Origin of the sequence: Rhodococcus sp. 14-1411-2a (genome assembly GCF_002259485.1) — a bacterium.
In the GTDB taxonomy this organism is placed as follows: domain Bacteria; phylum Actinomycetota; class Actinomycetes; order Mycobacteriales; family Mycobacteriaceae; genus Rhodococcoides.
This window is the reverse complement of sequence record NZ_NPGA01000020.1, coordinates 691,264-906,359: the sequence shown is the minus strand read 5'-3', so window position 1 is coordinate 906,359 and position 215,096 is coordinate 691,264. Positions and strand designations below refer to the sequence as shown.

The following is a 215,096-nucleotide window of genomic DNA, read 5'->3' as shown; positions in this document are numbered from 1 at the left end:
GTGGACCTTGTCCACCGCTGCCTCACCGGACGGAATCTCCGCAACCGCGAGACGTTTACGAAGATCGGCCAATTTACCCGCAGTGGTATGGATATCGGGGGCTTCGGCCGACCCGTGTGCAGTGGAATCCTGGACGCTGGTCATGGGGAACCACTTTAACTGCGAGTGTGATCTGCGCCCCGACCGAGGGTGGTCGGCGACAGGCCGTCGGCCTGTCGGCGAGCCCATATGCTGGTGCGCATGTGGACAAACCTCGATCGGCCACCACTGGACGTCCGCGCGCTTCGTCGGGCACTGGTGGACGGCCCGCAGGCCTCGTGGTCCCGGCTGGACGTGGTGGCGGAGACCGGTTCGACCAATGCCGACCTGATCGCGGGGGTCGCGAATTACGCAGACCGGACGGCATTGATCGCCGAACACCAGGACAGCGGACGTGGCAGGCATGCGCGACCGTTCTCCGGCGCGCCTCGGTCGCAGATCCTCGTGTCGATGCTGCTGAAGTTCCCGGGAATCGATCCCGCCGTGCTCGGGTGGGTGTCGCTCATGACCGGAATCGCTCTGGTCGACGCGTTGCGCACCGTCGGTGAAGTGGACGCTCGGCTGAAATGGCCCAACGACGTCCTCATCGGAGGCAAGAAGGTCTCGGGCATCCTGGCCGAGGTCGCCGCGCACGGACCGTCGCCCACTGTCGTCATCGGGCTCGGGGTGAACGTGACGATGACCGTCGACGAGTTGCCGGTACCCACGGCGACGTCATTGGCGCTGGAGGGGGCCGCGGTTCTCGACCGCGACACGTTGGTTCGGGCGATTCTGCGGGGGATGGCCGCCGAGGTCGACTCGTGGCGCGACTCGAACTGGAACACCGACGCCCTCGCCCACCGGTACCGGGAGAGGTGCGGCACGATCGGGCAGCGTGTGCGAGTCGATCTGCCCGGTGGCGACCAGAAGGTCGGAACCGCGGTCGACGTCGACGAGCACGGCCGGATCGTGATCGAGGTCGAGCACCCCGGGTCCGATCACCCGTCGGTGCTGGCCGTGGCCGCCGGTGATGTCACTCATCTGCGACCTCTCGCGTGAGACCATATCGACTCGACGGAAGTCGTAGCGAGTAGTCAGGAGTGCACGTGGGTTATCCACAGGACGCGTTGGCCGACGAGGAAGAGCTCCTGCTTCACCATCACCCCCACTGGAAGATGCTCGTCCTGCCGTCGGTCACGTTCGTTCTCGTCACGGGCCTGGCAGGCGTCGGTCTGGGGGCCGCGAGTGCACGCCTCGACTCGACGGCAGCGAACGCCGCCATGATCGCCACAGCGGTGCTGTGGGCGGCGATCGTCGTGTGGCGGTGCCTGGTGCCGCTGATCAGCTGGAAGTGCACGCATTTCATCGTCACCGATCGACGAGTGTTGATCAGACAAGGCGTGCTCACCCACTCCGGCATCGACATTCCGATGAGCCGAATCAGCAATGTGCAGTTTCGACACGGACTGATCGACCGGATGTTGCGGACCGGCACGCTGATCATCGCCTCGGCATCGGACGACCCACTCGAGTTCGACGACATTCCGCACGTACAACGCGTCCATTCGCTGCTCTACCAGCAAGTATTCGACTCGATGGAGTACCGTCGCGAACCCGTGCACGGCCGGGAAGCGGCGTTCGAGCCGACGCCCGAGGATTCGGCCGGCGAGTCCAAGCCCGGTTGGCGAGCCGGTAAACGCAGGTAACACAGGCTGTTCTCACCTTCGAACCGTAGGGTGACCGATGTGACCGACGTGCTGCTTGCCGAAGACGACGAAGCCATTGCTGCACCCCTGTCCCGAGCGCTCGGGCGCGAGGGCTACACGGTGACCGTCGAACAGACCGGCCCCGCCACCCTTCAGCGTGCGCTGGACGGAAAATTCGACCTGTTGATACTCGACCTCGGCCTGCCGGGGATGGACGGCCTCGAAGTGTGTCGGCAGGTGCGTGCCAACCGATCCGAGGTTGCCGTGCTCATGCTCACCGCACGCACCGACGAGGTCGACTTCGTGGTCGGCCTCGACGCCGGGGCCGACGACTACGTCGGTAAGCCCTTCCGCCTCGCCGAGCTCATGGCCCGCGTACGTGCGTTGCTCCGCCGCCGTGGTGCCGGGGAGGATTCCCCGATCGAGGTCGGCGCTATCCGTCTCGAACCCGCTGCCCGACGCGTCCTGGTCGGTGGCACCGAGATATCTCTCGCCAACAAGGAATACGAGCTGCTCAAGGTCCTGCTCGACCATGCGGGCCAGGTCGTCTCTCGCGAAGTGATCCTGCGTGAGGTCTGGGGCGACGCAGAGTTGCGCGGATCGAAGACTCTGGACATGCACATGTCCTGGCTGCGTCGCAAGATCGGCGACGAAGGGCCGGTGGCCGAGCGTCGCATCGCCACGGTGCGCGGCGTCGGCTTCCGCATCAACAGCGACTAGCGGTCGATGCGGCGTCGAATTCTGGTCTCGATTCTCGCCGTCGTCGTCATGACGGCGTTGCTGCTCGGTTTGCCCCTGATGTACACCGCGTGGCTGTGGGTGGAGGATTTCACCCGCAACGACCTCCAGGCACGCCTGGATCGAATGGCGGCGGAGATCATCTCGCAGGAAGGGTCTGCGGGGCTGATCGAGGGTCAACTCGACATCGGCTCGCTCCGGTTGGCGATCCCGCAGGGCGGCCGGCTCGTGGTCATCTATCCGACTCCGGAGGATGCCGCCTCGCGCGCGGACATCGGGCAGTCGTCCGTGCCTCGCCCGCTGGTGGAATCACTGTCGATGGGTACCTCGGGTTCGCTTCGCCTCGAAGTGCCGTCCGACGACATGCGGTCCCTTCAGCGCCAAGCGCTGGGAGCGGTGACTCTCGTCGTGCTCGCATCTGCGATGGCAGGCACCGTCGTGGCCGTCGTGACTGCCAAGCGCCTGGCCGACCCGCTGCAGGATGTGGCGCGGCGAGCTGCTCGCCTGGCCGAGGGCGACTTCAGGCCGGATCCACGACGGCACGGCATCGCCGAACTCGATCGGGTCTCGGAGGTTCTGGACTCGGCCACCGTCGAGATCGCCGGACGGCTGCAGCGTGAACACACGTTGGTTGCCGATGTCTCGCATCAGCTTCGCAGTCGCCTGACCGCTGTCCGTCTACGCCTGGACGAAATTTCCACACACCCGGACCCGGCGGTGGTCGACGAGGCCAACGAGGCGATGGACCAGGTGGATCGGCTGACCCTTGCCATCGACGAGCTCGTTCGATCCTCTCGTAGTGACGGCGCGGCCGACGCACACGAGGTCTCGGTCGTCGAGGAACTGACAGGAACCATCGTCGAATGGCAGCGAAACTTCGAGGACGTGGGTCGGACCCTGGCAATCAAGGGCGACGCGGATCTGAAGGCCTCGGTGACCGGATCGCGCTTGCGCGAAGCGGTCTCGGTGCTGATCGACAATTCCCTGGTGCACGGAGAGGGAGCGTGCACGGTGGCGGTTCGAGCCGTCTCGGCCGTCGAGAGCACCGAGGGACGCCGCGAAAGACTGGTCTGCGTCGAGGTCTCGGACGAGGGGCCAGGGGTGAACAACGAACTTGCTCCGCACATCTTCGACCGCGGATTCTCGGGAGCCGGTTCCACCGGTGTCGGGCTCGCACTGGCCCGGGCGCTGATCGAGGCGGACGGCGGCCGTCTGGAACTGCAGCGACGCCGCCCGGCACTCTTCTCGGTGTTCCTGCCTGCGTGGCGGGAACCGTCGCCTGCCGTGCCTCGGCGCGAACCGCGCTGAGCATCTCAGCGTCGGTGCATCTCAGGGTTGGTCGAGTGCGTCCGCTGCGTCGGTCGGATCCTCGTTGCGTTCGGCGTCCACTTCCAGGATCGTGCGCGCGTTGTCCTCGGGGAAAGCGAAGCGGCGTAGTGCCCAGAACCGGAATGCCATCTGCAACAGGTTGCCGATGATGTAGTTGAGGACGAAGTCGATGATGACCACGGTCGTCAGGGATTCGCTGGTATCGCGGATGTCGAAGACGTTGTTCGCGATCCACAGCGGACCGGCTGCGATGAGCACACCGACACCGCTGATCGCGAAGAAGAGCAGGGCCTCGTGGTGCCGCTCGCGTCCGCCGCGGTGTTTGAAGGCCCACTCACGGTTGAGGAAGTAGCTGAGCAGGGTGGCGAGGACACCCGAGATGATCTTGGCGATCACCGGCTTCTGCTCGAGCACCGTCAGGCTGAGCGAATAGAAGATGACGAGGTCGAAAACCATCGTCGTGCCACCCACGATGGCGAACTTGATCAGCTCACTGTGCCGAATCGCGAGGTCCCGAAGGGGCGTGGGTAAGCGCTGGAGCACGCTTGCGATCGTCGGCACAACGGTGAAGTCTACGAAACACATTCCGGTTCCGCCGAACCGAGGCTCCGATCATCAGGGTTTCCACAGGTCCTCGCCGAGTCCGCCGTCTCGAGTGAGACTGCCGGTTCGGACCGAATGCGTGCGACATGACACCATGGTGAGCCGTGACAGGTACCGAACCGCGCCCCACTGCTGCGCGCCCGTCGTCGACCGGAATGCCCGTGGTGACGATGATCGGCGGCGGTCAGCTCGCCCGCATGACTCACCAGTCCGCGATCGAACTCGGACAGACCCTTCGTGTTCTCGCCGCCGGTGCCGACGAGCCGGCAGCTCAGGTCAGCCCCGACGTCGTCTTCGGCCACCACGACGACCTCGATGCGCTGCGCACTGCCGCGACCGGTTCCAATGCGCTCACCTTCGACCACGAACAGGTGCCCACCGCGCACCTGGAGACTCTCGTGGCAGAAGGGGTCAACGTACAACCGCCGCCGAGCGCGTTGATCTTCGCCCAGGACAAATTGCGCATGCGTCGCAAGCTCGCCGAACTGGGCGCGCCCGGTCCCGCCTACGCGGAGGTCTCGTGGGCGCAGGACGCGATCGCGTTCGGCGACGAGCACGGTTGGCCGGTGGTGCTCAAGGCAGTGCGCGGCGGCTACGACGGGCGTGGAGTGTGGATGCCCGCCGACGCCGAGGAAGCCGAGGAGATCGTCACCGCACAACTCGACCTGGGTGTACCGCTCATGGTGGAGGAGAAGGTGGCCATGCGCCGTGAGCTGTCGGCGATGGTGGCACGATCGCCGTTCGGCCAGGGAGCTGCATGGCCCGTGGTGCAGACAGTGCAGCGCAACGGCCAGTGCGCGGTGGTGCTGGCACCGGCTCCCGACCTCGACGAGGACGTGGCCACGTTCGCAGGCAGGCTTGCCCTCGACATCGCAGGTGCGCTCGGCGTGGTCGGAGACCTCGCGGTCGAACTGTTCGAGACCACCTCCGGCAAGCTCCTGGTGAACGAATTGGCCATGCGACCCCACAACTCCGGTCACTGGACCATGGACGGGTGCCGTACCTCGCAGTTCGAGCAGCACCTACGTGCGGTACTCGACTACCCGCTCGGTGACACCGATCCACTCGCTCCGCTGACGGTCATGGCCAACATTCTGGGCGCGCCGCAGGCCCCCGAGATGACGATGGACGAGCGGCTGCATCACCTGTTCGCCCGAATGCCCGATGCGAAGGTGCATCTGTACGGCAAGGGCGAGCGCAAGGATCGCAAGATCGGACACGTGAACATCCTGGGCGCGCAATCGGGTTCGCTCGCCGACCCCGCCTACGTGGCCTCGGTGCGCGAGCGAGCCGAGCGCGCAGCGCACTGGATGTCGCACGCCGAATGGACCGACGGATGGGACCCGCACGATGACTGACAACACGATCGACTCAGGCCCATCCGTCGGCCTGATCATGGGCAGCGACTCCGACTGGCCGACGATGGAAGCCGCGGCAGAAGCGCTCGCGGAGTTCGGAATTCGCTTCGAGGTTGGCGTCGTGTCCGCGCACCGCACCCCGCAGCGCATGCTCGACTACGCCCGCGAGGCCGCAGGTCGGGGGATCCGCGTGATCATCGCCGGGGCCGGGGGAGCGGCCCACCTGCCCGGCATGGTCGCGTCGGCCACGCCGTTGCCGGTCATCGGCGTGCCGGTGCCGCTGAAGTACCTCGACGGTATGGACTCGCTGCTCTCGATCGTTCAGATGCCCGCCGGAGTCCCCGTGGCCACGGTCTCCATCGGCGGTGCACGCAACGCAGGGTTGCTCGCGGTACGGATTCTCGGTGCCTCCGATCCGGCTCTGCAAGAACGGATGTCCGCGTTCCAGGCCTCACTCGAGGCCATGGTGCTCGAGAAGGACAAAGCTCTGCGCACCACTCTGCTCGGGTGAGCGCAGCCGTGTCACGAAGCGAGCAGATCCGGCGCGCCGGTCGCGGTAGTCGGCAGTCCATGCTGGTGACGCGGCTGGCGCTGTTCTATGCCCGACTCTGGCGCGGCATGGCGCGCTTCGACGACGAATTCTCCCTGTTCGTGTGCACCGGTCTGCGTGGCGGATTCGGCCGCGGCGGAACGACATTCGGCGGTGCCTACCTGACGAAGGGCAACACCGCCCGTCGGGTACTGCGACACGAGGCCGTCCATGCAGACCAATGGGCGAACTTCGGGGTCACCTTCCCGTTCCGCTACCTCGCCGAAGAAGCGCGACATCGGGGCCCGGCCAACAAGTACGAGATCGAGGCCGGACTCGCCGACGGTGGCTACCGTCAGCCCGGCTGAGCAAGATTGCCGGTGACCTTCTCGGTCTCGGCGCGCCGCTGCGACTTTTCCTCGTCCGGATGTGCCACCTGAACCAGCGACGCCCCCACGACGATTACCGAGATCAGACCGTCGATCAGCTCGTCGGCTGTGGTCCAGGACGCGCTGGACATGACCCGATCCGAGGCCGTCCAGGCCCGTGCGTCGGCTCGCTCACGAGCGGCCGCGAGAACGTCGTCCACCGAACGTCCGTCCAGCGCCGCGGCTGCGCTCCCGGAACCCGCGCTCCCGGAACCTGCGACCCTGAACTGATCGCCGTGCACCCGCACCGATGTCGCGTAGTCGGTCATCCCGATCGGCAGATCGGGGACCGCCTTGCCGAAGGCGTCGAGCGAGAAGGCCAGCACTTCGTCTGTGTCGGGAGCCTCGTCGAGCCGATCACCCGACACCATCGCGACGTCCGCGGAGTCGTCGGCCCCGAGGATCACCTCGCCGCCTGCCCACCAGATTCCGAGCAGCGCCGCAGCCGTCTGCCAGTGCGCGGGCAACAGCACACTCACCCTGCCACCCACCTCGAAGCCGAACTCGTCGCGCAACAGATTGGCGGTCTTGGCCGCCCAGTTCGCGAGGGTCACCGCCGACACCTCGACCCGCTCACCGGTCGCGTCGTCGTAGAACGTGATGCGCGGACCGGCCGGATCGGCGGCGAGAATCGGGTCGAGCAGGGTCTGAGTCAGATTCGAAGCCACCCCACGACCCTAGATGACGCTCGACGACTCCGATTCACACGCTCTGAGCGAACGCCGATCAGTTGACGCACATCGGGCCGACGGAACCGGCGTCGATCGGAGCAGCCGGTGCCTCGGGAACCGCCGTACCCGACTCGGGAGCAACGGTTTCCGCCGTCGCGGCCTGACCCGAGCCCGGCCCCGCGTAGTCGTTCGCGAGGACCACCCGAACGGTATCTGCCGACAGGGTGTCGTCCGCGGTGATCTGCAGTCCGCCGAGCGCTGCCGAGACGGCGCGCGCGGCATCGCTGTCCACATCGGCAGCCTGGATGCGGCTCGCCGAGATCGACGCGCCCTCGTAGTTTCCGATGGTGCCGTCGACGTACCCCAACGCCGTCAACGAACCGGCGACACCGTTGGCCAGCCCGTCGATACCGCTGTCGTTCGCCACATCGACGGTCACCGTAGACGGATCGACAGCCGGTGCGTCCGAATCCTCGGCGTTGGCCTCCGCCGAATTACCGTCGGCGAGCAGGCCTGCGACGTACTTCTTCACCGCAGCGGGATCGACCTGCACGATCGATTCGCCGTAGTCGGTGGTCGCATTGATGTCGACTGCCGGGATCGTCTCGAACTTGACCTTGCCGCCGGCGAGATCCTGCAGGCGAGTGGCGAACTGCAGAATGTCCCAGTCGGAATCGAGAGTCACCGATCGCTGCACCGCGGTGCTGAGTTGGCCCAGTTTGCCGGGGTTGCTCAGCGTCTTGGCGCTGAGCACACTCCGCACGAGCGAGGCCATGAACACCTGCTGGCGCACGATGCGGTCCAGATCTCCGCGCGGAAGATCGTGCCGCTGTCGGACGAAACTCAGAGCTTGCGAACCGGAGAGATTCTGCTCGCCCGCGGGGAAGTTCGCACCCGACAGTGGTTCTTGCACAGGGTTGTTCAGGCACACCTCGACACCGCCGACGGCATCGGTCAGCAGCACGAAGCCGAGCAAGCCCACCTCGGCATAGTGATCGACGGTGATGCCGGTGAGGTTGGCGACGGAATCGATGAGGGCCTCTCGGCCGGCCTCGGTGGCCTGGGATTCGGCATCGGCGTCCGTCACCCCTTGCTCGACCAATTCGAGTCGCTTGTTCTCCTTGGTCGCGCCGTACGCGGCGTTGATCTTGGACATGCCGATGCCGGGTACCTCGACGTACGAGTCCCGCGGAATGGAAATCGCGGTGGCCGACGAACCGTCGTTCGGAACGCGGATCAGCACGATCGTGTCGGTGTTGGACGCCACCTCTTCGCCGGCATTGAGGGATGCGAGTTCTGCGGGGGACAACGCATTGCCGTGGGCATCGGTACGACTGTCCGTGCCGACCATCAGAATGTCGACGGCACCGTCGGCGGCTCCGCCGAGACCGAGACCACCCGCGGTGGCGATATTGGAGCGCAGGCTGTCGACACTGCGCCACGCGAAACCGGTCACCAGCAGGACGAGAATCGAGAGCACTGCGACCGCGACGTGGGTCGCGGGCCATCGGGTACTGCCGACGCGAGGGCCCCTGCCGCCGGATCCGGGTCGCTCGACGCCACCGCGAGGGCTTCGCCGATCGGGACGACGCGATCTGGTCGCGCGTTCGCTGGGAGCGCCATGTCTGCGTTCTCCGGTGCGGCGTTCTCCGCGGTGTTCGTCGTCGACGTATCGGTGGGCGGCGCCCTCGCGCTCGCTGGAGCGTCCCGAGGTGCGCGCTCGGGGATCGTCGGATCGCCGGGGAGCGCTCCGCCTCGGCGGGGGAGTGCGCTCACCTCCGGGCGTGCCTGGATCTCGTGGCACCGTGACGACCCTCTCTCGTTTCCGGCCGGCCTGAAACCCGCCTACTTCGTTGTTCTCCCCCCGCCGTTCGAAGGTTACTTGTCACCGGTCGCTGCCTCGCCGAAGCGAACGCGGCGTGCCACACTTGGCAACCGTGAATGCGATCGTGGTGACCGGTGCACACGGCCAGTTGGGCCGCCGAGTGATGTCTCTGGCCGCCGAACGAGGTGACGGAGTCGAGGTGGTCGGATATTCGTCCGCCGACCTGGACATCACCGACCCCGACGCCGTGAACGCCGCGGTGAGCGCGGGGGCAACGGTGATCAACTGCGCTGCCTACACCGCCGTCGACGCCGCCGAGACCGACGAGGACCGGGCGTCGGCGGTCAACGCGGACGGCCCTCGAAATCTCGCGCGCGCCTGCGGGCGTGTCGGAGCCCGGTTGATCCACGTCTCCACCGATTATGTGTTCGACGGCACAGCAACCGAACCGTACGAGGTCGATGCGAAGACCGCACCGCAGTCGGCGTACGGACGCACCAAGCTCGCAGGCGAGCTCGCTGTGCACGAGGAGCTGCCCGAGGCCGTGGTCGTGCGGACCGCCTGGGTGTACGACAACACGGGCAAGAATTTCGTGACCACGATGCGCCGACTCGAAGGCGAGCGCGAAACGATCTCCGTGGTGAACGATCAGATCGGTTCGCCCACGTTCGCCCTGGATCTGGCGTCGGGCCTGCTCGAGATCGAAGCCGACCCTGCTGTGCGTGGACGAACACTGCACTTCACCAATGCGGGGCAGGCCAGCTGGTTCGACCTCGCACGCGCGGTGTTCGCGGGGATCGGTGCCGATCCCGAGCGAGTCGAGCCGTGCTCGAGCGCCGAATACGTGGTTCCGGCCCCTCGGCCCGCGTACTCGGTGCTCTCACCGACGGCGTGGGTCGATGCCGGTCTGACCCCGGCGCGGCCGTGGTCGGATGCGTTGACAGCAGCCTTGACGCAGTCGACATGAGGGTTCGACGCGAGATCGGGCTAGTCTTGCCCGCGTGAGTTCCGAGCTGGCCGTGGTGACGGTGACCTATTCACCCGGCGAATACCTTGACCAGTTCCTGACGTCTCTACGTGAGGCGACGACGCGTCCCCTTCGGGTGATCATGGCGGACAACGGCTCGGTCGACGGCGCGCCCGAGGCAGCGGAGGTCGCGTTCGAGGAAGCAGAGTTGCTGCGAACCGGCGCGAACATCGGCTACGGCGCAGCGGTCAATCGCGCGGTGGCCGAGATCGACCCCGACATCGAGTTCGTCGTCGTGGCCAATCCGGACGTGCGGTGGCATCCCGGATCGCTCGACGGTCTGCTCGACGCAGCGGCGCGGTGGCCACGGGCGGGTGCCCTCGGACCGCTCATTCGCGAGCCGGACGGCTCGCGGTACCCGTCGGCACGGTCGGTACCCGATCTCACGTCCGGTGCGGGCCACGCGGTGCTCGGCAAGCTCTGGCCGACGAACCCGTGGACTCGGCGGTATCGCCAGGAGAACGAGACCGTCAGCGAGCGGCCGGTGGGGTGGCTGTCGGGATCCTGTCTGCTGCTGCGGCGTTCGGCGTTCGATTCGATCGGCGGATTCGACTCGCGCTACTTCATGTACATGGAGGACGTGGATCTCGGCGACCGTCTGGGCAGAGCGGGCTGGCACAACGTCTACGTTCCCGACGTCGAGGTGACCCACTCGAAAGGCCATGCGGCAGGACGGCATCCGGAAGTGATGTTGCCCGCACATCACACCAGTGCGTACCGCTTCCAGGCCGATCGACACGACCGAACGTGGCAGGCTCCCTTACGATGGGCCCTGCGTGGCGGTCTCGGTCTTCGTTCGAAGATCGTTGTGGCCTCGGCGCTTCGGGCGCGAGCAGTTGACGGACGAGAATCGGACGAGAGAACAGAGGCTGGACATGCCGGATAGTCCCACATCGGTCGCCGCACGTACCGACGCAGTCATTCTGGTCGGCGGCAAGGGAACTCGGCTCCGGCCGCTGACACTCTCGGCACCCAAGCCGATGCTCCCCACCGCAGGCCTGCCGTTCCTCACGCACCTGCTGGCGCGCATCAAGGCCGCGGGTATCGAGCACGTCGTCCTCGGAACGTCGTTCAAAGCCGAAGTGTTCGAGCAGCATTTCGGGGACGGGTCCTCGATGGGCATCGACCTCGAGTACGTCTTCGAGACCGAGCCGCTGGGTACCGGTGGCGGCATCAGGAACGTACTTCCGCGCCTGCGCGCGGACAACGTCATGGTCTTCAACGGCGACGTCCTCGGCGGCACCGATCTGACCGCGGTCCTCGACACGCACCGGAACACCGATGCCGATGTCACGTTGCACCTGGTTCGTGTCGGCGACCCGCGCGCGTTCGGCTGCGTGCCGACCGACGAATCCGGCCGAGTGACAGCGTTTCTCGAAAAGACGCAGGATCCGCCGACCGATCAGATCAACGCCGGGTGCTACGTCTTCAAGCGCGAGATCATCGAGTCCATTCCGGCCGGCCGTCCGGTGTCGGTGGAGCGAGAAGTGTTCCCGGCCTTGCTCGCCGAGGGCAAGAAGGTCTACGGACACGTCGACAGTGCGTACTGGCGCGACATGGGAACACCCGAGGACTTCGTCAAGGGCTCGGCCGATCTGGTTCGCGGCATCGCGCCGTCGCCTGCGCTGCACGGGGACCGCGGCGAATCGCTGGTACATCCGAGCGCGGGAGTGGCACCGGGCGCACTGCTGATCGGTGGAACCGTCGTCGGACGCGGTGCCGAGATCGGAGCGGGTGCCCGCCTCGACGGAGCCGTCGTGTTCGACGGTGCCGTCGTCGAAGCGGGTGCCGTCGTCGAGCGATCGATTCTCGGCTTCGGTGCTCGTATCGGACCCCGCGCTCTGGTGCGCGACGCGGTCATCGGCGACGGTGCCGACATCGGAGCCCGCTGCGAGTTGCTCCGCGGCGCGCGCGTGTGGCCAGGCGTCAAGTTGCCCGACGGTGGAGTCCGCTTCTCCACCGACGTCTGACCCAGGCGGTCCCTACCGGCGACGCGCGGCGAGCGAGACGAGGTGGTCGATCGTCTCGCGCTCCGCGTCGTCGGGCAGAGCATCGACCGGCCACCAGCGCAGATCCGTCGATTCCTCGCTGCGGACTGCTCGCGCTCCGTCCGGGGCCCGGACCAGGAACCTCAGGTCGAGGTGCCGCGTCGGCTTACCGAGCGAGCAGGTGATCGGATGTGTGTGCGCGGAGAGCATGATCGGGTCGACCGTCAGATCGGCGATCCCGGATTCCTCGGTGGCCTCCCGTAGCGCTGCGTCGACAACCGTGCTGTCCGACGGTTCGCAGTGGCCGCCGAGTTGAATCCACCGACCGACCTTCGGATGCAGGGTCAGCAGCACATGGGTACCCGACGTGTCGAGCACCAACGAGGACGCGGTGAAATGGCCGGCCTCGTTGGCCCGCAGGCAGGCGTCCGGGTTGCTGTCGAGAAACGCCAGCATCGTGTGTCGAAGCGACTCGTCGTTCGAATCGGAGGGTGCCCATCGGTCGAGTGTCGTGGCGACCGAGTGCCACAGTGTGGACGCCGACACGTCAGAGCTCCACCAGTGACGACCCGGGAACCACCCGATCCCGGACGGTCAGCGATTCGCTGGGATGCCCGATTGCGATGGCTCCCATGGCTTTCCAATCCGCGCGCAGGCCCAGTTCGGTGCGCACGGTATCGGCGGCGAAGATGGTGGAACCGATCCAGCAGCTGCCCAGTTCACGCACCGCGAGGGCGACGAGCAACCCCTGCACGGCCGCACCGACAGCCACGGTGAACATCGTGTCCTCCGCGGTTCGACGCCTCTCGTCGGGGTACGAGTGCGCGCCGTCGGGCACGCAGAACGGGATCACGATTTCCGGGGCGTCGAACAAGATGTCGCCGCGGCTCAGTCTCGCCGCGATCCGCTCCTCGCTCAGCCCGTCGCCGGCCAGGTCGGCTCGCCATTGCTCACGCATCGTCTCGAGCAGTCGACGCCGGACGGCAGGGGTTCTGACCCAGACGAATCGAACCGGACGGGTGTGGTGCGGGGCCGGTGCGGTGAGTGCATCGGCAACGGCTGCACGAACGGCGTCGGGATCGACCGGTTCGTCGGTGAACGAGCGCACCGAGCGTCGGCGCAGCAGCGCCTCGCGTCGACCGCGATCGAGTGCCTCGGCGGTACCGAGCCAGAACAGGTCGTCCTCGCCGCCGCGCAGAAGCGTCGCCGCGGTGGAACCGTCGTCGACGGGGGTCAGTCCGCGCACGACCGCGATCGGAACTCCGCCGAGCTTTCCCTTCACCAGATCGCCTGCGGCCGCGAGCTCGTCGGCGATCGCGACCTCGGTGACCACGAGCTCGTTTCCCTGACCGTCCTCGGCTCCGGCATACGCGTGGACGACGCCCAGGCCCGCCGCACCGATGGCGGCGTCGGTCTGGCCGATCCGCCACGCCCGTCCCATCGTGTCGGTGACGACCACGGCGACCGTCACCCCCAGCAGTGCGCCGAGGGCAGTGCGGAGCGCGGCGGCACTGGCGTCGGGGTTCTCGGGCAGCAGTGCCAGTTCGCCTCCGTCGACGTTGGAGCCGTCGATTCCCGACGCGGCCTGCACGATGCCGAGTCGGTTCTCGGTGATGAGGGTTCGGCCCTTGCGTGCGACGATGCGCACTGCTTCCTGTTCCACGAGGACTCTGCGGGCGGCGTCTCGCTCGTCCGCATCGCGAGGTGCCTGCACAAGACGGCCCTCGACCTTCGAGATGATCTTGCTGGTGACGATCAGGATGTCTCCGTCACGCAACCACGGCGCTCGGTCCGCAACGGTCGCGGCCAGATCGTCGCCCGGCCGGAACTCGGGGAGGCCGGTCACCGGCAGTATCTCGATCGAGCCGCCCGGAGCGTGATCCTCGGGTGCCGACCGGAGCGAGTCGGTATCGCGAGTGTCGGTCACAGGTCGAGTCCGGCTGCGCGCAGAGCGGTTCGGGCCATGACCGCTGTGGTCTCGGGGTCGGTCATCAGCAACGGAACCGACTGCACGTCCACCCCGTCGACGACCGCCGTATCGGTGGTATGCACCAGCCATGCGTCGAGAATGCCGGTACCGCTTCGGCTTCCGTAGTGACGGCCCACCGCCTGCGCCGTGGTCTCGACTCCGATGACGGACAGGCACTCGTCGGCCATGCCGCGCAACGGCTTACCGTCGACGACGGGGGAGAGGCCGACCACTTTGGCGGCCGTCGTGCGAAGCGCCCCGCGGATACCCGGCACCGCGAGGATCGCACCGACGCTCACCACCGGGTTGGACGGAGCTAGGACGACGGCGTCGGCCTCGGCGATCGCCTCGACGACTCCCGGTGCCGGAGTTGCCTGTTCGGCTCCGATGTTGGCGAAGCTGTGGGTCGGAATCTGTGCGCGGTACCGAACCCACCACTCCTGGAAGTGAATTGCGCGCTGCTGCTCCCCGGTCGGGTCGTCCGGATCGGTGACGACGACATGGGTCTCGGAGCGGTCGTCGGTGACGGGCAGGAGCCGAACTCCGGGTTGCCAACGGTTGCACAGCGCTTCGGTGACGGCGGACAGCGGAAAGCCGGTGCGCAGCATACGACTGCGGATCAGGTGTGTGGCGATGTCGCGGTCGCCGAGTCCGAACCAGTCGGGATCGGCACCGTAGGCTGCCAACTCGTCCCGAGCGTTCCAGGTCTCCGCGATGCGCCCCCAGCCTCGCTCGGTGTCGATTCCTCCGCCGAGGGTGTACATGCACGTGTCGAGATCCGGGCAGATGCGAAGACCGTGCATCCACACGTCGTCACCGACGTTGACCACGGCGGTGATCTCGTGCTCGGGCTCGTCGCCGAACAAGGTTTTCAGGCCCTGCAGAAACCGAGCGCCACCGACGCCACCGACCAGAACAGTAACTTTCACAACATGCGAGCCTAGTGGGGTTGCGGTGGTGCGGGGTGAGCGCCCACCCGTGGGCCGACGTCCGCGGGGACCGTTTGTGACCGGGAGAACCGATGCGACACGCACGGGACGGGCTTCGATCCGGGGAGAGCGCCGATTTCGGGCATGTGATGGTATTGGATTTGTGCGATCGGCTTGACCGCGACACACCTGGACGTGTCTAATCACAGGTATGTCATTCAGTGTTCGCAACACGAGTTCGATTGCAGCGAACCTGGTTTCGAACACTCGTTCCCTTCCTGTTCGTCCCTGACTGGACGTCGAGTAGAGGTCGAGAGTCGGATCGGCACGTTGGACCAGCTCGATCGAATACCGGCGCGGGGCAAGGTATTCGAGAACACGAGGACCGAAAGTATCTGCGCTACCACAGGTGAGGAGGCGGAAGCGATGTATGACCAGCACGTGACACGTGATCAGCGGGGCGGACCCACTGCACATCTCAGCGCTGTCGACGACGCGCCGCAAACCGAGTCCGGCATCGGCGCAGATTCGAGCGTCTCGATCGACGCGGGTTCTGCGTACGTCGGCCGAACGGACGAGTCCGACAACGAGGTCGATGTCGTCGACGCCGAACTGGACTCGGATTCCGACACAGAGCTCGATTCCGATTCCGACATCGACTCGATGCCGTTCGTCGCCGAGTCGGTTCCCCCGGCCAAGCCGTTCCTCAGTCTCGTCGCGGGTTTCGACGAGATGTTCGAGGAGATCGAGGATCAGTGGCAGGAGCGCGCTCTGTGTGCGCAGACCGATCCCGAGGCCTTCTTCCCGGAGAAGGGTGGCTCCACCCGCGAGGCGAAGCGCATCTGCCTCGGCTGTGAGGTCAAGGACGAGTGCCTCGAGTACGCGCTCGCCAACGACGAGCGGTTCGGTATCTGGGGCGGGTTGTCCGAGCGCGAGCGTCGCAGGCTCAAGCGCGGAATCGGCTGAGCGGTTTCGTTCGGTCTCGGTGATCGGAACCGCACGGATCGTTCATACCCCGGCCGGGTCGACCTCGTCGGGGTCGATGCCGAGGTACGTGGCCACTTGCTCCACCAGAACCTCGAACAACAGATCTTCCAAGTCCTCCGGGTGCTTCGCCCGCCGCTCGAGCGGCCGCCGGAACAGCACTACCCTGGCGCGTGTCGTCTCTCCGCGCTTGTCGATGCCTGCTGGTACCAGCCGCGAGAGCGGTACCGGACCCTCTGCCACCACCTCGGGTGGCCACGTCACCGATTCCGGGTCCAACGCCCTGATCTTGGGTACCTCGTCCACGGCGATGTCGAGCTTCGAGAGCTTCTCGTGCCATCGATGATCGATCCGCGCGAACGCTTCGAGTACCAGCCGGTCGAACTTCTCCGCTCGTGAGCGCCTGGCCGGGATGTCCTCGGGCAGAACCGGTCCGCGGACGCCGCGTCCGTGCCGGGCCACGGACCGAGAGGTGATCCTGCGCGCGGATGAGAATCGAGGCATAGGGGGAGGTTATCGCGCTCGTCCGGTGTGTCGGTCGTTCGGTCGGTTGCACCCACCGGATACTCTGCACTCGTGAGATCACTGCGTGGCTGCTGCAGGCCTGGTTGCAACCGTTCTGCCGTTGCGACGCTCACATACGTCTACTCCGATTCCACCGCGGTCGTCGGGCCGCTGGCCACAGTCGACGAACCGCATTCCTGGGATCTGTGCGAGGTACATGCGTCGACCACCACCGCTCCCAAGGGCTGGGAACTGGTGCGCTACGAAGGCGGCTACTCGACGTCGAGCCCCGACGAGGACGACCTGACGGCTCTGGCCGAGGCCGTCCGCGAGGCCGGCCGCGGCGATCGCGTCCGGTCCGAGGACCGCGAGAGCTCCGACCGCTCGAGCTCACGGCCGTCCGACACCGAACGCCGATCCGCTCCGGCCGTCCGAACGGGCAGGCGCGGGCACCTTCGAGTTCTTCCCGACCCCACGTCCTGAGCAGCCCGAGCACACCGAGTGTGGTGTGCGTCGGTCCGACTGGCCGGTCCGTCTGCCGTCTGGCAAGGTTCGACGAGCAGGACCGAAACGGACAGCTGCGGTATGCCGATACTCGGTGTGGATCGCACCGCTACCGACGCTCGATTCCGACGCCGATGTGCGGCGTCGTCAAGAACGATCACCAGGAGAATCTTCGTGGCCCGAACCGCAGAGTCCGTCAACGCCGTCATCAAGGCCTACGACGTCCGTGGCGTCGTAGGTGAACAGATCGACGAGGCGTTCGTGCGTGACGTCGGTGCATCGTTCGCGCGACTGGTTCGCGACGAGGTAGGGGCCGCGCGCTCGGTCGTCATCGGCCACGACATGCGTGATTCCTCGCCCGCACTGTCACGGGCGTTCGCCGACGGCGTCACCGCTCAGGGCCTCGACGTGATGCACATCGGGCTGGCGTCGACCGACCAGCTCTACTTCGCCTCCGGCATGCTCGATTGCCCGGGAGCGATGTTCACCGCCAGTCACAATCCGGCGAAGTACAACGGGATCAAGCTCTGCCGCGCCGGTGCCAAGCCAGTGGGCCAGGACACCGGCCTGGCCACGGTCAAAGCCGAATTGGTGGACGGGGTACCGGAGTTCGACGGGCCGTCCGGAACAGCGACATCGCGAGATGTGCTCGACGAATACGCGCAGTTCGTCCGAGACCTGGTCGATCTGTCGGGAATCGGATCCATGAAGATCGCCGTCGACGCCGGAAACGGAATGGGCGGTCACACGGTGCCCGCGGTGTTCGGGCCGTTGCCGGTGACGATCGAGCCGCTGTTCTTCGAGCTCGACGGCAGCTTTCCCAATCACGAGGCAAATCCGCTCGATCCGGCGAACCTGGTGGATCTGCAGCGTTTCGTCGTCGAGACCGGTGCCGACATCGGACTCGCCTTCGACGGCGACGCGGATCGGTGCTTCGTCGTCGACGAGAAGGGCGACCCGGTCTCGCCGTCCGCAGTCACCTGCCTGGTGGCCGAGCGGGAACTGGCCAAGGAACCGGGCGCGGTGGTCATCCACAATCTGATCACCTCACGCGCGGTTCCGGAATTGGTCACCGAGCTCGGTGGCACACCGGTTCGTACCCGAGTGGGGCACTCCTTCATCAAGCAGCAGATGGCCGACACCGGGGCGATCTTCGGCGGTGAGCACTCCGCGCACTACTACTTCCGTGACTTCTGGGGTGCAGACTCCGGCATGCTCGCCGCGCTGCACGTTCTCGCCGCACTCGGGGCACAGGACCGTCCGCTGTCGGAAATGATGGCCAGCTACGAGACCTACAGTGCATCGGGCGAGATCAACTCGACCGTCGACGACGCCGCCGAACGCACCGAGGCGGTCCTGGCGGCATTTGCCGATCGGACTGCAGGCATCGACCAACTCGATGGGGTGACGGTCGATCTTGCCGACGGTGCCTGGTTCAACCTCCGAGCCTCGAACACCGAACCACTGCTGCGGCTGAACGTCGAAGCACGCACCGAAGCGGACGTCGATGCGCTTTCGACAGAGATATTGAGCATCGTTCGCGCCGGACTGGAATAGTGGTTACCGAGGGTTCATGAGTGGGTATACAGCGGTTTCGCGCAGGGTGACGTAAGGGGAGGTGTCGCAGCCATGACGGCAGTGTCGTCTCTGGTCGATCTCGACGATTCGGATGCTCTCATCGCAGCCGATCGTGAGGGCTCCTTGCGTAGCGCAGCGCTGGCGGGCGCGCAGGTGCGCGCCGTCGCGACCGCGGTCGACGAGTCGGTCCTGGAGCGGTTGGCCGATCTGCGTCCCCGAAGTGTGGTGATCGTGACCGGCGACGGGCGGAGCAGCCGGGCGGCGTCGCTGCTCGTCGCCGCGCTCGGTGATCGCCTCGGGGTGCCCCTGGTCCGAAGCACCGGAACCCCGCCGTGGATCGGCCCACTCGATGTGGTGGTGGTGGCGGGCGACGACGCCGGGGATCCGCGACTGGCCGAGTCGGTGGACGCGGCAGCCCGGCGTGGGGCCGAAGTCGTCGTGGTCGCCCCGGAGGAGGGGCCCTTGCGCGCCGTCCGGGGAGCCAGAGTCATGTGGCTTCCGCCGCGAATCGCAGTTCGTGACCACAATGCTCTGATGCGCTACCTCGCGGCCTTCGTGGCCGTACTCGGGGCGGTTGCCGGCGGATCGTGGAAGACGTTGCTGCCCAATTTGTCTCGACTTGCGGATCTGCTCGACGCGGAAGCGGTACGAAACAGCCCGTCCAACGAGATGTTCCACAATCCGGCCAAGGCCCTCGCAAGTGGGTTGAACGGTCGGCGGGTGGTGCTGACCGGGGCCAGTCCCGCCGCAGTGGAGGTGGCTCGGCACGGCAGCGAGGTGCTGCTGCGGGTGGCGGGTGTCGTCGTCGGTGCGGGGGAGTTGGGCGACGTCATTGCCGCGTCCATCCGGGCGTCGGTTGTCGAATCGTCGCGCGCACCACAGACATTCGACTCGTTCTTTCACGACGAGCAGCTCGACGGGCCGCCACCGGCGTTGCCGATGCGCGTCGTCGTCGTGGCCTCGGACGCCGATCGGGCGATGACCGAACGACGAATTGCCGGTGTTCCGGAATCGGAGTTGTTGCTCGCCGATTCGAGTGAAGCGCTGTTCGGCGGCGACCGCGCGAGATCCGAATTCGACAACCCCGCTCCGGCACCGGATCCGGATAGACTCTCGGTGCTCGACACGATGTCCGTGTTGGCGACGCGGTTGGACACCACTGCCGCGTATCTGCTGTTGATGGGCGGTAGCTAGTGCAGCTCTTGCGAGGCGCGGTTCGGTCCTACGCATGGGGTTCGCGAACAGCACTGGCTCGGATTCAAGGCCGGCCGGTGCCGTCCGATCATCCCGAGGCCGAGATCTGGCTCGGAGCTCATCCGGCCGACTCCGCGCACGTGGTGCACGAGGGTGGCAGTACGCCACTGCTCACGCTGATCGACGGAGATCCGGGTACTCACCTGGGCGGCTCCGCGCAGCATTTCGAGTCTCGTCTGCCGTATCTGCTGAAACTGCTTGCCGCAGAAGAGCCGTTGTCTCTGCAGGCGCATCCCAGCAGTGCTCAGGCCCGTGAAGGCTTCGCTCGCGAGAATGCCGCGGGTGTCCCCATCGATTCACCGGTACGGAACTACCGGGATCCGAACCACAAGCCCGAACTGATCGTCGCGCTCACGGAGTTCGAGGCGTTGGCGGGCTTCCGGCGGCCCACCGACACCGTCGAACTGCTCGACGCGTTGGCCGTCCCCGCCTTGGGCGGGTATCGAACCCTGCTGGCCGCTCAGCCCGATGCTTCCGGTCTGCGCACGGTGTTCACCTCGTGGATCACGTTGCCGGGGCAGGCATTGGACGACATTCTGCCTGCGGTCGCCCAGGGGTGCATCGACTATCTTTCCGGTCCCGCACGCTCGGACGGTGGACGATTCGCCGCCGAGGCCAGAACTCTGCTCGAGCTGGGGGAGTCGTATCCCGGTGACGCCGGAGTGCTCGCGGCGCTGCTGCTCAATCGGGTTACGTTGACTCCCGGCCAGGGCCTGTACCTCGACGCCGGAAACCTGCATGCGTACCTGCGCGGGACGGGCGTGGAGATCATGGCGAACTCCGACAACGTGTTGCGCGGAGGACTGACACCCAAGCACGTCGATGTCCCGGAACTGCTGCGCGTGTTGGATTTCGAGCCGGCCGATCTTTCTCCCATCACCCCGGGTGCCGACGATCGACCGACCTACCTGTATTCCACGCCTGCACCCGAATTCGCGCTGAGCCGGACTGCGGTGGCGGCGGGGGAGACGGTCGCCGTGCCCGGCTCCGGCCCGAGAATCCTGCTGTGCACGAGTGGCACCGTCGTGGCCGCCACGAAGGGCACCCAGTTCGGGCTGACGGTGCCGCAGGGCAGCTCTGCCTGGATACCCGCTGCAGACGAATCCGTCACCGTGACCGCCGAGTCGGGCGAGGCCGAGGTCTTCGTGGCCTCCGTCGGACGCGTCTAGATCGGGCAATTCGGTCATCGTTGCGCCGCTTGCGGTTTCGGACTGCGTAATTGTGCGAACGGTCCGCCCGGAGGCAATAGTCTGATGCCACAGTGAATCGAAGTGACGGATGAGTTCGGTGATCCGTCGACAGATGTGAAGTGGCGATACGGAGACCCGATGACCAGAGCAGACCGGCCCGCGAAGACCCCACGCACGACGGGTTGGTTCCGGACCAAATCGATCGAGCAGTCGATCCAGGACACCGACGAACCGGACACCAAGCTCCGGAAAGAACTCGGATCCTGGGATCTGACCGTGTTCGGCGTCGCCGTCGCCGTCGGTGCCGGCATCTTCACCTTGACCGCGCGGACCGCCGGAAACGTTGCGGGACCGGCAGTGTCGTTGGCCTTCGTGCTCGCGGCCATCGCCTGCGGCCTCGCGGCGCTGTGTTACGCGGAGTTCGCGTCGACGGTGCCCGTGGCCGGAAGCGCGTACACGTTCTCGTACGCGGCGTTCGGTGAGTTCATCGCCTGGATCATCGGATGGGATCTCATCCTCGAGTTCGGCCTCGCAGCCGCGGTGGTGGCGAAGGCGTGGTCGCTCTATCTGGGCGATCTGCTCGGTACGGCCGCTCCGGTGCTCGAGATCGGTTCACTGAACTTCGATTGGGGTGCACTGCTGATCGTGGTGGTCCTGACGGTGCTCATCGCATCGGGCACCAAGTTGTCCTCGCGGGTGTCGCTGGTCATCACCGCGATCAAGGTGATCGTCGTGCTGTTCGTCGTCGTACTCGGAGCCTTCTACATCAAGGTCGCCAACTACGACCCCTACATTCCGCCGTCGGAAGCGGGATCCACCGGCGAGGGACTGCATCAATCTCTGCTCTCGTACGTCACCGGCGCAGGAGGCAGCACGTTCGGGTGGTACGGACTGCTGGCCGCGGCGTCCCTGGTGTTCTTCGCATTCATCGGATTCGACGTGGTGGCGACGACCGCCGAAGAGACCAAGGAACCGCAGAAGGCACTTCCCCGCGGAATCCTCGGATCGCTCGCGATCGTCACCGTGCTGTACGTGGCCGTCACTCTGGTTCTGACCGGGATGGTCAAGTACACGGATCTGGCCGGTGACAGTTCCACGCTGGCGACGGCATTCGAACTGAACGGGCTGACCTGGGCCAAGAACATCATCTCGTTCGGCGCACTCGCCGGTCTGACGACCGTGGTGATGGTGTTGATGCTCGGGCAGACCCGGGTGCTGTTCGCGATGTCGCGAGACGGACTGGTGCCGCGTGCATTGGCACACACCGGAAAGAAGGGCACGCCGGTCCGGACGACGATTCTGGTCGGTGTCATCGTCGGCCTGCTCGCCGCTTTCGTTCCGCTCGGCACGCTGGAGGAGATGGTGAACATCGGCACGTTGTTCGCGTTCGTGCTGGTCTCTGCCGGGGTTCTGGTACTACGCCGAACTCGACCCGACCTCGAGCGTGGTTTCCGCGTTCCCTGGGTTCCCCTTGTGCCGATCCTCGCGGTCCTCGCGTGCCTGTGGTTGATGCTGAACCTGTCGGTCGAAACATGGCTGCGCTTCCTGGTCTGGATGGCTGCCGGTGTCGTCATCTACGTCGTGTACAGCAGGCGGCACTCGGTGATGGGACTGCGGGAAGCCGAGAAGGCTCGTACCGACAGGTCGGGGAACTGACCCCGGCATCGGCGACGCGGATATACCGACTCACGTCCCGACCAGGGACATTCCGCGCAATTTAGATAGCGTCACATCAAACCGCTGGAATGTTATACCCTCGAAAACAGACTTGGAGGACTCAAAAAGTTCGATGAGAGGGTGTTGCAACAGTGAGTGTGGACGGCCGAATTCCTTCGTTGGAGGGTTCGGGTGTCGCTTTCGGGGGGCGGGATTCGAAGGCCAGTGAGCGGTCGGTTCGCTGGCAGGACAACAAACGATATCTATGGATGCTGGGGCTGCTGGCCCCGGCGTCGGCATTGCTGCCGTCGCAGTTGGTCTACTGGACGGGCATACCGCTGTTCTGGTGGAGCGGCGTGCTGGTTTTCTTCGTGATCATTCCGGTGATCGACGTGATCGCAGGCGAGGACGGGCACAATCCGGACGCTTCGGCCAGTGAAAAGCTGCAGAACGACCGGTACTACCGGTGGTGTACGTACCTCTTCCTGCCCGTTCAGTTCGTCGGGCTCTTCGTCGCCTGCTGGATGTGGGCGTACGGCGATCTGAGCGTGGTGGACAAGATCGGCCTCGCGGTCACCGTCGGTCTGGTGGCAGGTACCGGCATCAACGCGGCCCACGAACTGGGCCACCGCATCGAGCAGCACGAGCGGTGGCTGGCCAAGATCGCCCTGTCTCAGACGCTGTACGGACACTTTTTCGTCGAACACAATCGCGGACACCACGTTCGAGTGGCGACGCCCGACGACCCCGCGAGCGCACGACTGGGCGAGAGCGTGTGGAGCTTCGTGCCGCGCAGCACGATTCTCGGCCTCGGCTCCGCATGGAAGCTCGAGTCGCAGCGACTTCGGCGCAAAGGCCGCTCGGTCGCAAGCCCGACCAATGCCCTGCTGCACACGTGGCTGCTCAGCCTGGTGCTGTTCGGCACGCTGTTGATCATGTTCGGCTGGTCCATCGCGCCGTACCTGCTGTTGCAGGCCGTCGTCGGATTCGTGCTGCTCGAGATGGTGAACTACGTGGAGCACTACGCCCTGCTCCGGGAAACCAACGATCGCGGCAGATACGTTCGGTGCTCGCCCCGCCACAGCTGGAACAGCGACAGGATCTGCACCAACATATTTCTGTACCACTTGCAGCGACACAGCGACCACCACGCCAATCCGGGCAAGCGTTACCAGACCCTGCTCTCCTGCGACGAGGCTCCGCAGCTCCCTGCCGGCTACGCCTCGATGGTGATGCTCGCCGCAATTCCGCCGCTGTGGCGTCGGGTCATGGATCCGCGGGTACTGGCGCACTACCAGGGAGATATCACCCGAGCGAACATCCTGCCCCGCAAACGGGCTCGAATCCTGGCGCGAGCCGGACGAAACGGATAGCGCGGGTTCTCGACAATCGGTCGCAGGCGACAGGCTCCACCTCTGCACTTCCGGGCAGTCGAAGCCCGAAGCGTGCGGACCCGATAGCCTGGACGGCAGACACTCAGTCAACAGGAGAGGCAAGATGACGACCTCAGTTACGTCAGGATCGGCACTCATCGTGGAACACCGCGGTGGAATCGACTTCAAGGTCGCGGACCTGTCCCTCGCGGAATTCGGCCGCAAGGAAATTCGGCTCGCCGAGCACGAGATGCCCGGTCTGATCGCGCTGCGTCGCGAATACGCCGACGTACAGCCGCTCAAGGGAGCGCGAGTTTCGGGATCGCTGCACATGACCGTGCAGACCGCGGTGCTGATCGAGACGTTGGTTGCGCTCGGAGCCGAGGTGCGGTGGGCGTCGTGCAACATCTTCTCCACCCAGGATCACGCAGCAGCGGCCGTCGTCGTCGGCCCGTACGGCACCGTCGAGGAGCCCAAGGGCGTCCCGGTGTTCGCGTGGAAGGGCGAGAGCCTCGAAGAGTACTGGTGGGCGGCAGAGCAGATGCTCACCTGGCCCGATCAGCCCGCCAACATGATTCTCGACGACGGTGGCGACGCCACGATGCTGGTACTGCGCGGCGCGCAGTTCGAGAAGGCAGGCGTGGTTCCGCCGACCGACGACGATCACGATTCGGACGAGTACAAGGTGTTCCTCGGCCTGCTGCGTCGTTCGCTCGAGGCATCGAAGTCCAAGTGGACCGAGGTTGCCGAGTCCGTGCAGGGCGTCACCGAGGAGACCACCACCGGCGTGCTGCGGCTGTACCAGTTCGCAGCTGCGGGTGAGCTCACGTTCCCCGCCATCAACGTCAACGACTCCGTCACCAAGAGCAAGTTCGACAACAAGTACGGCACCCGCCACTCGCTGATCGACGGCATCAACCGCGGCACCGACGTCCTCATCGGTGGCAAGGCCGTTCTGGTCTGTGGCTACGGCGACGTGGGCAAGGGCTGCGCCGAGGCGCTCAAGGGTCAGGGTGCACGTGTGACCGTCACCGAGGCCGACCCGATCAACGCCCTGCAGGCGCTCATGGACGGTTTCGACGTGCGCACGGTCGAGGAGTTCATCGAGCAGGCCGACATCGTGATCACCTCGACGGGCAACCTGTCGATCATCACGTTCGAGCACATGCGCAAGATGAAGCACCAGGCCATCCTGGGCAACATCGGCCACTTCGACAACGAGATCGACATGGCCGGTCTGGAGAAGGCCCCCGATGTCACGCGGATCAACATCAAGCCGCAGGTCGACGAGTACCAGTTCAAGGACGGGCACTCGATCATCGTGCTGTCCGAGGGGCGTCTGCTCAATCTCGGCAACGCCACGGGCCACCCGTCGTTCGTCATGAGCAACAGCTTCTCCAACCAGGTCATCGCTCAGATCGAGCTGTGGACCAAGCCGGACGAGTACGACAACGAGGTCTACCGCCTGCCCAAGCACCTGGACGAGAAGGTCGCACGAATCCACGTCGAAGCGCTCGGCGGCTCGATCACCAAGCTCACCAAGGAGCAGGCCGAGTACATCGGCGTCGACGTCGAGGGCCCGTACAAGCCCGAGCACTACCGCTACTGACCGCACCGTCAGTGGGAAAACTGTTCGTCATCGAAGGAGTCGACGGAGCGGGCAAGAACACGCTCGCCCGTCGGCTCGTTTCGGCGTGGGAACGCCAGGGCCTGTCGGTCGAGCGCATCGGGTTTCCCCGGTACGACCGGTCGGTGCACGCCGATCTGGCGGCCGAGGCGTTGCACGGCGAGCACGGTGACACCGCGGGCAGCGTGCACGCGATGGCCCTGTTGTTCGCGCTCGATCGCCGGGACGCGGGCGACGAGATCCGAAAGTTGCTCTCGGACAACGACATCGTTCTCCTCGATCGGTACGTGGCATCCAATGCCGCCTACACCGCGGCTCGGCTGGAGCAGTCCGCGGACGGCGAGGCCGTCGAATGGATCAGGTCGCTCGAATTCGACCGATTCGCCGTGCCCGTTCCCGATGTCCAGATTCTGCTCGACGTCCCGGTGGCGCTCGCCGCCGAGCGTGCGGCGGCCCGTGAGAGTGCGGACCTCGCTCGAACCCGGGACGCCTACGAGAGGGACGGCCCATTGCAGAGCCGAACCTCGGCTGCGTACGGCAGGCTCGCGGCTTCGCACTGGGTGTCACCGTGGCGAGTCGTCACCGCCGACGTCGATCCCGATCGACTCGCCGCCGACATGTTCAATCAGCCATCAGGCGTTCGGAAAGTGACACCATAGGACCATGAAGCCTCGGATTCTGGTTGTGGACGACGATTCGGCTCTGGCGGAGATGCTCACCATCGTGTTGCGCGGTGAGGGGTTCGAGCCTTTCGTGGTCGGCGACGGTACCCAAGCACTGGCGGCCGTGCGCGAGAACCGGCCGGATCTGGTGCTGCTGGATCTGATGCTTCCCGGCATGAACGGCATCGACGTCTGCCGCGTCCTGCGTGCCGACTCGGGCGTGCCGATCGTCATGCTGACGGCCAAGACCGACACCGTCGATGTCGTACTGGGTCTCGAGTCCGGTGCGGACGACTACATCATGAAGCCCTTCAAGCCGAAGGAACTGGTCGCTCGTGTTCGTGCGCGCTTGCGCAGGACCGAGGACGAACCCGCCGAACTGCTGTCCATCGCGGACATCGTCATCGACGTGCCCGCCCACAAGGTCAGTCGCGGTGACGAACTCGTCTCCCTCACCCCGCTCGAATTCGATCTGCTGGTGGCACTGGCGCGCAAGCCACGTCAGGTGTTCACCCGAGAGGTGTTGCTCGAACAGGTCTGGGGCTACCGCCACGCGGCCGACACCCGGTTGGTCAACGTGCACGTGCAGCGTCTGCGCGCCAAGGTCGAGAAGGATCCGGAGAACCCCGAGGTGGTGTTGACCGTGAGGGGGGTCGGCTACAAGGCCGGACCGCCGTGATCCGTTTCTCCCATTCTCGGCGGCGAATCAACGGCAAGTTCTCTCCCGTACTGCGTTGGTTTCGTTCGCTGAGTACGTCGCTGGGCCATGCCTGGCGTCGATCACTGCAGCTGCGCGTCGTCGTGTCGACGCTGACCCTGTCCCTGGTGGTCATCCTCATCCTCGGGGTCGTGCTGACCTCTCAGATCACCGATCGGCTGCTCGAAGCGAAGCTGTCCGCAGCCACCGAGGAACTCGACCGCTCACGGACCACCGTCGAGGGCAACCTCGCCGGAGCCGACGACTCGAGCGGGCTCGCGACGCGCCTCGAACGAGCCAGGGCGGCGCTGACCAACCAGGACCTGGACGCCGCGTCGACCACCGGGTCTGCGGGATCGTTCGATCCGGTCCTGATCGTGGAAGGCGACGCCACCCGCGCGGAGGCCTCGGTTGGCCCGGTCGATCAGATCCCGAACAGCCTGCGCGACTTCGTCAAGAAGGGCCTGATCAGCTCGCAGTACGCGACGGTGACCGACAGTGACGGCGGGTACTCCGGCTCGGCGCTGATCATGGGATCGCCCACCGGATCCGACATCTCGGCCCTGCAGCTCTATCTCATCTTTCCGTTGGCCAGCGAGGATCGCACGCTCTCGCTCGTACGCGGCACGTTGTTCATCGGCGCAGTGGTGCTGTTGGTGCTGCTCGCGGCGATCGCGATGCTCGTCGCACGTCAGGTGGTTCTGCCCATTCGTTCGGCGTCGAGGATCGCGGTGCGGTTCGCCGACGGCAGGCTCAAGGAGCGCATGCCGGTCCGCGGCGAGGACGACATGGCCAGACTCGCGATGTCCTTCAACGAGATGGCCGAGAGTCTCTCCAAACAGATCACCCAGCTCGAGGAATTCGGTAACCTCCAGCGCCGATTCACCTCCGACGTCAGCCACGAACTGCGCACCCCGCTGACCACCGTCCGGATGGCCGCAGACCTCATCCACGACGCCAGCGACGACCTGGAGCCTGCACTCAAGCGATCCTCGGAGCTGCTGGTCAACGAGCTCGATCGGTTCGAGACCCTGCTCGGTGACCTGCTCGAGATCAGCCGCCACGACGCGGGCGTGGCCGAGCTGGCCGCCGAACAACTCGACCTGCGGATGTGCGCCCGGGCGGCAGTGTCGACCGTGCGGCACCTGGCGCGCGAGACCGGCACCGAAGTGATCGTCGACATGCCCGAGACGGCAGTCATCGCCGAGGTCGACCCCCGACGGGTGGAACGGATTCTGCGCAATCTGCTGGCCAACGCACTCGACCACGGCGAAGGCAAGCCGGTCCTGCTGCGGCTACGCTCGGACGCCGACGCGGCAGCATTCGTCGTGCGCGATCAGGGAGTCGGTCTGCGACCAGGCGAAGAGAAGCTGGTGTTCAACCGGTTCTGGCGCTCGGATCCCTCCCGCGTTCGACGATCCGGGGGCACCGGCCTGGGGCTGGCGATCAGCGTCGAGGACGCCCGCTTGCACGACGGTAAGCTCGAGGCGTGGGGAGCACTGGGCGAAGGCGCATGCTTCCGACTCACTCTGCCGCTCGTGCGCGGGCACAAGGTGATCGGATCCCCACTGCCCCTCAAACCCAGCACCAAGAAGTTCGCACAAGGACAACCGATTCCCGCGATCACCGCAGCCAAGACAGCCACGTCGGAGCCCGCGACGTGATCTTCTCGTGCCGTCGCACCCGGGTGCTGGCGATGTGTGTGCTCGTCGTCGCCCTCGTGAGCGGATGCGCCAGCCTTCCCGAGTCGTCCAGCCCCCAGGCCATCGGCACCCTGACCGCCGGTGCCGTGCCCACCAGCGCTCCGGCCCCCGAGCCGGGACGTGAGCCCGATCGCCTGCTGGACGACTTCTTCGAGGCCAGCGCCGTCTCTGCCAACAGACACCAGGCCGCCCGGCAGTTTCTCACCGAGGAGGCGTCGGGAACCTGGGACGACGGCGCACGGACGGTCGTGGCGGATCGGATCGACACCCTGTCCGGTCCGCGAACCCCCGACACCGCGCAGTTCACGATCCGCTCGGCGACGGCCGGGATGCTGGCCTCGGGCGGCGAGTACCAGGCCGGATCGGACACCTTCGACGCCGAGATCGAGATGGCACGGGTGGACGGTCAGTGGCGGATCTCGAAACTGCCCCCCGGTGTCGTCATCGATCGATCCGCGTTTCTGAACACCTATCAGCAGCGATCGCTCTACTTCGTCGATCCGCTCGGTGGCGTACTCGTGCCCGATGTGCGGTGGACCAGCGGATCGCAGGACCAGCTCGCCAACCAGCTCGTACAGCTGCTCATCGACGGCCCCAAGTCCGCACTGTCGGCCGCGGTGAGCAACGAACTGTCCGACGACGTGAGTATTCGCGGGCCCATAACCAAGGCCGATGGTCAGACCTCACAGGTGGGGGTGGGACTCGGTGGTATCAGAATCGACTTCGGCGGCCTGCAGAACAAGGGTGATCGCGACCGTGAACTGCTTGCTGCGCAAGTGATCTGGACCCTGGCCTCGGCCGAGGTGGCCGGGCCCTACGTGCTGCTCGCCGACGGTCAACCGATCGACACGACCAAGCCCGACGGGTGGACGACCGCAGGCGTGGACTCCTTCGATCCGCTGGGCAGTACCGGCGACGGTGTCGGACTGCACGCACTCGCGTCCGGCACCTTGCTTCGCGTCGACGAGGCGGAGACCACGCCCGCTCCCGGGTACTTCGGGCAGGCCCGCAATCTGCGCTCGGTGGCCCTGTCCAACGACGGCACGCTCGTGGCAGGAGTTGCGGACACCGGACGGCCCGCCCCTGCGCCGTCGAGCACGCTCATGGTCGGCAGCTACGACGGCGGCGCGTTTCCCGTGGCCGAGGGACAATCGATCACTCGACCCACCTGGGGAGCCGACGACAACGCAGCCTGGGCGGTGATCGACGGCACCAACGTCATCCGGGCCGCCCGCGATCCTTCCACCGGCCAGGTGTCGGTGGTACCCGTCGAGGCCACCGCCGTCACGACACTCGGCAACCGGATCACCGAATTGCGACTGGCCCGCGACGGCGTGCGAGCTGCGCTCATCGTCGACGGCGTCGTGTACGTGGCAACGGTGGTGCGCGAGCCCTCGGGTGTGTACTCCCTCACCGAGCCGAGGGCCGTGGCCATCGGACTCGGTAGCGACGCCACGAGTTTGGACTGGAGCACCGGCGACACCATCGTGATCGCGCGGGTCGCGACCGACTCCCCGGTGGTCCAGGTGAGCGTCGACGGATCCCGGATGGATCCGTTGCCGTCACGCAACCTGACCACCCCGGTGTTGGCGGTCGATGCCTCGCCGGAAACGGAGTACGTGGCCGATGCACGGGCCGTGTTCGCCCTCAACAACTCCGATCCGGTCGGCGACCGGTACTGGCGTGAGGTCACCGGTCTGGCCGGCGTGAAAGCTGTGCCCATTCTGCCCGGCTGACGTCGGTCGCAGATCTCTGTCGGTGGGCCGGGGCAGACTCCGCATCCATGCGGACGCTCCTCGATCTGGTTCTGCCCCTCGAGTGCGCCGGGTGCGGTGTGCCGGGGGAGCACTGGTGCGGAGGGTGTTCTCTGGCCCTGTTCGTCCCGCCCGTTGCCGTTCGGCCACGAGTCGATCCCGGTGTGCCCTGCTGGTCCCTGGGTACGTACAGCGGGCCGCGCCGCAGTGGTGTGATCGCGCTGAAGGAGCGAGGTCGGCGGTCGGTGGCCCGGCCTTTCGGGCGAGCGCTCGCCGAGGCCGTCGGACATCTACGCGACGCGGGTGAGATCGATCCACCGGAGCTGAGTCCGCTGATTCTGATCTGCGCGCCCTCTCGGGCTCGTGCGGCGCGGGCTCGTGGAGGCGATCCCGTTCTGCGATGCGCTCGAATCGCCGCCGAGCAGTTGGCACCCGAGCGTGTGCTCGTTCCCGAGTTGCTCCGCATGACCGGTGGAGTACGTGATTCGGTCGGACTGTCGGCGGGACAACGACAGCACAACGTGGCAGGGCGGATCGAGGCCGTCGGGCTGGCTCGTTCGCACGCCGACGCACGCGTGACGCCATCGGCGGAATTCACCGTTCTGCTGATCGACGACGTCGTCACCACCGGTGCCACGTTGGCCGAATGTGCAAGAGTGCTAACCGATTTCGGAGTCCCGGTAGCCGGAGCGCTGGTGGTGGCGAGTGCGTGACGGCGGAGGGGAAGGACACGCCGACAACCAATTCGGGGTGAACGGTGGCACACGAGTCGATGACCGACTAACGTCGCGGACACGCACCGACTGGACCAGATGTGAGGTGATGCCCCGGACTTTGATGCCGGAAGGTTCCCCATTCGGCATGCACACTTGCCGCGTCCAACAGTGGGCGTGGCCGATATCGGGAGGTACGCGTGACGACCCCTTCACAAGCCTCGGTTTTCTTCGACGAGAAGCCCTCGGAAGAACCCGCCAAGAGCAATGCGGACGTCGTGGTCAAGGGCCGCAACGTCGAGATACCGGATCACTTCCGGATATACGTCTCCGAGAAACTGGCTCGCCTCGAGCGCTTCGATCCCTCCATCTACCTGTTCGACGTCGAACTGCAGCACGAACGAAATCGCCGCCAGGCCAAGGCATGTCAACGCGTGGAGATCACCGCGAAGGGCAAGGGCCCGGTCGTTCGAGCGGAAGCGTGCGCCGACAGTTTCTATGCCGCACTCGAAGCGGTGACGTCGAAACTCGAGAGCAGACTCCGACGCACCAAGGACCGTCGCAAGGTTCACTACGGCGAGAAGCGGCCCGTGTCCGTTGCCGAGGCCACTGCCGAACTCGCCGAGGACGACACGCTGGCACTCGACCCCGACACGAAACTCGACACCTTCGAGGACGACCAGAGCGGCCCGGGGCACATCGTGCGGACGAAGACCCACTCGGCCGCACCGATGAGCGTCGACGACGCACTGTACGAAATGGAACTCGTGGGCCACGATTTCTTCCTGTTCCACGACAGCGCAACCGATCGCCCCTCGGTCGTGTACCGACGGCACGCCTTCGATTACGGCTTGATCAGACTCACCTGACCGGACCGATCGGGACGGTTCGACACGTTCGCCGTCCGTGAAATCTTTTCACCGCTGCAGGCTCGACGCCGGAGACTCGATCCCCACGTCGAGCCTGCAGTGCTGTGTCGGTGTTGTCCGAATGGCCGACCGGCGATCTCCGACGACCGATAGTCGGGCTGCCGGGTTCACAGCGACACCGCCTACCATGGACGCGTTCGGGTTACCCGCCGCGCAGATGTCGTGGTGACGAACCCGTGAGCTCGTGCAGTATGCAGTGTTGTTCGTACCAATACCCGTGAACCGAGGATCGAGGACGAGAAAGCCCGTGCCGTCGCTGTCGTTTTCCAAGCTGCTCCGTGTCGGTGAAGGTCGCATGGTCAAGCGGCTCAAGAGCATCGCCGACCACGTCTCGACCCTGTCTTCGGAAGTCGAGAGCCTCTCCGACGACGAACTGCGCGGCAAGACCGCGGAGTTCAAGGAGCGGTACTCCGCAGGCGAGACCCTGGATCAGCTCCTGCCCGAGGCCTTCGCCGTGGCCCGTGAGGCGTCCTGGAGAGTGCTGTCGCAGCGGCACTTCGACGTACAGGTCATGGGCGGTGCCGCTCTGCACTTCGGCAACATCGCCGAGATGAAGACCGGTGAGGGCAAGACACTGACGTGTGTTCTCCCGGCTTACCTCAATGCCATCTCCGGCGAGGGTGTGCACGTGGTGACGGTCAACGACTACCTCGCCAAGCGCGACTCGGAGTGGATGGGCCGCGTGCACCGCTTCCTCGGTCTCTCGGTCGACGTGATCCTCTCCGGCATGACCCCGGTGGAACGCCGCGCCGCGTACGCCGCGGACATCACTTACGGCACCAACAACGAGTTCGGTTTCGACTACCTGCGCGACAACATGACGCACTCGCTCGACGATCTCGTGCAGCGCGGCCACAACTTCGCCGTCGTCGACGAGGTCGACTCCATCCTCATCGACGAGGCCCGTACGCCGCTGATCATCTCGGGACCGGCCGATGCGTCGAGCAAGTGGTACGGCGAGTTCGCCCGTATCGCGCCGATGCTCAAGGTCGACACCCACTACGAGGTCGACATCCGCAAGCGGACCATCGGTGTGCACGAGGCAGGCGTCGAACTGGTCGAGGATCAGCTCGGCATCGACAATCTGTACGAGGCCGCCAACTCACCGCTGGTGAACTACCTCAACAACGCGATCAAGGCCAAAGAGCTCTACACCAAGGACAAGGACTACATCGTTCGCGACGGCGAGGTCATCATCGTCGACGAGTTCACCGGCCGCATCCTGGTGGGACGCCGCTACAACGAGGGCATGCACCAGGCGATCGAGGCCAAGGAGAAGGTGGAGATCAAGGCCGAGAACCAGACTCTGGCCACGATCACGCTGCAGAACTACTTCCGCCTCTACGACAAGCTCTCCGGCATGACCGGTACCGCCGAGACCGAGGCCGCCGAGCTCCACCAGATCTACGGTCTGGGCGTCATTCCGATTCCGACGAACCGTCCGATGGTTCGAGTGGACAACGGCGACCTGATCTACAAGACCGAAGAGGCCAAGTTCGACGCGGTCGTCGACGACGTCGTCGAGCGGCACGGCAAGGGCCAGCCGGTCCTCATCGGCACGACGAGCGTCGAGCGCTCGGAGTACCTGTCGAAGCAGTTCACCAAGCGCGGCGTCGCACACAACGTGTTGAACGCGAAGTTCCACGAGCAGGAAGCGACGATCATCGCCGAGGCGGGCCGGCAGGGCGCGGTGACCGTCGCGACCAACATGGCCGGTCGTGGTACCGACGTCGTGCTCGGCGGCAACCCGGACATCCTCGCCGACCTGAAGCTCCGGAAGCAGGGCTTGGACCCGGTCGAGACCCCCGAGGAATACGAGGCCGCCTGGGAGCCTGCGCTGGAAGAGGTCAAGGCGCAGGTCAAGGCCGATGCCGATACCGTGCGCGAGGCCGGTGGGCTGTACGTCCTCGGTACCGAACGGCACGATTCGCGCCGCATCGACAACCAGCTGCGAGGCCGCTCCGGTCGTCAGGGTGACCCGGGCGAATCGCGTTTCTACCTCTCTCTCGGCGACGAGTTGATGCGTCGATTCAACGGCGGCGCACTCGAATCGATCATGACTCGGCTCAACCTGCCCGACGACGTCCCGATCGAAGCCAAGATGGTGTCCAAGGCCATCAAGAGTGCTCAGACGCAGGTGGAGCAGCAGAACTTCGAGATCCGCAAGAACGTTCTCAAGTACGACGAGGTGATGAACCAGCAGCGCACCGTCATCTACGAGGAGCGCCGCCGCATCCTCGAAGGTGCGGACATGGAGGGCCAGGTCGAGGGCATGATCACCGACGTGATCACCGCCTACGTCGACGGTGCCACCGTCGAGGGCTACGTCGAGGACTGGGATCTGGAACAGCTCTGGACCGCGCTGAAGACTCTCTACCCGGTGGGAATCGACCACAAGGTCCTCTCCGGCGAGAACGAGGACGGCGAGAAGGGCGACCTGACCCGCGACGAATTGCGTGAGGCGCTGCTCGAGGACGCGCGATCGGCGTACGCCAAGCGCGAGGCCGAGATCGACGGTATCGCCGGCGAGAACGGAATGCGCGAACTCGAGCGTCGAGTTCTGCTGTCGGTTCTCGACCGCAAGTGGCGCGAGCACCTCTACGAGATGGACTACCTCAAGGAAGGCATCGGCCTGCGCGCGATGGCGCAGCGCGACCCGCTGGTCGAATACCAGCGTGAGGGCTACGACATGTTCCAGGGCATGCTCGACGGCCTGAAGGAGGAGTCGGTCGGCTTCCTGTTCAACCTGCAGGTCGAGGCCACACCGGCTCCGGCAGGTCCGGCAGCCTCTGCAGGTCTCGCAGTGGCTCCTGGACTGTCCTCTCCGGTGGGCTCCGGCCGCCCGGCAGCGACACCCGCCGCAGCACCTGCACCGACGGCACCTGCACCGACGGCTCCCGCACCCACCGCTCCGGCACCTACTGCTCCTGCGGTGCCCTCGGCGCTGCGGGCGAAGGGTCTCGACGAGCAGGAAGACCAGAGACTGACCTTCTCCGGTCCGGCCGAGGGCGGCGGCACTGCCGTTCGTCGATCCGGGCCGACCCCGACCGGCAGCGAGTCCGCGGCCGAGGGCACCCGCCGCGAGCGTCGCGAGGCGGCGAGAACTCAGAGCAAGGCCCCCAAGAAGGCAGCTCGCTCCAAGCGCAAGAGGTAGTACACGACGGTCGCGTCGCCGCGGGGCGACGCGACCCTCACCCCACTCGCAACGACGTGACCGTCCACCCGGGGCGGCGCGGGTCGATGGCGAGCTCGATTCGGCCCGCGAAGGCGAACATACGTGGGCCGCGAGTGTACGAGCCGAAGATCTCCGCCGAGACATCCGACTGATACGCCACATGCACTCGACGCACTGCGGCGAAACCGAGTCGCCTTCCTGGCGGTGGGTTTCGCACTATGGTCCGCACCAGGTCGATCATCGAGGCGGTGAACAACGGCGACAGCTGGTCTGCGCTGCGTCGACGATCGATCACCTCGATCATCATGCGCATCGCCCGGTCGGCACTCCAGCGCGCATCGGCGGGCACCGTCGGCCGGCCGGGAGGCTCGATGCGCCGTCGAGAACGGTTGCTGCGCACGGAGGGTCGGTGTCGGGCGGGCGGCGAATCGGTGATCGCCGCTGGATCCCACGTGTGCACGGCACCGGAGCTGAGCGGCGGCTCGAACGGAGCGGCACGCGAGAGAAAGCAATGATGTTCGGCGCGGAGTTGCGAGCCCGGGGCCGAGGTGTCCGCGATGTGCGGCGGGTCGTTCGATTCGATGACGCTCACACCGACATTGACGGTCCGAGCGCGCGTTCGGTTCCCGTCGAAACCCGGGAACAACACGCGACACGGTCCTCGAACGACCCCGAGAGCGACATTCGTCCGCCACGTACTCTAGGTTCGAGCACACTGCGCGCTCGGCCACAGGAATCGGCGCGTACTTCACGCGAGGACGGGGACTGGAACACGCGATGGCGACCAGGCTGACAGCGCAGGATGCGTCGTTCTATTTTCTCGAGGCCAGTAGCAGCCCGATGCACCTCGGGTCGCTCGCCATCTTCCGGACTCCGCGCAGTGGATTCAGCTACGTCCGTCTGCTGTCGTTGGTCGAGCAACGCCTGGCATTGGTTCCCCGGTACCGGCAGAAGGTGCGTGAGGTCGCCTTCGGGCTGGCCAGGCCGGTGTGGGTCGACGACGCGGATTTCGACATCACCTACCACATCCGCCGTTCGGCACTACCCAAGCCGGGTTCGGACGATCAGCTGCACGATCTGATCGCGCGGCTGACCTCGCGCCCACTCGATCGCACCCGTCCGCTGTGGGAGATGTACCTGGTCGAGGGGTTGTCGAAGAATCGTTTCGCCGTCTTCACCAAGTCTCACTCGGCGCTGGTCGACGGTGAACACGCGCTCGACATCGGTCAGGTCATACTCGATGCCAGCAAGAATCCGCCGCCGATGGCCGAGGAACTCTGGATGCCCGCGCGCGAGCCCAAGGATTCGGCGTTGGTCATCGATGCTCTCACCGACTTGGTGGTACGTCCGGGGGAGAGCGTCGAGGCACTGCGCGGCGCGGTCCACGGCGCTGCCGGTGTCGCGGGTGGGGCCCTGCGGGCCGCAGCGAAGGTCGCGGCCGTGCTGCGCACCGCGACCCAGAGCGCGCCGTCGAGTCCGCTGAACGCCCCGATCTCGCGAAACCGCAGATTCGCGGTGGCCAAGACCGAGCTCGCCGACTATCGCAGAGTGCACAACAGGTTCGGCTGCTCGATCAACGACGTGGTGCTCGCTGTCGTCACCGGGGCACTGCGCAATTGGTTGCTCTCCCGAGGCGAGCCCGTCACGGCGTCCTCCACGGTGCGGGCCATGGTGCCCATGTCGGTGTACGTCTCGGTCGATCGGGTCGGTTTCGGAGATGCGGCCGATCGGCCGATCGATGCGACGGAGGAAGATCGCAGCGAGGTCTCGTCGTTTCTCGTCGACCTGCCCGTCGGTGAATCCAATGCCGTGGTGCGGCTCTCGCACATTGCGCACGCCACCGAGGCCCACTCCAAGCAGAGTCGCGGCGTCACCGCTCAGACCTTGATGCGCATCTCCGGATTCGCGCCTGCGAGCCTGCACGCGATGGGCGCGCGAGCGGGTAGTCGGCTGTCCCAGCGGGTGTTCAATCTGATCGTCACCAATGCCCCCGGACCACAGTTCCCGCTGTATGTGGGCGGTGCGCGCATGCTCGAGATGTATCCGGTGTCGCCGCTGTTCGAGAACCAGGCGATGAGCATCGGGCTGACGTCCTACGACGGCTACGTGTTCTTCGGGCTCAATGCAGATCGAGGTGCCATGCCCGATGTGGACGTCGTCACGGCGCTTCTGCACGAGGCGCTGGAAGAGTTGGTCGACGCGAGTAACGAATCGAGAGTGTGAGGTCTTCTGTCATGCGTGTCTACGTTCCGGCGACGCTGGAGTTCTTGAAAGTGCTGTCGGCGGAGGGCGAGTTCAGCCCGGTCTCGCGCACGGCCTTCGCGGTGACACCGACACTGCGTGAGGCCTATTCGTCCGGCGACGACGAGGAGCTCTCCGAGGTGGCGATGGGGGAGGCCGCCCGGGCCTCTCTGCGCTTGATCGCCGCAGCAGTCGACGACGAGACCGACACCGGGACAGTCGCCGAAGGGGTGGTGTATCGGAGGGCGGTGATCGCGGCCGATGTCGACGATCCCACTCTGCGTCCCGATCTGGACGACGCCGTCGTCCGCCTCAAAGAGCCGTTGCGGATGGATCAGGTCGCGTCGGTCCACGTCGATCTCGAAGGTGCCGAATCGGCGGTCGCCAAGGCCGTCGCCGCGGTCGATGCCGCGGACATGGGAGACGAGGATGCGGAGTTCGTGCTGGGAGATGCCGAGGATCACACGCTCGCGTGGTACGCCCCGCAAGAGTTGTCGTTTCTGCTCGAACTGCTGTGATTCCGTCGTGTTCGTTCGCACACGATTCACACCGACACAGGTGTTCCCGAACCCGAACCTACGGTAGCGTAACCTCGATGACCGCAAGCGGTTCAGTATCTCGATCGAGGGGATGGAACACCCGATGGATCTGAAGAAGTGGCTGGAGGCTCCGGCGGCCGGAGTATCGGCCCCCAAGCGTCCGAGACTGAACATGGTGCGTGGTGCCTTCACCCGCATCACCACCCCCTTGTTGCCCGACGACTACCTTCATCTCGCGAATCCTCTGTGGTCGGCACGCGAACTCCGCGGCCGCATCGTGCGAGTGGAGAAGGAGACCGCCACGGCGGTGACCCTGGTGATTCAGCCGGGTTGGGGCTTCAATTTCGACTACCGGCCCGGTCAGTACATTGGGATCGGGTTGCACCTCGGCGGGCGATGGCACTGGCGGTCGTACTCGTTGACCTCCCCGCCGAACTGGGAAGACAAGCTGATCTCCATCACCGTCAAGGCGATGCCGGAAGGCTTCCTCTCCTCGCATCTGGTCGGCGGTGTGCCGCAGGGGACCATCGTTCGGCTGGCCGCCCCGAAGGGCAATTTCGCGCTGCCCGTGCCGCCGCCGAACAAGATCCTGTTCGTCACGGCCGGTAGCGGCATCACCCCGATCATCTCGATGCTGCGGGCCCTGGATCGCCACGGCGACATGCCCGACACCGTGCACATCCACTCGGCACCGACCGAGGACGAAGTCATGTTCGCGGCCGAGATCGCTGCGCTCGAGAAATCGCATCCGAACTTCACCTCGCATGTGCAGCTGACACGATCGGACGGCAAGTTCGCACTCGCCTCGCTCGACGAGCTCTACCCCGACTGGCGCACGCGCGACACCTGGGCGTGTGGACCGGCAGCACTGCTCGAGGAGATCGAGAAGACCTGGAAGCGAGAGGGAATCGAGGACCGGCTTCATCTGGAGCGGTTCGAGATCTCGCGCGCCGATACCTCCGGTGCCGGCGGCACCGTCACGTTCTCCAAGTCGGACAAGAAGACCACTGTCGACGGCGCGACCAGTCTGCTCGAAGCAGGCGAGAACGTCGGAGTTCAGATGCCGTTCGGCTGCCGGATGGGTATCTGCCAGACATGTGTGGTGCCGTTGACTTCGGGGCATGTGATCGACCTGCGTTCCGGTAAGGAACACAGCGAGGGCGACCGCGTCCAGACGTGCATTTCCGCAGCTGCGGGCGACTGCACATTGGAACTGTAGGTCTGTTTCTCGCACACTGCCTTCTCAGACTGTTCGGTTACGCTTACGTAGGTTGCCCACGTCGAAACCCGATATTTCGGGCACTGCACTCAACTGTTGGAGGACCCGGTGGCCATCACCGACATCAAAGAGTTCGCTCATCTCAGCGAAGCGGACATGGAAGCGTTCGGTCGCGAACTGGATTCGATTCGTAGAGACGTCGAAGACAGCCGTGGCGAGCGCGATGCCGCATACATCCGTCGGACCATCAGACTGCAGAGGTTGCTGGAGCTCGGCGGCCGCGCGGTGCTGCTCGGCAGCAAGTATCGGCCGGCGTGGATCGCCGGCACAGCGATGCTCAGTGTCGCCAAGATCATCGAGAACATGGAGCTCGGTCACAATGTGATGCACGGGCAATGGGACTGGATGAACGATCCGGAGATCCATTCCACCTCGTGGGAGTGGGACCAGACCGGGCCGTCCGAGCAGTGGAAGCGAGCCCACAACTACTCGCACCACACCTACACCAACATCGTCGGCATGGACGACGACATCGGCTTCGGCATTCTGCGCATGACCCGTGACGAGCCGTGGAAGCCGATCAATCTCGTTCAGCCGCTTGCCAACATCGTGCTGGCCACCACCTTCGAGTGGGGCATCGCGCTGCACGATTACGACGCGCAGAAGCAGCTGGACGGCGAGGACCAGAAGGGTCTGCTGAAGTCTCCGGCGAGCCGAGCCTTCGCGCGCAAGATCGCCAAGCAGGTCGGCAAGGATTTCGTCCTGTTCCCAGCACTGTCCGGCCCGGCCTGGAAGTCCACGTTGACCGCCAACGCGACGGCCAACCTGGTCCGTAATCTGTGGGCCTACGCGGTGATCTTCTGCGGTCACTTCCCCGACGGCGCCGAGAAGTTCACGATCGGGCAGTTCGAGACCGAGACACGCCCCGAGTGGTACCTGCGTCAGATGCTGGGTAGTGCCAATTTCGAGGCCGGTCCGGTCATGGCCTTCATGAGCGGCAACCTCTGCTACCAGATCGAGCACCACATGTTCCCGGATCTGCCGAGCAACAGGTACTCGGAGATCGCCGAGAAGGTGCACGCTCTGTGCGAGAAGTACGATCTGCCGTACACCACAGGATCACTCGGCAAGCAGTACTTGCTGGCGCTGCGGACCATCCACAAGCTGTCGCTGCCCGACTCGTGGCTGCGCGCCACGTCCGACAACGCTCCCGAGACGTCGTCCGAGCGACGATGGCGGGAGGGCGATTCGCCTACCGTCCACGCGCTTCGAATCGATCCGCTCACCGGGCAGCGCCGAGGTCTGCGTTCGGCAATGCAAGAGGCACGCGTGAGCTTGCGCAACGCCAAGAAGGAAGCCAAGCGTCAGGCCAAGAGCCTGCGTCGCTCGGGTGACCGCGTTTCGTTGTGAATCGTCACACAGATTTCCGCCACTAACCTACGGAACCGTAACTTACGATACGGTAGGTGACGGAATTGCACATGGCCTGATAACGCGAGCTGTGTGTTCACGACTGCCAGGAGGTTGTATCCCATGGCGATTACGGACGTCAAAGAATACGCGCATCTGACCGATGCCGACATCGAGGCGTTGGGCCACGAGCTCGACTCCATCCGACGTGACATCGAAGCGTCCCGCGGCGAACGCGATGCCCGGTACGTCAAGAACACGATCCGCCTGCAGCGATCCCTCGACATCGGTGGCCGGGCCGTGCTTTTCGCCAGCCGCAAGCGTCCCGCTTGGCTGGTCGGCACCGCCATGCTCGGGGTCGCGAAGATCATCGAGAACATGGAGCTCGGCCACAACGTCATGCACGGCCAGTGGGACTGGATGAACGACCCGGAGATCCACTCCACGTCGTGGGAGTGGGACAACACGGGCCCGTCGGCTCACTGGAAGCAGACGCACAACTACATCCACCACAAGTACACCAACGTGCTCGGCATGGACGACGACGTCGGCTACGGTCTGCTCCGCGTCACCCGCGATCAGCGGTGGAAGCCCTTCAACATCGGCAACCCCGTCTACAACCTGCTGCTGCAGTTGTTCTTCGAGTACGGAGTGGCGCTTCAGCACCTCGAACTGGGCAAGGTCGCCAAGGGTCGAGTGCCCCGCGAGGAATTCGAGCAGAAGCGGCGCGAGGTGCTCGAGAAGGTCGGCAAGCAGATCGGCAAGGACTACATCCTGCACCCGTTGCTGACCGGACCTGCCTGGAAGAGCACGTTGACGGCGAACATCGTCGCCAACATGATCCGCAACGTGTGGACCAACACCGTCATCTTCTGTGGCCACTTCCCGGACGGTGCGGAGAAGTTCACCAAGTCCGACATGGAGGGTGAGACGCAGGGGCAGTGGTACCTGCGTCAGATGCTCGGCAGCGCGAACTTCAATGCCGGTCCCGTCATGGAGTTCATGAGCGGCAACCTCTGCTACCAGATCGAGCACCACCTGTTCCCGGACCTCCCCAGCAACCGCCTGCGGGAGATCAAGGTTCGGGTGCTCGAACTGGCGGAGAAGTACGACCTGCCGTACACGACCGGTTCGATCGTTCACCAGTACTTCCTGTCCTGGAGAACCATCGCGAAGCTGTCGCTGCCGAACAAGTACCTGAGGGCGACCAGCGACGACGCCCCCGAGACTGCGTCCGAGCGTAAGTGGGCCGACGCGCCGGCGGGCCTGTTCACCGTCGATCCCGAAACCGGCAAGCGTCGTGGTTTGCGCACCGCCATCGCAGAAACGAAGAAGCGCAAGGGAATTCGCAGGCTGGTCGGTAAGGCCGCGTAAGTCCTGCACCGAATTGGAGCCTGGTGGCAACCGACCCCGAGCGGGTGGTTGCTACCAGGCTTCGTTCGTTCGAACGGCTTCGAGCAGGAGGCGCACCGCAGCAACACGTCGAGCTGCGTCTCCGGTGAGGGAGTCGAGGGCGCACTCGGGATCGGCGGGCGGGCCGAGGTGCGTGCATCCTCGGGGGCAGTTCTCGATCGTGTCGGCCAGGTCGGAGAACGCTGCGACGACGTTCTCGGGGGAGATGTGCGCCAGTCCGAACGACCGGATCCCGGGAGTATCCACCACCCAGCCGCCGCCGGGAAGCGGTAGCGCCACCGACTGTGTCGAGGTGTGGCGGCCCTTGCCGACGCCCGAAACCACCCCCGTGGCGCGATAGGCGTCGGGCACCAGCCGGTTGACGAGCGTGGACTTTCCGACGCCCGAGTGTCCGATGAGCGCGGTCACCGAGTTCGTCAGCATCGAGGTCAGCTCCGTGAGGTCCTCGGACTGGCCCGCCAGCACCACCGGTACGTCGAGATCGGAAAAGGCGGCGGTGAATTCTTCGGGGTCGGCCAGATCGCTCTTGGTCAGGCACAGAACGGGTTCGAGTCCGCCGACGTACGCCGCCACGAGTGCTCGTTCGACGAAGCCGGTGCGAGGAGGTGGATCGGCGAGCGCGGCGACGATGAGCAGCCGGTCGGCATTGGCCACCACGACGCGCTCGAACGGGTCGGTGTCGTCCGCGGTGCGACGCAACACCGTCCGCCGCTCGGCCACGCGCACGATGCGAGCCAGAGTGTCGACCTTGCCCGACAGATCTCCGACGATACCGACCTCGTCTCCCACCACGATCGGAGTTCGGCCCAGCTCGCGGGCGCGCATCGTCACGACCGGCCGTGCCGGGTCACCGTCGAGCACGCATCCCCAGCGGCCGCGGTCGACGGACACGACCATGCCTGCTTCTGCGTCGTTGTGCTCGGGTCGAGTCTTGGTCCGTGGTCGCGAACTCTTGCCCGGTCGGATCCGAACGTCGGACTCGTCGTACCGGCGCGCGGTCAGGAGCCGACCCCGCTCGGTGTCGGTGCGGACAGCATTGCGTCCCACAGCGTTTCGAAACCGGGGAGCGTCTTGGCGGTGGTGCCGATGTCGTCCACCTCGACCCCGGGTACCCGCAAGCCGACGATCGCGCCTGCGGTCGCCATGCGGTGGTCGGCGTAGGAGTGCCAGACGCCTGCGTGCAGCGGTGCCGGATCGATTCGGATGCCGTCGTCGGTCTCGACGGCGCGTCCGCCGAGTCGGACGATCTCGGTTGTCAGTGCAGCGAGTCGGTCGGTCTCGTGGCCACGCAGATGGGCGATGCCACGCAGAATCGACGGCCCCGCGGCCAGTGCGGCGAGCGCCGCGACCGTAGGGGTCAGTTCGCCGATATCGTGCAGATCGAAATCGATGCCGCGCAACGTATCCGGGCCCTCGACGGTCAGGATGCCTGCGGTCAGGTCGACCCGAGCGCCCATCAGGGTGAGTATCTCGCGGAATGCATCGCCGGGCTGAGTGGTCGATTCGGGCCAATTCGGCACGCGCACTCTGCCTTTCGTCACCACCGCTGCAGCAAGGAAGGGGGTGGCGTTGGACAGGTCCGGCTCGATGGTCCAGTCGATCGGCGCGACCGGGCCTGGGTGCACCCGCCAGGTGTTCGCGTCACCACCGGACTCGGGGGTATCGACTCGCACGCCCGCACGCCGCAACATCTCCACGGTCATGTCGATGTGCGGCATCGACGGAACGGGCTTGCCGATGTGGTGGATTTCGATTCCCTCGTCGAAGGCCGCAGCGGAGAGCATCAGACCGGAGACGAACTGCGAAGAGCCCGAGGCGTCGATCTCGACCGATCCGCCGCGCAGCGAACCGGTGCCACGCATCGTGAACGGCAGCGCGCTGGCGTCGATCTCGGCCCCCACCGCGCGCAGAGCGTCGAGGATCGTGTCGAGCGGTCGGATACGTGCCTGCTCGTCGCCGTCGAACGACACTTCGCCAGCGGCGAGCGCAGCCAGGGGTGGCACGAAGCGCATGACGGTACCTGCCAGCCCGCAGTCGACGGCTCCGCCGTGCAGCGGTGCCGGAGTCACCCGCAACGACGTCCTGTCGTCCTCCGCGGCCTCGATATCGATGCCCAAGGTTGTCAGGGCGTCGATCATGAGATCGGTGTCACGGCTGCGCAGGGCACCGGTCATCGTCGACGAGCCGGTGGCGAGCGAGGCGATGATCAGTGCGCGATTGGTGATCGACTTCGATCCGGGCAGAGTGACTGTCGCGTCGACGGGTGCGACGGCGGCGGGGGCTGTCCAATTGCTCACCCGTCCATCTTCTCTCATTCGGGATCAGCGCGCGGCGATGGGCGCGGATGTAGCGGCTGTGAGCCGGACGAGATCGGCCGGTGCGAGTTCGATCTCGAGTCCGCGCCGACCTCCACTGCACAGAATCGTCTCGAGACCGAGGGCCGAGACGTCGATCACGGTGGGCAGGGATTTGCGTTGGCCGAGAGGTGAGATACCGCCGAAGACGTACCCGGAGGAGCGCTCGGCGGCAGTCCTGTCGGCCATCGTGATCTTTCTGGTGGACAGCGCGGCGGCCGCGGCCTTGAGCGAGAGCGTCGTCGTCACCGGGACGATCGCCACCGCCAGCGAGCGATCCGCTCGTTCGACGACGAGAGTCTTGAAGACCTGTTCGGGCCGAACGCCGAGTCGTTCGACGAGTATCTGTGCCGCCTCCTCGCCGTAGGACTGCGCCCGTGCGTCGTGGTCGTACGAATGCACGGTGTGCGCCACTTTTCGTGCGGTGAGCAGCGCGAGAGCAGGTGTGGACGCAGCCATTCACGGGACTCTAGCGATCGGGCGGGAACACGGCGGCACGACGCCGTGTTGTGCAACAACAGATACGAATGCAGGTGGAAGGAATGACGAATGGCAGTGCTGACCGCGGGACGTCCCCTCGCGCTGAAGGGGGTGATCTCTTCGCAGAAGTCGACTTCGGGCGCGGTAGCCTGGGCGGTGGAAGCTATCGAAGGGATCAGCGTGACAGAAGCCAGCAATCCCGTCGCTGACGTGGACGACGAGAAGGCGATCGCGGAGCGCAGAGCTGCCGAGACCGAGGCGCAGTTGACCGAGCGCTTCGAGCGCGACGCGCTGCCGATGCTCGATCAGCTCTACGGCGCAGCTCTGCGTATGACGCGCAACCCCGCCGACGCCGAGGATCTGGTTCAGGAGACGTTCGTGAAGGCCTACTCGGCTTTCCGGTCGTTCCGTGAGGGCACGAACCTCAAGGCGTGGCTGTACCGAATTCTCACCAACACCTACATCAACTCCTACCGCAAGAAGCAGCGTCAGCCCGCTCAGTACCCGACCGACGAGATCAGTGACTGGCAGCTCGCCGCCACCGCCGAACACACGTCGACGGGGCTGCGTTCCGCCGAGGTCGAGGCTCTGGACGCGTTGCCGGACGACGACATCAAGGCGGCGCTGCAGTCTCTTCCCGAAGAATTTCGGATGGCTGTCTACTACGCCGACGTCGAGGGGTTCCCGTACAAGGAGATCGCCGAGATCATGGGCACTCCCATCGGCACGGTGATGTCGCGTCTGCACCGCGGACGCAAGCAGCTGCGGGGCCTGCTGGCAGGGGTTGCACGCGAGCGTGGTTTCAACCGGGACGGCGCAGTCGACCGGCACGAGCAGGAGGTAGTCCAGTGACGGGCACCGGAAAGATCGACGGCGGGAACGACGGCGACGCACAGTTCGAGCGCCTCGACTGCTCGGCGGTGATCGCGGACGTGTGGGTGATGCTCGACAACGAATGCGACGAAGCGAGCCGATCCCGTCTGCAGAAGCACATCGACGAATGCGGATCGTGCTTCGAGGCCTACGGAATCGAAGAGAAGGTCAAGCGGCTGATCTCACGCAAGTGCGGGGGAGACCAGGCACCGGCCGGGTTGCGCGAACGACTCAGCGTCGAAATTCGACGAACCGTGCTGATCCGCCAGACGGACTCCGAGTAGTCGCAGTTCCTACTCACAAACGACGAGGGGCCGAGAAGCAGTCGCTTCTCGGCCCCTCGCGGCTTGTGGCAAACCGTCAGCTGTTGGGACGTTTGCCGTGGTTGGCCTTGTTGCCCTTACGAGCACGCTTCTTACGTCCACGCTTTCCCATGATGGGCTCCTCTCGTTTGTTCACTACAGTCTCCCACGTGTGATTGGCTTACTGTGACGGGCCTGGTCTCATATGGGTGTCCAGCGCAGTTCGTGGTGACGTGAGAGAGGGGTTCGCCGATGTCCGAGGACGTTCGCGCGGAAATGGTGTCCACTGTGTTTCAGGTGGTCGTGGCCCGAGGCGATGCCGTCGAGGTCGGTGACACCCTCGTGATCCTGGAATCGATGAAGATGGAAATTCCGGTGCTGGCCGAGACCGCAGGGACGGTCACGTCGGTGGACGTCGCGGTGGGCGACGTCATTCAGCAGGGCGACCTCATCGCCGTCGTGTCCTGAGCAACGATCACGTGAGATCTCGTGTCGACCCTCAGTGACCTTCTGGCCGAGCACACCGACCTCCCCGGTGTTGCGGTGGACCATCTCCAACGCGTCGTAGGCGAGTGGCAGCTGCTGGCCGACCTCTCGTTCGCCGATGTGCTGCTGTGGGTCGGCACGGACGACGTCTCCAGTGGGACTGCCGACGTGCTGTGTGTGGCCCAGTGCCGGCCGACGACCGCGCCCACGGTCTTCACTCACGACATCGTGGGAACGACGATCTCCGAATCCGAGCACCCCGATGTGATGGTCGCGCTGCAGCAGCGGAAGATCGTGCACGGAGGCGTGGTGACGCGAACCGAGAGCATCCCGGTGCGTTGCGGAGAGCACGTCATCGCGGTGCTGACCCGCGATACCAATCCCGCGCAGCTTCGACCGCCGAGCGCCCTCGAGGTGGCGTATCGAGAATGCGCCGACGACCTGTGTCTGATGATCAGCGAAGGCACGTTTCCCACCCCCGAAGAGCGCACCGATGTGAACTCGTCCCCCCGTGCAGGCGACGGATTCATTCGCGTCGACACCGAGGGGCTGGTGGACTACGCCAGTCCCAACGCCCTCTCGGCGTACCACCGGATGGGATTGACGACCGAGCTGTCCGGCCGGGATCTGGCGTCGGTCACGCGGTCGCTGGTCACCGACCCTTTCGACTCGCAGGAAGTGGCCGATCACATCAGGTCGTCGCTCAACGGCAACGTTGGACATCGGATGGAGGTCGATGCCCGCGGTGCCACAGTTCTCGTGCGCACGCTGGCCCTGCAGCCGCGCGGAAGGTCTGCCGGGGCGGCCGTGTTGATCCGCGACGTCACCGAGGTCAAGCGCCGCGATCGTGCTCTGCTCAGCAAGGACGCGACCATCCGGGAGATCCACCATCGGGTGAAGAACAACTTGCAGACGGTGGCGGCGCTGCTCCGACTTCAGTCGCGCCGACTCGAGAACGAGGAAGCGCGCACGGCGTTGTCCGAGTCGGTCCGTCGAGTCACGTCCATTGCACTCGTGCACGAAATGCTGTCGATGTCGGTGGACGAGGAAGTGGACCTCGACGAGATCGTCGATCGATTGGTGCCGATCATGCTGGATATAGCCACGGTCAATCCGAGGGTGCGAGTGGTGCGCGAGGGCAAACTCGGAGTCTTCTCGGCCGAACGCGCGACGCCCTTGGTGATGGTGCTCACAGAGCTGGTGCAGAACGCGATGGAGCATGGATTCGACGCCGGGTCGGCCGGTGTCGTCCGAATCGGAGCCGACCGGTCCGCGAAATGGCTGGATGTGGTCATCCACGACGACGGGCGCGGTCTGCCCACCGGGTTCTCTCTGGAACGTTCGGACGGCCTCGGACTGCAGATCGTGCGCACTCTGGTCTCGGTGGAGCTGAACGGATCGCTGGGTCTGCATCCCGCGGCGGGTGGGGGAACCGACGCGATGCTGAGGGTTCCTCTGGGACGGCGTGTGCCCAGGCCCTGATGCACGTTCGGTGAACAGTGCGTAACGGGCTCTTCGACCGCCAGAGGGACGCTGGAGGCCCGTGGAACGCAGAAAGCCCGGTATCCGCTACAGCGGATACCGGGCCTCGAGCGTGTGCTGGTTTCGCGTCCTAGACGGAGCTGCGTGCGCGCGTACGTGCGTTGCGTCGCTTGAGTGCACGGCGCTCGTCTTCACTCATTGCGCCCCATACTCCTGCGTCCTGGCCGGATTCGAGTGCCCAGGACAGGCATTCAGCGGTGACGGGGCACCGAGTACAGACGACTTTGGCATCGGCGATCTGCGCGAGCGCCGGACCACTGTTTCCCACCGGGAAAAATAGTTCCGGATCTTCATCGCGACAAATAGCCTTGTGGCGCCAGTCCATCCTCTGCTCCTTACCGGGCGCCGTAGCGCCGTTTCGTTTCTCTTCTGTTCACGAGTGGGTAACCAATGTTTCCGCACTGTTGCTTGTGAATGCTTTCACGAACTCAGGTGAAGTCAAGGGGTACGCGCGTGACCGTGGTCAAGCTCACTCTGTTAGGCTCGCTTTAGCCTTCTGCGCTCCTTTGTACCCCGAGTGAACAGATTTCGCTCGTGATTTCACAGAAAGTGCGCTCTGCGCCTCAGTGTGGCTCGGCGCACGCTGCCCTCACATGCTCGGCGCAACCACCTGCAGCGCGTCGGGAGTGGAGAAGAACTCGGCCTCGGTGCGTTCGCCCAGGTAGTCGCCGTCCATCTGCAAACCGACCGGTTCTGCCGAGGAAATTCGGACGCTCGGTACATCGTCGATGCGAATCAGCTTGCGAGACTTCGGTTCTGCGCCTTTGGCAAGCAGCTGGCGAGAGACCCGCAACGTCGGGAACAACGCAGTCGAGCGCATACCGAACACTCCGAGACCCGAATCGAAACCGGTACCCGGATTGGTGTGCACCGGCCTCTGGTTCAAATAAGTCCACGGACTCGAATTCGACACGAACGCATAGTGGACTCCCTCGAACGGATCCCGACCCGGAACCTCCACCGTCAACCGAGCCGGCTGCCGCTTGTGCTTGAAGAACTCCTGCACAGCCGACCGCAGATACCGCGTCGCAGACACCGGCTTGCCGTCCTTACGGCCGGCATCGATCGCCCGACACACATCGGCATCCAGACCCATACCCGCGTTGAAGGTGAACCAGCGATTGTCGCAATGCCCCAACCCGATCGTCCGCCGCGCCCGTGCATCGAGCAGCCCGATCAACTGATTCGTCGCCGCCACCGGATCGGCCTCGATACCCAACGAACGAGCGAACACATTCGCACTGCCGCCAGGAACGACCGCGATCGGCGGAATCGCACCGATCGTCACCGCCTGCATCGACGTCGGCAACGGCACCCCGAGCAAACCGTTGATCACCTCGTTGACCGTCCCGTCACCACCGTGAACGATCACCAACCCCATCCCGTCCTCACGGGCACCCCGAGCCAGCTCCGACGCATGATCACGATGAGTCGTCTGCGCAACCGTCACCCGCACCCGACTCGACAACGCATGAGCCAACAGATCCCGAGCCGCAGCAGTCGTAGAAGTCGCATTGGGATTGACGATCAGCAGCGCACGCACGAGCAATGACACTAACCGGGTCGTTCCGCACGCTCCACTCCCGGTCACCTGGGTCGTTCCGCAGGCTCCACTCCCGCCCCTGAGTCGTTCCGCAGGCTCCACTCCCGCCCCTGGGTCGTTCCGCAGGCTCCACTCCCGGTTGCCTAGGCTGGTCGCGTGTCCACCTCACCCGAGAACCTCACCCCGCCGGCCACGTTTCGATCCGCCGGGGCGCTCGTCGCAGCGCAGGGCGTGGCGTCGTTGGTGGCCGCGATCGTCCTACTCGTCCGAGCGTTCTCCGGAGAGGGAGAGAACGCAGTGGCCAACGGGTACGGCACCGCCGGGTGGTTCGGTGTCCTGGGCATCGGAGTCGGCGCCGCAGGCGTTGCCCTGGTCCTCGGAAAACGCTGGGGACGATCCATCGCCACCGTCGTACAGCTCCTGCTGCTGCCCGTCGTATGGTCGCTGTTGACCGGATCGCACCAGACCGTCTACGGCGTCGCCCTCGGAGTCGTGGTCGTCGGCGTGCTCGTCTTGCTGTTCAGCCCGCCGTCCTCTCGGTGGATGGCCGCCGAATACAGCGACGTCGACGACGACCTCCGCTGACGTAGTCGTTTCAACGCGCCTGTTCGGCCAACTCGACCAATGCATCCTCGGCAAGGCGGAACGTGGTCCATTCGTCCTGTGGCTCTGCTCCGAGCGATCGGTAGAAGCCGATCGACGGGGTGTTCCAGTCCAGAACCGACCAGGCCAACCGCGTGTACTGCCGATCGACGCATTCGGCGGCCAATGCGGCGAGCAGTGCAGTTCCGAAGCCTTCTCCCCGCGCGGCGGGTTGCACGTAGAGATCCTCCAGATAGATTCCGTTGACTCCGTCCCACGTGGAGAAGTTCAGGAACCACAACGCGCATCCCACCACCGTCCCCTCGTGCTCGGCGACGTGTGCGAACACCGACGGCTGCGCTCCGAACAGAGCGGCGCGAAGCTGCTCGTCTCGAACGGTGCACAGCGAGGACGACTTCTCGTAGGCGGCGAGTTCGTGCACGAGAGCGGTGACGGCGGGAACATCGGCCTCGGTGGCGCGGCGAATCATCCTGGGTTTCCTTTCGGTGCCGTGGCGGCGGTGAGGATCGACGGGTGCACGTTGTGCGCGACGAGCTGGCGGAACGAATGCTCGAAGCCGAGCAACGAGTACGCGGCGGGCGAGAGGGCGAAGCGTTTGCCCTCGGTGATGGGGGCCTCGGTCCAGCCGGCGATCAGTGCGCGCGAGAAGTGGCCGTGACCGACCAACACGACGTCGCGGCCGCTCAACAGCGGCAGGACGACCGAGAGCACCATGTCGACGCGCACGGCGATGTCACCGATGGACTCACCACCCGGACATGGATGCGTCCAGACGGTCCAGTGCGGCACAGTTTCGTGGATCTGCGTCGAGGTGATGCCTTCGTAGTCTCCGTAGTCCCACTCCGACAACGCATCCCACTCCCGATCGACCTCGAGGCCTGCGAGCTCGGCGGTTCGACGTGCGCGCTCGCGCGGGCTCGTGATCACCAGAGGATCGCGCAGGTTCAGTAATCGGAGCAGCGATCCGGCCTCGACGGCCTGTTGCTCGCCGACGCTGGTGAGGGGGACGTCGGTGTTACCGGTGTGCTTGCCGGCCAGAGCCCATTCGGTCTCGCCGTGCCGGAGTAGAACGACTCTGCCTGCCTCGACGCCGCCGTGTGTGGTCATGGAACGATCATGCCTGCCCGCGTGATGTGGCCCTTGTCATAGTCGACCTGCGGATGTGTCCGATTTGTCGATTGAGTACAGACCTACCGGCCGGTTACTCTCGTTCCGAATCGTCACTGCCATGGGCGACGCAGCTCTGTCCGTCGTGCCGCACAGCTCCTTCTCATCGACTTGGAGAACCATGACCGACCTGCAGAAGCCCGCGTCGCCCGATTCTCCGGAGAAGCTCGACGGCGCGTTGCTGAAGATCGCCGGGGTCGTCGTGCTCGGGGCCATCATGTCGATACTCGACGTCACCGTCGTCAGCGTCGCGCTCCGGACCTTCACCGACGTCTTCGAGACCACCTACGCCAATGCCGCGTGGACGATGACGGGCTACACGCTCGCCCTGGCCACCGTCATACCGCTGACGGGGTGGGCTGCCGATCGGTTCGGAACCAAGCGCCTCTACATCACGGCGCTGGTGCTGTTCGTCCTCGGTTCGGTGCTGTGCAGCTTCGCATGGGACATCACCTCGCTCATCGTCTTCCGAGTGCTGCAGGGCCTCGGCGGAGGCATGCTGATGCCACTGGGCATGACGATCATGACGCGCGCCGCAGGCCCGGAGCGGATCGGGCGCGTGATGGCCGTGCTCGGCGTCCCGATGCTCATCGGGCCCATCGCGGGGCCGATCCTCGGAGGCTGGCTGATCGAGGCGGCGAGTTGGCACTGGATCTTCCTCATCAATCTGCCGATCGGCATCCTCGCTCTGATCGCGGCCGTGCTGATCTTCCCCAAGGACAACCCGACTCCGTCCGAGTCCTTCGATTTCCGCGGCATGCTGATGCTCTCGCCCGGCCTCGCACTGTTCCTCTACGGCGCGTCCTCGGTCGTCGAAACCGAAACCGTTCTCGCGGTGAAGGTGCTGGTCCCGGTCATCATCGGACTCGTGTTGATCGTTCTGTTCGTGTTCCATGCACTGCGCGTGCAGCATCCCCTGATCGATCTACGGCTGTTCCGGAACAGGTCGCTCACCGTGGCCGTGATCACCACGACGCTCTTCATGGTCGCCTTCATGGGCGCGGGTCTGCTGTTCCCGAGCTATTTCCTGCTTCGTGGAGAAACGACGTTGACTGCCGGGCTGCTGCTCGCACCACAGGGCATCGGCGCGATGATCGCGATGCCGATCGCCGGAGTGATCGCCGACAAGTTCGGTCCCGGCAGGATCGTGCTGGTGGGGATGGTGCTCATCACCGCAGGGATGGCGGTGTTCACTCGGGTCGGCACCGACACCTCGTACACCTTGCTGATCGGTGCACTGTTCGTCATGGGACTCGGACTCGGTTCGACGATGATGCCGATCATGACGGCTGCGCTGCAGACGTTGACCGACGAGACGGTTGCGCGCGGCTCGACGTTGATGAACATCGTCCAGCAAGCGGCCGGGTCGATAGGTACCGCACTGATGTCGGTGGTGCTGACCGCTCAGCAGAAGCCCGCACTGACCGCAACCAGCCAGATCGAGGCCTTCGACATCTCGGCCAGGGCCTTCGGGACCACCTTCATGGTCGCGTTGGTTCTGATCGTCGTCACGTTCGTTCCCGCCTTCTTCCTGCCCCGGACGAAGCACGTGACCGAGCGGTCCGCGGCACCGATCTCGCTGCACTGACGCGCCCGAGAGATGCCGAACCCTCGCTCATCGGCTCGATGTAAGCAAGGATCAGGGCCGTGACGACAATTCTCGCGGTTGCGAATCAGAAGGGCGGCGTCGCCAAGACCACCACGGTGGCTTCGCTCGCGGCGGCGCTGCATGCTCTCGATCGACGAGTCCTGGTGGTCGACCTCGACCCGCAGGGCTGTCTGACGTTCTCTCTCGGACACAATCCCGACAAGCTCGATTCCTCGGTGCACGAGGTGCTGACCGGGGATGCGAAGGTCGAGGACGTGCTGATCGAGACTGCGGAAGGAATCGTTCTGCTTCCGGCGACGATCGATCTCGCAGGTGCGGAAGCCCTGCTGCTGATGCGCGCGGGTCGTGAGTTCGCGCTCAAGCGTGCACTCGCGCCGATCCTCGAGGACTTCGATGTCGTCGTCATCGATTGTCCGCCGTCGTTGGGGGTCCTGACCCTCAACGGCCTCACCGCCGCACAGTCGGTGCTCGTGCCCCTGCAGTGCGAGACTCTCGCTCATCGCGGGGTCGGGCAGTTGTTGCGAACGGTGTCCGAGGTGCAACAGATCACCAACCCCGATCTGACGCTGCTCGGTGCCCTTCCCACACTGTTCGACGCCCGCACCACGCACAGCAGGGATGTGCTCGGCGACGTCTCGGACCGCTACTCGTTGCCGGTTCTAGCACCGCCGATTCCGCGGACCGTACGCTTCGCCGAGGCCAGTGCCTCGGGCGCGACGGTGCTCTCGGGACGAAAGAACAAGGGCGCACAGGCCTATCGAGAACTTGCCGAGAATCTGCTGGCGTACTGGGACGGTCAAGCCGATCTGAAGACCTATGATCCGGCGGAGTAGAACGAAGCCCGTGCCGGCGGGTCAGCCGAGAGCGACCACGTCGGAACCGCGTTGCTCGACGACCACATCGCCGATCACCGACATCTGTATCGGGCCGGCGTAATCGCCTCGGTCGACCGGAATGTCGGCCACCCTGACACCGGTGGAGAGATCGACCACCGAGATGCCGTCGGGCACCGGTAAGAGGAGTCGGCCTGCCATGACCGCTCCACTTCCGAGGGCTCCGGGGACGGTCCAGAGAGGGCTCAGGTTGTTGGAATCGAACGCCTGGACCCCCGTGCCGGTGAACCAGGTGAGAGCCGAACCTGCCTTCGTCGCAGGAAGATTCGGGGTAGGGGAGGAGCCGGCCGGAAGAGTGAATTCGGACAGTTTCGCGGCCGCGTCGTCGTAGAGTCCTACCCGGTCGGGCGCGCCGTTCTCCGCTGGAATGTACAGCGCGACAACGCTGCCCGTGATCGCAATGATCTGCCCGGCAGTGGGTGCGTCGGATCGGGGAACGAGTTCCGGTACCACCGTCGACCCGTACTCCTCAGGTTTACCGGCGTCCTTGGGTGCAGGATTCATCAGCGACAATCGGGCAGCGGTCTCTCCCGGGCACTGTTCGAGCACAGCCGTCCGCGAGTTCGTCGACGCCGAGGACAGCAGCGTGCACCCGGTTCGCGGCTGACTACCCGGATTGACCGGGGCATCGACTCGACCGTATTCGAGGGTGCGCACCATGTCCGACCGCCACAGCTCCATGCGCGTGTCGCCCCTCGACGTCACGTAGGTGCCATCGGAGGACAGGCGGACCGCATCGTCGGCGTCGGAAGTGCGCTGCGCCTTGCGCTCTCCGGTCGGCCCGTCGAGTTCGGTGACCTGAGAGCAACCGCGGTCGTCGCGGTAGACCGCGACCGCGGTGTTCCACGACGAGACCACCGAGCAGAGCGGGAGATCTCTCGAGTACGACCAGGATGGCTCTCCTGACCGTGGATCGCGGCCGAGGACGGAGCCCCCGTCCGCCGTCACCACCGTGGATCCGGTGACGACAGGGAGCGGGGTTCGCGTCGAATCCGTCGCTGCACTCGGCGCACGCCACAGTTCGGTGAGCGCAGTGGGCACCGCGAGCGCGGGCTCGGCCTGAGCCAGCGGCTCCTCGGCCGGGATCGATGTGGTTCCGCGAGCATCACCGGTGAACCAGGCGATGCTCGCGGCAACCACTACCACCACCGCGATGACGGCGGCGACGAGGAGGTCGGTTCTCGTCCTTCGTTCTGGAGCCAGCACGGCGGGAGATTACTCCGACGCGCTCGCAGTCGAGGGTCCGGCGTCGGCGGACGATCCACTGGGGCGACGACGCCTGCGGCGGCGCGGCGCAGTCTTGGTGACCGTGTCCGCGGACGCCGCATCGGACGTATCCGACTGTTCGGCAACCGATTTCGTTGCCGGTGCGGAATCGTTCTGCGCAACGCTGGTTGCGGCGGTGTTGTCGCCGTCCTGCCCTGCGCGGGTTCGACGCCGACTGCGTGAGCGGCGCGGCTTGGTAGCCGAAGACGCGTCGGCCGCAGGCGCTGCCGTCGCCTCGCCGTCGTCCGCCTTCTCCGGGGCGCGCGAGGGTGCCTTGCGTACCGTGCCGGTGGCGTCGGTGGCGATACCGAGGTCGGTGAACAGGTGCGGCGAGCTCGAGTAGGTCTCGACCGGATCCGGCATGCCGAGATCGAGCGCCTTGTCGATCAGCTGCCAACGGGGGATGTCGTCCCAGTCGACCAGGGTGACCGCGATGCCGGTGCGCCCGGCACGGCCGGTGCGGCCGATGCGGTGCACGTAGGTCTTCTCGTCCTCGGGGCACTGGTAGTTGATGACGTGGGTGACGTCGTCGATGTCGATACCGCGGGCCGCGACGTCGGTCGCCACCAGAACGTCGATCTTGCCCGTCCGGAACGACTTGAGGGCCTTCTCGCGCTGGACCTGGCCGAGGTCACCGTGCACGGCACCGACCGAGTATCCGCGCTCGGCCAGCTCGTCGGCGACCTTCTGAGCGGTGCGCTTGGTGCGGGTGAACACCATGGTCGCGCCGCGACCCTCGGCCTTGAGAACTTTGGCGACCATCTCGACCTTGTCGAGGGCGTGGGCCCGGTAGACGTGCTGGGCGGTGCGGTCGTGGACGGCCGAGGACTCCGCCTCTTCGGCGCGGATGTGCGTCGGCTGAGTCAGGAACGTCCGGGCCAGAGTGATGATGGGGCCGGGCATCGTCGCCGAGAACAGCATCGTCTGACGCTTGTCGGGAACCATGCCGAGGATGCGCTCGATGTCGGGGAGGAACCCGAGGTCGAGCATCTCGTCGGCCTCGTCGAGGACCAGGACTCCGACCTTGCCGAGGATCAGGTGGTTCTGCTTGGCGAGGTCGAGCAGTCGGCCCGGGGTGCCGACGACGACGTCGACGCCGTTCTGCAACGCGCTGATCTGCGCCTCGTACGGACGGCCACCGTAGATGGAGAGCACCTTGACGGGGCCGTTCGCGCCGCTGAGGTACTTGGATGCGTTCTCGAGGTCGGAGCTGACCTGAACGCACAGTTCACGGGTCGGCACGATCACCAGGGCGCGGGGAGTGCCGTCGAGCGGGGAGGTACCGGAGTTGTCCGTGGCGAGTCGGTGCAGCAGAGGCACACCGAAGCCGAACGTCTTGCCCATTCCGGTGCGTGCCTGACCGATGAGGTCGTCGCCCGCGATGGCGAGCGGCAGCGTCAACTCCTGGATGGCGAACGTCCGCTCGATTCCCATCTCGGAGAGCGCGCGAACGATGGTGGGGTCAACGTTCAGTTCGGCGAAAGTGGGGGGTACGTGCTTGTCGTCCAGCTGCGCCGACAGCGTGGTGTCGCCGGTGTCGGATTCTTGGTCGATGACTATCTTGCTCAGGGGACTGGCCTTCCTCGTGGTCGAACGTGCGCACGAGGAAGGGCATAGGCCTATTGCCGGCCGAAGTCGATGCCCTCGATCCGATGTGATGTCGCCGTCAGCCTCAGCGCGGCCGCGAACTGCGATGTCCGCTGCGGCGAAGCTGTCGAGGCGACCCGGATCAGGTGCGCACACATTATCGATGACCGTCGTGTGCTTCTTCGGTCCGTTTCATCGGTCCGCGAGTGACGATCGAGCACCATGGTAGCTTGCCGAACGGAATTCTCCATTGTCGGCAGGTCACGGTACGTCCAGCGCGCGCCGCGACGAGGCGTCGGGCACCGGACTACGATTGCCAGCCATGGGAGCCCATTCGTCGGAGCCGTCGTCCGCAGTTTCACCCACCTCTGTCGTCGAGTCGCCCGAGTCGGATCGAGTCGAGCCGTCGATCGCGCACGATCACCCCGGTATTCCGGATCTGTTCGCGGTGCTCGCGTACGGCGAGATTTCCGCGTTCTATCGCCTGGCGGACGACGCTCGAATGGCTCCGTCGATGGAGGGTCGCGTCGCGCTCGCGAGCATGGCGGCTGCGGAGATGAGCCACTTCGAGACGTTGCAGAGAGCCTTGTCCGATCGTGGTCTCGACGTCTACGCCTCGATGGACCCGTTCGTTCGCGCCCTGGACGAGTACCACGAGTCGACGACGCCGTCGACGTGGTTGGAGTCGTTGGTCAAGGCGTACGTGGGCGACGGCATCGCGGCCGATTTCTACCGGCAGATCGCGCACAGTCTCACCCCCGACGTGGCCGAGATCGTCCGCGACGTGCTGGCCGAGACCGGGCACTCGGAATTCGTGGTGCACGAGGTGTCCGATCGGGTTCGTGCGAGCTCGCAGGAGAAGGCGCGATTGATGCTGTGGGGTCGTCGTCTGCTCGGTGAGGCCATCACCCAGGCGCAGTTCGTGCTCGCTCGCCGTGAGTCGCTGACCGATCTCGTCATCACCGCATCGGGAGACCTCAACGGTGTCGTCGCACTGTTCGATCGCATGCAGGAACAACACGCGGAACGGATGTCCTCACTCGGCCTCGACTGACCGCACAGGACTGTGTTCGCTGACAGCACAGGGCGTCGGGCGTCTGGCTCGACGCCGCTGCACTAGCCTGGCGTGAGCAGAGTTGTCGAGAGTTCGGAGGTTGACCGTGGAGGTCAAGATCGGTGTTTCGGAGAGTTCCCGTGAGCTCGTCGTGAACAGCACGCAGTCCCCGGCCGAGGTCGAAGCGCTCGTATCGACCGCCTTCGCCGGTAAGGACGGAGTGCTGGCGTTGGAGGACGAGAAGGGACGCAAGTTCTTGATCCAGTCTTCCAAGGTGTCGTACGTCGAGATCGGTCCGTCCGATTCTCGGAAGGTCGGATTCGCGACCGCCTGAGACTGCTCGGAACGCAGAACACGCCCCTCACTCGCATCGAGTGAGGGGCGTGTCGAGTTTGCGGGTTGCGAGGCTACGGTGCCTGCAGGGGAACGTGCGACAGACCGCCCCAGGCCAGCGAAACCGTGGTGTCGACGGCGTCTTCCTTCGAGATCGGCCGGTCGGCTTCGAGCCAGTACCGAGCAGTGAACTGACTGGCACCGACCAGGCCTACGGCCAGTACGCGAGCTCGATAGGGATCGAGTCCGGAATCGTGGGCAACGAGGTCGAAGACGGCATCGACGCACGCTTCGGTTGCCTGCTCGACGCGTGCATTGACCTGCGGGTCGCCCATCAGATCGGATTCGAAGACAAGGCGGAATCCCTGTGTATCGGTGTCGACGAAGTCGTAGAACGCCAGCACCGCGGCACGAACTCGTTGCTTGTTGTCCGTGGTCGAGCGCAGAGCCTGTCGTACTCCTGCGATCAGGGTGTCGACGTAACTCTGCAGCACCGCCAGATACAGCTCGAGTTTTCCGGGGAAGTGCTGATACAGGACCGGCTTGCTGACGCCCGCGCATTCGGCGATCTCGTCCATTCCGGATGCGTGGTACCCACGGGTCACGAATATCTCGCTCGCCGCAGCGAGCAGTTGCGCCCGACGGGCATCGCGAGGCAGCCGTGCGCCGCGCCGATTGCCGGTGGTGGCCGGCCGGTCCGAAGACCTCCGGTCGTCGAGATCTGTCATCAATTATGTTCCCATCCGCGTCGACAGCTGCGCTCGTCTTGGTTCGACAACGAACGGTCCGGCATGAACTCCCGGCGGGTGGCCGTCGGTTCGGACCGCTCGTAGCGCAGATCACGGGCAACGATACTCGTGGCGGCCGGCACCCACGGGATCCTGGGGGACCGTTGCGGAAAGTGGGCGATACCGGAACATGTCGAGCGGTTTGTTCGTACGATGTTTTCGTACCGAAAACCCGATAGTTCCATTCCCGGTATCGGCGTGCCGAGCAGCGGGCGGTGAGGATTGTGAGATCGTGTTCGAGTGACTGACCGAGGCGGGCCGCGTATCCGCGGTGGTGTGCAGTCGGACGGCGTCGACGACGGTTACGACGATCGCGCGGACGATTTCCCACGAAGTGTGGGCAGTCGCGGGTCGCATCAACCGCTCCGCGCGCAGTGGGATCCGACGCAACGCGAGGTCAAGCTGCGCAGTCGTCGACCGGATCGCGATATCAGGAAGCAGAGCAAGCTCGGAAAGTTCGCGTCCACTTACGGCTGGCGGGCGTACGCGGTGCCGATTCTGATCGTGGTGACCGCGCTCGTCGTGTTCGATGCCGTGCGGACCGGTGACCCCGTCACCGGCACCGCAGCGCAGTCGACCAACGCCGATCCTGGATTCGGCACCTTGAGTTCGGATACGACGTCGGGTACCGGAATCATCGGCGTTCCGCCGCAGGCCGACGGTAACTTCGCAGCGTCGATATCGTCGGGTGAACTGCCCGACGGTGGTCCGTTCGCGGTGGAGGGGGCCGGAACGTGGCACACCGTGCCGGGGATAACGGAGCAGGTGGGGCAGGGGACCGAGCGGGTGTTCACCTACACGGTCGAGGTCGAGGACGGCGTGGACACGGTCGGGTTCGGCGGCGACGAGTCGTTCGGCCGATTGGTGGATCAGACCCTTGCCAACCCCAAGAGTTGGACCAACGATCCACGGTTCGGATTCCGTCGCATCGATCAGGGCGATCCCGACTTCAGGATCTCGCTGACGTCGCAGATGTCGATCCGGCAGGCCTGCGGTTACGACATTCAGCTCGAGGTCTCCTGCTACAACCCCGGCATCGAGCGAGTGGTGCTCAACGAGCCGAGGTGGGTGCGTGGGGCGATCTCGTTCCAGGGCGACATCGGCTCGTACCGCCAGTACCAGATCAATCACGAGGTCGGCCACGCGATCGGCTACCAGCAGCACCAACCGTGCGAGACCGACGGCGGGCTCGCTCCGGTGATGATGCAGCAGACGTTCGGGACGAACAACGACGACATCGCGCGACTGGACCCAGCGGGCGTCGTTCCGATGGACGGCAAGACATGCCGATTCAATCCGTGGCCCTACCCGCGAGGCTGATCGGCTGGAACTCGGACAGGCTGAGTTAGATTCGAACGTGTCGCGCCGGGTCACCGGCCGCCGTGTCGAGTCGAGGAGCGTCGCTGCGTCGTGGTCCACCTACCCCCGCTGGTCGAACCCGCAGGCGAACTGTCGCCCGATGACGTCGCCCGGTACAGCCGGCACCTGATCATTCCCAGTGTGGGAACCGACGGTCAGAAGCGACTGCGCAACGCCCGCGTGCTCGTCGTCGGTGCCGGGGGACTGGGCTCACCCGCACTGCTGTACCTCGCGGCCGCCGGTGTCGGGACTCTGGGCATCGTGGAATTCGACGACGTCGAACTGTCGAACCTGCAACGGCAGATCATCCACGGCCGGTCCGACGTGGGTCGCTCGAAGGCCGACAGCGCGAGAGACTCGATTCTCGAACTCAACGACGGCGTCGAGGTGACGCTGCACCGTGTTCGACTCGACTCGTCGAACGCACTCGAGCTCTTTCGGCAGTACGACCTCGTGCTCGACGGGACCGACAACTTCGCCACCCGATACCTCGTCAACGACGCGGCCGCGCTGGTCGGGATCCCCTATGTATGGGGTTCGATCTACCGGTTCGAGGGGCAGGTGTCGGTGTTCTGGGATCGAGCCCCCGGCGACGCAGGTATCAACTATCGCGACCTGTACCCCGAGGCTCCACCGCCCGGCATGGTGCCCTCGTGTGCCGAAGGTGGGGTGCTGGGGGTGCTGTGCGCGTCGATCGGGTCGATCATGGTCACCGAGGCGATCAAGCTGATCACCGGACTCGGCGAGACGTTGCTGGGTCGGTTGATGATCTACGACGCACTGGCGATGAGCTATCGAACCGTCGGTCTGACTCGGGACCCGCATCGAACGCCGATCACCGAGCTGATCGATTACGAGGCATTCTGCGGAGTGGTGCCGGCCGCCGAGTCCACCGGCGAATCGGTCACTCCGGCGGAGCTGCACGCAATGATGCAGTCCGGTCGCGAGATCGCCCTCATCGACGTGCGTGAGCCGGTGGAGTGGGACATCGTCCGCATCGACGGTGCGCGCTCGATTCCCAAGGGTCGAATCCTGTCGGGGGCGGCGATGTCGGATCTACCGCAGCACATCCCCATCGTGCTCTACTGCAAAACCGGCATCAGGTCCGCCGAGGTGCTCTCCGCCCTCGTGGCAGCCGGTTTCTCGGACGCCGCCCATCTGCACGGCGGAATAGTGGAGTGGGCCCAGCAGATCGATCCTGGTTTGCCCATGTACTGATGTGTCGCGTGTGCGCGTCGTCCGCAGCGGCACCGCGATCGGCGGTAGCGTGGCGCTCGTGAGCTCTGTCGAACCTCCTCAGCACGTGATCTCTACGTTCGGGCTGCGCGATGTCGAGCCTGCACCACTCGGTGCGGATTGGGACGGTGGATGGCGTCTGGGCGACGTCGTCCTGTCCCCGGTGGCAGACCATGCCCGCGCCGCATGGTCGGCCAAGGTGCGCGAGACATTGACCGTGGACGGGGTCCGTCTCGCCCGACCGGTCCGGTCGACCGACGGCCGATACGTCGTGTCGGGCTGGCGCGCAGACACGTTCGTCGCCGGCGAACCGGAGCCTCGTCACGACGAGGTGGTCTCGTTGTCGATGCGGTTGCACGCGGCGACCGCGCAACTCGAGCGACCGCGATTTCTGGTTCAGCCTCCCGTGGCCCCGTGGGCCGACGTGGATGTTTTCGTTGCTGCCGACAGAGCTGCTTGGGAAGCGGTCCCGCTGCGCTCTGCTCGCGGCGCCGGCGCACCCGAGCCGTCGTCCAGTGATGGCAAGAGCAGCCTGGAATTGGTCAAACAGCTTGCGACACTACGCAAGCCCGTCGAGTCACCGGACCAGTTGGTACACGGTGATCTGTTCGGAACGGTCTTGTTCTCGGGTAGCGAGGCACCAGGGATCAGCGACATCACCCCGTACTGGCGTCCTGCGCCCTGGGCTGCCGGGGTGGCCGTGGTGGACGCCCTTTCCTGGGGTGACGCGGACGACGGTCTGGTCAACCGCTGGGACGATCTACCGGAATGGCCGCAGATGTTGCTGCGCGCGTTGATGTTTCGTCTCGCGGTGCACGCGCTTCATCCGCGTTCGACGTCCGAGGCGTTCCCCGGCTTGGCGCGAACGGCGGATCTGGTACGCCTTATTCTCTGACTTCCGCTGCGCGAGCCGGTGATTCGGAGAGTTCGTGGAACAGTGATCGAGCGGCCTGCATCGCGCGGGCCGCGTCACCGGCGATCACCGCCTCCACGAGCGCCGTGTGTTCGTCGATGTAATCGTCGTCGTGCTCGATGGCGTGGTGGCGCATGGCGTCGTGGATCACCGGTAGCAGCGAATCGTAGAACTCCAGATAGATGGCGTTGTGGCTGGCCGCGACGATGGCGCGGTGCAGGCGTGCGTCGATCCGAACTGCATCGGCCAACGGAGTTTCGTCGGACCACGCCGCGTTGCGATCGGCCAGCGCGCCGAGCATGGCACGGATGTCGTCGTCGTCGCGTCGGTCGGCCGCAAGAGCCGCCGCAGTGACTTCCAAGGTTTCGCGTAGTTCGGTGACATCGCGGTGCCTGGCGTCCGAGAAGTACTTTCCCAGGGTTCCGCCGAGGTCGGAGCACGTCATGACGAAGGTGCCCGAACCCTGCCTGCGTTCGACCATGCCGGCGTGCACGAGTGCCTGCACGGCCTCGCGCACGGTGTTGCGCCCGGTGCCGGTGATCTCGCACAGTTCGGGTTCGGTGGGGATGCGGGTGCCCACCGGCCATCGCTGCGACGTGATCTCTTCGCGCAGCTGAGCGGTGACCTGGGAGATCAGGCTCGATCGCTGGACCTGCCGCACGTGGACTCCTCATGCCGGGGACGTTGCAGCGTCGATAGTACTGCTTTGCACCCGATGATCCGGTCATCCTATGATTACGCGGTGAGTGCGCCCACCGCCCCCGATACCCGCCTCGTCGGTACCTCGCTCGTGCGTGGTCGAGTACTCGTCTTCTCCGCGATCGTGGTGTCCGCGCTGACTCTGCGCGCCGCCGTCACCTCGATCAGCCCGCTGTTCGGAAGAATCGGCACCGACCTCCAGTTCGGCACCACCGTCATCGGCATCGTCGGCATGTTGCCTCCGGCGATGTTCGCCGTCTTCGGCCTGGCCACGCCGCTTCTCGCCAAGCGCACCGGCCTGGAGCGGGCAGCTCTGCTGGCGATGGCGCTGACCACGATCGGTATGGCCACTCGTGCGTTCGCGCCGAACACCGCGTCTCTGCTCGCGCTGTCCGCGATCGCTCTCGCGGGCATGGGCATCGGAAACGTCGTCATCCCGCCGTTGGTCAAGCGGTATTTCTCCGAGCGGCTCGCCGTCGTCAGCACCATCTACATCTGCGCCATGCAGGTCAGCACCATGGTTCCGCCGCTGCTGGCCGTCCCCATCGCCGACGCGCACGGTTGGCGCATCTCCATCGGGATCTGGGCCGTCGTCGGCCTGGCCGCCGCGCTGCCGTGGCTCGGTGTCGTCATCGCCCGACGCGGCCGCGACGAGAAGGACGTCTCCGGTGAGGCCGGGTCGGCGTCGGTCCACGCATCGCCGAGCGGCCGAATCCACCGGTCCTCTCTGGCGTGGGGGATGGTGATGATGTTCGCAATGACCTCCCTGATCACCTACTCCATGCTCACCTGGTTGCCGACGCTCCTCATCGATGCGGGGATCGGAGAAGGCTTGGCCGGTGCGTCGGTGGCGGCGTTCGGAGCGATGGGACTGATCACGTCGCTGGCCGCGCCGACGCTCTGTGCGCGCGTGCGCAATCCGTACGGCATCGTGATGGTTGCCGCGGCGTGCTACCTCGGCGGGTTCGCGGGCCTGCACTGGTCTCCGACTGCCGGTACGGTCGCGTGGGTGTGCTTGGTCGGGCTGGGCACGATGACGTTCCCGATGTCGCTGACGCTGATCAACCTCAGGACGCGCACGGCCGTTGGCTCGTCCTCGCTCTCGGGATTCACCCAGGGGCTGGGTTACGTGGTGTCCTCGACCGGTCCGATTCTGTTCGGTCTACTGCACACCGAGTCCGGGGGCTGGGGACTGCCGTTGGTTCTGTTGACCGGATGTGTAGCGGTTCTGCTGGTCGGAGGATTTCTGTGCTGCCGACCGAGGATGCTCGAAGACACCTGGTGACGTTCGGTGCACGTTGACGCTTCAGCTCACGTCGGTGCTCGATGGCACGTGAGACCAAGTTAATCAACGAGTCATCGCGCGCAGCGCCGCTGCAACATGGCTTTCCTATGTTCGGTTCACACACCGATCAGGAGGCCACACGTGACCAGCCTTTCTCGCAGCGCTTCGGCAGATGCCGGCTCAGCCACCACGGCGACTGTTCCACCCGGAACAGTTCCCGTCTCCGTCAACCATCACATCGCGCACTGGAATTCCGAGGACGTCGAGGCCTGGGAGGCCGGCGGCAAGCAGATCGCCAAGCGCAATCTGATCTGGTCGGTCATCGCCGAGCACGTCGGATTCTCGATCTGGTCGATCTGGTCGGTGATGGTGCTGTTCATGCCGTTGTCGGTCTACGGCATCGACGCGGCGGGCAAGTTCTTCCTGGTGGCCGTCCCCACCCTCGTCGGCGCGATCCTGCGCATTCCGTACACCTTCGCCACGGCCAAGTTCGGTGGCCGTAACTGGACCATCTTCAGTGCTCTGGTGCTCCTGATCCCCACCGTGCTGACCATGTACTTCATGCTCAACCCGGCGTCGTACACCACCTACATCATCGTTGCGGCGTTCGCCGGACTCGGCGGCGGTAACTTCGCATCCTCGATGACGAACATCAACGCGTTCTATCCGCAACGCGAGAAGGGGTGGGCGCTGGGCTTGAATGCGGGCGGCGGCAACATCGGTGTGCCCGTCATCCAGCTCATCGGCCTGTTGGTCATCGCCACCATCGGCAACACCGCCCCCGAGATCGTGTGCGCCGTCTATCTCGTCTTCATCGCGCTTGCCGCCGTCGGTGCCGCGCTGTACATGGACAACCTGGACAACCAGAAGACCAACGGACGCTCCATGATCGACGTGCTGAAGTTCTCGGACTCGTGGTGGATCGCCTTCCTGTACATCGGCACGTTCGGGTCGTTCATCGGCTTCAGCTTCGCGTTCGGGCAGGTCCTGCAGATCAACTTCCTCGCCGGACTCACCGACGGAGCACCGGCGACTCCCGCTCAACAGGCGCAGGCATCGCTGCAAGCCGCTCAGATCGCGTTCATCGGACCATTGCTGGGATCGCTGTCGCGTCCGTTCGGCGGCAAGCTCGCCGACAAGATCGGTGGCGGCAAGATCACCCTGTACACGTTCGTGGCCATGACGTTCGCCACCGGGATTCTGGTTGCGGCCAGTACCTGGGACGATTCGACTCCCGGCGCGGCCAGCGGCACCGTGATGGTGCTCTTCGTCGTCGGATTCATCGCACTCTTCCTGCTCTCGGGCCTCGGAAACGGATCGGTGTACAAGATGATCCCCGCCATATTCGCTGCGAAATCCGCTCAGCTTCAGGGCATGACGGTCGACGAGCAACAGCACTGGTCGCGCAAGATGTCCGGTGCCCTCATCGGAATCGCCGGCGCGATCGGCGCTCTCGGCGGCGTCGGAATCAACCTGGTGCTGCGGGCGTCGTACTCGGGCACCGCGAAGTCCGCGACCACCGCGTTCTGGGTGTTCCTCGCCTTCTACATCGTCTGCGCGATCGTCACGTGGGCGATCTACCTGCGCAAGACCAACTCCGCCGACGCCGACGCACCGGTAGCAGTCTGAGGGTCCATCACCGGCGAGAACGAAACACACTGCACGGCAACGTAGATCGGAAGGACCCGCAATGAAGAACGCGGTAGTGGTAGGTCACGGGATGGTCGGACACCGATTCGTCGAAGCGTTGCGTGCGCGCGACGAGGCGGCCGAGTGGAAGGTCACGGTGCTGTGCGAGGAGGCACTGGCGGCGTACGACAGGGTGGGACTGTCGTCCTACGTCGGTGCCTGGGACCACAAGGAACTCGCTCTGGCGGGCAACGACTATCCCGGTGACACCCTCGTCGAGATGCGCACCGGAGTACGGGCCGATCGCATCGACCGCGATCACCGCACCGTCGTGACCTCGGCGGGGGACACCGTCGAGTACGACGCTCTCGTCCTCGCCACCGGCTCCTACCCGTTCGTGCCGCCGATCACCGGACACGACCTGCCCGCGTGCTTCGTCTACCGAACCCTCGACGACCTGGACAAGATCCGTGCCCGCGCCGACGCCGCAGGACCGGGCGCGGTCGGTGTGGTGGTCGGCGGTGGCCTCCTCGGTCTCGAAGCGGCGAATGCACTGAAGAAGATGGGCATGACCCCGCACGTCATCGAGTTCGCTCCACGATTGATGCCGCTGCAGGTGGACGAGGGCGGCGGCGCGCTGTTGGCGCGTCTGGTCACCGAACTCGGGTTGAACGTCCATGTGGGAGTGGGCACGTCGTCGATCTCCGAGAACGACAGCGCCGGTCTGACGGTCGAACTGAGCGACGGCAGCACCATCGACGCCGCGCTGCTGGTGTTCTCCGCCGGTGTGCGTCCCCAGGATCGGCTGGCACGCGAGAGTGGTCTCGAGGTGGGTGAGCGCGGCGGCATCATGGTCGACATCGGCTGCAGTACCTCCGACCCTGCCGTCTACGCGATCGGCGAATGCGCTGCGGTCGAGGGTCGGTGCTACGGACTGGTCGCTCCCGGGTATTCGACGGCGGAGGTGGTGGCCGACCGATTGCTCGGCGGCGCAGCGCAATTCCCGGGTGCCGACATGTCCACCAAGCTCAAGCTGATGGGCGTCGACGTCGCGAGCTTCGGCGACGCGATGGCGGCCACGCCGGGCGCTCTCGAAGTGGTGTTCAGCGATGCCCCCAAAGGCACGTACGCCAAGCTCGTCGTCACCGACGACGCGAAGATCCTGCTCGGCGGCATCCTCGTCGGCGACGCCTCCGCGTACTCGCTGTTGCGGCCACTGGTCGGTCGCGAGTTGCCCGGCGATCCGGGCGCTCTGATCTCACCAGCCGCCGAGCAGGTCGGCATCGGTGCACTGCCCGACGACGCCGAGATCTGCTCGTGCAACGGTGTGAGCAAGGGTGCCATCTGCTCGGCGATAGCCGACGGAGCCTGCGACCTGGCGGCCGTGAAGAGCTGCACCACCGCGGGCACCACCTGTGGCGGATGCCTGCCCTCGATCAAGTCGTTGCTCGCCGCGTCCGGTGTGGTCCTCTCGAAGTCGTTGTGCGAGCACTTCGCTCAGTCCAGGGCCGAGCTGTACGAGATCGTTCGGGCCACGAACACCCGCACCTTCTCGTCGCTGATCGCCAAGTACGGCTCGGGAACCGGCTGCGACATCTGCAAGCCTGTCGTCGCGTCGATTCTCGCGTCGACGTCCTCCGACCACATTCTCGACGGCGAGCAGGCGTCGTTGCAGGACACCAACGATCACTTCCTGGCCAACATCCAGAAGAACGGCACCTACTCGGTGGTGCCGCGTATGCCCGGCGGCGAGTGCACTCCGGAACAGCTCATCGTCATCGGCGAGGTCGCTCGCGATTTCGGGCTCTACACGAAGGTGACCGGAGGGCAGCGCATCGACATGTTCGGTGCCCGCGTCGAGCAGTTGCCGGCGATCTGGAAGCGCCTCGTCGACGCAGGGATGGAGTCGGGCCAGGCGTACGGGAAGTCGCTGCGGACGGTCAAGAGCTGCGTCGGATCGAGTTGGTGCCGTTACGGCGTCCAGGATTCGGTGGGGATGGCCGTCGATCTGGAGAACCGCTATCGAGGTCTGCGGTCGCCGCACAAGATCAAGTTCGGCGTCTCGGGCTGCGCTCGCGAATGCGCCGAGGCCCGCGGCAAGGACGTCGGGATCATCGCGACCGAGGGTGGTTGGAACCTCTACGTAGGCGGTAACGGAGGTCAGTCGCCCAAGCACGCGCAGTTGCTCGCGTCCAACCTCGACGATGCCACCCTGGTCAGCTACATCGACCGTTACCTCATGTTCTACGTGCGTACAGCCGACCGGCTGCAGCGCACGGCACCGTGGCTCGAATCGCTCGACGGGGGACTGGACCACCTCAGAGCCGTCGTGTGCGAGGACAGTCTCGGCATCGGTGCCGAACTCGAAGCCGACATGGAACGCCACGTCGCCGGCTACAAGGACGAGTGGGCCGGCGTGCTCGAAGACGACGAGAAGCTCGGTCGGTTCGTCTCCTTCGTCAATGCTCCGGACGAGTCCGACCCCACCATCGCGTTCGACGAGTCCGGCGCGCGCAAGGTGCCTGTGCTGATGGGAATGCCACGAGTGGGCGCGTGAGCCGATACGGGAGCTGACAACCGGCAGGTCACGAGACTGAGTGCATGTGCACAGACGAGTAATCGCGACTTAACGGCCAAGAAACACAAGCAACGTGGAATAGCTGATCAGGAGGTACGCCATGACTGTCATCGATTCGTCAGCAGTGAAGTCACCATCAGCGGTACCGAACGACATCGCTCGTGATTGGACCCCGGCCTGCACGCTCGACGCGCTGATTCCGGGGCGCGGAGTGGCGGTGCTCCTGCGAGGAGGCACCCAGGCGGCGCTGTTTCTGCTCGACGACGGACGACTGTTCGCGGTGGGCAACATCGATCCGTACGGGCGTGCAGCAGTGATGTCACGCGGACTGGTGGGAGACCGAGGGGGCGAACCCACCGTCGCATCGCCGTTGCTCAAGCAGGTTTTCTCGCTGGCCGACGGGCGCTGCCTCGATGACACGCAGGTCACCCTCGGATCGTTCGAGGTCTCCTGCGTCGAGGGCGTCGTGCTGGTCCGCGGCGGATCTACGTGAGCGAAATCGCAGGGGCTGCAATGCCTCTGGTCGGGTTCACCGTCGGGATCACCGCATCGCGTCGAGCCGAGGAGTTCGCGACTCTGCTCGAGCGGCGCGGGGCCACCGTGATGCATGCCCCCGCTATTCGCATCATCCCACTGGCCGACGACGCCGAGCTCGAACGCGTCACCGCCGCCGTCATCGCTGATCCACCGGAAATCACCGTGGCCACAACAGGAATCGGATTTCGTGGCTGGGTCGAGGCAGCGGACGGGTGGGGGCAGGCAGAAGAGCTGGGGCGCGCACTCGGTGCGTCCCGTCTGCTCGCTCGCGGTCCGAAGGCGAAAGGGGCCATCCGAGCAGCCGATCTACGCGAGGAGTGGTCGCCCGCCTCGGAATCCTCGGCGGAGGTACTCGAACATCTGTTGGCCGAAGGGGTGGAGGGCAAACGCATCGCCGTGCAGCTGCACGGCGCGACCACCGAATGGGAGCCGGTCCCCGATTTCTGCGAGGTGTTGCGCTGCGCGGGAGCCGAGGTGGTTCCGGTGCCGGTCTACCGCTGGACAGCGCCCGACGACCAGAGCCCGATGGACCGCATGATCGAAGCCGTCATCGTCGGTGATCTCGATGCCCTCAGCTTCACCTCGGCACCGGCGGTGGCGTCGATGCTGATGCGCGCCGACGAGAACGGTGTGCTCGAACCTCTGCTGCAGTCGATGCGATCGAGGGTGCTGCCGGTGTGCGTCGGGCCGGTGACGGCCGCGCCCCTCGAACAGCTGAACGTGGCCACCACACAGCCGACCCGGGCGCGTCTGGGGGCACTCGCGCGGCACATCGCCGAAGAACTGCCGAGGCGCACCGGTCGTCTGCATGCGGGCGGTCACGTGGTCAGTGTCCGCGGTAAGTGCGTGGTGGTCGACGGTGAAGTTCGACCGGTGTCCCCAGCAGGCATGGCTTTGATGAAGACACTGGCTCGCAATCCAGGACGCGTCGTCTCCCGCGAGGACCTGTTGGCATCGCTGCCCGGCGGAGGGGGCGACACCCACGCTGTGGAGACGGCGATGACCAGACTCAGGTCCTCGCTGGGCGCGCCGAAAGCTATCCAGACCGTGGTCAAGCGTGGCTATCGCATCGCACTCGATCACATCGAGACCGAGACGGACTGCGATTCCGAGGAACCGGCTGATCGAGTGGCCGTCGTAGAAGGGGGAAAGTACTGATGACACCGACTCTTGTTCTGGTTGCACACGGCACCCGAAACCCCCGTGGTGTCGAGATGGTCGCCGCACTCGCCGATGCTGTGTCGGCGCAGATCGGTACCACGCGCGTGGCATTCGTCGACGTACTCGGGCCGTCACCGGCCGAGGTGCTGCGCGACACCGCCGGCTCGGCTGTCGTGGTTCCCGCCTTCCTCGCGTCGGGCTACCACGTGCACACCGATGTGCCGCGAGAGATCGCCGACAGCGCTCACACGTCCGTCGCCGTCACCCGCGCTCTCGGACCCGACCCAGTGCTGGCCGAGGTCATGGTCGATCGACTACGTGACGCCGGGTGGCGCTCGGGTGATCCGATCGTGCTCGCTGCCGCAGGATCGTCCGATGCTCGTGCGTTGGAAGAACACCGGCGCGCGGCGGCGATGTTGGCCGATGTCGCGCGAGTTCCGGTCAGTATCGGCTACGTCGCCACCAGTACCCCCACCGTGTCCGACGCGGTGTCGACCCTGCGAGAAGCCGGGCACGCACGTGTGTTCGTGGCGTCGTATCTGTTGGCGCGCGGCCTCTTTCACAACCGTCTGGCCGACGCCGGAGCCGACGGCGTCGGTGAGCCGCTCGGAGTGCATGCCGCGATCGTCGATCTCGTGGTCGCGCGCTACCGCGAGGGTGTTCGATCTCTCGGTGAAACTAGTGGTGCGGCAACGGAAGAATTGTCACCGGCTCGTCGGCGCTGACCTCGGCCGGGATCACAGCCAGTGCGTCGCGGCCGACGAGGTGAGCCAGGTGCGCCGTGCGGACTCGGGTATCTGCCCGCCACCGTGTGCCGTCCGCGGTGACCGGGACGATCCGAGGAGTCGGGGATCGAACCTCGGCAGCATTGGACAACAGGCCGATCCGTGGTGGCCGCACCGTTCTCCCGGTCAGGGCATCGACGATCGCGGGCGCGGCGAGCATCGCGGTACCGACGGCCGCCAGCGGATTGCCCGGTAGGCCGAGTACCACTGTGCCGTCGGGCAACGCCGCGGTGATCTGAGAACCGCCGGGACGCATGCGCATTCGCCCGACGACGGTCTCGGCATCGATGCCGGCGAGGGTCCCGCGGAGCTGATCGGCAGCCCCGCCTCCGGTCGCCCCGACGACGATGATCACGTCCACGTCCCGAGTGCGGGTCAGCACGTCTCGAAACCCCGTCGCAGAATCCTCGAGCAGCGTCACGTCGACTACGGTGATGCCGCAGTGCGCCAGGTACTCCGGCAACACCGACCCGAGCACGTCCCTGGTCTCGCCGGGAGCGAGTGGTCCGGTGGATCGAATCTCGGTGCCGCTGATGACTACTCGTCCGCGGACCGGACCGCGCACTGCCACCTCGAACACCTCTGCACTGGCAGCGAGCGAACGTACGGCCGCATCGATCGGGGTGCCGGCAGCGACGAGTTCGGTACCGGGCAGCCAGTCCTCACCGCGTCGACGCGTGTCGTCGGACTGCGATGCCGTCGGGATGCGTCGAGCCGATCCGTCGGACTCGCGGGTCATGTGCTCGTCGCGAACCACCGATGTCGCTCCGGGCGGAAGCGCTGCGCCCGTCGCGATGCGCACGGCCGTTCCTTCGGTGAGTGGGGCGATGTCGGAGGTGCCGGCGTACGCGATGTCGGACCGGAGCGTCCACGGATCGGTGCCGCACACGGCGTAGCCGTCCATCGCGGAGATGTCGACTGCCGGCAGCGCGGTTCGGGAGACGAGGGGTTCCGCGAGCACGGTTCCGGCACTGTCCTGCAGGGGAATTCGACGGATCGGCAACGCGGGGAGTCGGCTCCGAACGCGTTCGAGTGCGTCGCTCACCTCGAGCGTCTCCGGCTGTTGTGCGGCCAGACGGGCGGCGAGAAGATCGGCGGGGGTGTCGCAGTCCTCGACACCGGACACCGCGATCACCAGATGATCGGCAGGAAGGATCGTGCGCATGGGCGCGCCCTCCACCGAATCCGGCTGTGCCAGCGCGGAACGCAACGCGGCGTGCCGCCAGACTCCCAGCAGGAATTGGGTACGACCGGCACTGTCGCGGGCGAAGACGGCGTCGGTCTGCGAGCGCGATACGGCACCGATCAGCGACTCGACCGTCGCGGCGTCGAGAAACGGCAGATCCGACGCGATGACCACCACCAGATCTGCGGTGCCTTCTTCACAATCGTCGAGTGATCGCAGGCCCGCGGCGAGTGCAGCGACCGGGCCGCCGCCCGCGGGGGACTCGCGAGTCTGCATCACGTGATCGGGCACTCCGGTACGGGTCGGACCCACCAGAACCGTTCTGCGACAACTCGTCACCGCGTCCACGGCGATGTCGACCATGCGGCGCCCGCCGACGGTCATGGCAGGTTTGTCGACCTCGTGCGGCGCAGCGGGGTCCTCGGGATCTGTCATCCTCGATCCTCGACCGCCGGCGAGGACGATCGCGTCGCAGACCGGTTGCGTCACGTTGCGAGCTCTGTCATGTCGGCAGCGGCACGTTCTGCAGGCGAACCTGCCCGCGTGCTATGACTTTTCCGCTGTCGGAGGCGGTGATCGTGACCAGCCACAGTTGTTGAACACGGCCCTGCTGCAACGGTTCTGCGACAACATCGACGCGGCCGCCCTTGCTGGCGCGGAGAAAGTCGGTGCCGTTGTGTACGCCGACTGCGAATTCACCGCGATCCTTGACCGCCTCACTGGCACCGATGCTCGCTGCGCTCTCGACGGCAGTGGTGTAGACGCCGCCGTGGACGACCCCCCAGGGCGTGAAGTGCTCATCCGTCAACTCGATGTGCCCGGCCACCCTGGTGCCCGAGACCTCGTCGACGACGAGACCGGCAGAGGCGACGAAGCTGCTCGCCTTCGACAGCGCGAACTTCGCCGTGGGGCGTGGATCGAACTGCTCGAGTGCGTCCCTGATGCTCATTCTCCGAGATTAGTGGTCGGCGGCGGAGGCGGTGGGAGCGCCCCGAAGTCGAATCGAATCGAGCTCAGTGGGACGCGCCCGTCGTGGTTCGGGACGCCTTCGCTGCGCAGAGTCTCCAGCTGTCTCGAGGCCAGGTGCGGGGCGGGCCTTCCACTCGCGCCGAGGACTCGATGCCAGGGCAGGTCGGCGGAATCGGTGCGCATGATCCATCCGACGATGCGAGGACTCGACAGGTCGGCGGCGGCCGCGATGTCTCCGTAGGTGGCCACGAATCCAGGGGGGATCGACGCGACCAACGCGCGAACTTTCTCGACCTGGGCTTCGGTGATCGGGGCCATCTACAGCAGGGATCGCACCAGTTCGGCGACCTCGACCGGCTTGGCCTGGCCGACCATGTGATCGCAGTCCAGTTCGACCGTTCGTAGGTTGTCACCGAGCTTGTCTCGCAGCGCCGAGAGGAATTCCTCTGTGACATAGGGGGGTTCGACGCGCATGGCCCGCACCACGATGGTCGGGACACTCTCGGCGGGGACCACGATCGGACGTGCGAGCTCGCCCCACGTCGCGACGATGGCCGGAATCGACATTCGCCACGCGACCTTTCCGTCGTCGGCGGGGATCAGGTGATCGGCGACCTCACGGTCGAGCAATTCGGTGGGCACGTCCGCCCACGCCCCGTGGATCTTCTCCGAGCGCGCCTCGTCGACGTCGGTGTAGTCGGGGGATTTCGCGGTCGCCTCGGCCACCTCGAGTAGCTCCTCCGGCGGCAGAGCGATCGCGGGATCGAGCAGAATCAGCGCCCGCACAGCTTCGGGGAACCTCTGTGCGAGATGTACGGCCAACGCGCCACCGTACGAGTGGCCGAGGACCACGACCGGTCCACGCGCATAGGCGTCGAGCACGGCTTTGAGCGCAGTGACCTGTGCGTCGATGTCCCAGGGCGGTGTGGACGGGGAATGCCCGTGACCGATGAGGTCGGGTGCCAGAATCCTGGCCTCGGGAAGGTGGTTCTCGGCGAGGTCCCACCACCGGGCACCGTGGCCGGTCACACCGTGAACGGCGAGGATTTCAGGACCGTCTGCGGGTCCGAACGTGTGCAGATTCAACTCGGTCACGTCGACCACTATGCCGTATCGCGCTAGGACCAGCGAAACAACCGGATCGCGCAGGCGGTTCCGGCGATCACCGCGACCACGAGTCCGATGGGTCCGCCGATGTCGACAGGCGTTCCGGCCCAGGCAGATCCCAGCGCGGTGACGGTGGCACCGAAGGGCAGTACCTCACCGACGGCCGCAACAGGACCCGGTAGATCCGCGACCGGTCCGAACAGTCCGCCGGTGGCACCGAGAACCAGGAACAGGGTCAGGCCGATCGCGACGGCCGAGTTCGCTGTCGGCGCGACGGCGGCCACCACGATCCCCAGCGAGTACATCGCCGCGGCACCGAGTACCAGAACGGCCGCGACCAGGATCGGATTGTGCGGCGCAGTGATTCCGAAGAGCAGGGCAGCAGTGGACAGAGCGATACCGATTCCGAGTGTGGCTTGGACGGCGCTGGTGATCACTTGCGCAGCCAGCACCTGCGTCGGTCCGATCGGTGTCGTCGACAGTCGCTTCAGCACGCCGGACTTGCGATAGAGCGCAAGAAAGCTCGGCATGTTCACGATTCCGATGACGGCGATGATCATGGTCAGGGCCAGCGGCAGTACGAACCGATCGAATGCCGTGATCGCGCCAGGCCCGACGATCTCCGCCGAGGTACCGGAGCCGTTCATCACCAGTACGAGAACCGGGAGGGCGATGGGAACGATCAGGCCTGCCGTGTCCCGGGTGACCATGCGCATTTCGGCCCCGACGAGTGCGCCGGTGGCGCGCAGGCCCGGACGAGGTGCAGCGTGGATCTCGTGTGCGGTCATGCCGAACTCCGTTCCGTCAGCGTCAGGAAAGCGTCTTCGAGGGTGGCCCGGTGGTCGCCTCGCAGGCCGGCGTCGGTGATCAGAGAATCCGGTGTGCCGGTGGCCACGACGGAGCCTCGATCGAGGACGGTGACGCGATCGCACAGGCGGTGTACCTCGTCCATGTGATGGCTGATCAGCAAGATGGTGACACCGTCTGCGCGGAGGTCCTCGATCAGTCGCCACACGGTGCGTCGTGCGTCCGGGTCGAGTCCGGTGGTGAGCTCGTCGAGTATGACGACCCGAGGGGAACCGATCAGGGCGAGCACCACCGACAACCGTTGCTGCTGGCCTCCGGACAGCCGCTCGTAGCGCACCCGGCGGTGCTCGTGCAGGCCCACCGCACGAACGAGCGCGTCTCGATCGGCAGGTCGACGGTAGAAGGAGGCGAACAGATCGACCAGTTCGGCAACGGTGAGCGCGGTGTGAAGGTCGTTGGACTGCAGCTGTACTCCCAGAACCGCGCGTACTCGATTGCGGTCGGTGAAGGGGTCGAGTCCCAGAACTCGCACGGCACCGGAGCTCGGCTTACGAAGGCCCGCAATGGTTTCGACCAGGGTCGTCTTACCGGCGCCGTTGCGCCCGAGCAGGCCGTGCGTCTTGCCTTCGGCGACCGTGAGGCTGACGCCTGCCACGGCGATGCGCTCTCGATAACGCTGGGTGATGTCTCGAACGTCGATCGCTGCCATCCGATTTTCCCTTCTCGATCGTATCGATCTCGACGCTAGATCCGCCGTGGCCTGCGCACAGGTGCCGATCGTCACCGAAGGTGATCGTGACTTTCGGCAGGGGTGCGCGGGCGGACCGGGCGATAGGGTCGACAGAATGAGACGCCTCGGACCCGACGTTCTGGCCGGTGCGTTCGTGTCCGCACTCGCGGTCGCGATGGGCGCTCTCGTCGTCTTCGATCGGTCGATCGCCGACGGTCTCTCGGTTCCGCTGTGGGTCTGGGCCTCGCTGTTCGCGGCCTTCTTGGTTGCCCAGACCACGGGCATGTGGTGGGAAGACCGGTTGCCGGATCGTCTCGTGCGCGCATGCTTCGGCGTGCAGGTGGTGCTGGCACCGATTCTGGTGCTGACCGCCCCGACGGCAAGCTGGTTGCCCATCCTGCTGGTCTTCACCTCGACGTTCGCCGTGTATCGGGTGACCGGGTCCTCGGTGGCGGTCATCGTTGCGGTCTACACCTGCTGTGTGGGGGTGTCGGTTGCGATCCGGGGTGGACGGATCTCGGAGATCGCACTGATCACGTCGATCTACGGAGCGCTGCAGGTGGCCAGTGCGTTGTCGGTGACCGCGCAGCTGCGACAGGCTCGGTTGCGCCGGGAACTTGCGGTCGCACACGCCGAACTACGCACCGCCAGTGCGTTGTTGGACGATTCCTCCCGTGCCGACGAGCGATTGCGCATCGCGCGAGAGTTGCACGACGTGCTCGGTCACCAGCTCACCGCACTGAGTCTCGAGCTCGAGGTGGCGTCCCACCGGGTACCCGAGCCTGCGCGCGAGCATGTCGTCAGGGCGCAATCCATCGCACGTGACCTGCTCGGGGACGTGCGATCGACCGTCGGCGAGGTCCGCGCCAGAACTCCGGTGCTGGGGGAGTCGCTCGATCGACTGGTTGCCCGGCTACCCGAACCGGTCGTGCATCTGACGGTCGACCCCGAGATCAGGGTCGACGAGGCTCGCGCGGTGGCGGTGGTCCGCTGCGTACAGGAGATGATCACCAACACCATTCGTCACGCGAATGCCGATGAGATGTGGATCGAGGTACGCGCGGATCCGACCGGTGCGCTGTCGGTCTCGGTGCGCGACGACGGCCGGGCGTCGGCCGAGTTCGAGCCGGGGCACGGGCTGCAAGGAATCCGAGAGCGCATCGAAGGACTGGGCGGTACGGTCACGTTTTCGGTCGATCGCGGGTTCGTGGTCCAGGCGACGGTGCCCGCACCGTGATCACGGTCTTGATCGTCGACGACCACACTCTGGTTCGGCAGGGTATCCGCAGCCTGCTCGAACTGGACCCCGACATCGAGGTGACCGGGGAAGCCGACGACGGTGCCGCTGCGGTCGCGTCGATCGAACTCGATCCTCCCGATGTGGTGTTGCTCGACCTACGCATGCCGCGGTTCGACGGACTGTGGACGCTTCGGGCCTTGCAGGACAGAGGAATCCGGGTTCCGGTCTTGGTTCTGACGACGTTCGACGACGACGAGTTGGTGCTCGGGGCGCTGCGTGCGGGCGCGAAGGGATACCTGCTCAAGGATGTGACCTTCGAGCGGCTCGGCGGTGCCGTACGTGAACTCGCGGCCGGGCGCACCTTGGCGCAACCCGCCATCACCGAGAGACTGCTGGACGCTCTCCGGGCCGGGAAGCACGGCCCGAGCGACGTCGGAGTCGCCGACACACTCACCGCCCGCGAGATCGACGTCCTACGGCTCGTCGCAAGCGGATACACCAACAGATCGATAGCCGACGCACTGCATCTGGCCGAGGGAACCGTCAAGAACCACATGTCGTCGGCCATTCTCAAACTCGGTGCGAACGACAGAACGAGCGCAGTTCTGCGTGCGCTGCGGGACGGCCTGCTCGACTGACCGGGCCGGCGGTCGGTCCGGGCGGCGGCCGATGTGTCGGTGGCTCGTGATTGCATCTGTGTCATGAGCTCGGACGGCAGACACGGCGCGACGGTCACACTCGTGCGTGCGCCCAAGGTGGCTCGCTCGGCACGTGAGTGGACCGGCTCGGCAGCGCGGCTGCTGTCCTCGACGCCCGACTCGGCAGCAGAGGCCGCGACAGGTGCACCGCGATGGAATCCGTGGCAGATCCTGGGTGGTCCCGGCACGGGCAAGACATCGCTCGTGGCCGACTACGCCGTCTCGCGCATCGTCACCGGTGATCCGGAGTCGGTGCTGGTGCTCACCCAGTCCAAACGGGCGGCAACCGCCGTCCGCGAGGTCATCACCTCGGGTCTCTTCAGCGGCGATCACGCACTGCGGGCTACCCGTGAACCGTTGGTACGCACGGTGCATTCCTACGCCTTCGCGGTGCTGCGGCTGCAGGCCTCGCTGTACGGCAATCCGCCACCGCGACTGCTGACCGGTGCCGAGCAGGACGCCGTGGTGCGTGAGATGCTGCGCGGCGATCTCGAGGACGGAGCAGGAAACTGGCCGGAGCGGCTGCGTCCGGCACTGGGCACCGCGGGATTCGTCACTGCGGTGCGAGACATGATGCTCAGGTCCGCCGAACGCGGGGTCGGACCGGAAGACCTCGTCAAACTGGGTCGCAAACACGGCAGACCCGAGTGGGTTGCCGTCGGGAGGTTCGCTGCCGGATACGAGCAGGCCATGTTGTTGCGCGGTGCCGTCGGAGTGGAAGCGGCCGGAGCCACGGCACCGGGTCTGGACGCCGCCGAGCTGATCGGTGCCGCGCTCATGGCGTTCGCCACCGATCCGGAATTGCTGCGCAGCGAACGCGCCCGTATCCGGCACCTCGTCGTCGACGACGCGCAGCACCTCGATCCGCAAGCGGCACAGCTGGTTCGGCTGATCGGAACCGACACCGAATCCACCGTCGTCGCCGGGGATCCCGATCAAGCCGTGTTCACCTTCCGCGGTGCCGACCCCTCTTTCGTGGCCGACCTGGTCGAGGTGGATTCGCCGCGTCGCGTGATGCTCACTCGCAATCACCGGTCCGTTCCCGAGGTCGCAGAGCTGACCGACATCATCGCCGGACGGTTGCCCGGGCTCGGTCGGCACCGCTGTCCCGAACCGGTGGGCACCGCACGCTTCGGTGAACCGGCAGCGCGCGTGCACGTCGTGTCCTCGCCTGCCAAGGAGGCGGCGATCATCGCCGACGCCATGCGTCGTGCCCACCTGATCGACGGCATGCCGTGGTCCGAGATGGCGATCGTGGTGCGGTCCGTGCCGCGCACCCTCGCACCGTTGCGTCGGGCGCTGCACGGCGCAGGGGTGCCGATGATCACCCCGACCTCGGAGCTACCGCTGCATCGCCAGCACGGGGCCGTGGGTCTCCTGCTGGTACTGCGTGCCATCTCCGACCCGAGCTTCGACGGTGAAGATGCCCTCGCGCTGCTCTCCGGGCCGATCGGCGGGGCCGATCCGGTGGGTCTGCGGCGATTGCGCCGGGGCGTGCGCAGGCTCGAACTCGCATCGGGCGGCGAGCGCGACTCCGCCGAGCTGCTCAGAGTCGTACTCACCGACGACACTCGGGGGAGCGCCGGGTGGATCGGCGGACTCTCCGACGTGGAGTCCGCCCCGTTGCGTCGAGCCCTCGGTGTCGTTCGGAAGGCACGGGCGCTCGCCCGCACCGGCCGCGGGGTCGAGGACGTGTTGTGGGCGGCGTGGCAGGCATCGGGGCTCGAGCGGCGTTGGTCCACCGCGTCCGCCTGGGGTGGCTCGGCCGGTGCCCAGGCCGACCGCGACCTGGATGCGGTGGTGGCGCTGTTCGACGCGGCGGCAGCATACGTCGACAGGTTGCCGCGGGCTCAGATCGGTGGATTCCTCGATTACATTGCGCAGCAAGAGATTCCTACCCTGAACTCACACCGACCCACGGTTCGGGCCGACGCGGTGACGCTGCTGAGCGCGCATTCCGCCGCGGGTCGGGAATGGGAGCTCGTCGCGGTCGCCGGGGTACAGGAAGGCCTGTGGCCGGGGCTGCGGTCACGCGGCAGCCTGCTGGGCACCGACACCCTGGTCGACCTCGTATCCGGGAAGGTCGATGCAGCAGCGGCGCTCGACGGGCGACTGTCGAAGTCGGCACCGTTGCTGGCCGAGGAGCGCACGCTGTTTCTGGTGGCGTGCAGTCGCGCTCGATCGACCTTGCTCGTGACAGCCGTCGATTCCAGTACCGGAGATGCGGATCTGGTCCGATCGCGATTCGTGGACGAACTACGCGGCGTCGACGGCGGAGGCGAGTCGGATCTCGCACCCGGGACCCCCGTGCCGGAGACCGCGCACCGAGTGTTGGCGCTCCCCATGCTGGTGGCCGAACTCCGCAGTGTGGTGTGCGATCCGATTGTCGCCGAACAGGATCCGGACAAGCGTGCCCGAGCGGTCCGGCATCTGGCCACTCTCGCCGACGCCGGCGTCCGAGGCGCGCATCCCGACGAGTGGTTCGGAGTGGCAGGGCCCAGCACCGACGCGCCGCTGTGGCAGCTCGGCGACGGTCCTGTGCCGCTGTCGCCGTCGACGGTGGAACAACTCACCACCTGCCCGCTGCGGTGGATGCTCGAACGTCACGGCGGCAACGACGGCACCAACACCCATGCGGTCACCGGCACGCTCGTACACACTCTCGTCCAGGCGGTGGCCGGCCGGATACCGCCGGAGCAACTCCGGCGGGCGCTCGAAACAGCTTGGGATGCAGTAGATCTCGGATCGCAATGGTTCTCACGGCACGAACTCGACCGAACCGGGGCGATGCTCGAGACCTTCGAGACCTGGTTGCAGGGCAGTCGAGGCGAGCTCACCGAGGCCGGAGTCGAAGTGCGCGTCGACGGCATCCTCGACGCTCGGTCGGAGGACGAGCCGGCGGTGGCGTTGCGCGGCCGCATCGACCGACTCGAGCACGATCCGGACGGTCGGCCGGTGATCATCGACGTCAAGACGGCCAAGACCGTGATGTCCAAGGAGGACGCCCAGGGCCATCATCAGCTGGCCACCTACCAGGTCGCCGCGGCAGCCGGTGCCATCGAGGGCGAGCCTGCGGGCGAGCCCGGCGGAGCGCGGCTGGTCTTCGTGGCCAAGCCCCACAACAAGGACGGGGCGACGCAGCGTGTCCAGCAAGTGCCGACACCGGAGAAACTCGAGGAGTGGCGAGACACCGTGCATCAGGCCGCATCGGCGACGCAGGGACCCACGTTCGAGGCGCGGATCAACGACGGCTGCAGGCACTGCCCGGTCAAGTCCAGCTGCCCGGCACACGAGACGGGAAGGCAGGTGACCGAGCAGTGACGACTTCGACGAAGACACGGACCGGCTCGGTACGGGTGTCGCCGGTCGAGCTCGCCCGGGCGCTCGGGCAGAAACATCCACCGACCGACGAACAAGCCGCGGTGATCGCAGCGCCGCCCGGCCCGACGCTCGTCGTCGCAGGGGCAGGCGCGGGCAAGACCGAGACCATGGCGGCCCGCGTGGTGTGGATGGTGGCCAACGGTTTCGTCGACCCCGACCAGGTTCTGGGTCTGACCTTCACCCGAAAAGCCGCACAGCAGTTGACCTCTCGGATCAGAGCTCGGCTGGCTCGGCTGGCCGGATCCGATCTGGTGCACGCACTCGACCCCAGCCTGGCACTGCGCGAGCGAATCCTCGGTGCCGAGCCGGAAGTGAGCACCTACCACTCCTACGCGGGCCGGCTGCTCACCGAGCACGGCTTGCTGCTGCCGATCGAACCGTCCGCGACTCTGTTGTCGGAAACCGAACTGTGGCAGCTGGCCCACCGTGTCGTCAGCACCTGGGACGGCGACCTGGACACCGACCGCAATCCCACGTCGGTGACCGAGGCCGTACTCGCACTCTCCGGTCAGTTGGCCGAGCATCTGGTCGATCCCGAGGATCTGCGCCATGCACACGTCGAGTTGGAGACGCTGGTGCACACTCTCGGGCCGGGACCGCGACAACGTGGTGGCCCCACCAAGGAGTTGCTGAACATCCTCGACGCGCAACATCAACGAATCGGGTTGCTGCCGTTGGTGGAACGGCTGGCGCAGACGCTGCGGCGCGAGGGCGCACTGGATTTCGGCTCGCAGATGTCGATGGCGGCTCGGGTCGCCGCCGAGCATGCCGAGGTGGGAATCGCCGAACGGCAGAGATTCCGGCTCGTGTTGCTCGACGAGTACCAGGACACCGGGCATGCCCAACGCGTCCTGCTGTCGTCGCTGTTCGGTTCCGGCAGCGATCCGCAGTTGGCTCTGACCGCCGTCGGTGACCCGATGCAGTCGATCTACGGGTGGCGCGGCGCATCGGCAGCAAATCTGCCTCGGTTCGCCACCGATTTCCCCGAGGCCGACGGAAGCCCGGCACCCCGGCTCGAGCTGCTCACCAGCTGGCGAAATCCGCCCGAGGCCTTGACGCTGGCCAACCTGATCACCGACCCACTGCGCCGCGTCGGGGTGCCGGTGCCGACCCTGCGGGCCCGCCCGGGTGCGGTTCCCGGTGATGTCCGACTGGCCGTCACCGATACCGTTGTGGGCGAACGAGAGTGGATCGCCGACCGGATCGCGGGGGAGTACCGCGCTGCCCTCGAGCAGGATCGCACGCCGCCCACCGCCGCGGTTCTGGTGCGCCGCAACGCCGACGCCGAGCCGATCGCGGATGTGCTGCGCAGCCGCGGGTTGCCGGTGGAGGTCGTGGGCCTCGGTGGATTGCTGCACGTTCCCGAGGTGGCCGACATCATCGCGATGCTGCGTTTGGTAGCCGACCCCACTGCCGGAAGCTCGGCGATGCGCATCCTCACCGGCTCTCGGTGGCAGATCGGACCGACGGATCTGCGGGCACTCTCGCAGCGCGCCCGAGAACTCGAGATCCGCGGCGGCTACGGCACCGCAGGTCGCGTCGACGACCCGGAGGCACTCGATGCTGCGCTCGGTAGCGCCCTACCCGGCGAGCAGTCGGAGCAGGCCGGTCTGGCCGACGCGATTGCCGATCCAGGTCCGGCCGAGCGGTACTCGGAGGTGGGGCATCGCCGGATCGTCGCCCTGGCAGGTGAACTGCACCTGCTGCGCGACCGCATCGGTCAGCCGCTGACGGAATTGGTCGGCGACATAGAACGGATCATAGGGATCGGTGTCGAAGCTCAGGCCCGCACACCGAGCAGCACCGACGGCGCGGTCGGTCGTGAACATCTCGACGAATTCGCCCATGTGGTAGCCGATTACGCCGACAACCCGACTGCCACGGTCACCGGATTCCTGTCGTTCCTGGCCGCGGCGGAGACGGTCGAGGACGGCCTCGCCCCCGGTGAGGTCGACGTCGCGCCCCATCGTGTGCAGGTGCTCACCGTCCATTCCGCGAAAGGCCTCGAATGGGAGGTGGTGGCTGTCCCGCACGTGGCGAAGGGTGTGTTCCCGTCCGCGAACGCATCCTCGACCTGGCTCGGGGCGATGGCCGAGTTGCCGCCGTCGCTGCGCGGTGACCGTGCACTCGACGGCGAGGGCTCGGAAGGCGTTCCGGTCCTCGAACTCGACCGACTCCACAATCGCAAGGACCTCGAGGACGCCGTCAAGAGTCACAAGGATGCGCTGGCGAGGCGTCGACTTGCTGAGGATCGCCGACTGTTCTACGTGGCACTCACCCGAACCGAGCGGGTGCTGCTGGTATCCGCGCATCACTGGGACGAGACCGCCACGAAGCCGCGTGGGCCGTCGGAGTTTCTCGCCGAGTTGCACACGCACATCGAGCAATTCGCCGACACCGCGGTGATCGAGCAGTGGGCACCCACCCCGGAGGATGGGGCGTCGAACCCGCTCGGAGCCGTGCCGCACACCGCGTCCTGGCCACGCGATCCACTCGGCTCCAGGCGCGGAGCGATCGAGAGCGGTGCGCAGGAAGTGCTGCGCGCGCTGGCAGACATCTCGGCCACACCGAGCGAAGAGCGTGACGGCATCCAGGATCGAACCCGGGAGGACCCCGAGAACTGGGCCGCGGACGTCGACACTCTGCTGGCCGAGCGGGCCGCACGATCGGTGGCGGGAGTGGACGTGGCTCTTCCCGGCAACCTGTCGGTGACGCAGCTGGTCGACCTCGCGGCGGACCCCGATGCGTTGGCCTCACGCCTGCGCAGGCCGCTGCCGTTTCCACCGAACCCGTTGGCGCGCAGAGGAACCGCGTTTCACGCCTGGATCGAGCGCCGTTTCGGCGCGACCCGATTGCTCGATCTCGACGAACTGCCGGGCTCGGCCGACACCGGAGCCTCGGCCGACGTCGACCTCGAAACCCTCCAGCAGGCGTTTCTCGAATCGGACTGGTCGCTCCGCAGCCCCGTCGAAGTGGAGGTGCCGTTCGAGACCTCCGTGGCGGGAACGGTACTGCGAGGACGCATCGACGCCGTGTTCGCGGACGCGGACGGCGGCTGGACCGTCGTCGACTGGAAGACGGGCGCAGAGCCGACGGCGTCGGAACAGCGGGCGGTAGCGATGCAGCTCGCGGCCTACCGGTTGGCGTGGGCCGAGCTGATGTCCATCGGGCGCGCCGAACCGGTTCCGCTCGACCGAGTGCGCGCAGCGTTCCACTACGTGCGCAGCGGTCACACCATTTCGCCCGAGAACCTGCCGGACGCAACGGAATTGGCTCAGCTTCTGGAAGGTCGGGTCGGGCCCGAGCAGCCGGAGCCTACGGTGCGTTCCGACGAGCCTTCAGAGCCTCGGTGACCAGCGGAATCTGCAGCGGCAGCCGGGCGATCATCGCTGCTTTGAGAGCCGGTGAGGTCTTCGGGCTCTGTACGTACTTCCACGCGAGGTTGATGTTGGCGGGGAAGACCACGACGAACAGCGCGGCCGCGAGTGCACCGCCCAGTCGACGAGTCCGTGGTGCGGCCAGCGTTGCGGCCACGGCGAGTTCGGCCACACCCGAGACCTGCGTGTAGGTCCGCGCCGAGCCGGGCAATGCCGTCGGTACTTGGACATCGAAGAACTTCGGCGTGGCGAAGTGCAGAACTCCGGCTCCGGCGAGCAGTCCCGCGAGGCGCAGTGCGGCTGCCTGACTCGATCTCTGTGTCATGCCCATACCGTGCCACACCCAGCGTCGTCGGCACGGAAGCCTGGCATGGGGTTACGCTGCGTGCCGTGAATGATCTCGACATCGGCGAGTACCTCGGCGGGCGACGTGGCAGGTAGGTTTCGAGCGCGCTTGGGTGACAGCGGCGCGCTGACCGACAAGCCCGACTTCGCCCTCGTGGGAGTGCTCCGGGTACCCGAACTGGAATCGAGCCCGTGGCGCGCAATCTACAAGCGGGTTCTGATGGCGCTGGGGATATTGTTCCTGGCGGCGTTCGTCGTCTATCTCGATCGCGACGGTTACAGCGACAACCAGAACGGCGAATTGTCCTTCCTGGACGCCTTCTACTACGCAACAGTGTCGCTGTCGACGACGGGATACGGCGATATCGCACCGATGAGCCCGTCGGCGCGACTGGTCAACATCCTGGTCATCACACCCCTTCGGGTCCTATTCCTCATTCTGTTGGTCGGTACCACGCTGTCGGTTCTCACCGAGCGGTCCCGGCAGGCATTCAAAATTCAGCGATGGAGACGCAGCGTGCGCAATCACACCGTGGTCATCGGTTTCGGCACCAAGGGCCGTACCGCAGTCGACGCGATGCTCGGAGACGGCGTGTCGGCGTCCGACATCGTCGTGGTCGACACCGATCAGATGGTGCTCGACACCGCATCGGCCATGGGCTTGGTCACGGTCCACGGTTCGGCGACCAAATCCGACGTGCTCAGACTCACCGGCGCCCAGCACGCGTCGGCCATCATCGTGGCGACCAATCGAGACGACACCGCAGTGCTGGTGACTCTGACCGCCCGAGAGATCGCTCCCAAAGCCAAGATCGTCGCAGCAATCAGGGAAGCGGAGAACACGCACCTGCTGCGTCAGTCCGGTGCCGATTCGGTGGTCGTTTCCTCGGAGACCGCGGGACGTCTGCTCGGTATCGCCACGTCGACTCCGTCCGTCGTGGAGATGATCGAAGATCTGTTGACGCCGGAGGCAGGCTTCGCGATCGCGGAGCGCGAAGTCGAGCGTGACGAGGTGGGCGGTTCTCCGCGGCACCTGACCGACATCGTTCTCGGGGTGGTGCGGGGCGGCAAACTGTTCCGAGTCGGTACTCCGGAAGTCGATGCGGTCGAGGCCTCCGACCGACTGCTCTACATCCGTCGCGTCGGCGACTAGTCACGGCCAAGTAGGGTCGTGCGCGTGCCGAAATTCCAACTCGCTCACCCCCCTCGACTGTCCCGATCGCCACTGAACAGGGCAGAAGAACTTCGCCGAGACACCGCAGCGTTGGCAGCGGGTTGGCCGACTGCTCGCATCCTGAACGTGGACGGCAGAGGCGGATTCCCGGTTGACGAGAACGGCCTGGTGTTCGGCTCTGCCGCGGATCTCGCTACCGAGCCGACGGCCGATGCGGTGTTCCTCGGAATTCACGGCGATCGGCATCTGTGGGCCCGCCGGGTGGAGGTCGTGGCGGGCACGGTCGGCGACCTGCGCACCGACGGCGATCGACTCGACAGCGCCGCGTTGTCGACGGTGACCGGAGCCCTGGCGATCCTCAATTGGCATGCGAGCGCGCAATTCAGCTCACTCGACGGCGCGCCGTCCGTTCCGTCGAGCGCAGGCTGGTCGCGAACGAGCACGTCCACCGGTCACGAGGAATTCCCGCGTACCGATCCGGCGGTGATCTGTCTCGTTCACGACGGCGGCGACCGAGTGCTGCTGGCGCGAGCACCCGCGTGGCCCGAGCGTCGCTTCTCGGTGCTCGCGGGCTTCGTCGAGGCCGGTGAGTCGCTGGAAACCTGTGTCACACGGGAGATCAGAGAAGAAGTGGGCCTCGACGTCTCCGGTATCGAGTATCTGGGCAGCCAGCCGTGGCCGTTTCCGCGATCGGTGATGATCGGGTTCTCCGCCGTCGCCGACCCGGAGCAACCGCTGCACTTTCAGGACGGCGAGATCGCCGAGGCCCACTGGTTCGATCGGGCCGAAGTTCTCGCCGCGCTCGAGGTGGGCGACTGGGGATCGGATTCGACGTCCCGGTTGCTTCTGCCGGGCTCGATCTCCATCGCACGGGGAATGCTCGAGGCGTGGGCGGCGACGGCCTGACGTCCGGTCAGAGCGAGAGTGCGCGCTTGACCTCGGCCAGAGTGGGGTTCGTGGCCGTCGAGCCGTCGGCGAAGAGCACGGTCGGCACCACATGGTTGCCGTTGTTGACGCTGCCGACGAAGTCGGCCGACTCCGGGTTCTGCTCGATGTCGATCTCGGCGTACTCGATTCCGGCCTGGTCGAGCTGGGTCTTGAGCCTGCGGCAGTAACCGCACCACGTGGTGGAGTAGACGGTCAGCGCGGCCGGGGTCTGCGGGGTGTTCTCGGTAGTGGTCACGTGAACAGTCAACAGGAGCACCGGCGCGATTGTTCCGGCCGACACCTGCATCGGCCGTCGGCCACCCGGTTCGGCCCCGGGTGGAACTGTCGGTACGCACTGACACAATGGTCCTCATGGCTGACGACGCGATGACCGCCGGACTCGATCCGGAGCAATCCGCGGCGGTACTGGCTCCCCGTGGCCCGGTCTGCGTTCTGGCCGGTGCGGGCACGGGAAAGACACGTACGATCACCCGACGCATCGCCCACCTCGTCTCTGCCGGGCACGTGTCCTCGGGGCAGGTGCTGGCGGTCACGTTCACCGCGCGCGCGGCCGGCGAGATGCGTGGCCGTCTGCGCGAGCTCGGCGTCGGGGGAGACGGTCCTCCGGTGCAGGCACGTACGTTTCACGCCGCGGCCATGCGCCAGCTCAAGTACTTCTGGCCTCAGGTGGTCGGCGACACCGGCTGGCAGCTGCTCGACCGCAAGTTCACCGTCGTCTCGCAGGCGGCGAACCGTGCCGGGGTGTCGACGTCGACGGACGCCATCCGCGATCTCGCGGGCGAGATCGAATGGGCCAAGGGATCGCTGATCGCACCCGAGGACTATCCGCGCATCGCGGCGAGCAATCGTCGTGACGTTCCGATGGACGCGACCAAGGTCGCCGCCGTCTACGCCGGTTACGAGGAGCTCAAGTCCCGCGGTGGTGACGGGATGTTGCTCGACTTCGACGACCTCCTGCTGCACACGGCCGCTGCGCTGGAAGAACATTCGTCGGTGGCCGACGAGTTCCGTGAGCGCTACCGCTGCTTCGTCGTCGACGAGTACCAGGACGTCACTCCGTTGCAGCAACGGGTGCTCGACGCCTGGGTGGGCGAGCGTGACGATCTCACCGTCGTCGGCGACGCGAACCAGACCATCTATTCCTTCACCGGCGCATCTCCGCGGTATCTTCTCGACTTCTCACGGAAGTACCCCGAGGCCACCGTGGTTCGGCTCGAGCGCGACTACCGTTCCACACCCGAGGTGGTGTCGCTGGCCAATCGCGTGATCGGTGCCGCTCGCGGTCGCATCGCCGGCACCCGACTGCAGTTGATCGGTCAGCGTCAGCCGGGACCCGAGCCGGAGTTCTTCGAGTACGACGACGAGCCGGCGGAAGCCGATGGGGTAGCGCGCGCGGTCAAGCGATTGATCTCGAAGGGCGTCGAACCGGCCGAGATCGCGATTCTGTACCGCATCAACGCGCAGTCGGAGGCACACGAGCAGGCGTTGACCGAGCTGAAGATCCCTTACCAGGTGCGCGGCGGCGAGGGGTTCTTCACCAGGCCCGAGGTGCGGCAGGGAGTCAACGCGTTGCGGCAGGCAGGCGGTCGTGACGATCTGCCCGACGGCGCGCAGGCCGGCGAGGGACTGCCGGCTCTGGTGCGAGCGGTGTTGGCCCCGCTCGGCCTGACGGCAACCGAGCCGACCGGTGCACAGGCCCGCGAGAAGTGGGCATCTCTCGGCGGTCTGGTGCAGCTCACCGAAGAACTTCTGGTGCACGATCCGGAACTGACTCTCGAGAAGTTGTTGGGGGAGCTCGCCGCGCGCGCCGAGGCGCGGCACCCACCGACCGTCCAGGGCGTGACCCTTGCGTCGCTGCATGCGGCGAAGGGGCTCGAGTGGGATGCGGTGTTCATCGTCGGTCTCGCCGACGGCACTCTGCCGATCTCGCACGCGATCGGAAACGATCCCAGTGCCAACAACGAGGCGGCCGTCGAGGAGGAACGCAGGCTGCTCTACGTCGGTGTCACCCGCGCCCGTGTCCACCTGCATCTGTCCTGGGCGCTCGCCCGCAACGAGGGTGGACGCAAATCGCGGCGGCGGTCGAGGTTTCTCAACGGTCTGATCCCCGAGGACTCCCCCGCCTCGCGTATCGCCGCGCCTGCTGCCAAGAAGTCTGGGCCCAAGTGTCGGTTGTGCGGGAAGCCGTTGATCGGTACGTCCGCGACCATGCTGGGTCGGTGCGACAGTTGTCCGTCGAACGTCGACATCGCCCTGCTCGACGCGCTGAAGTCGTGGCGATTGGACAAGTCCCGCGAACTGAAGGTGCCCGCGTACGTGGTGTTCAGCGACAACACGCTGACGGCCATCGCGGAGCAGCAACCGCAGGACGAGCGTGGGTTGGTCGCGATTCCGGGAATCGGCGCCAAGAAGTTGGAGCGGTTCGGCGAAGAAGTTCTCACCGTGGTGCGAGCCTCGGACACGTGACGCGGAGGTCCGAAAATTTCCGCAAAACCGCAGGTAGAAAATAACTTGTGCAGATATCGGCAGGGGGCTTAGTCTGTTTCACGTGCCGCGGGAGATCGCGCACTGTCCAATCCGCCGACGAGACCAGAACAGGAGCTGAAGAAAATGATCAACACATTGCACGCCGCCGTTGCCCACGCAACCGTCGCGTTCAGCCCTGTCCTCGGCACGGCACCGTTCGGAGTTGCCCCCCTCGGCACTCATGCCGCCGCCGCAGGCTCTGTTGCGCAGACATGGATTCGTTCCTCTGCTTTCGGCCCCATCCAGGAGTCCGCATATGCGGACTCGGTGTCGAATTCCGCCCAGGTCGCCCTGGCACCAGGAGCGAAAGCAGTTGCTCAGGCAGCTCGACGTCATCGCGCACCACGTGCGTCCGTGCTCGACAGCAGACACCGACTTCACTGTCGGTAGACGCTTCGACAAGCCCCACCAGGCCACGGACCCGCACTCGCGGACCGTGGCCTTTCTCGTTCAGGTAGTTCCTCTATCCGAGCGTGAGGCCGACTGGTTCGCATCACCCCTCGAACCGATAACGACGCCGCACGAAAAGTAGAGGAGACCGACGTGTCAACCGCCACGATCCGGACGACATGCCGACCAGAGTCCGAAAGTGCCTACGCTGCACAGTATTCGACCGAATCGGTCGAACTGGCCTTGTCGGTGCCCTGCCGAGCGGCGAACCCCGACATGTGGTTCGCCGACACCCCTGCCGAACTCGAGCAGGCCAAGGCGCTGTGCGCCCAATGCCCCATCCGGCGTACCTGCCTGAGCGCGGCCCTCGACCGCGCCGAGCCGTGGGGCGTCTGGGGCGGCGAGATCCTCGAGCAGGGTGTCGTCATCGCCCGCAAGCGTCCCCGGGGACGGCCACGCAAGAACGCAGCATGACGCCCGAGACCGGTGCCCGGTTTCGCCGAACGAATCAGTCGGTGAAGCCGGGCATCCACTCGGTGAGGATCGCCATGTACGGCGCGTAGGCGTCGAGTTGGGCACAGATTCCGACCAGCCCGCCCAGCACGCGAAAGATCATCACGTATTCCGCAGGCATGTTCAGTGCCCGAACGGTGCGGAACTGCGCACTGTTGAAATCTGCAGCGGTGCCCGCGGCCTTCTGCAGCCAGGCCCGGGTGAAGTGGAACGATTCGGTGTGAATCGGATCGGTGAAGGGACGCAGATAGTCTTCGATCTCCTTCTCTGTCACCGTTCGGCCCGGCACCACGAAGCCGCTCTCCGTGAACAACACCACGAGCTCGTCGAACTTCTCGTCGCGGGCGAGCGAGACCATACGACCCAGGACGGGCGGGAGACCGTCGGGCATCGGAGCGCACGCACCGAAGTCGATGACACCCATGCGTCCGTCGTCGAGCATCATGAAGTTGCCCGGATGAGGGTCGGCGTGCAGCAACTTCGCGCGCGCCGGGGACACGAATGCGAACAACGCGAGCAGTTCGCCCGCCCGGTTACGTTCCTCGGCCGTCCCGTTCGCGATCACATCGGCCAACGGCCTGCCGGTCATCCATTCGCTGACAACGACTTTGGGAGCACTGGCGACGATCTTGGGAATCGCGAACTGCGAGTCGCCTGCGAATTCCTTGCTGAAGGCACGTTGGTTCGCGGCCTCGATACGGTAATCCAGCTCGTCCTCGGTACGGGCCGTCAATTCTTCGAGCACCGGCTTGACGTCCGTGCCCGCGAGCACCGTGCTGAACAGGTTCGCGAACCGCGACAGCGTCTTGAGGTCGGAGCGCAATGCGTCGTCCGCGCCGGGGTACTGGATCTTGACCGCGACATCGCGTCCGTCGGCCCAGGTTGCGCGGTGCACCTGTCCGATGCTCGCCGACGCGATCGCAGTGTCGTCGAAATCGAGGAAACGTGACCGCCACGCAGTTCCGAGTTGCTGGTCCAACACCCGATGCACGGTCTTCGCGGGCATGGGCGGGCCCTGCGCCTGCAGTTTGGTCAACGCCTCGCGGTACGGCTCCGAATACTCCTCCGGAACGGCCGCTTCCATCACCGAGAGCATCTGCCCGAGCTTCATGGCACCGCCCTTGAGTTCCCCGAGAACGGAGAAGAGCTGTTCGGCTGCCTTCGCGGCCATGTCCGCATCGATTTCGTCACGATTGCCGCCGGCGAGCTTCTTGCCGAACCCCATGGCGGCACGACCGGCCATCCCGAGGGGAATGCTGGCCAGTTTTGCAGTACGAGTCGATCCACGGCGCGGTATGTCAGACACAGCTCCATCATGGCTGAACCTTCCGACAATTGCTCGGACCGCCCCGCGCCGACCCCATCGGTCGTGGTGAGCTCGCTATAAGCGCGTGTGGTCAGTGCCAGCAATCGCAGTGAGGATGCTTGGACCACAGGCGTTTGTGCACGGTGGTTCCGGTTGCTGCGAAGTCCAGTTCCATGGTGCAGTCGGCGGTCTCGGGAAGCGCGGCGTCGGAACGGCCGATGAGGTTCTCCAACTGAGCGAACGCGAACGCTGCCGTGGCCAACACCGTCGCGCTGCTGGCCTGGCCGACCGTGCCGAGCAGTTGAGCGGAAAGATGCGGCCACTCGGGCTCGAAGTCGCATCGCGTCAGATCTGCGCACCGCAGGCAACTCGTCCGACCGGGCAACACGAAAGGACCGACGATGCCCTTTCCGTCTCGCAGTCGCACCTGCAGATGTGGGATGCGCAGCCGCACCAGGTCGGTCACCAGTCGAGGTTCGGCAACCAGATCGTCGGCGAGCACCACGACGTCGTAGTTCCACGATCTCACCACCGAATGCGGATAGCGCGTCGGAGTCAGACTCGTTCGACTCACCGTGACACCGGTTCGACTCAGACCGGAGGCCAACGCGTCCGAGATCGGACCCCGCCCCACGAGGTGGACGGTCTTCACCGTCCCCGATCCGGCCTGCGACGCATGCGGCGAGGCGTCGGGCACCACGGGTTCTCTCGTGCCGTGCATCAGCAACCCGGAGTCCTCCAGTTCGCCGAGCATCGCCGAGGTCCGATTGGCCGAGAGTCCCAATGTCATTGCGTGACAGACGATATGAGGTCTGGAATGACCCGCGGCCAGCAGCCGGAGTATTTCGAGTATCGAGCCCGGTTCGGCACCGGGAGGTGGCGTGACGACGACGCTGGTCTCGGGATTCCAGCCCAACTGAACGGTGCCGTCTCGACGCGGCAGAATTGCCACTGCAGGATCGAGTCGAACGGTCGGTGTGATCATGAGACACACTCTGACAGCGCCGACAACGAAGAACGCCCGCTCAGGGCACGTTATCCACAGGGTGGAAGTGCCTCCGAGCAGGCGTTCGACGGTCTCGATCGAAGTGGCGCGAACCCGACGGGTCAGGGTGTGGATGAACCCTTCTCGGGGTCTCCGTCGGTGCCCTCGTCGTCGCCTTCCGCGGCGCGTTCGGCCGCTTCGGCGCGCTCCTTGGCCTCCATCGCCTCGAGCTGCGCGATCGGGTCGTCGAAGCTCGACGTTCCACCGCCGACCACGCGGTCGATGAACGCCGCGGGGTTGTCCAGGTCCGAGGATTCCGGCAGAAGATCGGGGTGTGCCCACACACCGTCGCGTCCCTCGACGTCGGCTGCGGCGAGGAGCTGACGCCACAGCTCGGCGGCCTCGCGAACCTTGCGGGGTCGCAGTTCCAGGCCGACCAGCGTCGCGAAGGTCTGTTCGGCGGGGCCTCCCGACGCCCGGCGGCGTCGGATCGTTTCGCCGAGTGCGACGGCACCGGGCAGGCGGTCGCCCAGAGCTGATGCAACCACTGTCTCGACCCATCCTTCGACCAGGGCGAGCAGTGTCTCGAGACGCTCGAGAGCGTGCTTCTGCTCCGGCGTCGTCTGTGGCTCGAAAGCACCCTGCTGCAGGATCGCCTCGATCTTCGACGGGTCGGTCAACGCGGACGGGTCGAGTCCTGCGGCGGCCTCCTCGATGGCCGAGAAGTCCATCCTGATCCCCCGCGCGTACTCCTCGACGGTGGCCAGAACCCGTTGCCGCAACCACGGAACGTGGCTGTACAGCCGCTGGTGGGCGGCTTCGCGTGCGGCGAGGAACACCAACACCTCACGGTCGGGCTGCTCGAGTCCCTCACTGAACGACGAGATGGCAGACGGCAGCAACGCCGCTGTTCCCGACGGTCCGAGGGGCAGGCCGATGTCGGTGGAGGTCAGCACCTCCTTGGACAGCTGGCCGAGTGCTTGGCCGAGCTGCGAGCCGAACGCCATCCCGCCCATCTGCGTCAGCATGCCCATCATCGGACCTGCCATCTGCTGCGCTTCGGCGGGCAGGCCGGAGGTCCACATGCCCGAGATCTGCTCGGCGACCGGGTCGCACAAGCGCTTCCATGTGTCGATCGTGTTGTCGAGCCAATCGACCGGTGTCCATGCAACGGTCTTCGTAGCACCGGCCGGCAATGTCGTCGCCCCGTCCAGCCACAGTTCGGCCAGGTGTGCGGCGTCGGTGATGGCCTCACGTTCGCCTGCCGACACCGGGCTGAAATCGCCCATCTGCTGACGTGCGAGCTGTTTGGCGAGGTCGTAGTTCACCGGCCCCGACCCGGTTCCGCCCGCAGCTCCCATGCCGCTGAGCATCTGGCCGAACTGGGTGAGCATCTGGCCCAGCTGTGCGGGGTCGAATCCCTCGCCGCCGAAGCCGAAACCGGCAGGGTTGCCCGAGCCGTCCGGATCCTTCTTCTTGTCCGGGTCGTCGTCGGAGGCACCGAAACCAAAATTGCTCATGACTCAACGGTACAAGCCCGACGAACGTAGAGAGTGGTGGATCGTCACGCTGACGGCGAACAGTCCGAGCCGTGAGAAGTCGGCGCGGACGTACTCGGTAGGGGCGGTCTGCACCGTCGACCGTATTCGGATCTAGTGTCTACGGAGTGAACCGAAGGATCGCCACTCTTGTCGCTGCGCTGGTACCTGTGGTGGTGCTGGGCGTCACGGGCTCGGTCGTCACCGTTCCGTTCGCCGCTCTCGGCCCCGGCCCGACGTACAACACTCTCGGTGACGTCGACGGGGTACCCGTGGTGCAGATCGACGGAACCGAGGTCGACCCCACCGCGGGCCACTTGAACATGACGACCGTGGCCGTGCGCGATCAGCTCAATCTGTTCGAGGCACTCGGCTTCTGGGCCAGCGGCAGGCAGGGACTCGTTCCGCGCGAGGAGGTCTACCCGCCGGACATGTCGAAGGAAGAAGTGCAGGAGGGCAATCAGGCGGACTTCGAGGAGTCGGAGTCCAGCGCCGAACTCGCCGCGCTGCATCATCTGGATCTGCCGGTGACGCTCGCGGTGGCGAGTGTGGCCGATGACGGGCCCGCTGCCGGCGTGCTGAACGTGGGGGACACGCTCGTCTCGGTCGACGGAGCCCCTGTTTCCACGGCGTCCGCGGTCCGCGAGGCGGTCAGCTCCAGGGCCCCGGGTGATTCCATCGATATCGAGTACGTCCGGGACGGCACGACGCGGACGGATTCGGTGGTGCTCGAAGCCCGGCCCGACGACGACGCGTTGGGATACCTCGGCGTCACGCCCGAGGAGCAGCCGGACGTGCCGTTCGACGTGACGTTCAACCTTGCCGACGTCGGTGGACCGTCGGCCGGACTGATGTTCAGCCTGGCCGTGGTCGACAAGCTCAGTCCCGGTGAGCTGAGCAACGGAGAGTTCGTCGCGGGGACGGGGACCATCGACGCCGAAGGCACGGTCGGCCCCATCGGCGGCATTCCGTACAAACTGATCGCCGCCCGTGAAGCCGGAGCCACCACGTTCCTGGTACCGGATGCGAACTGCGGTGAGGCGCAACAGAACGTCCCCGACGGCCTCAGGCTGGTGCGTGTCGAATCGTTGGACGGTGCAATCGACTCGCTGCAGGCGATCGGCTCTGGCGGCGACGTGCCGTCCTGCAGCTGACCCAGCCCTGTCGCTAGTCGTCGTCGACGGCGTCGAACGTGGCGTAGAGACCGTGCACGACGTTGGGGGCCAGGTCCTCCGCGATGCGAAGGTCGATGGGTGCGAATGGATCGGCGTCCTCGTCCGGGTGCAACTGCAGAAGAGTCAGGGACGGACCGTCCTTGAGGACCGCGACGATCAATCGCGCATCTCGTTTCTCGGGGTGGTTCTCGGCAGCCGAGCGAGCGGCCTGGTCGGCCGCATCGGGATCGGCGAGCAGCGGGATCAAGGCATCGTCGAGGGTCGATTCGGCTGCCGGGGGAAGAACTACGATCTCTTGGACCAAGGCGCATCCGACGACACCCTCGGGCCACGTGGAGGTGGCCAGGAACTCGTCCAGGGCGGGGGAGCCGCCGGTGATGTCCTCGGGTAGCGAATGTTGTTGGATCGGAGTCAGGGCAGCGCCGTCGGCCAAATCGTCGAGCAGTCCCGGCTCGGCTGCGGCGAGTGCGGCTGTGGGCACCAAGGCGAACATCTGGGGTGCCTGGTGCCATCCGCCGGCATCGACGAAGTCCGCCACCTCCCGCGCGCACCGCGCCAAGGCGTCGGCCACATCCTGTCCACCCGTCTCGGGGTCGAACTCGACACCGAAATCGTCTCGGCCGGGCAGTCCGTCGCTGTCGTTGCTCACCGCACTATCCTCGCATTCGGATGGTTCCTCGGATGCGAGGCTCCTGACCTGCGGTCCGCTGTGGCCGCGGTACGGGCGTCGCAGCCGTAGGATCAACGTACGTACAGTAGGGCGAAACGGACATGCGGCGCACGGCGAGTGCGCCGCCGAAGTCATCTGCGGCGCCGGTCGGCGTCGCCCGAAGTTGGAGTGTGGCTCGTGGGCATGAGGCCCCCCACCGGTATGCCGTCCTTGTCGCGGCGCAGCCGGATCTTGCTCGTATTGGCCTTGGTAGCAGCAGGTTTGCTACTCATCGGTCCCCGTCTGATCGACGTGTACACGAACTGGTTGTGGTTCGGCGAAGTCGACTTCCGCGGCGTGTACACCACCACTCTGCTGACGCGGTTGGTGATCTTCTTCGTCGTCGCCCTGGTTGTGGGACTCATCGTGTTCGCAGCTCTGGCGGTGGCGTACCGCAACCGTCCGGTGTTCGTGCCCGTCGCCGGGCCCAACGATCCGATCGCGCGATACCGCACCACGGTGATGAGCCGACTGCGCCTGTTCGGCATCGGAATTCCTGTGGTGTTCGGGTTCCTGTCCGGCATGATCGCCCAGACCAATTGGGCGACCGTGCAATTGTTCATCCACGGCGGCGACTTCGGCATAACCGACCCGCAGTTCAATCTGGATGTCGGTTTCTACTCGTTCGACCTCCCGTTCTACCGGTTCATCCTCAACTGGCTGTTCGTCGCCGTCCTGGTTGCCTTCTTCGCGAACCTGGTGACGCAGTACGTGTTCGGTGGAATTCGTCTCGCCGGGCGCGAGGGTGCACTCACTCGCGCAGCGCGGATTCAACTCGCGGTTCTGGCCGGTACTTTCGTCCTGCTGAAGGCCATCGCGTACTGGTTCGATCGGTACACGCTGCTGTCGAGCAGTCGCAAGGAGCCGACGTTCACCGGTGCCAGCTTCACCGACATCAACGCGGTGTTGCCGGCCAAACTGATCCTGCTGGCAATCGCCGTCATCTGTGCGATCGCCTTCTTTGCAGCGATATTCCTGCGTGATCTCCGTATCCCGGCGTTGGCCACGGCTTTGTTGGTGCTGTCGTCGATCCTCATCGGTGCCGTCTGGCCGTTGGTGATGGAACAGTTCTCGGTGCGCCCGAACGCGGCGGACAAGGAGAGCACGTACATCGAGCGGAACATCGCGGCAACCAGGGACGCGTACGGCTTGAACGACGACGTGGTCACCTATCGGGACTATTCCGGTGAAGCGGCATTGAGCCCCGGCGAGGTGGCGTCCGAGTCGGCCACGATGTCCAACATTCGTTTGCTCGACCCCAACATCCTCGCGCCCACCTTCACCCAGCAGCGTCAGATCCGTAACTTCTACGGGTTCCCCGACACGCTGGCCGTCGACCGGTACCCGGATGCGGACGGCAACCTGCGCGACTACGTTGTTGCAGCCCGCGAGATCTCACCGCAGACGCTCGACGCGAACCAGCGGGACTGGATCAACCGCCACACCGTGTTCACACACGGAAACGGCTTCGTCGCAGCGCCGGCCAACTCCGTCGACGAGGCCGTCGCAGACGAGTCCAGCGGCGGACGCGGTGGTTACCCGAACTACCAGGTCAACTGGATCGAGAACGATTCCGAGGGCACCATCCGCAAGGACGGACCCGGCGACCTGGATCAGCCGCGCATCTACTTCGGCCCGGTCATCGCCAACTCCGATGCCGACTACTCGATCGTCGGTTCCACCGGCGAGCCCCGCGAGTACGACACCGACAGCAAGAGTTACACCTACACCGGTGCCGCAGGCGTCGACGTCGGTAACTTCTTCAATCGACTCGTGTTCGCCAGCAAGTACGCCGAGCGCAACATCTTGTTCTCGAGCGTGATCGGGGACGAGTCGAAGATCCTGTTCAACCGTGACCCCCGCGACCGCGTACAGAAGGTCGCACCGTGGTTGACCACGGATGGATCGACCTACCCGGCGATCGTCGAGGGCAAGCTCGTCTGGATCATCGACGGGTACACCACGTTGGACAACTTCCCGTACGCCCAGCGCATGTCGCTCGAGGACGCCACTGCCGACAGCATCGAGTCGACGACGACACGTGCGCTGCCGAGCCGAGAGGTGTCTTACATCCGAAACTCGGTGAAGGCCACCGTCGATGCCTACGACGGCACCGTCAAGCTCTACGAGCAGGACGAGAACGATCCGGTTCTCAAGGCATGGGAAGGCGTGTTCCCGGGAACCGTCATCCCGAAGGACCAGGTGTCCGACGAACTGCGCGATCACTTCCGCTACCCGGAAGACCTGTTCAAGGTCCAGCGTGAACTGCTGACCAAGTACCACGTCAACGATCCGCGAGAGTTCTTCACCAACAACGCGTTCTGGGAGGTTCCCACCGACCCGACCGCAGAGAACACCGCGGCCAAGCAGCCGCCGTACTACGTCGTCGCATCCGATATCTCGAACCAGGAGAATCAGGCGTCGTTCCAGCTGACCAGTGCGTTGGTCGGTTACCGCCGAGAGGTGTTGGGCGCGTACGTCAGTGCGGATTCCGATCCGGAGAACTACGGCAAGATCACCGTGTTGAGATTGCCGACGGATACATCCACGCAGGGTCCGAATCAGGTACAGAACCAGATGACGACCACGACCGACGTGTCCGAGAGTCTCGGTATCGTGCGCCGAGAGAACACCGTGGAGTTCGGAAACCTGCTGACCCTCCCGGTCGGCGACGGCGGATTGATCTACGTGGAACCGGTGTACGCCTCTCGTACCAACGAGGCGTCGGCGTATCCGCAGTTGATTCGAGTGTTGGTTTCCTACGAGGGTCGCGTCGGATACGCCGCGACGCTGCCCGAAGCGATCGAGCAGGTCTTCGGAGCGGGTGCCGGACGCACTGTCACCGCACCCGGTGAGACCGACGGAACCGCGCAGCCCGGTGCCGTGCCGGAGACCGCACCGTCCGACGGTGGCACGCCTGCGGCAACTCCGGCGCCGGCCACCGGCGGTTCGACGACCAGGGATGCGGCCGTGTCCGAATTGAATTCGGCACTCGCGGCTGTGCGCACTGCGCAGCAGAGCGGAAATCTCGCGGAGCTCGGTACTGCGTTGGAGGATCTGCAGACCGCCGTCGATACCTACAACCAGGCAGGTAACTGATCGGTAGGGCCACGGCCCGCTGACCGAGCGAAAGAGCCGCCTCACCGAATGGTGAGGCGGCTCTTTCGTCGTTCGTCACCTGGCTCGTTCACGCGGTACAGCGGTACAACGCCTAGGTGAGTGGCAGTTCGACGAACTGCCGGGTGATCAGCGTCCGATGGGCGCGAGCACCGGGGCGTTGGCAGCAACGAAGTGCTGGAACTGCGTGCTCAAGCCGTACTGGTCGGCCAGCTTGGACGCCGCGTCGAACGCGCCCTGTGCAGCCTGCGTGGCCGCTGCGGCCTCGGGAGCCACGGCCGGTGCCGGTGCCGGTGCGGGAGCCGGCTGCGGTGCCGGTGCGGGAGCTGCCTCGGGCGCGGGAGCGGAGGCACCCTTGCTCAGCTGCTGACCGCACACGGGCCATGCGCCCGGTCCCTGGGTCTGAAGGGTGTTCTCCGCAACGCGGATCTGCTCGGCCTTTGATGCGTTGGCCGGTGATCCGGATCCGCCGTTGGCCGTCCAGGTGCTCTGCGAGAACTGCAGGCCACCGTAGTAGCCGTTTCCGGTGTTGATGCTCCAGTTGCCACCGCTCTCGCACTGTGCGACCGCGTCCCAGTTGTTCGGGGCTGCGCTGGCGGTTCCGGCGGAGACGCCGAGGGGAATTGCTACAGCGGCACCTGCGATGACGGCCAATCCGAGTGCGCGCTTGCCAACATTGTTCAGTGTGGTCATTCGGGGTGAATCCTCTCCGCGCTCGACTGGCGCGACTGGCCTGCAATCACCTCGCCGGTGTGGATGGCGATGGGTGACCAGGCGCTTCGTATCGTCGCGGCTCTGCCCCCGTACGTCTTGGGGACCACACCCGCGGGGCAGAGCGAAAGGAGCGGCGGGGTGGTGCAGGCCCAGCGGTTTAGGGCCGTCCGTGAAGGTAGTCGAGGATCCGTTCACCGTCACTGAGCCGGAATGGGATAGTCGATGTCCACATAGTGGGACGCGAGGGGGTGTTTCCGCAGTTCAGACCAGCTCGTGGCGCTAATGTTTCTACTTCGTAACCCGAACGTTATGTGACTCGAAACACGCCTCAAAAGAGACGCGGAGCACTATTTTCTGCGGCGTTCGGCGTGATAAACGCGTGCCGTGACGCGTCGCGGTGTACTCGTTCGGGGTGCGCGAGAGCGCGGAGAAGTCACGTGATTTGCATTGGTTGTACGCACGGGAGTAACTTCATAGACGCAACGCGGGGTGGAGCAGCTCGGTAGCTCGCTGGGCTCATAACCCAGAGGTCGCAGGTTCAAATCCTGTCCCCGCTACCACTGAAGAAGACCCAGGACATATGTCCTGGGTCTTTTTGCGTGCTCGGATGGGTCCGGAACGGACTCTCGGCCGCAGTCTGCACGTTCGATACCGGAAGGTTCGCCTCGCATGATTCTCCCCGCCGTCCGAGATCCGCGCCTCATCACCGTGCATCGCGGCGGCCTTCTGTCCGACGACGACCATCGGAGCCTCGCGCTCTGGGCGGCCGAGTGTGCCGAACATGTTCTCCACCTGTTCGAGGAGCTCGAACCTTCCGACCCGCGGCCGCGTGAGGCAATCGAGGGCATTCGTGGGTGGACGCGCGGCGAGCTCGCGATGATGGCCACCCGCGCCCTCGGCGGGCACGCCATGGGTGCGGCACGGCCGCTGCACGGTTGCGCTCGCTTCGCCGCATACGCTGCGGGGCAGGCAGCCTGTGTGGCACACGTACCCGAACACGACCTCGGAGCGGCCGCCTATGCCATCAAGGCAGCTCGGGCGGCCGCGCGTGACGGCCTGGAGCCGAGTGCAGGTCTGAAGGAACTCGAATGGCAGCGCGACCGGCTCCCGAACAATGTGCGAAAACTGGTGCTGGAAGACCAGGAGAGAAGAAGCAGTATCTGTTGGTCGTTGTTCGACGGTTGAGCCGTCCAGTACGGTCGCGGTCGACCGGTCCGTATCGGGAGTTCAGTCCGTGATCTGCTCGCGGGCATCGTCACTGGTGACCGATTCGGAAGGGGCGGGGCCGCCCTCGTCGTCCGCATCATCGGCAGTGAGGTCGACGGTGTCCACGCCTTCGAGTGCGGTCAGTTCCTGCTCTGCCTCGGCGATGAGGCCTTTCGCGTTCTCTTCCATCTTCTTGATCCACTCGGCCATGACGGTGACACCCTTCGCTCGATCGTGTACCACCGGTCTACCAGACTTCTTCACCCCTAGGATCCATGGTGTGCCAACACGAACCTCGCGTCTCGATCTCGACGAGCCGGTCGGCACGGATCTCGATGAGCTGTACGCGATCTGCAGCGACCCGCAGTCGTGGACGCACTTCCCGAGCCTGCGACACACCGATCCCGGTGCAACCGAACGAATGTTGCAGAGCTGGGCGGAGCAGTGGCGGCGGGATGGACTGTCCACGTGGATCATTCGTGAGCGCGGCAGCCGCACGATCAGTGGCTACGGCGGATGCTCGAAGCGGCGGAACACCTTCTGGAATCTCGGGTATCGCCTCCATCCCGACGCACAGGGCAACGGGTACGCAACGGAGATGTGTGAGATCGGAGTCGAGTGTGCGCACCGAACCGAGCCCGAATTGCCGATCGTGGCGTACCTCCTCGAACACAACGTCGCGTCGGCCCGAGTGGCCGAGCGCGCGGGCTTGCAGTTGATCGCCCGTGGACCCGACGTCGGCAACCCCGATGTCGACGCAGTACGCCTGGTGTACTCAGACCGCGCGTTGACTGCAGATCAGGTGGACGTGGTGCTGTCGGCCTGACCGGGGTACGCGCGCACCTCCGCGAGCCGAGCGCGAAGCAGGCTTTTCTCCGGTGCGGTTCGGGCGAAATCCAACGCTCGTCGATAGTCGATTGCCGCCTCTTCGAACCTGCCGAGTCGTTGCAGCAGATCTGCTCTCGCCATGGGATACGGGTGATAGCGGCGTAGGGACGGCTCGTCGACAAGCAGGTCCAATTCGTGCAGACCGGCTGCGGGACCGTCGCGCATCGCCAGCGCAACCGCCCGGTTCAGCGCGACGATCGGGCTCGGTGCCCGCGTCATGAGTACGTCGTACAGGGCAACGATCTGAGGCCAGTCCGTGCTGTCGGCGTCGAGTGATTCGTCGTGCAGTGCAGCAATGGCAGCCTGTAGAGCGTAAGGACCGCTCCGGCCGCCGCCGAGAGCCTCGACCACGAGTTCCCTACCCTCGGCGATGAACTCGGCATTCCAGAGTCGACGGTCTTGGTCGGCCAACAAGACGATCTCACCGTCCGGTCCGGTTCGCGCGTCGCGTCTGGCATCGACGAGCAACATCAGCGCCAGTAGACCCAACACCTCGGACTCCGTCGGCAATGCGGCGTACAGGAGACGGCCCATCCCGATGGCCTCGTCGGTGAGATCGATTCGTCCGACGTGATCACCCGACGTCGCCGAATAGCCCTCGGTGAAGATCGAATAGATCACCTCGAGCACCATCGGGACCCTGCCTGCCAACTCGTCCGGGCCCGGGAGACGGAACGGTATCCGTGCGGCCCGAATCTTGTTCTTGGCTCGCACTATTCGCTGCGCTGCTGTCGCCGGGGGGATGAGCAGAGCCCGGGCGACCTCACCGGTGGTGAGACCGGCCAGGCATCGAAGAGTCAGTGCGAGCCGGTCACCGGCGGCAAGGGCAGGATGCGCGCAGGTGAAGAACAACTGCAGTCGGTCGTCGGGCAGGGTCTCGTCGAGCGAATTCAAGCGACTCGGTTCGCTACGATCCGTATCCGCCTGCAGCACCCCGACTTTCGCGGCCAGGGTCTGGTCGCGCCGCAAGCGATCGACTGCCTTCCGCCGGGCAGTGGTGAGCAACCAGGCACCGGGCTTGGCCGGGACACCATCGACCGGCCAGTGTTTCAGGGCCGATTCGATGGCGTCCGAGGTCACTTCTTCGGCGAGGTCGAGGTCGCGATACCGCTGCACCAGCGAGGCGAGCAGAATCGAGCGCTCGGCGCGGAAGACCGAGTCGAGAGCTCGATGAACATCGGACTCGCTCATCGAACGGTCCCGCAGGTCAGAATTCTGCAAGGGGACGTACGATCACCGAGCCGCCGTCCTTGGAGCCCGGGCATCGGGCCGCCCATTCGAGTGCAGCGTCCAGATCGGGAACGTCGATGACGTCGTAGCCACCGAGAACCTCATGAGATTCGGCATACGGTCCGTCGGTGACACTGCGTTCTCCGGTGGCGGCGTCGACGCGCACAGCCGTGGCCGTGGTGAGATCAACCATCGCGTGACCGGAGACGTGAACGCCCGCGTCCTTCATCTCCTTCTCGTAGGTCATCCAGTCCTCGACACTGCTGCAGCCCGGTGCTGCTCCGGGCGCGGTGTCTGCGTTGATCAAGAGGATGTACTTCATGATGCGCTCCTGGGGTCGGTACCTCGGTGTCGCGGCGCGAGTCGCCGTACACGATGACGACGTTCGACAGACCACGATATCGACACCGGCTCCCGATTTTTCTTTCTCACACACGAAAAACGGCACCGGACGCAAGGTCCGGTGCCGTTCAGCGGTTACTCTTCGGCTCGACGACGAGCCAGGTGTCACTTCAATTCTGCCGACGACTTTCCGAGTACGCGGCGAGCAACGATCAGCTGCTGAATCTGCTGCGTTCCCTCGAAGATGTCGAGAATCTTGGAGTCGCGGCTCCACTTCTCGAGAAGCGGGCGCTCTGAGTAGCCGTACGTGCCGGCCAATTCGACTGCCTTGAGGGTGATGTCGACTGCCGAGCGACCGGCCTTGGCCTTGGACATCGAGGCCTGGAGGGAGTTGGGCTCCTTGTTGTCGGCCATCCACGCCGCACGCAGTGCGAGCAGATGTGCTGCCTCCCAGTCCGCTTCGAGGCGCAGGAACTCCGCGGCCGCCGCGTGCTGGTTGTAGGCGGGCGTTTCGTAGGAGATGTCGACTCCGGCGTCCACCAGGATGGAACGCAGTTCTTCGAGAGCCGCACGTGCGACGCCGATCGCCATGCCTGCCACCAGGGGACGGGTGTTGTCGAACGTCTGCATGACGCCGGCGAAGCCCTTTTCGACGTTCACTTCGGCGGTACCGAGGAGGTTGTCCTTCGGGATGCGGCAGTCCTCGAGCAGCAGGGCTGCGGTGTCGGACGCCTTGATGCCCAGCTTGTGTTCGAGGCGGGCGACCGAGAGGCCCGGAGCGTCTCGCGGGACGACGAACGACTTGATGGCCGCGCGGCCGAGCGACTTGTCGACCGTGGCCCACACCACGATGTGGGTGGAACGCTCGCCGGCGGTGACGTAGATCTTCTCGCCGTTGAGTACCCACTCGTCGCCGTCGAGGACGGCGGTGGTGGTGACAGCTGCGGAGTCCGAACCGAAGCCGGGCTCGGTGATGGCCATCGAAGCCCACACCTTGCCGAAGCGCTCGAGCTGCTCGTCGGTGGACACCGCGGCGATGGCCGAGTTACCGAGTCCCTGGTAGGGGATCGACAGGGTGAGGCCGACGTCGCCCCAGCAGGTCTCGATCACGTTCACCAGAGCGGACATGTTGCCGCCGTTGGCGTTCGCGGTCTTGCTGGGCTTGGCCGACTCGCTGTCCTTCTCGCGGCCACCGGCGGCTCCGCCGATTTCGCCACCGGCGTCGGACATGCCTTCGACCATCGACGCCATGGTGTCGAGTTCCACCGGGTACTCGTGCTCGGCGAGGTCGTACTTGCGGGAGATCGGGCGGAAGATCTCGGCAGCGACCTGATGAGCCTGATTCGCCTGCGCCCGAAGCTTCTTGGGAAGTTCAAGATTGATCATCGTGTATGTCCTTGGGTGAGTGCCATGGAAATTCGGGGCGGCGAGCTAGATGAGAACGATGCCCTCGGCGACGCCGACGGACCGCAGATCGCGGTACCAACGCTCGACCGGGTGCTCCTTGGTGAAGCCGTGACCGCCGAGCAGCTGCACGCCGTCGGAACCGATCTGCATGCCCTTCTCGGAGGCGAGTCGACGGGCGAGCGCCGATTCACGAGTGAACGACAGTCCCTGCTCGGCCCGCGAAGCGCCGCGCAACGTGACCAACCGCATGCCGTCGAGCTCGATGGCGATGTTGGCGACCATGAATGCCACGGCCTGGCGATTGCTGATCGGCTCACCGAAGGCGACACGATCGTTGACGTACGGAATGACGTAGTCGAGTACGGCCTGGCTCGTACCGACGGCCAGCGATGCCCAGCCGAGTCGCGCGAGGCCGATCGCAGCGCTGTACTCGGCGGCACGCTGGTCTGCGTCACCGTCGCCGAGCAGGGCCGACTCGGGAACCGCGACGTCGGTCAGGATCAGGCGGCCCAGGCCGGCTGCGCGCAGACCCATGCTCGGGTCGGCTTCGACGACGAGGCCCTTGGAATCGGACTCGACGATGAAGAATGCCGGACGGCCTTCGAGTTCTGCGGCGATGACGAACAGCTCGGAACTGCCGGCAGCAGGCACGAGGCTCTTGACTCCGTTGAGCTTGTAGCCGCTGGGCGAGCGAACGGCCTTGGTCTGCAACGCGTACGGATCGAACAGTGCGCGGGGCTCGTTGACGACCACTGCTGCATTCGGCACCTTCTCACCGACGAAGGCCGGGAGGTAGGTCTTCTGCTGCGCGTCGGTGCCCCACTGGGTGAGAGCGACGGCGACGCCGCTGGGCGCGAGGATTGGCAGTGCCAACCCCATGTCGCCATGGGCGAGTGCCTCGGCGACGAGAGAGTTGGTGACAGCGCCACGCTCGGTGGCGGCACCGTCGAGTTCCTCGGGAACGTTGATGAGCGTGATGCCGAGCTCGGCGGAGCGCCGAACCAGATCCTCGGGCGACGAGGCGCTGTGGTCTGCGTCGAACGCAGCCGGGCGAAGGATCTCCTCGGCGAACTCCTTGACCGTTTCGACGATCATGCGCTGTTCGTCGTCGGGCGTCAGGTCGAAGTAGCTCAGGTTCTTGGCAGCGCCGTCGTCGAGACGCTTGGGCTTGCCGCCACCGGTGACCTTGGCGAACGTGCGATTGGCAGCGCCGAGGGTCTTGAACCCGGTCTTGGTGCTCTCGTACGTCACCCGGTCGATGGTTTGGCGGAGGTTGTACTTCTCCGCCAGTTCCGATCCGGTGATGGCGGTCAGAACGCGCATGGCGGTTCCGATCGCATCCCGCTTGAACGGATTGAGGCCAACTGCAGAAGTATCGCGGGGCACCTTCGGGGCCTTCGCGTCGACCACACTGTCTTGCTTGCTCATGATCACCAGTTCCTCGGCGTCGGGCACGGACTCCACAGATCTTACTCCCGAGTAAGATAGCTGTCTACTGTCGAGTAAGTTGACCTTTCCAGGAGGCCGGCGAACCGAACGTTGCCTCCGGCGACGAGGGGTATGGCACGCTACGTCCGTGCACCCGATCGCCCAGGTCTTCGCCGCCATCGCCGCGGCCCTCCACGTCGTCATCTTCGTCATGGAAAGTGTCTTGTGGTCGAAGCCGGTCATCTGGGCCAAGTTCGGCGTCGCAAGCCAGCACGACGCCGATGTCGTGAAGCCGATGGCGTTCAATCAGGGCTTCTACAACCTGTTTCTGGCTGTCGGGATCGCAGTCGGACTCGTCGTGGGCGGGTCCGCAGGCGACGCCGTCGTCTACTTCGCGTGCGCGAGCATCGTCGGCGCAGCGATCGTTCTGGCGACCGGCGGTGCGAAGTATTTCCGGCCCGCATTCGTCCAGGGCATCACACCGCTGATCGCGCTGATCCTGGCTGCAGTTCTCCAGGCGTGATTCAGGCGCTGGGGGACAGGTGCGCGAGGACCTGGTGTTGCAGTAGACCGTTGGTGGCCACGGCGCTGCCACCGTGCGGGCCTGCCGTGGCGTCGAGCGCGGTGAAACTGCCTCCGGCTTCGCGCACGAGGACATCGAGTGCGGCCAGGTCCCACAGTGAGACCTCGGGTTCTGCGGCTATGTCGACCGCCCCCTCGGCGACGAGGCAGTAGGAGAAGAAGTCGCCGTAGCCGCGAACCCGCCACACGGCGTCGGTCAGATCGAGGAAACGATCCCTGATGCCGAGGTCCGCCCACCCACTCAGGCTCGAGAAACTCAGACTCGACGACGCCAGCGAATCGACCTTCGAGACCTCGATCCGGCGCGGGGTGCCCCCGTCCGATGCCGTCCAGGCTCCCAGATCGAGTGCTGCCCACCACCGTCGGCCCAGGGCGGGCGCGCTCACCACGCCGACACGGGGTATTCCGTCGTCGAGCAGCGCGATCAACGTCGCCCACACCGGAACGCCACGGACGAAGTTCTTGGTGCCGTCGATGGGATCGACGACCCACTGGCGTCCGCTGAACGTTGCAGTGCCGCCGAATTCCTCGCCCAGCAACGCGTCGGCAGGGCGTTGCGCTCCGAGCACGCCGCGGATCGTCGTCTCGACGGCCAGATCCGCGTCCGACACCGGTGTCAGATCCGGCTTGGAATCCACCGAGAGGTCCATGGCGAGAAATCGCCGCCGCGTGATGGCGTCGGCCTCGTCGGCGAGTCGGAGGGCGAGAGAAAGATCCTCGGAGTAGTCGGTCACCGCGTAAGACTAACGACGGACACATCCGACTGTGCCCGGTGTTGCTCGGGGGCGGTCGGGTTCGGGTTCGCGTGCCGGTAACCTTGACTCTCGTGCATCCCGACGTTTCTGCAGACCTCGCCGAGCTCGACACCACTCTCTCCACCGTCGAGTCTGTTCTCGACGTCGAGGAACTGCGGCGACGCATCGACGAACTCGAACATCAGGCGGCCTCACCGGACCTGTGGAACGACCAGGAACACGCTCAGCAGGTCACCAGCCAGCTGTCCCACGCGCAGGCCGAGCTGCGCCGCGTCGAAGAGCTCCGTCAGCGCCTCGAGGACATGCCGGTGTTGTACGAGCTCGCCGAGGGTGAGGAAGGTGACGACGCCGCATCCGCCACCGCCGATGCCGACGCCGAACGCGCGTCGCTCCGTGAGGACATCGCAGCCATGGAAGTACGGACCCTGCTGTCCGGTGAGTACGACGCGCGCGACGCGTTGGTGAACATCCGTTCCGGTGCAGGCGGAATCGACGCTGCCGATTGGGCCGAGATGCTGATGCGCATGTACATCCGCTGGGCCGAGAAGCACGGCTACGGCGTCGAGGTCTACGACACGTCCTACGCCGAAGAAGCCGGCATCAAGAGCGCGACGTTCGCGGTCAAGGCCCCGTACACGTACGGCACGCTGTCGGTGGAGCAGGGCACACACCGGCTCGTGCGGATCAGTCCGTTCGACAACCAGGGTCGACGCCAGACGTCCTTCGCCGAGGTCGAGGTTCTTCCGGTCGTCGAGACCACCGACCACATCGAGATCCCCGAGAACGACATTCGCGTGGACGTGTACCGCTCGTCCGGGCCGGGTGGGCAGTCGGTCAACACCACCGACTCCGCCGTTCGGTTGACGCACATCCCGACGGGGATCGTGGTGACCTGCCAGAACGAGAAGTCGCAGCTGCAGAACAAGGTATCGGCCATGCGAGTGCTGCAGGCCAAGCTGCTCGAGGTCAAGCGCAAGGAAGAACGCGCCGAGATGGACGCGCTCAAGGGAGACGGCGGCAGCTCCTGGGGAAATCAGATGCGCTCGTACGTACTGCACCCGTACCAGATGGTCAAAGATTTGCGTACCGAGTACGAGGTGAACAATCCGTCTACTGTTCTCGACGGAGACATCGACGGATTCCTGGAATCGGGAATTCGATGGCGAATGCGGGGGGAGCAGTAGATGACCGGTCATTGCGCAGGCTCCGCTCCGACGATCCGATGACGAGCTGGTTGAACCCGACGCTCGACCTGAAGCAGAATGCCCTCGGCATACTGCTGTACATCCTCGGCGGGCTTCTGGCCGCGCGCTTCGTCACCTGGACCGGGTCGCGGATCACTGCCCGCATCGACCAGAACTACCAGCACAGCGATGCGCTCGTGCGGTCCGAGGCCGCCAAGCATCGGCACGCCCTTGCCCAGGTCATCACCTGGGTCGTGGTCACCCTCATCTACATCCTGGTCACCATCGAGGTGTTGAGGCGTTTCGGATTCGGCGTCGGCGGGCTGGTGGCACCCGCGACGGTCATCGGCGCGGCACTCGGTTTCGGAGCTCAGCGCGTGGTCCAGGACATTCTGGCCGGGTTCTTCATCATCACCGAACGTCAGTACGGATTCGGTGACGTCGTGCAGATCGCCGTCAACGGCTCGGCCGAGGACGCCGAGGGCACCGTCGAGGACGTCACGCTACGAGTAACTCGGGTGCGCAGCGTCGACGGCGAGGTCATCACCGTGCCGAACGGGCAGATCGTCAAGGCGATCAACCTGTCGAAGGACTGGGCGCGCGCCGTCGTCGACGTTCCCGTGCCGAGCACAGCGGATCTCACCCAGGTCAACGCACTGCTCCGCACAGTCGGCCGCGACGCGTTCGCGGACACCCGGCTGCGGCCCCTGTTGCTCGACGAACCGACCGTGATGGGCGTGGAGAGCATCGAGGTGGGCCAGGTCAACGTTCGTCTCGTGGCGCGAACATTGCCCGGCAAGCAGTTCCAGGTGGGACGAGAACTTCGTGTCCGGGTGGCTGCCGCACTGCGCCCCGAGGGCATCAGTGTTGCTCCCGACGTCAGTACGGCCGGGGTCGCACCGGATGCGTCGGGACGAGACCGGAGGGAGGAACAGTGAGCACGACGGAGACCGGAACCGAACACCCGCAGCGGAACTGGCGACAGTGGCGCATCCCGGCAAAGATCTACGGCCGCGTCCGGACGTCCACCGTCGCGTTCGGCATCTGCTTCGTGCTCACCGGTCTCTGGTACGGCCAGGTCAGCGCCGAGATCGCCGAGAGGGACAGCGAACAGGTTCAGGGCCCGGTTGCTGTGGACCCAGGCGAGCTCACCCCGTACACCCAGCCGCAAACCACGGAGCCGAGTTTCACGAGCACGACGGTCTCACCCACGCCGACGGCCACCACCGACCCGGATGGATCGGACAGCGTCGACGGATCCGGTCAGCCGGCAACCACGACGACTGTGCCACCGACGACGACCGCGCCGTTCGGCGTGCCGATTCCGCCGGCCATCCAGTCGCTGATACCCAGCCAACCTGCGCCGACATCCGCGCGCTGAGTCGGCCTTTACCGTCTCTCGGGACTCGCCGCGACGCCCGAGCGGTTCCGGCAGCTACCGGTGAGTAAGGACTACACTGGCGACCCGTGATCAGCACCTCGAATGTCTCCAAGTCCTACAAGACCTCCACCAGGCCCGCCCTGGACAAGGTGACGGTCTCCATCGACAAAGGCGAGTTCGTGTTTCTGATCGGCCCATCGGGTTCGGGGAAGTCGACGTTCATGCGGCTGCTCCTCAAGGAGGAGACGCCCACCTCCGGCGACATCCATGTCGCCGACTTCCATGTCAACAGGTTGGCGGCCCGTCGTGTCCCGCGGTTGCGGCAGAGCATGGGCTGCGTGTTCCAGGACTTCCGTCTGCTGCAGCAGAAAACCGTCGTGGAGAACGTGGCGTTCGCCCTCGAGGTGATCGGCAAGCCGCGCTCGATGATCAAGCGCACCGTCCCCGAAGTGCTCGACCTCGTGGGACTCGGCGGCAAGTCGGATCGTCTGCCCAACGAGCTGTCCGGTGGTGAACAGCAGCGAGTCGCCATCGCTCGGGCGTTCGTCAATCGTCCGCTCGTGCTGCTCGCGGACGAGCCGACCGGAAACCTCGATCCGGATACCAGTCAGGACATCATGCTGTTGCTCGAGCGCATCAACCGCACCGGCACCACGGTGCTGATGGCCACCCACGACAACCACATCGTCGATTCGATGCGCCGACGCGTCGTCGAACTCGACAACGGACGAGTCGTTCGTGACGAGGCCCGCGGGGTCTACGGCGTCGGTCGCTGACGACACCCGACCAGGACCTATCGGACTTCACGACCGAACGAATCGAAGGGCTCGGATTCCGCGATGCGCGCAAGTTTCATCTTCAGCGAGGTCTTCACCGGACTTCGCCGCAACATCACCATGACGATCGCCATGATCTTGACGACCGCTATTTCTCTCGGCCTGTTCGGCGGGGGACTGCTCGTGGTGCAGATGGCGGGCAAGACACAGCAGATTTTTCTCGACCGGGTCGAAGTGCAGATCTTCCTCACCGACGACATCTCGGCAACCGATCCCGATTGCGCCGAGGACACCTGCGCCACCCTGCGCTCGGATCTGGAGAGCACGCCGTCGGTGGTTTCGGTGCAGTACCTCAATCGTGAGGATGCGGTGAAGGACGCCACCGAGCGAGTGTTCAAGGATCAGCCCGAGCTGGCCGAACTGGTCAGTGCCGACAGCTTTCCCGCATCGTTCAAGGTTCGTCTGAGTGACCCGGAGCGGTTCGGGGTGATCAACGACAACTTCGAGAATCGACCCGGCGTGCAGAGCGTGCTGAACCAACGCGACCTGGTGGAGCGCTTGTTCAGCGTGCTCAACGGCGTGCGCAACGCTGCATTCGCCATCGCCACGGTGCAGGCGATCGCCGCAATCCTGTTGATCGCCAACATGGTTCAGATCGCCGCGTTCACCAGACGGACCGAGGTGGGCATCATGCGCTTGGTCGGTGCCACTCGCTGGTACACCCAGCTGCCGTTCCTGCTCGAGGCGGTGGTGGCGGCCTTGATCGGCTCCGCACTTGCCATTGCCGGCTTGTTCACGGCCAAGAACATGTTCATCGACGACGTTCTGTCGGATGTGTATCAGGCCAACATCCTGGCCCGGATATCGAACAGTGACGTGCTGCTCGTCTCGCCGTTCCTGGCGTTGGTGGGAGTCGGAATGGCCGCGGTGACGGCCTACATCACGCTGCGCCTGTACGTGCGCGAATAAATTCGCTTGCCGTTCGGTTCTATGCTGGAGCGGTTGCCCGTGGAACCGGTCTGCGCGACGAACGCTCGAGAAAGGGCCCTGCAGTGAGAGAGAAGGGCCGCAAGGCCATCGCGACCAATCGCAAGGCGCGGCACAATTACTCCATACTCGACGTCGTCGAGGCCGGAGTTGCCCTCGTCGGAACCGAGGTCAAGAGTCTGCGTGACGGCAAGGCCTCGCTGGTCGACGCCTTCGCGACCGTCGACGACGGAGAGATCTGGCTACGCGGACTGCACATCGCGGAATACACGCTCGGTAGCTGGACCAACCACGCGCCGCGGCGCAACCGCAAACTTCTGTTGCACCGCCGCGAGATCGACCGCCTCGCAGGCAAGGTCAAAGAGGGCAACCTGACGTTGGTGCCGCTGTCGATGTACTTCTCCGACGGCAAGGTCAAGGTCGAGCTGGCACTGGCCAAGGGCAAGCAGGACTACGACAAACGACAGTCGCTGGCCAAGCGCACCGCCGAACGCGAGGTCACTCGCGAGTTGGGCCGTCGCGTGAAGGGAATGCGCTGACCGCTGTTCTGCTCGCTCTGGTAGCTGCCGTCGGCTACGGGGTGAGCGATTTCGTCGGCGGTGTCGCATCCCGCCGGGTCGCCGCCCTCCGGGTGGTCATCGTGTCCTACCCGCTCTCGCTGGTGATCGTCCTGCTCGTCGCTCCGTTCGTCGGCGGCACCATCGAACTCCCGGCGATGCTCTGGGGCCTGGCCTCGGGTGTCGCAGGCGGAGTTGCCGTGTGGTGGTTCTACCTGGCCCTCGCCGCCGGACCGATGGCCGTGGTCTCGCCGGTCACCGCGGTGCTGGTCGCCGGTATCCCGGTGCTGGTCGGGTTGTCGATGGGCGAGCGGCCCGGCGTGATCGCGTTCGTCGGTATCGCCGTCGCACTGGTGGCCGTGGTGCTGGTCAGCAGAGAATCGCCGGACGAGGTGACCGGTGAGGTTGCCGGTGGTCGAGAGATGAAGTTCACCCGAACGGTCGCCTGGTTGACGGTCGGTTCGGGGGTGACGTTCGCGTTCGCCTTCATCTTTCTGCACCGGATCGGGGACGGCAGTGGGCTGTGGCCGCTCGCGGCGTCGCGCGCATCGGCGACCGCGGTCGTCTGGATCGTGGCACTTGCCTCCGGTCACTTCTCACCTCCGCACGGCAGCGTCCTCGAACTCGCCGCCTTCGTCAGCGTGCTCGACGTCGTCGCCAACGCTGCGATGATCTACGCGTATCAGGGCGGTTTGCTGTCGCTGGTGAGCGTCATTGCCTCGCTGTATCCCGCAGCCACGGTGTTGCTGGCGATGGTGATGCTCGGCGAACGGGTCGGAACGCTGCAGAAAGTGGGAATGGCGTTGGCGCTCGGTGCCATCGCCATGATCGCGCTCGCGGGTTGAACATGCTCGCAGACGGGTAATGACCCCGGTTATGACAGCTTCCGATTCGTCGTCCGACATCCCCGCGGCCCAGGTCGACGGACAGCCTCCCCGCGTACTCGTCACCGGTGCCACGGGATACCTGGGCGGGCGTCTGGCACCGCGCCTGCTCGACGACGGCTATCGGGTGCGGGTGCTCGCTCGTACCCCCAGCAAGCTCGACAACGTGCCGTGGGCGGCGAACGTCGAGATCGTCCAGGGGGATCTCAGCGATCGCGAGTCGCTGAAAGAAGCCTTGACCGGTGTCGACATCATGTATTACCTGGTGCACTCCATGGGCACCGCAGGTCACTCCGACTTCGCCGATACCGAGCGCGACAGCGCCGAGAACGTCGCGGCTGTCGCTGCCGAGTGCGGCGTCGGCCGCATCGTCTACCTCGGCGGGCTGCATCCACCGACCGGTGAGCTCTCACCACACCTGAAGTCGAGAGCCGAAGTAGGACGCATACTGATCGACTCGGGTGTGCCGACGATCGTGCTGCAGGCAGGCGTCGTGATCGGATCCGGTTCGGCGTCGTTCGAGATGATCCGGCACCTCACCAATCGGCTACCGGTGATGACCACACCGCGGTGGGTACACAACCGCATCCAGCCCATCGCCGTTCGCGACGTGTTGCACTACTTGATCGGGGCCGCGAGTGCGCCGATCACCGAATCCAGGACATTCGACATCGGCGGACCCGACGTCATGCAGTACGGCGAGATGATGAACATCTACGCCGACGTCGCGGGTCTGCGGCAGCGTCGGATCATCGTTCTCCCGGTGTTGACTCCTCGACTGGCCGGCCACTGGATCGGTTTGGTGACTCCCATTCCGCGCGGCCTGGCGATGCCGCTCATCGAATCTCTGCAGTACGACGCCGTGGGCCACGAGATGGACATCGACGCCGTCGTACCGCGTCCGGACGGCGGCCTGACCGGCTACCGCGACTCCGTGAGATTGGCACTGCGCAAGATCGACGACGGCGAGGTCGAGACGCGGTGGACCGACGCCACCGGTACCGCGGCACCGTCGGATCCGTTGCCCTCGGATCCGACGTGGGCAGGAGAGGTCGTCTACACCGACACCCGGGTCGCCCGAAGCTCGGCACCGTCGACCGCGATCAGGCCCGCTCTCGAACGATTGGCCGACGCCGACGTTCTCACCGGTTGGCGTCGCGACGTCACCGGACCCGACGCATCCGCGTCGGGCACCGAACACACCACTCGGCTCAAGTCCTCGACTCGTCTGCCCGGAGAGGCGTGGCTGGATCTGACGGTCGGCGGCACGGCGAAGCAGCCGACGATCGAGCAACGGTTGGTGTTCTTTCCACGCGGCTTGGCCGGTCGGGCGGTCTGGTACGCCTCGCTGCCGGCACGCCTGGTCATGACACGTCGAATGTTGCGCACGGTCGTGCAACGAGTGGACGAAGATGCCGCGTCGAACACGACGGATCGCCGGGTCGGCCGTTAATGGAATGAATGTGCTCGGGAGAGGCGTTACACTGAACAGCCCGGACACGGTGTTCGGGAACATACGGGGCTGAACGGTTTCGACTTTGTATGTTGAGTCAGGGGAAGCGTGTCGGTGCAGGCGAGAGACCACCGTAAGCGTCATCGCAACCTTATAAGCGCCGATTCCAATCAGCGCGACTACGCACTCGCTGCCTAAGTAGCGACTGCGTGTCTGTCAGTCCGGGCTCGCCCTCGGTCCGGGTACTGGCATCAGCTAGAGGGCTTACCGATTCATCCGGCCGCGGGATGATGAGGAACATCAAACAGTGGCTGGGATCGTCATCCTGACTTGTTCGCGAGATCGGGAGATCCAAGTAGAGGCATAGCGGACTGCACACGGAGAAGCCCTGGCAATGCAGCAGAGGACCCGGGTTCGATTCCCGGCAGCTCCACCGCAGAAGACCGGGCCGAGAGACACACTCTCGGCCCGGTCTTCTTTCTCTGTCGGCCAGGTCACAATCGACTCGACTCGACCCATCCCACCCGAAGCGGCCGCAGTGCCGAATAGTGGTCATGAGCAACGAGCCGACTCCAGTTCTGCGGACCGGGAAAAGAGTCTCCGAGCCTGCACTGGTCGTGTTGGTCCTCGGCGGCGGCAAGGACGTGAGCCGGGCGCGCAGTAGGCCGTGGCACCTGGCCGGTCTGCGCATGTGGCCGTTCACCTGGATGCTTCGTCGCGCGGGCCGGGCACGCGGCATTTCGGTCCAACAGCTGCAGTATCGGTTTCGTGGTTGGAACGCCCCCCAGCGGTCTCCGGTCGAGGATGCGCGGTGGGCGCTCGATCGCATACACGCCGAGTACCCCGGCGTTCATGTGGTGGTAGTCGGCCATTCGATGGGTGGCCGCACTGCTGCTGCTCTGATCGACGACCCTTTCGTCGTGGGTGTCGTCGCGCTGGCTCCGTGGTGGCCGGAGGGTACGGAGGCCGACGGATTCGGCTTGCAGCATGCGTTGCTCGTCGTACACGGGACGGCCGACAAGTGGACCGATCCTCGAACCTCGCGCCGGGCGACCGAGCGAGCAGCATCCCGAGGGGCGGACGCCCGCTATCTCTCCGTTCCGGGTGGGCACTTCATGCTGCGCAATCCGCGGGTCTGGTCGCGGGCGACGCGTGACTTCGTTCTCGGTATCGCCGACGATGCGCGGGCCGACTGCATGGGCACACCGTCGTGACGCGCCGTCGCATCGCGGTGGTCGGGAGCGGTATCGCCGGACTGACGGCCGCGTATGCGCTGTCGAAGAACTCGTCGGTGACGTTGTACGAGGCGGACTCTCGGCTCGGTGGGCACGCGGACACCCATTACGTGGACGGCCCCGACGGTCCTGTCGGCGTCGACACCGGGTTCATCGTGCACAACGACCGGACCTATCCGACTCTGCTGCGCCTGTTCGACGAACTGAACGTGCCGACGCAGGACTCGGACATGAGCATGTCCGTGCGCTGCGACGGGTGCGGACTCGAGTACTCGGGCGGCCAGGGCATGCGCGGGATCCTCGCGCAGCGCACCGCGATGTTCAAGCCACGATTCGTCTCGATGTTGCTCGATGTCAAGCGTTTTCATCGCCTGGCCAACGAACTGCTGGACAGTGCCGAAACGCTGGAGTCCGAGACGACCCTCGCGCAGTTCCTCGCAGATCATTCGTTCTCCGCGTACTTCGAATCCCACTTCATGACGCCGTTGGTGTCTGCGGTGTGGTCGTGCGATCCGGACACTGCTCTCGCCTACCCGGCTCGCTACCTGTTCACTTTTCTCCGCCACCACGGAATGCTCACCGTCACAGGATCTCCCACCTGGCGCACCGTCACCGGCGGGTCCATCGAATACGTTCGCCGGGTTGCGAAGCACATCGACGAGGTGATGCTCGATACCCCGGTGCGCGCGGTGTACAGGTCCGAGGACTCCGTGGAGATCCGTGACGGCCACGACCGCCTGCGCACGTTCGACGCGGCCGTGATCGCCGTGCATCCCGGTGCCGCGCTGAAGATGCTCGCAGAACCGACGGCTCTCGAGCACAGCATCCTGGGCGCGATGCTGTACTCGACCAATCACACGCAACTGCACACCGACTCGTCGGTGTTGCCGAAGAACGCGAGGGCTCGGGCGTCGTGGAACTACCACCTGCCGTCCTGCGCCGCCAAACCCGACCGGGTGCTCGTCAGCTACGACCTGACCAGGTTGCAGCGTCTGGGCGACACCGATCGCAGGATGCTGGTCACCCTCGGCGGAGCGGATCGCATCGACTCGAATGCGGTACTCGACGAGATGACCTACGAACACCCGCAATACACCCCCGAATCGGTTGCAGCGCAGCGTCGACTTCCTGAATTGGATACCGACACAGTCGCCTTCGCCGGTGCGTACCACGGCTGGGGATTCCACGAGGACGGTGCGTTGTCGGGAGCGCGCGCCGCACAACGGGTGGGGGCCACGTGGCTCTGACATCCGTTCTGCCGAGCACCCGCGCACACGGGGCGGCGTTGTATCGCACTCGAATCGACCACGTTCGACGCGCGCCGATCCGAAACACGTTCTCGTACAAGAGCTACAGCTGGCTCGTCGACCTCGACGCACTCCCCGAATTGCCCCGGATGCTGCGGCCGCTGGCCTCGTTCGACGCCCGTGACCATCTCGGTGACCCCGACGCCACCATTCGAGAGAACGTCGACGGGTTCCTGGCGGAGAACGGTATCGACCTGGGCGGCGGACGGATCACGATGTTGGCCAGCGCGCGGGTGTTCGGGCACACGTTCAACCCACTGAGTGTGTACTGGTGTCACGATCGCGACGGAGACCTCCGCTGCGTGGTGGCGGAGGTCCATAACACCTACGGCGAGCGATACCGGTATCTGCTGCACACCGACCATCGCGGCGCGGCCCGCACCTCCAAGGAGTTCTACGTCTCGCCGTTCAACGACGTCGACGGCGAATACTCCATGCGGCTACCCGAGCCGGACGCGGCACTCCGGCTGTCGATCGTCCTCGAGCGGCCCGGTCAGCCGCCGTTCGTGGCGACCGTGGACGGCCGTCGACGAGAGGTGACGACGCGGTCGATTCTTCGCACCGCACTCGAGATCCCCTGTGCGCCGCTGCGTGTGGTGATACAGATCCGCTGGCAGGGCATTCGGCTCTGGGCTCGGGGTCTGAAGATCGTGCAGAAACCTGCCCCTCCCGGGGCGCGAGAATTCCAGAAGGAAGGGGCCCGCAGATGACTTCTGTGTCGAAGGCCGATTCTGTGTCGAACCCGTACGGTGCTTCCGCCGTCGGTCCGCGTCCATCGGTGGATCCACGGGTGTGGCCTCAGATCGCCCATGTCCCCGGTGGCGCCAAGGTTGCGGCTGCCGCACCCGTCGCCGATTTCCTCTTTCGCCGCGCGGTCGCGCGATTGCAGGTTCGGGTCGCGATGCCCGACGGTGAGGTGATCGGGGCAGGCTCGGCCGATGCACCGTTGATGACCGTCCGTCGACCACACGACTTCGCAGCACGGGTCGGCGACAGCGGACTCATCGGATTCGGTGAGGCATACATGGCCGGAGACTGGGAGGCCGAGGACCTCACTGCTGTGCTCGAGGTCTTCGCCCGGCGCATGGCGTCCCTGATTCCGAAGTCCCTGCAGCGCCTCCGAGGGATCTATGTCCCCAAACCTCCACGGAGCGAGCGGAATACGACCACGAACACGCGATCGAACATCTCGCGCCACTACGACCTGTCGAACGACCTCTTCGAGCTCTTCCTCGACGAGACGATGACCTACTCGAGTGCGTTGTTCGCCGCATCGGGAAGCGACGACAGCGAAGAACTCGCCGATGCTCAGCGCCGGAAGATCGACCGGCTACTCGACCGGGCAGGCGTCGGCGAGGGAACCAGGGTGCTCGAGATCGGCACCGGGTGGGGCGAACTGGCCATCCGCGCGGCTGCGCGAGGAGCAATCGTTCGCTCGGTAACCTTGTCGGTCGAGCAACAGGAATTGGCACAGAAACGATGTGCCGCAGCAGGATACGGTGAACGGGTCCAGATCGACCTACTGGACTACCGGCTCGTCGACGGCGAGTACGACGCGATCGTGTCGGTCGAGATGATCGAGGCCGTCGGGCATCAGTACTGGGCGACGTACTTCGAGACGATCGACGCGCTGCTCGCGCCGGGTGGGCGGGTTGCTCTTCAGGCCATCACGATGCCGCACGACCGAATGCTGGCCACCCGAAACACGTACACCTGGGTACACAAGTACATATTTCCCGGCGGGTTCCTGCCGTCCGTGCGGGCCATCGAGGAGGTGACCGAGCAGAGCACCTCGCTCAGGGTTCGCGAGCGTCTGTCGATGGGCGATCACTACGCGCGCACCCTCGCTCAGTGGGACAGGCGTTTCCGTGAATACCGCAGCGAGGCCGAGGAGCTCGGTTTCGACGAGGTGTTCGCGCGAATGTGGCACTTCTACCTGTGCTACTCGGAGGCCGGATTTCGATCCGGGTACCTCGATGTTCAGCAGATCGTGCTCGACCGAAGGGACAACCGATGACCGCCTCGACACTTTCCGTGGACCGGACCGATCGCAGTGTCGGTGTTGCACATCGGATTGCCGAATTGATCGAACCCCTGGTGGGTGGTCCGCTTCCCGTTCGGCTGCAGGCGTGGGACGGATCCGTTGCAGGAGATGCGTCGGCACCGCGAGTGCTGTTGCGGAGCCCGAGCGCCCTTCGTCGATTGCTGTGGAGCCCGGGCGAACTCGGCGCTGCGCAGGCATACGTCACCGGGGAGCTGGACGTCGACGGTGATCTCGCCGCGGCCCTGGATCACGTCTGGGGAGTGGTGCGTGCGCGCCGACTGTCGGCGATCCGACCGGGGCCGGCGTCGCTGGTGCGGTTGGCGAAACTGGCCAAGGACCTCGGAGTGTTCGGTCGCCCACTACCTCCGCCCGTGTCGCAGGCCTCGGTGAAGGGTCGGTTGCATTCGATGCTCCGTGACCGCGCTGCGATCAGCCACCATTACGACCTGTCGAACGACTTCTACGAATTGGTGCTCGATTCGCATATGGCGTACTCGTCGGCCTACTGGACCTCGGATTCGCCGGAGTACACCCTCGACGATGCCCAGCGCGACAAACTCGACCTCGTCTGTCGAAAGATCGGCCTCGACAAGCGTGCAGGGCAACGCTTTCTCGACGTCGGCTGCGGCTGGGGGTCCCTGAGCCTGCACGCCGCTCAGGAGTACGGAGCGCAGGTCGTCGGAGTGACCATCTCGCGCGAACAGAAAGCCTTCATCGACACGCGAATCGCCGACCGAGGACTGCAGGACAACGTCGAGATTCGAATTCAGGACTATCGAGAGATTCCGGACGGGCCCTTCGACGCGGTGGCGTCGATCGAGATGGGTGAGCATGTGGGGGAGGCCAATTACCCCACCTACACCGCCGCACTGCACTCGAACGTCAAGCCGGGTGGACGCGTGCTGATTCAGCAGATGTCGCGAAGAGAAGGGGACAACCCCGGCGGCGGAGCATTCATCGAATCGTTCATAGCGCCGGACATGTACATGCGCCCGGTCGGGCGGACCGTCGCGATGATCGAGGAGGCAGGACTGGAGGTTCGCGACGTCCATGCCCTTCGGGAGCACTACGTGCGGACCGTCGACGTCTGGACGGAACGCTTCGAGGCGCGCTTCGAAGATGTGGTGGCGATGGTCGGGGAAGAGGTCGCTCGCGTGTGGCGGCTGTACCTGATCGGCGGCGGAATGGCGTTCCGGGACAACCGGATGGGCGTCGACCAGATTCTGGCGGTTCGGTCCGAGAACGGACCGTCCGACATGGAACCGGTGCGGCCGGTGTGGGTGTGCCCACGGTGAACTGGTCAGATTTCCTCACCGTATCGCTGGCGAGCCTCGGCGGCACCGCCCTTCTGATGATCGTCACCGCCCTCATCGGCGCGCGCATCGGACGCCACAACGTCGTGGACGTGACGTGGGGCGGCGGGTTCGTTCTGATCGCGCTGATCTCGGCTGCGACCGGAACAGGCGAACTGTGGCGTCGAATACTTCTGCTCGTCCTCGTCGCTGTGTGGGGACTTCGACTTGCAGTGCACGTCTTTCGGCGCTCGCGCGGGCACGGTGAGGATCCGCGCTACACCGAACTGCTCGCCAAGGCCACCGGTAACGAAACCCTGTACGCGCTGCGGAAGATCTACCTGACGCAGGCGATTGCATTGTGGTTCGTGTCCCTGCCGCTGCAGGTATCAGCGGTCGCCCGCGGATCCGTTCTGCCGGTGGTCGTACTCGGTGTACTGGTGTGGATTCTCGGATGGACGTTCGAGGCAGTGGGCGATGCGCAGTTGACGGCCTTCAAGGCCGACGCGTCGAACAAGGGCAAGATCATGGATCGTGGTCTGTGGTCGTGGACGCGGCACCCCAACTACTTCGGCGATTCGGCGGTCTGGTGGGGACTGTTTCTCGTCTCGGCGTCGGCGTGGCCCGGAGTGTTCACGTTTCTGTCGCCCATCGCGATGACGTACTTCCTGGTGTTCGCCACCGGTGCGCGGTTGCTCGAGCGCAGCATGGAAAAGCGTCCGGGGTATCGCGAATACCAGCAGCGGACCAGCTATTTCCTCCCACGGCCGCCGAAACGAGCCGGCAAGTAGCTCGCGGGTGGGGCAGCGGCGCTAGGGTTGGTCGAGGATTTCGGTTCGTCGATCAACGAGGAGGCGCATCGTGGCGCACGAGAGAGCTGGAACCACTGCACTGCCGGAGGATCTGGTCGATCTTTCGCAGCTCGTGACGGCGTACTACTCGCGGGTTCCCGACGTGTCGGAACCCAGTCAGCAGGTGGTGTTCGGCACATCGGGACATCGAGGGTCCAGCTTGGATTCGGCGTTCAACGAGGCACACATCGTGGCGACGACGCAGGCGATCGTGGAGTACCGCGCGGCACAAGGCATCACCGGGCCGTTGTTCATCGGCCGGGACACCCACGCGTTGTCCGAACCCGCCTGGACGACGGCTCTGGAAGTGTTGGCAGCCAACGACGTCGACGTCCTGGTCGATTCGGGGGACCGATACACGCCGACTCCCGCCGTCAGTCACGCCATCCTTCGGTACAACGAATCCGGCCCGTCGGCGAAGGCCGACGGCATCGTGGTGACGCCGTCGCACAACCCGCCCCGGGACGGCGGCTTCAAGTACAACCCTCCGCACGGCGGTCCGGCCGACAGTGATGCCACGTCGGTCATTGCCGCTCGTGCGAACGAGCTTCTGCGCGATGGCATTTCGGGTATCAAGCGGGTGACTCTCGCGCAGGCGTTCGCGGGCAGCGTCTCGCGCTACGACTTCCTCGGCACCTACGTCGACGACCTGCCGAACGTGCTGGATCTCGACGCTGTTCGTGCGGCCGGGGTGCGCATCGGAGCAGATCCGTTGGGCGGTGCGAGTGTCGATTACTGGGATGCCATCGCCGAGCGGCACAATCTGGACCTGACCGTGGTGAACCCGTTGGTGGACGGCACATTCCGCTTCATGACTCTCGACACCGACGGCAAGATCAGGATGGATTGCTCGTCGCCGAACGCGATGGCGTCGCTCATCGCTGCCCGCGATCGCTTCGACATCTCGACGGGAAACGACGCCGACTCCGATCGGCACGGCATCGTCACTCCCGACGGTGGCCTGATGAATCCCAACCACTTCCTCGCCGTCGCCATCGACTACCTGTTCACGCACCGACCCGATTGGTCACCCACGGCGGCAGTGGGCAAGACGTTGGTGAGCTCGTCGATGATCGACCGGGTCGTCGGAGGTCTCGGTCGTCGACTCCTCGAGGTGCCGGTCGGGTTCAAGTGGTTCGTTCCAGGTCTGCTTGCCGGTGAGCTCGGTTTCGGCGGCGAGGAAAGCGCAGGCGCGTCGTTCCTCCGACGCAACGGCCGAGTCTGGACCACCGACAAGGACGGCATCATCCTCGCGCTGCTGGCGTCCGAGATCACCGCCGTCACCGGGTTCACGCCGTCTCAGCGCTACGGCGAGTTCACCGCGAAGTTCGGCAATCCGACGTATGCCCGCGTCGATGCGCCGGCCACCCGCGAGCAGAAGGCCGTTCTCGCCAAGCTCTCACCGAGCCAGATCACCGCCACCGAGCTTGCCGGGGAACCGATCACAGCCACGCTGACCGAGGCGCCGGGTAACGGAGCTGCCCTCGGTGGACTGAAGGTGACGACGGAGAGCGCCTGGTTCGCTGCGCGCCCGTCCGGAACCGAGGACGTGTACAAGATCTACGCGGAGTCGTTCCAGGGCGAGGAGCATCTGGCCCGGGTTCAAGCCGCAGCACGTGAACTGGTGTCGTCCGCACTCGAGAGCTCGTGACCGACTCACCTCCACCCGATCACGACAGTTCGACGCCCGAGCCGGCGTTCCAACCCGGAGGCAAGCTCCCGCCGGAGATCTGGGTTCTGGTATCGGCGGCGTTCGTCATCGCGCTGGGATTCGGCATCGTCGCGCCCGCTCTGCCACAGTTCGCCCGGGAATTCGGCGTCGGCTACACCGCGGCGTCGGCGGTCATCAGTGCATTCGCCCTCATGCGGTTGCTGTTCGCACCTGCCAGTGGCGCTCTGGTGCAGCGGCTCGGCGAGCGGCCCGTGTACCTGATCGGACTGCTGATCGTTGCGGTGTCCACCGGTGCGTGCGCTCTGGCCCAGACGTACTGGCAGCTGCTGCTCTTTCGCGGACTCGGCGGCATCGGCTCGACGATGTTCTCGGTGTCGGCATTGGGACTGCTGATCAGGATCAGTCCTCCGACCAGTCGTGGCCGCATCTCCGGCCTGTATGCGACCGCCTTCCTGTTGGGAACCATCGGCGGTCCACTCGTCGGCGGCGCGCTCGTCGGATTCGGTCTGCGGGTGCCGTTCGTCATCTACGCCGTGGCTCTCGTGATCGCCGCGGCCGTCGTGTATTTCACCCTGGGCGATTCCGACCTCGTCAAGCCCGAGAAGGGCTCCGCACCGCCCACGATGTCGTTGCTCGCCGCCCTGCGGATTCCGTCGTATCAAGCCGCGCTGGCGTCGAATTTCGCCAACGGGTGGGCAGTGTTCGGTGTTCGGGTGGCCTTGGTGCCGTTGTTCGTGGTCGAGGCGATGCAGCGATCCGAGGTGTTCGTCGGTATCGCGCTGACCGTGTTCGCAGTGGGAAATGCACTGGTGCTCACCACTGCCGGTCGCCTGTCCGATGTGCGCGGTCGCAAGCCCTTCATGGTGGGTGGGTTGGCGGTGTGCGGCCTGGGAACCGTCGTGATGGGGTACGTGCACGATCCCGTGCTGTTTCTCGTGGTGTCGTTGATCGCCGGAATCGGATCGGGACTGATGAGCCCCGCCCAGCAGGCCTCGGTTGCCGACGTGATCGGATCGAAGGCGCGCGGAGGGCCCGTGCTGGCTGCATTCCAGATGGCCTCCGATGTCGGTGCGGTCATCGGCCCGATCGTGGCCGGGATGATCGTCGAGCAGGTCTCGTTCGGTCCGGCTTTCGCCGTGACGGGAGCGCTGCTTCTCCTGGCCGGACTCTGGTGGTCGCGAGTTCCGGACACGCTCGGGCGCGAGAGCACCTGACGCACGCAACCGTAGTATTCGCTGTGTGAGCCAGAAGAAGATATCGAGTACGAAACACACACCCGAGGCAACCTCCAACACGATGACGTACGTATTGGGCGGCATCGCATTCGTCGTAGTGGTGATCGTCATCGTGGTGGCGATCATGTGGCAGAGCGGAAGCGACGCTCCCCGCAACGACGGCTACGGAACGGTCAAGAATCCGGCGGTCGAATTGTCGTTGCCGGGTGACGGTGTGGTGCAGCTGTCGCGTCCTGAAGCGCAGCGGGTCATCGATGTCTTCGAGGATCCGATGTGCCCGTTCTGCGGCGACCTCGAAGTGAAACACGGCCAGGAGTTGGCTCAGAAAATCGACGACGGTGTCGTCTCGGTGAATTACCACCTGGTCAATTTCCTGGATCCACAGTCGGCGTCCGGTGACTATTCGACGCGTGCCGTCGCGGCGTCGCACTGCGTGGCAGCGACCGAGAACGCGCGGGTCTACTCGGCATTTCACGCCGGGTTGTTCGACCCGGAATTTCGCCCCGAAGAAGGCGGTGACTCCGACCGAACCGATGCCGAACTCGCCGAACTCGCCGGATCTGCGGGAGCGAGCGAGCTGGCAACGGAATGCATCACCAGCGGTGCGCAGCGCGATGCAGCAGTAGCGGATGCGAACACCGGACGGGACGCACTGGCGGCGTCGGGTGCCCGGGGAACGCCGGGGGTCCTCGTGGACGGTCAGGTTGTCGATGCGCTCGGTGACTCGGAATGGCTTGCGTCGATCAACTGATCTCGGGCGTCGGTGCGATCGGTCGTGGAGGTTTCGGTACCGGTCGCACCAGGTGATTTGTTGCTGCTGCGACCGATGGTGTAACTTCGTTCGAGCAACCGCATGAGCGGGAGCACGCAGTAACTCGGGGCTATGGCGCAGCTGGTAGCGCACCACACTGGCAGTGTGGGGGTCAGGGGTTCGAGTCCCCTTAGCTCCACCGAGAAGCAAGCTTCACCGAGTAACAAGCTTCACCAAGATGGTCAATGAAAAAAGCGTCGCCCTCGGGCGACGCTTTTTTCGTGTTTCGGTGTCGAGACCGCCGGATCGGCTTTCGAGTGTCGGACCGGAGCCCGATTCGGCTGTGGTGGTTCAGTGAGCGGCGTCGAATGCCTGCTCGACCTCGGCGGGGATTCTGCCTCGCGCCGAGATGTTGTGGCCGTTCGCCTTTGCCCACTCTCTGATGGCTTTGGTCTGATTGGCGTCGCGCTTGGCACCGGTTGCCGGGGTGCTCGACTTCTTCGTTCGCTTTCCACCGACCTTGGTCGAGTGCTCGATGTAATAGTCGAGCTTGCGGTGAAATTCCTTCGCGTTCTTGTCGCTCAGGTCGATTTCGTAGCTGACTCCGTTGACCGAATAGGTTATGTGTTCGCCACCGGATTCGATCGGTTTTTCGTCGATGTCGTCGACTAGTTGCACATAGACTTTTCTGGCCATGCTGAAGCTCTCCAATGATGCAGGGGATGATGCGGGGATGTCCAGATCGAACTGAAGCGACTATACGGCTGAACAATGTCTTTATCCATGCGGGTCGGGGAATTGTTACTCGATTCGCAGAATTCTCACAATCACCTCGACACCTCGTGAAACCGACGAGGTGATTGTGAGAAGCATTGTCTCGGCGATCCTGTTCATCGTTATCCGTGAGAAAGACGAACTGTCCGGTTTGAATACGTAGTGCCATCCTCGGGTCGGTTCGGGTTCGATCGAATGCGATCGGTTGGTGCCGCTTGGCTTCGATGTATCCGGCAACGAATCGGTCACGAAACGCAATCGTTTCACTAACGAAAGACCACCCGAGACGCGTCGACGGCAATATCTGCTTCACTTGAGGCGCAAGTGTCTGTTGTGACGTGTGGTGCCCCGCGGTGCGGTGACCCGCTCGGATCAGCGGTGTCCGAGGGGTCGAGAGGGGAGTTGCGCAGCGAGTTCCACCGTTGCGCCAGACGGTATGAAATCTGCACCGATGACCAGATCGGTAGTGACGGCGCTGATGTGCGTCGGGATTCTCGGTGCCGGGGTGCTCGTGTCCGCGCCTGCCATGGCAGCACCGGCCGGCACGGCACCCGCCGCAGGCACGGAGTTGTCGGGGAAGACAGTGTTCCTCGATCCGGGTCACCAGGGCACCGCACACTCGGAGAATCTGCAGCGGCAGGTGAACGACGGACGGGGCGGCACCAAGGATTGCCAGACCACCGGCATGACCACAGTGGACGGCGTGCCCGAGCACACGATCAACTGGAAAGTCAGCGAGCTCGTCCGATCGAGCCTGGAGAGTCTGGGTGCGACGGTGAAGACGAGTCGAGCAGACGACACCGGCTGGGGCGGATGCGTCGACGACAGGGCGAAGGCAGCCAGCGAGTCCGGGGCCGACGTGGCCGTGAGTATCCATGCGGACTCCACGAGTACGACGACCGACACCGACAGGCACGGGTTCCATCTGATCGTGCCCACTCTGCCGATTCCGAGCGCCGCTGCCGACGCTGCCCAGTCCCAGGGGGGACGTTCGGCGTCGACGCTGATGCGAGACTCCTACGTGCGCGCAGGCTTCGAGCCCGCGAACTACGCGGGGGTCGAGAACGGAATACAGGAGCGATCCGATATCGCCGGTCCTGCGCTGACCACGGTGCCTCTTGTGTTCGTGGAGATGGGCAACGGATCCAACCCCGACGACGCAGCTCTGCTGGAGAGCTCGGACGGTCAGCTCGAGCATGCGATCGCCATCTCGACGGGGATCATCGACTACCTCCTCGGGGCCGAAACCCCCTCGACCCCAACGGACGCCGCGACTGCCACCACCGACACCGCCGCGACTGCCACCACCGACACCGCCGCGTCTGCGGCAGCACCCAGCGGCGCGGGCCCCGCGGACGAGGGGCGCAGCGCGTTGTCCAGGTTGCTCGAGAGCGTGTCCCCGTACGTGAATGCGTTGGGCGTCGACGGCCTGGAAGCACTCGCGACCCCGGACAACGTGAGCAGTGTGTCGACGTTCGCTCGAGGCCTGCTGAAGCAGATTCTCGCCGACCGGTAGTCTCGGACGCCGTGGCGCGTCGACGAATTCCGGTGGTGATAGTTGCGGGCTTTCTCGGCGCAGGCAAGACCACCCTGCTGAACCACCTGTTGCGCAATGATTCCGGTATCCGAATAGGTGTTGTGGTCAACGACTTCGGGGCGATCAACATCGACTCGATGCTCGTGGCCGGCCAGGTCGATTCGATGGTCTCGCTCGGCAACGGATGCATCTGTTGCGCCGTCGACATCAGCGACATGGACGCCATGTTCGACGCCCTCGCACACCGTCGGTCCGCCATCGACGTGATCGTGGTGGAGGCCAGCGGCTTGGCCGAACCCCGCAATCTCATCAGAATGGTCCGGGGCAGCGAGAACGAATTCATCGTCTACGGCGGGCTCGTCGGGGTCGTCGACGCCGTGGAATTCCCGCAGACCCGCGTGCGGCATCCCGAGATCGACCAGCACCTGCAATTGGCCGACCTGGTGGTGTTGAACAAGTCCGACGCGGTGACCGAGTCCGAACGCTCCGCGGTGGTGTCGACGGTGCAGTCGGTCGTAGGAGACGTGCCCGTCGTACCCGTGGCCTTCGGTCGCGTCGACCCGCTGCTGCTGTTCGACAGACGCGAGGATCACTCGGTGAATTCGGCAATGGCGGTGCAGCTGTCGTTCGACGAACTACTCCGAGAGAATCACGACCATGACCATGACCATGACCACGAGCACGACCGACACCTGCACGCGCAGTACTCACACACCGAATTCGTCACGGCGGAGCCCTTCGAACCGCGTCGGTTGATCGAGTTCCTGGAGAATCCTTCCGGGAACCTCTATCGCATCAAGGGATTCGTGCATTTCGGCATCGCCGGCTACCCGCAGAAGTTCGTCGTGCACACGGTGGGCCGACACATTCGATTCGAGGCTGCGTCGTGGGCCCGAGGCGAGCCCGAGCAGACCTCACTGGTGCTGATCGGTACCGAACTCGATGCGTCGGCCGTCGAGCAGCGGTTGCGTGCCTGTGTGCGAGGACCGGACGACGCCGCCGACGCCTCCGCGATGCTTCCGGTCCATCGCTACCTCGAGAGCGGCTAGTTCCCTAGAGCCCGACCCACTCGGTACGTCCGCCCTCGAATCCCTGACGCTTCCAGATCGGAACCTCGGCCTTGATCCGCTCGACGAGTCGGGCGCAGGCCTCGAACGCTTCGGCGCGGTGAGCCGAGCCGACGGCCGCGACGAGTGCGAGGTCGCCGACGCGCAGATCGCCGACGCGATGCACTGCGGCCACCGCCAATCCGGTCTCTGCCGATACCTCCGAGCAGCAGCGGCTCAGGAACCGTTCTGCATCGGGGTGGGCGCGGTATTCCAGAGTCTCCACCGCATGTCCGCCGTCGTGATCGCGCACGATTCCGCTGAACAGCACGACGGCACCGTGACGCGAATCCTGCACTGCTGCCTCTACTTCGGCAGTGCTCAACGGTTCGTTCGAGATACGGGCGACGAGCTCACTCATCGTGGGGGCCTCCTCCGGCGATCTGGGCCAGTACATGGTCGAGGAGCGGGTCGAGAACGGAGAGTCCGTCCTTCACGCCACCCGGTGAGCCCGGCAGGTTGACTATCAGTGTGCGTCCGATCAGACCCGAGACGCCGCGGCTGAGCACCGCGTGAGGCGTCGCAGACGTTCCGCGGGTTCGGATGGCATCGGCGATGCCCGGCATGTCGATGTCGAGGAGGGCCGCCGTCGCCTCGGGGGTCGCATCGGTGGGGGATACGCCGGTGCCGCCGGTGCTGACGATCAGCGACGGTTCGCCGAGCAGAGCGTCCTGCAGCCCCGCAGCGATGTCGGCATCGGCGTACACGAGTGGGCCCCGCACGGCGAAGCCTCGATCGGTCAACCAGGACGCGATGGTGGGGCCGGTGGTGTCCGGTCGAGTTCCGTTCGCGCCGCCGGTGGAGGCCACCAGTACCGCCGCGGACCGTGAGGACTCGAATACCGGCGCAGCCGCAGCCTCGGGGGAGACCTCTGCTTTGTCCCGCTGCCAATGTCCGTGCTTGCCGCCGTCTTTGGTGAGCAACCGGACGCCGTTCATGGTGGCACCGGGATCGACGGCCTTGACCATGTCGTGCAGGGTCAGGCCGGCGACGGCGACCGCGGTCAGTGCTTCCATCTCGACCCCGGTACGTCCGGTGGTGCGGGCGGTTGCCTCGACCGTGATGGACGACTCGGTGAATCCGAACGAGATCTTCACCGAGGAGAGGGCGAGCTGATGGCACAGCGGAATCAGTTCCGACGTCCGCTTCGCTGCCGAGATGCCGGCGATGCGGGCGGTGGCGAGAACGTCCGCCTTGGGCATGTCGTCCGCGCGCACGAGCGCGATGACCTCGGCCGTGGTGACGAATTCACCGGCGGCGACGGCCGTGCGCGAGGTTTCCTTCTTGTGCGCCACATCGACCATGCGGGCGCGGCCCTGATCGTCGAGATGAGACAGCTGGGGTTGCGGGGCGTCGGTGGTCACAGCGGCCACACCTCCACGTCGGTTCCTGCGGCGAGTTCGGTTGTCTCGGAGTCGATATCGATCAGCACATCGGCCCATGCCAGTGCGGCCACCAGGTGCGAGCCGGGGCCGGCGACGAGCTCGACCCGACCGTCGTCGCGTAATCGGCCACGAAGTAGTTGTCTGCGACCGGGCGGTGACACGATCGATTCGTGCAGGGCCGCGGTGGTCGAGAGCACCGGCGGCAGACCGGCCGCCCGCCGAACGATGTTGCGCGCGAACATGATGTACGAGACGACCGTACTGACGGGATTGCCGGGAAAGCTGAGCACGGGGACGCCGTCGAACATCGTGATGCCCTGCGGTCCGCCCGGCTGCATACGAACCGATCCGAAGTTGCCGCCGAGGGGGCGGAGCACGTCCTTGACCACCTCGAAGTCTCCCATCGACACTCCGCCGGACGTGATGATCAGCTCGGCCGATTCGGCTGCGGCGTCGAGGATCTCGCGAAAGCGGCTCGGCTCGTCGGAGCTGCGCGAAACGGAGACCACCTCTGCGCCGCTGGCGCGAAGGTGTGCGGCAAGGGTGATGCCGTTCGAGTCGTAGATCTGACCGGGCGTCAGCGTCGAACCGGCGTCGACCAGTTCGGCTCCGGTGGTCACCACGGCCACCCGGGGGCGCGAGCGAACGTCCACTTCGCCGAATCCGACGGCGGCGAGAACGGAGATGTGGCGGGGTTCGAGCACTCGACCCGACTCGACCAGGATTGTCCCGACGCGCACGTCGCTTCCTTGTTCGCGTACGAATTCGCCTGCTGCGCGGCCTCTTTCGATCGTCACGGAGCCGGCCGTCGGTACCGAGGTGTCCTCGACGGGGACGATGGTGTCCGCTCCGTCCGGAATGGGGGCACCGGTCATGATCTTGGCGGCGCTGCCCGGCGCGAGAACTGCCGACTGCGTCGGGCCTGCGGCGATGATCGTCGAGACCGGAAGCGTCACCGGGGTCGTCGCCACGGATCGAGAATCCACGGCGTAGCCGTCCATCTGCGAGTTGCAAAACAGTGGCAGATCGACCGGAGATCGAACGTCCTCGAAGGAGACGCGGCCCAACGCGTCGTCGAGAAGGATTCGCTGAGCGGTTCTCGCTGTCAGCGCCGCGAGCAGAGTCTCGACCGCGGCGGCATGTTCCTCGACCGATACCGCGGTCACCGTGCGGATCCAGTGATCGCGTGCGTCTGCTCAACCGTCATGGGTGCCAATCCTAGGCACGCCGATCCGTCCGCTCGGTGTGGGCTGCGGCATAATGGGTAGACACATCTACGACAGGCGTGATTCCCGACAGAGACGAGGTACGAGGTGACGGTGGACAGTGTCACCTCGCTCGGCATTCCAACGTTCGGCACCACCACGGGTTCTGCGGCAGGCGGGGTGAACTCCGTGTCCGATCGACCGGACGTGCCACACCTGATCGATCGATTCGGCCGGGTGGCCCGCGACCTGCGTATCTCGATCACCGAGAAATGCTCGCTGCGCTGCACGTACTGCATGCCCGAGGAGGGCCTTCCGGCTATCCCGGCGGCAGCGTTGCTGACACCGGCCGAGATCGCTCGCGTGGTCTCGGTGTCCGTGCGGCTGCTGGGTATCAGGGATGTGCGTTTCACCGGAGGTGAACCGCTGATGCGCCGCGACCTCGACGACATTCTGCGGTTGTGCCGCGATGCCGCGGAGGGTGTGCCGCTGTCGATGACCACCAACGCCGTCGGTCTCGAACACCGGGCTCGGTCCTTGGCCGACGCCGGGTTGACCCGAGTGAACGTCTCGTTGGATTCCGTCGACCGCGAAGATTTCGCTCGCCTGACCCGACGAGACCGGTTGCCCTCCGTGCTCGCCGGAATCAGGGCAGCGCAGCGAGCCGGGATCGGACCGGTCAAGGTCAATGCCGTTCTGATGCGCGACACACTGTCCGGTGCCGTCGATCTGCTGCGCTGGTGTCTCGACGAGGGGGTGGCACTTCGATTCATCGAGCAGATGCCGCTCGACGCCGATCACGAGTGGGCCCGCGCGAACATGATCGACGCCCAGACCTTGCTCGACGAGCTGTCCACCGAATTCGACCTGCGTGAGGTGGGGCGTGCCGACCCCTCGGCCCCTGCCGAGGAGTGGAGCGTCGACGGCACCGACGCCACCGTCGGCATCATCGCGTCGGTGACGCGCTCGTTCTGCGGTGATTGCGACCGCACCAGGATCACTGCAGAAGGAACGATTCGGTCCTGTCTGTTCAGCGACGACGAAACCGACCTGCGGGCCGCTCTGCGCGGCGGTGCCACCGACGAAGAACTGGCAGCGGTATGGCGTGGGGCCATGTGGAACAAGTGGGCGGGACACGGCATCGACGCCGACGGCTTCGTACCTCCCACCCGCAGCATGGGAGCCATCGGTGGGTGACACCCAGGTGGAGGTGCGGTATTTCGCTGCAGCGGTCGACGCGTCGCACTGCGAGTCCGAGTACCTCACCGTGCCGGTCGGTGCCACCCTCGCAGATCTGAGAGAGCTGATTCTGTCCCGGCACGGCGCGCCGATGGAGCCGATTCTCAGGGTGTCGGCGTACCTGGTGGGCGAAGATCTCACCCGCGATCTGGGGCGCACGATCGGCGGCAGGGTCGACGTGCTGCCGCCCTTCGCCGGCGGCTGAGCACACCCCGCCGCCGACCCGTGGCTGCCCGATTCAGCTGCTTCTCTTCCACCAATCGTCGAATGGCGTCACAGGCACCGTGCGCTTGTGACGAGTTGCCAGGAACATCTTCTCCAGCTTGTCGGCGACTTCCTCGGTGACGTCCTTGCCCTCCAGGTAGTCGTCGATCTGCTCGTACGTGACGCCGAGGGCTTCCTCGTCGGGTAGCGCAGGTCGATCGTCTTCGAGATCTGCGGTGGGAACCTTGCGCCAGGTGCTCTCGGGTGCCCCCAGCTCGCGCAGCAGTGCCGCGCCCTGGCGCTTGCTCAAGCCGGTCAGCGGAGTCAGATCGACGCCGCCGTCACCGAATTTGGTGAAGAAGCCGGTGATCGCCTCGGCGGCATGATCGGTGCCCACGACGACGTAGCCGAGTTCGCCTGCGAGGGCGTACTGCGCGACCATGCGCTGGCGAGCCTTGATGTTGCCGCGGACGAAGTCTCGGATTCCGGCACTACCGAGTGCTTCCGCCGTCGCGGCCGCTGCGGCGTCGGCGGCGTCCTTGATGTTCACCGTCACCGTGCGGTCGGGATCGATGAACTTCAGCGCGATCGAGGCGTCGTCCTCGTCGGCCTGCACGCCGTAGGGGAGGCGAACGGCGACGAACTCGGCCTCGTGTCCGTCCGCTCGGAGCTCCGTCGCAGCCTGTTGGGCGAGCCTGCCGGTGAGCGTGCTGTCCTGTCCGCCACTGATGCCGAGCACGAACCCCGAGGCCGGCGTCGACGCCAGGTAGTCCTTGAGGAAGTCGACTCGCCTGCGGACCTCCGTGATCGGGTCGATGCTCGACTGCACGGCCAGCTCGCGCATGATCCCCGTGCGCAATTCCGAGTTGATGTGTCCCATCACGTCATCCTAATGACGAATGCCGGGGCCGATCTCGCGCCGTGCGTAGTGTCGGTGGTCGTGAGTGGAACCTCCGATACCTTCGTCAAGCGAAACCCCCAGGCACACCCCGACTTCTACGCCGCCGAGGCCACCGGGCTCGGGTGGCTCGGCGAGGCCGGGGCCCCGGTCGTCGGGGTCGTCGGGCACGGCCGGGCGTACATCGAACTCGAGCGGCTGGTGGCGGCCCGTCCCACGCCTGCCGGAGCCGAACGATTCGGGCGCGCGCTCGCCGCGACACACTCGGCCGAAGCCGCCGGGTTCGGTGCGCCACCCGTGGATGCCGACGGCGTCGCCTTCTCGGGTCAGCTGTTCATCGGATCCCGGCCCATGAGCAGTACGGTGCATCGAACCTGGGGTGCCTTCTACGCGGCCGAACGAGTGTTGCCGTTTCTCCGAATCGCGGTCGACGCCGGAACCGTGACGCCGGGGGAGGCGTCGGTCGTCGAATCGGCGTGTGGACGCATCGCGGACGGCGACTTCGACGATGCAGAGCCGCCGAGTCGTATTCACGGCGATCTCTGGAACGGCAACGTGTTCTGGACCGACTCGGGAGTGGTGCTGATCGATCCGGCGGCGCACGGTGGGCACCGCGAAACCGATCTGGCGATGCTGGCGCTGTTCGGTTGCCCCCACCTCGACGTCGTCGTCGGCGGGTACGAGACGGTGCAGCCGTTGCGAGCAGGGTGGCGCGAACGCACAGCACTGCATCAGCTGCATCCACTCGCCGTTCACGCAGCCGGTCACGGCCGCTCGTACGGCACCGCGCTGCACGCGGCGGCCGCCGCCGTCGTCCGTCTTTGAACGCAGGACCTACCGAGTGCGAGTTGCCGCGATGGCTATCGGACTCGAGTTGCCCGGCGTACCAAGTCTTCCCAACCGTCGGCAAGGCGATCCATCGGCATTCCCAGATCGCGGTACTGATGGAGGACCAGGGTGGCTTCGAGTGGTGTGAGCAGCCAGTACGCGAGCAATTCGAGATCCCCGTCCACCTCGGCGGCGCGGAGCAGCGACAGCACATGGGTGAAGTTGACCATGTGCGCCGGGGCGGAATACCGCGCGTCGTCGGCGCTCTCCGCGGCGCGGAGCACTTCTCCTTGAACGTTGACGAATTCCAGTCGCGCTCGGCCGAAGGCGACGAGACGGTCGATCGGGTCGGCTCCCGGGCCCAGCGGCGGATCGCCGAACATGAACGAGTGCTGCAGTTTCTTCTCGGTGTGGTCGAGCAACGCACGCATCAGCCCGGCCCGGTTCCCGAAGCGACGGAACACCGTGCCCTTGCCCACTCCGGCCTTGGTGGCCACCGCGTCCATGGTGATGGCGTCGGCTCCGACGGCCGCCACCAGATCCGTTGCGGCATCGAGGAGAAGGCGACGGTTGCGAGCTGCGTCGCACCGTTCGGATTCCTCGCCCGCTATGGGCAGCATGGGGCCGGTCACAGACGAAGCCTACCTTGCCGGGAACATAAATGGACCACGGTCCGTTTGGATGGTAGGAATTGACACGACGATCACGTCATCCGAACTCGCGAAGGAATAACCTCATGTCAGACGCTCATGTACTCGTTCTCGTCGGAAGCTTGCGCGCCGAGTCGGTGAACAAGCGGATCGCCGAGACTGCTGTCACCGTGGCACCCGCCGGTGCCGAGGTAGTGGTCTACGACGGACTCGGAGATGTCCCCTTCTACAACGAGGACATCGACGTCGAGGGATCGGTGCCCGAGGGCGCACTCGCTCTGCGGGCCGCTGCCGAGAAGGCCACGGCGTTGTTGCTGGTCACGCCCGAATACAACGGCACCATTCCGGCCGTGCTGAAGAACGCCATCGACTGGCTTTCGCGCCCCTACGGTGCGGGTGCCATGGTGGGCAAGCCGGTCGTCGTCATCAGCGCTTCCCCCAGTGGCAACGGAGCGAAGTGGGCGCACGAGGACACCAGCAAGGCCGTCCGCATCGCCGGCGGAACGGTTCTCGAGGATGTTCGGCTCTCCATCGGTGGCACCATCGACAAGTTCGGCTCGGCCCACCCGCGTGAGAACGCGGAGGTCTCCGGTGAGATCGGCCACGTCGTTGCCGAACTGGTGAAGGCCGCCGACGAACTCGTGAGTGCGTGACCCGTTCGGTTGTGGGAATCGTTTTCATGTAGGGTTTGCGGCATGAAGGTGAGAAACTCGTTGAAATCGCTCAAGAACAAGCCCGGCGCACAGGTGGTACGACGCCGTGGCACGGTGTTCGTGATCAACAAGAAGGAACCGCGGTTCAAGGCGCGCCAGCGCTGACCACTGCGTGATCGCCGAAGGGCCCTCGGAGAAGTTCGAGGGCCCTTCGGCGTGTCGTGGGGAGGGTCGGCGGTTCTCGGTACACGTCATGGACCCGGCCCGGTCTCCCTGTGACGAACAACATGCGCGCGATGTGACGTGCGACACGCCGATGTCCTCCGATTCTTGCGGCTTCACAACGCCGTGACCAGCGAATACCAAGCATGTTGTTCGCAACATCTCGTGTTCTAGGCAGATGTCGGACACTAGGTGTAGTGTTTGACCAACCGAGAGACCACAACTCGAAGAGCCTGCACACATGGGTTCGAGCAGGTCGAAGTCGCCCTGAGCGGGAGATGTTCTCGGTGCCACACGCAGAGCACATCGGTCGCGTCGGTTCACCCGATGGCGACAACGGAAAGAGGGACACCATGAGCATCACCGTTTACACCAAGCCCGCCTGCGTTCAGTGCAATGCCACCTACCGCGCCCTCGACAAGGCCGGTATCGAGTACTCCGTCATCGACATCTCGCAGGACCCCGAAGCGCGCGACTACGTCATGGCTCTCGGCTACCTGCAGGCTCCGGTCGTCGTTGCCGGTGACGATCACTGGTCCGGCTTCCGTCCGGACCGCATCAAGAGCCTTGCAGCGAACGCTGCTTGAACAGAACGAGGAAGTGAGTGAGCGGTGAGTTTCCAACCGCAGTCCACCCACTCACTGGTCTATTTCTCCAGCGCGTCCGAGAACACTCATCGCTTCGTCTCGAAGCTGGACGTTCCTGCGACGCGCATTCCATTACGTGATCCGGACGGCACTTTTCGTGTCGACACTCCCTACGTCCTCATCGTGCCGACGTACGGGGGAGGGGTCACGTACTCCGGGCGCGACACCAACTACGTCCCCAAGCGTGTGATCAAGTTTCTCAACGACAAGCACAATCGGTCGTTGATCCGAGCTGTCATCGCTGCCGGAAACACGAACTTCGGTGACTCGTTCTGCTTCGCGGGAGATGTCATTTCGCAGAAGTGCGCAGTTCCGTATCTCTACCGATTCGAATTGATGGGCACCCCCGAGGACGTAGTGCGGGTCCGCGAGGGGCTGGAGGACTTCTGGGAACGTGAAGTCCGACGCGCCGCCCACACGCACTAGAGCACCACACACCACATACCCAGTAGGAGCATCGCCGTGGCACCGACCATCACCGACGCAGGACCCGTACCCAGCACCGTCCGCGGCGACGGCGACATGGACTACCACGCGCTCAACGCGATGCTCAATCTGTACGGGCCCAACGGTGAGATCCAGTTCGAGAAGGATCGCGAGGCCGCCAATCAGTACTTCCTGCAGCACGTCAATCAGAACACCGTGTTCTTCCACGATCTGGACGAGAAGCTGGACTACCTCGTCGAGGAGAACTACTACGAGCCCGAGGTTCTGGACCAGTACTCCCGCGAGTTCGTGAAGTTCCTGATCAACCACGCGTACTCGAAGAAGTTCCGGTTCCCCACGTTCCTCGGGGCGTTCAAGTACTACACCTCGTACACGCTCAAGACGTTCGACGGCAAGCGTTACCTCGAGCGGTTCGAGGACCGGGTGTGCATGGTGGCGCTGACGCTGGCCGCAGGCGACGAGGCCCTGGCCACCGATCTGGTCGACGAGATCATCGCAGGCCGCTTCCAGCCCGCGACGCCCACCTTCCTCAACTCCGGCAAGAAGCAGCGCGGCGAGCCCGTCTCGTGCTTCCTGCTGCGTATCGAGGACAACATGGAGTCCATCGGCCGCTCCATCAACTCGGCCCTGCAGCTGTCCAAGCGTGGTGGCGGAGTTGCGTTGCTGCTGAGCAACATTCGCGAGGCCGGCGCGCCCATCAAGCGCATCGAGAATCAGTCCTCGGGTGTCATCCCGATCATGAAGCTGCTCGAGGATTCGTTCTCCTATGCCAACCAGCTGGGTGCGCGTCAGGGCGCGGGCGCGGTCTACCTGCATGCTCACCACCCCGACGTCTACAAGTTTCTCGACACCAAGCGTGAGAACGCGGACGAGAAGATCAGGATCAAGACGCTCTCGCTCGGAATCGTCATCCCGGACATCACGTTCGAGCTGGCCAAGAAGAACGAGGACATGTACCTGTTCTCGCCGTACGACGTCGAGCGCATCTACGGAGTCCCGTTCGCAGACATCGACGTCTCCGAGAAGTACTACGAGATGGTCGACGACAAGCGGATCCGCAAGACCAAGATCAAGTCGCGCGAGTTCTTTCAGACTCTCGCCGAGTTGCAGTTCGAGTCCGGTTACCCGTACATCATGTACGAGGACACCGTCAATCGCGCGAACCCGGTGAAGGGCAAGATCACTCACTCCAACCTGTGCTCGGAGATCCTTCAGGTCTCGACGCCGTCGACGTTCAACGACGACCTTTCGTACAGTCATGTCGGCAAGGACATCTCGTGCAACCTCGGTTCGCTGAACATCGCCAAGACGATGGACTCGCCCGATTTCGGTAAGACCATCGCCGTGGCCATTCGCGGACTCACCGCAGTGTCCGATCAGACGCACATCTTCTCCGTGCCGTCGATCGAGCAGGGCAACAACGATTCTCACGCAATCGGCCTCGGGCAGATGAATCTGCACGGCTACCTCGCACGGGAGCGCATTCACTATGGCTCGACCGAGGGCATCGACTTCACCAACATCTACTTCTACACGGTGCTGTTCCACGCTCTCCAGGCATCGAACCAGCTGGCCAAGGCGCGCGGCCAGTACTTCAAGGGCTTCCCGGATTCCAAGTACGCGTCGGGGGAGTTCTTCGACAAGTACACCGATCAGGTCTGGGAACCCGCTACGCCCAAGGTCGCGAAGTTGTTCGCCGACTCCGATGTCACCATTCCGACGCAGGCCGACTGGTCCGCGCTGAAGGCGTCGGTGCAGGAGTACGGAATCTACAACCAGAACCTGCAGGCAGTGCCGCCGACCGGCTCCATCTCGTACATCAACAACTCCACCTCGTCGATTCACCCGGTGGCGTCGAAGATCGAGATTCGCAAGGAAGGCAAGATCGGCCGCGTCTACTACCCGGCACCGTACCTCGACAACGACAACCTGGACTACTACCAGGACGCGTACGAGATCGGGTACGAGAAAATCATCGACACCTACGCTGCCGCAACACAACACGTCGATCAGGGCCTGTCGTTGACGCTGTTCTTCAAAGACACCGCCACCACTCGCGACATCAACCGCGCGCAGATCTACGCATGGCGCAAGGGCATCAAGACGCTGTACTACATCCGTCTGCGTCAGTTGGCACTCGAGGGCACCGAGGTGGAGGGTTGCGTGTCCTGCATGCTGTAGTCGACTCGGTCGGTCGGCCTGTGGCGAATATCGCGATATCGCGGTGCGCCGCGGAGCATAATCAGGCATGGACACCGAAGCGGGCGACGAGGTCGAATCCGATATCGATGTGACGATTGCTCGGAAGGACGCACGTCCTTCCGAGCAATTGTCGCGTGGTCGACACGCCCGACGGCGCGTACCCCGCCGCGGGTTGGGCGAGTGGGATCCAGCCTCACGTGGCCATGATGCGCTCGAAACGGTGCTGGCGCAGAACACCATTCGAGTGCCGGAGCTACTCCCGATCCGCTACGCCCGCATGTCCGCGTCGCCGTGGACCTACTTCCGTGGGGCCGCGGCCGTGATGGCGGCCGATCTCGCGTCGACTCCGCACACCGGCATCGAGGTCCAGTTGTGTGGCGACGCCCATGTGTTGAACTTCGGATTGTGGGCCACCCCCGAACGGAACCTGTACTTCGATCTCCGCGACTTCGACGAAACGCTGCCGGGCCCGTTCGAGTGGGATCTCCAGAGGCTGGCGACGTCTCTGGTGGTTCTCGGTCGCGAGAACGGGGTCGATGCGCGGCGCTCCGATCGGGCGGTCGCAGCGATGACAGCGGCGTACTGCAGAAAGATGAGGGCGTACGCGAAGACCCCGGAGATCGACATCTGGTACGACCGCATCGACGTCGCGGGTTTGCTCGGTCACTTCTCGTCGGGCATCGCCCGCCACGCCGAGAAACTCATCGAAACGAAAGCCGAGCGTCGTACCAGCCGTGGAGCGTCCCGCAAGTTCACCGAGACGAGGGACGGGCGTCGACGAATTCGCGAGGACCCGCCTTTTCGCACCCACGTGGGTGATTCCCAGATCGAACTGGTGCAGGCGGTCATCGCCGGCTACAGCGAGTCGGTCGACGACCATATCTGGAGTCTGCTGTCCAGGTTCCGAGTTCTCGACGTGGTTCGGCAGGTGGTCGGCGTCGGGAGCGTAGGGATGCGGGTGTATCTGGCGCTGCTGGAAGAACGGCGGACGGGCGATCCGTTCTTCCTGCAGATCAAGCAGGCGGGGCCGTCGGTGTTCGAGCGGTTTCTCGAACCGAGCAGGTACGACAATCACGGTGCGCGCGTGGTCAGTGGACAGCGAATGCTGCAGAGTGCCACCGATATGTTCGTGGGATGGACTGCAGTGGGGGACATGAACTTCTACGTTCGGCAGTTCCGTGACATGAAGGTCATTCCCGACGGCGAGATCATCGGGCCGTACCTCACCGAATTCGCAACCGCATGCGGTGAGGTGCTCGCACGAGCGCACGCCCGAAGTGGTGACGCGGAGGCGATCGCCGACTACCTCGGCCGAGGAGACAAGGTCGATCGGGCGATGGTGGCTTTCGCCCACGCCTACGCCGATCAGAACGAGCGCGATCACGCGCAGTTGGTCGAGGCCATCGAAGCCGGAACCGTCCCGTGCTCGGTGGGGTGGTGACAGACCGAAGCAGGCGTAGGGGTCGTCTCTGCGGGCAACACTCGCGGCACACTTTGTAGTGCCTACCGGACTTGTCGGACACAACGGGTAGTGTTCGTGTCAGCGACTTTTCACGTAGTTCCGTCCCAGTTCTCGCTCATCGACCTGTAGGTAGGCACCCATGGTAAAGCTCATCGATCGCGTCTCCGCGATCAACTGGAATCGGGTCCAGGACGACAAGGACTCCGAAGTGTGGGAGCGCCTCACCAGTAATTTCTGGCTGCCGGAGAAGGTGCCGGTATCCAACGACATTCCGTCGTGGGCAACGCTGACCGCCGTCGAGAAGCAGTTGACGATGCGTGTGTTCACCGGATTGACACTGCTCGACACCATTCAGGGCACCGTCGGCGCCGTCAGCCTCATTCCTGATGCCATCACTCCCCACGAGGAGGCGGTGTACACCAACATCGCGTTCATGGAGTCGGTGCACGCCAAGAGCTACAGTTCGATCTTCTCCACCCTCAGCTCCACCCGCGACATCGACGACGCATTCCGCTGGTCCGAGGAGAACGTCAACCTCCAGCGCAAGGCCGAGATCGTCCTGAACTTCTACCACGGTGACGATCCGCTCAAGCGCAAGGTCGCGTCGACGCTGCTCGAATCGTTCCTGTTCTACTCCGGCTTCTACCTGCCGATGTACTGGTCCTCACGGGCCAAGCTCACCAACACCGCGGACCTGATCCGTCTGATCATCCGCGACGAGGCCGTGCACGGGTACTACATCGGGTACAAGTACCAGAAGGGTCTCGAGAAGGTCAGCGAGGCGCAGCGCGAGGAACTCAAGAACTACACCTTCGAGTTGCTGTTCGAGTTGTACGACAACGAGGTCGAGTACACCCAGGACCTCTACGACGAGATCGGCCTGACCGAGGACGTCAAGAAGTTCCTGCGCTACAACGCCAACAAAGCACTGAACAATCTCGGCTACGAGGGCCTGTTTCCCAAGGACGAGACGGACGTCAACCCGGCGATTCTGTCGGCGCTCTCACCGAACGCCGACGAGAATCACGACTTCTTCTCCGGTTCGGGTTCCTCGTACGTCATCGGCAAGGCCGTCAACACCGAAGACGAGGACTGGGACTTCTGAGCCCGTTCGCCACGCCGGGACGCTCACGAATTCGGTGGGCGTCCCGGCGGGCGAATGTCCTCGGCGTCCTTGGGCATTCGGCCCTTCTCGCTCAGAGCGCGGCGCAATAGGAACTCGATCTGAGCATTGGTGCTCCGCAACTCGTCGGAGGCCCAACGGGCGAGAGCGTCGTGCACCGCTGGGTCCAACCGCAGCAGAATCTTCTTACGCTCGACGGCCATGGCTCACTGGTACAGCGATCCGGTGTTGACGACTGGTTGCGTGTCTCGGTCGCTGCACAGGACCACGAGCAGATTCGACACCATCGTGGCTTTGCGCTCCTCGTCGAGTTCGACGACGTGCTTTTCCTCCAGCTTCCCGAGCGCCATCTCCACCATTCCGACGGCACCTTCGACGATCTGCTGACGGGCGGCGATGACCGCGCCTGCCTGTTGCCGCCGCAACATTGCCTGAGCGATCTCCGGTGAGTAGGCCAACCGGTTGATTCGGGTTTCGATCACCTCGACACCGGCCGAACGTACCCGTGCGTGCACCTCCTCCGACATGGCGGGGGTGATCTCGTCGGCGTTCTCCCGCAACGACATTCGCCCTTCGGCGTCGTACGGGTAGCTGCCGGCGATGTGCCGGACGGCGGACTCGGTCTGGACGGCGACGAACTCCTCGTAGTCATCGACCTGGAACGACGCCAGTGCGGTATCGGCGACCTGCCAGACGACGATGGCGGAGATCTCGATAGGGTTGCCGTCGGTGTCGTTGACCTTGGATTGTCCGGTCTCGTGGTTGCGGATTCGCGTCGAGATGGCCCTGGGACAGGTCAACGCGGTTCGGTCGAACTGTGTCCTCGGTGCGGTCGGGAGTCAGCGCCGGAACCACGCCGACGGATCGTCGGCGATGGCCTTCTTGATTCGCAATCGCGAAGTGGCCGTGAGGTTTTCGGGGAGCTCGTCGAGTGCGAACCAGGCAACGTCGAGATTCTCGTCGTCGGCCACATGCGGGATGCCGCCGGTGTATCGAGCGAGGAACGTGATGTCCAGATACTGCGCGACGTCGCCGTTGGGGTAGGTGATCGGCTCCGTCACGTCGACGCTCGTCAAGCGCTCGATCGAGGCGTCCACCCCGGTTTCCTCGCCGATCTCACGCAGCGCTGCCGGGGCGGGTTCCTCGCCCGGCTCGAGAATTCCCGAGACCACGGCCCAGGTGTTGTTGTCCGCTCGCAGCGTCAGCAGCACGCGCCGGTTGTCGTCGAGAACGACTGCGCTGACACCGGACAGCCACAACGGCGACGTTCCGACGACACTGCGCAGGGCACGGACGAATTCGGGAATCGGCATCGCGTCAGGAGACGTAGGCGTTCAGGGAGGCGGACAGGTCGTCCAGAACGGCCCGTGCCGCGACGACGCCGCTCCCCGACCAAACAGTGTCGTTGACGGCGAAGACCCGACCGTCGGTGACCGAACCGAGAGCGTGCCACGCATCGGAGTCCATCACCTCGCGCCCGAAGCTCTCGCCGTCGGGGCCCGCGAATCGCACGTAGACGATGTCTCCCTCGACCGGCGTGAGGTTGTCCGACTCGACCGAGAACGTGGCGTCGCGCTGGCTCTGGGGCCGGCCGACTCCGACCTCGTCGAGTATCTGGCCCGCGAACGAGTTCGGTCCGTCCACTTCGATGGAGTCCGCCGCGAATCGGACGACGGACGCCTGGGTCTGGGTGGCGTCGATCTCACGACCTACTCGTTCGGCGTCCGCGGAGAACGAGGCGAGTGCCTCGAATGCAGCCTGGCCGCGACCGAGCGCCGCCGCGGACTGCAGAAAGGTGTCCTTCCAACCCTGCCCCGTTGCGGTGAAGACGGTCGGGGCGATGGCTGTCAGCTCGTCGTACGTAGTCGATCCGAGCGACTCGGCACCGAGGATCAGATCGGGGTCGAGGGCAGCGATGGCATCGATGTCGGGTGAACCCACCGGCCCGACGGACGGAACGGACGCCAGTCCGGTGCCCAGGTACAGCGGTTGGTCTCCGTCGCCCCGGAAATCGGGGTCGATCGTGGCCGCCCCGACGACGCGCTCCCAGATGCCGACCGCGCAGCTCGCGTCCAGGCCTGCGGCATCGAGCACGACGATGCGCTGGGGGTCGGCCGGAAGGACGCTGATGCCCTCGGCATGTCCGACGGGTCTGGTGTCACCCTCGATACCGGTCGGATCGAGTGGTGCCAGTGCGGGGCACAGACCCGCGGTGTCCCGGTTGTTGCCGACCACTCCGGCACCGGCGATGTTCGTGGTGGTGCGAACGATGGTGGATGCGTCGTCCTGCGCCTCGGAGTCGGAACAACCGACCAGCGCCACGGCGGCGGCGAGGCACACGGAGGCGACGGCACCGATCCTGCGCGGCGCACACGAACGGGGGACTCGTGGATGGAGTGGCAACGCGGGACTTCCTTCGACGGGTCGGGTGGTCTCACACAGTATCGGAAGGCGGCCGTCGCAGAACACCCGAACGGACACCGCGGAGCGTGCGGAATCGGCAACTCCCGCGGCGTCCCCGACTGCGCCGGAAAGGCCGACAGCGCAGGCAGATCGCGCGATCCGGGCACGGCCGATCGGGCCCAATACGACACACGGTAGGACCGGTTCGGCAAGCGTCGGTCCGAAGGTCTACGATTCGAGGAGCGCACGACTAGATGACGTCGCCTCGTGGTTCGAGGTCCGACGCGCAATCAGGAGGATCTGTGACTGCCCTAGCGCCTAGGCCCGCACCTGCGGTGGATGCTGCTCGGCCGTTCCCGCCGCGGACGGGACCGAAGGGGTCGTTCCTGCACAAAGCGGTGACGACAACCGATCCCAAGGTGTTGGGAATCATGTACATCGCGACATCGTTCGCGTTCTTCCTGGTCGGTGGACTCATGGCGCTGCTGATGCGCGCCGAGTTGGCCATACCGGGAATGCAGTTCCTGTCCAACGAGCAGTACAACCAGCTGTTCACCATGCACGGCACCATCATGCTGCTGCTGTACGCGACGCCGATCGTGTTCGGATTCGCCAACTACATCCTGCCGCTGCAGATCGGTGCCCCCGATGTCGCGTTCCCACGGTTGAACGCGTTCTCGTACTGGCTCTACCTGTTCGGTGCCCTGATCACCACGGCCGGGTTCATCACTCCCGGTGGCGCAGCGGACTTCGGTTGGACCGCGTACACCCCACTGACGTCGGCTCTGCACTCGCCGGGCGTCGGCGCGGACCTGTGGATCATGGGCCTGGCGGTTGCCGGTCTCGGCACCATCCTCGGTGGCGTCAACATGATCACTACGGTGATCTGCCTGCGCGCCCCCGGTATGACGATGTTCCGTATGCCGATCTTCACCTGGAACATCCTGGTGACGTCGATCCTGATCCTGCTGGCCTTCCCGCTGCTGACGGCGGCGCTGCTCGGCCTGGCGGCCGACCGCCACCTGGGCGCGCACCTGTTCGATCCGGCCACCGGTGGCGTGTTGCTGTGGCAGCACCTGTTCTGGTTCTTCGGCCACCCCGAGGTGTACATCATCGCGCTGCCGTTCTTCGGAATCGTCTCCGAGGTGTTCCCCGTCTTCTCGCGCAAGCCGATCTTCGGCTACTCGGGTCTGATCTACGCGACGATCGCGATCGCCGCGCTCTCCATCGCCGTGTGGGCGCACCACATGTACGCCACCGGCGCTGTGCTGCTGCCGTTCTTCTCCTTCATGACGTTCCTCATCGCGGTGCCCACCGGTGTGAAGATCTTCAACTGGGTCGGCACGATGTGGCGAGGCCAGGTGACACTGGAAACGCCGATGCTGTTCTCGATCGGGTTCCTGATCACCTTCGTCTTCGGTGGTCTGACCGGTGTTCTGCTGGCATCGCCGCCCATCGACTTCCAGGTCACCGACACGTACTTCGTGGTAGCCCACTTCCACTACGTGGTGTTCGGCACCGTGGTGTTCGCGACGTACGCCGGCATCTACTTCTGGTTCCCGAAGATGACGGGCCGGATGATGGACGAGGCTCTGGGCAAGTGGCATTTCTGGCTGACGTTCTTCGGATTCCACGCCACGTTCCTGGTGCAGCACTGGCTCGGAAACGAGGGCATGCCGCGTCGGTACGCCGATTACCTTCCCTCGGACGGGTTCACCGAGTTGAACGTCATCTCCACGGTCGGTGCTTTCATTCTCGGTGCCTCGACACTGCCGTTCGTGTGGAACGTGTTCAAGTCCTACCGATACGGCGAGGTCGTCACAGTCGACGATCCGTGGGGCTACGGCAACTCGTTGGAATGGGCCACCTCGTGCCCGCCGCCGCGACACAACTTCACCGAACTGCCTCGGATCCGTTCCGAGCGTCCGGCATTCGAGTTGCACTACCCGCACATGGTCGAGCGGATGCGCGCGGAAGCGCACGTCGGGCCGGGAGCACACGGCGGTAAGACCACCGCAGTACTCGAACAGGCCCGCCGGGCCCCGATCGCCACCAGCGATCACGAAGGATCCGGAGACCCGGACCCCAAGTAGTCCACAGCGCAGCGAGAGCCCCTCCCGGCTACCGGGTGGGGCTCTTCGCTTGCGACAATCTCGTGGCGTGTTCGGGCTCGCTCGTCCACGACAGGTGACACGAAGACCTATCCGGCCGCTGGGGCCGTGCACGAAAGGGAGATTCGGTGACTTCGAGCGACACCGCAGTGCTGGTGACGGTGACGGGACCCGACAAGCCGGGCGTCACATCGGTGCTGTTCGCAGCACTGTCACGGCACAACGTCAGTCTGCTCGACGTCGAGCAGGTGGTCATCCGCGGCAGATTGACACTGGGCGTTCTCCTGTCCTGCCCGCGCGATCCCGAGGCGCTCCAGGAGGAGCTCGAGGACGCGATGGCGACGGTCGGCGTTCACGTCGATGTCGAGATCGACACCGCGCGGGGCGGTGGTCAGAGCTTGGCCACCCACGTCGTCGTCGTTCTCGGACGACCCGTGACAGCGCGTGCTTTCAGCACCATCTCCCGTGAACTCGCCCGCCAGGGCGCGAACATCGATTCCATACGCGGAATTGCCGACTATCCCGTCACCGGCCTCGAACTGCAGGTGACCGCGACCGACACGTCGCCGGATGCCGACCTGCAGTTGCGCACGGGGCTCGCGGCCATCGCAGCCGGAATCGGCGTCGACATCGCCGTGCAGCGCGGCGGAATCGCACGGCGATCCAAGCGACTGATCGTGTTCGACGTCGACTCCACGCTCGTCCAGGGTGAGGTCATCGAAATGTTGGCTGCCCGCGCGGGACGCGAGGACGAGGTACGTGCGGTCACCGAAGCTGCCATGCGCGGTGAGATCGACTTCGCGGAGTCGCTCGAACAGCGGGTCGCCGTGTTGGCGGGACTCGACGAATCCGTCATCGACGAAGTGGGCGAAAGTCTGGAACTGACCGCGGGGGCCAGAACCACCATCCGCACCCTCCGGCGTCTCGGCTTCGCCTGCGGCGTCGTGTCCGGGGGATTCCGACAGGTCATCGAGGGCCTCGCTCACGAACTCGAACTCGATTACGTCAAGGCGAACACTCTCGAGATCGTCGACGGCAAGCTCACCGGACGGGTCATCGGGGAAGTGGTCGATCGTGCTGCGAAAGCGACCGCACTCCGTGAATTCGCGGCGCAGTCGGGAGTGCCGATGGAGCAGACCGTCGCCGTGGGCGACGGAGCGAACGACATCGACATGCTCACCGCAGCAGGCCTCGGGGTTGCCTTCAACGCCAAGCCTGCGTTGCGAGAGATCGCCGACACCGCCATCTCCCATCCGTACCTCGACGCGGTCCTGTTCATCCTCGGCGTCACCCGCAACGAGATCGAAGCCGCGGACGCAGTGGACGGGGGAGTCCGCCGCGTCCCGATCCCGTGACCGGCGATCCCGTGACCGGCGATCCCGTGACCGGCGATCCCACGACCGGCGACACATCGGATGATGTGGTGGCCGAGACTGCAGTCGAGGAATTCTCACCGGAGAACACGTTCGTCTCGCGCCACGCCGAGCTCGCTGGTGGGTACGGCGAAGCGGAGGACCCGGCAGATCCGGCACAGGTTCTGGCGATGCCGTTGGTGCTGCACATCCCCAAGATCGATCCGCCCCTGCGCAGCGAGTTGCTCGAGGCGGCTGCACGAGCAACCGTTGCGTTGTGCCTGGACCCACGAGTGGGCGTGGACGCGTCCTGGAACGAGGCCTTCACCGAGTGGACGTCGGCCCGCATCCGGAAGGTTGCCCGACGTGCACGCGGTGCGCAGTGGCGTGCGGCGCAGGACGTTCCTGGTGTCACGGTCGACGTCGGGGGAGCGTCGGCACGTGCGTTCGTGCCCGGTCGGGTCGGAGATCTGGATCCTCGGATCAAGCGGCTGCAGATCGGCGGAACCGACGTGTCGGCCGACGACGAACCTTCGGTCTCGGCCGGACCGGTGCTGTGGGTCGACGCCTCCCTGTCGATGACGGTGGGCAAGGCAGCCGCTCAGGTGGGGCACGCGTCCATGCTGCTGGCGGGTGCGATGAGCACAGCGCATTGCCGCGAGTGGGCTGCGTCGGGCTTCGAATGTTCGGTCCGATCCGCGAACCCGGAACAATGGACGCGTGCACTGGGCGAGGTTCGTGCCGGTCGCGCCGTCGCGGTGCGGGATGCAGGCTTCACCGAAGTGGCACCCGGTTCGACAACCGTCATCGCTGTTCCGTAGCTCTGGGGTCCACTGTCGCACAAGTGGCTATGCCGAACATATCCAGTAGCCCCGAGACTGGAAGCATGTTCACCTCACCACGTCGTCTACTCGCCGGTCGCCGACTCCCTGCTCGGTTGGCTGCCCTCTACGTAGGGCTGTGGCTGTACGGGGCGTCGATGTCGTTCATGATCGCCGGTGGACTGGGCGTCAACCCGTGGGACGTCTTTCATCAGGGGCTCGAAAGCCACCTGTCGCTCAGCTTCGGAACCATCACCGCGATCACCGGCGCGGCCTTACTGCTGATGTGGATCCCGCTACGGCAACGTCCTGGCCTGGGCACCGTGAGCAACGTGGTGGTGATCGCAGTTGCGGTGGACACGACGTCGGCGATGTTGCCGGACCTGGACGGGCTCCCGGTGAGGACCCTGGCCATGGTGTCGGGCATCGTGGTCAACGCGTTCGCAACGGCGCTGTACATCGGTGCCGGGATGGGTCCGGGGCCGCGAGACGGACTGATGACCGGTCTGGTGGCCAGGACCGGATGGTCGATTCGCCTCACCCGCACCGGAATCGAGTGCACGGTGGTGCTCACCGGTTGGTTGCTCGGCGGGACGCTCGGCGTCGGGACGGTTCTCTATGCGCTCGGAGTCGGTCCGCTCGTGCAATTGTTCATGACTCACCTGCCTGCGCTGCGCAGCACGAGGGCCGTCGATCCGGTCACCGATATCGTCGAACCCGGTTCCAGCGCAGTGGTATCGGAGGGCACACCGTCCACACTCGAGGAATCGAGAACCGGAACGAACCGAGACGACGACCAACTCGGGCACGCCAGAACGATATCGGCTGGCCCTCCGGAATGGAGAACGAGGAGCGAGCTGGCATCGTCGACCTGCCCGCCGTCGGAGGCGAAGGAGCGGACGTCGGAACCGTCCACCCAGGCCTGAATGGTGCGCACCGAATCGTCGTTCCATCGGTCCGTGTCGAATTCGACTCCGGCGGAATCGAACCACACCAGATCGGGTCGGCCGGTCGGTGTCGCTCGGCCGGTGAAGAACTCCTGCTGACGCAGTGTCGGAGCGCTCGCTCGGACACGAAGGAGTCGACCCACGAAGCGAATCATGTTCTGATCGGCACTGTCCCAGTCGATGGCCCAGGCATCGGCCGCCGGTGCATCCTCGGCGATGCAATACGCGTTGTTGTTGCCGCCCTGACTGTGTCCCAGTTCGTCGCCGGCAAGGAGCATCGGTGTTCCGGTCGAGAGCGTCAGGGTTGCCAGAAGTGCCCGGACATGGCGTCCCCTGGCCTCGGCGACGGATGGATCCTCGCTCGGACCCTCCACTCCGTGGTTGACCGACGAGTTGTTGTCGGTACCGTCCCTGTTCTCTTCGCCGTTGGCCTCGTTGTGCTTTCGGTCGTACGACACCAGATCACGGGCGGTGAACCCGTCGTGCGCGGTGACGAAGTTGACCGACGCCCATGGCAAGCGTCCACTGCTCGCGAAGAGGTCCTCCGAACCGGCCAGGCGCGAGGCCAATTCGCGGACGCCGTGCTGGCCCGCCCAGAAGCGTCGGACCGTGTCACGGTAGCGATCGTTCCATTCCGACCAGGCCACTCCGAAGTTGCCGACCTGATAGCCGGCACCGGTGGCATCCCACGGCTCGGCGATCAATTTGACCCGAGCCAGGACGGGATCGGTGGTGATGGCGGTCAACAACGGTGCGCGAGAATCGAATCGCCAACCGCCGGGTCGGCCGAGAGTGCTGGCGAGGTCGAATCGGAACCCGTCCACGCCCATGTCCTCGACCCAGTACCGAAGGCTGTCGCACACCATCCGCACGACCGCGGGCGACGCGGAATCGAGAGTGTTGCCACAGCCGGTCAGATCGACGTCCGATCCGCGTCCGTCCAGCAGGTAGTAGCCGGGCGCATCGAGCCCACGCCAGCTGATGGAGGGGCCGTCGATCGCGGATTCGCACGTGTGGTTGTAGACGACGTCGAGGATCACCTCGATTCCGGCAGCGTGCAATGCGTCGACCATGGTGCGAAATTCGTCCACCTCGTCACCGGGAACGGCGGCGAAGCGCGGATCCGGTGCGAAGTACGCACCCGTCGAGTACCCCCAGTGGTTTCGCATCCCCCTGGCACGGACGCCGGGTTCGGTGAATGTGGTGTGTACGGGCAGCAATTCGACCGACGTGATGCCGATGCGAGCGAGATGCTCGAGGACGGCCGGCTCGGCCAGGCCGAGGTACGTACCGCGAAGATGCTGGGGGACAGCAGGATTGCGGGCCGTGAACGATCCCACATGCAGCTCGTACAGGACGGTTCGGTCCCACGGCACCTCGGGGCGAGCGGGACGGCCGACGCGATCGGGGGCTGCGCGGACGACGCCGAGCGGGAGGTGCCCGAGCGAGTCGCGAGAACTGAGCGCACCGAACGGGTCGTCCTCGTAGGCGAGCAACGCCGACGGGTCTCCGAATGCGCCGATCACCTGGCGCGCCGCGGGATCGAGCAGAATCTTGGCACCGTTGAACCGGCGCCCGGAGTGCGGATCCCATCTCCCGTGGGCGCGGAAGCCGTATCGATCACCTGGCCGCACTCCCGGGACGAAGGCGTGTCGAACTCCGAATGTCCGGGTGGTCAGTTCCACCCGTCGCTCGCCGCCGTCCGGATCGATCAGGCACACCTCGACTCCGTCGGCCTCGGGTGCGTGGACTGCAAATTGAGTGCCAGTCGGCATCGCGGTGGCACCCAGTGGGAACGGTGATCCGGGCGGGTTCGAGACGGACTCGCCGCCGGTGGTCCGGTGCAAGCTACGAGGCAGATCGTCATTGGGCGACACGCGTGCACATCCTGCCGTGAATGCGTGGTCGATGTGCGGGAAGATAGGCGTCGTGTCTGAACCGGATCCCGACCTGCTCGTAGATTTCACCGACGTAGTCGTCCGCCGCGGCGGTGCGACCCTGGTGGGACCCGTCACCTGGAAGGTGGAACTGGACGAACGGTGGGTCGTCCTCGGCCCGAACGGTGCCGGAAAGACGTCCCTGCTGCGTATCGCAGCGGCCGAAATCCATCCCACGTCCGGTGTCGCCCACGTTCTCGGCGAGGTCATGGGCAAGGCCGACGTCTCCGAACTCCGACCGCGGATCGGCCTGTCGTCCTCCTCGCTGGCGCAACGCATTCCGGCCGACGAACTCGTATCCGATCTGGTGGTGTCCGCCGGCTACTCGGTGTTGGGGCGCTGGCGTGAGAAATACGACGCGGTCGACACCGAGCGTGCAGTGGAAATGCTCGAGAGCCTCGGTGCCGAGCATCTCGCCACCCGTACCTACGGCACGCTGTCGGAAGGCGAACGAAAGCGCGTTCTCATCGCCCGCGCTCTGATGACCGATCCCGAACTGCTGTTGCTGGACGAGCCTGCGGCAGGTCTCGACCTCGGTGGACGCGAGGAACTGGTGGCGCGGCTGACCGACCTCGCTGCCGATCCCGACGCCCCCGCGACCGTCCTGATCACCCATCACGTGGAAGAGATTCCGCCGGGATTCAGTCACGCGTTGCTGCTCAAGGAAGGCGGGGTGGTGGCGCAGGGATTGGTCGACGACGTCATCACCGCAGAGAATCTGACCGAGGCGTTCAGTCAGTCGATCGCACTCGATCGCGTCGACGGTCGCTTCTTCGCGCGGCGGACCCGCGCTGCCGGGGCGCACCGCCGATAGAGCGGACCGATCGACTCCGCTGCGCAGTGCAGCGGTACGTTCCCTTTCATGAGCTCGAACAGTGCTGCCGATCACGTACAGGCCCGGGACGCCTCGACGGTCATCTTGATTCGTGACGGCCTGTCACGACCCGACATCGAGGTGTTCCTGCTCGAACGTGTCGGTGGCATGGCCTTCGCGGGTGGCATGACGGTGTTTCCCGGTGGCGGCGTCGACCCCTCGGACGCGGCAGCGGACGTCCGCTGGGCAGGACCGCCGCCGTCGTGGTGGGCCGAGCGCTTCGGAACCGACGAGGGCAAGGCGCAGGCCCTGGTGTGTGCCGCGGCGCGCGAGACGTTCGAGGAGTGCGGCGTGCTGTTGGCCGGCTCGACACCGGATTCGATCGTTGCCGATACCGCCCCGTTCGCGGCAGAGCGGGGTCGGCTCGAGCGCCGTGAGGTGTCGTTCGCCGAATTCCTCACCGCCCACGATCTCGTTCTGCGATCGGATCTGCTCCGGCCGTGGTCGCACTGGATCACCCCGGTGGGCGAAGCGCGACGGTACGACACCCGGTTTTTCGTAGCAGTGCTGCCCGAGGGGCAGAATGCGGACGGCGAGACCAGCGAGGCGGCGTCGGTGAGCTGGCGCTCCACCGGTGACGCACTGGCGGACTGGCGGTCGGGGAACACCATCCTCCTTCCGCCCACCTGGAGCCAACTCGACGCACTGTCTCGGTTCGACACCGTCGCACAGGTCGTCGACCACGACCGCGAGATCGCCCCGGTTCTACCGATCCTCACCCGCGACGAGGGGACGGTCCGGGTGCTCTTCGACGGCGACGACGCGTACTACGCCGGAGCGCGCCATCCCTGGTCGGATCGCTAGTCCTCGGCCCGGTAGCCTTTCGGCCCATGGCTGAGTTCGTGAATCTCGAAGTGTCCGACGGCATCGGCACCATCCGCCTCGACCGTCCGCCGATGAATGCGCTCGATCGGCAGATGCAGGACGAGATCCGAGCGGCGGCTCGCGAGGCCACGGTGAATGCCGACGTCAAGGCCGTCGTCGTCTACGGCGGCGAGAAGGTCTTCGCCGCCGGTGCCGACATCAAGGAGATGGTGGCGCTGTCCGCGTCGGAGATGGCCGCGATCGCCGGAGATCTGCAGTCGGCCCTCGGCTCGCTCAGTACCGTTCCCAAGCCCGTGGTCGCGGCCGTGACCGGGTACGCACTCGGTGGTGGGCTGGAGGTTGCACTGGGTGCGGACCGTCGGATCGCCGGCGACAACGCCAAGTTCGGTGTCCCCGAGGTGCTGCTCGGTGTCATCCCCGGCGGCGGCGGAACGCAGCGGCTGGCTCGGCTGATCGGCCCGAGCCGTGCGAAGGACATGGTCTTCACCGGCCGCTTCGTCGGTGCCGAGGAAGCGTTGCGTATCGGATTGGTGGACGAGGTGGTGGCACCGGACGAGGTGTACAACGCAGCGCGCGCCTGGGCCATGCAGTTCACCACGGGTGCATCGCGAGCGCTCGCAGCGGCGAAGGCGTCGATCGATCAGGGGCTCGACGTCGATCTCACCACCGGTCTTCGGATCGAGGCTCAGCAGTTCGCGGCGCTGTTCGCCACCGAGGATCGCACGATCGGCATGACGTCCTTCGTGGCCGACGGCCCTGGTAAAGCAACCTTCACCGGACGGTGAAGCAACGGTCCCGCAGAGCCGAGTTGTTCCACAGCTACCGGATAGTAGGCTCGCCTGATGACTGCAAGCCCCCACGACGGTGTCAATCGATCGATCTCGAACGCGGTGCCTTCGGCGTCGTCCGAGACCGATGACCGCCAGGTCGATCCAGCCCCGAACCCGCACGCCACTGCCGAGCAGGTCGAGGCCGCACGGTCGGACACCAAACTGGCTCAGGTGCTCTATCACGACTGGGAAGCCGAAACCTACGACGACAAGTGGTCGATCTCCTACGACGAGCGATGCATCGACTACGCGCGCGGCAGATTCGATCAGGCGGTGTCCGGTGACGCGTCGGCGCACTCCGCACTGCCGTACGGCCGCGCCCTCGAGCTGGGCTGCGGTACCGGGTTCTTCCTGCTCAACCTGATGCAGGCCGGCATCGCAGACAAGGGCTCGGTCACCGACCTCTCGCCCGGCATGGTCAAGGTCGCTCTTCGCAACGCCGAGCACCTCGGCCTGGACGTCGACGGCCGGGTCGCCGATGCGGAGACGATTCCGTACGACGACAACACGTTCGATCTCGTCGTCGGGCACGCCGTCCTCCATCACATCCCGGACGTCGAACAGTCCCTGCGAGAGGTGCTGCGGGTACTCAAGCCGGGCGGTCGCTTCGTTTTCGCGGGCGAACCCACCACGGTCGGCAACTTCTACGCGCGGTGGCTCGGACGCATCACGTGGGAGGCGACCACCCGCGCGACCAAACTTCCGTTCCTGGCGAGCTGGCGCAAGCCGCAGGAAGAGCTCGACGAATCCTCGCGAGCGGCGGCACTGGAGGCCGTCGTCGACCTGCACACGTTCGATCCCACCGATCTCGAGCACATCGCGCTGTCGGCCGGTGCCGAGTCCGTGCAGGCGAACACCGAGGAGTTCGCCGCCGCTCTGCTCGGTTGGCCGGTACGGACCTTCGAGGCCGCAGTACCCGAGGGCAAGCTGGGATGGAACTGGGCGAAATTCGCCTTCGGCGGTTGGAAGACACTGAGCTGGGTGGACGAGAACGTGCTGCAGCACGTGGTACCGCGCGGACTGTTCTACAACGTGATGATCACCGGCATCAAGCCCGCCCCTCGCGCTTGATCGGCTCGGACCGCCGCAGGCTCTGCGCTCGAGTCCGCTAGTGGGCTACGAATTCACCGGCACCGACCTCGACTTCCTTTCGGGCGAGGCCGGTGCCAGAGCTCTTGCTGCGGTCGACGATCTCGAGCTCAGCGCTCGAACGTCGGTGCGCGACACGGCCTCGGTGCGCGCTCGCTTCCCGGACCACGCGAGTGCACTGATCGAAACCGTCACGGTCCGGCGCAAGGCCCGAGTGAAGTTGGTCGACTCCGATCGGTGGCTGGTGACCGACGAGGCGGTCCAGCAGGCCACGCCGACGCTCGTCGCGCGGAGGCGGGCCGCTCGACTCGCGGGCCGACGGGTGCACGATGTCACGTGTTCGATCGGCAGTGAATTGTCCGTCCTCGTCGCTACGGCGGAGTTGGCGGTGGGCAGCGACCTCGACCCGATTCGGCTTCGGATGGCCGCACACAACGTTTCTGAGGCCACTCTGCTGTGCGCCGACGCACTGACCCCGACGACGCGTGAGACCGTCGTCGTTGCCGATCCGGGCCGCCGAGCAGGTGGGCGGCGACGCCACGACCCGGCGGCTCTGCAGCCGCCGCTCCCGGATCTGTTCGACGCCTATCGAGGCCGAGACCTGGTCGTCAAGTGTGCGCCCGGCCTGGATTTCGACGCGCTCGACTGGGCCGGCGAGATCGAGGTGGTCTCGCTCGACGGGGGAGTGAGAGAAGCGTGCCTGTGGTCGAAGGGGTTGAGCGAGCGCGGTGTTCGGCGCCGGGCAGCGGTTCTTCGATCCGACGGCAGTGTTCTGGAATTCACCGATGCCGAGTCGGACGACATTCCGGTTCGGCCCCCCGGCCGCTATCTGGTCGATCCCGACGGGGCGGTGGTCAGAGCCGGCTTGGTTCGGCACTACGGAGCCAGATTCGGTCTGTGGCAACTCGATCCGAGAATCGCGTATCTGACCGGCGACACCGTTCCGGCCGGGGTTCGCGGCTTCCGAATTCTCGAGCAGTCCAAGTTCTCGGAGAAAGTGCTTCGGCAACAACTGAATCGGATGGATTGCGGCTCGGTGGAGATTCTCGTCCGCGGGGTCGACGTGGATCCGGCGATACTGCGGCCCAGGCTCAAACTGCGCGGCTCCGTGGCGTTGTCGGTGGTGATCGCCCGAGTCGAACGGTCCGCGGTGGCGTTCGTCTGCGCTCCGGGCGCTGTCGCTCAGCCCGTGTAGGTGAAGATCTCGCCGAGGTAGCTCGCGGTGACGACCTGGCCGTCCGGGCCGATGGACGTGCCGACGGTGGTGCCGACGACGTCGGGAACCGGTTGCACGTCCACCGTTTCTCCGGTGGCCGCATCGAACGTGAGCAGGGCCAGCCCGTCGTCCTCGCGTACGACGGTATGGCCCCGTCCGTCTGCGGATTGGGCTGCGCTGCCTGCCTGTTCGATGTCGTCGCGGACCCACACTCGCTCGGCCGAATCTCCGTTGTCGCGCACGCCCATGAGGGTGCCGTCTCCGCCCGACGGCACGATCGTGCCGTCGAAAGCGATCGAGGGACTGGCACCGATGCCGAGCCCGGTGCCCTCGGTCCACTTCTGTCGCCCGTCGGCGGTGTCGAACGCGGTCAACCTGCCGTCGACGTCGGCCAGGTAGACCGTCGACCCGTCCTCGGACAGCACCGGACTCGACGCGACTCCGGCGGGCAGCAGGTCCGAGGACCAGCGTTCGACGAGTCCGGGAGAGCCGTCCCGGTCGTACTGCACGGAAACGAGTTGTGGTGCAATCGAACCCGGACGCCACAGTGTCAGGTACATCGTTCCGGTCGCACTGTCCACCGCGGGTGCTGCGGGTACGGGGCATTCGGATCCACCCGAGCTGCACTGGGCGAGTCCGGTGTCCATCGGCTGAAAATCGGAGTTCGGCTCGGTCAGGAAATCCGGCGTCGGAACCAGATCCAGAATGGGCACTCGAAGTTGCCCGTTCTGCGAATCGAGAACGCTGACCTGGCCCATCTGGGTGATCGAGAGCAGGCTGCCGTCCCCGAGGAACTGGGCGGACTTGGGCACTCCGTACACCGGTGTGCGCCAACGCAGTTGTCCGTGGTCGTTGTACGAGTTCATGCCGCCGTCGTCGCCGATGTAGACGTTGATGGCCGAATCGACGGTCGGCGTGGCAGTGACGACGGACGGCCCGACTCGATTGCACCAGCGCTTGCGGGCGGAGTCGATCTCGAACGAGAAGAGGTTGCAGCCGGATTCGGTGGCGGCAGTGACGAACATCTGGCCCGTCGATCCTATGGACACCGGAGAGGTCACCGTGCCGCCCGTGGGGCGCGTCCAGTCCAGGGACAGCGGTGTCGACACCGACACGTCCGTCGAGCCGCTGTTGTGCGAGTTCGCATGCGCTGCGGGCCACGAATCAGGGGAGAGCGGTTCGATGGCCGAGGTGTCGGCGCTGCAACCGCTCACGGTCACCACGACTATCGCCGCAGCGACCGCAGTGACCCTTCTGCCGGTCCTGCCCTTGGCCGTGACGCCGCGCATCGATCGCTCCCCGTGTCTTGATTTCCGTGCCCGACGTGGTGCCGGTGCGTCCGTGTTCGTCTCGTCGACGAGCAACAGTCGACAGGCAACCCTAGCCCGCGCAAGGGTGCCGGCAGAGAGCGGGCGAACGAGAAACTAGGGTGAACGTCCATGACGAGTATGTGGAACGCGCCGCTGCGGACACGCTGGCGCGGGTCGAGACGACGCGACACCGAGCAGGCGCGGTTCCTCACGCGCGCGTCCCTCGACTGGGTGCTCGCCAACAAGGCGTACACGCCGTGGTACCTCGTGCGGTACTACCGCCTCGCGAAGTTCAAGCTCGCCAATCCGCACGTGATCCTGAGGGGCATGGTGTTTCTCGGCAAGAACGTGGAGATACATTCGACCCCGGAACTCTCTCGTCTCGAGATCGGGCGCTGGGTCCACATCGGCGACGGTAATGCCATTCGCTGCCACGAGGGCTCGCTGCGGATCGGCGACAAGGTGGTGTTCGGTAAGGACAACGTCGTCAACACCTACCTCGACATCGAGATCGGCGCATCGACGCTGGTGGCCGACTGGTGCTACATCTGCGATTTCGATCATCGGATGGACGACGTGAACATGCCCATCAAGGATCAGGGAATCGTCAAGGGCCCGGTGCGGATCGGGCCGGACACGTGGATCGCCGCCAAGGTGACGATCCTGCGCGAGACCAGGATCGGGCGGGGCTGCGTGCTCGGAGCCCACGCCGTCGTCAAGGGTGAGATCCCGGATTACAGCATCGCGGTCGGGGCCCCGGCCAAGGTCGTCCGCAATCGCAAGGACGCGTGGGAGGCCGGTGCCGCCGACCGCGCGAAATACATTGCTGCGCTGGAGGATATCGCCCGCAAGAAGGCGCTCGGACAGGCCGAGGCGGCGCGGGAGATCTGACTCCGGTGTTCTCAGGTACGGCCGGGGATCGCGCGCTCGGCGATGTGTGGGCGGGCCAGGGGATGCCGAACCTTGCGTTTGGCTTCCAGGTAGACCTGGGCCGTCGACTCGGCGACGTGCTTCCAGTCGAAATCCACGGTGAGCCTGTCGCGGGCGGCCACGGCTCGTTCCTGCGCGGCGTCCGCGTTGTCGATAACGCGCCGCACGGCGGCAGCGAGCCCACCGACGTCGCCGGGCTCGAATGACAGGCCGGTCACGCCGTCGACGATGGCTTCACCCAGACCGCCTGCGGTGGACGCGACCAGTGGGGTGCCCGCAGCCGCCGCCTCGAGCGCGATGATGCCGAACGGTTCGTATCGACTGGGTAGGACGATGGCGTCGGCTCCGTGCAGCCAGCCGAGCAGTTCGGTGTGGTCGAGATTGCCCAGAAACGACACTGCGCGCGCAACCCTGTGCGTGCGCGTCAGCCCTGCCAACCAGGCGAACTGTGTTCCCTCGCCGGCGATGTGCAGGGTGGTGCCCGGGTGGCTTCGTCGGATGCGGGGCAGGGCGGCGATGGCATCCTGGATGCCCTTCTCGTACTCGAGTCGGCCGACGTAGAGCAGTTTGGCCGGCTCCGATCGGGGCTCTCGTCGACGAAAGTGCCAGGTGGATCGGTCGATTCCGTTGCGAATCACCGTCACCGCCGACTCGGATACTCCGAACAGGGTGGTGACCTCGTCCTTCATCGACCCCGAGCAGGTGATCACTGCATCGGAATCGTTGGCGAGCCACCACTCGACGGAGTGCACCTGACGGTTGACGGGGCCGGAGATCCAGCCGCTGTGGCGGCCGGCCTCGGTGGCGTGGATGGTCGAGACGAGCGGTACGTCGTAGAACTCGGCCAGTGCGATCGACGGGTGCGCGACGAGCCAGTCGTGCGCATGCACGACGTCGGGTTGCCAGCCGTCGCCCAGACCCGGCTTTCCCAGCGCGACGCCGGCACGCACCATCGCGTGCCCCATCGCGAGGGTCCATGCGAGCATGTCCTCCCCGAAGACGAAGTGAGCCGGGTCCTCGGCTACGGCGACGACGAGCACCCCGTCCTCGATGTGGTGCGACGTCGGATGGGTGGCGGCGTCGGTTCCGGTGGGTCGACGCGACAGCACCACGACCTCGTGGCCGCATCGGACCAGTTCGGTTGCCAGGTGATGAACGTGCCGACCGAGACCGCCCACCACCACGGGTGGGTACTCCCACGACACCATCAGAACCTTCATCGACGCCCCCCTGCATCTTCTCTCTCGCCGCCGACGTGTGTACCGGGCAGTCGGCGCGCGTCCAACGCAGGAAACAGCCCGTCCGCGCGGTTCCACTGCCGAGCCAATTCGTCCGCTCGAACAGGTGACCCACCCGCGGCCGCGGCAGCGATCTCGCGCAACGCATGTGCGTGAACGTGTGCCCGTTCCCGCGCGTAGCCTGCGGCGGAATCCTTGCTGACCATGAATGCCCAGTCGCTGGCCACGGCCATCAGTGTCTCACGCAGTATCTGATCGTTGACGCGATTGCGGAGTTCGGGTCCACCGGCGCGACGCTGTGCAGCTCGGGCGGTATCGACGGCGTCGAGAGCGGTCCGAGAGACCTCGGCATTGAGCGCGACCAGGTCCGCGACGTCGTCGCCCGCCCACACCCGCCAGTCCTTGCCCGAACCCCACGACGAATCCTGCAGTTCCAGTGGCGCTCCGACGTATCCCTGCTCGCGGGCGTCGCCGAGCGTGCCGACGGTGATGCCTGCGGCGGGAAGCGCGCGCATCAGCTTGCCGAGCCACTGCGGACCCTCGTGCCACCAGTGCCCGAACAGCTCGGTGTCGAATGCCGCGACGACGAGGGCGTCGCGACCGATCCGCTCGGACTCCGAGATCAGGCGCCGACGAACCACATCGACGAAGTCGGCCACGTGACGGTCCACCGTCGCTGCCGCCCGCTCGGGATCGTAGGGAGCCTTGTCGTTCGACGCGACCGAGCGGCCGGTGACCCGGGCCGGTTTGAGACCGGTCGCGTGATCGTAGGTGTGGAAATCCCGATAGGAACCGTGGCCGGGATAGCCGGACTTCGGTGACCAGACGCGGTAGCTGACCGGCAGGTCGCGTCCGAACGCGACGACGTCGGAGTCCCATACCGGCCTGCCGAGGGAGGTGTCTCCACGCATCGCGGGCCCGTCGACCATGAAGTGCGAGACCCCGGCGGCGGCGTATTCGGTCTCCATGCCGGGGGTGAATCCGCATTCGGGTGCCCAGATGCCTCGGGGCGTGGTGCCCCACCGGGAGCGGGCGTCGAGCAGACCTTCGCTCAGTGAGAACTGCCGAAGCCGCGGATCGAGCAGCGGCTGGAAGGGATGCGCCAGCGGCCCACCCAGCAGTTCGACGGTGCCGGTGTCGACCAGCGGCCGGAGCACCGCCGAACCGCCGTGTAGCCACCGGGCCTCGAATCGATCGAGCGCCGCGGCAGAACCTCGGTGCTCACGAACGGACAGGTCGCGATCTGTTGCCTCGTGGGCCCTGAGCTGCCAGTTCCCGAGCCAGTGGTGCATTCCGGACAGGCAGTGTGGATCGTCGAGTTGAGCGGCCAGAACCGGGGTGATCCCCAGCGACAGCACGTCGGTGTGACCGTCCTCGGCCAGTTGCTCGAGCACCGCGGTGAGCGGCAGGTAGCAGTCGGCCCAGGACTGATACAGCCACTCCTCGCCTACCGGCCACCTGCCGTGATTGGCCAACCACGGCAGGTGGGAGTGCAGAACGAGAGAGAACATGCCCGGCACGGTTGCACCGGATGTCACCCGATCACCGTGCTCGAGCTCTTGCGGGCAACGGCGACCAGGTCGAGGCTGTCGTCGATGCGGTCGGCGGTGATGTCGAAATCCTCGATCGAGACAGCCGCGACGTCCTCGGTGAGTTCGGCAGGCCAGGGTTCGCCGGCCAGGGCTCGTTCGATCTGAGCGTCGATGAACGAACCGCCGTGCTTGGCATCGAGGGCGGCCAGAGTGCGTCCGTGCCTGACCCCGGTGAGTTCGTCGACTTCGAGCCGAGCGTCCACGAGTAGTTCGGTGAGTTCGGCCGCGTCGAGTTCGCGGGTGTGGAAGGGATTGAGCGGGGTGTCGCGGCCGGGCGAGAACGTGATGCGGTTCGGTGTGCTGATCAACAGAATGCCGCCGGGCGCGAGCACCCGGTGCACCTCGGCGAGGAACGCACCTTGATCCCAGAGGTGCTCGATCACCTGGAAATTGACGACGACGTCGATCGAGGAATCGGCCAACGGAAGGCGGTCGAGGTTGCCACGCAGCATGGTCACCCTCGGGTAGCGGGCATGCACGTGTGCGGCGGCCGACGCGTCGTAGTCGAGACCGAGAACGTTCGACGCGACATCGGCAATCATGTTGGCTCCGTAGCCTTCTCCGGATCCCGCTTCGAGCACCGTTCGGTCGCGGCAGCGCTCGACGAGTGCGCGGTAGACCACCTCGTGGCGGCGGAACCAGTAGTTCTCCTCGGCGATGCCGGGCACGGTGCGCTCTCCGGTGAGGGGGAGTGGTTCCGGTGCCGGTGCCTGAGCCGATGAATCGTTCACCGCCGAAAGGTTAGTGGAGGCGCGCGGGAGGTAAGCCAACGTGGTCTCCATAACAGTCGGGGTGCAGATGTATGGTCGGACAGGCAGGGAGGTAAGTTACCCACGAGTAACTACGGTGAGGTAACCTCGTCCCAGACCGTAGAACTGCACCAACCAGTACTGCACCAACCGTTAGAACACTCACGATCAGCAGAACATGACCAGGAGGTCGACGCAGACCCATGACGAACATCGTTGTTTTGATCAAGCAGGTTCCAGACACGTGGTCCGAGCGCAAGCTCACCGACGGTGACTACACCCTCGATCGCGAGGCTGCCGACGCCGTCCTCGACGAGATCAACGAGCGGGCCGTCGAAGAAGCACTGCTCATCAAGGAAGCCCAGGGCGGTGAGGTCAAGGTTCTGTCCGCAGGCCCCGACCGTGCCACCGATGCCATTCGCAAGGCCTTGTCGATGGGTGCAGACAGTGCAGTGCACCTCAACGACCCGACCCTGCACGGCTCCGACGCGATCCAGACCGGATACGCGCTGGCCGCAGCGCTCGGCAACGTCGCATTCGAGAACGACGAGCCGGCCGATCTCATCATCGCCGGCAACGAGGCCACCGACGGCCGCACCGGTGCCGTTCCCGCGATCATCGCCGAGTACCTGCAGATCCCGGCCCTGACGCAGATGCGCAAGCTCGTCGTAGCCGACGGCAAGGTCACCGGCGAGCGGGAGACCGACGAAGGCATCTTCGGCCTCGAAGCCGCGTTGCCCGCCATCGTGAGCGTCACCGAGAAGATCAACGAACCGCGATTCCCGTCCTTCAAGGGCATCATGGCCGCCAAGAAGAAGACGGTGCAGACCATCACGCTCGCCGACATCGGTGTCGAGGACGGCATCGTCGGCGTCGACAACGCGGGAACGACCGTCACGTCGTCCACCCCCAAGCCTCCCAAGACTGCAGGCGAGCGGCTCACCGACGAGGGCGACGGCGGCGACAAGATCGCCACCTACCTCGTCGGCCAGAAGATCATCTGATCCCGCCCCACCGAGCAATCGAAGACAAACGAGGAGCAAGTCATGGCAGAAGTACTCGTGCTCGTGGAGCACGTCGAGGGAACACTGAAGAAGGTCAGCACCGAGCTGATCACCGCCGCTCGTGCGCTGGGTGAGCCGTCCGCGGTCGTCACCGGCCCGGTCGGCACCACCGACAAGGTCGCCGACGCACTGACCGAAGCCGGTGCCGAGAAGATCTACGCCGCCGAATCCGACGCGGTCGACGGATTCCTCGTCACCCCGAAGGTCGACGTGCTCTCGGCACTCGCGGAGTCGGTCTCGCCGGCAGCGATCATCACCGCTGCCACGATCGAGGGCAAGGAAGTTGCGGGACGGCTCGCAGCACGCCTCGGCTCGGGCTACCACAACGACGTCGTCGCAATCAACGGCGACGGCAGTGCCGTCTACTCCATCTTCGGTGGCGCGTTCACCGTCGAGGCCAAGGCCAACGGCGACGTTCCGGTCATCTCGCTGCGCCCCGGTGCAGTCGAGGCCGAGCCGAAGGCCGGAGCGGGCACCCGCGAAACCGTCGAGGTTCCCGCGCAGGAAGAGGGGGCAGTCAAGGTCACCTCGCGTGACCCGATCGTCGGCGGCGACCGTCCGGAGCTCACCGAGGCATCGGTCGTCGTGTCCGGTGGACGTGGTGTCGGCAGCGCCGACAAGTTCACCGTCGTCGAGGATCTGGCCGACTCGCTAGGTGCCGCAGTCGGTGCCTCGCGCGCCGCTGTCGACTCCGGCTACTACCCCGGCCAGTTCCAGGTGGGTCAGACGGGCAAGACCGTCTCCCCGCAGCTGTACGTCGCGCTGGGTATCTCCGGAGCCATCCAGCACCGTGCAGGCATGCAGACCTCGAAGACGATCGTCGCGGTCAACAAGGACGAGGAAGCGCCCATCTTCGAGATCGCCGACTACGGCATCGTCGGTGACCTCTTCAACGTCGCACCGCAGCTGACCGAGGCAGTCAAGAAGCACAAGGGATAGCCTCCAGCGCTGTTCGACGACAGGCCCTCACCGCTCGCGCGGTGGGGGCCTGTCGTCTCGGGCAGCGCAACCTTGTTCACACAAACTCTTCCGACACGTTTCCCCGACGATGCCCGGTGGCCTTCCCCGCTCGTTAGACACACCTCATGACCACTTCCGTCATGAGCTCGACTGCATCGATCGTCCCGGCCACCGACCGTTATTCGCTGGTGTTGTCCACCGACCCGGAGCACCGACTCGCCGCGCAGCGTCTGCGCTACGAGGTGTTCGCTTCCGAGCCGGGGTTTTCCATTCCCACCGACACCGACGGCCTCGACGCCGATCGGTTCGACGAATTCTGTGATCACCTGCTCGTTCGTGACCAGTGGACCGACACGTTCGTCGGCTGCTACCGCATGTTGCCTCCGCAGGCCGCCGTGTCCGCCGGCGGGTACTACACGGCAACCGAATTCGATATCTCCGCGCTCGATCCAGTCGGCATGAACATCGTCGAAATGGGAAGGGCTGCAGTTCATCCCGATCACCGGTCCGGGTCCGTGCTCGGGCTGATGTGGGCCGGAATCCTGCACTACCTCGATGTGACGGGATACGAGTGGGTCATGGGGTGCGTGTCGGTGCCCATGCAGTCGGCACCAGGGGATCCGATCGGGGCCAACGTTCGCGGTGTTCGAGACCGCCTGTTGGACAGGCACGCCACGCCGCCCGACCGTCGGGTCCGGCCGTACGCTCCGGTCGTCGTCGACGGGGTGGATCTGATCGACATCGAACCCGCGAAGCGAACGTCGATGCCGCCGTTGATGAACGGCTACCTCCGGCTCGGTGCCTCCATCTGCGGTGAGCCGGCTCATGATCCGGAATTCGGTGTCGCCGATTTCGTCGCATTGCTCGGGCTGCACGAGGCCAACACTCGCTATCTCGACCGGTTGCGTTCGGCAGCAACGACGTTCGAGTCGGGTGTCCGGTGACACGACCGATCGTGCACGCGTGGATGCCGTCGTCGCCGTGCAGTGACGGCTGTCTGCCGAAGAACCCACCGACGGTGGGACGAATCGTCCTCGCGCTCCGAATCGCACTGGCGATGGTGGCCTTCGGGTTGCTGCCGGTGTTGGTCGTCCTCGGGGTTCCGTTCCCGCGGGTTCGCCGCTCGCTGACGCGGATCGGTGCTCGCACTCTGCTGTTCGCCATCGGGATCGATCTGACCGTGCTCGACGCTCGCTCCGACCGCGAACGCTCCCGCACCGCCGCAGGTGCACTGCACGTCGCCGGTCACATCTCCTGGACCGACGTCGTCGTGCTCACCGCGGTACAGCCGTCGACCTTCGTGGCGCGTGCCGACCTGATCGACTGGCCGCTGCTCGGTCGCCTGGCGCGGGCCATGAAGGTACTTCCGATCGATCGAGCTCGACTCCATCAGCTTCCCGGCGTCGTCGATCAGGTTGCCGATCGTGTCCGCGCAGGCGGGTCGGTCGTCGTCTTCCCCGAGGCCACCACCTGGTGTGGTCGTGCATACGGCTCGCTACGGCCGGCGCTGCTGCAGGCCGCGATCGATTCGGAGACCTGGGTGCAACCGATTCGGCTGCGCTACGTCGACCGGACCGGCGAGCAGACCACCGCCACCTGCTTCGTGGGAGAGGAAACGATCGGTGCCTCCATCGGCCGGATCTTCCGACTGCGAGGACTGCGCGCCGAGGTGGAGTTCACGGCCCCGGAGGCACCCGGCGGCGATCGACGCGACCTCGCCCGGCGGTGCGAGGTGGCGATTCGCCGGGACGACGTCTACGACCCCGCTGTGCACGAGGTCGTGGCCGAGGCCGAACGCAGCCCGGTGCCGCCGAAGGTCGCGGCGGCCTGACCGAGCATCGATCACCGTGACCGCGGACCCACCTCGCGCAGGTAGGTCCGCGGTCACGGCAGCGGGTATCGTCTAGCCTGTTATGCCTTCTGTGCGCAGTACGACTGCTCCCGTCCCGCCGCGGCCACCGGTGTACCTCGATCACGCAGCGACGACCCCGATGCTGCCGAGTGCGATCGAGGCGATGACATCTGTGTTCGCCACGGTGGGCAACGCGTCCTCGCTGCACACCTCCGGTCGTTCCGCTCGGCGTCGAGTGGAGGAATCCCGCGAGTCGATCGCTGCGGATCTGGGCGCGCGCCCGTCCGAGGTGATCTTCACCTCCGGCGGTACCGAGAGTGACAACCTCGCCGTCAAGGGCATCTTCGCTGCGCGTCGAGACTCCGATGCGGCGCTGACCAGGATCATCGCCAGCTCGGTTGAACATCACGCGGTACTCGACGCAGTGGAGTGGCTCGTCGCACACGACGGTGCGAGTGTCACGTGGCTCCCGGTCGACGCCGAGGGGCGGGTCACCCCGGATGCCCTGCGCGCCGAGCTGGCCCTGCATGCCGACGAGACCGCGTTGGTGACGATCATGTGGGCCAACAACGAAATCGGCACCGTCATGCCGATCGCCGAGCTCGCAGCCGTGGCCGCCGAATACGGGGTTCCGATGCACAGCGATGCGGTCCAGGCCGTGCCGCATCTGCCCGTCGGGTTCTCCGAGAGCGGCCTGTCCGCCCTCAGCATCGCCGCGCACAAGTTCGGCGGACCCCAGGGCGTCGGAGCGTTGTTGCTCGGCCGCCAGGTCCCGTGTGTTCCGCTCTTCCACGGCGGGGGGCACGAGCGAGACGTTCGATCGGGCACTCCGGACACTGCAGGCGTCGTCGCGATGGCGGCTGCGCTGCGTTCTACCGTCGAGGACTCCGCGCGGCACCGAGCAGAACTCGGAGCACTACGAGATCGGTTGATCGCCGGAATCCGAGACGCCGTTCCCGACGCGATCCTCAACGGTCCGGAAGGCGACGACCGGCTGGCCGGGAACGTGCATTTCACCTTTCCCGGGTGCGAGGGTGATTCGCTGTTGATGTTGCTCGACGCGGCAGGCATAGAATGCTCGACGGGCTCGGCGTGCACCGCAGGCGTCGCCAGTGCCAGCCATGTACTGATTGCGCTCGGGTGCGATCCGGCCGTCGCCCGTGGATCACTGCGGTTCTCGCTGGGAGCCGGCTCGTCCGAATCGGACGTCACCACTGTGCTTGCGGTTCTGCCGCAGGTCGTCGAACGTGCTCGCGCCGCTGGAATGGCCGGCGTCGGAGCTCGAGGAGGAAATCGCTGATGCGTGTTCTGGCTGCTATGAGCGGGGGAGTCGACTCGGCCGTGGCCGCGGCCCGTGCCGTGGACGAGGGCCACGACGTCGTCGGCGTGCACCTGGCTCTGTCGACCGCTCCGGGAGCTCTGCGCACCGGTTCGCGTGGTTGCTGTTCCAAGGAAGACGCGGGTGACGCTCGTCGCGCTGCCGACGTACTCGGAATCCCCTTCTACGTATGGGATTTCGCCGATCGCTTCAAAGAGGACGTCATCGACGATTTCGTCGCGTCCTACGCCGCGGGCGAGACCCCGAATCCGTGCCTGCGCTGCAACGAGAAGATCAAGTTCTCCGCTCTGGCGGACCGCGCTCTCGCGCTGGGCTTCGACGCCGTGGCGACCGGGCACTACGCGCAACTGCACGACGGCGTCTTGCGACGTGCCGTGGACGCGGACAAGGACCAGTCGTACGTATTGGCGGTACTGAACCAGGCACAGCTCTCGCGTGCGATGTTCCCCATCGGCGACACCCCGAAGTCCGAGATTCGCGAGGAAGCTGCCGAGCGAGGGTTGGCCGTTGCCGACAAGCCCGACAGTCACGACATCTGCTTCATCCCCTCGGGCGACACTCGCGCATTCCTGGGCGCGCGCATCGGCGTGCGCCCGGGCAAGGTCGTCGACTCCGAGACCGGAGCCGAACTGGCCGATCACGAGGGCGTGCACGGCTTCACCATCGGGCAACGCAAGGGTCTCGGTGTGGAAGGACCGGCCGCCGACGGCCGTCCCCGCTACGTGACGTCGATCGAACCCGACAGTGGCACGGTCATGGTCGGCTCCGCGCAGAAGCTCGACGTCTGGGCGATCAGCGGTGACCGCGCGGTGTGGACCGAAGGTACCGCCCCGACCGGCCCCATCGAGTGCGTCGTCCAGGTTCGCGCGCACGGTGGACTGACCGAGGCCGTCGCCGAGGCAGCGGGCGACGGCATGGAGATCCAACTGCGGTCTCCACTGACCGGTGTGGCCAAGGGGCAGGCAGCGGTGCTGTACCGCAAAGACATTCACGGAGACATCGTCATCGGCAGCTCGACCATCTCGGGCACTCGATCCGAGCGCGAGTGACCCCGAGCGTTTTCGCGGGGCTCGCGACCGGTATCGGTTCGTGGCCGGGCACCGACATCCGTGAGGCCGCGGCGGTCGTCGTAGGGGAGTTCACCGAGCTTCCACACATCGTCGAACTTCCGGCCCGCGGTCTGGGCGCGGACATGATCGGGCGCACCGGAGCCATCATGGTCGACGTCGAACTCGACGTACGCACCTCCGGCTATCGCGTCGTGCCACGTCCGATGCTCGCCGGCCGTCGGGCGACCGATTTCCTGGCCGAGGACCTCGATGTGCTCGAGGAACTGTGGGAGGTCTCGGGGCTTCGCGGTAGTGGCCGCACCATCAAGGTCCAGGCCGCCGGTCCGTTCACGATGGCAGCGCAGGTCGAACTTCGGCACGGGCATCGGGCCCTGACCGATCGCGGGGCGCTGCGGCACTTCGCCGAATCTCTCGGCGAAGGGCTGCGTCTGCACTGTGCGGAGTTGACGCGTCGGCTGGGGGTCGAGGTCGTCGTTCAGCTCGACGAACCCAGTCTCGCAGCCGTTCTGGCCGGCAGCCTGACGGGGATCACCGGGCTCGATTCGGTGCGCGCAGTCCCGGAACCGGACGTTCTCGACCTGCTGGATTCACTGATCGAGACGATAGACCTTCCCGTTGCGGTGCATTGCTGCGACGGCGACGTTCCCTTCGATCTTCTTCGCCGCTCGCGTGCCGTTGCGGTTTCCGTCGACGCGACTGCGCTGCGCCGCAGCGACTTCGACGGAGTCGGCGAGCTGCTGCAATCCGGCAAGACACTGATGCTCGGGTTGATTCCGTCCGAAGCCCCCGCGCGGCCACCCCAGTGGCGCGAACTGGCCGAGCCCGGTGTCACATTGATCGACCGACTCGGTTTCGACAGGTCGGTTCTCGCCTCCCGGATTTCTGTGACGCCTGTATGTGGATTGGCGGGCAGCACACCGGAGTGGGCCCGTCGCGCAACAGGACTCGCCCACGACGTGGCCGCCGCGTTCGGAGATTCACCCGATTCGTTGTGAGATCACACAGCCGGACGGAGTGAAACACCGCGGACTCCGGAGGATCGAGCCCACTACAATTAGTACGTCGAACAGGTGTGACACTATTCACATGGCCGTTGGGGGTCTGTTGAATACGTGGGAGTTCGGAAATGGCATCAGGTGGTCGCGACTTCGACGAGGTTGCCTCCCTCCGGCGTTCCGGCAGGCACCGCCGAGGTCTCCTGGCGAAACTGGCCGCGGCCACCTCCGACTGGTACGGGGCTCCGCACGATTTCGAGTGGATCCTCAATCACAGATCGACCCGTCCGCTGACCGGGATCATTCGTGCCGTGTTCGGCACCGCCACGATGATGTACGCCGTCACGTCGATCCTGATGCTGTTCAGCGATCTCGGTCCTCAGGGCAGTGTGGCCATCGGCTGGGTTCTCTTCGTTCTCGTCACCCAGGTGTTCGTCGCCGCACGGTGCGTGTTCGGGCCGATCCCCGGGAAGAAGTTCTTCGTCGCGTTTCTGGCCTTCGGGGACATTCTCACGACATCGGTGTTGATTCTGTACGCACCTGTCGCTTCCCTGATCGGAACGGTGTTGTTCGCCGTCACGGGGGCGTTCTGCACCTACTTCCTCAGTCCGCGGCTGCTGGTGGCGCACCTGGTATGGACCGCCACGTTCATCATCGGGTTCGGTGTCCGCGTGTTCCTGGCAGTGATGAACGGCGAGGTCGGATACATCGACGGGCCTTCGGTGGCGACGGCCACCGTGGTTCTCCTTCTCGCCACCGTCGGTGTGCCGGTGTTCGCTCAGGTGGCGTGGACGACGCTGTCCAACGACGCCAAGCGATCGGTTCTCGATCCTCTGACCGGGGTGTACAACCGGCGCGGCATCGACAGCGAATTGCTGGACCTGTGGCATCAGGCCAGCAAGCGGGGCATGTCCATGGCATTCCTGGTTGTCGACATCGACAAGTTCAAGTCCGTCAACGACCGATTCGGGCACAGCCGCGGCGACGAAGTGATCGTGCGCGTCGCCGATCGGCTGCGCCGCTTGGTCCGGCATCAGGGCGGAGTGCTCGCCCGAACCGGTGGCGAGGAGTTCCTCGTCGCCATGGTCGGTGATGCGCGGGGGATGGTCGATCTCGGCTTCGACGCGGTTCGGATGCTCTGCGACCACCGCGACGACATCCCCGTCACCGTCAGCGTGGGAATGGCGTTGTTGCGCGAGGATTCGGCTCTGTGGGACGTGGGGAAGTCCGTGGTCGGCAGAGCAGCCCGTACGGCGGACGCGGCGATGTACCGGTCCAAGCAGTCCGGAGGAAACAGCTTGGTCATCGACGAGATCTGAGCCATAGCACCACGTCGCTCGATGCGCCGGTGTGCCTGGGTGGGACCTCTGCGATGATCGTGCGATGTATCGGCTATCGGATGCTCAGCGACGTGGACTGCCTGCCGGAGTGCTGTTGTCGGTGATGGCCTCCGTGCTCGGCGGAATCTACGCCGACTCCTTCGTGACCGGATTCGCCTTGACCGCCGGTGTCTGCGCGGTGGCGATCATCGCCGCGACGCTGTTGCTGGGTCTGCTGGGGCGGTAGTCGCTGCGCTGCAGCCCGTGCTTCTCTGTCGGTGGGTTCGGATAATCTTCGACACGTGCCAGAAGCGACCGAACCGCCCGCAGGAAACGACGAGACCGCAGGGACCGTCGGTGTCGAACTCGATGCCGCGTCGTCGGCGGATCGTGAGCGATGGCAGATGCTGGCCGAGGAAGTACGCGGTCATCAGTTTCGCTACTACGTGCGCGACGCCCCGATCGTGTCCGACGGCGAGTTCGACGCGTTGCTGCGTGAGCTGAACGAGCTGGAAGAAGCACACCCGGATCTGCGCACCGCGGATTCACCGACGCAACTCGTCGGGGGAGGCTTCGCAACGGAATTCACCGCCGTGGACCATCTCGAACGAATGTTGAGCTTGGACAACGTGTTCGATCACGACGAGTTGCGTGCCTGGGCCAAAAGAGTCGAGACCGAGGCAGGGCCTGATCTGGAGTACCTGTGCGAGGTCAAGATCGACGGCGTCGCCCTGAATCTGGTGTACGAGAACGGGACGCTAGTGCGCGGTGCCACCCGAGGTGACGGGCGGACCGGTGAGGACGTGACGCTCAACGCACGCACGATCGACGACATCCCGGACACTCTGACGGGTAGCGAGCAGTACCCCGTGCCGGAGTTGTTGGAAGTGCGCGGCGAGGTCTTCTTCCGGCTCGAGGATTTCCAGGCGCTCAACGCCTCGCTCGTGGCAGAGGGCAAGCCCCCGTTCGCGAATCCACGAAACTCGGCGGCGGGGTCGCTGCGACAGAAGAATCCGGCGGTCACCTCCAAGCGACGTCTGGGAATGATCTGCCACGGCTTCGGTCGCATGGTGGGTTTCACCCCGGAGTCGCAGTGGCACGCCTACGAGGCGCTTCGCTCCTGGGGGCTGCCCATTTCCACCCACACGACCCGCGTGCAGGGCGTCGACGCAGTCGTCGAGAAGGTCGTCTACTGGGACCAGCACCGTCACGACGTCGAACACGAGATCGATGGCCTGGTCGTCAAGATCGACGACATGTCGCTGCATCGTCGACTGGGGACGACGTCTCGCGCGCCGCGGTGGGCCATCGCGTACAAGTACCCACCGGAGGAAGTCACCACGACGCTGCTCGACATCCGCGTCAGCGTGGGCCGGACGGGCAGAGTGACGCCGTTCGCGTACATGACGCCGGTGCTCGTGGCCGGGTCGACAGTGTCGCTGGCGACGCTGCACAACGGTTCGGAGGTCAAGCGCAAGGGCGTTCTGATCGGTGACACCGTGACCATTCGCAAAGCGGGAGAGGTCATTCCGGAGGTTCTCGGCCCGGTCGTCGACGCCAGGACCGGTGACGAGACCGAGTTCGTCATGCCCACCGAGTGCCCGGAGTGCTCGACGCCACTGGCACCGGCCAAGGAGGGTGACGCCGACCTGCGGTGCCCCAACTCGCAGTTCTGCCCGGCGCAGCGTCGCGAGCGAGTGTTCTTCGTCGCCGAGCGGCAGCGATTCGACATCGAGGGCCTCGGGTACGAGGCCGCATCCGACCTGTTGGCCACCGGGGCCATCGAGGACGAGGGCGATCTGTTCTCGCTCACCGAGGACGACTTGATGAAGACGGCGATCTTTCGCACCAAATCCGGGTCGTTGTCCGCCACCGGTCGAAAGTTGCTCGACAACCTGGCCACCGCACGGAATCAGCCGCTGTGGCGGGTGCTGGTCAGTCTGTCCATTCGGCACGTGGGGCCGTCGGCAGCCAGGGCACTGGCAGGGGAGTTCGGCAGCCTCGAGCGGATACGGGCGGCGTCGGTCGAGGAACTCTCGGCGGTCGACGGGGTGGGCGGCACCATTGCGGCCGCAGTCTCCGAGTGGTTCGAGGTCGACTGGCACCGCGCCATCGTCGACAAGTGGCAGGCAGCAGGCGTGCGGATGGAAGACGAGCGCGATGCGTCGATCGAGCGGAACCTGGAGGGGCTCTCGATCGTGGTCACCGGGTCGCTGACGTCCTACTCGCGTGACGAGGCCAAGGAAGCGATTCTGTTGCGAGGTGGCAAGGCTGCAGGTTCGGTGTCCAAGAAGACGGCGTTCGTGGTCGTCGGCGAGGCTCCGGGGTCCAAGCACGACAAGGCAATCGAGCTCGGCGTGCCGGTACTCGACGAAGCGGGTTTCACCCTGCTGTTGACCGAGGGACCCGAGGCCGTGGCTCCGACCGAAGCAGAACCCGGATCGGCGGACTGACCGAGCCCGGACGCGTCAGTGCCTCGGTGCGTCAGTTCAGTACCGTCGCGACGATGCCGGCGAGATAGCCGAGGCGGGCGACCTCCGAGGGCCTGAACTCCGGGCCGCCCGGCCTGCCCAGCATCAGCACGGTGCCGGTGGTACCGAGGGGAGCAGCGGCGATCTTGGTGTCCATGTCGCGCCATACCTGGGGCACCCACTCGGCGTCGGAGTCCAGAGCAGCGGGGGCGTTCAGCGGAAACCACGGTAGCTCGGCGGCGTGAGTCTCGGGAGCACCGGAGCTGCCCACCAGCCGGAACGGGCCGTGCGCGTTGGTGGCAACGACGGTGCTCCACCCCACTCGAAGGACACGGGGCGCTCCGTCGACGAGCACCTGCAGTCGATCGTCGGACGCCGCGGCGACCCGATCGATCAGTTCCAGTTCGCGATGCGTGTCGAGGACGCCGGTGTACGGGCGGATGGAATCGACCCGGACATCGGTGAGGTTCTCGGCAGCAGTGATCAGCGTGTCCGGAAGCGAACCCGGAGCAACGTCGACCACCAGATCGTCGACCGCATAACCGTCGCCGCGTTCGATGACGTCGAGGGAGAGGATGTCCGCCCCGACCGACCCGAGCGCGACGGCCAACGATCCGAGGCTGCCCGGACGATCCGGCAGTTGGACGCGGAGCAGGTAGGACATGTCACGCTCCCTTTCGACTTCTGGCGTACTGCGGCCACCCCAGCGTCAGCGGTCGTTGCTGGCTGGCAGAAGGGAACACTGTGCACCCCGGCGCGAGCAATCCTTGCATCTTCGACCTGTCCGGTACGTCGCGCAACGCGGGCCGTGACAATTCCGACACTCGACGCAAGCCACGAGGCGTGAGTGAAGCCTGCGTAATGCTGCGCACTAGGCTGGACCGCGTTCGCGAACCCGTGAGGTTCGCTCTGCACGAATACGGGGCCGCTTCTGCGGGCTCCGCTCCTCACGTCTGAAAGGGGTCTACGCGGTGCCAGACATCTCCCGCGACGAGGTCGCTCACCTCGCCCGGCTGTCGCGCTTGGCTCTCAGCGACGCCGAACTCGACGAGTTCGCCGGCCAGTTGGATTCGATTCTTCATCACGTCAAGGCAGTGGCGGAGGTGGCGACGGACGACGTTCCGCCGACGGCCAACCCCAGTGACATCGTGAACGTGACGCGTCCCGACGTGATCGTTCCCGGCCTGACGCCGGAGCAATCGCTGTCCGGTGCACCGAACGCCGAGGAGGGCCGTTTCGCGGTGCCGCAGATTCTGGGAGAGAGCGAATGACCGACCTGACGAAGCTCGACGCGTCCGAGCTCGCGACCCGCATCCACGCGCGTGAGATCAGCGCCGTCGAGGTGACCCGGGCGCATCTCGACCGGATCTCCGAGGTCGATGGTGACCTGCACGCATTTCTGCACGTCGCGGGGTCCGAGGCACTCGCAGCAGCGACCGACGTCGATGCGGGATTGTCGGCGGGAGACGCACCTGCCTCGGCTCTGGCCGGCGTGCCGCTTGCTCTCAAGGACGTGTTCACCACGACCGACATGCCGACGACGGCCGGATCGAAGATTCTCGACGGGTGGATGTCGCCCTACGACGCAACGCTGACCACGAAGCTGCGGGCCGCGGGCATTCCGGTGCTGGGCAAGACCAACATGGACGAGTTCGCGATGGGCTCGTCCACCGAGAACTCGGCGTACGGTCCGACGAAGAACCCCTGGGACACCACTCGCATCCCCGGCGGCTCCGGCGGCGGCAGTGCTGCGGCGCTCGCGTCGTACCAGGCCCCGCTGGCCATCGGCACCGACACCGGCGGATCGATCCGTCAGCCGGCGGCTCTGACCGGCACCGTGGGAACCAAGCCGACCTACGGCAGCGTCTCGCGCTACGGACTGATCGCCTGTGCCTCGTCACTCGATCAGGGCGGCCCGTGCGGTCGGACCGTGCTCGACACCGCGTTGCTGCACGAGGTCATCGCCGGATACGACGCGCGGGACTCCACATCGGTCGACACGGCTGTTCGACCGGTCGTCGCAGCGGCACGAGAGGGTGCTCGTGGTGACCTGACGGGCGTGCGCGTCGGTGTGGTGAAGGAATTGCACTCGGACAAGTACCAGCCCGGTGTGATCTCGTCGTTCGATGCTGCGGTCGCCGCACTCACCGAACTCGGTGCCGAGGTGGTCGAGGTGTCGTGCCCCAACTTCGTGCATGCACTGGCCGCTTATTACCTGATCCTTCCGTCGGAGGTGTCGTCCAACCTGGCTCGGTTCGACGGCATGCGGTACGGATTGCGTGCGGGGGACGACGGCAAGCACAGCGCCGAGCAGGTCATGGCCACCACGCGCGCGCAGGGGTTCGGGCCGGAAGTCAAGCGTCGCATCATGATCGGGACGTACGCCCTCTCCGCGGGATATTACGACGCCTACTACGGCTCTGCTCTGAAGGTGCGCACGCTCATCGCACGTGACTTCGATGCCGCATACGAGAAGGTCGACGTGCTGGTGTCGCCGACGACCCCGACGACGGCATTTCCGTTGGGGGACAAGGTCGGCGACCCGATGGCGATGTATCTCAACGACCTCTGCACGCTGCCGACCAACCTTGCCGGTCACTGCGCGATGTCGGTTCCGTCGGGTCTTGCCACCGAGGACGGACTACCCGTGGGTCTGCAGATCATGGCTCCGGCGTTCGCGGACGAGCGGCTCTACCGCGTCGGTGCCGCATACGAGGCCGCTCGCGGCGATCTGAGGTAGTTCGAGGTGCTGCATCGGTGGGCTGCCGATCTGGCTCATCTGCCCTTGCTTTCCGGTGCAGTGCCCGTGCTCGCGTCGACGGCGGCCGTTGTCGTGACGTCGGTCCTCGCCGTCGCTGTCGTGCTGCGGGTCCGGCGAGGCCGAGCACTGGGAGCGGTGTTCGGTCCGCTGAGCGCTTTCGGGCTCGTGGCGTCGCTTCTGTTGGCGGCGACGGTGCTCACCAATCTGACCGTCACTCGATACCCGACGGTGGCCGTGGCGCTGGGCCACCGTCCGGCCGTGACCGAGGGCACCGGCAGGTTGGTCGATGTGGACGTGCCCGGCACTGTGTCGCAGTTCGCCGCGCGGCCCGCCACCGTCTACGTTCCGGCGTCGTACGACGCCGGAGCGAGCGATCTGCCGGTGCTGGTGCTGCTCACCGGCCAACCCGGCCACGTCGTCGACTGGATCGAGGGTGGTCGTCTGGCCCAGACGATGGACGCCTTCGCGGCGCGGCACGGCGGTGCGGCTCCGATCGTCGTGGTGGCCGACGGTCTGGGTGACACCGAGGCGAATCCGATGTGCATGGATTCGAATCTCGGAAATGCCGCGACGTACTTGTCGGTCGATGTGCCGCGCTGGATTCGGTCGAATTTTCGGGTGTCCTCGGATGCGAGGGCCTGGGCGGTCGGCGGCTATTCCTACGGGGGAACGTGCGCGCTGCAGCTGGCGGTGACGGCACCGTCGGTGTACCCCACCTTTCTCGACATCTCCGGTGAGGACGAGCAACGTCGGGGCACGAGAAGCGAATCCGTTGCAGCGGCATACGGCACGGACACTCCGGCGAACGAGGCGCGTTTCGAGCGCACGACGCCGCTGAACATACTCTCGCGCACCAGCTTTCCCGATTCGGCCGGTGCCTTCGTCGTGGGAGCCGACGACGAAGAGTTCCGGCCGCAGACCGAGCGAACATACAGGGCCGCAGAGTCCGCGGGTCTCGACGTGCACTACAGCGAGCTGCCCGGCGGGCACTCGATGCAGGTCTGGGCCCCGGCGCTGGAACAGGAGATGGACTGGCTCGGCGAGCGTGTGGGTCTGCTCGACTGACGCACGGCCTCGCCTCGACGAAGTGAGCACCGAACGGTACCGACGCGCGCAGCATCCCACGCCCGATTAGGCTGACGTCCGTCACCGGGTCCGCTTCACGGACCTGCGAGCAGAGAGGCGAAAATCGATGCGCATCGGAGTTCTGACCGGAGGCGGCGATTGCCCAGGGCTCAATGCGGTGATCCGCGCAGTCGTACGCACCGCGGACGCCCGGTACGGCTCCACCGTCGTCGGTTTCCAGGACGGATGGCGAGGTCTTCTCGAAGACCGTCGAGTGCAACTGCGTAACGACGACCGCAACGACCGGTTGCTCACCAAGGGTGGCACGATGCTCGGCACCGCCCGCACCAATCCGGATGTGTTGCGCGCCGGACTCGATCGGGTCAAGCAGACTCTCGAGGACAACGGCATCGACGTGTTGATCCCGATCGGCGGCGAAGGAACCCTCACCGCTGCCGCGTGGTTGTCGGAAGAGGGTGTGCCGGTGGTCGGCGTGCCCAAGACGATCGACAACGACATCGATTGCACCGACGTCACATTCGGCTTCGACACGGCGCTGACCATCGCCACCGATGCGATCGACCGACTGCACAGCACCGCAGAATCCCATCAGCGCGTGATGCTCGTCGAGGTGATGGGTCGGCACGCGGGGTGGATCGCTCTGCACGCCGGCCTGGCGTCCGGTTCGCACATGACGCTCATTCCCGAGCAGCCGTTCGATGTCGAAGAGGTGTGCACGTTGGTGCGCAAGCGTTTTCAGCGCGGAGACTCGCACTTCATCTGTGTCGTCGCCGAGGGGGCCAAGCCGATCGAGGGCTCGATGCAGCTTCTCGACGGCGGAATCGACGAGTTCGGCCACGTTCGATTCACCGGAGTTGCCCACCAGCTCGGCGTCGAGATCGAGCGCCGTATCAACAAGGAAGTACGCACCACGGTGCTGGGCCATGTCCAGCGCGGTGGAACGCCGACGCCGTACGACCGTGTTCTCGCAACACGATTCGGCGTCAACGCGACCGATGCGGCGCATTCGGGAGACTTCGGCAAGATGGTCTCGTTGCGCGGCACCGAGATCGGCCTGGTGTCTCTGGCCGAGGCCACCAAGCAACTCAAGCGGGTACCGCAGACCCGATACGACGACGCCGCCGCGTTCTTCGGCTGAATTCGGTGTGGCGTCGTGAGCCGTCAGATGCGACCGGAGGCCTGCTGGATTTCGGCTTCGCGTTCCTCGGTCTCGCGGCGTAGTTCGCGCCGTCGCCGCGCTGCCTCGAAGCGCTGAGCACCGACCTCGGTGGTCGGCGTCAACTGGGGCAGTGTCTTCGGCTTGCCGTCGTCGCCGATCGCGACCATGGTGAAGTAGCAGCTGTTGGTGTGGCGCAATTCACCGCGCTGAATGTTCTCGGTTTCCACGCGGATACCGACCTCCATGGAGGTGCGGCCGGTGTAGTTGACCGACGCAGAGAACGTGACCAGTTCTCCGACGTGGACGGGTTCGCGAAACACGACGCGATCGACCGACAGAGTCACGACATAGGCCCCCGCGTAGCGGCTGGCGCAGGCGTACGCCACCTGGTCCAGGAACTTGAGAATCGTGCCGCCGTGGACGTTGCCCGAGAAGTTGGCCATGTCGGGTGTCATCAGCACGGTCATGGACAGTGTCTGCTTCTCTGGGGGAGTCACCCGTGCACGGTAACGAGTGCACGTGGTTACTCGCGCGTCGTGTGCAATGCATAAACTACTGACCATGACTGCTGCAACCGTCGATCTGATCGATTACGACGATGTGCTCGCCAAGTTCGACCCCGTGTTGGGCATGGAGGTCCACGTGGAGTTGGGCACGGCGACCAAGATGTTCTGCGGCTGCCCCACCGAATTCGGTGCCGAGCCGAACACTCAGGTGTGCCCGGTGTGCCTGAGCCTTCCCGGCGCGCTTCCGGTGGTGAACTCGGCTGCGGTGGAGTCGGCGATTCGGATCGGGCTGGCGCTCAACTGCTCGATCACCCCGTGGGGACGGTTCGCTCGAAAGAACTACTTCTACCCGGATCAGCCGAAGAACTATCAGATCTCGCAGTACGACGAGCCCATCGCAACCGAGGGCTACCTCGATGTGTTGCTCGACGACGGCAGTACGTTTCGAGTCGAGATCGAGCGCGCGCACATGGAGGAGGACACCGGTAAGTCGACGCACGTGGGCGGTGCGACCGGCCGTATCGAGGGGGCGTCGCATTCGCTGCTCGATTACAACCGTGCCGGGGTTCCGTTGGTGGAGATCGTGACCAAGACCATCACCGGAACCGGTGCCCGTGCGCCCGAGGTCGCCCGGGCGTACGTCACCGCGCTGCGTGACCTGTTGAAGTCGCTGAACGTGTCCGATGTGCGGATGGATCAGGGCTCGTTGCGCTGCGATGCCAACGTGTCTCTGATGGAGAAGACGGCAACCGAATTCGGCACGCGCACCGAGACGAAGAACGTCAACTCGCTCAAGAGCGTCGAGGTTGCCGTTCGGTACGAGATGCGGCGTCAGGCAGCGGTTCTCGAATCGGGCGGAGAGGTGACGCAGGAGACTCGGCACTTCCAGGAGTCGGACGGCACCACCACCGCCGGTCGCAAGAAGGAGACCGCCGAGGACTACCGCTACTTCCCCGAGCCCGATCTTGCGCCCGTCGCTCCCGACGCGGCGTGGATCGAGGAGCTTCGGACGACGTTGCCCGAGCTGCCGTGGTTGCGCCGCGGTCGGATTCAGAAGGAGTGGGGTGTCTCCGACGAGGAGATGCGCGATCTGGTGAATTCCGGTGCGCTCGAGCTGGTCGCGGCGACGGTCGAGGCGGGTGCGTCGGCGCAGGCGGCGCGGTCGTGGTGGGTGTCGTACCTGGCGCAGCAGGCCAACATCGCCGGAGTCGAACTGACCGATCTGTCCATCTCCCCGGCTCAGGTCGCCGAGGTGGCGGCGTTGGTCGCAGACGGAAAGCTCAACAACAACGGTGCCCGTCAGGTCGTGGACGGGGTGCTGGCGGGCGAGGGTGAGCCTGCAGAGGTCATGGCTGCGCGCAATCTCGTACTGGAGAAGGACGACACCAAGTTGCAGGCCGCCGTGGACGAGGCGCTCGCAGCGAATCCCGGTGTGGTGGAGAAGATCCGCAGCGGCAAGGTTCAGGCCGCCGGGGCCATCGTCGGTGCGGTGATGAAGGCGACACGCGGCCAAGCCGATGCCGCTCGCGTCAAGGAACTCGTACTGGAGGCCTGCGGCCAGCCCTGATCACGACGGAGAACGACCGAGGCCGAGCGCAATCGAGCGCTCGGCCTCGGTCGTTTCTCGTTCAGTCGAAGCCGCCTCCGCCGCCGCCGGGGAACGGCACTTTGACGACGCGGTCGTCGGTGGGTCCGGGCTCCGCACCGTTCTTGTTGACGGTGCCCACCAGAATCTGTCCATCGGCCGAGCTCGTCGCGCCGTTCAACTGGCCGTACTCGTTCTGGATCAGCAGTGTCGGTTCGGCCGAGACAGCTCCGGTGTTCGCGTCCGTGGTCAGTGCTGCAACAGCTTTGGCCGTTGTGAGTGCAACCGCCACGCCACCTTCTCCCGCTGCGCATCCGGCAACACCCGGACGGTCCGGCCACGTCCAGACAGGGTTGAACACTGCGCCCAGTGAGTCGATGCGCTGCAGGCGATCCTCGAGCGCGGTGCGGTCGGTGACGTAGATGTTTCCGGTGCCGTCGGTGCAGACGTCGCCCGCCGTACCGATACCGCTGAGCGCGATCTGCGGTCGCGGCGGGTTCGTTGTCGGCGACAGTGAGGTCACCCGTAACAACTTGCCGGACAATGAGTTCGGGCTGGCCGCCGCACCCGGATCGCCGTTGTCGCCGGTGAGGACGAGCAGTTCGTTCGGCGTGTAGAAGTCGATCGCCCCGCGATTGCCCGTCGCGCCGCGGGGGATACCGGTCAGGATGTCCTTGGGTACATCGCCCTGAGCCAGGCGGACCACCCTGGTGTCCGCGGATGTGGTGATGAGGGCGTAGAGCAACCCGTCCTCGATGTACGTCGGAGACAACGCGATGTCGAGAAGGCCGCCGTCGCCGGTGCCGTCGACATCGATTCGCGCCACCTCGACCGGCGTCCGGCCGGCGGTGACCTCCATGATGCGACCGGTGCGACGCTCGGCAACCAGCGCCGACTGTCCGTCGGGGAGCGCTACCAGCCCGCCCGTGGTGTCCAGGCACGTCGCGATGACCGCCGGATCGGGGTCGACACACGGACCGGACGGCGGTGGCGGTGCATCGGGATCGGACGGCGGCGTCGTCTCGCTGGGGGTCGTCGGCTCCAGTTCGGCCGCGCCCACCTCCGGCGCAGGAGTGAACGGCGACGCATTCGAGTCGTCGAATCGGGCGCACCCGGCGAGCAGGGCAGCGGTCATCGACAGGGCGACGACGGCAGCGGTTGCAGTTCGTGGCGACGCTCCGACCGGCTTCATACCTCGAACGGTACGGAACGCCGGGGAAGACTCGCCACGCGGCCGTGAGCGTCAACGTCGGTGAGGAGCACTCATCGGCTCTAGTGTGGAGAGGTGACCGATACACCGCGCGACCCCAACCGGCCGGATACGCCGTACGAACCGGCCGAGAGCCCGTACGACAACCCCACCGAGAAGATTCCACCCTCGCGCTCCACCTCCGAGACGCCTGCGTCCGACCGCACCGACACCTCGGGTGCGCCGACCACGGCGTTCGGCGCTCAGCGTTCGGACCGACTGCCGCGTACCGACGACGAACTCGACTTTCCGCACTCGTCCTCGTCCGGTGCACGCTCGGCCGATGCACAGCCGACGGAGAAGATGCAGGCATATCGCCCGTCCGCCTTCGCCGATTCGTCGACCGACCGTCCGTCGGCCTCCGACAACACGTCGTCGAGCGCCTATTCCGATCGCTCCACCGAGTATCTGGGCACCACCGCTGCCGCGGCTCCGGCAGCAGCAGTCGCGTCCGAGCCGGAGATTCGTACGGAGACCGTCGAGGTTCCCGCGCGCCGCGGCAGCACCGACCTGGGCCTGTTCATCCTTCGCGTCACCATCGGCGCGGTGTTTCTCGGTCACGGACTGCAGAAGCTCGTGGGACTGTGGAACGGCCCCGGCCTCGACGGATTTCAGAACCTGCTGGAGACTTCCGGATTCCGCTACTCGGAGATCCTCGCGATCGCGGCCGCGGCAGGCGAAACCCTCGGCGGCGCGCTGCTGATCCTGGGTCTGGCAACACCACTGGCAGGTGCCGCTGTGCTCGCCACGATCATCAACGCCTGGTGCTTCAAGCAAGCCGTCGAGCCCGGACTGCAGTTCTCGGGCACCGGCGGCGTGGAGTACGAGACGGTTCTCGGCTTCGCCGCTGCCGCGATCATCCTCACGGGCCCGGGCAAGATCGCATTCGACGGCCGACGCGGATGGGCCACCCGGCCGCGGATCGGTTCGTTCCTCGCACTCGTCGTCGGTATCGCCGCGGGCGTGTGCATCTGGATCTTCCTCAACGGGGCCAACCCCGTCGTCCGCTGACTCCGGATACCCTCCAGACCACGTGAGCGGAACCTCGTAGCCTGCTACGACGTTCTGCTCACGTGCGTTTCACCCTCAGGGGACGTAGCGAACTGCACCCTTGTCCGCCGATGTCGCCAACGCCGCGTAGGCGCGCAGAGCGGTGGTGACCGTGCGCTGACGGTCGACCGGCTGCCACGGTCGTTCGGACGCGTTCATCTTCGCTCGCCGCGTCTCGAGGGTCTCCTCGTCGACGAGGATCTCGAGGGTGCGAGTCGCGACGTCGATCCGGACCTGGTCGCCGTTCTCCACGAGTCCGATCACACCGCCGGCAGCGGCCTCGGGGGAAATGTGTCCGATGGACAGTCCCGACGTTCCGCCGGAGAAGCGGCCATCGGTGATCAGTGCACAGACCTTGCCCAGACCGGCACCCTTGAGGAAAGCCGTCGGGTGCAGCATCTCCTGCATGCCCGGACCGCCCTTGGGGCCCTCGTAGCGAACGACCAGCACGTCACCGGGCTGAATCTTCTTTTGCAGGATGGCCGAGACGGCTTCTTCCTGCGACTCGACGACCAGTGCCGGACCCTGGAAGGAGAACAGGTCCTCGTCGATGCCTGCGGTCTTGAGGATTGCACCGTCGACGGCGATGTTGCCGCGCAGTACCACCAGGCCACCCTCGACCGTGTAGGCATGTTCGAGATCGCGGATGCAGCCGCCTGCGGCGTCGGTGTCGAGCGAGGACCAGCGGTTTCCCGTGGAGAACGGTTCGACGGTGCGGACTCCGCCCGGGGCGGCGTGGAACAACTCGACGGCCTCGGCGGACGCCTTCCCGGATCGGATGTCCCAGGTGTCGAGCCACTCGTCGAAGCTCTTCGTGTGCACGGTCGAGACGTCGGTTTCGAGCAGGTTCGCGCGCCGCAGTTCGCCGAGGAGAGCCGGGATTCCGCCTGCGCGGTGCACGTCTTCCATGTGGTAATCGGAATTGGGGGAGACCTTCGACAGGCACGGGACCTTACGGCTGATGGCATCGATGGTGTCGAGGTCGAAGTCGACCTCGCCCTCCTGTGCGGCGGCGAGGGTGTGCAGCACCGTGTTGGTCGACCCTCCCATCGCCACGTCGAGAGCCATCGCGTTGCGGAACGCGGCCGGAGTGGCGATGTTGCGGGGGAGTACGGATTCGTCCTCGTCGCGGTAGTACTTCAGAGCGGCCTCGACGATGGTGGTGCCGGCACGCGTGAACAGTGCTCGACGGGCCTGATGAGTTGCCAGGGTGGAGCCGTTGCCGGGCAGTGCCAGGCCGAGCGCCTCGGTGAGGCAGTTCATCGAGTTCGCCGTGAACATGCCCGAGCACGAACCGCACGTGGGGCACGCGCTGCGCTCGACCTCGTCGAGGCCTGCCTCGGACACGGCGTCGTTGGCGCTGGCGGAGATCGCGGTGATCAGGTCGGTCGGTGCCTGCGCGACGCCGTCGACGATCACGGCCTTGCCCGCCTCCATCGGTCCACCGGAGACGAACACGGCGGGGATGTTCAGGCGCATTGCCGCATTGAGCATGCCGGGAGTGATCTTGTCGCAGTTGGATATGCAGACGAGCGCGTCGGCGGTGTGCGCATTGGCCATGTACTCGACGGAGTCGGCGATGATCTCGCGGCTGGGCAGCGAGTACAGCATTCCGCCGTGGCCCATGGCGATCCCGTCGTCGACGGCGATGGTGTGGAACTCCCGGGGAACTCCGCCTGCCGCCCGGACGGCGTCGGCGACGATCTCGCCGACGTTCTTCAGGTGCACGTGGCCGGGGACGAACTGGGTGTACGAGTTCGCGATGGCGACGATGGGCTTTCCGAAATCCGAATCGGTCATTCCGGTGGCGCGCCACAGCGAGCGTGCGCCCGCGGCATTGCGTCCGACAGTGGTGACCCGTGAGCGTAGCGGCGGCATAGTGCGTAGTCCTCGTTCGTTGCAGCGGTTTCTCGCATCGACGAGATTACTCGCCGCCCGCTACTGCTCCTTCGGTGCCTGCTCGCCGTCTTCCTCGGCGTTCTCGGCCTCCGCACGGTCTCGATCCTCGGCAGCGGCCGCGGCCGCTGCGTAGGGATCGGTGATGCGGCCCCCGCTGGCCGCAGCGAGTTGGGGGAGTAGATCGAAACGCACGAGCGGCAACGACTTCTCGCTCTTGTCGGTCAGGACCACCCGCGCCCAGCGGCGATCCGGGAAGTGCAGACCCGCCACCGATTCCCACGCGATCACATCCGAACCCACGAACCGTCGAGCCGTGATCGCCTCGGGAGAGATGACCGTGCGCACTCGAAACACCCAGATGCCCGCGACGATCGGCAGGATCAGCAGCCATCCCATGGCCGCGGGCCAGCTGGCGGCAGTCAGTCCGGTGCCGAACAGCAGCAGGCCGACGCCGAGGAGCGCGAGGCGCGGGACTCGGATGACCTGGGTTCTCGATGGTTGCGCTCCCTCGGCACCGTTCGGTGACTCGGGTGCGGTGTGGGATGATGGCCGAGGTGGTTCGGACTGCTGCGAAGACGACACCCATTCATCTTCGCATTGCATCTACGCGATCTCACATAATGGGATTGCGTCGTGACGAGTTTGACTCTTCCCTGTGCGCGCGCCTACCGTCGAGCGCGTGAAGCGGAATTGGATACTCGTAATCGGCCGGCGCGTCAACGCCTGAGCCGGTTGTTCAAACTCGCATCGACGCGCCACCCTCGTACAGCTCACGCTGACGGGGGTTTTTTCTTGCCCAGAGATCGCCCAGCAATTTCACATTCCTGAGGAAGCAATCAGTGAGCGCACCAACCGCACGCCCAGGGCCCACGACCCGTAAGTCGGGGACAGCCTCCAGCCCGTCGACCAGCCCGTCCGCAGAAACGGCGACCAACGGTTCGCGACGCCACGTCGCACCGGAGAAGGTCACCGGCGCACAGTCGGTCGTTCGGGCCCTCGAAGAACTCGACGTCGACACCGTATTCGGCATTCCCGGTGGCGCGGTTCTCCCGGTCTACGACCCGCTCTTCGACTCGGTGAAGGTGCGCCACATTCTGGTGCGCCACGAGCAGGGTGCCGGTCACGCCGCGACGGGCTACGCCCAGGCGACCGGCAAGGTCGGCGTCTGCATGGCGACGTCCGGTCCCGGCGCGACCAACCTCGTGACCCCACTCGCCGACGCTCAGATGGATTCGGTTCCGGTCGTCGCGATCACCGGTCAGGTCGCCCGCAGTCTGATCGGGACGGACGGCTTCCAGGAAGCCGACATCTCGGGTATCACGATGCCGGTCACCAAGCACAACTTCCTCATCACCGACGGTGCCGACATCCCGCGCATCATGGCCGAGGCCTTCTACATCGCCTCCTCCGGCCGTCCCGGTGCCGTGCTCGTCGACATCCCCAAGGACGTGCTGCAGGCACAGACCACGTTCTCGTGGCCGCCGGAGATGCGTCTGCCCGGATACCGTCCGGTCACCAAGCCGCACGGCAAGCAGGTCCGCGAAGCAGCCCGCTACATCGCCGACGCCAAGCAGCCGGTGCTGTACGTGGGCGGCGGCGTCATCAAGGCCGACGCCTCGGCGGAACTGCTCGAGCTCGCCGAACTGACCGGAATTCCGGTCGTGACCACTCTGATGGCTCGCGGCGCGTTCCCCGACTCGCACAATCAGAACCTGGGAATGCCGGGTATGCACGGGACCGTCGCCGCGGTGGCCGCGTTGCAGCGGAGCGATCTGCTGATCACGCTCGGTGCCCGGTTCGACGACCGCGTCACCGGTCAGCTCTCGTCCTTCGCCCCCGATGCCAAGGTCATCCACGCCGACATCGACCCTGCCGAGATCGGCAAGAACCGCTACGCGGACGTGCCGATCGTCGGCGACTGCCGTGAGGTCATCACCGAGCTCATCGAGGCGCTGCGGGCGGACCGCGCGACCGGAACCACGCTCGACCTCGAGCAGTGGTGGGTCTACCTGAACGGCATCCGCAAGACCTACCCGCTGAGCTACGACCGCCCGGCCGACGGATCGATGTCCCCGGAGTTCGTCATCAGCTCGGTCGGCAAGTTCGCCGGACCCGACGCGATCTACTGCGCCGGCGTCGGTCAGCACCAGATGTGGGCCGCGCAGTTCATCAACTACGAGAAGCCGCGCACGTGGCTCAACTCGGGTGGCCTCGGCACGATGGGGTACGCGGTCCCGGCCGCAATGGGTGCCAAGAGGGGCCTCCCCGACGCCGAGGTGTGGGCCATCGACGGTGACGGTTGTTTCCAGATGACCAACCAGGAACTCGCGACCTGTGCGGTCGAGGGCATCCCGATCAAGGTCGCGCTCATCAACAACGGCAACCTCGGCATGGTCCGTCAGTGGCAGACCCTGTTCTACGAGGAGCGCTACTCCAACACCAACCTCGGTACCCACGGTGCCGTCCGCATTCCCGATTTCGTGAAGCTCGCCGAGGCGCTCGGTTGCGTCGGGCTGCGGTGCGAGCGGGAAGAGGACGTCGATGCGGTGATCGCGCAGGCGCGAGCGATCAACGATCGTCCGGTCGTCATCGACTTCATCGTCGGAGCCGACGCGCAGGTGTGGCCGATGGTCGCTGCCGGAACGGGCAACGACGAGATCATGGCCGCCCGCGGAATCCGTCCGCTGTTCGACGAGGACGAGACCGTGGGCAGCGAGCCCGGCCTCGACGAGGCCATGGAGCGCGAGCAGGCCCCGCACCCGCAGATCGACGACGTGAAAGGCACCGACAAGTGAGCACGAGCCATACCCTCAGCGTCCTCGTCGAGGACAAGCCAGGTGTGCTGGCCCGCGTCGCCGCGCTGTTCTCGCGCCGTGGATTCAACATCTCCTCGCTTGCCGTCGGCGGCACCGAGATTCCCGAGATCTCGCGGATGACGATCGTGGTGACCGTCGACGAATTCCCGCTCGAACAGGTGACCAAGCAGCTCAACAAGCTCATCAACGTCATCAAGATCGTCGAGCAGGACGACGACTCCTCGGTGGCTCGCGAGTTGGTGCTGATCAAGGTCCGCGCCGACGCCAGTGTGCGCAGTGAGGTCATCGAAACGGTGAACCTGTTCCGCGCCAAGGTGATCGACGTGTCTCCCGAGGCCGTGACGGTCGAGGCGACGGGCACCCGCTCGAAGCTCGATGCGTTGTTGAAGATGTTGGACCCCTATGGAATTCGAGAAATAGTTCAGTCGGGAGTCGTTGCCGTCGGACGTGGACCGAAATCGATCACAGCGTCGCGCTGAGCGACGGACGTGATTTTCAGCGAAATCGAAGAGGAAAGGTTACAAACAGTGGCAGTCGAGATGTTCTACGACGACGATGCTGATCTGTCGATCATTCAGGGCCGCAAGGTCGCTGTGATCGGTTACGGAAGCCAGGGCCACGCGCACTCGCTGAGCCTGCGCGACTCCGGTGTCGATGTGCGCATCGGCCTGGCAGCGGGCTCGAAGTCCCGCGCCAAGGCGGAGGAGCAGGGCCTGAAGGTCGGCACTCCCGCCGAGGTGTCCGAATGGGCCGACGTGATCATGGTGCTCGCACCCGATACCGCGCAGGCCAAGATCTTCTCCGAGGAGATCGAGCCCAACCTGAAGGACGGCGACGCGCTGTTCTTCGGCCACGGTCTCAACATCCACTTCGACCTGATCAAGGCTCCGGAGTTCGTCACCGTCGGCATGGTCGCACCCAAGGGCCCCGGCCACCTCGTGCGTCGCCAGTTCGTCGACGGCAAGGGTGTTCCCGCGCTCATCGCCATCGACCAGGACCCCAAGGGCGAAGGTCAGGCACTGGCCCTGTCCTGGGCCAAGGGCATCGGTGGAACGCGCGCAGGCGTCATCAAGACCACGTTCAAGGAAGAGACCGAGACCGACCTCTTCGGCGAGCAGGCCGTGCTGTGCGGTGGCACCGAGGAGCTCGTCAAGACGGGCTTCGAGGTCATGGTCGAGGCCGGCTACGCGCCCGAGATGGCGTACTTCGAGGTGCTGCACGAGCTCAAGCTCATCGTCGACCTCATGTACGAGGGCGGCATCGCTCGGATGAACTACTCGGTGTCCGACACCGCGGAGTTCGGTGGCTACCTCTCGGGCCCGCGCGTGATCGACGCAGGCACCAAGGAGCGAATGAAGGCCATCCTGGCCGACATCCAGTCGGGTGAGTTCACCCGTCGCCTGGTCGCCAACGTCGAGAACGGCAACACCGAGCTCGAAGGCCTGCGCAAGGCCAACGCCGAGCACCCCATCGAGGTCACCGGCAAGAAGCTGCGCGACCTGATGAGCTGGGTCGATCGCCCGATCACCGAAACGGCTTGATTCTCATCGAATCACGTTCGCACGCATGCTGATCGAAGGGCACCCCTGCATCGGTAGGGGTGCCCTTCGGTGCGTGCACCAGGTGGCGTCGCAGCTCGACGTCTCCGGCCTCTAAACTGTTTCTGCTGCACCAGCTCCGAATTTTCATCGACAACAGTCTCGAACCGACATAGGGAGTTTTTCACGTGAGCCAGCCAGGCCGTCCTGTCGTTCTGATCGCCGACAAACTTGCGCCGTCCACCGTCGAGGCATTGGGCGACGGCGTCGAGGTCCGTTGGGTCGACGGCCCGGATCGCCCCGCGCTGCTCGCCGCGGTTCCCGAGGCCGACGCGATCCTGGTGCGTTCCGCGACCACGGTCGACGCAGAGGTTCTGGCCGCCGGAACCAAACTCAAGATCGTCGCCCGCGCCGGTGTCGGCCTGGACAACGTCGACGTACCTGCAGCCACCGAGCGCGGTGTCCTCGTCGTCAACGCCCCGACCTCCAACATCCACACCGCTGCCGAGCATGCGGTGACGCTGTTGCTGTCGGCCGCGCGCCAGATTCCCGCCGCCGACGCCACCCTGCGTCAGCACGAGTGGAAGCGCAGCAAGTTCAACGGTGTCGAGATCTTCGGCAAGACCGTCGGCGTCGTCGGACTCGGCCGCATCGGTCAGCTGTTCGCGCAGCGCCTGGCCGCATTCGAGACCCACATCATCGCCTACGACCCCTACGTCTCGGCCGCCCGCGCCGCCCAGCTCGGCATCGAACTGGTGAGCCTGGACGAGCTGCTCGAGCGTGCCGACATGTTCTCGGTTCACCTGCCGAAGACCCCGGAGACCAAGGGAATCATCGGCAAGGAAGCCCTCGCCAAGACGAAGCCCGGTGTCATCGTCGTCAACGCCGCTCGCGGTGGACTGGTCGACGAGCAGGCCCTGGCCGACGCCATCACCTCCGGCCACGTCTTCGCCGCGGGAATCGACGTGTACGCCTCCGAGCCGTGCACCGACAGCCCGCTGTTCGAGCTGCCTCAGGTCGTCGTCACCCCGCACCTCGGCGCGTCGACCACCGAGGCCCAGGACCGCGCGGGCACCGATGTCGCCAAGTCCGTACTGCTCGCTCTCGCAGGCGAATTCGTGCCCGACGCCGTCAACGTCAAGGGTGGTGCCGTGGGCGAGGAGGTCTCCCCGTGGCTCGAGATCGTGCGCAAGCAGGGTGTGCTGCTCGGCGCTCTGTCCACCGAACTTCCCACCTCGCTGTCGGTCGACGTTCGCGGCGAACTCGCCACCGAGGACGTCGAGATCCTCAAGCTCTCGGCGCTGCGCGGACTCTTCTCCGCCGTCATCGAGGACGCGGTCACGTTCGTCAACGCCCCCTCGCTCGCCGAGGAGCGTGGCGTCACCGCCGAGGTCACCACAGCCTCCGAGAGCGAGAACCACCGCAGCGTCGTCGACATTCGCGCCGTCTACGGCGACGGTTCGGTGCTCAACGTCGCGGGCACGCTGACCGGCACCACGCAGGTCGAGAAGATCGTCAACATCAACGGTCGCAACTTCGACCTCCGTGCCGAGGGCAAGAACCTGATCGTCAACTACGCGGATCAGCCCGGCAGCCTCGGCCGGATCGGCACCCTGCTCGGCGATGCCGGCATCGACATCCAGGCCGCCGCCCTGAGCCAGGACTCCGAGGGCGACGGTGCAACGATTCTGCTGCGCGTCGACAAGGACGTTCCGGACGAGCTGAGCGCGAGCATCGCATCGGCGGTCGGCGCGTCCACCATCGAGCTGGTCGACCTGTCCTGAGCATCGCTCGCAGTCGATCGAACGAAGTCGAACAATCACGAGGAGTGAGATGAAGCTGGCCGTCATCGCCGGGGACGGAATCGGACCCGAGGTCGTCACCGAGGCGCTCGCCGTGCTCGACGTGGTCGCACCCGGAGCCGAGAAGACCGAGTACGACCTCGGTGCTCGTCGCTACAACGCCACCGGAGAACTGCTGCCGGACTCGGTGTTGGCGGAACTGCGTGAGCACGACGCAATTCTGTTGGGAGCCATCGGAGATCCGTCGGTGCCCAGCGGCGTGCTCGAGCGTGGACTGTTGTTGCGAGCTCGGTTCGAGCTCGATCACCACATCAATCTGCGCCCGGCCAAGCTGTACCCCGGAGTGGTCGGGCCGTTGGCCGGTGACAAGCAGATTGACGTCGTGGTCGTGCGTGAGGGCACCGAAGGTCCGTACACTGGAAACGGTGGAGCGCTTCGCGTCGGCACGCCGCACGAGGTGGCCACCGAGGTCAGTGTCAACACCCGCTACGGCGTCGAACGGGTGGTGCGCAACGGTTTCGAGCGGGCGCTGACGCGGCGCAAGCATCTGACGCTGCTGCACAAGACCAATGTGCTCACCTTCGCTGGCAGCCTCTGGGCTCGCACAGTGGACGAGGTCGCGGCGGAGTTCCCGGACGTCGAGGTCGCGTACCAGCACATCGATGCCGCGATGATTCACCTCGTGACCGACCCGGGCCGGTTCGACGTCATCGTCACCGACAATCTGTTCGGCGACATCGTGACCGACCTCTCGGCGGCGGTGACCGGTGGAATCGGTTTGGCCGCAAGCGGAAACATCGATGCGACCGGTACCAATCCGAGCATGTTCGAGCCCGTGCACGGCAGCGCTCCCGACATCGCAGGGCAGCAGAAGGCCGATCCGACCGCTGCCATCCTGTCGGTGTCGCTGCTACTCGATCATCTCGGCGACGCGGCAGGAGCGGCGCGTGTGGAAGCCGCTGTCGCAGCGGACCTCGCCGAGCGGGGAACCACGACTGCGTCGACGAAAGAGATCGGCGCACGAATCGCCGCTCGCCTCTAACCGAATCGACACGAATGCCACGGTAGGCCGACCGGCCACCGTGGCATTTCGTGTTTCCGGACATCCCCACCGTGCTGAATCAGCCGACGCGGTCGGAATTCTTTTCGGGACTGTCGGCCTTCTCGTCGGGACTCTCGGGACGTGGATCGTCGGGGACGATCGGCACGGAGAGTGCGGGGAAGACCGCCGACACCAGGAATGCGACTGGAAAGCTGACCGCCGCGAGGGCCCCGAACACCGGCGGCACGGCCGACGCGAACACGTATTGACTCGTGTTCTGCACGCCGAGGGCGCGTCCGCTCCAATACGGTCCTGATATCTCGGCAACAGCGGTGAAGGCAAGACCGTTGGGGGCAACCGTGGCGACCGACGCGACGACGAGCATGACGATCGCGACGGGGGAGTCGAACCAGTCGGCCACTCCGAGTCCGAGCATGCTGACGGCGGCGGTCACCGCGACCCACCGGAGGGGCCGCATGCGGCTGCCTACCCGATCGGACAACGCGCCGACGCTCATCCGGCCCAGTGCGCCGAGAATCTGCGTCACCGTGACGAGGACGCCCGCCGCCGCTGCTGTCCATCCTCGGTCGGTCATCAGCCATACGAGCGCATACGTCCAGACCACGTACTGCGGCACCACCAACAGGATCGAGGTGGCGTGAATGCGCCACAGCTGCCTGCTGCCCCGGTACGGATTGTCGAGCAGACCCTGCTCCGCGGCATCGATGCGATTGGGACGCGGGGGGTCGACGACCGCCAGACACATCACTGCGGCTGTTGCGCACACGGCCGCGGGTACGAGCAGTGCCGCTCCGACGCCGTGGTCCCGGGCGATGGGTGGGATGGTCAGGGCTGCGATGGCGACGCCCAGAGGGACCGACATCTGTCTGATTCCCATGGCCAATCCACGACGCTGAGGTGGGAACCAGCCGACCACCACACGCCCGCTGGCGCTGTTCGCACTCGCCGCTGCCATACCGCCGAGCAGGAGCAGGATTGCCAGCAGGGGAACGGAGGTGGTGAACACGGCGGCTACAGCGGCGAGCGCCGTCAGGCCGAGCCCGACTGCGAGAACCAGTCTTTCGCCGATCCGATCGACCAACATACCCCAGGCGATCAGGGTGAACATGATGCCCACGGTGGGCATGGCGACGACGAGTCCGGCGGCGGGCAGGCTCAGGCCGCGGTCGTCGTGCAGGGCGGGAATGAGAAATGCTGCACCGTTGATGAACACCGCGCCTGCGGTCTGCGCGAGCATGCCGAGCGAAAGCATGAACCATCGCCTGATTTCGCCGATGTCGGACATCTGCGCGGTGGCGTCCATCAGTTCTCCGTCTCAGTATATGGACGTGCGTTCTTGCAATATGGAACTACAGACCGACCCTACACCGGCCCGAATCGCGCTGAACGGACGGTGGCGGAGTGCACACCACGCATGTCGATAGACTTCCGACATGCGTCTCGGTCGAATTGCAAGTCCTGATGGTGTGGCATTCGTGAGTATCGAAGGTGAGGGTGACTCGCAGACTGCGAAGGAAATCGCCGAACATCCTTTCGGCACACCCACGTTCACGGGTCGGTCGTGGCCACTGGCCGATGTGCGACTGCTCGCGCCCATCCTCGCCAGCAAGGTCATCGCCATCGGTAAGAACTACGCCGCGCACGTGGCCGAGATGGGCGGTGAGGCACCGAAGGACCCCGTGATCTTCATCAAGCCGAACACCTCCATCGTCGGCCCCGGTGCCTCCATCGTGTTGCCGCCGTCCTCGAACGAAGTGCACTTCGAGGGCGAACTGGCGATCGTCATCGGCCGTCCGTGCAAGGACGTCCCCGCCGCCAAGGCGTACGAGGTGGTGCTGGGATACACCGTCGCCAACGACGTCTCGGCCCGCGATCACCAGAAGCACGACGGACAGTGGACGCGCGCCAAGGGACACGACACCTTCTGTCCGCTCGGGCCGTGGATCGAGACCTCGCTCGACCCGACCGATCTCGAGATCAAGACCGAGGTCGACGGCGTGGTCAAACAACGGAGCCGCACTTCGTTTCTGCTGCATGACATTCCGAAGATCATCGAGTGGGTGTCCGCGGTGATGACGCTGCTACCCGGAGACGTCATCCTCACCGGAACCCCCGAGGGAGTCGGACCCATCGCCGACGGAGACAGCGTGTCGATCACCGTCGAGGGAATCGGTACCCTCACCAACCCCGTCGCAGCGAAGAAGTAGGGCGAGCATGACCACACCAACAGATGTCCGCGTTCGGTTCTGCCCGTCGCCCACCGGTACCCCGCACGTCGGCCTGGTCCGCACCGCACTGTTCAACTGGGCGTTCGCCAGGCATCACGGCGGCACCTTCGTCTTTCGCATCGAGGACACCGACGCCGCACGCGACTCCGAGGAGTCCTATGCCGCCCTGCTCGACGCGTTGCGCTGGCTGGGCCTCGAATGGGACGAGGGCCCCGAAGTGGGTGGCCCGTACGAGCCGTACCGTCAGTCGCTGCGTCGCGACCAGCACCTCGCCGTCGTGCAGCAGTTGCTCGACGCCGGGGAGGCCTACGAGTCCTTCTCCACGCCGGAGGAAGTGGAAGCGCGACACAAGGCAGCCGGACGCGACCCCAAACTCGGCTACGACAACTTCGACCGCGACCTGACGCCGGAGCAGCGACAGGGATTCCTCGACGAGGGGCGCGGGGCCGTCGTGCGACTGCGGATGCCCGATCACGATCTGACATGGAACGACCTCGTGCGCGGGGAGACCACGTTCAAGGCCGGGACGGTGCCGGACTTCGCCTTGACCCGCGGCAACGGAGTTCCGTTGTACACGTTGGTCAATCCGGTCGACGACGCTTTGATGAAGATCACCCACGTCCTGCGCGGCGAGGATCTGCTGTCATCGACGCCTCGCCAGCTCGCTCTCTACGAGGCATTGATCCGGATCGGTGTCGCAGAACGCACCCCCGAGTTCGGGCACCTGCCGTTCGTCATGGGCCAGGGCAACAAGAAGCTGTCCAAGCGTGATCCCGAGTCCAACCTCTTCATCCACCGTGATCGTGGTTTCGTGCCGGAGGGATTGCTGAACTACCTCGCGCTTCTCGGATGGGGTATCTCGGACGATCACGACGTGTTCACGCTCGACGAGATGGTGGCGGCGTTCGAGATCTCGTCCGTCAATTCCAATCCGGCGCGCTTCGATCAGAAGAAGGCCGACGCGATCAACGCCGAGCACATCAGGATGCTGGCAGCGGAGGATTTCGCGGCGCGTTTGCGTGAATACCTCGTCGCCCAGGGCCATCTCACCGAGCCGGTCGACGAGAAGGTCTTCGCTGTCGCGGCCGATCTGGTGCAGACCCGCATCGTCGTCCTGTCGGACGCATGGGGACTGCTGAAGTTCCTGTTCGTCGACGAGGCGGACTTCGAGATCGACCCCGCAGCCGCGGCCAAGAACCTCGGTGCCGATACCGCACCCGTTCTCGACGCCACTGTGGAGGCACTGACGGCGTTGCAGACCTGGACCACGGCCGACCTGGAGGCGACTCTCAAGGACGTGTTGATCGAGAAGCTGGAGCTCAAGCCGCGCAAGGCTTTCGCCCCGATCCGGGTGGGAGTGACCGGGTCGCACATCAGCCCGCCGCTGTACGAGTCCATGGAATTGCTCGGGCGCGAGAAGACCTTGGCGCGCCTGGCCGCAGCACGCGCCCAGGTGGCGTGAGGGCGCACGGTCGCCGGCGCACCCCGGTCCTCGGGGAGAGCCTCCAATGAGTTTTTCCGATCGACTGGATGGACTCCAGCGCAGGCGGCCGGTTCTGGGATATCCCATTGCGGTGGTGTACAAGTTCGTCGACGATCAGGGTGGCTACCTCGCGGCCCTGATCACCTACTACGCCTTCGTCTCGCTGTTTCCCGCACTGTTGCTGTTCTCGACGGTTCTGGGAATCGTATTGGCCGGTAGTCCGGAACTGCAGCAGCAGATCCTGAACTCGGCGCTCGGTCAGATCCCGGTGATCGGGGACGAACTGGGCAGGCCCGACCGCATCGGTGGAGGCACCGTGGGTCTGGTGGTGGGTGTCCTGGGCTCCCTGTACGGCGGACTCGGGGTGGCCGTGGCGCTCCAGAACGCGATGAACACGGCGTGGACGGTGCCGAAGAACCTAAGGCCCGATCCCATCCGCGCCCGGGTGCGCGGCTTTGGTCTGCTGAGCACGGTCGGCCTGGCCGTCCTGGCCATCACAGCACTCAATGTGCTCAGTGCCGCAGGATATTTCGGTCCGGAATCGGGCCTCGTGGTGTTCGTGGTCGGCACGTTCTTCTACGTCGGTGTGTTCGTCGTGGCGTTCAGGCTCGCCACCGCGAGGTCGGTGTCGATCCCACAGGTTCTTCCCGGGGCCGTCGTTGCCGGTCTGATCTGGCAGCTGCTGCAGACCTTCGGCAGTGTGTACGTGAAGTACGTCGTCAGCAACGCGACCGTCACCAACGGTGTGTTCGCTGTCGTTCTGGGACTGCTGGCGTTTCTGTACGTGACGTCGGTGTCGATCGTGATGTGCATCGAGATCAACGTGGTTCGCGTCGATCGGCTCTTCCCACGCGCGCTGCTGGCCCCGTTCACCGATGACGTCGAACTGACTCAGGGCGACAAGCTCACGTACACCGGGCAGGCAGAAGCGCAACGCAGCAAGCCGTTCGAGGACATCGACGTGACGTTCGTCGACCCGCCGCGAGCTCAGTCCGAATCCAGCTCGGAACCGGCAGCGGAGGCACCGTAGGAGCGGTCGACTCTGATTTCCATCGGAAACCGGACTGCCGTGTCACCGAACATCAGCCGGGTGGCCGACAACGCCGATTCTGCAATCGCTTCGGCGACACGACCCGACTCGGCGATAGCACAATGCACCACCACTTCGTCGTGCTGAAAGAACACCAACTCGCTGCCGCTCCCGGAATTCCGGTCGCTCCTGCGGGCTCCGCTCCCTTCGTCGGAATTCCGGTCGCTCCTGCGGGCTCCGCTCCTGCGGGCTCCGCTCCCTTCGTCGGAATTCCGGTCGCTCCTGCGGGCTCCGCTCCCGGCCAACCGTCCGCGCAGATCCGCCAACAAACACAGCGCCCACTCGGCGGCGGTGGCCTGCACGACGAAATTTCGGGTGAACCGGCCACGCGCATGGGCGTCACCGGTGGACCACCACTGCACCGAGGGCGGTGGGCAGGCCCGTCCCAGCCAGGAACGAACGACCTCGCCACGTTCACCGGCTCGGGCGGCCTCCTCCACCAGTGCAACGGCACCGGGGAACTTGGCCCGTAGTCGCGTCAGCAGAGCGCGCGCGTCACCCGAGGTCGCGCCGTACAGCACCCCGAGAACGGCGACCTTGGCGTGGGCGCGATCGCCGTCGAACGATTCTGCGGCCACCGGTGCGTACAGATCCGCGGTGCCTGCCGCGGCGACCATGCGGGGATCGCCGGACATCGCCGCGAGGATGCGTGGTTCGAGCTGGCCGGCGTCGGCGGCCACGAAGGTGTGGCCGGGATCGGCGATCACACTGGCGCGCAGGGGTTTCGGGATCTGAAGGCCGCCCCCGCCGCGACTGGCCCACCGACCCGACACCACAGCGCCGGGAACGTAGACAGGCCGGAAACGATCGTCGCGAACCCACGCGTCGAGCCACGCCCACCCGTTCGCGGCATGCAGCTTCGAGAGGTCACGGTGCCGCAGCAGTAGCGGAACCGCCGGGTGGTCGACGTCGCGGATGGTATGCGCGCGAGTCGATGTCAGTTCGATACCGACGCGCGCGAACGCGGCGACCAACTCCACGGGCGAGGCAGGATTGACGCGTCGGCCGAACGCCGAGGAGATTTGATTCTCGAGCTCTACGAGGGCCGGGGGAGGGGATCCATCGAGCGGCCGGGTACCGAGCATCGTCTCGAGATGACGGCGATGCGCCGACGCCGAGAACGGCAACCCGTCGAAGGTCATCTCCGCTGCGGCCAGTCCTCCGGCCGACTCGGCTGCTGCCAGCAGGTTCAGTGCGCGATCGTCACCGACGTCCCGGAGCTGACGCCGATACTCGGCGAGAACCGCCGCCGGATCGGAGTTCGGGTTCGCGTCGAACAGACCCGGCCTCAGGTCGGCGGGAGCCGACGAGACAGTCGCAGAGCCGGCTCGCATCGACAGGATGGCACCGACCAAGGCGAGATCGTGACAGCGGCGTACGCGGACTCCCCGTTCGAGCAGTCGAGGGTAGATCCGGCTCGTGTCTTCCCACACCCACCTCGGCCGTTCGTCGCGCTCGAGCTCGGCTACGGCCGCGACGATATCCTCGGCCGCGGTGGGATCGCTCAGCGTCGAGCCGTCGTCGGCGAGGTGCGTCAGCACGGCCTGCTCGCCCTGAGGGACGAGCAGAACCTTCATCGGAGTCGGCCGGGTCTGCGATCGGTCACGAAGGACAAGTCTGCTCCACTCGTCGGCCGAGGTGTGGAGGGGGCTCTTCCGGTGCCCACTCGACGGTGTCTCGGCCGCCCCCGACGCGTCCACGGCGCGGTTTCGGTGGCTCTGAGCAGCCGATTTGGAGAATGGGTAGTCACCTTTGATAGTCTCTATCCCGGCTCGAAACGCAGTGCACATCGATCGTGATGAGCAATTCGATTCAAGTCCATTGGGGTATGGTGTAATTGGCAACACAGCGGTTTCTGGTACCGCCATTCTAGGTTCGAGTCCTGGTACCCCAGCGAGCAGGTGAAGGCGATTTTGTCGCCGAGGCCGAGGCAGTTAAGCTGGCTCAGCACGTACAAGCTCGAACACAATGCAGGTGAAGTTCCTGGCCCCGTCGTCTAGCGGCCTAGGACGCCGCCCTCTCAAGGCGGTAGCGCGGGTTCGAATCCCGTCGGGGCTACAACTGACAACACCCTCTCGATCCAAGGATCGGGAGGGTGTTGTCGTTTCGGTGTGTGCGTCTCAGACGCTCTTGCGGCGGAACATCTTCTGATGGTCGGCCGGACCGTGGACGTTGTTGACCTTCGGTCCACCGTCCTTGTGTTCGACGGAATTGTGGGACTTGCTGTTCTTCTGTTCCAGAACCTCGCGGAACTTCTTCTTCAGTTCTTCACTGCCGGATTCGGGCATGGGGTGACTCCTCGCAGTCGTCGACCGACCGGGTAGGCCGCTCGAGACGAAGGTACCCCACTCTCGCAGCTCGATCAGCTCGTTTTTCTCGGGCCGACGGGGCTGCGGTTTACCTCAGAGTCGCTTGTGCAGAGCGTCCGCGGCGGCAAGAAGATCCGCGGCCCACCGCGCTCCGGGCTTGCGTCCGATTCGATCGATCGGTCCGGATACCGAGATCGCCGCCACCACAGTGTCGTTGCCGTCTCGCACGGGCGCGGCGACGCTCGCCACGCCCGGTTCGCGCTCGCCGGCACTCTGTGCCCATCCGCGCCGCCGAACTTCGAGCAGAACACGCTCGCTGAATTCTGCATCCGGCAGAACTGTTCGTTGGGTCTGCGAATCTGCCCATGCGAGAAGGACTTTGGCACCCGATCCAGCCGTCATCGGCAGACGTGCGCCGACGAGTACGGTGTCTCGAAGTCCGGTCGGCGGCTCCATGGATGCCACGCACACCCGCACCGTCCCTTCGCGCCGATAGATCTGCACACTCTCACCGGTGATTTCGCGCAGGCGTGGGAGAACCGAGGCGGCGGCATCGAGCAGGGTGTCCGATGCGCTCGCCGCAAGCTCTCCCAATCCCGGACCGGTCCGCCACAGGCCGTCGGCATCCCGTACCAGAAGGCGGTGGGTCTCCAGTCCTACCGCGAGGCGGTGGGCCGTTGCCCGGGGCAGGCTCGTTCGAGCGCACAGGTCGTTGAGATTGCAGGGCGTCTCCGCCACCGCGTGCAGCACCGTCATCGCCTTGTCGAGAACACCGATACCGCTCGATTTGTCGACGAGGCCATTGGGGCTATGCTGTCTCATAGAACGATATTAGCCTCCCGAATGCTGAGATTGCACAACTACGAGATCTTCAGTACCTGCCGGGGGCATGATGTCGAGACGATCACGCGAGGTGGACCAGCCCGTTCATCGGCGCGACGACGACAGGGAAGGCGAGGTCCGCGACAGCGATGTCCGAAACACCGAAGACTTTGGCGGAGAAGGTATGGGACCAGCACGTGGTGGTCCGAGGCGGCGGAGAAGGCGGAGCGCGTGAGCCGGATCTGATCTACATCGATCTCCATCTGGTGCACGAGGTCACCAGCCCGCAGGCGTTCGACGGCCTTCGGCTGGCCGGCCGCGGACTCCGACGTCCGGATCTGACGATCGCGACCGAGGATCACAACGTCCCGACGGCCGACATCTTCGCGCCCATCGCAGATCTGGTCTCGCGCACACAGGTCGACACTCTTCGCCGCAACTGCGAGGAATTCGGTGTTCGGCTCTACCCGATGGGCGATCTCGATCAGGGCATCGTGCACATCATCGGGCCGCAGTTGGGTCTGACCCAGCCCGGCATGACCGTGGTGTGCGGAGACAGCCACACCTCGACGCACGGTGCCTTCGGCTCGATCGCAATGGGGATCGGTACCAGCGAGGTCGAGCACGTCATGGCGACGCAGACCCTGTCGCTGCGTCCTTTCAAGACGATGGCGATCAACGTCGACGGTCAGCTCGCCCCCGGTGTGACGAGCAAGGACCTGATCCTTGCCGTCATCGCACAGATCGGCACCGGCGGTGGCCAGGGCTACGTCCTCGAGTACCGCGGTGAGGCCATTCGCAAGCTGTCGATGGAAGCGCGAATGACCATCTGCAACATGTCGATCGAGGCCGGTGCGCGGGCAGGCATGATCGCACCCGACGAAATCACGTACGAGTACCTGAAGGGACGCCCGCACGCTCCTCGCGGAGCCGACTGGGACGCGGCGGTGGCGGCGTGGGACGAACTGGCGACCGATCCGGATGCAGTGTTCGACAACGAGGTCCACATCGATGCCGACACGTTGACGCCGTTCGTCACCTGGGGAACGAATCCGGGTCAGGGTGCGCCACTGGGCGATACGGTGCCCGATCCGGAGGCGATGGTCGACGAGAGCGAGCGGGCGGCAGCCCAGAAGGCTTTGCAGTACATGGGCCTCGAAGCGGGTACACCCATCCGCGAGATCGCTGTCGACACCGTGTTCGTGGGCTCGTGCACCAACGGTCGAATCGAGGATCTGCGGGCCGTCGCATCCGTTCTCGAAGGGCATCGGGTTGCCGACGGAGTGCGAATGCTGGTGGTACCCGGGTCCATGCGGGTGCGAGCGCAGGCGGAGGAGGAAGGCCTGGGTGAGATCTTCACGGCCGCAGGAGCGGAGTGGCGTCAGGCCGGTTGCTCGATGTGCCTGGGAATGAATCCGGATCAGTTGGCGTCGGGCGAGCGATCGGCGTCGACGTCCAACCGGAATTTCGAGGGTAGGCAGGGCAAGGGCGGTCGCACTCATCTCGTGTCGCCTCTGGTTGCCGCCGCTACCGCAATCCGCGGAACCCTGTCCTCTCCGGCGGATCTCGCGTAACGCGCGTCCTCGCTCGGATCGATCGAACGCATAGGAGCACATTCGATGGAAGCTTTCACTCGACACACCGGTATCGGAGTTCCGCTACGGCGGTCCAACGTCGACACCGACCAGATAATCCCCGCGGTCTACCTCAAGCGCGTCACGCGCACCGGATTCGAGGACGGGTTGTTCGCGGCCTGGCGCTCGGACCCGAACTTCATCTTGAATCTCGAGCCCTACAACCGAGGTTCGGTGCTCGTTGCCGGGCCCGATTTCGGTACGGGATCATCACGCGAACATGCCGTCTGGGCACTCTCGGACTTCGGATTTCGGGTTGTGATCGCCTCTCGCTTCGCCGATATCTTTCGCGGAAACTCGGGGAAAGCCGGGCTGTTGGCCGCCGAAGTCGATCAGTCGGACGTCGAATTGCTGTGGAAAGCCTTAGAAGAACAGCCCGGTCTCGAAGTAATTGTCGACCTCGTCGACAAGACCGTAACGGCTGGAACGTTGGTGGTGCGCTTCGCGATTGACGACTACACGCGATGGCGTCTGCTGGAGGGTCTCGACGACATCGGATTGACGTTACGCCAGGTAGAGGCCATTGCTGAGTACGAAAAGTCAAGGCCTTCATACAAACCCCTGACCCTCCCGGCGCGGATCGAGACACCCTCCGAAAGTTGACCTGGCACCGGTCCGACACGCTTTGGGGCCGTGAACCATTCCGCAACACCGGAATGAAAATTGGCGTGGCGCATAGACTCTTGACGACTTGGGGTTTACCGTTGTAGTAGTCGGTCCGACGATGGACCACCATATAGCGGAGGAAATCCATGAACAAGGCAGAGCTGATTGACGCCCTGACCGAGAAGTTGGGGTCTGATAGGCGGAGCGCCACAGAGGCTGTCGAGAACATCGTCGACACCATCGTGCGCGCGGTCCACCGCGGCGAGAGTGTCACGATCACGGGCTTCGGCGTGTTCGAGCAGCGTCGTCGCGCAGCGCGTGTCGCCCGTAACCCCCGCACCGGTGAGACCGTTCGCGTGAAGCCGACCAACGTTCCGGCATTCCGTCCGGGTGCACAGTTCAAGGCCGTCATCGCGGGCGGACAGAAGCTGCCCGCAACCGGACCTGCCGTCAAGCGCGGTTCGGCTGCAGCTCCGGCCAAGAAGACTGCGGCAGCGAAGAAGACGGCCGCCAAGAAGGCAGCGGTGAAGACGACCGCCCGCAAGGCCACCACCGCGGCAGCCAAGAAGGCAGCTCCGGCAAAGACCGCCGCCAAGAAGGCAGCTCCCGCAAAGACGGCTGCCAAGAAGGCAGCACCCGCGAAGACCACCGCGCGCAAGACCACGACGGCTGCTGCCAAGAAGGCTCCGGCCAAGACGACCGCTCGCAAGGCTGCAACCACTACGGCTCCTGCCAAGAAGGCTCCGGCCAAGACAGCGGCCAAGAAGACCGTCGCCAAGAAGGCCCCGGCCAAGAAGGCTCCCGCCAAGAAGGCACCCGCGAAGCGCGCAGCGAAGAAGTAGAGCCTGCAGGTTTTCACTCGTCAGGCGCAGCCGCTGACGCGGCAGCGTGAGTGAGACAGGCTGTGAACGGCAGAAGGCCCCCTACTCGAAGATCGAGTCGGGGGCCTTCTGTTTGTCGTTTGTGCCGCTCAGCCGTCGGCGGCGAGGGTGGGCAACGGACTGGCGATGTGATCGGCCGAGATGAGCCTGCCGTCGCGGCGTGAGAGCACCCACACGCTGCCCTTGCGATTTCTGTTGGCCGGCAACGTGATTCCGTCTTTCTCAGCCCACCAACGCATCAAGTCCGGGATCACTTTTCCCTGGCTGCAGACAACGGGGGTGCCGGAAAGTTCGGCGATGTCGCGAGCGCGATGGCGGCCCTTGCGCGGGTCGTCGGCATACCCTTCCTCGGACAAGAGATGCTCGGGAGTGATGTCCACCCCCAACGATTCCGCGAACGGAGCAACGGTCTGCACACATCGAGCACGGTCGGCTGCGTACACTGCATCGCCGCCGAAGGCCCGAAGCAACGACACCAAGGATTCGGCCTGTCGGCGTCCGATCCTGTCGAGTGGACGGTCGACGTCGTTGCCCTTGAACCGTGAGCGCGACCCGGCACTGCCGTGCCGAACCAACAGCACTGTGGAGGTGTCGGCAGGCTTGGCCACGAACCGGCGAAGGATCTTGTGGTCCATGGGATACGAGAGTTCGCGGCCGACGTCCTCGGGCGCTACCCAGCGCAGTTCGTCCACCTCGACGTTGGGGACGAACTCGCCCCCGGTGACCTCCGCTGCCCAGTACAGAACTTTCTTGACCCGACGGTGCCCCGGAATCGGGTACGTGACGTAGGACAGAGACCGTCCGAGTCTCGAGTCGAATCCGGTCTCCTCCTTGACCTCTCGGACTGCTGCGTCGACAGCTGTTTCACCGGGATCGAGCTTTCCCTTGGGGAACGACCAGTCGTCGTATTTCGGCCTGTGTACCAAGGCGACCTCGACGCCCGAGCCGCCGCTCGGTGAATGTCGCCACAGGATCGAGCCCGCCGCGAAGATGTTGGCGCGGGGGGAGCCGTCGGAAGTGCCCATCAGGAGCCCTGATTCCTCCGACTGCGCATCAGGTCCACCTGATGCTCACGAACTTTCTCACCCCGAGCCGGTGACGCGACCCAGCCGCCGTCCGGTCCCAGCTCCCAGCATCGAGTGGTGGGGTCGAGGGCAGAATCGAAGATGTCGCTCAGCTGGTTCGCCAACCGAGGATCCTTGACCTGAGCCATCACCTCGACTCGGCGATCGAGGTTGCGGTGCATCATGTCTGCGCTGCCGATCCAGAACTCGTCCGCACCCTGGAAGTGCAGAACACGCGAGTGTTCGAGGAATCGGCCGAGGATGGAACGCACTTCGATGTTCTCCGACAGACCGGGAACTCCTGGCTTGAGAGCACAGATTCCGCGCACCACCACCTTCACCGGCACTCCTGCCATCGATGCTCGGTAGAGCGCGTCGATGACCTGCTCGTCCACCAAGGCGTTGGCCTTGAGGCGAATTCCGGCGCTGCGGCCTTCCTTGAGGTGCTCGACCTCCGCCTCGATGCGCTCGACGATGCCGCGCCGAACTCCGTACGGTGCGACGAGAAGGTTGCGGTACTTGGACTTTCGCGAGTATCCGGTCAGCGAGTTGAACAGATCGGTGAGGTCGGCCCCGATTTCGGGCGACGACGTCAGCAGGCCCACGTCCTCGTAGATTCGCGCTGTCTTGGGGTTGTAGTTGCCGGTACCGATGTGGCAGTACCGGCGAATGACGGATCCCTCTCGGCGCACCACGAGGCACGTCTTGCAGTGCGTCTTGAGGCCGACGAGGCCGTACACCACGTGTACGCCCGCCTTTTCGAGCTTGCGTGCCCACTCGATGTTCGCCTGTTCGTCGAAACGCGCCTTGATCTCGACCAGCGCAACCACCTGCTTGCCCGCGCCTGCGGCATCGACGAGCGCGTTGACGATCGGGGAATCTCCGGAGGTCCGATAGAGCGTCTGCTTGATGGCGAGCACCTGCGGGTCGGCCGCGGCCTGCTCGATGAAGCGTTGAACGCTGGTGGAGAAGGAATCGTACGGATGATGGACCAGGACGTCGCCGTCGCGCAGGGTGGAGAAGACACTCTTGGGGGTCTCGCGCTCACCGAATGCCGGATGGGTGGCCGGAACGAAGGGGGCGTCCTTGAGGTTGGGGCGGTCGACGCTGTAGACCTGCCACAGGCACGACAGGTCGAGCAGTCCGGGAACCTGAATGACGTCGCCTGGATCGACATCGAGTTCGCGAAGCAACAATTCGAGCATGTGCTCGGTCATGTCGTCGGCGATCTCGAGGCGGACCGGAGAGCCGAAACGCCTACGGGCGAGCTCTCGCTCCAGTGCCTGGAGGAGATCCTCGTCGCGGTCTTCCTCGACCTCGAAATCGGCGTTGCGCGTGATCCGGAACGCGTGAGACTCGACGACCTCCATCCCGGGGAAGAGCACGTCCAGATGAGCCGAGATCAACTCCTCCATCGACAGGAAGGCGTCGATGCGGTGGTTGCCCTCGCCGCGCTTGACCCGCACGAAGCGATCGACGTTGTCGGGCACCTTCACGCGGGCGAAGTGCTCACCGGTGGTGGAGTAATCCTTCACTGTCACAGCGAGATTCAAGCTCAGCCCGCTGATGTAAGGGAAGGGGTGGGCCGGGTCGACGGCCAGCGGTGTGAGAACCGGGAAGACCTGCTCGGTGAAGTACTCCGACAGCCGGGCGCGCTCGTCGGTGTCCAGGTCGGACCATCGGATGATCGCGATGCCCTCGGCGGTGAGCTCGGGCAGGATCGAATCCAGCAGTACTCGCGCATGTTTGAGCGCGAGCTCCTGGGTGCGTTGACCGATCACAGCGAGCTGCTCGCGTGGAGTCATGCCGTCGGCGGACCGAACCGACAGTCCGGTTTCGTCACGGCGTTTGAGACCCGCAACCCGAACCATGTAGAACTCGTCGAGATTCGACGCGTAGATCGCGAGGAACTTCGCCCGCTCGAGCAAGGGGAGCGACGAGTCCTCCGCGAGCGCGAGAACACGCGAGTTGAAATCGAGCCAGCTCAATTCCCGGTTGAGATAGCGATTTTCGGGGAGCACGGTGGCAGCGTCGACGGATTCCGGTGTGGCAGCCGGAAGCGCGGAGGGAATACTCGGCATCGTCGCCGCGATCGGAGCGCTCCATGCCGGGTCCGAACCGGTGGCCTTCCCGGTCTCGATCGGAGGATCCTGGTTCGCTGACTGCGCGTCGTCTTTGCTCACCGCACGATCATCCCCCATACCGGGCGTCGGTGAAACTCCGATGGCCGAACTCGAGTCTCCGTTCACTCGACTCCCACGGCGGTCCGCACCGTCAGGCAGTCGTCGCCGATGCTTCGTCACTCCACCCGAGCGAGTGGAGCACGGCCGCCGTCGCCGGTCCGACTCCCAGACGGTGCGCTCTGCGGACGTCGTCGGCGGTGTCCACGTCCAGTCGAAGACCCGGCCAGGTGCCGTCGAGTTCCCGTGCGCCCGAGACGGTGTGGCGACGCGCGGAGTCCCGTCCGAACAGTGGTGCCAACTCGTCGGGGGAGTCCTTCAGGATCAGGGCGGCGGTCCCCGTGCCGTGATGGTCGACCACGAGCGATCTGCCTCCCCGGCGGGACCCGGCGTAGGCCTGCGCGAGTTCGGCCGAACGCATCGCGGGCAGGTCTGCTTGCAACGCGATGATGTCGACGCGGCGCGCGGCGACGGTCTCGCCCCCACCGACATCCACACCGACGTCCACACCAGCGTCACCGTGACGCAGTACGTGCGCTGCGGCCGCGAACGCGTGGTTGAGGCGTTGGTCCGGTTGCAGCGCAGGATCGCGGACCGGTTCGTCGAACACCAGTGCGCCGATCCTTCGGGCCGTCTCTGCGACGAGAGGATCCGGGGTGACCACCGTGACCGAATCGACCACCGAGACGGCGTCGGCGGCCGCAACGGTGTCGCTGAGCATCGCGAGCACCAAGCGAGTCCGATCGGGTGCCGAGAACTCCGCCGCCAAGCGCGACTTCGCCGCGGTGAGATCCTTCACCGCGATGAGAACCCTGACGACGCGGTCGCCGTCGTCGTCTCGTGATGCGCCCATGGTGCTCGATCCTGCCAGCGTCACCGATCTGTGCCGACTCCGACCGCCCGAGGAGGTCTGCGAGTTAGGGTGATGCGCGCGTGGACAGGGCATCGGCGAAGTAGGCGAGGGGTTGGCGGAATGAGCAGAGCAACGGTATTGGGGTCGGGTTCGTGGGGGACCGCATTCGCCAAGGTGTTGGCCGATGCCGGAACGGACGTCACCATGTGGGCCCGCCGGGAGGAACTCGCTGCATCCATCACCGACGACCACGAGAACAAGGACTACCTCCCGGGAATCGAGCTACCGTCGTCCATCCGCGCGACGAGTGATCCGGTCCGTGCCCTCGACGGAGCCGACATCGTGGTTCTCGCCGTGCCGTCGCAGAGTCTGCGGGCCAATCTGGAGGCCTGGACCGACTCGATCCCACCGCAGGCAACGCTGCTCTCTCTGGCGAAGGGAATCGAGACCGGAACGCTCATGCGGATGAGTCAGGTGATCTCTCAGGTCACCGGTGCCGATCCCAGCCGGGTGGCGTGCCTGTCCGGGCCGAATCTTGCGCGCCCGATCGCCGAGGGGCAGCCCGCAGCCACCGTCATCGCCTGCTCCGACTCCCAGCGAGCCCTGGAGATTCAGAAGTCCTGCGCGACCGGATATTTCAGGCCTTACACCAACAGTGACGTCATCGGCGCCGAGATCGGTGGTGCCTGCAAGAACGTCATCGCCCTCGCCTGCGGGATGGCCGCAGGCGTCGGATACGGCGAGAACACCCTCGCGTCGATCATGACCAGGGGTCTGGCCGAGATCATCCGCCTCGGAGTGGCGCTCGGTGCCAAGCCGTCGACGCTCTCTGGCCTGGCCGGCGTGGGCGACCTGGTCGCCACCTGCTCGTCGCCTCTCTCGCGCAATCGGACGTTCGGAGAGCGATTGGGTTCGGGTGGCTCCCTCGAGAGTGCGCAGGAGGCAGCGCACGGGCAGGTGGCCGAGGGCGTCAAGTCCTGCACCTCGGTGCGAGCGCTCGCCGAGAGTTACGACGTCGAGATGCCACTGACCGACGCGGTGCATCGGGTGTGTCACGGTGGCATGTCCGTTCCGGATGCGGTCGGGCACCTGCTGGGACGTCGTATCAAGCCCGAGTGAGGCAGTGATCGCGGTCTCGCGACGAACAGGGCGAATCCGCGTTCGATGAGCCGCGGCGGTACGGTTTCTCATCGTGAGTACTCCCCGCATCAAAGTTGCCGTCGTCTTCGGTGGCCGCAGTAGCGAGCATGCCGTGTCCTGTGTATCGGCAGGTAGCGTGCTGCAGAACCTCGATCCGGCCAAGTACGAGGTGGTTCCGGTGGGGATCACCGCGGACGGTGCCTGGGTACTCGGCTCCTCCGACATCGATGCGTTGGCGATTCACGACCGGGTGCTGCCGACCGTCGACAAGACGGGCGCCGCGCTTGCGCTCAGTACGGACCCCGGCCACGCCGGTGCTCTTCTCGCCCTCGGCGAGGGGGAAGGCGGGACGGTGCTCGCATCCGTCGACGTCGTGTTCCCCGTTCTGCACGGACCGTACGGCGAGGATGGCACCCTGCAGGGTCTGCTCGAACTGGCAGGCGTTCCGTACGTCGGGCCGGGCGTGTTGGCCAGCGCTGCGGGCATGGACAAGGAATTCACCAAGAAATTGCTCGGAGCCGAAGGACTGCCGATCGGTCGCCAGGTCGTACTCCGACGCGCGGTCGACGACCTGACGGCTGCCGAGCGTGAGCGAATCGGCCTGCCAGCATTCGTCAAACCGGCCCGAGGTGGATCGTCCATCGGAATCTCGCGCATCACCGCGTGGGACCAACTACCCACCGCGATCGCCGTCGCACGCGAACACGACCCCAAGGTGATCGTCGAGGGCATGATCCACGGCCGCGAGGTCGAGTGCGGGGTGCTGGAATTTCCCGACGGCACCGTGCGCGCGAGCGCCGTCGCCGAGATCCGAATTCCCGACGCGGACATCGACGATCATGCTTTCTACGACTTCGACACCAAGTACCTCGACGATGTCAGTGAGTTCGACATCCCGGCGGCACTCGACGACGCCACGAGCGACCGCATACGTGAACTCGCCGTCGCGGCCTTCCGAGCGTTGGACTGCCAGGGCCTCGCGCGGGTGGATTTCTTCGTCACCGAGAACGGTCCGGTCATCAACGAGATCAACACGATGCCCGGGTTCACCTCGATCTCGATGTACCCCAAGATGTGGGCGGAATCCGGCGTCGACTACCCGACTCTCATCGCGACTCTGATCGACACCGCACTCGCCCGCGGCACCGGTTTGCGCTAGAGCCGTTGCGGCCCAGCACTACTGCAACGGAGCCGGGTCGAGAGGTTGTTGGGGCAGCGCATCCGACACGGCCGAGGACGCGTCCTGCAACGGGGTGGGGCCCGAGTCGCCCGGAATCGTCAGGGCAACGTAGACGCCGCGATCGACGACGAACCATGTGCTGGCATCGATCCCGTCGTCTTCCCCGGACACCTCGAACCACTGAACGCCGTTGATCACCTGCAGCGGTGCGGCCACATCGAACCCGATGGGCCGGGGCAGGCCGCACCGCAACACGACCGGCTCGGCGTTCTCCACGTCCGAGGCCCACGCGCGGACTCCGACCGGGGCCGGGTCGGCCAACTCGGCTCCGGTGTAGTCGCCGAGGTTCTCGGGCAAGGCGTCGAGCAGGGACGTGCACTGCGCGCTCGCGGCATCGGGGGAGTCGACCGGGCCCAGCGCGACCGGATCGCGGACGGGCGAGCGGTTGACCGCGATGGCGGCAACCAGAACTCCGACGACCAGCGCGACCGGCAACGCGATCGCGGTGGCGATGACTGCGGGATGGCGCTGCTCGCGAGTGCTCTCGGTCTCGGCCGGGCTGTCTTCGGTGCCGGCGTCGTTGCCGGTGTCGGGTGAATTCACGAGCTATCCGACGGACGTCGTCGACTGCGGGGCCACGGGGCAGGTGAGGGTGCGAGTGATGGCATCGACCTTCTGGATGCGCGAGACGATCTCGGCGATCTCGGCGTCGGAGGCACCGTCGGCGCGCGCGATCACGTCGTAGGGCCCGACGACGGCCTCCGCCGACACGACACCGTCGACGGCCTCGATCTGCTGTGCGACGGCCGTCGCACGGCCCACCTCGGTCTGAACGAGAACGAATGCTTGCACCATCGGTGGTCCCTTTCCCCTGCCGGACTTCTCGACTGTAGGTTGGTTCGACTACGTTCTCTTCGCACGTAACCTGCTGCATCGGTACTGTCCCGACCGCCGCTAAAAGGTACCGCAGGCTCGGCGCGCGCTCCGCGTGAGACCGTCGCGCACGCACCGCGTTCTCAGGGAGGAACATCATCGACGACACCGTCACCGACTCGTCCACCGGCAGCGAGCGCACCGTCGCGCAGGTCGGTGAATTCGACGTGATCGCCCGCGCCGTGGCAGACCGTGTGCAGCCACCGTCGACCATCGTCGGGCCGGGTGACGACGCAGCCGTCGTCGCCGCGTCCGACGGTCGGATCGCGGCGTCGACCGATATGTTGGTGCACGGCAGGCACTTTCGGCTCGACTGGTCGAGTCCGATACAGATCGGGCGCAAGTCGATCGCGCAGAACGGCGCGGACATCGCCGCAATGGGCGCGCAGTGCTCGGGTTTTCTCGTCTCTCTCGGATGCCCGGCCGACACGCCGGTGAGCGTGACCGACGGCCTCAACGAGGGCATGTGGCTCGAGGCGGTCGCTGCTGGATCGGCCATCGTCGGCGGCGATATGGTGCAGTCGCCGGAGCTGGTGATCTCGATCACCGCGCTCGGCGACCTTCAGGGCCGGGCCCCGGTTCTTCGATCGGGGGCGCGTGCCGGTGACGTGATCGCGTACGCGGGACGGCTCGGCTGGTCGGCGGCCGGACTCGCCCTCCTGCTCGGCGACAGGGACAGAACCGGCCACGACGCCGTGGTGGACGCGCACCGAGTGCCCGTCCCTCCGTATCGCGCCGGGATCGACGCGGCAGAGGCGGGAGCGACCTCTCTCACCGACGTCTCCGACGGCCTGTTGGCCGATCTCGGTCACATCGCCGACGCGTCGGGCGTTCTGCTGGACGTCGACCCCGACCTGCTGGACATCCCGGTCGAAGTGCGTTCGGCCGCAACACTGATGGGTCACGATCCGCTGGATTGGGTGCTCACCGGAGGCGAGGATCACGCTCTCGTCGGCACCTTCCCCGATACCGCAGGCGTTCCCCGGGGATGGACGGTGATCGGCCGTGTCCAGCACGGCGGTGACGGACAGAGCCCGCGAGTGACGGTCGGCGGACGCCCCCATTCGGGTAGATCGGGATGGTCGAGTTTCGAGGGCGAGTGAACGCGGTCGGGTTCATCGGGTCGGCTAAGTTGCAGAGATGGCTATCTACGCACTCGGTGATCGCGAACCCGACATCCACCCCGACGCCTACGTCCATCCCGACGCCGTCGTCATCGGAGCGGTGACTCTGGCGGCCGGATCGTCGGTGTGGCCCACTGCCGTTCTGCGGGCCGATTACGGCACCATTTCGATCGGCGAGGGCACCAACGTGCAGGACGGGACCGTGGTGCACTGCACCCCGATCGACGCAACGGTCATCGGTTCCGGGTGCGTACTGGGCCACAACGCGCACGTCGAGGGTGCGACCATCGGGAACAACTGCCTCATCGCCTCGGGCTCGGTGGTACTGAACGGCTCGAAGATCGGTGCCGGTTCGATCGTGGGAGCAGGCGCAGTGGTGCCGTTCAAGTTCGTCGTTCCCGAACGCTCCATGGCGCTGGGGGTTCCGGCGAAAATTCGCGAGGGGTACGAGGTTCCCGAAGGGCATGTCGACATCAACGTGCAGATGTACTCGGCCAACGCCGCGTACTACCGCGACGCGCTGCGCCGGATCGATCGGTGACGCCGCGTCCGCTCGCCGAGAGCGTCGAATCGGGGTGGGCGGCCGCCCTTGCACCGGTCGAGTCGAATGTTGCTGCCATGGGCGACTTCCTACGGGCAGAACTCGCCGCAGGCCGTCATTACCTCCCCGCCGGCGAGAACGTACTGCGCGCTTTCCGCCACCCCTTCGATGGAGTTCGCGTCCTCATCGTCGGTCAGGATCCGTATCCGACGCCGGGACACGCAGTGGGGCTGAGCTTTTCCGTTGCCCCGGATGTGCGACCCGTACCGCGCAGTCTGAGCAACATCTTCAAGGAGTACTCGGACGATCTGGGGTTGCCCACGCCCAGCAACGGTGATCTGACACCCTGGGCGGACCGCGGGGTGATGCTGCTCAACAGGGTGCTCACCGTAGAGCCGGGTCAGGCTGCGTCGCACCGGAAGAAGGGGTGGGAAGCGGTGACCGAGCAAGCAATTCGTGCACTCGTCGCCCGGGCCGAGAATCCCGACGCGCCCGGACTGGTCGCCGTTCTGTGGGGACGTGACGCGGCGAGCCTGAAGCCGATGCTCGGATCGGTGCCCTACATCGAATCCGCGCACCCGTCTCCGCTGTCCGCGTCACGCGGATTCTTCGGATCCAAGCCTTTCAGCCGTGTCAACGAATTGTTGGTCGAGGGGGGAGACGAACCGATCGACTGGACGCTGCCGTGATCGAATCAGGAGAAGTCGGGCCGACGCTTCTCGACGAACGCGTCGACGCCTTCACGTCCGGCAGGTGACGACGCGGCTGCGGAAATCGAGGCGGCTTCGGCGTCCAACTGCTGTGTCAGCGTGACCGATTCGGCGGCCCGCAGCAGAGTCTTGATTCCCTGATACGCCGACGTCGGCCCGACGGCAAGGGTTCGCGCCAGGCGCTCGGCCTCGCTGTCGACGATGTCGTCGCCCACCAGGCGGCTGAGAATCCCGAGACGAACTGCCTCCTCGCCGTTGATGATCGAGTCGTTGAGAAGGATGTCCATAGCGCGGCCCGAACCGACGATTCGGGGGAGTGTCCACGACATGCCACCGTCCGGAGTGAAACCGATCGAGGGATACGCGGGGCGAAGCTTGGTCGACGGCCCGCCGATGGCGATGTCGGTGAGGCAGACCAGGCTCATTCCTGCACCGGCAGCCCAACCGTGCACACCGGCCACGACCGGGACGCTGACGGCGGCCAATTCACGAACGAAGGCGTGGAACGTGTCGGCGACAGAACCGACGAAGGCGCCCCGATCGGCCGCACCAGCGAAATCGCGAACATTGCCACCTGCGCAGAAATTCGGCCCTCGACCGATGAGCAGGACGCTTCCGATCGCGGTGCTGCCGTCGTTGACGGAGCTCAGAGCCGCGGTGCCGTCGGCGATACCCTCCAGGTCGAGCGACGCACCGCCGGCGTCGGTGGCGACGACGATGCGCAGTACACCGTCCTCGATGCGGACCTTGCTGGAAATGTCGGCGTCCGAATAAGTCACGTTCCGGACTCTAACCGACGTCGTGATTCCGCCGTGGGGCCGCGGTGCCTCGGTACGGATCCGCGATCCCGCTTCCGGCACTTACCGGCTGTGTAACAGAACGGAACGGAACGGGCCGGAAGCACGAACGACTGTGCCCCGCCTCCGAAAATCGGGGGCGGGGTACAGTGCTCGCACGCAGTCGAGGCCGTGGAGGAAATCGAAGAGCGAGGCCGAAATCAGCCCCGGACCACCTTGCCTGCCTTCAAGCAGGAGGTGCACACGTTCATGCGCTTGGAGTTACCAGGCGCAACCTGAGCGTGAACGGTCTGGATATTCGGGTTCCAACGACGGTTGGTCCGTCGGTGCGAGTGCGAGACCGACTTACCGAAGCCGGGCCCCTTGGCGCATACGTCGCAGACGGCAGCCATAGTCGCGAACTCCTTGATAGATGTTGATCGATACATGTGGTCGAAGACATCGAAACGAACTACGAGCAGATGCAAGGATTGCAATGCGTGAAGATCGCCTCGAGGCAACCCTGCAAGAATAGCGGCGCGGCCCGCAATCACCAAACCGCCACGGCAGACGCTGCGTGAGGGCTCACGGACGGCGCGCCACCGATCATGCCCGACTAAGCTTCGGGCACTGTCCGCGAGGGAGTTCGGACCAGGTAGCGGATGTGACGCGGGGGGAGGCTGCTCGACGTGGTCGACGTTCTCGAATCGATCGATGCGGCGGCCCTACGACGGTGGGCCTACCGCTGTGTCGATTCCTTGACCGCGCGGTGCGACGAGATCGATGCACTCAACGTGTTCCCCATTCCCGACTCGGACACCGGCACCAATCTCATGTTCACCTTCCGTGCCGCGGTGGAGTCGATGCGCGCAGCCGGGCCCACTGCGGACGCCCGCGCCATCGGGCGGGCACTGGCCGTGGGGGCGGTCGCGGGCGCGCGGGGCAACTCGGGAGTGATCGTGTCGCAGCTGTTGCGCGCCGTTGCCGAGGCCTCAGCAGACGGCCCGCTCGACGCGGTGTCGATCCAGGCGATGCTGCGACGCGCGAAAGTCCTGGTCGCAGCAGCAGTGAGCGTTCCCGTCGAGGGCACGATGCTCACGGTTCTGGACGCCGCCGATCGGGAGGCCTCCGCCCACGACGCCAACGTCGGCCTCTCGACGCTGGTGGTCGACATCGCCGAGGCCACCGCTCGGGCTGTCGACAGCACGACGGACCAACTCGCCGAACTCCGCGAGGCGGGAGTGGTGGACGCAGGCGCTCTCGGTCTCTCGGTGATCATCGATGCCCTCGTGGAGGTGGTGATCGGCCGCACCCCGCCGCGCCGGCGTTACCGTCGCCCACACGAGCACGAACGCCGGGCGGTGACCGGTGCGTCGAACGTTTCGTCGGAGTGCGGCGGTGCACCCGAGAGTGTGTCGGGGTACCGGTCGAGTCGCCCTCTCGGGTACGAGGTGGTCTACGTCGT

202 protein-coding genes, 4 tRNA genes, 1 other RNA gene and 2 pseudogenes (1 of these 209 running past the window's edge) are annotated in these 215,096 nt (G+C 65.5%); 139 read left to right on the top strand and 70 right to left on the bottom strand.

Translation table 11 applies throughout. The annotated features are described in order from the left end of the window. The first annotated feature begins 240 nt into the window (after positions 1-240). Genes CH291_RS25240 through CH291_RS25225 form a run of 4 tightly spaced genes read left to right on the top strand, consistent with a single transcriptional unit; the run spans position 241 to position 3,770 of the window. Complete coding sequence (locus CH291_RS25240; protein WP_094688947.1) at positions 241-1,077, top strand: biotin--[acetyl-CoA-carboxylase] ligase; 837 nt, start codon at positions 241-243, stop codon at positions 1,075-1,077. Positions 1,078-1,124: 47 nt separating this feature from the next. After that, positions 1,125-1,724 carry a PH domain-containing protein gene (locus CH291_RS25235; protein WP_094688946.1) on the top strand — a complete coding sequence of 200 codons (600 nt, stop codon included), beginning with the start codon at positions 1,125-1,127 and terminating at the stop codon, positions 1,722-1,724. Positions 1,725-1,763: 39 nt separating this feature from the next. After that, positions 1,764-2,444, top strand: a complete 681-nt coding sequence (locus tag CH291_RS25230; protein WP_037190266.1) for a response regulator transcription factor — start codon at positions 1,764-1,766, stop codon at positions 2,442-2,444. 6 nt (positions 2,445-2,450) lie between these two features. After that, a complete protein-coding gene (locus CH291_RS25225; RefSeq protein ID WP_094642328.1) occupies positions 2,451-3,770 on the top strand; it encodes a sensor histidine kinase in 1,320 nt (439 codons plus the stop codon). Positions 3,771-3,791: 21 nt separating this feature from the next. Here the strand turns inward: CH291_RS25225 and CH291_RS25220 are convergent, their stop codons facing one another. After that, the gene (locus tag CH291_RS25220) at positions 3,792-4,352 is read right to left on the bottom strand and encodes a GtrA family protein (protein WP_179276659.1); all 561 of its coding nucleotides are present in this window, start codon (positions 4,350-4,352) and stop codon (positions 3,792-3,794) included. A gap of 197 nt (positions 4,353-4,549) precedes the next feature. Here CH291_RS25220 and CH291_RS25215 point away from each other — a divergent pair, with 197 nt between their 5' ends. Genes CH291_RS25215 through CH291_RS25205 form a run of 3 tightly spaced genes read left to right on the top strand, consistent with a single transcriptional unit; the run spans position 4,550 to position 6,649 of the window. Continuing rightward, positions 4,550-5,752 carry a 5-(carboxyamino)imidazole ribonucleotide synthase gene (locus tag CH291_RS25215; protein WP_373455168.1) on the top strand — a complete coding sequence of 401 codons (1,203 nt, stop codon included), beginning with the start codon at positions 4,550-4,552 and terminating at the stop codon, positions 5,750-5,752. Next, the gene (purE, locus tag CH291_RS25210; protein WP_094688863.1) at positions 5,745-6,263 is read left to right on the top strand and encodes a 5-(carboxyamino)imidazole ribonucleotide mutase; all 519 of its coding nucleotides are present in this window, start codon (positions 5,745-5,747) and stop codon (positions 6,261-6,263) included. Before CH291_RS25215 ends, purE begins: the two co-directional genes overlap by 8 nt. Before the next feature lie 59 nt (positions 6,264-6,322). Further along, positions 6,323-6,649, top strand: coding sequence for a hypothetical protein (locus CH291_RS25205; RefSeq protein ID WP_094688945.1), 327 nt, complete (start codon positions 6,323-6,325; stop codon positions 6,647-6,649). Here CH291_RS25205 and CH291_RS25200 read toward each other — a convergent pair. Both CH291_RS25200 and CH291_RS25195 read right to left on the bottom strand, forming a co-directional pair. Further along, the gene (locus CH291_RS25200; RefSeq protein WP_094688862.1) at positions 6,637-7,377 is read right to left on the bottom strand and encodes a TIGR03089 family protein; all 741 of its coding nucleotides are present in this window, start codon (positions 7,375-7,377) and stop codon (positions 6,637-6,639) included. The genes CH291_RS25205 and CH291_RS25200 overlap by 13 nt on opposite strands. 58 nt (positions 7,378-7,435) lie before the next feature. Further along, on the bottom strand, positions 7,436-8,860 hold the full coding sequence (locus CH291_RS25195) for an LCP family protein (protein ID WP_094688861.1): 1,425 nt from the start codon (positions 8,858-8,860) through the stop codon (positions 7,436-7,438). 457 nt (positions 8,861-9,317) lie between these two features. Here CH291_RS25195 and rfbD point away from each other — a divergent pair, with 457 nt between their 5' ends. Genes rfbD through CH291_RS25180 form a run of 3 tightly spaced genes read left to right on the top strand, consistent with a single transcriptional unit; the run spans position 9,318 to position 12,202 of the window. After that, positions 9,318-10,172 carry a dTDP-4-dehydrorhamnose reductase gene (gene rfbD, locus CH291_RS25190; protein ID WP_094688860.1) on the top strand — a complete coding sequence of 285 codons (855 nt, stop codon included), beginning with the start codon at positions 9,318-9,320 and terminating at the stop codon, positions 10,170-10,172. A gap of 34 nt (positions 10,173-10,206) precedes the next feature. Further along, positions 10,207-11,118 (top strand): glycosyltransferase family 2 protein, encoded by a 912-nt coding sequence (locus CH291_RS25185; RefSeq protein WP_094642323.1) that lies wholly within the window; start codon positions 10,207-10,209, stop codon positions 11,116-11,118. Then, on the top strand, positions 11,108-12,202 hold the full coding sequence (locus tag CH291_RS25180) for a sugar phosphate nucleotidyltransferase (protein WP_068045714.1): 1,095 nt from the start codon (positions 11,108-11,110) through the stop codon (positions 12,200-12,202). Before CH291_RS25185 ends, CH291_RS25180 begins: the two co-directional genes overlap by 11 nt. 12 nt (positions 12,203-12,214) lie before the next feature. Here CH291_RS25180 and CH291_RS25175 read toward each other — a convergent pair whose 3' ends face one another. The 3 genes from CH291_RS25175 to cofD form a co-directional block, all read right to left on the bottom strand. Then, a complete protein-coding gene (locus CH291_RS25175) occupies positions 12,215-12,676 on the bottom strand; it encodes an NUDIX hydrolase (protein ID WP_094642495.1) in 462 nt (153 codons plus the stop codon). A 91-nt stretch (positions 12,677-12,767) separates the two neighbouring features. Continuing rightward, positions 12,768-14,147, bottom strand: coding sequence for a coenzyme F420-0:L-glutamate ligase (locus CH291_RS25170; RefSeq protein ID WP_094688859.1), 1,380 nt, complete (start codon positions 14,145-14,147; stop codon positions 12,768-12,770). Beyond that, on the bottom strand, positions 14,144-15,118 hold the full coding sequence (gene cofD, locus CH291_RS25165; protein ID WP_068045705.1) for a 2-phospho-L-lactate transferase: 975 nt from the start codon (positions 15,116-15,118) through the stop codon (positions 14,144-14,146). Before cofD ends, CH291_RS25170 begins: the two co-directional genes overlap by 4 nt. A gap of 732 nt (positions 15,119-15,850) precedes the next feature. Here cofD and CH291_RS25160 point away from each other — a divergent pair. Further along, entirely contained in the window at positions 15,851-16,084 is a 234-nt protein-coding gene (locus CH291_RS25160) for a WhiB family transcriptional regulator (RefSeq protein ID WP_027496498.1), read from the top strand. A gap of 42 nt (positions 16,085-16,126) precedes the next feature. Here the strand turns inward: CH291_RS25160 and CH291_RS25155 are convergent, their stop codons facing one another. After that, on the bottom strand, positions 16,127-16,606 hold the full coding sequence (locus CH291_RS25155) for a metallopeptidase family protein (protein WP_094642321.1): 480 nt from the start codon (positions 16,604-16,606) through the stop codon (positions 16,127-16,129). A 72-nt stretch (positions 16,607-16,678) separates the two neighbouring features. On the opposite strand from CH291_RS25155, the gene CH291_RS25150 reads away from it, so the two are divergent. The 14 genes from CH291_RS25150 (at position 16,679) to secA (ending at position 35,400) form a co-directional block, all read left to right on the top strand. Continuing rightward, complete coding sequence (locus CH291_RS25150; RefSeq protein WP_176460497.1) at positions 16,679-17,089, top strand: DUF3499 domain-containing protein; 411 nt, start codon at positions 16,679-16,681, stop codon at positions 17,087-17,089. Between the two features lie 195 nt (positions 17,090-17,284). Beyond that, positions 17,285-18,667 (top strand): phosphomannomutase/phosphoglucomutase, encoded by a 1,383-nt coding sequence (locus CH291_RS25145; RefSeq protein WP_094688944.1) that lies wholly within the window; start codon positions 17,285-17,287, stop codon positions 18,665-18,667. A gap of 72 nt (positions 18,668-18,739) precedes the next feature. Beyond that, the gene (locus tag CH291_RS25140; RefSeq protein WP_094688858.1) at positions 18,740-19,882 is read left to right on the top strand and encodes a tobH protein; all 1,143 of its coding nucleotides are present in this window, start codon (positions 18,740-18,742) and stop codon (positions 19,880-19,882) included. Continuing rightward, positions 19,882-21,111: a mannose-6-phosphate isomerase, class I gene (manA, locus tag CH291_RS25135; protein WP_094642319.1), complete on the top strand. Its 1,230-nt coding sequence runs from the start codon at positions 19,882-19,884 to the stop codon at positions 21,109-21,111. The genes CH291_RS25140 and manA overlap by 1 nt, the downstream gene beginning before the upstream one ends. A 159-nt stretch (positions 21,112-21,270) precedes the next feature. Beyond that, positions 21,271-22,788 (top strand): amino acid permease, encoded by a 1,518-nt coding sequence (locus tag CH291_RS25130; protein WP_094688943.1) that lies wholly within the window; start codon positions 21,271-21,273, stop codon positions 22,786-22,788. A gap of 269 nt (positions 22,789-23,057) precedes the next feature. Then, positions 23,058-24,161: an alkane 1-monooxygenase gene (locus CH291_RS25125; protein ID WP_094688942.1), complete on the top strand. Its 1,104-nt coding sequence runs from the start codon at positions 23,058-23,060 to the stop codon at positions 24,159-24,161. 124 nt (positions 24,162-24,285) lie between these two features. Further along, positions 24,286-25,770 (top strand): adenosylhomocysteinase, encoded by a 1,485-nt coding sequence (gene ahcY, locus CH291_RS25120; protein WP_094688857.1) that lies wholly within the window; start codon positions 24,286-24,288, stop codon positions 25,768-25,770. Positions 25,771-25,781: 11 nt separating this feature from the next. Further along, positions 25,782-26,447, top strand: coding sequence for a dTMP kinase (locus tag CH291_RS25115; RefSeq protein ID WP_094688856.1), 666 nt, complete (start codon positions 25,782-25,784; stop codon positions 26,445-26,447). A 4-nt stretch (positions 26,448-26,451) separates the two neighbouring features. Further along, positions 26,452-27,129 (top strand): MtrAB system response regulator MtrA, encoded by a 678-nt coding sequence (gene mtrA, locus CH291_RS25110; RefSeq protein ID WP_027496508.1) that lies wholly within the window; start codon positions 26,452-26,454, stop codon positions 27,127-27,129. Beyond that, the gene (gene mtrB / locus CH291_RS25105) at positions 27,126-28,811 is read left to right on the top strand and encodes an MtrAB system histidine kinase MtrB (RefSeq protein WP_068045690.1); all 1,686 of its coding nucleotides are present in this window, start codon (positions 27,126-27,128) and stop codon (positions 28,809-28,811) included. The genes mtrA and mtrB overlap by 4 nt, the downstream gene beginning before the upstream one ends. Then, the gene (gene lpqB, locus CH291_RS25100) at positions 28,808-30,586 is read left to right on the top strand and encodes an MtrAB system accessory lipoprotein LpqB (RefSeq protein ID WP_094688855.1); all 1,779 of its coding nucleotides are present in this window, start codon (positions 28,808-28,810) and stop codon (positions 30,584-30,586) included. Before mtrB ends, lpqB begins: the two co-directional genes overlap by 4 nt. A gap of 47 nt (positions 30,587-30,633) precedes the next feature. After that, positions 30,634-31,317 carry a ComF family protein gene (locus CH291_RS25095; protein WP_094688854.1) on the top strand — a complete coding sequence of 228 codons (684 nt, stop codon included), beginning with the start codon at positions 30,634-30,636 and terminating at the stop codon, positions 31,315-31,317. A 200-nt stretch (positions 31,318-31,517) separates the two neighbouring features. After that, on the top strand, positions 31,518-32,186 hold the full coding sequence (gene hpf / locus CH291_RS25090) for a ribosome hibernation-promoting factor, HPF/YfiA family (RefSeq protein ID WP_068045673.1): 669 nt from the start codon (positions 31,518-31,520) through the stop codon (positions 32,184-32,186). A 307-nt stretch (positions 32,187-32,493) separates the two neighbouring features. Beyond that, entirely contained in the window at positions 32,494-35,400 is a 2,907-nt protein-coding gene (gene secA, locus CH291_RS25085) for a preprotein translocase subunit SecA (protein WP_094688853.1), read from the top strand. Positions 35,401-35,437: 37 nt separating this feature from the next. Here secA and CH291_RS25080 read toward each other — a convergent pair whose 3' ends face one another. Continuing rightward, positions 35,438-36,013, bottom strand: a complete 576-nt coding sequence (locus tag CH291_RS25080) for an Rv3235 family protein (protein ID WP_143545964.1) — start codon at positions 36,011-36,013, stop codon at positions 35,438-35,440. 185 nt (positions 36,014-36,198) lie between these two features. Between CH291_RS25080 and CH291_RS25075 the strand changes: the two genes are divergently transcribed. The 5 genes from CH291_RS25075 to CH291_RS25055 all read left to right on the top strand — a co-directional run bounded on the left by CH291_RS25075 (position 36,199) and on the right by CH291_RS25055 (position 42,204). Next, positions 36,199-37,644, top strand: a complete 1,446-nt coding sequence (locus tag CH291_RS25075; RefSeq protein ID WP_094688851.1) for a WS/DGAT/MGAT family O-acyltransferase — start codon at positions 36,199-36,201, stop codon at positions 37,642-37,644. Between the two features lie 11 nt (positions 37,645-37,655). Then, positions 37,656-38,180 carry a DUF6912 family protein gene (locus CH291_RS25070; RefSeq protein ID WP_068045663.1) on the top strand — a complete coding sequence of 175 codons (525 nt, stop codon included), beginning with the start codon at positions 37,656-37,658 and terminating at the stop codon, positions 38,178-38,180. Positions 38,181-38,304: 124 nt separating this feature from the next. Beyond that, positions 38,305-39,420 (top strand): ferredoxin reductase, encoded by a 1,116-nt coding sequence (locus tag CH291_RS25065; RefSeq protein WP_094642485.1) that lies wholly within the window; start codon positions 38,305-38,307, stop codon positions 39,418-39,420. Between the two features lie 108 nt (positions 39,421-39,528). Next, the gene (locus CH291_RS25060) at positions 39,529-40,830 is read left to right on the top strand and encodes a fatty acid desaturase family protein (protein ID WP_068045660.1); all 1,302 of its coding nucleotides are present in this window, start codon (positions 39,529-39,531) and stop codon (positions 40,828-40,830) included. 123 nt (positions 40,831-40,953) lie between these two features. Then, positions 40,954-42,204, top strand: coding sequence for a fatty acid desaturase family protein (locus CH291_RS25055; protein WP_094670836.1), 1,251 nt, complete (start codon positions 40,954-40,956; stop codon positions 42,202-42,204). Between the two features lie 51 nt (positions 42,205-42,255). On the opposite strand, the gene rsgA is transcribed toward CH291_RS25055, so the two are convergent. Genes rsgA through ybaK form a run of 3 tightly spaced genes read right to left on the bottom strand, consistent with a single transcriptional unit; the run spans position 42,256 to position 45,056 of the window. Continuing rightward, entirely contained in the window at positions 42,256-43,290 is a 1,035-nt protein-coding gene (gene rsgA, locus CH291_RS25050) for a ribosome small subunit-dependent GTPase A (protein ID WP_068045653.1), read from the bottom strand. Further along, positions 43,242-44,558 carry a 3-phosphoshikimate 1-carboxyvinyltransferase gene (aroA, locus tag CH291_RS25045; protein WP_068045650.1) on the bottom strand — a complete coding sequence of 439 codons (1,317 nt, stop codon included), beginning with the start codon at positions 44,556-44,558 and terminating at the stop codon, positions 43,242-43,244. The genes rsgA and aroA overlap by 49 nt, the downstream gene beginning before the upstream one ends. A 6-nt stretch (positions 44,559-44,564) precedes the next feature. Beyond that, a complete protein-coding gene (gene ybaK / locus CH291_RS25040) occupies positions 44,565-45,056 on the bottom strand; it encodes a Cys-tRNA(Pro) deacylase (RefSeq protein ID WP_094688850.1) in 492 nt (163 codons plus the stop codon). Between the two features lie 90 nt (positions 45,057-45,146). Here ybaK and CH291_RS25035 point away from each other — a divergent pair, with 90 nt between their 5' ends. Both CH291_RS25035 and rsrA read left to right on the top strand, forming a co-directional pair. Continuing rightward, positions 45,147-45,929, top strand: a complete 783-nt coding sequence (locus CH291_RS25035; protein WP_094642309.1) for a sigma-70 family RNA polymerase sigma factor — start codon at positions 45,147-45,149, stop codon at positions 45,927-45,929. Then, positions 45,926-46,234, top strand: a complete 309-nt coding sequence (rsrA, locus tag CH291_RS25030) for a mycothiol system anti-sigma-R factor (protein WP_255183292.1) — start codon at positions 45,926-45,928, stop codon at positions 46,232-46,234. Before CH291_RS25035 ends, rsrA begins: the two co-directional genes overlap by 4 nt. Positions 46,235-46,310: 76 nt before the next feature. Here the strand turns inward: rsrA and CH291_RS27465 are convergent, their stop codons facing one another. Beyond that, a complete protein-coding gene (locus CH291_RS27465; RefSeq protein WP_370878772.1) occupies positions 46,311-46,385 on the bottom strand; it encodes a 50S ribosomal protein bL37 in 75 nt (24 codons plus the stop codon). 119 nt (positions 46,386-46,504) lie between these two features. Between CH291_RS27465 and CH291_RS25025 the strand changes: the two genes are divergently transcribed. Together CH291_RS25025 and CH291_RS25020 are read left to right on the top strand one after the other, a co-directional pair. Then, positions 46,505-46,720 (top strand): biotin/lipoyl-binding carrier protein, encoded by a 216-nt coding sequence (locus CH291_RS25025; RefSeq protein WP_008717734.1) that lies wholly within the window; start codon positions 46,505-46,507, stop codon positions 46,718-46,720. Positions 46,721-46,741: 21 nt separating this feature from the next. Then, on the top strand, positions 46,742-48,220 hold the full coding sequence (locus tag CH291_RS25020; RefSeq protein ID WP_068045643.1) for a sensor histidine kinase: 1,479 nt from the start codon (positions 46,742-46,744) through the stop codon (positions 48,218-48,220). A gap of 130 nt (positions 48,221-48,350) precedes the next feature. On the opposite strand, the gene CH291_RS25015 is transcribed toward CH291_RS25020, so the two are convergent. Continuing rightward, positions 48,351-48,605 carry a WhiB family transcriptional regulator gene (locus CH291_RS25015; protein ID WP_032366305.1) on the bottom strand — a complete coding sequence of 85 codons (255 nt, stop codon included), beginning with the start codon at positions 48,603-48,605 and terminating at the stop codon, positions 48,351-48,353. Positions 48,606-48,869: 264 nt separating this feature from the next. After that, a complete protein-coding gene (locus CH291_RS25010; RefSeq protein WP_068045641.1) occupies positions 48,870-49,823 on the bottom strand; it encodes a diacylglycerol/lipid kinase family protein in 954 nt (317 codons plus the stop codon). A 156-nt stretch (positions 49,824-49,979) separates the two neighbouring features. Between CH291_RS25010 and CH291_RS25005 the strand changes: the two genes are divergently transcribed. Continuing rightward, complete coding sequence (locus CH291_RS25005; protein ID WP_068045638.1) at positions 49,980-50,408, top strand: hypothetical protein; 429 nt, start codon at positions 49,980-49,982, stop codon at positions 50,406-50,408. A 10-nt stretch (positions 50,409-50,418) separates the two neighbouring features. Here the strand turns inward: CH291_RS25005 and CH291_RS25000 are convergent, their stop codons facing one another. Next, the gene (locus tag CH291_RS25000) at positions 50,419-50,895 is read right to left on the bottom strand and encodes a GNAT family N-acetyltransferase (RefSeq protein WP_094688849.1); all 477 of its coding nucleotides are present in this window, start codon (positions 50,893-50,895) and stop codon (positions 50,419-50,421) included. After that, on the bottom strand, positions 50,892-51,533 hold the full coding sequence (locus CH291_RS24995; protein ID WP_094688848.1) for an acid phosphatase: 642 nt from the start codon (positions 51,531-51,533) through the stop codon (positions 50,892-50,894). Before CH291_RS24995 ends, CH291_RS25000 begins: the two co-directional genes overlap by 4 nt. Positions 51,534-51,714: 181 nt before the next feature. Between CH291_RS24995 and CH291_RS24990 the strand changes: the two genes are divergently transcribed. Both CH291_RS24990 and CH291_RS24985 read left to right on the top strand, forming a co-directional pair. Further along, entirely contained in the window at positions 51,715-53,181 is a 1,467-nt protein-coding gene (locus tag CH291_RS24990; protein WP_094642306.1) for a DHA2 family efflux MFS transporter permease subunit, read from the top strand. Positions 53,182-53,240: 59 nt separating this feature from the next. Beyond that, positions 53,241-54,035 (top strand): ParA family protein, encoded by a 795-nt coding sequence (locus tag CH291_RS24985; protein ID WP_068045629.1) that lies wholly within the window; start codon positions 53,241-53,243, stop codon positions 54,033-54,035. A 21-nt stretch (positions 54,036-54,056) separates the two neighbouring features. On the opposite strand, the gene CH291_RS24980 is transcribed toward CH291_RS24985, so the two are convergent. Together CH291_RS24980 and CH291_RS24975 are read right to left on the bottom strand one after the other, a co-directional pair. Further along, positions 54,057-55,301 (bottom strand): Rv3212 family protein, encoded by a 1,245-nt coding sequence (locus CH291_RS24980; RefSeq protein WP_094688847.1) that lies wholly within the window; start codon positions 55,299-55,301, stop codon positions 54,057-54,059. Positions 55,302-55,310: 9 nt separating this feature from the next. Next, positions 55,311-56,795 carry a DEAD/DEAH box helicase gene (locus CH291_RS24975; RefSeq protein ID WP_256980968.1) on the bottom strand — a complete coding sequence of 495 codons (1,485 nt, stop codon included), beginning with the start codon at positions 56,793-56,795 and terminating at the stop codon, positions 55,311-55,313. A 475-nt stretch (positions 56,796-57,270) separates the two neighbouring features. Here CH291_RS24975 and CH291_RS24970 point away from each other — a divergent pair, with 475 nt between their 5' ends. Together CH291_RS24970 and CH291_RS24965 are read left to right on the top strand one after the other, a co-directional pair. Next, positions 57,271-58,002, top strand: a complete 732-nt coding sequence (locus CH291_RS24970) for a ferritin-like fold-containing protein (RefSeq protein WP_179276658.1) — start codon at positions 57,271-57,273, stop codon at positions 58,000-58,002. Between the two features lie 106 nt (positions 58,003-58,108). Then, positions 58,109-58,336, top strand: a complete 228-nt coding sequence (locus CH291_RS24965) for a DUF3107 domain-containing protein (RefSeq protein WP_179272205.1) — start codon at positions 58,109-58,111, stop codon at positions 58,334-58,336. 73 nt (positions 58,337-58,409) lie between these two features. Here the strand turns inward: CH291_RS24965 and CH291_RS24960 are convergent, their stop codons facing one another. Next, positions 58,410-59,063 carry a TetR/AcrR family transcriptional regulator gene (locus CH291_RS24960; RefSeq protein WP_068046045.1) on the bottom strand — a complete coding sequence of 218 codons (654 nt, stop codon included), beginning with the start codon at positions 59,061-59,063 and terminating at the stop codon, positions 58,410-58,412. Between the two features lie 396 nt (positions 59,064-59,459). Here CH291_RS24960 and CH291_RS24955 point away from each other — a divergent pair, with 396 nt between their 5' ends. The 3 genes from CH291_RS24955 to CH291_RS24945 all read left to right on the top strand — a co-directional run bounded on the left by CH291_RS24955 (position 59,460) and on the right by CH291_RS24945 (position 62,613). Next, complete coding sequence (locus CH291_RS24955; protein WP_094688941.1) at positions 59,460-60,443, top strand: DUF3152 domain-containing protein; 984 nt, start codon at positions 59,460-59,462, stop codon at positions 60,441-60,443. A gap of 90 nt (positions 60,444-60,533) precedes the next feature. Then, positions 60,534-61,700 carry an adenylyltransferase/sulfurtransferase MoeZ gene (gene moeZ / locus CH291_RS24950; RefSeq protein WP_094688846.1) on the top strand — a complete coding sequence of 389 codons (1,167 nt, stop codon included), beginning with the start codon at positions 60,534-60,536 and terminating at the stop codon, positions 61,698-61,700. 58 nt (positions 61,701-61,758) lie between these two features. After that, positions 61,759-62,613 (top strand): TIGR02569 family protein, encoded by an 855-nt coding sequence (locus tag CH291_RS24945; RefSeq protein WP_068046053.1) that lies wholly within the window; start codon positions 61,759-61,761, stop codon positions 62,611-62,613. Here CH291_RS24945 and CH291_RS24940 read toward each other — a convergent pair. After that, positions 62,603-63,292, bottom strand: coding sequence for a FadR/GntR family transcriptional regulator (locus CH291_RS24940; protein ID WP_068046035.1), 690 nt, complete (start codon positions 63,290-63,292; stop codon positions 62,603-62,605). The genes CH291_RS24945 and CH291_RS24940 overlap by 11 nt on opposite strands. Before the next feature lie 81 nt (positions 63,293-63,373). Here CH291_RS24940 and CH291_RS24935 point away from each other — a divergent pair, with 81 nt between their 5' ends. From CH291_RS24935 to CH291_RS24910, 6 genes are all read left to right on the top strand, one after another. Beyond that, the gene (locus CH291_RS24935; RefSeq protein ID WP_094688940.1) at positions 63,374-64,615 is read left to right on the top strand and encodes an MFS transporter; all 1,242 of its coding nucleotides are present in this window, start codon (positions 63,374-63,376) and stop codon (positions 64,613-64,615) included. A gap of 237 nt (positions 64,616-64,852) precedes the next feature. Next, a complete protein-coding gene (locus CH291_RS24930) occupies positions 64,853-66,244 on the top strand; it encodes a nitrate/nitrite transporter (protein ID WP_094642478.1) in 1,392 nt (463 codons plus the stop codon). 61 nt (positions 66,245-66,305) lie between these two features. Continuing rightward, positions 66,306-68,801, top strand: coding sequence for a nitrite reductase large subunit NirB (gene nirB, locus CH291_RS24925; protein WP_094688845.1), 2,496 nt, complete (start codon positions 66,306-66,308; stop codon positions 68,799-68,801). Positions 68,802-68,922: 121 nt separating this feature from the next. After that, positions 68,923-69,315: a nitrite reductase small subunit NirD gene (gene nirD / locus CH291_RS24920; RefSeq protein ID WP_094688844.1), complete on the top strand. Its 393-nt coding sequence runs from the start codon at positions 68,923-68,925 to the stop codon at positions 69,313-69,315. Between the two features lie 20 nt (positions 69,316-69,335). Continuing rightward, positions 69,336-70,517 carry a uroporphyrinogen-III synthase gene (locus tag CH291_RS24915; protein WP_255183303.1) on the top strand — a complete coding sequence of 394 codons (1,182 nt, stop codon included), beginning with the start codon at positions 69,336-69,338 and terminating at the stop codon, positions 70,515-70,517. Beyond that, on the top strand, positions 70,517-71,245 hold the full coding sequence (locus tag CH291_RS24910; RefSeq protein ID WP_094688843.1) for a sirohydrochlorin chelatase: 729 nt from the start codon (positions 70,517-70,519) through the stop codon (positions 71,243-71,245). The genes CH291_RS24915 and CH291_RS24910 overlap by 1 nt, the downstream gene beginning before the upstream one ends. Here the strand turns inward: CH291_RS24910 and CH291_RS24905 are convergent. The 6 genes from CH291_RS24905 to CH291_RS24880 are packed head-to-tail and all read right to left on the bottom strand — an operon-like array spanning position 71,199 to position 76,083. Continuing rightward, positions 71,199-72,980 carry an NTP transferase domain-containing protein gene (locus tag CH291_RS24905; protein ID WP_306437695.1) on the bottom strand — a complete coding sequence of 594 codons (1,782 nt, stop codon included), beginning with the start codon at positions 72,978-72,980 and terminating at the stop codon, positions 71,199-71,201. The genes CH291_RS24910 and CH291_RS24905 overlap by 47 nt on opposite strands. 13 nt (positions 72,981-72,993) lie before the next feature. Further along, entirely contained in the window at positions 72,994-73,440 is a 447-nt protein-coding gene (locus CH291_RS24900; RefSeq protein ID WP_255183290.1) for a PaaI family thioesterase, read from the bottom strand. Continuing rightward, complete coding sequence (locus CH291_RS24895; RefSeq protein WP_094688842.1) at positions 73,437-73,778, bottom strand: MGMT family protein; 342 nt, start codon at positions 73,776-73,778, stop codon at positions 73,437-73,439. Before CH291_RS24895 ends, CH291_RS24900 begins: the two co-directional genes overlap by 4 nt. After that, positions 73,779-74,564, bottom strand: a complete 786-nt coding sequence (locus tag CH291_RS24890) for an alpha/beta hydrolase (RefSeq protein WP_179276656.1) — start codon at positions 74,562-74,564, stop codon at positions 73,779-73,781. A gap of 14 nt (positions 74,565-74,578) precedes the next feature. Next, on the bottom strand, positions 74,579-75,355 hold the full coding sequence (locus CH291_RS24885) for an ABC transporter permease (RefSeq protein ID WP_068046007.1): 777 nt from the start codon (positions 75,353-75,355) through the stop codon (positions 74,579-74,581). Further along, the gene (locus CH291_RS24880) at positions 75,352-76,083 is read right to left on the bottom strand and encodes an ABC transporter ATP-binding protein (RefSeq protein ID WP_094688937.1); all 732 of its coding nucleotides are present in this window, start codon (positions 76,081-76,083) and stop codon (positions 75,352-75,354) included. Before CH291_RS24880 ends, CH291_RS24885 begins: the two co-directional genes overlap by 4 nt. Before the next feature lie 136 nt (positions 76,084-76,219). Here CH291_RS24880 and CH291_RS24875 point away from each other — a divergent pair, with 136 nt between their 5' ends. The 4 genes from CH291_RS24875 (at position 76,220) to CH291_RS24860 (ending at position 84,776) form a co-directional block, all read left to right on the top strand. Beyond that, complete coding sequence (locus CH291_RS24875) at positions 76,220-77,341, top strand: sensor histidine kinase (protein WP_179276655.1); 1,122 nt, start codon at positions 76,220-76,222, stop codon at positions 77,339-77,341. After that, positions 77,338-77,982 (top strand): response regulator, encoded by a 645-nt coding sequence (locus CH291_RS24870; RefSeq protein WP_068045994.1) that lies wholly within the window; start codon positions 77,338-77,340, stop codon positions 77,980-77,982. Before CH291_RS24875 ends, CH291_RS24870 begins: the two co-directional genes overlap by 4 nt. Before the next feature lie 63 nt (positions 77,983-78,045). Further along, the gene (locus CH291_RS24865) at positions 78,046-81,363 is read left to right on the top strand and encodes an ATP-dependent helicase (RefSeq protein ID WP_094688840.1); all 3,318 of its coding nucleotides are present in this window, start codon (positions 78,046-78,048) and stop codon (positions 81,361-81,363) included. After that, entirely contained in the window at positions 81,360-84,776 is a 3,417-nt protein-coding gene (locus CH291_RS24860) for an ATP-dependent helicase (RefSeq protein WP_094688839.1), read from the top strand. The genes CH291_RS24865 and CH291_RS24860 overlap by 4 nt, the downstream gene beginning before the upstream one ends. On the opposite strand, the gene CH291_RS24855 is transcribed toward CH291_RS24860, so the two are convergent. After that, positions 84,739-85,125, bottom strand: a complete 387-nt coding sequence (locus CH291_RS24855; protein WP_068046016.1) for a DoxX family protein — start codon at positions 85,123-85,125, stop codon at positions 84,739-84,741. The two genes, CH291_RS24860 and CH291_RS24855, sit on opposite strands and share 38 nt — an antisense overlap. 105 nt (positions 85,126-85,230) lie before the next feature. Here CH291_RS24855 and CH291_RS24850 point away from each other — a divergent pair, with 105 nt between their 5' ends. Then, positions 85,231-86,298 carry a potassium channel family protein gene (locus tag CH291_RS24850; RefSeq protein WP_094642470.1) on the top strand — a complete coding sequence of 356 codons (1,068 nt, stop codon included), beginning with the start codon at positions 85,231-85,233 and terminating at the stop codon, positions 86,296-86,298. A gap of 24 nt (positions 86,299-86,322) precedes the next feature. Next, complete coding sequence (gene nudC, locus CH291_RS24845; RefSeq protein ID WP_094688936.1) at positions 86,323-87,225, top strand: NAD(+) diphosphatase; 903 nt, start codon at positions 86,323-86,325, stop codon at positions 87,223-87,225. A gap of 7 nt (positions 87,226-87,232) precedes the next feature. Here nudC and CH291_RS24840 read toward each other — a convergent pair whose 3' ends face one another. Then, on the bottom strand, positions 87,233-87,502 hold the full coding sequence (locus tag CH291_RS24840; protein WP_032398313.1) for a mycoredoxin: 270 nt from the start codon (positions 87,500-87,502) through the stop codon (positions 87,233-87,235). 116 nt (positions 87,503-87,618) lie between these two features. Here CH291_RS24840 and CH291_RS24835 point away from each other — a divergent pair, with 116 nt between their 5' ends. The 3 genes from CH291_RS24835 to CH291_RS24825 all read left to right on the top strand — a co-directional run bounded on the left by CH291_RS24835 (position 87,619) and on the right by CH291_RS24825 (position 90,657). Further along, entirely contained in the window at positions 87,619-89,733 is a 2,115-nt protein-coding gene (locus tag CH291_RS24835; protein WP_373455157.1) for an ATP-dependent DNA helicase UvrD2, read from the top strand. A gap of 144 nt (positions 89,734-89,877) precedes the next feature. Then, entirely contained in the window at positions 89,878-90,183 is a 306-nt protein-coding gene (locus CH291_RS26605; RefSeq protein ID WP_068045974.1) for a hypothetical protein, read from the top strand. Between the two features lie 153 nt (positions 90,184-90,336). Beyond that, the gene (locus tag CH291_RS24825; protein WP_068045970.1) at positions 90,337-90,657 is read left to right on the top strand and encodes a WhiB family transcriptional regulator; all 321 of its coding nucleotides are present in this window, start codon (positions 90,337-90,339) and stop codon (positions 90,655-90,657) included. A gap of 34 nt (positions 90,658-90,691) precedes the next feature. On the opposite strand, the gene CH291_RS24820 is transcribed toward CH291_RS24825, so the two are convergent. The 3 genes from CH291_RS24820 to CH291_RS24810 form a co-directional block, all read right to left on the bottom strand. After that, complete coding sequence (locus tag CH291_RS24820) at positions 90,692-92,002, bottom strand: ABC1 kinase family protein (protein WP_068045967.1); 1,311 nt, start codon at positions 92,000-92,002, stop codon at positions 90,692-90,694. A gap of 91 nt (positions 92,003-92,093) precedes the next feature. After that, entirely contained in the window at positions 92,094-92,987 is an 894-nt protein-coding gene (locus CH291_RS24815) for a hypothetical protein (protein ID WP_068045965.1), read from the bottom strand. Positions 92,988-93,109: 122 nt separating this feature from the next. Next, entirely contained in the window at positions 93,110-94,507 is a 1,398-nt protein-coding gene (locus CH291_RS24810) for a zinc-dependent metalloprotease (RefSeq protein WP_094688838.1), read from the bottom strand. 146 nt (positions 94,508-94,653) lie between these two features. Between CH291_RS24810 and CH291_RS24805 the strand changes: the two genes are divergently transcribed. Further along, positions 94,654-95,679 (top strand): YlbL family protein, encoded by a 1,026-nt coding sequence (locus tag CH291_RS24805; RefSeq protein ID WP_068045962.1) that lies wholly within the window; start codon positions 94,654-94,656, stop codon positions 95,677-95,679. Between the two features lie 13 nt (positions 95,680-95,692). On the opposite strand, the gene CH291_RS24800 is transcribed toward CH291_RS24805, so the two are convergent. Then, positions 95,693-96,271, bottom strand: a complete 579-nt coding sequence (locus CH291_RS24800) for a PPA1309 family protein (RefSeq protein ID WP_176460511.1) — start codon at positions 96,269-96,271, stop codon at positions 95,693-95,695. A gap of 276 nt (positions 96,272-96,547) precedes the next feature. On the opposite strand from CH291_RS24800, the gene CH291_RS24795 reads away from it, so the two are divergent. Further along, positions 96,548-99,508 carry a UPF0182 family protein gene (locus CH291_RS24795; protein ID WP_176460494.1) on the top strand — a complete coding sequence of 987 codons (2,961 nt, stop codon included), beginning with the start codon at positions 96,548-96,550 and terminating at the stop codon, positions 99,506-99,508. Between the two features lie 147 nt (positions 99,509-99,655). Here CH291_RS24795 and CH291_RS24790 read toward each other — a convergent pair whose 3' ends face one another. Then, the gene (locus CH291_RS24790) at positions 99,656-100,219 is read right to left on the bottom strand and encodes a transglycosylase family protein (RefSeq protein WP_068045957.1); all 564 of its coding nucleotides are present in this window, start codon (positions 100,217-100,219) and stop codon (positions 99,656-99,658) included. A 504-nt stretch (positions 100,220-100,723) separates the two neighbouring features. Here CH291_RS24790 and CH291_RS24785 point away from each other — a divergent pair. Further along, positions 100,724-100,800: transfer RNA gene (locus CH291_RS24785), tRNA-Met, on the top strand. A 109-nt stretch (positions 100,801-100,909) separates the two neighbouring features. Next, positions 100,910-101,425: a putative immunity protein gene (locus CH291_RS24780; protein WP_068045955.1), complete on the top strand. Its 516-nt coding sequence runs from the start codon at positions 100,910-100,912 to the stop codon at positions 101,423-101,425. 42 nt (positions 101,426-101,467) lie between these two features. Here CH291_RS24780 and CH291_RS24775 read toward each other — a convergent pair whose 3' ends face one another. Then, positions 101,468-101,710, bottom strand: coding sequence for a hypothetical protein (locus CH291_RS24775; protein ID WP_231893691.1), 243 nt, complete (start codon positions 101,708-101,710; stop codon positions 101,468-101,470). 16 nt (positions 101,711-101,726) lie between these two features. Between CH291_RS24775 and CH291_RS24770 the strand changes: the two genes are divergently transcribed. After that, entirely contained in the window at positions 101,727-102,272 is a 546-nt protein-coding gene (locus CH291_RS24770) for a GNAT family N-acetyltransferase (protein ID WP_256980967.1), read from the top strand. On the opposite strand, the gene CH291_RS24765 is transcribed toward CH291_RS24770, so the two are convergent. From CH291_RS24765 to CH291_RS24750, 4 genes are all read right to left on the bottom strand, one after another. Continuing rightward, entirely contained in the window at positions 102,245-103,525 is a 1,281-nt protein-coding gene (locus CH291_RS24765) for an RNA polymerase sigma factor (protein ID WP_094688836.1), read from the bottom strand. The two genes, CH291_RS24770 and CH291_RS24765, sit on opposite strands and share 28 nt — an antisense overlap. Positions 103,526-103,541: 16 nt before the next feature. Continuing rightward, on the bottom strand, positions 103,542-103,886 hold the full coding sequence (locus tag CH291_RS24760; protein ID WP_068045944.1) for a YciI family protein: 345 nt from the start codon (positions 103,884-103,886) through the stop codon (positions 103,542-103,544). Between the two features lie 185 nt (positions 103,887-104,071). After that, entirely contained in the window at positions 104,072-105,292 is a 1,221-nt protein-coding gene (locus CH291_RS24755; protein WP_068045941.1) for an acyl-CoA dehydrogenase family protein, read from the bottom strand. 45 nt (positions 105,293-105,337) lie between these two features. Beyond that, positions 105,338-106,747 (bottom strand): acyl-CoA dehydrogenase family protein, encoded by a 1,410-nt coding sequence (locus CH291_RS24750; RefSeq protein WP_094642469.1) that lies wholly within the window; start codon positions 106,745-106,747, stop codon positions 105,338-105,340. A gap of 142 nt (positions 106,748-106,889) precedes the next feature. On the opposite strand from CH291_RS24750, the gene CH291_RS24745 reads away from it, so the two are divergent. After that, positions 106,890-107,264, top strand: coding sequence for a DUF1304 domain-containing protein (locus CH291_RS24745; RefSeq protein WP_094642286.1), 375 nt, complete (start codon positions 106,890-106,892; stop codon positions 107,262-107,264). A gap of 1 nt (position 107,265) precedes the next feature. Here the strand turns inward: CH291_RS24745 and CH291_RS24740 are convergent, their stop codons facing one another. Then, positions 107,266-108,057 carry an inositol monophosphatase family protein gene (locus CH291_RS24740; protein ID WP_068045900.1) on the bottom strand — a complete coding sequence of 264 codons (792 nt, stop codon included), beginning with the start codon at positions 108,055-108,057 and terminating at the stop codon, positions 107,266-107,268. Positions 108,058-108,149: 92 nt separating this feature from the next. Here CH291_RS24740 and prfB point away from each other — a divergent pair, with 92 nt between their 5' ends. The 19 genes from prfB to CH291_RS24645 all read left to right on the top strand — a co-directional run bounded on the left by prfB (position 108,150) and on the right by CH291_RS24645 (position 125,886). Further along, positions 108,150-109,262, top strand: a complete 1,113-nt coding sequence (prfB, locus tag CH291_RS24735) for a peptide chain release factor 2 (protein ID WP_068045939.1) — start codon at positions 108,150-108,152, stop codon at positions 109,260-109,262. A 38-nt stretch (positions 109,263-109,300) separates the two neighbouring features. Further along, positions 109,301-110,200, top strand: a complete 900-nt coding sequence (locus tag CH291_RS24730) for a mechanosensitive ion channel family protein (protein WP_068045937.1) — start codon at positions 109,301-109,303, stop codon at positions 110,198-110,200. Then, positions 110,197-110,643, top strand: coding sequence for a hypothetical protein (locus tag CH291_RS24725; RefSeq protein WP_094688835.1), 447 nt, complete (start codon positions 110,197-110,199; stop codon positions 110,641-110,643). Before CH291_RS24730 ends, CH291_RS24725 begins: the two co-directional genes overlap by 4 nt. Before the next feature lie 86 nt (positions 110,644-110,729). Continuing rightward, positions 110,730-111,419 (top strand): cell division ATP-binding protein FtsE, encoded by a 690-nt coding sequence (gene ftsE, locus CH291_RS24720; protein ID WP_027496574.1) that lies wholly within the window; start codon positions 110,730-110,732, stop codon positions 111,417-111,419. 63 nt (positions 111,420-111,482) lie between these two features. Then, positions 111,483-112,388: a permease-like cell division protein FtsX gene (gene ftsX / locus CH291_RS24715; RefSeq protein WP_068045894.1), complete on the top strand. Its 906-nt coding sequence runs from the start codon at positions 111,483-111,485 to the stop codon at positions 112,386-112,388. An 83-nt stretch (positions 112,389-112,471) separates the two neighbouring features. After that, positions 112,472-112,945, top strand: coding sequence for an SsrA-binding protein SmpB (smpB, locus tag CH291_RS24710; RefSeq protein WP_027496576.1), 474 nt, complete (start codon positions 112,472-112,474; stop codon positions 112,943-112,945). Positions 112,946-112,953: 8 nt separating this feature from the next. Continuing rightward, a complete protein-coding gene (locus CH291_RS24705) occupies positions 112,954-113,808 on the top strand; it encodes a DMT family transporter (RefSeq protein ID WP_094688834.1) in 855 nt (284 codons plus the stop codon). Positions 113,809-113,839: 31 nt separating this feature from the next. After that, positions 113,840-115,300: an SDR family NAD(P)-dependent oxidoreductase gene (locus CH291_RS24700; protein WP_256980966.1), complete on the top strand. Its 1,461-nt coding sequence runs from the start codon at positions 113,840-113,842 to the stop codon at positions 115,298-115,300. A gap of 65 nt (positions 115,301-115,365) precedes the next feature. Beyond that, positions 115,366-115,736, top strand: a transfer-messenger RNA (tmRNA) gene (ssrA, locus tag CH291_RS24695). Between the two features lie 118 nt (positions 115,737-115,854). Next, positions 115,855-116,514 (top strand): alpha/beta fold hydrolase, encoded by a 660-nt coding sequence (locus CH291_RS24690; protein WP_094688935.1) that lies wholly within the window; start codon positions 115,855-115,857, stop codon positions 116,512-116,514. Continuing rightward, entirely contained in the window at positions 116,511-117,782 is a 1,272-nt protein-coding gene (locus tag CH291_RS24685; protein WP_179276654.1) for an NAD(P)/FAD-dependent oxidoreductase, read from the top strand. The genes CH291_RS24690 and CH291_RS24685 overlap by 4 nt, the downstream gene beginning before the upstream one ends. Next, a complete protein-coding gene (locus CH291_RS24680) occupies positions 117,773-118,552 on the top strand; it encodes a DUF1365 domain-containing protein (protein ID WP_068045885.1) in 780 nt (259 codons plus the stop codon). The genes CH291_RS24685 and CH291_RS24680 overlap by 10 nt, the downstream gene beginning before the upstream one ends. After that, positions 118,549-119,859, top strand: a complete 1,311-nt coding sequence (locus CH291_RS24675; RefSeq protein WP_094688832.1) for an SAM-dependent methyltransferase — start codon at positions 118,549-118,551, stop codon at positions 119,857-119,859. Before CH291_RS24680 ends, CH291_RS24675 begins: the two co-directional genes overlap by 4 nt. Next, entirely contained in the window at positions 119,856-121,181 is a 1,326-nt protein-coding gene (locus CH291_RS24670; RefSeq protein WP_068045882.1) for an SAM-dependent methyltransferase, read from the top strand. Before CH291_RS24675 ends, CH291_RS24670 begins: the two co-directional genes overlap by 4 nt. A gap of 56 nt (positions 121,182-121,237) precedes the next feature. Continuing rightward, positions 121,238-121,969, top strand: a complete 732-nt coding sequence (locus tag CH291_RS24665) for a DUF1295 domain-containing protein (protein WP_373455167.1) — start codon at positions 121,238-121,240, stop codon at positions 121,967-121,969. 70 nt (positions 121,970-122,039) lie between these two features. Beyond that, entirely contained in the window at positions 122,040-123,680 is a 1,641-nt protein-coding gene (gene pgm / locus CH291_RS24660) for a phosphoglucomutase (alpha-D-glucose-1,6-bisphosphate-dependent) (protein ID WP_094688831.1), read from the top strand. Between the two features lie 77 nt (positions 123,681-123,757). After that, positions 123,758-124,915 (top strand): MFS transporter, encoded by a 1,158-nt coding sequence (locus CH291_RS24655; RefSeq protein WP_094688932.1) that lies wholly within the window; start codon positions 123,758-123,760, stop codon positions 124,913-124,915. A gap of 25 nt (positions 124,916-124,940) precedes the next feature. Further along, positions 124,941-125,687 (top strand): DsbA family protein, encoded by a 747-nt coding sequence (locus CH291_RS24650; protein WP_179276653.1) that lies wholly within the window; start codon positions 124,941-124,943, stop codon positions 125,685-125,687. Between the two features lie 126 nt (positions 125,688-125,813). Next, a tRNA-Ala gene (locus CH291_RS24645) sits at positions 125,814-125,886 on the top strand. Between the two features lie 152 nt (positions 125,887-126,038). On the opposite strand, the gene CH291_RS24640 is transcribed toward CH291_RS24645, so the two are convergent. Beyond that, positions 126,039-126,383, bottom strand: a complete 345-nt coding sequence (locus CH291_RS24640) for a histone-like nucleoid-structuring protein Lsr2 (RefSeq protein ID WP_037190211.1) — start codon at positions 126,381-126,383, stop codon at positions 126,039-126,041. Positions 126,384-126,912: 529 nt separating this feature from the next. Here CH291_RS24640 and CH291_RS24630 point away from each other — a divergent pair. Then, positions 126,913-127,977, top strand: a complete 1,065-nt coding sequence (locus CH291_RS24630; protein WP_256980965.1) for an N-acetylmuramoyl-L-alanine amidase — start codon at positions 126,913-126,915, stop codon at positions 127,975-127,977. 11 nt (positions 127,978-127,988) lie between these two features. Beyond that, positions 127,989-129,047 carry a CobW family GTP-binding protein gene (locus CH291_RS24625; protein WP_094688829.1) on the top strand — a complete coding sequence of 353 codons (1,059 nt, stop codon included), beginning with the start codon at positions 127,989-127,991 and terminating at the stop codon, positions 129,045-129,047. 4 nt (positions 129,048-129,051) lie between these two features. Here CH291_RS24625 and CH291_RS24620 read toward each other — a convergent pair whose 3' ends face one another. Genes CH291_RS24620 through CH291_RS24610 form a run of 3 tightly spaced genes read right to left on the bottom strand, consistent with a single transcriptional unit; the run spans position 129,052 to position 131,655 of the window. Then, positions 129,052-129,465, bottom strand: a complete 414-nt coding sequence (locus CH291_RS24620; protein WP_068045866.1) for a molybdenum cofactor biosynthesis protein MoaE — start codon at positions 129,463-129,465, stop codon at positions 129,052-129,054. Continuing rightward, positions 129,458-130,468, bottom strand: coding sequence for a bifunctional molybdenum cofactor biosynthesis protein MoaC/MoaB (moaCB, locus tag CH291_RS24615; RefSeq protein WP_094688930.1), 1,011 nt, complete (start codon positions 130,466-130,468; stop codon positions 129,458-129,460). Before moaCB ends, CH291_RS24620 begins: the two co-directional genes overlap by 8 nt. After that, a complete protein-coding gene (locus tag CH291_RS24610) occupies positions 130,465-131,655 on the bottom strand; it encodes a molybdopterin molybdotransferase MoeA (RefSeq protein WP_068045864.1) in 1,191 nt (396 codons plus the stop codon). The genes moaCB and CH291_RS24610 overlap by 4 nt, the downstream gene beginning before the upstream one ends. 147 nt (positions 131,656-131,802) lie before the next feature. Between CH291_RS24610 and moaA the strand changes: the two genes are divergently transcribed. Both moaA and CH291_RS24600 read left to right on the top strand, forming a co-directional pair. After that, complete coding sequence (gene moaA / locus CH291_RS24605; protein WP_373455156.1) at positions 131,803-132,891, top strand: GTP 3',8-cyclase MoaA; 1,089 nt, start codon at positions 131,803-131,805, stop codon at positions 132,889-132,891. Beyond that, a complete protein-coding gene (locus CH291_RS24600) occupies positions 132,884-133,138 on the top strand; it encodes a MoaD/ThiS family protein (protein WP_068045861.1) in 255 nt (84 codons plus the stop codon). The genes moaA and CH291_RS24600 overlap by 8 nt, the downstream gene beginning before the upstream one ends. Before the next feature lie 33 nt (positions 133,139-133,171). On the opposite strand, the gene nadE is transcribed toward CH291_RS24600, so the two are convergent. Next, a complete protein-coding gene (gene nadE / locus CH291_RS24595; RefSeq protein WP_094688828.1) occupies positions 133,172-134,017 on the bottom strand; it encodes an ammonia-dependent NAD(+) synthetase in 846 nt (281 codons plus the stop codon). Positions 134,018-134,029: 12 nt separating this feature from the next. Between nadE and CH291_RS24590 the strand changes: the two genes are divergently transcribed. Continuing rightward, positions 134,030-134,860, top strand: a complete 831-nt coding sequence (locus CH291_RS24590) for a fructosamine kinase family protein (RefSeq protein WP_094688827.1) — start codon at positions 134,030-134,032, stop codon at positions 134,858-134,860. 35 nt (positions 134,861-134,895) lie between these two features. Here CH291_RS24590 and CH291_RS24585 read toward each other — a convergent pair whose 3' ends face one another. Then, positions 134,896-135,495, bottom strand: coding sequence for a TetR/AcrR family transcriptional regulator (locus tag CH291_RS24585; RefSeq protein WP_094688826.1), 600 nt, complete (start codon positions 135,493-135,495; stop codon positions 134,896-134,898). 104 nt (positions 135,496-135,599) lie between these two features. On the opposite strand from CH291_RS24585, the gene CH291_RS24580 reads away from it, so the two are divergent. From CH291_RS24580 to nrdF, 7 genes are all read left to right on the top strand, one after another. Beyond that, positions 135,600-136,166 carry an NAD(P)H-dependent oxidoreductase gene (locus tag CH291_RS24580; protein WP_068045853.1) on the top strand — a complete coding sequence of 189 codons (567 nt, stop codon included), beginning with the start codon at positions 135,600-135,602 and terminating at the stop codon, positions 136,164-136,166. 42 nt (positions 136,167-136,208) lie between these two features. Beyond that, positions 136,209-136,331, top strand: coding sequence for a type B 50S ribosomal protein L36 (gene ykgO / locus CH291_RS24575; RefSeq protein ID WP_037189801.1), 123 nt, complete (start codon positions 136,209-136,211; stop codon positions 136,329-136,331). Between the two features lie 410 nt (positions 136,332-136,741). After that, positions 136,742-136,975, top strand: coding sequence for a redoxin NrdH (locus tag CH291_RS24570; protein WP_068045912.1), 234 nt, complete (start codon positions 136,742-136,744; stop codon positions 136,973-136,975). A gap of 24 nt (positions 136,976-136,999) precedes the next feature. After that, the gene (gene nrdI / locus CH291_RS24565; RefSeq protein ID WP_094642276.1) at positions 137,000-137,461 is read left to right on the top strand and encodes a class Ib ribonucleoside-diphosphate reductase assembly flavoprotein NrdI; all 462 of its coding nucleotides are present in this window, start codon (positions 137,000-137,002) and stop codon (positions 137,459-137,461) included. Between the two features lie 36 nt (positions 137,462-137,497). Continuing rightward, positions 137,498-139,663: a class 1b ribonucleoside-diphosphate reductase subunit alpha gene (gene nrdE / locus CH291_RS24560; protein WP_094688825.1), complete on the top strand. Its 2,166-nt coding sequence runs from the start codon at positions 137,498-137,500 to the stop codon at positions 139,661-139,663. 67 nt (positions 139,664-139,730) lie between these two features. Then, positions 139,731-141,125, top strand: coding sequence for a DUF2252 domain-containing protein (locus tag CH291_RS24555; RefSeq protein ID WP_094688824.1), 1,395 nt, complete (start codon positions 139,731-139,733; stop codon positions 141,123-141,125). Positions 141,126-141,285: 160 nt separating this feature from the next. After that, positions 141,286-142,251: a class 1b ribonucleoside-diphosphate reductase subunit beta gene (gene nrdF / locus CH291_RS24550; RefSeq protein ID WP_008717549.1), complete on the top strand. Its 966-nt coding sequence runs from the start codon at positions 141,286-141,288 to the stop codon at positions 142,249-142,251. 23 nt (positions 142,252-142,274) lie between these two features. Here the strand turns inward: nrdF and CH291_RS24545 are convergent, their stop codons facing one another. The 4 genes and pseudogenes from CH291_RS24545 to CH291_RS24530 all read right to left on the bottom strand — a co-directional run bounded on the left by CH291_RS24545 (position 142,275) and on the right by CH291_RS24530 (position 144,672). After that, a complete protein-coding gene (locus tag CH291_RS24545) occupies positions 142,275-142,472 on the bottom strand; it encodes a hypothetical protein (protein ID WP_037189794.1) in 198 nt (65 codons plus the stop codon). Positions 142,473-142,475: 3 nt separating this feature from the next. Further along, positions 142,476-143,069 (bottom strand): annotated as a pseudogene (locus tag CH291_RS24540) (SPFH domain-containing protein); the annotation flags it as partial. Positions 143,070-143,108: 39 nt separating this feature from the next. Further along, entirely contained in the window at positions 143,109-143,582 is a 474-nt protein-coding gene (locus tag CH291_RS24535) for an NUDIX hydrolase (RefSeq protein WP_094688823.1), read from the bottom strand. A gap of 4 nt (positions 143,583-143,586) precedes the next feature. Next, positions 143,587-144,672 (bottom strand): ABC transporter substrate-binding protein, encoded by a 1,086-nt coding sequence (locus CH291_RS24530; RefSeq protein ID WP_256980964.1) that lies wholly within the window; start codon positions 144,670-144,672, stop codon positions 143,587-143,589. A gap of 302 nt (positions 144,673-144,974) precedes the next feature. Here CH291_RS24530 and ctaD point away from each other — a divergent pair, with 302 nt between their 5' ends. The 4 genes and pseudogenes from ctaD to yczE all read left to right on the top strand — a co-directional run. Further along, a complete protein-coding gene (ctaD, locus tag CH291_RS24525) occupies positions 144,975-146,765 on the top strand; it encodes an aa3-type cytochrome oxidase subunit I (RefSeq protein ID WP_068045815.1) in 1,791 nt (596 codons plus the stop codon). A gap of 146 nt (positions 146,766-146,911) precedes the next feature. After that, positions 146,912-148,138, top strand: coding sequence for a phosphoserine phosphatase SerB (serB, locus tag CH291_RS24520; RefSeq protein WP_068045812.1), 1,227 nt, complete (start codon positions 146,912-146,914; stop codon positions 148,136-148,138). A gap of 11 nt (positions 148,139-148,149) precedes the next feature. Then, entirely contained in the window at positions 148,150-148,956 is an 807-nt protein-coding gene (locus CH291_RS24515) for a peptidyl-tRNA hydrolase (RefSeq protein ID WP_179276652.1), read from the top strand. Positions 148,957-149,021: 65 nt separating this feature from the next. Continuing rightward, positions 149,022-149,624: pseudogene (yczE, locus tag CH291_RS27495) on the top strand (membrane protein YczE); the annotation flags it as partial. Here yczE and glgX read toward each other — a convergent pair. Further along, entirely contained in the window at positions 149,615-151,762 is a 2,148-nt protein-coding gene (glgX, locus tag CH291_RS24505) for a glycogen debranching protein GlgX (protein ID WP_256980976.1), read from the bottom strand. The pseudogene yczE and the gene glgX overlap by 10 nt on opposite strands. 49 nt (positions 151,763-151,811) lie before the next feature. Here glgX and CH291_RS24500 point away from each other — a divergent pair, with 49 nt between their 5' ends. The 5 genes from CH291_RS24500 to CH291_RS24480 are packed head-to-tail and all read left to right on the top strand — an operon-like array spanning position 151,812 to position 156,653. Next, the gene (locus tag CH291_RS24500; protein ID WP_068045832.1) at positions 151,812-152,654 is read left to right on the top strand and encodes an ABC transporter ATP-binding protein; all 843 of its coding nucleotides are present in this window, start codon (positions 151,812-151,814) and stop codon (positions 152,652-152,654) included. A 48-nt stretch (positions 152,655-152,702) separates the two neighbouring features. Next, entirely contained in the window at positions 152,703-153,518 is an 816-nt protein-coding gene (locus CH291_RS24495) for an NUDIX hydrolase (protein ID WP_094688821.1), read from the top strand. Between the two features lie 26 nt (positions 153,519-153,544). Next, positions 153,545-154,324 carry an enoyl-CoA hydratase/isomerase family protein gene (locus tag CH291_RS24490; protein ID WP_094688820.1) on the top strand — a complete coding sequence of 260 codons (780 nt, stop codon included), beginning with the start codon at positions 153,545-153,547 and terminating at the stop codon, positions 154,322-154,324. A 57-nt stretch (positions 154,325-154,381) separates the two neighbouring features. Next, positions 154,382-155,440: a class I SAM-dependent methyltransferase gene (locus tag CH291_RS24485; protein ID WP_094671408.1), complete on the top strand. Its 1,059-nt coding sequence runs from the start codon at positions 154,382-154,384 to the stop codon at positions 155,438-155,440. A gap of 40 nt (positions 155,441-155,480) precedes the next feature. Continuing rightward, positions 155,481-156,653, top strand: a complete 1,173-nt coding sequence (locus tag CH291_RS24480) for a THUMP-like domain-containing protein (RefSeq protein WP_094688819.1) — start codon at positions 155,481-155,483, stop codon at positions 156,651-156,653. On the opposite strand, the gene CH291_RS24475 is transcribed toward CH291_RS24480, so the two are convergent. Next, positions 156,641-157,963, bottom strand: a complete 1,323-nt coding sequence (locus CH291_RS24475; RefSeq protein ID WP_094642269.1) for an outer membrane protein assembly factor BamB family protein — start codon at positions 157,961-157,963, stop codon at positions 156,641-156,643. The two genes, CH291_RS24480 and CH291_RS24475, sit on opposite strands and share 13 nt — an antisense overlap. A gap of 150 nt (positions 157,964-158,113) precedes the next feature. Between CH291_RS24475 and CH291_RS24470 the strand changes: the two genes are divergently transcribed. Further along, positions 158,114-158,875: an acyltransferase gene (locus CH291_RS24470; protein WP_068045796.1), complete on the top strand. Its 762-nt coding sequence runs from the start codon at positions 158,114-158,116 to the stop codon at positions 158,873-158,875. Between the two features lie 11 nt (positions 158,876-158,886). On the opposite strand, the gene CH291_RS24465 is transcribed toward CH291_RS24470, so the two are convergent. From CH291_RS24465 to CH291_RS24455, 3 genes are read right to left on the bottom strand one after another with little or no spacing between them, the layout of a single operon-like run. Continuing rightward, positions 158,887-160,134, bottom strand: coding sequence for a glycosyltransferase family 4 protein (locus CH291_RS24465; protein ID WP_094671414.1), 1,248 nt, complete (start codon positions 160,132-160,134; stop codon positions 158,887-158,889). Beyond that, positions 160,131-161,663, bottom strand: coding sequence for a 1,4-alpha-glucan branching protein domain-containing protein (locus CH291_RS24460; RefSeq protein ID WP_068045825.1), 1,533 nt, complete (start codon positions 161,661-161,663; stop codon positions 160,131-160,133). Before CH291_RS24460 ends, CH291_RS24465 begins: the two co-directional genes overlap by 4 nt. 23 nt (positions 161,664-161,686) lie before the next feature. Next, entirely contained in the window at positions 161,687-162,526 is an 840-nt protein-coding gene (locus tag CH291_RS24455) for a class I SAM-dependent methyltransferase (protein WP_094642266.1), read from the bottom strand. Between the two features lie 170 nt (positions 162,527-162,696). Between CH291_RS24455 and CH291_RS24450 the strand changes: the two genes are divergently transcribed. The 10 genes from CH291_RS24450 (at position 162,697) to ligA (ending at position 173,545) form a co-directional block, all read left to right on the top strand. Beyond that, the gene (locus tag CH291_RS24450) at positions 162,697-163,497 is read left to right on the top strand and encodes an electron transfer flavoprotein subunit beta/FixA family protein (protein WP_068045787.1); all 801 of its coding nucleotides are present in this window, start codon (positions 162,697-162,699) and stop codon (positions 163,495-163,497) included. Between the two features lie 42 nt (positions 163,498-163,539). Further along, complete coding sequence (locus CH291_RS24445) at positions 163,540-164,496, top strand: electron transfer flavoprotein subunit alpha/FixB family protein (RefSeq protein WP_094642264.1); 957 nt, start codon at positions 163,540-163,542, stop codon at positions 164,494-164,496. A gap of 146 nt (positions 164,497-164,642) precedes the next feature. Continuing rightward, complete coding sequence (locus tag CH291_RS24440) at positions 164,643-165,461, top strand: GNAT family N-acetyltransferase (RefSeq protein WP_068045781.1); 819 nt, start codon at positions 164,643-164,645, stop codon at positions 165,459-165,461. Continuing rightward, positions 165,458-166,348: a lysophospholipid acyltransferase family protein gene (locus CH291_RS24435; RefSeq protein ID WP_068045780.1), complete on the top strand. Its 891-nt coding sequence runs from the start codon at positions 165,458-165,460 to the stop codon at positions 166,346-166,348. Before CH291_RS24440 ends, CH291_RS24435 begins: the two co-directional genes overlap by 4 nt. A gap of 82 nt (positions 166,349-166,430) precedes the next feature. Continuing rightward, positions 166,431-167,669 carry a cysteine desulfurase family protein gene (locus CH291_RS24430; protein WP_068045777.1) on the top strand — a complete coding sequence of 413 codons (1,239 nt, stop codon included), beginning with the start codon at positions 166,431-166,433 and terminating at the stop codon, positions 167,667-167,669. Continuing rightward, positions 167,669-168,757: a tRNA 2-thiouridine(34) synthase MnmA gene (gene mnmA / locus CH291_RS24425; RefSeq protein ID WP_068045774.1), complete on the top strand. Its 1,089-nt coding sequence runs from the start codon at positions 167,669-167,671 to the stop codon at positions 168,755-168,757. The genes CH291_RS24430 and mnmA overlap by 1 nt, the downstream gene beginning before the upstream one ends. Beyond that, positions 168,754-169,773: a methionine synthase gene (locus CH291_RS24420; RefSeq protein WP_094642262.1), complete on the top strand. Its 1,020-nt coding sequence runs from the start codon at positions 168,754-168,756 to the stop codon at positions 169,771-169,773. The genes mnmA and CH291_RS24420 overlap by 4 nt, the downstream gene beginning before the upstream one ends. A 131-nt stretch (positions 169,774-169,904) precedes the next feature. Further along, positions 169,905-171,092 (top strand): GGDEF domain-containing protein, encoded by a 1,188-nt coding sequence (locus CH291_RS24415; RefSeq protein ID WP_082898580.1) that lies wholly within the window; start codon positions 169,905-169,907, stop codon positions 171,090-171,092. A gap of 64 nt (positions 171,093-171,156) precedes the next feature. Continuing rightward, the gene (locus CH291_RS24410; protein ID WP_068045768.1) at positions 171,157-171,339 is read left to right on the top strand and encodes a hypothetical protein; all 183 of its coding nucleotides are present in this window, start codon (positions 171,157-171,159) and stop codon (positions 171,337-171,339) included. Between the two features lie 157 nt (positions 171,340-171,496). Then, on the top strand, positions 171,497-173,545 hold the full coding sequence (ligA, locus tag CH291_RS24405) for an NAD-dependent DNA ligase LigA (RefSeq protein ID WP_094642450.1): 2,049 nt from the start codon (positions 171,497-171,499) through the stop codon (positions 173,543-173,545). A gap of 31 nt (positions 173,546-173,576) precedes the next feature. Here the strand turns inward: ligA and CH291_RS24400 are convergent, their stop codons facing one another. Next, positions 173,577-174,227: an amino acid-binding protein gene (locus tag CH291_RS24400; RefSeq protein WP_068045765.1), complete on the bottom strand. Its 651-nt coding sequence runs from the start codon at positions 174,225-174,227 to the stop codon at positions 173,577-173,579. A 307-nt stretch (positions 174,228-174,534) separates the two neighbouring features. Between CH291_RS24400 and gatC the strand changes: the two genes are divergently transcribed. The 4 genes from gatC to CH291_RS24380 all read left to right on the top strand — a co-directional run bounded on the left by gatC (position 174,535) and on the right by CH291_RS24380 (position 178,548). Next, a complete protein-coding gene (gatC, locus tag CH291_RS24395; RefSeq protein ID WP_068045762.1) occupies positions 174,535-174,834 on the top strand; it encodes an Asp-tRNA(Asn)/Glu-tRNA(Gln) amidotransferase subunit GatC in 300 nt (99 codons plus the stop codon). Continuing rightward, positions 174,831-176,303 (top strand): Asp-tRNA(Asn)/Glu-tRNA(Gln) amidotransferase subunit GatA, encoded by a 1,473-nt coding sequence (gene gatA / locus CH291_RS24390; protein WP_094642261.1) that lies wholly within the window; start codon positions 174,831-174,833, stop codon positions 176,301-176,303. Before gatC ends, gatA begins: the two co-directional genes overlap by 4 nt. Positions 176,304-176,309: 6 nt before the next feature. After that, positions 176,310-177,389, top strand: a complete 1,080-nt coding sequence (locus CH291_RS24385; RefSeq protein ID WP_256980963.1) for an alpha/beta hydrolase — start codon at positions 176,310-176,312, stop codon at positions 177,387-177,389. A 127-nt stretch (positions 177,390-177,516) separates the two neighbouring features. Continuing rightward, positions 177,517-178,548, top strand: coding sequence for an ATP-dependent 6-phosphofructokinase (locus tag CH291_RS24380; protein WP_094642260.1), 1,032 nt, complete (start codon positions 177,517-177,519; stop codon positions 178,546-178,548). A gap of 23 nt (positions 178,549-178,571) precedes the next feature. Here CH291_RS24380 and CH291_RS24375 read toward each other — a convergent pair whose 3' ends face one another. Further along, positions 178,572-179,036 (bottom strand): acyl-CoA thioesterase, encoded by a 465-nt coding sequence (locus CH291_RS24375; RefSeq protein WP_256980975.1) that lies wholly within the window; start codon positions 179,034-179,036, stop codon positions 178,572-178,574. Between the two features lie 94 nt (positions 179,037-179,130). On the opposite strand from CH291_RS24375, the gene gatB reads away from it, so the two are divergent. After that, positions 179,131-180,642 carry an Asp-tRNA(Asn)/Glu-tRNA(Gln) amidotransferase subunit GatB gene (gene gatB, locus CH291_RS24370; protein ID WP_094671441.1) on the top strand — a complete coding sequence of 504 codons (1,512 nt, stop codon included), beginning with the start codon at positions 179,131-179,133 and terminating at the stop codon, positions 180,640-180,642. Between the two features lie 61 nt (positions 180,643-180,703). On the opposite strand, the gene CH291_RS24365 is transcribed toward gatB, so the two are convergent. Next, a complete protein-coding gene (locus tag CH291_RS24365) occupies positions 180,704-181,852 on the bottom strand; it encodes a PQQ-dependent sugar dehydrogenase (protein WP_094688817.1) in 1,149 nt (382 codons plus the stop codon). Between the two features lie 93 nt (positions 181,853-181,945). On the opposite strand from CH291_RS24365, the gene CH291_RS24360 reads away from it, so the two are divergent. Continuing rightward, positions 181,946-182,920 carry a DoxX family protein gene (locus CH291_RS24360; protein WP_094688816.1) on the top strand — a complete coding sequence of 325 codons (975 nt, stop codon included), beginning with the start codon at positions 181,946-181,948 and terminating at the stop codon, positions 182,918-182,920. A 75-nt stretch (positions 182,921-182,995) separates the two neighbouring features. Here the strand turns inward: CH291_RS24360 and ilvD are convergent, their stop codons facing one another. Both ilvD and CH291_RS24350 read right to left on the bottom strand, forming a co-directional pair. Then, complete coding sequence (gene ilvD, locus CH291_RS24355) at positions 182,996-184,837, bottom strand: dihydroxy-acid dehydratase (protein ID WP_094688815.1); 1,842 nt, start codon at positions 184,835-184,837, stop codon at positions 182,996-182,998. Positions 184,838-184,897: 60 nt separating this feature from the next. Next, positions 184,898-185,440 (bottom strand): PH domain-containing protein, encoded by a 543-nt coding sequence (locus CH291_RS24350; RefSeq protein ID WP_179276649.1) that lies wholly within the window; start codon positions 185,438-185,440, stop codon positions 184,898-184,900. Between the two features lie 257 nt (positions 185,441-185,697). On the opposite strand from CH291_RS24350, the gene CH291_RS24345 reads away from it, so the two are divergent. The 5 genes from CH291_RS24345 to CH291_RS24325 all read left to right on the top strand — a co-directional run bounded on the left by CH291_RS24345 (position 185,698) and on the right by CH291_RS24325 (position 192,056). Beyond that, positions 185,698-187,653 carry an acetolactate synthase large subunit gene (locus tag CH291_RS24345; RefSeq protein WP_094688814.1) on the top strand — a complete coding sequence of 652 codons (1,956 nt, stop codon included), beginning with the start codon at positions 185,698-185,700 and terminating at the stop codon, positions 187,651-187,653. After that, positions 187,650-188,153, top strand: a complete 504-nt coding sequence (gene ilvN, locus CH291_RS24340; RefSeq protein ID WP_032397758.1) for an acetolactate synthase small subunit — start codon at positions 187,650-187,652, stop codon at positions 188,151-188,153. The genes CH291_RS24345 and ilvN overlap by 4 nt, the downstream gene beginning before the upstream one ends. A 60-nt stretch (positions 188,154-188,213) precedes the next feature. Beyond that, on the top strand, positions 188,214-189,215 hold the full coding sequence (gene ilvC / locus CH291_RS24335) for a ketol-acid reductoisomerase (RefSeq protein ID WP_170944858.1): 1,002 nt from the start codon (positions 188,214-188,216) through the stop codon (positions 189,213-189,215). A 185-nt stretch (positions 189,216-189,400) separates the two neighbouring features. Beyond that, entirely contained in the window at positions 189,401-190,996 is a 1,596-nt protein-coding gene (gene serA / locus CH291_RS24330; RefSeq protein ID WP_094642254.1) for a phosphoglycerate dehydrogenase, read from the top strand. Positions 190,997-191,045: 49 nt separating this feature from the next. Next, the gene (locus CH291_RS24325; RefSeq protein ID WP_094688813.1) at positions 191,046-192,056 is read left to right on the top strand and encodes a 3-isopropylmalate dehydrogenase; all 1,011 of its coding nucleotides are present in this window, start codon (positions 191,046-191,048) and stop codon (positions 192,054-192,056) included. Between the two features lie 79 nt (positions 192,057-192,135). On the opposite strand, the gene CH291_RS24320 is transcribed toward CH291_RS24325, so the two are convergent. Next, the gene (locus CH291_RS24320) at positions 192,136-193,380 is read right to left on the bottom strand and encodes an MFS transporter (RefSeq protein ID WP_179276648.1); all 1,245 of its coding nucleotides are present in this window, start codon (positions 193,378-193,380) and stop codon (positions 192,136-192,138) included. 130 nt (positions 193,381-193,510) lie between these two features. On the opposite strand from CH291_RS24320, the gene CH291_RS24315 reads away from it, so the two are divergent. Genes CH291_RS24315 through CH291_RS24305 form a run of 3 tightly spaced genes read left to right on the top strand, consistent with a single transcriptional unit; the run spans position 193,511 to position 196,818 of the window. Next, complete coding sequence (locus CH291_RS24315; protein WP_068049515.1) at positions 193,511-194,284, top strand: fumarylacetoacetate hydrolase family protein; 774 nt, start codon at positions 193,511-193,513, stop codon at positions 194,282-194,284. A 7-nt stretch (positions 194,285-194,291) separates the two neighbouring features. Then, positions 194,292-195,767 (top strand): glutamate--tRNA ligase, encoded by a 1,476-nt coding sequence (gene gltX / locus CH291_RS24310; RefSeq protein ID WP_094669799.1) that lies wholly within the window; start codon positions 194,292-194,294, stop codon positions 195,765-195,767. A gap of 46 nt (positions 195,768-195,813) precedes the next feature. Continuing rightward, complete coding sequence (locus tag CH291_RS24305; RefSeq protein ID WP_068049521.1) at positions 195,814-196,818, top strand: YihY/virulence factor BrkB family protein; 1,005 nt, start codon at positions 195,814-195,816, stop codon at positions 196,816-196,818. On the opposite strand, the gene CH291_RS24300 is transcribed toward CH291_RS24305, so the two are convergent. After that, positions 196,776-198,455, bottom strand: a complete 1,680-nt coding sequence (locus CH291_RS24300) for a bifunctional 3'-5' exonuclease/DNA polymerase (RefSeq protein WP_094688812.1) — start codon at positions 198,453-198,455, stop codon at positions 196,776-196,778. The genes CH291_RS24305 and CH291_RS24300 overlap by 43 nt on opposite strands. Before the next feature lie 245 nt (positions 198,456-198,700). On the opposite strand from CH291_RS24300, the gene CH291_RS24295 reads away from it, so the two are divergent. Next, positions 198,701-198,772 (top strand) — tRNA-Gln (locus CH291_RS24295). A gap of 91 nt (positions 198,773-198,863) precedes the next feature. Continuing rightward, positions 198,864-198,936: transfer RNA gene (locus CH291_RS24290), tRNA-Glu, on the top strand. A 62-nt stretch (positions 198,937-198,998) separates the two neighbouring features. Here CH291_RS24290 and CH291_RS26930 read toward each other — a convergent pair. After that, positions 198,999-199,166, bottom strand: a complete 168-nt coding sequence (locus CH291_RS26930; RefSeq protein WP_176460484.1) for a DUF5302 domain-containing protein — start codon at positions 199,164-199,166, stop codon at positions 198,999-199,001. A 114-nt stretch (positions 199,167-199,280) separates the two neighbouring features. Beyond that, positions 199,281-200,009 carry an IclR family transcriptional regulator gene (locus tag CH291_RS24285; RefSeq protein ID WP_094688811.1) on the bottom strand — a complete coding sequence of 243 codons (729 nt, stop codon included), beginning with the start codon at positions 200,007-200,009 and terminating at the stop codon, positions 199,281-199,283. Positions 200,010-200,158: 149 nt separating this feature from the next. Here CH291_RS24285 and leuC point away from each other — a divergent pair, with 149 nt between their 5' ends. From leuC to CH291_RS24270, 3 genes are all read left to right on the top strand, one after another. Further along, on the top strand, positions 200,159-201,583 hold the full coding sequence (gene leuC, locus CH291_RS24280; protein ID WP_068049525.1) for a 3-isopropylmalate dehydratase large subunit: 1,425 nt from the start codon (positions 200,159-200,161) through the stop codon (positions 201,581-201,583). Positions 201,584-201,628: 45 nt separating this feature from the next. Continuing rightward, positions 201,629-202,246: a 3-isopropylmalate dehydratase small subunit gene (gene leuD, locus CH291_RS24275; protein WP_068049526.1), complete on the top strand. Its 618-nt coding sequence runs from the start codon at positions 201,629-201,631 to the stop codon at positions 202,244-202,246. A gap of 149 nt (positions 202,247-202,395) precedes the next feature. Further along, positions 202,396-203,091, top strand: coding sequence for an HU family DNA-binding protein (locus tag CH291_RS24270; protein ID WP_027496655.1), 696 nt, complete (start codon positions 202,396-202,398; stop codon positions 203,089-203,091). Positions 203,092-203,219: 128 nt separating this feature from the next. Here the strand turns inward: CH291_RS24270 and CH291_RS24265 are convergent, their stop codons facing one another. The 3 genes from CH291_RS24265 to CH291_RS24255 form a co-directional block, all read right to left on the bottom strand. Further along, positions 203,220-204,155, bottom strand: coding sequence for an NUDIX hydrolase (locus CH291_RS24265; protein ID WP_068049529.1), 936 nt, complete (start codon positions 204,153-204,155; stop codon positions 203,220-203,222). Beyond that, the gene (locus CH291_RS24260) at positions 204,155-206,275 is read right to left on the bottom strand and encodes an RNA degradosome polyphosphate kinase (protein WP_256980974.1); all 2,121 of its coding nucleotides are present in this window, start codon (positions 206,273-206,275) and stop codon (positions 204,155-204,157) included. Before CH291_RS24260 ends, CH291_RS24265 begins: the two co-directional genes overlap by 1 nt. Positions 206,276-206,468: 193 nt before the next feature. Then, entirely contained in the window at positions 206,469-207,245 is a 777-nt protein-coding gene (locus tag CH291_RS24255; protein ID WP_373455166.1) for a 2-phospho-L-lactate guanylyltransferase, read from the bottom strand. Between the two features lie 102 nt (positions 207,246-207,347). Here CH291_RS24255 and CH291_RS24250 point away from each other — a divergent pair, with 102 nt between their 5' ends. Together CH291_RS24250 and CH291_RS24245 are read left to right on the top strand one after the other, a co-directional pair. Then, complete coding sequence (locus CH291_RS24250; protein WP_094688809.1) at positions 207,348-208,346, top strand: NAD(P)H-dependent glycerol-3-phosphate dehydrogenase; 999 nt, start codon at positions 207,348-207,350, stop codon at positions 208,344-208,346. A 73-nt stretch (positions 208,347-208,419) separates the two neighbouring features. Continuing rightward, positions 208,420-209,526: a D-alanine--D-alanine ligase family protein gene (locus tag CH291_RS24245; RefSeq protein WP_094642240.1), complete on the top strand. Its 1,107-nt coding sequence runs from the start codon at positions 208,420-208,422 to the stop codon at positions 209,524-209,526. Positions 209,527-209,544: 18 nt separating this feature from the next. Here CH291_RS24245 and CH291_RS24240 read toward each other — a convergent pair whose 3' ends face one another. Further along, positions 209,545-210,150 (bottom strand): DUF3515 domain-containing protein, encoded by a 606-nt coding sequence (locus tag CH291_RS24240; protein ID WP_068049543.1) that lies wholly within the window; start codon positions 210,148-210,150, stop codon positions 209,545-209,547. 3 nt (positions 210,151-210,153) lie between these two features. Continuing rightward, positions 210,154-210,402, bottom strand: a complete 249-nt coding sequence (locus tag CH291_RS24235) for an Lrp/AsnC ligand binding domain-containing protein (RefSeq protein WP_037189711.1) — start codon at positions 210,400-210,402, stop codon at positions 210,154-210,156. A 173-nt stretch (positions 210,403-210,575) separates the two neighbouring features. On the opposite strand from CH291_RS24235, the gene CH291_RS24230 reads away from it, so the two are divergent. Genes CH291_RS24230 through CH291_RS24220 form a run of 3 tightly spaced genes read left to right on the top strand, consistent with a single transcriptional unit; the run spans position 210,576 to position 212,834 of the window. Next, entirely contained in the window at positions 210,576-211,583 is a 1,008-nt protein-coding gene (locus tag CH291_RS24230) for a thiamine-phosphate kinase (protein ID WP_094688808.1), read from the top strand. A 37-nt stretch (positions 211,584-211,620) separates the two neighbouring features. Continuing rightward, the gene (locus tag CH291_RS24225; protein ID WP_094642234.1) at positions 211,621-212,145 is read left to right on the top strand and encodes a gamma carbonic anhydrase family protein; all 525 of its coding nucleotides are present in this window, start codon (positions 211,621-211,623) and stop codon (positions 212,143-212,145) included. Continuing rightward, positions 212,142-212,834 carry a uracil-DNA glycosylase gene (locus CH291_RS24220; RefSeq protein ID WP_094642232.1) on the top strand — a complete coding sequence of 231 codons (693 nt, stop codon included), beginning with the start codon at positions 212,142-212,144 and terminating at the stop codon, positions 212,832-212,834. Before CH291_RS24225 ends, CH291_RS24220 begins: the two co-directional genes overlap by 4 nt. Before the next feature lie 5 nt (positions 212,835-212,839). Here CH291_RS24220 and CH291_RS24215 read toward each other — a convergent pair whose 3' ends face one another. Beyond that, positions 212,840-213,634, bottom strand: a complete 795-nt coding sequence (locus tag CH291_RS24215; protein WP_082898647.1) for an enoyl-CoA hydratase/isomerase family protein — start codon at positions 213,632-213,634, stop codon at positions 212,840-212,842. Between the two features lie 218 nt (positions 213,635-213,852). After that, the gene (gene rpmB / locus CH291_RS24210) at positions 213,853-214,044 is read right to left on the bottom strand and encodes a 50S ribosomal protein L28 (RefSeq protein WP_008717389.1); all 192 of its coding nucleotides are present in this window, start codon (positions 214,042-214,044) and stop codon (positions 213,853-213,855) included. A gap of 276 nt (positions 214,045-214,320) precedes the next feature. Between rpmB and CH291_RS24205 the strand changes: the two genes are divergently transcribed. Continuing rightward, on the top strand, positions 214,321-215,096 hold the beginning of the coding sequence (locus tag CH291_RS24205) for a DAK2 domain-containing protein (protein ID WP_094688807.1). The gene runs 904 nt beyond the window's last position; the window shows 776 of its 1,680 coding nt (coding positions 1-776); it begins with the start codon at positions 214,321-214,323; its stop codon lies beyond the right edge, outside the window.

Coding starts and splice junctions, on each gene's coding strand:
- CH291_RS25240 (WP_094688947.1), top strand. CDS start 241: ATGTGGACAAACCTCGATCGGCCACCACTGGACGTCCGCGCGCTTCGT.
- CH291_RS25225 (WP_094642328.1), top strand. CDS start 2,451: ATGCGGCGTCGAATTCTGGTCTCGATTCTCGCCGTCGTCGTCATGACG.
- CH291_RS25215 (WP_373455168.1), top strand. CDS start 4,550: ATGCCCGTGGTGACGATGATCGGCGGCGGTCAGCTCGCCCGCATGACT.
- purE (WP_094688863.1), top strand. CDS start 5,745: ATGACTGACAACACGATCGACTCAGGCCCATCCGTCGGCCTGATCATG.
- CH291_RS25205 (WP_094688945.1), top strand. CDS start 6,323: ATGCTGGTGACGCGGCTGGCGCTGTTCTATGCCCGACTCTGGCGCGGC.
- CH291_RS25180 (WP_068045714.1), top strand. CDS start 11,108: ATGCCGGATAGTCCCACATCGGTCGCCGCACGTACCGACGCAGTCATT.
- CH291_RS25175 (WP_094642495.1), bottom strand. CDS start 12,676: ATGCTGGCGTTTCTCGACAGCAACCCGGACGCCTGCCTGCGGGCCAAC.
- CH291_RS25160 (WP_027496498.1), top strand. CDS start 15,851: ATGTTCGAGGAGATCGAGGATCAGTGGCAGGAGCGCGCTCTGTGTGCG.
- CH291_RS25155 (WP_094642321.1), bottom strand. CDS start 16,606: ATGCCTCGATTCTCATCCGCGCGCAGGATCACCTCTCGGTCCGTGGCC.
- CH291_RS25140 (WP_094688858.1), top strand. CDS start 18,740: ATGACGGCAGTGTCGTCTCTGGTCGATCTCGACGATTCGGATGCTCTC.
- CH291_RS25130 (WP_094688943.1), top strand. CDS start 21,271: ATGACCAGAGCAGACCGGCCCGCGAAGACCCCACGCACGACGGGTTGG.
- CH291_RS25125 (WP_094688942.1), top strand. CDS start 23,058: ATGCTGGGGCTGCTGGCCCCGGCGTCGGCATTGCTGCCGTCGCAGTTG.
- ahcY (WP_094688857.1), top strand. CDS start 24,286: ATGACGACCTCAGTTACGTCAGGATCGGCACTCATCGTGGAACACCGC.
- mtrA (WP_027496508.1), top strand. CDS start 26,452: ATGAAGCCTCGGATTCTGGTTGTGGACGACGATTCGGCTCTGGCGGAG.
- CH291_RS25095 (WP_094688854.1), top strand. CDS start 30,634: ATGCGGACGCTCCTCGATCTGGTTCTGCCCCTCGAGTGCGCCGGGTGC.
- CH291_RS25075 (WP_094688851.1), top strand. CDS start 36,199: ATGGCGACCAGGCTGACAGCGCAGGATGCGTCGTTCTATTTTCTCGAG.
- CH291_RS25070 (WP_068045663.1), top strand. CDS start 37,656: ATGCGTGTCTACGTTCCGGCGACGCTGGAGTTCTTGAAAGTGCTGTCG.
- CH291_RS25065 (WP_094642485.1), top strand. CDS start 38,305: ATGGATCTGAAGAAGTGGCTGGAGGCTCCGGCGGCCGGAGTATCGGCC.
- CH291_RS25055 (WP_094670836.1), top strand. CDS start 40,954: ATGGCGATTACGGACGTCAAAGAATACGCGCATCTGACCGATGCCGAC.
- aroA (WP_068045650.1), bottom strand. CDS start 44,558: ATGAGAGAAGATGGACGGGTGAGCAATTGGACAGCCCCCGCCGCCGTC.
- ybaK (WP_094688850.1), bottom strand. CDS start 45,056: ATGGCTGCGTCCACACCTGCTCTCGCGCTGCTCACCGCACGAAAAGTG.
- CH291_RS25035 (WP_094642309.1), top strand. CDS start 45,147: ATGGCAGTGCTGACCGCGGGACGTCCCCTCGCGCTGAAGGGGGTGATC.
- CH291_RS25025 (WP_008717734.1), top strand. CDS start 46,505: ATGTCCGAGGACGTTCGCGCGGAAATGGTGTCCACTGTGTTTCAGGTG.
- CH291_RS25015 (WP_032366305.1), bottom strand. CDS start 48,605: ATGGACTGGCGCCACAAGGCTATTTGTCGCGATGAAGATCCGGAACTA.
- CH291_RS25000 (WP_094688849.1), bottom strand. CDS start 50,895: ATGATTCGCCGCGCCACCGAGGCCGATGTTCCCGCCGTCACCGCTCTC.
- CH291_RS24995 (WP_094688848.1), bottom strand. CDS start 51,533: ATGACCACACACGGCGGCGTCGAGGCAGGCAGAGTCGTTCTACTCCGG.
- CH291_RS24990 (WP_094642306.1), top strand. CDS start 51,715: ATGACCGACCTGCAGAAGCCCGCGTCGCCCGATTCTCCGGAGAAGCTC.
- CH291_RS24975 (WP_256980968.1), bottom strand. CDS start 56,795: ATGGGAATCGAGCGGACGTTCGCCATCCAGGAGTTGACGCTGCCGCTC.
- CH291_RS24970 (WP_179276658.1), top strand. CDS start 57,271: ATGGGAGCCCATTCGTCGGAGCCGTCGTCCGCAGTTTCACCCACCTCT.
- CH291_RS24960 (WP_068046045.1), bottom strand. CDS start 59,063: ATGACAGATCTCGACGACCGGAGGTCTTCGGACCGGCCGGCCACCACC.
- nirB (WP_094688845.1), top strand. CDS start 66,306: ATGAAGAACGCGGTAGTGGTAGGTCACGGGATGGTCGGACACCGATTC.
- nirD (WP_094688844.1), top strand. CDS start 68,923: ATGACTGTCATCGATTCGTCAGCAGTGAAGTCACCATCAGCGGTACCG.
- CH291_RS24915 (WP_255183303.1), top strand. CDS start 69,336: ATGCCTCTGGTCGGGTTCACCGTCGGGATCACCGCATCGCGTCGAGCC.
- CH291_RS24910 (WP_094688843.1), top strand. CDS start 70,517: ATGACACCGACTCTTGTTCTGGTTGCACACGGCACCCGAAACCCCCGT.
- CH291_RS24900 (WP_255183290.1), bottom strand. CDS start 73,440: ATGAGCATCAGGGACGCACTCGAGCAGTTCGATCCACGCCCCACGGCG.
- CH291_RS24895 (WP_094688842.1), bottom strand. CDS start 73,778: ATGGCCCCGATCACCGAAGCCCAGGTCGAGAAAGTTCGCGCGTTGGTC.
- CH291_RS24885 (WP_068046007.1), bottom strand. CDS start 75,355: ATGACCGCACACGAGATCCACGCTGCACCTCGTCCGGGCCTGCGCGCC.
- CH291_RS24880 (WP_094688937.1), bottom strand. CDS start 76,083: ATGGCAGCGATCGACGTTCGAGACATCACCCAGCGTTATCGAGAGCGC.
- CH291_RS24875 (WP_179276655.1), top strand. CDS start 76,220: ATGAGACGCCTCGGACCCGACGTTCTGGCCGGTGCGTTCGTGTCCGCA.
- CH291_RS24865 (WP_094688840.1), top strand. CDS start 78,046: ATGAGCTCGGACGGCAGACACGGCGCGACGGTCACACTCGTGCGTGCG.
- CH291_RS24855 (WP_068046016.1), bottom strand. CDS start 85,125: ATGACACAGAGATCGAGTCAGGCAGCCGCACTGCGCCTCGCGGGACTG.
- CH291_RS24835 (WP_373455157.1), top strand. CDS start 87,619: ATGGCTGACGACGCGATGACCGCCGGACTCGATCCGGAGCAATCCGCG.
- CH291_RS26605 (WP_068045974.1), top strand. CDS start 89,878: ATGATCAACACATTGCACGCCGCCGTTGCCCACGCAACCGTCGCGTTC.
- CH291_RS24815 (WP_068045965.1), bottom strand. CDS start 92,987: ATGATCACACCGACCGTTCGACTCGATCCTGCAGTGGCAATTCTGCCG.
- CH291_RS24810 (WP_094688838.1), bottom strand. CDS start 94,507: ATGAGCAATTTTGGTTTCGGTGCCTCCGACGACGACCCGGACAAGAAG.
- CH291_RS24790 (WP_068045957.1), bottom strand. CDS start 100,219: ATGACCACACTGAACAATGTTGGCAAGCGCGCACTCGGATTGGCCGTC.
- CH291_RS24780 (WP_068045955.1), top strand. CDS start 100,910: ATGATTCTCCCCGCCGTCCGAGATCCGCGCCTCATCACCGTGCATCGC.
- CH291_RS24765 (WP_094688836.1), bottom strand. CDS start 103,525: ATGAGCGAGTCCGATGTTCATCGAGCTCTCGACTCGGTCTTCCGCGCC.
- CH291_RS24760 (WP_068045944.1), bottom strand. CDS start 103,886: ATGAAGTACATCCTCTTGATCAACGCAGACACCGCGCCCGGAGCAGCA.
- CH291_RS24755 (WP_068045941.1), bottom strand. CDS start 105,292: ATGATCAATCTTGAACTTCCCAAGAAGCTTCGGGCGCAGGCGAATCAG.
- CH291_RS24730 (WP_068045937.1), top strand. CDS start 109,301: ATGACGAGCTGGTTGAACCCGACGCTCGACCTGAAGCAGAATGCCCTC.
- ftsX (WP_068045894.1), top strand. CDS start 111,483: ATGCGCGCAAGTTTCATCTTCAGCGAGGTCTTCACCGGACTTCGCCGC.
- CH291_RS24700 (WP_256980966.1), top strand. CDS start 113,840: ATGACAGCTTCCGATTCGTCGTCCGACATCCCCGCGGCCCAGGTCGAC.
- CH291_RS24690 (WP_094688935.1), top strand. CDS start 115,855: ATGAGCAACGAGCCGACTCCAGTTCTGCGGACCGGGAAAAGAGTCTCC.
- CH291_RS24675 (WP_094688832.1), top strand. CDS start 118,549: ATGACTTCTGTGTCGAAGGCCGATTCTGTGTCGAACCCGTACGGTGCT.
- CH291_RS24670 (WP_068045882.1), top strand. CDS start 119,856: ATGACCGCCTCGACACTTTCCGTGGACCGGACCGATCGCAGTGTCGGT.
- CH291_RS24665 (WP_373455167.1), top strand. CDS start 121,238: ATGATCGTCACCGCCCTCATCGGCGCGCGCATCGGACGCCACAACGTC.
- CH291_RS24640 (WP_037190211.1), bottom strand. CDS start 126,383: ATGGCCAGAAAAGTCTATGTGCAACTAGTCGACGACATCGACGAAAAA.
- CH291_RS24630 (WP_256980965.1), top strand. CDS start 126,913: ATGACCAGATCGGTAGTGACGGCGCTGATGTGCGTCGGGATTCTCGGT.
- CH291_RS24620 (WP_068045866.1), bottom strand. CDS start 129,465: ATGAGTGAGCTCGTCGCCCGTATCTCGAACGAACCGTTGAGCACTGCC.
- nadE (WP_094688828.1), bottom strand. CDS start 134,017: ATGGGACACATCAACTCGGAATTGCGCACGGGGATCATGCGCGAGCTG.
- CH291_RS24590 (WP_094688827.1), top strand. CDS start 134,030: ATGACGAATGCCGGGGCCGATCTCGCGCCGTGCGTAGTGTCGGTGGTC.
- CH291_RS24580 (WP_068045853.1), top strand. CDS start 135,600: ATGTCAGACGCTCATGTACTCGTTCTCGTCGGAAGCTTGCGCGCCGAG.
- ykgO (WP_037189801.1), top strand. CDS start 136,209: ATGAAGGTGAGAAACTCGTTGAAATCGCTCAAGAACAAGCCCGGCGCA.
- CH291_RS24570 (WP_068045912.1), top strand. CDS start 136,742: ATGAGCATCACCGTTTACACCAAGCCCGCCTGCGTTCAGTGCAATGCC.
- CH291_RS24555 (WP_094688824.1), top strand. CDS start 139,731: ATGGACACCGAAGCGGGCGACGAGGTCGAATCCGATATCGATGTGACG.
- nrdF (WP_008717549.1), top strand. CDS start 141,286: ATGGTAAAGCTCATCGATCGCGTCTCCGCGATCAACTGGAATCGGGTC.
- CH291_RS24545 (WP_037189794.1), bottom strand. CDS start 142,472: ATGGCCGTCGAGCGTAAGAAGATTCTGCTGCGGTTGGACCCAGCGGTG.
- CH291_RS24535 (WP_094688823.1), bottom strand. CDS start 143,582: ATGCCGATTCCCGAATTCGTCCGTGCCCTGCGCAGTGTCGTCGGAACG.
- CH291_RS24500 (WP_068045832.1), top strand. CDS start 151,812: ATGTGCGGGAAGATAGGCGTCGTGTCTGAACCGGATCCCGACCTGCTC.
- CH291_RS24495 (WP_094688821.1), top strand. CDS start 152,703: ATGAGCTCGAACAGTGCTGCCGATCACGTACAGGCCCGGGACGCCTCG.
- CH291_RS24490 (WP_094688820.1), top strand. CDS start 153,545: ATGGCTGAGTTCGTGAATCTCGAAGTGTCCGACGGCATCGGCACCATC.
- CH291_RS24485 (WP_094671408.1), top strand. CDS start 154,382: ATGACTGCAAGCCCCCACGACGGTGTCAATCGATCGATCTCGAACGCG.
- CH291_RS24475 (WP_094642269.1), bottom strand. CDS start 157,963: ATGCGCGGCGTCACGGCCAAGGGCAGGACCGGCAGAAGGGTCACTGCG.
- CH291_RS24470 (WP_068045796.1), top strand. CDS start 158,114: ATGACGAGTATGTGGAACGCGCCGCTGCGGACACGCTGGCGCGGGTCG.
- CH291_RS24465 (WP_094671414.1), bottom strand. CDS start 160,134: ATGAAGGTTCTGATGGTGTCGTGGGAGTACCCACCCGTGGTGGTGGGC.
- CH291_RS24460 (WP_068045825.1), bottom strand. CDS start 161,663: ATGTTCTCTCTCGTTCTGCACTCCCACCTGCCGTGGTTGGCCAATCAC.
- CH291_RS24455 (WP_094642266.1), bottom strand. CDS start 162,526: ATGGAGACCACGTTGGCTTACCTCCCGCGCGCCTCCACTAACCTTTCG.
- CH291_RS24450 (WP_068045787.1), top strand. CDS start 162,697: ATGACGAACATCGTTGTTTTGATCAAGCAGGTTCCAGACACGTGGTCC.
- CH291_RS24445 (WP_094642264.1), top strand. CDS start 163,540: ATGGCAGAAGTACTCGTGCTCGTGGAGCACGTCGAGGGAACACTGAAG.
- CH291_RS24440 (WP_068045781.1), top strand. CDS start 164,643: ATGACCACTTCCGTCATGAGCTCGACTGCATCGATCGTCCCGGCCACC.
- CH291_RS24430 (WP_068045777.1), top strand. CDS start 166,431: ATGCCTTCTGTGCGCAGTACGACTGCTCCCGTCCCGCCGCGGCCACCG.
- mnmA (WP_068045774.1), top strand. CDS start 167,669: ATGCGTGTTCTGGCTGCTATGAGCGGGGGAGTCGACTCGGCCGTGGCC.
- CH291_RS24415 (WP_082898580.1), top strand. CDS start 169,905: ATGGCATCAGGTGGTCGCGACTTCGACGAGGTTGCCTCCCTCCGGCGT.
- CH291_RS24410 (WP_068045768.1), top strand. CDS start 171,157: ATGTATCGGCTATCGGATGCTCAGCGACGTGGACTGCCTGCCGGAGTG.
- ligA (WP_094642450.1), top strand. CDS start 171,497: ATGCTGGCCGAGGAAGTACGCGGTCATCAGTTTCGCTACTACGTGCGC.
- CH291_RS24400 (WP_068045765.1), bottom strand. CDS start 174,227: ATGTCCTACCTGCTCCGCGTCCAACTGCCGGATCGTCCGGGCAGCCTC.
- gatA (WP_094642261.1), top strand. CDS start 174,831: ATGACCGACCTGACGAAGCTCGACGCGTCCGAGCTCGCGACCCGCATC.
- CH291_RS24380 (WP_094642260.1), top strand. CDS start 177,517: ATGCGCATCGGAGTTCTGACCGGAGGCGGCGATTGCCCAGGGCTCAAT.
- CH291_RS24375 (WP_256980975.1), bottom strand. CDS start 179,036: ATGACCGTGCTGATGACACCCGACATGGCCAACTTCTCGGGCAACGTC.
- gatB (WP_094671441.1), top strand. CDS start 179,131: ATGACTGCTGCAACCGTCGATCTGATCGATTACGACGATGTGCTCGCC.
- CH291_RS24365 (WP_094688817.1), bottom strand. CDS start 181,852: ATGAAGCCGGTCGGAGCGTCGCCACGAACTGCAACCGCTGCCGTCGTC.
- ilvD (WP_094688815.1), bottom strand. CDS start 184,837: ATGCCGCCGCTACGCTCACGGGTCACCACTGTCGGACGCAATGCCGCG.
- ilvC (WP_170944858.1), top strand. CDS start 188,214: ATGTTCTACGACGACGATGCTGATCTGTCGATCATTCAGGGCCGCAAG.
- CH291_RS24325 (WP_094688813.1), top strand. CDS start 191,046: ATGAAGCTGGCCGTCATCGCCGGGGACGGAATCGGACCCGAGGTCGTC.
- CH291_RS24320 (WP_179276648.1), bottom strand. CDS start 193,380: ATGGACGCCACCGCGCAGATGTCCGACATCGGCGAAATCAGGCGATGG.
- CH291_RS24315 (WP_068049515.1), top strand. CDS start 193,511: ATGCGTCTCGGTCGAATTGCAAGTCCTGATGGTGTGGCATTCGTGAGT.
- gltX (WP_094669799.1), top strand. CDS start 194,292: ATGACCACACCAACAGATGTCCGCGTTCGGTTCTGCCCGTCGCCCACC.
- CH291_RS24305 (WP_068049521.1), top strand. CDS start 195,814: ATGAGTTTTTCCGATCGACTGGATGGACTCCAGCGCAGGCGGCCGGTT.
- CH291_RS24300 (WP_094688812.1), bottom strand. CDS start 198,455: ATGAAGGTTCTGCTCGTCCCTCAGGGCGAGCAGGCCGTGCTGACGCAC.
- CH291_RS26930 (WP_176460484.1), bottom strand. CDS start 199,166: ATGCCCGAATCCGGCAGTGAAGAACTGAAGAAGAAGTTCCGCGAGGTT.
- CH291_RS24285 (WP_094688811.1), bottom strand. CDS start 200,009: ATGAGACAGCATAGCCCCAATGGCCTCGTCGACAAATCGAGCGGTATC.
- leuC (WP_068049525.1), top strand. CDS start 200,159: ATGTCCGAAACACCGAAGACTTTGGCGGAGAAGGTATGGGACCAGCAC.
- leuD (WP_068049526.1), top strand. CDS start 201,629: ATGGAAGCTTTCACTCGACACACCGGTATCGGAGTTCCGCTACGGCGG.
- CH291_RS24270 (WP_027496655.1), top strand. CDS start 202,396: ATGAACAAGGCAGAGCTGATTGACGCCCTGACCGAGAAGTTGGGGTCT.
- CH291_RS24265 (WP_068049529.1), bottom strand. CDS start 204,155: ATGGGCACTTCCGACGGCTCCCCCCGCGCCAACATCTTCGCGGCGGGC.
- CH291_RS24260 (WP_256980974.1), bottom strand. CDS start 206,275: ATGCCGAGTATTCCCTCCGCGCTTCCGGCTGCCACACCGGAATCCGTC.
- CH291_RS24250 (WP_094688809.1), top strand. CDS start 207,348: ATGAGCAGAGCAACGGTATTGGGGTCGGGTTCGTGGGGGACCGCATTC.
- CH291_RS24235 (WP_037189711.1), bottom strand. CDS start 210,402: ATGGTGCAAGCATTCGTTCTCGTTCAGACCGAGGTGGGCCGTGCGACG.
- CH291_RS24225 (WP_094642234.1), top strand. CDS start 211,621: ATGGCTATCTACGCACTCGGTGATCGCGAACCCGACATCCACCCCGAC.
- rpmB (WP_008717389.1), bottom strand. CDS start 214,044: ATGGCTGCCGTCTGCGACGTATGCGCCAAGGGGCCCGGCTTCGGTAAG.